Source organism: Pseudomonas sp. TE21435 (genome assembly GCF_056279265.1).
The window spans coordinates 3,408,907-3,636,352 of the sequence record NZ_JBWBQZ010000001.1 but is presented as its reverse complement, the minus strand read 5'-3'; the positions used below and the strand labels follow the sequence as shown (position 1 = coordinate 3,636,352).

Annotated in this window: 197 protein-coding genes, 2 tRNA genes, 5 pseudogenes and 2 riboswitches (2 of these 206 running past the window's edge); of the genes and pseudogenes, 109 read left to right on the top strand and 95 right to left on the bottom strand. The window is 64.6% G+C overall.

Going from position 1 to position 227,446, the window contains the following annotated elements:
• The 11 genes from phaC to gshB form a co-directional block, all read right to left on the bottom strand.
• A protein-coding gene (gene phaC, locus ACZ9C1_RS16405; protein WP_046853916.1) for a class II poly(R)-hydroxyalkanoic acid synthase crosses the window boundary here: on the bottom strand, window positions 1-1,612 show its 5' portion. Its footprint begins 68 nt before the window's first position; the window shows 1,612 of its 1,680 coding nt (coding positions 1-1,612); it begins with the start codon at window positions 1,610-1,612; its stop codon lies beyond the left edge, outside the window.
• A gap of 335 nt (window positions 1,613-1,947) precedes the next feature.
• A complete protein-coding gene (locus tag ACZ9C1_RS16400; protein ID WP_102682239.1) occupies window positions 1,948-2,325 on the bottom strand; it encodes a gamma-butyrobetaine hydroxylase family protein in 378 nt (125 codons plus the stop codon).
• A gap of 87 nt (window positions 2,326-2,412) precedes the next feature.
• Window positions 2,413-3,756, bottom strand: coding sequence for an ATP-dependent protease ATPase subunit HslU (gene hslU, locus ACZ9C1_RS16395; RefSeq protein ID WP_102682238.1), 1,344 nt, complete (start codon window positions 3,754-3,756; stop codon window positions 2,413-2,415).
• 74 nt (window positions 3,757-3,830) lie between these two features.
• Entirely contained in the window at window positions 3,831-4,361 is a 531-nt protein-coding gene (hslV, locus tag ACZ9C1_RS16390) for an ATP-dependent protease subunit HslV (protein WP_011536056.1), read from the bottom strand.
• 178 nt (window positions 4,362-4,539) lie between these two features.
• Window positions 4,540-5,811: a dihydroorotase gene (locus ACZ9C1_RS16385; protein ID WP_102682237.1), complete on the bottom strand. Its 1,272-nt coding sequence runs from the start codon at window positions 5,809-5,811 to the stop codon at window positions 4,540-4,542.
• Window positions 5,808-6,812 (bottom strand): aspartate carbamoyltransferase catalytic subunit, encoded by a 1,005-nt coding sequence (locus ACZ9C1_RS16380; protein WP_102682236.1) that lies wholly within the window; start codon window positions 6,810-6,812, stop codon window positions 5,808-5,810. The genes ACZ9C1_RS16385 and ACZ9C1_RS16380 overlap by 4 nt, the downstream gene beginning before the upstream one ends.
• Window positions 6,813-6,824: 12 nt before the next feature.
• On the bottom strand, window positions 6,825-7,343 hold the full coding sequence (pyrR, locus tag ACZ9C1_RS16375) for a bifunctional pyr operon transcriptional regulator/uracil phosphoribosyltransferase PyrR (protein WP_102682235.1): 519 nt from the start codon (window positions 7,341-7,343) through the stop codon (window positions 6,825-6,827).
• Window positions 7,344-7,395: 52 nt separating this feature from the next.
• The gene (gene ruvX, locus ACZ9C1_RS16370) at window positions 7,396-7,821 is read right to left on the bottom strand and encodes a Holliday junction resolvase RuvX (RefSeq protein ID WP_028688357.1); all 426 of its coding nucleotides are present in this window, start codon (window positions 7,819-7,821) and stop codon (window positions 7,396-7,398) included.
• Window positions 7,821-8,390 (bottom strand): YqgE/AlgH family protein, encoded by a 570-nt coding sequence (locus tag ACZ9C1_RS16365; RefSeq protein ID WP_102682234.1) that lies wholly within the window; start codon window positions 8,388-8,390, stop codon window positions 7,821-7,823. Before ACZ9C1_RS16365 ends, ruvX begins: the two co-directional genes overlap by 1 nt.
• A gap of 127 nt (window positions 8,391-8,517) precedes the next feature.
• Window positions 8,518-9,417 (bottom strand): energy transducer TonB, encoded by a 900-nt coding sequence (locus ACZ9C1_RS16360; protein ID WP_102682233.1) that lies wholly within the window; start codon window positions 9,415-9,417, stop codon window positions 8,518-8,520.
• 233 nt (window positions 9,418-9,650) lie between these two features.
• Window positions 9,651-10,604, bottom strand: coding sequence for a glutathione synthase (gene gshB / locus ACZ9C1_RS16355; protein WP_046853923.1), 954 nt, complete (start codon window positions 10,602-10,604; stop codon window positions 9,651-9,653).
• 255 nt (window positions 10,605-10,859) lie between these two features.
• On the opposite strand from gshB, the gene pilG reads away from it, so the two are divergent.
• From pilG to trhA, 7 genes are all read left to right on the top strand, one after another.
• Complete coding sequence (gene pilG / locus ACZ9C1_RS16350; RefSeq protein ID WP_102682258.1) at window positions 10,860-11,261, top strand: twitching motility response regulator PilG; 402 nt, start codon at window positions 10,860-10,862, stop codon at window positions 11,259-11,261.
• Between the two features lie 47 nt (window positions 11,262-11,308).
• Window positions 11,309-11,674 carry a twitching motility response regulator PilH gene (gene pilH, locus ACZ9C1_RS16345; RefSeq protein ID WP_046853925.1) on the top strand — a complete coding sequence of 122 codons (366 nt, stop codon included), beginning with the start codon at window positions 11,309-11,311 and terminating at the stop codon, window positions 11,672-11,674.
• Window positions 11,671-12,225 (top strand): chemotaxis protein CheW, encoded by a 555-nt coding sequence (locus tag ACZ9C1_RS16340; protein WP_046853926.1) that lies wholly within the window; start codon window positions 11,671-11,673, stop codon window positions 12,223-12,225. The genes pilH and ACZ9C1_RS16340 overlap by 4 nt, the downstream gene beginning before the upstream one ends.
• 63 nt (window positions 12,226-12,288) lie before the next feature.
• On the top strand, window positions 12,289-14,313 hold the full coding sequence (locus ACZ9C1_RS16335) for a methyl-accepting chemotaxis protein (protein ID WP_102682257.1): 2,025 nt from the start codon (window positions 12,289-12,291) through the stop codon (window positions 14,311-14,313).
• 11 nt (window positions 14,314-14,324) lie between these two features.
• Complete coding sequence (locus ACZ9C1_RS16330; RefSeq protein WP_457378779.1) at window positions 14,325-19,619, top strand: hybrid sensor histidine kinase/response regulator; 5,295 nt, start codon at window positions 14,325-14,327, stop codon at window positions 19,617-19,619.
• A complete protein-coding gene (locus ACZ9C1_RS16325) occupies window positions 19,612-20,085 on the top strand; it encodes a chemotaxis protein CheW (RefSeq protein WP_023632084.1) in 474 nt (157 codons plus the stop codon). The genes ACZ9C1_RS16330 and ACZ9C1_RS16325 overlap by 8 nt, the downstream gene beginning before the upstream one ends.
• Window positions 20,086-20,153: 68 nt before the next feature.
• On the top strand, window positions 20,154-20,771 hold the full coding sequence (gene trhA / locus ACZ9C1_RS16320) for a PAQR family membrane homeostasis protein TrhA (protein ID WP_102682230.1): 618 nt from the start codon (window positions 20,154-20,156) through the stop codon (window positions 20,769-20,771).
• On the opposite strand, the gene ACZ9C1_RS16315 is transcribed toward trhA, so the two are convergent.
• The 3 genes from ACZ9C1_RS16315 to ACZ9C1_RS16305 all read right to left on the bottom strand — a co-directional run bounded on the left by ACZ9C1_RS16315 (window position 20,768) and on the right by ACZ9C1_RS16305 (window position 23,480).
• On the bottom strand, window positions 20,768-21,487 hold the full coding sequence (locus ACZ9C1_RS16315) for a 16S rRNA (uracil(1498)-N(3))-methyltransferase (RefSeq protein ID WP_110702109.1): 720 nt from the start codon (window positions 21,485-21,487) through the stop codon (window positions 20,768-20,770). The two genes, trhA and ACZ9C1_RS16315, sit on opposite strands and share 4 nt — an antisense overlap.
• A gap of 81 nt (window positions 21,488-21,568) precedes the next feature.
• Window positions 21,569-22,975 carry an adenosylmethionine--8-amino-7-oxononanoate transaminase gene (locus ACZ9C1_RS16310; RefSeq protein ID WP_102682228.1) on the bottom strand — a complete coding sequence of 469 codons (1,407 nt, stop codon included), beginning with the start codon at window positions 22,973-22,975 and terminating at the stop codon, window positions 21,569-21,571.
• Between the two features lie 73 nt (window positions 22,976-23,048).
• A complete protein-coding gene (locus tag ACZ9C1_RS16305; protein ID WP_110702107.1) occupies window positions 23,049-23,480 on the bottom strand; it encodes a hypothetical protein in 432 nt (143 codons plus the stop codon).
• A gap of 204 nt (window positions 23,481-23,684) precedes the next feature.
• Here ACZ9C1_RS16305 and ACZ9C1_RS16300 point away from each other — a divergent pair, with 204 nt between their 5' ends.
• The 3 genes from ACZ9C1_RS16300 to ACZ9C1_RS16290 all read left to right on the top strand — a co-directional run bounded on the left by ACZ9C1_RS16300 (window position 23,685) and on the right by ACZ9C1_RS16290 (window position 26,889).
• The gene (locus ACZ9C1_RS16300) at window positions 23,685-25,511 is read left to right on the top strand and encodes a flavin monoamine oxidase family protein (protein WP_258599738.1); all 1,827 of its coding nucleotides are present in this window, start codon (window positions 23,685-23,687) and stop codon (window positions 25,509-25,511) included.
• A gap of 213 nt (window positions 25,512-25,724) precedes the next feature.
• Window positions 25,725-26,276 (top strand): cytochrome b, encoded by a 552-nt coding sequence (locus tag ACZ9C1_RS16295; RefSeq protein ID WP_111532545.1) that lies wholly within the window; start codon window positions 25,725-25,727, stop codon window positions 26,274-26,276.
• Window positions 26,277-26,310: 34 nt separating this feature from the next.
• Window positions 26,311-26,889 (top strand): YceI family protein, encoded by a 579-nt coding sequence (locus ACZ9C1_RS16290; protein WP_023629958.1) that lies wholly within the window; start codon window positions 26,311-26,313, stop codon window positions 26,887-26,889.
• 94 nt (window positions 26,890-26,983) lie between these two features.
• Here ACZ9C1_RS16290 and ACZ9C1_RS16285 read toward each other — a convergent pair whose 3' ends face one another.
• From ACZ9C1_RS16285 to ahcY, 4 genes are all read right to left on the bottom strand, one after another.
• Entirely contained in the window at window positions 26,984-28,879 is a 1,896-nt protein-coding gene (locus tag ACZ9C1_RS16285) for an RNA helicase RhlE2 (protein WP_214500901.1), read from the bottom strand.
• A 223-nt stretch (window positions 28,880-29,102) separates the two neighbouring features.
• Window positions 29,103-29,885: a substrate-binding periplasmic protein gene (locus ACZ9C1_RS16280; protein WP_277502205.1), complete on the bottom strand. Its 783-nt coding sequence runs from the start codon at window positions 29,883-29,885 to the stop codon at window positions 29,103-29,105.
• 116 nt (window positions 29,886-30,001) lie between these two features.
• The gene (gene metF, locus ACZ9C1_RS16275; RefSeq protein ID WP_046853938.1) at window positions 30,002-30,847 is read right to left on the bottom strand and encodes a methylenetetrahydrofolate reductase [NAD(P)H]; all 846 of its coding nucleotides are present in this window, start codon (window positions 30,845-30,847) and stop codon (window positions 30,002-30,004) included.
• Window positions 30,848-30,988: 141 nt separating this feature from the next.
• Window positions 30,989-32,398, bottom strand: coding sequence for an adenosylhomocysteinase (gene ahcY / locus ACZ9C1_RS16270; protein ID WP_046853939.1), 1,410 nt, complete (start codon window positions 32,396-32,398; stop codon window positions 30,989-30,991).
• Window positions 32,399-32,419: 21 nt separating this feature from the next.
• Window positions 32,420-32,516: riboswitch (S-adenosyl-L-homocysteine riboswitch) on the bottom strand.
• Between the two features lie 177 nt (window positions 32,517-32,693).
• On the opposite strand from ahcY, the gene ACZ9C1_RS16265 reads away from it, so the two are divergent.
• The gene (locus ACZ9C1_RS16265) at window positions 32,694-33,095 is read left to right on the top strand and encodes an acyl-CoA thioesterase (RefSeq protein ID WP_003257757.1); all 402 of its coding nucleotides are present in this window, start codon (window positions 32,694-32,696) and stop codon (window positions 33,093-33,095) included.
• A 107-nt stretch (window positions 33,096-33,202) separates the two neighbouring features.
• Here ACZ9C1_RS16265 and ACZ9C1_RS16260 read toward each other — a convergent pair whose 3' ends face one another.
• The gene (locus tag ACZ9C1_RS16260) at window positions 33,203-34,441 is read right to left on the bottom strand and encodes a cation:proton antiporter (protein ID WP_102682224.1); all 1,239 of its coding nucleotides are present in this window, start codon (window positions 34,439-34,441) and stop codon (window positions 33,203-33,205) included.
• Between the two features lie 218 nt (window positions 34,442-34,659).
• On the opposite strand from ACZ9C1_RS16260, the gene ACZ9C1_RS16255 reads away from it, so the two are divergent.
• Together ACZ9C1_RS16255 and ACZ9C1_RS16250 are read left to right on the top strand one after the other, a co-directional pair.
• On the top strand, window positions 34,660-35,493 hold the full coding sequence (locus tag ACZ9C1_RS16255) for an EamA family transporter (protein WP_102682223.1): 834 nt from the start codon (window positions 34,660-34,662) through the stop codon (window positions 35,491-35,493).
• A gap of 31 nt (window positions 35,494-35,524) precedes the next feature.
• On the top strand, window positions 35,525-35,911 hold the full coding sequence (locus tag ACZ9C1_RS16250; RefSeq protein ID WP_046853941.1) for an MAPEG family protein: 387 nt from the start codon (window positions 35,525-35,527) through the stop codon (window positions 35,909-35,911).
• 61 nt (window positions 35,912-35,972) lie between these two features.
• Here the strand turns inward: ACZ9C1_RS16250 and mltA are convergent, their stop codons facing one another.
• Window positions 35,973-37,124: a murein transglycosylase A gene (gene mltA / locus ACZ9C1_RS16245; RefSeq protein ID WP_476254175.1), complete on the bottom strand. Its 1,152-nt coding sequence runs from the start codon at window positions 37,122-37,124 to the stop codon at window positions 35,973-35,975.
• A gap of 119 nt (window positions 37,125-37,243) precedes the next feature.
• Here mltA and ACZ9C1_RS16240 point away from each other — a divergent pair, with 119 nt between their 5' ends.
• Window positions 37,244-37,690, top strand: a complete 447-nt coding sequence (locus ACZ9C1_RS16240) for a c-type cytochrome (protein WP_277502203.1) — start codon at window positions 37,244-37,246, stop codon at window positions 37,688-37,690.
• 57 nt (window positions 37,691-37,747) lie between these two features.
• Here ACZ9C1_RS16240 and ACZ9C1_RS16235 read toward each other — a convergent pair whose 3' ends face one another.
• The 4 genes from ACZ9C1_RS16235 to ACZ9C1_RS16220 form a co-directional block, all read right to left on the bottom strand.
• Window positions 37,748-38,140 (bottom strand): DUF1090 domain-containing protein, encoded by a 393-nt coding sequence (locus tag ACZ9C1_RS16235; protein ID WP_102682220.1) that lies wholly within the window; start codon window positions 38,138-38,140, stop codon window positions 37,748-37,750.
• A gap of 118 nt (window positions 38,141-38,258) precedes the next feature.
• A complete protein-coding gene (gene ligB / locus ACZ9C1_RS16230; RefSeq protein WP_476254174.1) occupies window positions 38,259-39,959 on the bottom strand; it encodes an NAD-dependent DNA ligase LigB in 1,701 nt (566 codons plus the stop codon).
• A 144-nt stretch (window positions 39,960-40,103) separates the two neighbouring features.
• Window positions 40,104-41,294: a methionine adenosyltransferase gene (metK, locus tag ACZ9C1_RS16225; protein WP_038706913.1), complete on the bottom strand. Its 1,191-nt coding sequence runs from the start codon at window positions 41,292-41,294 to the stop codon at window positions 40,104-40,106.
• 19 nt (window positions 41,295-41,313) lie between these two features.
• The gene (locus tag ACZ9C1_RS16220) at window positions 41,314-42,306 is read right to left on the bottom strand and encodes an ArsR/SmtB family transcription factor (RefSeq protein WP_139673972.1); all 993 of its coding nucleotides are present in this window, start codon (window positions 42,304-42,306) and stop codon (window positions 41,314-41,316) included.
• A gap of 229 nt (window positions 42,307-42,535) precedes the next feature.
• Here ACZ9C1_RS16220 and tkt point away from each other — a divergent pair, with 229 nt between their 5' ends.
• From tkt to ACZ9C1_RS16155, 13 genes and pseudogenes are all read left to right on the top strand, one after another.
• Window positions 42,536-44,533: a transketolase gene (gene tkt / locus ACZ9C1_RS16215; protein ID WP_102682217.1), complete on the top strand. Its 1,998-nt coding sequence runs from the start codon at window positions 42,536-42,538 to the stop codon at window positions 44,531-44,533.
• 129 nt (window positions 44,534-44,662) lie between these two features.
• Entirely contained in the window at window positions 44,663-45,724 is a 1,062-nt protein-coding gene (gene epd / locus ACZ9C1_RS16210) for an erythrose-4-phosphate dehydrogenase (protein ID WP_139673969.1), read from the top strand.
• Window positions 45,725-45,736: 12 nt separating this feature from the next.
• Complete coding sequence (locus ACZ9C1_RS16205) at window positions 45,737-46,900, top strand: phosphoglycerate kinase (protein ID WP_198755083.1); 1,164 nt, start codon at window positions 45,737-45,739, stop codon at window positions 46,898-46,900.
• On the top strand, window positions 46,900-47,151 hold the full coding sequence (locus ACZ9C1_RS16200) for a hypothetical protein (RefSeq protein ID WP_371918102.1): 252 nt from the start codon (window positions 46,900-46,902) through the stop codon (window positions 47,149-47,151). Before ACZ9C1_RS16205 ends, ACZ9C1_RS16200 begins: the two co-directional genes overlap by 1 nt.
• A 79-nt stretch (window positions 47,152-47,230) precedes the next feature.
• Window positions 47,231-47,560 (top strand): MliC family protein, encoded by a 330-nt coding sequence (locus ACZ9C1_RS16195; RefSeq protein WP_102682214.1) that lies wholly within the window; start codon window positions 47,231-47,233, stop codon window positions 47,558-47,560.
• A gap of 100 nt (window positions 47,561-47,660) precedes the next feature.
• The gene (gene fba / locus ACZ9C1_RS16190; RefSeq protein ID WP_476254173.1) at window positions 47,661-48,728 is read left to right on the top strand and encodes a class II fructose-bisphosphate aldolase; all 1,068 of its coding nucleotides are present in this window, start codon (window positions 47,661-47,663) and stop codon (window positions 48,726-48,728) included.
• 238 nt (window positions 48,729-48,966) lie between these two features.
• Window positions 48,967-51,084 (top strand): putative bifunctional diguanylate cyclase/phosphodiesterase, encoded by a 2,118-nt coding sequence (locus tag ACZ9C1_RS16185; protein ID WP_111532548.1) that lies wholly within the window; start codon window positions 48,967-48,969, stop codon window positions 51,082-51,084.
• A 38-nt stretch (window positions 51,085-51,122) separates the two neighbouring features.
• Window positions 51,123-51,623: a M48 metallopeptidase family protein gene (locus ACZ9C1_RS16180; protein ID WP_023631708.1), complete on the top strand. Its 501-nt coding sequence runs from the start codon at window positions 51,123-51,125 to the stop codon at window positions 51,621-51,623.
• A 14-nt stretch (window positions 51,624-51,637) separates the two neighbouring features.
• Window positions 51,638-51,940, top strand: a complete 303-nt coding sequence (locus ACZ9C1_RS16175; RefSeq protein ID WP_476254172.1) for a winged helix-turn-helix domain-containing protein — start codon at window positions 51,638-51,640, stop codon at window positions 51,938-51,940.
• Between the two features lie 47 nt (window positions 51,941-51,987).
• Complete coding sequence (locus tag ACZ9C1_RS16170) at window positions 51,988-52,617, top strand: helix-turn-helix transcriptional regulator (protein WP_139673960.1); 630 nt, start codon at window positions 51,988-51,990, stop codon at window positions 52,615-52,617.
• A 98-nt stretch (window positions 52,618-52,715) separates the two neighbouring features.
• Window positions 52,716-53,694 (top strand): annotated as a pseudogene (locus ACZ9C1_RS16165) (threonine/serine dehydratase).
• Window positions 53,691-54,638, top strand: a complete 948-nt coding sequence (locus ACZ9C1_RS16160; RefSeq protein ID WP_110702073.1) for an ornithine cyclodeaminase family protein — start codon at window positions 53,691-53,693, stop codon at window positions 54,636-54,638. The pseudogene ACZ9C1_RS16165 and the gene ACZ9C1_RS16160 overlap by 4 nt, the downstream one beginning before the upstream one ends.
• Before the next feature lie 150 nt (window positions 54,639-54,788).
• Window positions 54,789-55,526 carry a substrate-binding periplasmic protein gene (locus ACZ9C1_RS16155; protein WP_139673951.1) on the top strand — a complete coding sequence of 246 codons (738 nt, stop codon included), beginning with the start codon at window positions 54,789-54,791 and terminating at the stop codon, window positions 55,524-55,526.
• Between the two features lie 27 nt (window positions 55,527-55,553).
• Here ACZ9C1_RS16155 and yccS read toward each other — a convergent pair whose 3' ends face one another.
• From yccS to ACZ9C1_RS16120, 7 genes are all read right to left on the bottom strand, one after another.
• Window positions 55,554-57,737 (bottom strand): YccS family putative transporter, encoded by a 2,184-nt coding sequence (gene yccS, locus ACZ9C1_RS16150; RefSeq protein WP_102682210.1) that lies wholly within the window; start codon window positions 57,735-57,737, stop codon window positions 55,554-55,556.
• A gap of 165 nt (window positions 57,738-57,902) precedes the next feature.
• A complete protein-coding gene (locus ACZ9C1_RS16145; protein ID WP_457378770.1) occupies window positions 57,903-59,084 on the bottom strand; it encodes a BaiN/RdsA family NAD(P)/FAD-dependent oxidoreductase in 1,182 nt (393 codons plus the stop codon).
• 131 nt (window positions 59,085-59,215) lie between these two features.
• The gene (gene dbpA, locus ACZ9C1_RS16140; RefSeq protein WP_250888476.1) at window positions 59,216-60,553 is read right to left on the bottom strand and encodes an ATP-dependent RNA helicase DbpA; all 1,338 of its coding nucleotides are present in this window, start codon (window positions 60,551-60,553) and stop codon (window positions 59,216-59,218) included.
• A gap of 112 nt (window positions 60,554-60,665) precedes the next feature.
• A complete protein-coding gene (mdtD, locus tag ACZ9C1_RS16135) occupies window positions 60,666-62,093 on the bottom strand; it encodes a multidrug transporter subunit MdtD (RefSeq protein WP_277502196.1) in 1,428 nt (475 codons plus the stop codon).
• A 124-nt stretch (window positions 62,094-62,217) separates the two neighbouring features.
• Window positions 62,218-63,549 (bottom strand): TldD/PmbA family protein, encoded by a 1,332-nt coding sequence (locus ACZ9C1_RS16130; protein ID WP_476254171.1) that lies wholly within the window; start codon window positions 63,547-63,549, stop codon window positions 62,218-62,220.
• Window positions 63,549-64,991: a TldD/PmbA family protein gene (locus ACZ9C1_RS16125; protein WP_457378406.1), complete on the bottom strand. Its 1,443-nt coding sequence runs from the start codon at window positions 64,989-64,991 to the stop codon at window positions 63,549-63,551. The genes ACZ9C1_RS16130 and ACZ9C1_RS16125 overlap by 1 nt, the downstream gene beginning before the upstream one ends.
• 30 nt (window positions 64,992-65,021) lie before the next feature.
• Entirely contained in the window at window positions 65,022-66,818 is a 1,797-nt protein-coding gene (locus ACZ9C1_RS16120) for an acyl-CoA dehydrogenase (RefSeq protein WP_457378405.1), read from the bottom strand.
• Between the two features lie 117 nt (window positions 66,819-66,935).
• Here ACZ9C1_RS16120 and ACZ9C1_RS16115 point away from each other — a divergent pair.
• The 3 genes and pseudogenes from ACZ9C1_RS16115 to ACZ9C1_RS16105 all read left to right on the top strand — a co-directional run.
• A pseudogene (locus tag ACZ9C1_RS16115) lies at window positions 66,936-67,052 on the top strand (DUF3077 domain-containing protein); the annotation flags it as partial.
• 366 nt (window positions 67,053-67,418) lie between these two features.
• A complete protein-coding gene (locus ACZ9C1_RS16110; RefSeq protein ID WP_023630627.1) occupies window positions 67,419-67,703 on the top strand; it encodes a type II toxin-antitoxin system Phd/YefM family antitoxin in 285 nt (94 codons plus the stop codon).
• Complete coding sequence (locus ACZ9C1_RS16105) at window positions 67,669-67,977, top strand: Txe/YoeB family addiction module toxin (protein ID WP_031315114.1); 309 nt, start codon at window positions 67,669-67,671, stop codon at window positions 67,975-67,977. The genes ACZ9C1_RS16110 and ACZ9C1_RS16105 overlap by 35 nt, the downstream gene beginning before the upstream one ends.
• Before the next feature lie 55 nt (window positions 67,978-68,032).
• Here ACZ9C1_RS16105 and putA read toward each other — a convergent pair.
• Window positions 68,033-71,984: pseudogene (gene putA, locus ACZ9C1_RS16100) on the bottom strand (trifunctional transcriptional regulator/proline dehydrogenase/L-glutamate gamma-semialdehyde dehydrogenase).
• 12 nt (window positions 71,985-71,996) lie between these two features.
• Window positions 71,997-72,347, bottom strand: a complete 351-nt coding sequence (locus ACZ9C1_RS16095; protein ID WP_156177501.1) for a hypothetical protein — start codon at window positions 72,345-72,347, stop codon at window positions 71,997-71,999.
• Here ACZ9C1_RS16095 and putP point away from each other — a divergent pair.
• The 9 genes from putP (at window position 72,346) to ACZ9C1_RS16050 (ending at window position 83,123) form a co-directional block, all read left to right on the top strand.
• Window positions 72,346-73,824 (top strand): sodium/proline symporter PutP, encoded by a 1,479-nt coding sequence (gene putP, locus ACZ9C1_RS16090; protein WP_046853960.1) that lies wholly within the window; start codon window positions 72,346-72,348, stop codon window positions 73,822-73,824. The genes ACZ9C1_RS16095 and putP overlap by 2 nt on opposite strands.
• A gap of 155 nt (window positions 73,825-73,979) precedes the next feature.
• The gene (locus ACZ9C1_RS16085) at window positions 73,980-74,816 is read left to right on the top strand and encodes a 23S rRNA (adenine(2030)-N(6))-methyltransferase RlmJ (protein ID WP_102682200.1); all 837 of its coding nucleotides are present in this window, start codon (window positions 73,980-73,982) and stop codon (window positions 74,814-74,816) included.
• A 209-nt stretch (window positions 74,817-75,025) separates the two neighbouring features.
• Complete coding sequence (locus tag ACZ9C1_RS16080; RefSeq protein WP_476254170.1) at window positions 75,026-76,783, top strand: carbamoyltransferase family protein; 1,758 nt, start codon at window positions 75,026-75,028, stop codon at window positions 76,781-76,783.
• Window positions 76,767-77,897: a glycosyltransferase gene (locus tag ACZ9C1_RS16075; protein ID WP_457378403.1), complete on the top strand. Its 1,131-nt coding sequence runs from the start codon at window positions 76,767-76,769 to the stop codon at window positions 77,895-77,897. Before ACZ9C1_RS16080 ends, ACZ9C1_RS16075 begins: the two co-directional genes overlap by 17 nt.
• Window positions 77,897-78,793 (top strand): antimicrobial resistance protein Mig-14, encoded by an 897-nt coding sequence (locus tag ACZ9C1_RS16070; protein WP_277502189.1) that lies wholly within the window; start codon window positions 77,897-77,899, stop codon window positions 78,791-78,793. Before ACZ9C1_RS16075 ends, ACZ9C1_RS16070 begins: the two co-directional genes overlap by 1 nt.
• Before the next feature lie 2 nt (window positions 78,794-78,795).
• Window positions 78,796-80,223, top strand: coding sequence for a PIG-L deacetylase family protein (locus tag ACZ9C1_RS16065; RefSeq protein WP_457378402.1), 1,428 nt, complete (start codon window positions 78,796-78,798; stop codon window positions 80,221-80,223).
• Window positions 80,220-81,182, top strand: coding sequence for a glycosyltransferase family protein (locus ACZ9C1_RS16060; protein WP_102682195.1), 963 nt, complete (start codon window positions 80,220-80,222; stop codon window positions 81,180-81,182). The genes ACZ9C1_RS16065 and ACZ9C1_RS16060 overlap by 4 nt, the downstream gene beginning before the upstream one ends.
• Before the next feature lie 23 nt (window positions 81,183-81,205).
• Complete coding sequence (locus tag ACZ9C1_RS16055) at window positions 81,206-81,973, top strand: glycosyltransferase family 2 protein (protein ID WP_102682194.1); 768 nt, start codon at window positions 81,206-81,208, stop codon at window positions 81,971-81,973.
• Window positions 81,966-83,123: an O-antigen ligase domain-containing protein gene (locus ACZ9C1_RS16050; RefSeq protein WP_277502187.1), complete on the top strand. Its 1,158-nt coding sequence runs from the start codon at window positions 81,966-81,968 to the stop codon at window positions 83,121-83,123. The genes ACZ9C1_RS16055 and ACZ9C1_RS16050 overlap by 8 nt, the downstream gene beginning before the upstream one ends.
• Window positions 83,124-83,156: 33 nt before the next feature.
• On the opposite strand, the gene ACZ9C1_RS16045 is transcribed toward ACZ9C1_RS16050, so the two are convergent.
• Window positions 83,157-83,795: a phosphotransferase gene (locus ACZ9C1_RS16045; RefSeq protein ID WP_102682192.1), complete on the bottom strand. Its 639-nt coding sequence runs from the start codon at window positions 83,793-83,795 to the stop codon at window positions 83,157-83,159.
• A gap of 110 nt (window positions 83,796-83,905) precedes the next feature.
• Between ACZ9C1_RS16045 and msbA the strand changes: the two genes are divergently transcribed.
• Together msbA and hldE are read left to right on the top strand one after the other, a co-directional pair.
• Entirely contained in the window at window positions 83,906-85,708 is a 1,803-nt protein-coding gene (gene msbA / locus ACZ9C1_RS16040; RefSeq protein ID WP_139673900.1) for a lipid A export permease/ATP-binding protein MsbA, read from the top strand.
• Window positions 85,709-85,839: 131 nt separating this feature from the next.
• Complete coding sequence (hldE, locus tag ACZ9C1_RS16035; protein WP_102682190.1) at window positions 85,840-87,261, top strand: bifunctional D-glycero-beta-D-manno-heptose-7-phosphate kinase/D-glycero-beta-D-manno-heptose 1-phosphate adenylyltransferase HldE; 1,422 nt, start codon at window positions 85,840-85,842, stop codon at window positions 87,259-87,261.
• Window positions 87,262-87,355: 94 nt separating this feature from the next.
• Here hldE and ACZ9C1_RS16030 read toward each other — a convergent pair whose 3' ends face one another.
• The 4 genes from ACZ9C1_RS16030 to ACZ9C1_RS16015 form a co-directional block, all read right to left on the bottom strand.
• Window positions 87,356-88,324, bottom strand: a complete 969-nt coding sequence (locus tag ACZ9C1_RS16030) for a metal ABC transporter ATPase (RefSeq protein WP_110702037.1) — start codon at window positions 88,322-88,324, stop codon at window positions 87,356-87,358.
• 37 nt (window positions 88,325-88,361) lie between these two features.
• The gene (locus ACZ9C1_RS16025) at window positions 88,362-89,174 is read right to left on the bottom strand and encodes an aldo/keto reductase (protein ID WP_476254169.1); all 813 of its coding nucleotides are present in this window, start codon (window positions 89,172-89,174) and stop codon (window positions 88,362-88,364) included.
• Window positions 89,171-90,346: an NAD(P)/FAD-dependent oxidoreductase gene (locus tag ACZ9C1_RS16020; protein WP_102682187.1), complete on the bottom strand. Its 1,176-nt coding sequence runs from the start codon at window positions 90,344-90,346 to the stop codon at window positions 89,171-89,173. Before ACZ9C1_RS16020 ends, ACZ9C1_RS16025 begins: the two co-directional genes overlap by 4 nt.
• A 117-nt stretch (window positions 90,347-90,463) precedes the next feature.
• Window positions 90,464-90,796 (bottom strand): DMT family transporter, encoded by a 333-nt coding sequence (locus tag ACZ9C1_RS16015; protein ID WP_050707183.1) that lies wholly within the window; start codon window positions 90,794-90,796, stop codon window positions 90,464-90,466.
• A 90-nt stretch (window positions 90,797-90,886) separates the two neighbouring features.
• Here ACZ9C1_RS16015 and ACZ9C1_RS16010 point away from each other — a divergent pair, with 90 nt between their 5' ends.
• Together ACZ9C1_RS16010 and waaA are read left to right on the top strand one after the other, a co-directional pair.
• On the top strand, window positions 90,887-91,777 hold the full coding sequence (locus tag ACZ9C1_RS16010; RefSeq protein WP_102682186.1) for a LysR family transcriptional regulator: 891 nt from the start codon (window positions 90,887-90,889) through the stop codon (window positions 91,775-91,777).
• Between the two features lie 38 nt (window positions 91,778-91,815).
• Window positions 91,816-93,087 (top strand): lipid IV(A) 3-deoxy-D-manno-octulosonic acid transferase, encoded by a 1,272-nt coding sequence (gene waaA / locus ACZ9C1_RS16005; RefSeq protein ID WP_277502184.1) that lies wholly within the window; start codon window positions 91,816-91,818, stop codon window positions 93,085-93,087.
• A gap of 82 nt (window positions 93,088-93,169) precedes the next feature.
• Here waaA and ACZ9C1_RS16000 read toward each other — a convergent pair whose 3' ends face one another.
• Entirely contained in the window at window positions 93,170-94,603 is a 1,434-nt protein-coding gene (locus ACZ9C1_RS16000) for a TolC family outer membrane protein (protein ID WP_023632667.1), read from the bottom strand.
• 158 nt (window positions 94,604-94,761) lie between these two features.
• A riboswitch (TPP riboswitch) is annotated at window positions 94,762-94,868 on the top strand.
• Window positions 94,869-95,025: 157 nt separating this feature from the next.
• Here ACZ9C1_RS16000 and thiC point away from each other — a divergent pair.
• Complete coding sequence (gene thiC, locus ACZ9C1_RS15995) at window positions 95,026-96,906, top strand: phosphomethylpyrimidine synthase ThiC (protein WP_102682184.1); 1,881 nt, start codon at window positions 95,026-95,028, stop codon at window positions 96,904-96,906.
• 134 nt (window positions 96,907-97,040) lie between these two features.
• A complete protein-coding gene (gene cytX, locus ACZ9C1_RS15990; RefSeq protein ID WP_198754812.1) occupies window positions 97,041-98,324 on the top strand; it encodes a putative hydroxymethylpyrimidine transporter CytX in 1,284 nt (427 codons plus the stop codon).
• Here cytX and ACZ9C1_RS15985 read toward each other — a convergent pair.
• Window positions 98,293-99,039 (bottom strand): RsiV family protein, encoded by a 747-nt coding sequence (locus ACZ9C1_RS15985; protein WP_102682182.1) that lies wholly within the window; start codon window positions 99,037-99,039, stop codon window positions 98,293-98,295. The genes cytX and ACZ9C1_RS15985 overlap by 32 nt on opposite strands.
• Before the next feature lie 184 nt (window positions 99,040-99,223).
• Between ACZ9C1_RS15985 and ACZ9C1_RS15980 the strand changes: the two genes are divergently transcribed.
• The 9 genes from ACZ9C1_RS15980 (at window position 99,224) to ACZ9C1_RS15940 (ending at window position 108,510) form a co-directional block, all read left to right on the top strand.
• Window positions 99,224-99,841: an NUDIX domain-containing protein gene (locus tag ACZ9C1_RS15980; RefSeq protein ID WP_139673876.1), complete on the top strand. Its 618-nt coding sequence runs from the start codon at window positions 99,224-99,226 to the stop codon at window positions 99,839-99,841.
• Window positions 99,832-100,284, top strand: a complete 453-nt coding sequence (locus tag ACZ9C1_RS15975) for a DUF1249 domain-containing protein (RefSeq protein ID WP_023630808.1) — start codon at window positions 99,832-99,834, stop codon at window positions 100,282-100,284. The genes ACZ9C1_RS15980 and ACZ9C1_RS15975 overlap by 10 nt, the downstream gene beginning before the upstream one ends.
• Before the next feature lie 85 nt (window positions 100,285-100,369).
• Window positions 100,370-101,173, top strand: a complete 804-nt coding sequence (gene cpdA / locus ACZ9C1_RS15970; RefSeq protein ID WP_258599756.1) for a 3',5'-cyclic-AMP phosphodiesterase — start codon at window positions 100,370-100,372, stop codon at window positions 101,171-101,173.
• 136 nt (window positions 101,174-101,309) lie between these two features.
• The gene (locus tag ACZ9C1_RS15965) at window positions 101,310-101,918 is read left to right on the top strand and encodes a YqiA/YcfP family alpha/beta fold hydrolase (protein ID WP_102682254.1); all 609 of its coding nucleotides are present in this window, start codon (window positions 101,310-101,312) and stop codon (window positions 101,916-101,918) included.
• Between the two features lie 33 nt (window positions 101,919-101,951).
• Entirely contained in the window at window positions 101,952-103,856 is a 1,905-nt protein-coding gene (gene parE / locus ACZ9C1_RS15960; RefSeq protein ID WP_023630810.1) for a DNA topoisomerase IV subunit B, read from the top strand.
• Window positions 103,853-104,839 carry an esterase-like activity of phytase family protein gene (locus tag ACZ9C1_RS15955; protein ID WP_277502181.1) on the top strand — a complete coding sequence of 329 codons (987 nt, stop codon included), beginning with the start codon at window positions 103,853-103,855 and terminating at the stop codon, window positions 104,837-104,839. The genes parE and ACZ9C1_RS15955 overlap by 4 nt, the downstream gene beginning before the upstream one ends.
• Window positions 104,836-105,354, top strand: coding sequence for a retropepsin-like aspartic protease family protein (locus tag ACZ9C1_RS15950; RefSeq protein WP_277502180.1), 519 nt, complete (start codon window positions 104,836-104,838; stop codon window positions 105,352-105,354). Before ACZ9C1_RS15955 ends, ACZ9C1_RS15950 begins: the two co-directional genes overlap by 4 nt.
• A gap of 10 nt (window positions 105,355-105,364) precedes the next feature.
• A complete protein-coding gene (gene parC, locus ACZ9C1_RS15945) occupies window positions 105,365-107,623 on the top strand; it encodes a DNA topoisomerase IV subunit A (protein ID WP_139673861.1) in 2,259 nt (752 codons plus the stop codon).
• Between the two features lie 176 nt (window positions 107,624-107,799).
• A complete protein-coding gene (locus ACZ9C1_RS15940; RefSeq protein WP_038706898.1) occupies window positions 107,800-108,510 on the top strand; it encodes a PqiC family protein in 711 nt (236 codons plus the stop codon).
• Window positions 108,511-108,705: 195 nt separating this feature from the next.
• Here ACZ9C1_RS15940 and ACZ9C1_RS15935 read toward each other — a convergent pair whose 3' ends face one another.
• Window positions 108,706-110,157 carry a histidine kinase gene (locus ACZ9C1_RS15935; RefSeq protein ID WP_457378398.1) on the bottom strand — a complete coding sequence of 484 codons (1,452 nt, stop codon included), beginning with the start codon at window positions 110,155-110,157 and terminating at the stop codon, window positions 108,706-108,708.
• 135 nt (window positions 110,158-110,292) lie between these two features.
• Here ACZ9C1_RS15935 and serB point away from each other — a divergent pair, with 135 nt between their 5' ends.
• Window positions 110,293-111,507, top strand: coding sequence for a phosphoserine phosphatase SerB (serB, locus tag ACZ9C1_RS15930; RefSeq protein WP_110702005.1), 1,215 nt, complete (start codon window positions 110,293-110,295; stop codon window positions 111,505-111,507).
• Window positions 111,508-111,668: 161 nt separating this feature from the next.
• Here serB and asd read toward each other — a convergent pair whose 3' ends face one another.
• The 3 genes from asd to ACZ9C1_RS15915 are packed head-to-tail and all read right to left on the bottom strand — an operon-like array spanning window position 111,669 to window position 114,932.
• Window positions 111,669-112,532 carry an archaetidylserine decarboxylase gene (gene asd, locus ACZ9C1_RS15925; RefSeq protein WP_476254168.1) on the bottom strand — a complete coding sequence of 288 codons (864 nt, stop codon included), beginning with the start codon at window positions 112,530-112,532 and terminating at the stop codon, window positions 111,669-111,671.
• A gap of 9 nt (window positions 112,533-112,541) precedes the next feature.
• Entirely contained in the window at window positions 112,542-113,351 is an 810-nt protein-coding gene (gene rhdA, locus ACZ9C1_RS15920) for a thiosulfate sulfurtransferase (RefSeq protein WP_139673852.1), read from the bottom strand.
• 45 nt (window positions 113,352-113,396) lie between these two features.
• A complete protein-coding gene (locus ACZ9C1_RS15915) occupies window positions 113,397-114,932 on the bottom strand; it encodes an HDOD domain-containing protein (protein ID WP_277502177.1) in 1,536 nt (511 codons plus the stop codon).
• Window positions 114,933-115,062: 130 nt separating this feature from the next.
• On the opposite strand from ACZ9C1_RS15915, the gene motA reads away from it, so the two are divergent.
• Both motA and motB read left to right on the top strand, forming a co-directional pair.
• Complete coding sequence (motA, locus tag ACZ9C1_RS15910; RefSeq protein WP_023630652.1) at window positions 115,063-115,914, top strand: flagellar motor stator protein MotA; 852 nt, start codon at window positions 115,063-115,065, stop codon at window positions 115,912-115,914.
• A 3-nt stretch (window positions 115,915-115,917) separates the two neighbouring features.
• On the top strand, window positions 115,918-116,934 hold the full coding sequence (motB, locus tag ACZ9C1_RS15905) for a flagellar motor protein MotB (RefSeq protein WP_102682172.1): 1,017 nt from the start codon (window positions 115,918-115,920) through the stop codon (window positions 116,932-116,934).
• A 32-nt stretch (window positions 116,935-116,966) separates the two neighbouring features.
• Here motB and ACZ9C1_RS15900 read toward each other — a convergent pair whose 3' ends face one another.
• Window positions 116,967-117,446 carry a molecular chaperone Tir gene (locus tag ACZ9C1_RS15900; protein WP_102682171.1) on the bottom strand — a complete coding sequence of 160 codons (480 nt, stop codon included), beginning with the start codon at window positions 117,444-117,446 and terminating at the stop codon, window positions 116,967-116,969.
• A 146-nt stretch (window positions 117,447-117,592) separates the two neighbouring features.
• Window positions 117,593-118,624: a small ribosomal subunit biogenesis GTPase RsgA gene (gene rsgA, locus ACZ9C1_RS15895; RefSeq protein WP_102682170.1), complete on the bottom strand. Its 1,032-nt coding sequence runs from the start codon at window positions 118,622-118,624 to the stop codon at window positions 117,593-117,595.
• A 109-nt stretch (window positions 118,625-118,733) separates the two neighbouring features.
• Between rsgA and orn the strand changes: the two genes are divergently transcribed.
• A complete protein-coding gene (gene orn, locus ACZ9C1_RS15890) occupies window positions 118,734-119,276 on the top strand; it encodes an oligoribonuclease (protein ID WP_139673846.1) in 543 nt (180 codons plus the stop codon).
• Between the two features lie 91 nt (window positions 119,277-119,367).
• Window positions 119,368-119,979: a trimeric intracellular cation channel family protein gene (locus tag ACZ9C1_RS15885; RefSeq protein ID WP_023630647.1), complete on the top strand. Its 612-nt coding sequence runs from the start codon at window positions 119,368-119,370 to the stop codon at window positions 119,977-119,979.
• 27 nt (window positions 119,980-120,006) lie between these two features.
• Here the strand turns inward: ACZ9C1_RS15885 and ACZ9C1_RS15880 are convergent, their stop codons facing one another.
• Together ACZ9C1_RS15880 and queG are read right to left on the bottom strand one after the other, a co-directional pair.
• The gene (locus tag ACZ9C1_RS15880) at window positions 120,007-120,207 is read right to left on the bottom strand and encodes a hypothetical protein (RefSeq protein ID WP_476254167.1); all 201 of its coding nucleotides are present in this window, start codon (window positions 120,205-120,207) and stop codon (window positions 120,007-120,009) included.
• 700 nt (window positions 120,208-120,907) lie between these two features.
• Window positions 120,908-121,972 (bottom strand): tRNA epoxyqueuosine(34) reductase QueG, encoded by a 1,065-nt coding sequence (queG, locus tag ACZ9C1_RS15875; RefSeq protein WP_214500920.1) that lies wholly within the window; start codon window positions 121,970-121,972, stop codon window positions 120,908-120,910.
• Window positions 121,973-122,036: 64 nt separating this feature from the next.
• Here queG and ACZ9C1_RS15870 point away from each other — a divergent pair, with 64 nt between their 5' ends.
• The 13 genes and pseudogenes from ACZ9C1_RS15870 to ACZ9C1_RS15810 all read left to right on the top strand — a co-directional run bounded on the left by ACZ9C1_RS15870 (window position 122,037) and on the right by ACZ9C1_RS15810 (window position 136,491).
• Entirely contained in the window at window positions 122,037-122,888 is an 852-nt protein-coding gene (locus ACZ9C1_RS15870; protein ID WP_214500921.1) for an NAD(P)H-hydrate dehydratase, read from the top strand.
• Window positions 122,876-123,349: a tRNA (adenosine(37)-N6)-threonylcarbamoyltransferase complex ATPase subunit type 1 TsaE gene (gene tsaE / locus ACZ9C1_RS15865; protein WP_139673831.1), complete on the top strand. Its 474-nt coding sequence runs from the start codon at window positions 122,876-122,878 to the stop codon at window positions 123,347-123,349. Before ACZ9C1_RS15870 ends, tsaE begins: the two co-directional genes overlap by 13 nt.
• 12 nt (window positions 123,350-123,361) lie before the next feature.
• Window positions 123,362-124,792 carry an N-acetylmuramoyl-L-alanine amidase gene (locus tag ACZ9C1_RS15860; protein WP_102683933.1) on the top strand — a complete coding sequence of 477 codons (1,431 nt, stop codon included), beginning with the start codon at window positions 123,362-123,364 and terminating at the stop codon, window positions 124,790-124,792.
• Window positions 124,789-126,687 (top strand): DNA mismatch repair endonuclease MutL, encoded by a 1,899-nt coding sequence (mutL, locus tag ACZ9C1_RS15855; RefSeq protein ID WP_277502175.1) that lies wholly within the window; start codon window positions 124,789-124,791, stop codon window positions 126,685-126,687. The genes ACZ9C1_RS15860 and mutL overlap by 4 nt, the downstream gene beginning before the upstream one ends.
• Window position 126,688: 1 nt before the next feature.
• Window positions 126,689-127,660, top strand: a complete 972-nt coding sequence (miaA, locus tag ACZ9C1_RS15850) for a tRNA (adenosine(37)-N6)-dimethylallyltransferase MiaA (protein WP_102683935.1) — start codon at window positions 126,689-126,691, stop codon at window positions 127,658-127,660.
• 94 nt (window positions 127,661-127,754) lie between these two features.
• On the top strand, window positions 127,755-128,015 hold the full coding sequence (gene hfq / locus ACZ9C1_RS15845; RefSeq protein WP_023629894.1) for an RNA chaperone Hfq: 261 nt from the start codon (window positions 127,755-127,757) through the stop codon (window positions 128,013-128,015).
• An 18-nt stretch (window positions 128,016-128,033) separates the two neighbouring features.
• Complete coding sequence (gene hflX / locus ACZ9C1_RS15840; RefSeq protein ID WP_102683936.1) at window positions 128,034-129,335, top strand: ribosome rescue GTPase HflX; 1,302 nt, start codon at window positions 128,034-128,036, stop codon at window positions 129,333-129,335.
• Window positions 129,336-129,431: 96 nt separating this feature from the next.
• On the top strand, window positions 129,432-130,616 hold the full coding sequence (gene hflK, locus ACZ9C1_RS15835) for an FtsH protease activity modulator HflK (protein ID WP_102683937.1): 1,185 nt from the start codon (window positions 129,432-129,434) through the stop codon (window positions 130,614-130,616).
• Window positions 130,616-131,485 (top strand): protease modulator HflC, encoded by an 870-nt coding sequence (gene hflC / locus ACZ9C1_RS15830; protein WP_023629896.1) that lies wholly within the window; start codon window positions 130,616-130,618, stop codon window positions 131,483-131,485. Before hflK ends, hflC begins: the two co-directional genes overlap by 1 nt.
• A gap of 293 nt (window positions 131,486-131,778) precedes the next feature.
• Window positions 131,779-132,966 carry an ATP phosphoribosyltransferase regulatory subunit gene (locus ACZ9C1_RS15825; protein ID WP_102683938.1) on the top strand — a complete coding sequence of 396 codons (1,188 nt, stop codon included), beginning with the start codon at window positions 131,779-131,781 and terminating at the stop codon, window positions 132,964-132,966.
• 55 nt (window positions 132,967-133,021) lie between these two features.
• The gene (locus tag ACZ9C1_RS15820) at window positions 133,022-134,314 is read left to right on the top strand and encodes an adenylosuccinate synthase (RefSeq protein WP_028688256.1); all 1,293 of its coding nucleotides are present in this window, start codon (window positions 133,022-133,024) and stop codon (window positions 134,312-134,314) included.
• Window positions 134,315-134,892: 578 nt separating this feature from the next.
• Window positions 134,893-135,585 (top strand): annotated as a pseudogene (locus ACZ9C1_RS15815) (methyl-accepting chemotaxis protein); the annotation flags it as partial.
• 21 nt (window positions 135,586-135,606) lie between these two features.
• A complete protein-coding gene (locus ACZ9C1_RS15810) occupies window positions 135,607-136,491 on the top strand; it encodes a methyl-accepting chemotaxis protein (RefSeq protein ID WP_371919835.1) in 885 nt (294 codons plus the stop codon).
• Between the two features lie 144 nt (window positions 136,492-136,635).
• On the opposite strand, the gene ACZ9C1_RS15805 is transcribed toward ACZ9C1_RS15810, so the two are convergent.
• The 4 genes from ACZ9C1_RS15805 to ACZ9C1_RS15790 form a co-directional block, all read right to left on the bottom strand.
• Window positions 136,636-138,201: an ABC transporter permease gene (locus ACZ9C1_RS15805; RefSeq protein WP_457378394.1), complete on the bottom strand. Its 1,566-nt coding sequence runs from the start codon at window positions 138,199-138,201 to the stop codon at window positions 136,636-136,638.
• The gene (locus ACZ9C1_RS15800; protein WP_023629373.1) at window positions 138,201-139,214 is read right to left on the bottom strand and encodes an extracellular solute-binding protein; all 1,014 of its coding nucleotides are present in this window, start codon (window positions 139,212-139,214) and stop codon (window positions 138,201-138,203) included. The genes ACZ9C1_RS15805 and ACZ9C1_RS15800 overlap by 1 nt, the downstream gene beginning before the upstream one ends.
• A gap of 172 nt (window positions 139,215-139,386) precedes the next feature.
• Window positions 139,387-139,473: transfer RNA gene (locus tag ACZ9C1_RS15795), tRNA-Leu, on the bottom strand.
• Between the two features lie 88 nt (window positions 139,474-139,561).
• Window positions 139,562-139,648 (bottom strand) — tRNA-Leu (locus ACZ9C1_RS15790).
• A gap of 98 nt (window positions 139,649-139,746) precedes the next feature.
• Here ACZ9C1_RS15790 and ACZ9C1_RS15785 point away from each other — a divergent pair.
• The 9 genes from ACZ9C1_RS15785 to ACZ9C1_RS15745 all read left to right on the top strand — a co-directional run bounded on the left by ACZ9C1_RS15785 (window position 139,747) and on the right by ACZ9C1_RS15745 (window position 149,523).
• Complete coding sequence (locus ACZ9C1_RS15785; RefSeq protein ID WP_158247513.1) at window positions 139,747-139,920, top strand: hypothetical protein; 174 nt, start codon at window positions 139,747-139,749, stop codon at window positions 139,918-139,920.
• Window positions 139,920-142,493, top strand: a complete 2,574-nt coding sequence (rnr, locus tag ACZ9C1_RS15780; protein ID WP_139673819.1) for a ribonuclease R — start codon at window positions 139,920-139,922, stop codon at window positions 142,491-142,493. The genes ACZ9C1_RS15785 and rnr overlap by 1 nt, the downstream gene beginning before the upstream one ends.
• On the top strand, window positions 142,490-143,236 hold the full coding sequence (gene rlmB / locus ACZ9C1_RS15775; protein WP_102683943.1) for a 23S rRNA (guanosine(2251)-2'-O)-methyltransferase RlmB: 747 nt from the start codon (window positions 142,490-142,492) through the stop codon (window positions 143,234-143,236). The genes rnr and rlmB overlap by 4 nt, the downstream gene beginning before the upstream one ends.
• A gap of 255 nt (window positions 143,237-143,491) precedes the next feature.
• Window positions 143,492-143,917 (top strand): 30S ribosomal protein S6, encoded by a 426-nt coding sequence (rpsF, locus tag ACZ9C1_RS15770; RefSeq protein ID WP_023629370.1) that lies wholly within the window; start codon window positions 143,492-143,494, stop codon window positions 143,915-143,917.
• A 28-nt stretch (window positions 143,918-143,945) separates the two neighbouring features.
• Window positions 143,946-144,176, top strand: a complete 231-nt coding sequence (gene rpsR / locus ACZ9C1_RS15765) for a 30S ribosomal protein S18 (protein ID WP_003249563.1) — start codon at window positions 143,946-143,948, stop codon at window positions 144,174-144,176.
• 34 nt (window positions 144,177-144,210) lie between these two features.
• Entirely contained in the window at window positions 144,211-145,077 is an 867-nt protein-coding gene (locus ACZ9C1_RS15760; protein ID WP_046854005.1) for a hypothetical protein, read from the top strand.
• A gap of 20 nt (window positions 145,078-145,097) precedes the next feature.
• A complete protein-coding gene (gene rplI, locus ACZ9C1_RS15755) occupies window positions 145,098-145,544 on the top strand; it encodes a 50S ribosomal protein L9 (RefSeq protein ID WP_046854006.1) in 447 nt (148 codons plus the stop codon).
• A 112-nt stretch (window positions 145,545-145,656) separates the two neighbouring features.
• Window positions 145,657-147,054 (top strand): replicative DNA helicase, encoded by a 1,398-nt coding sequence (dnaB, locus tag ACZ9C1_RS15750; RefSeq protein WP_102683944.1) that lies wholly within the window; start codon window positions 145,657-145,659, stop codon window positions 147,052-147,054.
• A gap of 165 nt (window positions 147,055-147,219) precedes the next feature.
• On the top strand, window positions 147,220-149,523 hold the full coding sequence (locus ACZ9C1_RS15745) for a YgiQ family radical SAM protein (RefSeq protein ID WP_110701825.1): 2,304 nt from the start codon (window positions 147,220-147,222) through the stop codon (window positions 149,521-149,523).
• A 136-nt stretch (window positions 149,524-149,659) separates the two neighbouring features.
• Here the strand turns inward: ACZ9C1_RS15745 and ACZ9C1_RS15740 are convergent, their stop codons facing one another.
• Window positions 149,660-150,247 carry an LOG family protein gene (locus tag ACZ9C1_RS15740; protein WP_476254166.1) on the bottom strand — a complete coding sequence of 196 codons (588 nt, stop codon included), beginning with the start codon at window positions 150,245-150,247 and terminating at the stop codon, window positions 149,660-149,662.
• Between the two features lie 346 nt (window positions 150,248-150,593).
• Here ACZ9C1_RS15740 and azu point away from each other — a divergent pair, with 346 nt between their 5' ends.
• Complete coding sequence (gene azu / locus ACZ9C1_RS15735; RefSeq protein ID WP_102683950.1) at window positions 150,594-151,040, top strand: azurin; 447 nt, start codon at window positions 150,594-150,596, stop codon at window positions 151,038-151,040.
• 114 nt (window positions 151,041-151,154) lie between these two features.
• Here the strand turns inward: azu and nadE are convergent, their stop codons facing one another.
• Together nadE and pncB are read right to left on the bottom strand one after the other, a co-directional pair.
• Window positions 151,155-151,982 carry an ammonia-dependent NAD(+) synthetase gene (gene nadE, locus ACZ9C1_RS15730; RefSeq protein ID WP_476254165.1) on the bottom strand — a complete coding sequence of 276 codons (828 nt, stop codon included), beginning with the start codon at window positions 151,980-151,982 and terminating at the stop codon, window positions 151,155-151,157.
• A gap of 3 nt (window positions 151,983-151,985) precedes the next feature.
• Window positions 151,986-153,191 carry a nicotinate phosphoribosyltransferase gene (gene pncB, locus ACZ9C1_RS15725; protein ID WP_046854012.1) on the bottom strand — a complete coding sequence of 402 codons (1,206 nt, stop codon included), beginning with the start codon at window positions 153,189-153,191 and terminating at the stop codon, window positions 151,986-151,988.
• Between the two features lie 465 nt (window positions 153,192-153,656).
• On the opposite strand from pncB, the gene ACZ9C1_RS15720 reads away from it, so the two are divergent.
• The 6 genes from ACZ9C1_RS15720 (at window position 153,657) to ACZ9C1_RS15695 (ending at window position 160,132) form a co-directional block, all read left to right on the top strand.
• Window positions 153,657-154,793 (top strand): branched-chain amino acid ABC transporter substrate-binding protein, encoded by a 1,137-nt coding sequence (locus ACZ9C1_RS15720; RefSeq protein ID WP_046854013.1) that lies wholly within the window; start codon window positions 153,657-153,659, stop codon window positions 154,791-154,793.
• A gap of 156 nt (window positions 154,794-154,949) precedes the next feature.
• Window positions 154,950-155,864: an ABC transporter permease subunit gene (locus ACZ9C1_RS15715; protein ID WP_019098910.1), complete on the top strand. Its 915-nt coding sequence runs from the start codon at window positions 154,950-154,952 to the stop codon at window positions 155,862-155,864.
• 3 nt (window positions 155,865-155,867) lie between these two features.
• Complete coding sequence (gene livM, locus ACZ9C1_RS15710) at window positions 155,868-157,169, top strand: high-affinity branched-chain amino acid ABC transporter permease LivM (protein ID WP_214500924.1); 1,302 nt, start codon at window positions 155,868-155,870, stop codon at window positions 157,167-157,169.
• Window positions 157,166-158,041 carry an ABC transporter ATP-binding protein gene (locus tag ACZ9C1_RS15705; RefSeq protein WP_031314650.1) on the top strand — a complete coding sequence of 292 codons (876 nt, stop codon included), beginning with the start codon at window positions 157,166-157,168 and terminating at the stop codon, window positions 158,039-158,041. The genes livM and ACZ9C1_RS15705 overlap by 4 nt, the downstream gene beginning before the upstream one ends.
• A complete protein-coding gene (locus tag ACZ9C1_RS15700) occupies window positions 158,038-158,754 on the top strand; it encodes an ABC transporter ATP-binding protein (protein ID WP_102683956.1) in 717 nt (238 codons plus the stop codon). Before ACZ9C1_RS15705 ends, ACZ9C1_RS15700 begins: the two co-directional genes overlap by 4 nt.
• 610 nt (window positions 158,755-159,364) lie before the next feature.
• The gene (locus tag ACZ9C1_RS15695) at window positions 159,365-160,132 is read left to right on the top strand and encodes an SDR family oxidoreductase (RefSeq protein WP_023629361.1); all 768 of its coding nucleotides are present in this window, start codon (window positions 159,365-159,367) and stop codon (window positions 160,130-160,132) included.
• A gap of 52 nt (window positions 160,133-160,184) precedes the next feature.
• Here ACZ9C1_RS15695 and ACZ9C1_RS15690 read toward each other — a convergent pair whose 3' ends face one another.
• From ACZ9C1_RS15690 to ACZ9C1_RS15680, 3 genes are all read right to left on the bottom strand, one after another.
• Window positions 160,185-161,273: an AGE family epimerase/isomerase gene (locus ACZ9C1_RS15690; protein WP_277502169.1), complete on the bottom strand. Its 1,089-nt coding sequence runs from the start codon at window positions 161,271-161,273 to the stop codon at window positions 160,185-160,187.
• A gap of 100 nt (window positions 161,274-161,373) precedes the next feature.
• Window positions 161,374-162,006, bottom strand: a complete 633-nt coding sequence (locus ACZ9C1_RS15685; RefSeq protein ID WP_277502168.1) for a TetR family transcriptional regulator — start codon at window positions 162,004-162,006, stop codon at window positions 161,374-161,376.
• Window positions 162,007-162,128: 122 nt separating this feature from the next.
• Window positions 162,129-162,629 carry a phage infection protein gene (locus tag ACZ9C1_RS15680; protein ID WP_277502167.1) on the bottom strand — a complete coding sequence of 167 codons (501 nt, stop codon included), beginning with the start codon at window positions 162,627-162,629 and terminating at the stop codon, window positions 162,129-162,131.
• A gap of 335 nt (window positions 162,630-162,964) precedes the next feature.
• On the opposite strand from ACZ9C1_RS15680, the gene ACZ9C1_RS15675 reads away from it, so the two are divergent.
• Window positions 162,965-165,031, top strand: coding sequence for an AsmA family protein (locus tag ACZ9C1_RS15675; RefSeq protein WP_476254164.1), 2,067 nt, complete (start codon window positions 162,965-162,967; stop codon window positions 165,029-165,031).
• Between the two features lie 92 nt (window positions 165,032-165,123).
• Here the strand turns inward: ACZ9C1_RS15675 and ACZ9C1_RS15670 are convergent, their stop codons facing one another.
• Both ACZ9C1_RS15670 and osmE read right to left on the bottom strand, forming a co-directional pair.
• Window positions 165,124-165,681, bottom strand: a complete 558-nt coding sequence (locus tag ACZ9C1_RS15670) for a ferritin-like domain-containing protein (protein ID WP_232968180.1) — start codon at window positions 165,679-165,681, stop codon at window positions 165,124-165,126.
• A 6-nt stretch (window positions 165,682-165,687) separates the two neighbouring features.
• Entirely contained in the window at window positions 165,688-166,029 is a 342-nt protein-coding gene (osmE, locus tag ACZ9C1_RS15665) for an osmotically-inducible lipoprotein OsmE (RefSeq protein ID WP_102683961.1), read from the bottom strand.
• Window positions 166,030-166,151: 122 nt separating this feature from the next.
• Here osmE and ACZ9C1_RS15660 point away from each other — a divergent pair, with 122 nt between their 5' ends.
• Window positions 166,152-167,042, top strand: coding sequence for a lipase family alpha/beta hydrolase (locus tag ACZ9C1_RS15660; RefSeq protein ID WP_102683962.1), 891 nt, complete (start codon window positions 166,152-166,154; stop codon window positions 167,040-167,042).
• On the opposite strand, the gene ACZ9C1_RS15655 is transcribed toward ACZ9C1_RS15660, so the two are convergent.
• Complete coding sequence (locus ACZ9C1_RS15655; protein WP_102683963.1) at window positions 167,023-167,916, bottom strand: DMT family transporter; 894 nt, start codon at window positions 167,914-167,916, stop codon at window positions 167,023-167,025. The genes ACZ9C1_RS15660 and ACZ9C1_RS15655 overlap by 20 nt on opposite strands.
• A 141-nt stretch (window positions 167,917-168,057) precedes the next feature.
• Between ACZ9C1_RS15655 and ACZ9C1_RS15650 the strand changes: the two genes are divergently transcribed.
• The 3 genes from ACZ9C1_RS15650 to ACZ9C1_RS15640 all read left to right on the top strand — a co-directional run bounded on the left by ACZ9C1_RS15650 (window position 168,058) and on the right by ACZ9C1_RS15640 (window position 170,273).
• The gene (locus tag ACZ9C1_RS15650) at window positions 168,058-168,846 is read left to right on the top strand and encodes an AraC family transcriptional regulator (RefSeq protein ID WP_102683964.1); all 789 of its coding nucleotides are present in this window, start codon (window positions 168,058-168,060) and stop codon (window positions 168,844-168,846) included.
• A 64-nt stretch (window positions 168,847-168,910) separates the two neighbouring features.
• Window positions 168,911-169,195, top strand: a complete 285-nt coding sequence (locus ACZ9C1_RS15645) for a PsiF family protein (protein WP_277502165.1) — start codon at window positions 168,911-168,913, stop codon at window positions 169,193-169,195.
• Between the two features lie 70 nt (window positions 169,196-169,265).
• Window positions 169,266-170,273 carry an AI-2E family transporter gene (locus ACZ9C1_RS15640; RefSeq protein ID WP_046854025.1) on the top strand — a complete coding sequence of 336 codons (1,008 nt, stop codon included), beginning with the start codon at window positions 169,266-169,268 and terminating at the stop codon, window positions 170,271-170,273.
• A gap of 34 nt (window positions 170,274-170,307) precedes the next feature.
• Here the strand turns inward: ACZ9C1_RS15640 and ACZ9C1_RS15635 are convergent, their stop codons facing one another.
• The gene (locus tag ACZ9C1_RS15635; protein WP_046854026.1) at window positions 170,308-171,579 is read right to left on the bottom strand and encodes an Hsp70 family protein; all 1,272 of its coding nucleotides are present in this window, start codon (window positions 171,577-171,579) and stop codon (window positions 170,308-170,310) included.
• Between the two features lie 162 nt (window positions 171,580-171,741).
• On the opposite strand from ACZ9C1_RS15635, the gene cbpA reads away from it, so the two are divergent.
• Window positions 171,742-172,701, top strand: coding sequence for a curved DNA-binding protein (gene cbpA, locus ACZ9C1_RS15630; protein WP_102683965.1), 960 nt, complete (start codon window positions 171,742-171,744; stop codon window positions 172,699-172,701).
• A 2-nt stretch (window positions 172,702-172,703) separates the two neighbouring features.
• Window positions 172,704-173,009 carry a chaperone modulator CbpM gene (locus ACZ9C1_RS15625; RefSeq protein ID WP_023630087.1) on the top strand — a complete coding sequence of 102 codons (306 nt, stop codon included), beginning with the start codon at window positions 172,704-172,706 and terminating at the stop codon, window positions 173,007-173,009.
• 33 nt (window positions 173,010-173,042) lie between these two features.
• Here ACZ9C1_RS15625 and ACZ9C1_RS15620 read toward each other — a convergent pair whose 3' ends face one another.
• The 6 genes from ACZ9C1_RS15620 to urtA form a co-directional block, all read right to left on the bottom strand.
• Window positions 173,043-173,555: an N-acetyltransferase family protein gene (locus tag ACZ9C1_RS15620; protein ID WP_476254163.1), complete on the bottom strand. Its 513-nt coding sequence runs from the start codon at window positions 173,553-173,555 to the stop codon at window positions 173,043-173,045.
• Between the two features lie 31 nt (window positions 173,556-173,586).
• Window positions 173,587-174,285 (bottom strand): urea ABC transporter ATP-binding subunit UrtE, encoded by a 699-nt coding sequence (urtE, locus tag ACZ9C1_RS15615; protein WP_102683967.1) that lies wholly within the window; start codon window positions 174,283-174,285, stop codon window positions 173,587-173,589.
• 145 nt (window positions 174,286-174,430) lie between these two features.
• Complete coding sequence (gene urtD, locus ACZ9C1_RS15610; protein ID WP_277502162.1) at window positions 174,431-175,288, bottom strand: urea ABC transporter ATP-binding protein UrtD; 858 nt, start codon at window positions 175,286-175,288, stop codon at window positions 174,431-174,433.
• Window positions 175,285-176,364, bottom strand: coding sequence for an urea ABC transporter permease subunit UrtC (urtC, locus tag ACZ9C1_RS15605; RefSeq protein ID WP_277502161.1), 1,080 nt, complete (start codon window positions 176,362-176,364; stop codon window positions 175,285-175,287). Before urtC ends, urtD begins: the two co-directional genes overlap by 4 nt.
• Entirely contained in the window at window positions 176,364-177,851 is a 1,488-nt protein-coding gene (gene urtB, locus ACZ9C1_RS15600) for an urea ABC transporter permease subunit UrtB (protein WP_476254162.1), read from the bottom strand. The genes urtC and urtB overlap by 1 nt, the downstream gene beginning before the upstream one ends.
• Window positions 177,852-177,962: 111 nt before the next feature.
• Window positions 177,963-179,228: an urea ABC transporter substrate-binding protein gene (gene urtA, locus ACZ9C1_RS15595; RefSeq protein ID WP_277502159.1), complete on the bottom strand. Its 1,266-nt coding sequence runs from the start codon at window positions 179,226-179,228 to the stop codon at window positions 177,963-177,965.
• 519 nt (window positions 179,229-179,747) lie between these two features.
• On the opposite strand from urtA, the gene ACZ9C1_RS15590 reads away from it, so the two are divergent.
• Entirely contained in the window at window positions 179,748-180,047 is a 300-nt protein-coding gene (locus ACZ9C1_RS15590; protein ID WP_046854034.1) for a hypothetical protein, read from the top strand.
• 120 nt (window positions 180,048-180,167) lie between these two features.
• Here ACZ9C1_RS15590 and cycA read toward each other — a convergent pair whose 3' ends face one another.
• The 13 genes from cycA to cbiE all read right to left on the bottom strand — a co-directional run bounded on the left by cycA (window position 180,168) and on the right by cbiE (window position 192,006).
• A complete protein-coding gene (gene cycA / locus ACZ9C1_RS15585) occupies window positions 180,168-181,583 on the bottom strand; it encodes a D-serine/D-alanine/glycine transporter (RefSeq protein ID WP_198755609.1) in 1,416 nt (471 codons plus the stop codon).
• A gap of 245 nt (window positions 181,584-181,828) precedes the next feature.
• On the bottom strand, window positions 181,829-183,193 hold the full coding sequence (locus tag ACZ9C1_RS15580; RefSeq protein ID WP_277502158.1) for a PepSY-associated TM helix domain-containing protein: 1,365 nt from the start codon (window positions 183,191-183,193) through the stop codon (window positions 181,829-181,831).
• Window positions 183,194-183,251: 58 nt separating this feature from the next.
• Window positions 183,252-185,318, bottom strand: a complete 2,067-nt coding sequence (locus ACZ9C1_RS15575) for a TonB-dependent copper receptor (protein ID WP_277502157.1) — start codon at window positions 185,316-185,318, stop codon at window positions 183,252-183,254.
• A 69-nt stretch (window positions 185,319-185,387) separates the two neighbouring features.
• On the bottom strand, window positions 185,388-185,813 hold the full coding sequence (locus ACZ9C1_RS15570; protein ID WP_102683975.1) for a DUF2946 domain-containing protein: 426 nt from the start codon (window positions 185,811-185,813) through the stop codon (window positions 185,388-185,390).
• Between the two features lie 20 nt (window positions 185,814-185,833).
• Window positions 185,834-186,319, bottom strand: a complete 486-nt coding sequence (locus tag ACZ9C1_RS15565) for a copper chaperone PCu(A)C (protein ID WP_102683976.1) — start codon at window positions 186,317-186,319, stop codon at window positions 185,834-185,836.
• A 47-nt stretch (window positions 186,320-186,366) separates the two neighbouring features.
• Window positions 186,367-186,756, bottom strand: coding sequence for a DUF2946 domain-containing protein (locus ACZ9C1_RS15560; protein WP_031315367.1), 390 nt, complete (start codon window positions 186,754-186,756; stop codon window positions 186,367-186,369).
• 111 nt (window positions 186,757-186,867) lie between these two features.
• A complete protein-coding gene (locus tag ACZ9C1_RS15555) occupies window positions 186,868-187,722 on the bottom strand; it encodes an SPFH domain-containing protein (protein WP_023631114.1) in 855 nt (284 codons plus the stop codon).
• Window positions 187,723-187,749: 27 nt separating this feature from the next.
• Window positions 187,750-188,187, bottom strand: coding sequence for an NfeD family protein (locus ACZ9C1_RS15550; protein ID WP_110701776.1), 438 nt, complete (start codon window positions 188,185-188,187; stop codon window positions 187,750-187,752).
• Window positions 188,188-188,259: 72 nt separating this feature from the next.
• Window positions 188,260-188,670: a type II toxin-antitoxin system tRNA(fMet)-specific endonuclease VapC gene (gene vapC / locus ACZ9C1_RS15545; protein WP_277502156.1), complete on the bottom strand. Its 411-nt coding sequence runs from the start codon at window positions 188,668-188,670 to the stop codon at window positions 188,260-188,262.
• Complete coding sequence (vapB, locus tag ACZ9C1_RS15540) at window positions 188,670-188,900, bottom strand: type II toxin-antitoxin system VapB family antitoxin (RefSeq protein WP_011535889.1); 231 nt, start codon at window positions 188,898-188,900, stop codon at window positions 188,670-188,672. The genes vapC and vapB overlap by 1 nt, the downstream gene beginning before the upstream one ends.
• 82 nt (window positions 188,901-188,982) lie before the next feature.
• Complete coding sequence (locus ACZ9C1_RS15535; protein ID WP_476254161.1) at window positions 188,983-189,711, bottom strand: cobalt-precorrin-6A reductase; 729 nt, start codon at window positions 189,709-189,711, stop codon at window positions 188,983-188,985.
• Window positions 189,708-190,802 (bottom strand): cobalt-precorrin-5B (C(1))-methyltransferase, encoded by a 1,095-nt coding sequence (locus ACZ9C1_RS15530; RefSeq protein WP_102683980.1) that lies wholly within the window; start codon window positions 190,800-190,802, stop codon window positions 189,708-189,710. The genes ACZ9C1_RS15535 and ACZ9C1_RS15530 overlap by 4 nt, the downstream gene beginning before the upstream one ends.
• Window positions 190,795-192,006, bottom strand: a complete 1,212-nt coding sequence (gene cbiE, locus ACZ9C1_RS15525) for a precorrin-6y C5,15-methyltransferase (decarboxylating) subunit CbiE (RefSeq protein ID WP_476254160.1) — start codon at window positions 192,004-192,006, stop codon at window positions 190,795-190,797. Before cbiE ends, ACZ9C1_RS15530 begins: the two co-directional genes overlap by 8 nt.
• A gap of 111 nt (window positions 192,007-192,117) precedes the next feature.
• On the opposite strand from cbiE, the gene cobG reads away from it, so the two are divergent.
• The 4 genes from cobG to cobJ are packed head-to-tail and all read left to right on the top strand — an operon-like array spanning window position 192,118 to window position 196,481.
• Window positions 192,118-193,443: a precorrin-3B synthase gene (gene cobG / locus ACZ9C1_RS15520; protein ID WP_476254159.1), complete on the top strand. Its 1,326-nt coding sequence runs from the start codon at window positions 192,118-192,120 to the stop codon at window positions 193,441-193,443.
• Complete coding sequence (locus ACZ9C1_RS15515) at window positions 193,436-194,062, top strand: precorrin-8X methylmutase (protein WP_046854044.1); 627 nt, start codon at window positions 193,436-193,438, stop codon at window positions 194,060-194,062. Before cobG ends, ACZ9C1_RS15515 begins: the two co-directional genes overlap by 8 nt.
• Entirely contained in the window at window positions 194,059-194,793 is a 735-nt protein-coding gene (locus ACZ9C1_RS15510) for a precorrin-2 C(20)-methyltransferase (RefSeq protein ID WP_102683173.1), read from the top strand. The genes ACZ9C1_RS15515 and ACZ9C1_RS15510 overlap by 4 nt, the downstream gene beginning before the upstream one ends.
• Window positions 194,781-196,481 carry a precorrin-3B C(17)-methyltransferase gene (cobJ, locus tag ACZ9C1_RS15505; protein ID WP_476254158.1) on the top strand — a complete coding sequence of 567 codons (1,701 nt, stop codon included), beginning with the start codon at window positions 194,781-194,783 and terminating at the stop codon, window positions 196,479-196,481. The genes ACZ9C1_RS15510 and cobJ overlap by 13 nt, the downstream gene beginning before the upstream one ends.
• 12 nt (window positions 196,482-196,493) lie before the next feature.
• Here cobJ and ACZ9C1_RS15500 read toward each other — a convergent pair whose 3' ends face one another.
• The 11 genes from ACZ9C1_RS15500 to ACZ9C1_RS15450 all read right to left on the bottom strand — a co-directional run bounded on the left by ACZ9C1_RS15500 (window position 196,494) and on the right by ACZ9C1_RS15450 (window position 213,098).
• A complete protein-coding gene (locus ACZ9C1_RS15500) occupies window positions 196,494-197,090 on the bottom strand; it encodes a MarC family protein (protein ID WP_023633040.1) in 597 nt (198 codons plus the stop codon).
• A 129-nt stretch (window positions 197,091-197,219) separates the two neighbouring features.
• Entirely contained in the window at window positions 197,220-199,994 is a 2,775-nt protein-coding gene (locus tag ACZ9C1_RS15495; protein WP_476254157.1) for a hybrid sensor histidine kinase/response regulator, read from the bottom strand.
• Between the two features lie 136 nt (window positions 199,995-200,130).
• Window positions 200,131-201,423, bottom strand: a complete 1,293-nt coding sequence (gene purD / locus ACZ9C1_RS15490; RefSeq protein WP_046854049.1) for a phosphoribosylamine--glycine ligase — start codon at window positions 201,421-201,423, stop codon at window positions 200,131-200,133.
• A 181-nt stretch (window positions 201,424-201,604) separates the two neighbouring features.
• Complete coding sequence (gene purH / locus ACZ9C1_RS15485; RefSeq protein ID WP_023630842.1) at window positions 201,605-203,212, bottom strand: bifunctional phosphoribosylaminoimidazolecarboxamide formyltransferase/IMP cyclohydrolase; 1,608 nt, start codon at window positions 203,210-203,212, stop codon at window positions 201,605-201,607.
• A 78-nt stretch (window positions 203,213-203,290) separates the two neighbouring features.
• Complete coding sequence (gene fis, locus ACZ9C1_RS15480; RefSeq protein WP_011535876.1) at window positions 203,291-203,611, bottom strand: DNA-binding transcriptional regulator Fis; 321 nt, start codon at window positions 203,609-203,611, stop codon at window positions 203,291-203,293.
• Window positions 203,608-204,621, bottom strand: a complete 1,014-nt coding sequence (gene dusB, locus ACZ9C1_RS15475; RefSeq protein WP_102683176.1) for a tRNA dihydrouridine synthase DusB — start codon at window positions 204,619-204,621, stop codon at window positions 203,608-203,610. Before dusB ends, fis begins: the two co-directional genes overlap by 4 nt.
• Before the next feature lie 205 nt (window positions 204,622-204,826).
• The gene (locus ACZ9C1_RS15470; protein WP_457378385.1) at window positions 204,827-206,158 is read right to left on the bottom strand and encodes a DUF3426 domain-containing protein; all 1,332 of its coding nucleotides are present in this window, start codon (window positions 206,156-206,158) and stop codon (window positions 204,827-204,829) included.
• A gap of 43 nt (window positions 206,159-206,201) precedes the next feature.
• Window positions 206,202-207,080 (bottom strand): 50S ribosomal protein L11 methyltransferase, encoded by an 879-nt coding sequence (gene prmA / locus ACZ9C1_RS15465; protein WP_110701763.1) that lies wholly within the window; start codon window positions 207,078-207,080, stop codon window positions 206,202-206,204.
• Between the two features lie 256 nt (window positions 207,081-207,336).
• Window positions 207,337-210,147: an FAD-binding and (Fe-S)-binding domain-containing protein gene (locus ACZ9C1_RS15460; protein WP_258599785.1), complete on the bottom strand. Its 2,811-nt coding sequence runs from the start codon at window positions 210,145-210,147 to the stop codon at window positions 207,337-207,339.
• A 71-nt stretch (window positions 210,148-210,218) separates the two neighbouring features.
• On the bottom strand, window positions 210,219-211,364 hold the full coding sequence (gene lldD, locus ACZ9C1_RS15455) for an FMN-dependent L-lactate dehydrogenase LldD (protein WP_102683180.1): 1,146 nt from the start codon (window positions 211,362-211,364) through the stop codon (window positions 210,219-210,221).
• Window positions 211,365-211,427: 63 nt separating this feature from the next.
• A complete protein-coding gene (locus ACZ9C1_RS15450) occupies window positions 211,428-213,098 on the bottom strand; it encodes a lactate permease LctP family transporter (RefSeq protein ID WP_198754602.1) in 1,671 nt (556 codons plus the stop codon).
• A gap of 260 nt (window positions 213,099-213,358) precedes the next feature.
• On the opposite strand from ACZ9C1_RS15450, the gene ACZ9C1_RS15445 reads away from it, so the two are divergent.
• Complete coding sequence (locus ACZ9C1_RS15445; RefSeq protein WP_277502147.1) at window positions 213,359-214,126, top strand: FCD domain-containing protein; 768 nt, start codon at window positions 213,359-213,361, stop codon at window positions 214,124-214,126.
• Between the two features lie 118 nt (window positions 214,127-214,244).
• Here ACZ9C1_RS15445 and smpB read toward each other — a convergent pair whose 3' ends face one another.
• Window positions 214,245-214,727 (bottom strand): SsrA-binding protein SmpB, encoded by a 483-nt coding sequence (gene smpB / locus ACZ9C1_RS15440; protein ID WP_023629355.1) that lies wholly within the window; start codon window positions 214,725-214,727, stop codon window positions 214,245-214,247.
• Between the two features lie 161 nt (window positions 214,728-214,888).
• Here smpB and ACZ9C1_RS15435 point away from each other — a divergent pair, with 161 nt between their 5' ends.
• Window positions 214,889-215,323, top strand: a complete 435-nt coding sequence (locus ACZ9C1_RS15435) for a type II toxin-antitoxin system RatA family toxin (protein WP_046854056.1) — start codon at window positions 214,889-214,891, stop codon at window positions 215,321-215,323.
• Window positions 215,324-215,411: 88 nt separating this feature from the next.
• On the opposite strand, the gene ACZ9C1_RS15430 is transcribed toward ACZ9C1_RS15435, so the two are convergent.
• Complete coding sequence (locus ACZ9C1_RS15430; RefSeq protein WP_046854057.1) at window positions 215,412-215,930, bottom strand: outer membrane protein assembly factor BamE; 519 nt, start codon at window positions 215,928-215,930, stop codon at window positions 215,412-215,414.
• A gap of 97 nt (window positions 215,931-216,027) precedes the next feature.
• Here ACZ9C1_RS15430 and fur point away from each other — a divergent pair, with 97 nt between their 5' ends.
• The gene (gene fur, locus ACZ9C1_RS15425) at window positions 216,028-216,432 is read left to right on the top strand and encodes a ferric iron uptake transcriptional regulator (RefSeq protein WP_110701757.1); all 405 of its coding nucleotides are present in this window, start codon (window positions 216,028-216,030) and stop codon (window positions 216,430-216,432) included.
• Between the two features lie 82 nt (window positions 216,433-216,514).
• Here fur and recN read toward each other — a convergent pair.
• Window positions 216,515-218,189, bottom strand: a pseudogene (gene recN, locus ACZ9C1_RS15420) (DNA repair protein RecN).
• A gap of 182 nt (window positions 218,190-218,371) precedes the next feature.
• Between recN and grpE the strand changes: the two are divergent.
• The 6 genes from grpE to carB form a co-directional block, all read left to right on the top strand.
• Window positions 218,372-218,926, top strand: a complete 555-nt coding sequence (gene grpE, locus ACZ9C1_RS15415; protein ID WP_050706997.1) for a nucleotide exchange factor GrpE — start codon at window positions 218,372-218,374, stop codon at window positions 218,924-218,926.
• 101 nt (window positions 218,927-219,027) lie between these two features.
• Window positions 219,028-220,953, top strand: a complete 1,926-nt coding sequence (dnaK, locus tag ACZ9C1_RS15410) for a molecular chaperone DnaK (protein WP_102683185.1) — start codon at window positions 219,028-219,030, stop codon at window positions 220,951-220,953.
• Window positions 220,954-221,165: 212 nt separating this feature from the next.
• Complete coding sequence (gene dnaJ / locus ACZ9C1_RS15405; RefSeq protein ID WP_102683186.1) at window positions 221,166-222,290, top strand: molecular chaperone DnaJ; 1,125 nt, start codon at window positions 221,166-221,168, stop codon at window positions 222,288-222,290.
• A 13-nt stretch (window positions 222,291-222,303) separates the two neighbouring features.
• Window positions 222,304-223,110 carry a 4-hydroxy-tetrahydrodipicolinate reductase gene (gene dapB, locus ACZ9C1_RS15400; protein WP_102683187.1) on the top strand — a complete coding sequence of 269 codons (807 nt, stop codon included), beginning with the start codon at window positions 222,304-222,306 and terminating at the stop codon, window positions 223,108-223,110.
• Between the two features lie 226 nt (window positions 223,111-223,336).
• Window positions 223,337-224,473, top strand: a complete 1,137-nt coding sequence (gene carA / locus ACZ9C1_RS15395) for a glutamine-hydrolyzing carbamoyl-phosphate synthase small subunit (protein ID WP_102683188.1) — start codon at window positions 223,337-223,339, stop codon at window positions 224,471-224,473.
• A 105-nt stretch (window positions 224,474-224,578) separates the two neighbouring features.
• Window positions 224,579-227,446, top strand: partial view of a carbamoyl-phosphate synthase large subunit gene (gene carB, locus ACZ9C1_RS15390; RefSeq protein ID WP_031314636.1) — the 5' portion only. The gene runs 354 nt beyond the window's last position; the window shows 2,868 of its 3,222 coding nt (coding positions 1-2,868); its start codon is at window positions 224,579-224,581; its stop codon lies beyond the right edge, outside the window.

Sequence of the window (227,446 nt, the reverse complement as noted above, 5' to 3'; positions counted from 1 at the left end):
TAGGTGCCTTCTTGAGTTCGCCGGCGCGCTCACCCAGCCAGGCCTGCCAGTGCAGCCACCAGGAGTCGGCATGCTTGACCGCGTTCTCCTGCCAGGCCACCGGGTCGTCCGGGCGGTCTTCGCCCGTCATGAAGCGCGCCTTGGGGTTGCCCGGGGGGTTGAGGATGCTCTGGATATGGCCGCTGTTGGACAGCACGAACTCGATCTTGCCGCCGAACAGGTGTGCCGAGCGGTAGCACGACTGCCACGGGGTAATGTGGTCGGCGGTGCCGGCAACGCTGTAGATGTCGCAGTCGACCTGCTTCAGGTCGATGGCCGTGCCGCACACTTCGAGGGCGTTGGAACGGATCAGCGGGTTGTTCTTGAACATCTCGATCAGGTCGCCGTGGAAGGCGGCCGGCAGTCGGGTGGTGTCGTTGTTCCAGAACAGAATGTCGAACACCGGTGGCTCGTTGCCGAGCAGGTAGTTGTTGACCCAGTAGTTCCAGATCAGGTCGTTGGGGCGCATCCAGGCGAACACCTTGGCCATGTCGCTGCCTTCCAGCACGCCGGACTGGTAGGAGTGGCGCTTGGCCGCTTCCAGGGTCTGCTCGTCGACGAACAATGCCACCTGGGTGTCGACAGTGGTGTCGAGCACGCTCACCAGCAGGGTCAGGGCATTGACCTTCTTTTCGCCGAGGGCGGCGTAGTGGCCCACCAGCGCCGTGCAGGTGATACCGCCGGAGCAGGCACCGAGCATGTTCAGGTCCTTGCTGCCAGTGATCGCCAGCACCGCGTCGACGGCTTCCTTGAGTGCGTCGATGTAGGTGGACAGGCCCCACTCGCGCTGGGCCTTGGTCGGGTTGCGCCAGCTGACGATGAAGGTCTGTTGCTGTGAGCGCAGGCAGAAGCGCGCCAGGCTCTTTTCCGGGCTCAGGTCGAATACGTAGAACTTGTTGATCTGCGGTGGCACCACCAGCAACGGGCGGCTGTGCACCTGCTCGGTGATGGGGCTGTACTGGATCAGCTCCAGCACATCGTTGCGGTACACCACCGCGCCTTCGCTGGTGCCCAGATTCTTGCCGACCTCGAAAGCCTCCATGTTCACCTGGCTGGGCATGCCGCCGTTGTTGACGATGTCCTTGGCAAGGTTGGACAGCCCGTCGAGCAGGCTCTTGCCGCCGGTCTCGAAGAAGCGTTTGACCGCGGCCGGGTTGGAGAGGGTGTTGGTGGGCGCCATGGCCTCGGTCACCAGGTTGATGACGAACTGCCCGCGGCTGATGTCCTGCGGCGACAGGTCACTCTCGCTGATCCAGTCGTTGAGTTCCTTGCGCCAGGCCAGGTAGGTCTGCAGGTAGCGGCGATAAAGGGGGTTCTTGCTCCACGCCGGGTCGCTGAAGCGACGGTCGTCGCCTTCCGGTTGCAGGGCCGACTTGCCCAGCAGGACGTTTTTCAGCTCCAGGCCGAAGTGCGCCACGTGCTTGGCGCTGTGCAAGGGCTGGCGCATGGCCTGGCGTAATACCGTGCGTGCCGATGTAAGTAGATCCTTGCGGCGAATGCCGATGACCGGGTTCAGCCCCAGGGTGTTTTCCGAGGCCTGCCGCTGCAACTCATCGTTGTTCTTGTTACTCATCTACGACGCTCCGTTGTCCTGAGACGAGTACCGGTGTGCTGTGACAGCCCGGTACTGCTACTCGGGTGACCAGTGATAAGGAACAGCGGTGCTGCGACCGGATGCGTGCCGATGATGAGCTGCGGGGGTTTCTGCGTGTGAAGACAACCTGCTTTCGCTCGCGACCTCTACATACCGGCCTGGCCCTGCCTGCCCGGAGGCGATGCAGGGAACTTGCCAGCTCCATTGGTTACCCGACTTTCGTGTAATGCGCAAGACAGCCAATCTTTGGCCGTCATCCAGGCATTCAAGCAGATGAGATTAGAAAATGCGCTCTAAAGCTTGCGGGGCTTGAGCTAGAGCATCAATTTCACTACCGATTCGGACGGGTCGCGGGATTTGCCGGCCTTGTGCAATTCGTCGAGGTAGTCGGCCCATAGCTGCTCCTGGCGCAGGCACAGCTGCTCGAGGTATTCCCAGGTGAACAATCCTGAGTCATGGCCGTCGTCGAAGGTCAGTTTCAGTGCGTATTGACCAGCCGGTTCCAGGCCGCTGAGGCCGACGTTGATCTTGCCGAATTGCAGGATGGGATTGCCGTGGCCCTGGACTTCGGCGGAAGGCGAGTGCACGCGCAGGAACTCGGCGGGCAGGTGGTAGACCTCGCCGGGAGCGTAGGTGAGGGTAAGGGTCCTGGAGGCTTTGTGCAGGTTGATGGCGGTGGGGAGGCGGGCCATGGGTGACTCTCTCTTTGGCTTCAAGCTGCAAGCTTCGAGTGATTCCAGGCATTGTGCAAGGGGGCCGCAACGCGGCCCCCTGCGGTCTTACAGGATGTAGCGCGACAGGTCTTCGTTCTGCGCCAGCTCACCCAGGTGGCTGTTGACGTAGGCGGCGTCGATGTGGATCGGTGACTCGTCGTGGGCGCTGGCCAGGTCGCCGGCGCTGAACGACACCTCTTCGAGCAGGCGCTCGAGCAGGGTGTGCAGGCGGCGGGCACCGATGTTCTCGGTTTTCTCGTTTACCTGGTAGGCGATCTCGGCCAGGCGCTTGAGGCCCTCGTCGGCGAACTCGATGTTCAGGCCCTCGGTCTTGAGCAGGGCGCTGTATTGCTCGGTCAGCGAGGCGTGCGGCTCCTTGAGGATGCGCTCGAAGTCTTCCGGGGTCAGCGCCTTGAGCTCGACCCGGATCGGCAGACGGCCCTGCAATTCGGGCACCAGGTCGCTCGGCTTGCTCAGATGGAACGCGCCGGAAGCGATGAACAGGATGTGGTCGGTCTTGACCATGCCCAGCTTGGTATTGACGGTGCAGCCTTCGATCAGCGGCAGCAGGTCGCGCTGCACGCCTTCACGGGAAACATCGGCGCCACCGACGTTGCCACGCTTGGCAACCTTGTCGATCTCGTCGATGAACACGATACCGTGCTGCTCGACCGCTTCCAGGGCCTTGGCCTTGAGCTCTTCCTCATTGACCAGGCGGCCGGCTTCTTCGTCACGGACCATCTTCAGCGCGTCCTTGACCTTGAGCTTGCGTGCCTTGCGCTTGCCCTTGCCCATGTTGGCGAACAGGCTTTGCAGCTGGTTGGTCATCTCTTCCATGCCGGGTGGCGCGGCGATCTCGACACCCATGCTTTCGGCGACTTCGATCTCGATTTCCTTGTCGTCAAGCTGGCCTTCGCGCAGGCGCTTGCGGAACAGCTGGCGAGTGTTGGAGTCGCTGCTGCTCTGCTGGGCTTCCTCGCTGAAGCTGCTGACCCGCGCCTGTGGCAGCAGGGCGTCGAGGATGCGGTCCTCGGCGGCGTCCTCGGCGCGGTGGCGCACGCGGACGATCTCCTGCTCGCGCAGCATCTTCAGCGCGGCGTCGGCCAGGTCGCGGATGATCGATTCGACGTCACGGCCGACATAGCCGACCTCGGTGAACTTGGTCGCTTCGACCTTGATGAACGGTGCGTTGGCCAGCTTGGCCAGGCGGCGGGCGATTTCAGTCTTGCCCACGCCGGTGGGGCCGATCATCAGGATGTTCTTGGGGGTGACTTCGGCACGCAGCTCGGCGGGGAGCTGCATGCGCCGCCAGCGGTTGCGCAGGGCAATGGCGACAGCGCGCTTGGCGTCGTCCTGGCCGATGATGTGGCGGTTGAGTTCGTGGACGATTTCGCGTGGGGTCATGGACATGATGTATGGGATCCTCAAGCACAGTGATCAGTGTGGAAAAGTCCCGCTGCGAGCGGGACGCCAAAACAACTGATTCACTCGGCCAGGTCCTGCTCCTCGATGGTCAGGTTGTGGTTGGTGAACACGCAGATGTCGCCGGCGATGTTCAGGGCGGCCTCGGTGATCTCGCGGGCCGACAGGTCGGTCTTGTTCAGCAGGGCGCGGGCCGCGGCCTGGGCATAGCCACCGCCGGAACCCATGGCGATCAGCCCGTCCTCGGGTTCGACCACGTCGCCGTTGCCGGTGATGATCAGGGATGCATCCTTGTTGGCCACGGCCAGCATCGCTTCCAGGCGGCTCAGCGAGCGGTCGGTACGCCATTCCTTGGCCAGCTCGACGGCGGCACGCACCAGGTGGCCGGAGTGTTTCTGCAGCTGGGCTTCGAAGCGCTCGAACAGGGTGAAGGCATCGGCGGTGGCACCGGCAAAACCGGCGATGACCTGGCCGTTGTACAGGCGCCGCACTTTCTTGGCGTTGCCTTTCATCACGGTGTTGCCGAGGGAAACCTGGCCGTCGCCGCCCATGACGACTTTGCCGTTACGGCGGACAGAAACGATGGTAGTCAAGGGGAGAGTCTCCACGCAGCGGGGCGAAAATGCCTGATGCAGACTCATATGGGGGGAGGGGGGAAGGATTTCAACCGAGAGGGATGAATGGTTGTTTCAAGGCATTGCCTGGCAGGCCTGCTCCACACAATGACCCCGGGGGCTTCGTGGGAGCGGGCTTGCCCCGCGATGGCGTTACTCAGGCCTCGTGGCAGACGTGCCCATCGACCAAGGTATAACGCACCGCGCCCGGCAGGCAGTGGCCGATGAACGGGCAGTTCTCGCCGCGGGAGAACCAGTGTTCGCCGGCCACGGTCGAGGCTTTCGGGTCGAACAGCACCAGGTCGGCGGCGGCGCCGACTTTCAGCTCGCCGGCTGGCAGGCGCATGGCCGTGGCCGGGCCGCTGCTCAGGCGTGCCAACAAGGTCGGCAGGTCGAGCAGGCCGTCCTCCACCAGGGTCATGGCCAGCGGCAACAGTAGCTCGACACTGCTGATGCCTGGCTCGGTGGCGCCGAACGGCGCCAGCTTGGCATCGCGCTCGTGGGGCTGGTGATGGCTGGAGATTGCCTGGATCACCCCAGACTTTACCGCCTCGCGCAGGCCGTCGCGGTCGGCGGCGGTGCGCAGTGGCGGCTGCACGTGGTACAGGCTTGAGAAGTCGCGCAGGGCCTCATCGGTGAGGATCAGCTGGTACAGCGCCACATCGGCGGTGACCGGCAGCCCCAACTGCTGGGCCTGGGCGATCAGCCGGGCGCCACGGGCGCTGGTGATCTGTGTGAAGTGAGCGCGTACGCCGCTCTGCTCGACCAGCAGCAGGTTGCGGGCCAGGGCCACGGTCTCGGCGGTTTCCGGGATGCCAGGCAGGCCGAGGAAGCTGGCCATCGGCCCCTCGTGGGCGAGGCCGCCCTGGGCCAGGTCACGGTCCTGGGAATGGAACACCACGGTCAGGTCGAAGGTGGCGGCGTATTCCAGGGCGCGAGCCAGGGTGCGGTTGTTGGGGATCTCTTTCAGGCCGTTGCCGAAGGCCACGCAGCCAGTGTCGCGCAGGGCCACCAGTTCGGCCAGTTGCTCGCCTTCCAGGCCTTTGGTCAGGGCACCGATCGGATAGACCTTGCTGTTGGCCGCTTCGCGGGCGCGGTCAAGGATCAGTTCGGCGACGGCCGAGGTGTCCAATACTGGCTTGGTCTGCGGTGGGCAGCACAGGCTGGTGACGCCACCGGCGACCGCGGCGCGGGTTTCGCTGGCGATGTTGCCTTTGCGGCTGTAGCCAGGTTCGCGCAGGGAGACACCGAGGTCGACCAGGCCTGGGGCGGCGACCAGGCCATCGGCCTGGATCATGCGGCTGGCGCTGAAGCCGGCTGGAGCCGCGCCGATGGCGGCAATGCGCCCGCCGTCGAGGTGCAGGTCGGTGACCTTGTCCAGGCCGCTGGCAGGATCGATGACCCGGGCGCCGATAATGCTGATGGTCACTGGGCGTTCTCCTGCTCGAATTGACGTTGCGCGTTCTGCCCGCTCATGGCCATGGACAGTACTGCCATGCGTACGGCGATGCCGTAGGTGACCTGATTGAGGATCACCGAATGCTGGCCGTCGGCCACTGCCGACTCGATCTCCACGCCGCGGTTGATCGGGCCCGGGTGCATGACGATGGCGTCGGGTTTGGCACCGGCCAGGCGCGCGGTGGTCAGGCCGAACAGGCGGTAGAACTCGCCCTCGCTGGGCAGCAGGCCGCCGGCCATTCGCTCACGCTGCAGGCGCAGCATGATCACCACGTCGACATCCTTGAGGCCTTCGGCGAGGTCCGTGTACACCTTCACGCCGTACTGCTCGATGCCGATCGGGATCAGCGTCTTCGGGCCGATCACGCGTATGTCCGGGCAGCCCAGCGCCTTGAGCGCGAGCATGTCGGAGCGGGCCACGCGCGAGTGCAGGATATCGCCGACGATGGCCACCGACAGGTTCTCGAAGCTGCCCTTGTGCCGACGGATGGTCAGCATGTCGAGCATGCCCTGGGTCGGGTGGGCGTGGCGGCCGTCACCGCCGTTGATCACCGCCACGTCCGGGCACACGTGCTCGGCGATGAAATGGGCGGCGCCGGAGTCGGAGTGGCGCACGACGAACATGTCGGCGGCCATGGCCTCCAGGTTGCGCAGGGTGTCGAACAGGGTCTCGCCCTTGCTGGTCGAGGAGGTCGACACGTTCAGGCTGATCACGTCCGCCGACAGGCGCTGGGCGGCCAGCTCGAAGGTGGTGCGGGTACGGGTGGAGTTCTCGAAGAACACGTTGCACACGGTCTTGCCGCGCAGCAGCGGGACTTTCTTCACGGCCCGGGCGCCGACTTCGAGGAACGAGTCGGCGGTGTCGAGGATCTCGGTCAGCAGTTCGCGGGGCAAACCGTCGAGCGAGAGGAAGTGGCGCAGCTGGCCCTGATCATTGAGCTGCAGCGGGCGCTTGGCGTCGAATGGCGTCATCGCGGGGGACTCTTAAAGGGCGGATGCGGGAGCGAGGTCCTGGCGCTCGAGGGCGAGCGGCGTGGGTCCGGTCAATTTTACCCGTTCATGGGCGGCCAGGGACAGGGTGGCGCCAAGCACATTCGGGCGGATCGGCAGTTCGCCGGCATCCAGGTCGAGCAGGCAAACCAGCGTCACGCTGGCCGGGCGGCCGTAGTCGAACAGCTCGTTGAGCGCGGCGCGGATGGTACGCCCGCTCATCAGCACGTCGTCCACCAGCACCAGGTGCTGGCCTTCGATCTCGAACGGCAGTTCCGAGGGGCGCACCTGCGGGTGCAGGCCGTTCTGGCTGAAATCGTCCCGGTAGAAGGAGACGTCCAGGGTACCCAGCGGGCTCTGGTCGCCGAGCTCGGCCTGCAGAGCCTGGGCCACCCACACGCCGCCGGTGCGGATGCCGATGAAGCGTGGCTCGGCGATCGTGCGGCGGGCCAGGTGGGCGCGAAGGTCGACGGCCATCTGCCGGATCAGGTCGGCGGGATTGGGTAGGCTCATTGCGTGCTCCTCGGAAGGCGGGCGCCGGCAAGCCGCCGGCGGCAAAGCGGATTTAAGTGTTGGCCTCCAGCCAGCCTTGCAGCAGCAGGGCCGCGGCGATGGCGTCGACCGGATTGTCGCGGTAGCTGCCATGCCGGCCGCCACGGGCCATCTGCTCGCCCTTGGCTTCGAAGGTGGTGAGCCGTTCGTCGTGGGTGTGTACCGGCAGGTTGTAGCGGCCGTGCAGGCGACGGGCGAATTTTTCGGCGCGTTCGCTCATCTCGCTGGGCGTGCCGTCCATGTTCAGCGGCAGGCCGACGACGATGGCGTCGGGTTTCCATTCCTTGATCAGCTTCTCGACCTGGTTCCAGTCCGGCACGCCGTTCTGCGCCTTGAGCGTGCACAGTTCTCGGGCCTGGCCGGTGATCACCTGGCCGACGGCCACGCCGATCTGCCGGGTGCCGTAGTCGAAGCCAAGCAGCAAGCGCAGTTCGGCCATCAGGCGTGGCCCGCCTGGCTGGTCAGCAGGCTGAGGTTGATCCCCAGGCTGGCGGCGGCGGCGCCCAGGCGCATGTCGCTGGCCATGCCGAAGATGATCTCGGGGTCGAAGGGGCAGTTGAGCCAGGCGTTGTCGGCAAGCTCGGCCTCCAGCTGGCCGGCTTCCCAGCCCGCGTAGCCCAGGGTGATCAGGCTCTTGCGCGGACCGTCGCCGGCGGCGATGGCGAACAGCACGTCCTGGGAGGTGGACAGCGACAGGCCCTCCAGCTCGACCGTGGCCTGGTAGCTGCGGTCGTTGCTGTGGAGTACGAAGCCGCGGTCGGTCTGCACCGGGCCGCCCTGGTAGATCGGGATGTGCAGGGTGCTGGCGGGCGGCTCATCGTCCGGGCGCAACTGCTCGAGGATGTCGGCCAGGTTCAGCTCCTGCGGGCGGTTGACCACCAGGCCCATGGCGCCGTGGGCATTGTGCTCGACGATGTAGGTGAGGGTCTGGGCAAAGTTCGGATCGGCCATGTGCGGCATGGCGATCAGGAACTGGTGCTTGAGGTAGCTGGGGGCGAGGGTCTTCATGTCCGCTAGTGTGGCGCCAGGTGGCGAGGCTGACAAGCCGGCTCCTCCACCGATCGTGCAGAACTCAAGCCATGCGCTGTCCCTGTGGGAGCTGGCTTGCCAGCGATGGGCCGCAACGCGGCCCCGATCAGTTGCTCGACAGCCGGTCACCCCGGGCAAAGCGCCAGGTACGGATGATCTCCAGGCGGTCGAACTCCGCCAGGTCCCCGGTGAATGGCGCGAAGGGCGCCGCCAGGCGCACGATGCGCTGGGCAGCCTGGTCCAGCACGGGCTGGCCGGAGGACTCCAGCACCAGCACCTCGTACAGCGAACCGTCGCGGTTGATCGACACCATCATCCGCAGGCTGCCGTACATCTGCTGGCGCCGGGCTTCTTCGGGGTAGTTGAGGTTGCCGATGCGCTCGACCTTCTTGCGCCACTCTTCCTTGTACCAGGCACCCTTGTCGCGCAGGGTCGAGGCGGCATTCAGACGGTGGATGCGCGGGCGTTTGGCGTAAAGCTGCTGTTCCTGGGACAGTTCGGCCTCGAGGCTGGCGATCTGGCTGGACAGCTGCGAACTGTCGAAGTCCGGTACCTTGGCCTCGGGCTTAGGTTGCGGCTTGCTCTCCTTGGGCCTGGGCTCGGCTTTCTGCGGCTTCGGCGCCTGGGTGGCGACCACGGACTTCGCCGGTGCCGGGGGTGTTTGCGGTTTCGCCGCCGGGGGCGGGGTGATCTTGTTGATCTTGCTGTCCTGGAACGGCGCGACCTCGGTGGTCTTGGGCACCGCTTTCTTGTCCAGCGTACCGCTACCCTGCTGGTTGTCCTGGGCTTGGAAATCGGCCTTCTCGGGCGCTTTCTCGCTCTTGAAGGTGGCCAAGGTGATATCCATGGCGTGTCGGATTTCGGCCGGTTTGACCACGGTGAAACCCACGCCCAGGATCAGCGCCAGGTGCACCAGGGTGGCCAGGAACAGGGTGAAACCGAGCCGGTCCACCGGGCGGACGCGCGGTGGCAGCAGGTCGGGTGGGATGTCGGCGGGAAGCGTCATCGGGTATCCAGCAACCGCTAGGCTCTGTACCAAAAGCCTTGATACTTGTTCATGCTGCGTTGAAAACAGCCTCGGAATGCTCATGTACTCCAGTACACTCCGCTTCCTCGGCTGTTTTCGCCTTGCCTGACCTGCGTCTCAAGACTTTTCGTACAGAGCCTAGGCGGGGCAGCAGCTCAGTCGAAAAGGACCGGCATCATACCCCACTGCGCGGTGTTGCCACCTGTCTTCGGTCAGCGCGCCTGAAGCTTGCGATCAATGGCGTCCATCAATTGCCCGCCGATATTGGTGTTGAAGGCGGCGTCGATCTCGCGGATGCAGGTCGGGCTGGTGACGTTGATTTCGGTGAGGTAGTCGCCGATCACGTCCAGGCCGACGAACAGCAGGCCCTTTTCACGCAAGGTCGGGCCGACCTGGGCGGCGATCCAGCGATCGCGCTCGCTCAACGGGCGGGCTTCGCCGCGACCACCGGCGGCCAGGTTGCCGCGGGTCTCGCCGCTGGCCGGGATGCGCGCCAGGCAGTAGTCCACCGGCTCGCCGTCGATCATCAGGATGCGCTTGTCGCCGTCCTTGATCGCCGGCAGGTAGGCCTGCGCCATGATCTGCTGGGCGCCGAGCGCGGTCAGGGTCTCGAGGATCACCGACAGGTTGGGGTCGCCGACCCGGTGACGGAAGATCGAAGTGCCACCCATGCCATCCAGCGGTTTGAGAATCACATCACCATGCTCGGCGGCGAATTCGCGGATGATGTCGGGGCGGCGGCTGACCAGCGTGGGGGGCGTGCACTGCGGGAACAGCGTGGCGAACAGCTTCTCGTTGCAGTCGCGCAGGCTCTGCGGCTTGTTGACCACCAGCACGCCTTCGGCCTCGGCCTGTTCCAGCAGGTAGGTGCTGTAGACGAACTCCATGTCGAAGGGCGGGTCCTTGCGCATCAGGATCACGTCCAGCTCGGCCAGGGTGCTGTCCTGCTCCTCGCCCAGTTCGAACCAGCGGGCCGGGTCGGCGAACACCTTGAGCGGGCGCATGCGTGCGCGGGCCTTGCCCTGGCCCTGGTACAGATCGCGCTGCTCCATGTAGAACAGGCTCCAGCCGCGGGCCTGGGCGGCCAGCAGCATGGCCAGCGAGCTGTCCTTTTTGTAGGAGATGGACGCGATGGGGTCCATGACAATCCCGAGGCGAACGCTCATGGGTAGTTCCTCTTGGCGGCCCTAGGCCGCGATGGCACGAAAGAAAAGTGGCTCAGGGTGGCGCCGGGCGCGCCCACGGTCAAGGGGCGGGCGGATGGAATGGCCTTCGGGAGTGTGCTAAAAAGGCTCGATCCAGCTTCAAGCTCCAAGCCACAAGCTGCAAGAGAGCCGGGCTGCACACCCATTTGCTTTTACTTGACGCTTGTAACTTGCAGCTTGCCGCTCAGACCAGAGCAGCAAATGATGGCGAACTATATGGAACAACCCCTGAAGGTGATGGTGATCGACGATTCCCGCACGATCCGCCGCACCGCGCAGATGTTGCTCGGCGAGGCAGGCTGCGAGGTGATCACCGCCAGTGACGGCTTCGACGCCCTGGCCAAGATCGTCGACCACAAACCGCGGGTCATCTTCGTCGACGTGCTGATGCCGCGCCTCGATGGCTACCAGACCTGCGCCATCATCAAGCACAACAGCGCGTTCAAGGACACCCCGGTGATCCTGCTCTCTTCCCGCGACGGCCTGTTCGACAAGGCCCGCGGCCGGGTGGTCGGCTCCGACCAGTTCCTGACCAAACCGTTCAGCAAGGAAGAACTGCTCGACGCGATCCGTGCCTGCGTGCCCGGTTTCGCCGCGCAGGATCCACACGCACCCTGACGCCGCCCACGCAAGGCGGCGTCTCTATTTCCTGATGGGGAAACAGCATGGCCCGAGTTCTGATTGTCGACGACTCGCCGACAGAGATGTACAGATTGACCGAATGGCTGGAGAAGCACGGCTATGGGGTGCTCAAGGCCGACAACGGTGCCGACGGCGTGGCCCTGGCCCGCCAGGAAAAGCCCGACGCGGTGCTGATGGACATTGTCATGCCCGGCATGAACGGATTCCAGGCCACCCGCCAGTTGAGCAAGGACCCGGAAACCAGCGCCATCCCGGTGATCGTGGTCACCACCAAGGACCAGGAAACCGATCGGATCTGGGCCCAGCGCCAGGGCGCCCGCGACTTCCTGACCAAACCTGTGGAAGAAGACGCGCTGATCGCCAAGCTCAAAGAAGTGCTGCAGGCTTGACCACCCGGCCCCAGGGCGCATCGCTGACCGCCTTCGAGCTGCTGCTGGACATCGACCGGCGCTGCCGCCTGCTGGTGGCCGACCAGCCACCGCAGGACATCCGCCTGCAACAATGGAGCGGCATCGGCTTTCGTGTCGCCGGGCAGTGGTTCGTCGCGCCCATGGGTGAAGTCGCCGAAGTGTTGCGCGAACCCCGCGGTAGCCGGGTGCCGGGTGTGCAGCCCTGGGTGCGCGGAGTGGCCAACCTGCGTGGGCGGCTGCTGCCGGTGATGGACCTGTGTGCATTCTTCGGCCTGGGGCCGGCGGCGGCGGGCAAGCAACGGCGGGTGCTGGTGCTGGATCACGAAGAGCTGTTCGCCGGGCTGCTGGTGGACGAAGTGGTCGGCCTGCAGCACTTCGCCCTGAGCAGCCTCGAGCTGTCGCCGCCGCAACCGTTGATCCGCGCGGCCGCGCCCTTCGTGCAGGGCCATTTTCCCCGTGAGCGCAATTGGGCGATCTTCAGCCCGTTCGCCCTGGCCCAGGCGCCGGGCTTTCTCGATGTGGCGTTGTAGAGGACTTTCGACGTGAACAAGCCAGGACCCACCGTTGCCGCAGCCGGCGTCTCGCCCGCCGCCGTGGCCCAACGCCCGCGCAGCACCGCGCAGATCACCGTGCTGTTCGTGGTGCTGATCCTGTCGATCGTCCTGTTGTTCGCCAACTTCGCCTACCTCAACACCCAGGCCAACCACGACAAGCAGTACATCGGCCATGCCGGCGAGCTGCGCGTGCTGTCCCAGCGCATTGCCAAGAACGCCACCGAGGCGGCGGCGGGCAAGGCGCTGGCGTTCAGGCTGCTCAGCGACGCGCGCAACGACTTCGAGCGGCGCTGGAGCTACCTGCGCGAGGGGGACAAGACCACCGGCCTGCCCGCCGCGCCCGCCACGGTACGCGACGAAATGGACGCGGTGCGCCAGGACTGGGAGAACCTGCGCAAGAACACCGACACCATCCTGGCCAGCGAACAGACCGTGCTGTCGTTGCACCAGGTCGCGGCCACCCTGGCCGAGACCGTTCCGCAGTTGCAGGTCGAATACGAGAAAGTGGTGGAAATCCTGCTGCAGAGCGGTGCGCCGGCCAACCAGGTGGCCGTGGCCCAGCGCCAGTTGCTGTTGGCCGAGCGCATTCTCGGCTCGGTCAACACCGTGCTCGCCGGTGACGAGACTTCGGTGCAGGCCGCCGATGCCTTCGGCCGCGACGCCAGCCGCTTCGGCCAGGTGCTCGAGGGCATGCTCGCCGGCAACCCGGCGATCCAGGTCACCCGCGTCGAGGACGCCGATGCCCGGGCGCGGCTGGCCGAGATCGCCGAACTGTTCCAGTTCGTCTCGGGCTCGGTGGACGAAATCCTCGAGACTTCGCCCGAACTGTTCCGCGTGCGCGAGGCTGCCGGTAACATCTTCAGCCTGTCGCAGACCCTGCTCGACGAGGCCTCGCACCTGGCCAACGGCTTCGAAAACCTGGCCGGCGGGCGTACCCTCGATACTGTCGGCGGCTACGTACTCGGCCTGCTGGCACTGGCCTCGATCATCCTCATCGGCCTGGTGATGGTGCGCGCCACCCACCGCCAGCTCCGCGAGACCGCGGAAAAGAACGAGCGCAACCAGCAGGCGATCATGCGCCTGCTCGACGAGATCGAGGAACTGGCCGACGGCGACCTGACCGTGACCGTTTCGGTGACAGAGGACTTCACCGGAGCCATCGCCGACTCGATCAACTTCTCGGTCGACCAGCTGCGCGACCTGGTAGCCACCATCAACCACAGTGCCGAGCAGGTCGCCGCTGCGGTGCAGGACACCCAGAACACCGCCCGTCAACTGGCCAAGGCCTCCGAGCACCAGGCCGAGCAGATCAGCGAGGCGTCCGAGGCGGTGGGCGACATGGTCGAGTCGATCGACCGGGTCTCCGCGCATGCCTATGAATCGGCCAAGGTGGCCGAGCGTTCGGTGGCCATCGCCAACAAGGGCAACGAGGTGGTGCACAACACCATCCACGGCATGGACAATATCCGCGAGCAGATCCAGGACACCGCCAAGCGGATCAAGCGCCTGGGTGAGTCCTCCCAGGAGATCGGCGATATCGTCAGCCTGATCGACGACATTGCCGAGCAGACCAACATCCTCGCCCTCAACGCGGCCATCCAGGCATCGCTCGCCGGCGAGGCCGGCCGCGGCTTTGCCGTGGTCGCCGACGAGGTGCAGCGCCTGGCCGAGCGCTCGTCCTCGGCAACCCGGCAGATCGAGGCGTTGGTACGCACCATCCAGGCCGATACCAACGAGGCGGTGATCTCCATGGAGCAGACCACCGCCGAAGTGGTGCGCGGCGCGCGGCTGGCCCAGGACGCCGGCGTGGCCCTGGCAGAGATCGAAGGCGTGTCGCAGACGATGGCCGACCTTATTCACAGCATCTCCGATGCCGCTCAGTTGCAGACGTCGTCTGCCGGGCAGATTTCCCACACCATGGCGGTGATCCAGCAGATCACCGCGCAGACCTCCGCCGGTTCCGGCGCCACGGCCGACAGCATCCGCCACCTGGCACGCATGGCCAGCGAGATGCGCCGCTCGGTATCCGGTTTCACCCTGCCCAAGCCGGTGGAGCGGTCGTGAGCGGGGCGAGCATGGCCGGCCCGGGCAATACGGCCGGCGAGCGCCACGACACGGTGGCCCTGGCCTGGATCAAGGCCCCCCTCCTCGATTGCCTGGCGCAGGCGCGCCAGGCCCTGGAGCGTTTCTCGGCGGAGCCAGGCGACCTGTCGATGCTGGCGTTCTTCGTCGACAACCTGCACCAGGTGCACGGTTGCCTGCACCTGCTCGAATTGCCGGGCGCGACGCGCCTGGCCGAGGAACTGGAGCTGCTAGGACGGGCCATGGCCGAGGGCCAGGTGAGCCCTCGCGGTGACTGCCTGGGCGCGCTGTTCCGGGGGCTTGAGCAATTGCCGCCTTACCTGGATCGCCTGCGGGGAGCGCGTCACGACTTGCCGCTGGTGGTCATGCCGTTGCTCAACCAGCTGCGGGTCTGCCGGGGTGCCGAGCCCCTGGCCCAGGGCAGCCTGCTGGGCGAACTCGGGCAGCGCCTGGCGGGCGCCGCGGACCTCGCCAACCTCGACCTTTCCCTGGGGAGCTGGCGTGAGCACATGCAGGCCGGCCCTGGGCGGGACGCGCTGCGTTCGGTGGTGATGGCCCTGTGCGATGACCTGATGCGCATCAAGGACCGTCTCGACCCCTTTGTCAGTGGCGAGCATCCGCCCCGCGAGTCGTTGGAAACCTTGCTGCCACCCTTGCGCCATGTCGCAGATACCCTGGCAGTGCTGGGTTTCCAGCAGCCACGACGAGTAATCATCGACCAGGTGCTGGCGCTGCAGGCGCAGGTCGAGAAGGACGGCGCGGTGGACGAGGCGCTGTTGATGGATGTCGCCGGGGCGCTGTTGTACGTCGAGGCGACCCTCAACGGCATGGTCGGCCCGCTGGAGGAGACCTCGCCAGGCAACCTGCCTGGTTCTGACCTTGCCGAGATTCGCCAACTGGTACTTAACGAGTCGCTCAATGTGCTGCAGCAGGCCAAGGACCTGATCGGCGACTGCCTGGAGTCGGACTGGTCGCGTCAGCGCCTGCAGGCCTTGCCCGGTTTGCTGCAGCAGGTGCGCGGGGCGTTGGCGATGCTGATGCTGCCGGCCGCCGCCGAGGTGTTCGGTGGGTGCGCGGGGTATGTGCAGGGCTGGTTGGTCCATGTGGAGGACGAGCCGCTGCCCGATGAGCTGGCCCACCTGGCCGATGCCCTGTGCGCCGGGGAGGCCTGGTTGCAGTGGCGGGTGGCCGATCCGCTGGCCGATGCCCAGCGTTTCATCGACATGGCCCACGCGAGCCTGACCGCCCTGGGCGTGCAATGCCCGCGTCTCGAGCGGCCCTTGGCTGGCTCTGGCATGGCGGACGGTGTCGATGACGAGTTGCGCGAGGTTTTTCTCGAAGAGGCCGGCGAACTGTTGCCTGAACTCGAGCGCCAGTGGCTGCGTTGGCGTGCCGACAACGGCCTGCGCGAGGCACTGATCGAGGTACGCCGCGCGCTGCATACGCTCAAGGGCAGCGGGCGGATGGTTCATGCAGAGGCCGTGGCAGAACTCGCCTGGGGCGCCGAGCACCTGCTCAACCGGGTGCTGGAGGGGCGCATCACACTGAGCGCCGAAGGCCTGGTGGCCTTGCAGCAAGTGTTCGTGCGCCTGCCCGACCTGCTCGCCGACTTCGCCGCCAGCCAATTGCCGCCCACTGCGGAGATAGAGCAACTGGCCGGGCATCTGCACGCACTGGCGCTCAATGACACGCCGGCCAGCGCCAGCATCGACGGGCTCGATCCGCAGCTGCTGGAGATTTTCCGTAACGAGGCCCAGGGGCACCTGGCCGGGCTCGATGTTTTCCTGCAGGTGGCTGGTGCCCAAGGCACAGTGGTCAGCGACAGCCTGCAACGCGCCTTGCACACCCTCAAGGGCAGCGCCGCCATGGCCGGCGTGATGCCGGTGGCGGAACTGGCCACCGCGCTCGACCGCCTGGTGCGCGAGTACAAAGGTCACCACCTGCCTTTACAGCAGGCCGAGATCGAGCTGCTGGAGGCTGCGCGTGCGCTGTTCCACCTGGGGCTGGCCCAGTTGGATAGCTCACCATTGGCTGCCATCCCGGGGGCTGCGGCGTTGATCGAGCAGGTCGGGCAAACGGTCGATGCCAGGCTCGCCCGGCACCAGGCCGAGCCGCACCCGTCGCGCCGGGCCAGACGTGACCCGCAACTGACGGCCACCTTCCTGACCCTGGGCATGGATATCCTGCTTGACGCCGAGGCGCGGCTGGCCAACTGGCAGGCCGACCCCACGCAGCATCATGAGCTGCACCTGCTGCTCGAGGAAATGACCACCCTCAGCCATGGTGCGCACCAGGCTGAGCTGTGGCAGGTGGATGAAGTCTGCGAAGGGCTGCTCGACCTCTATGGCGCGGTCGAAGAGGGCAGCCTTGCGGTGACACCGCGTTTCTTTGCCATCGCCCGTCAGGCCCACGAAGCGCTGCTCGACCTGTTCGACGAAATAGCCGCCGGGCAGGATCCGACCGCCCGCCCCGATTGCCTGGCCGCCTTGCATGGCTTGCTTGACGATGCCCTCGACCCGGCGGCCCTGGGGTTGGTCGGCGCAGCTGGCGCGACAGTGCTGCCCCAACCTGGCCAGCTGCCGGACCCCGCTGTCGTCGAGCTGTTTCTCGAGGAGGCCGCGGATATTCTCGAGGGCGCCGACCAGGCACTGCGGCAATGGAAGGACGATCCCGAAAGCCTGTCACCGCTGTCTGCGTTGCAACATGATGTTCTGACCCTCAAGGGCGGTGCGCAGATGGCCGCGATTGGCGCCATCGAAGTGCTTGCCCAGGAGCTCGCGCTGCTCTACGAAGGGCTGGTGGACCGGCGGATCGGGGCAAGCCCAGGGCTGTTCGAGATGCTCGCACGCAGCCATGACGCCCTGGCTGAGATGCTGCGCAGCTTGCGCGAGGGCCAGTCACCGCTGTCGGCGGTGGCGTTGCTGGGCGAGCTGCGCGATTTCCGCCATAACGCTCCGCCACCTGGCCCGACCGAGGCGCAGGACGACACGCAGGAAAGCGAAGGCGACAAGGAACTACTGGAGGTTTTCCTCGAAGAGAGCTCCGATATCCTCGAAAGCGCGGCCCAGTCCCTGGCGCGTTGGCAGGCCGACCCGCGCAACACGGTCGAGGTGGAGAACCTGTTGCGCGACCTGCACACCCTAAAGGGTGGGGCGCGCATGGTCGAGATCGCCGCCATCGGCGACCTGGCCCATGAGCTGGAATTCCTGTACGAGCTGCTGGCGGCCGCGCGGCTGCCGTCGACGCCGGCCTTGTTCAGCCTGCTGCAGAACTGCCATGACCGCCTGGCGCACATGCTCGACGCGGCGCGCCTGGGTGAGCCGCTGCACGCGGCGACGGCGCTGATCGACTATATCCGCAACTTCTCCAGCGCCGCGCTGACCGACAGCGCCGCCGGGCAGCCCCAGGCCGAGCCCGCCCCGGCCGAAGCCCCGGCTGTCGCGCCCGAGCGGGCCGGGGACATGGTCAAGGTCGATGCCGAACTGCTTGACGACCTGGGCAACCTGGCCGGCGAGCATTCGGTGATCCGTGGGCGCATCGAGCAGCAGGTCAACGATGCGCAGTTCGCTCTCAACGAGATGGAGACCACGCTGGAGCGCATGCGCGACCAGCTGCTGCGCCTGGATATCGAGACCCAGGGGCGGATCTCGAGCCGGCACCAGTTCGAGGGTGACGCCTATGACGACTTCGACCCCCTGGAGATGGACCGTCATTCGCAGTTGCAGCAATTGTCGCGGGCGCTGTTCGAGTCCACCTCGGACCTGCTCGACCTCAAGGAGACCCTGCTGCAGCGGGCCCAGGAAGCGCACAGCCTGTTGCAGCAGCAGGCGCGGGTCAACAGCCAGTTGCAAGAGGGGCTGACCGCCACCTTGATGGTACCGTTCGAACGCCTGGTGCCGCGTTTGCAACGGGTGGTGCGGCAGGTGGCGAGCGAACTGGGCAAACAGGTCGAACTGGTGGTCGGCAATGCCGAGGGCGAGCTGGACCGCAGTGTGCTCGAGCGCATGGTCGCGCCGCTGGAACACATGCTGCGCAATGCCGTCGACCATGGCCTGGAAGCCCGCGAGGCGCGCCTGGCGGCCGATAAGCCGGAGCAGGGCACCATCCACCTGAACCTGCTGCACGAAGGCGCCGACATCGTCATCGAGATGAGCGACGACGGTGCCGGGGTGCCGCTGGAGGCGGTGCGCAACAAGGCGATCAAACGCGGCCTGCTCGATCCGCAGGCACGCTTGAGCGACCACGAGATCCTGCAGTTCATCCTGCGCCCGGGGTTTTCCACTGCCGAGAAGATCACCCAGATCTCCGGGCGCGGCCTGGGCATGGACGTGGTCCATGAAGAGGTCAAGCAGCTGGGCGGTTCGATGAGCATCGAGTCCAGCCCCGGCAAGGGCGCGCGCTTCCTGATCCGCTTGCCGTTCACCGTGTCGGTGAACCGGGCGCTGATGGTGCACGTGGAGGATGAGCAGTACGCTATTGGGCTGAACACCATCGAGGGCATCGTGCGCGTGCCGCCATCGGAGCTCGAGGCCTGCTACCGACTCGACCCGCCACGCTACAGCTATGCCGGCCATGACTACGCGCTGCGTTACCTCGGCGAGCTGCTGCAGGAGGGTACGCAACCCAACCTGCTGGGCCAGAGCGTGCCGCTGCCGGTGCTGCTCACCCATTCCCACGAGCAATCGTTCGCGATCCAGGTCGACAGCCTGTCGCCCAGCCGCGAGATCGTGGTCAAGAGCCTGGGCCCGCAGTTCGCGGCGGTGCCGGGGCTGTCCGGTGCCACCCTGCTTGGTGACGGGCGGGTGGTGCTGATTCTCGACCTGCTCGGCCAGTTGCGTGGCCAGCAGCGACGCCTGGCGCGCCTGCCGGGCGCGGCGCAGGGGCAGCATCTGCTGACCGGCCCGGTGCCCAGGCGGCCATTGCTGGTGATGGTGGTGGACGACTCGGTGACCGTGCGCAAGGTCACCAGCCGCCTGCTCGAACGCCACGGCATGAGCGTGCTGACCGCCAAGGACGGGGTGGATGCCATGGCGCTGCTCGAGGAGCACCGCCCGGACGTGTTGCTGCTGGACATCGAGATGCCGCGCATGGACGGCTTCGAGGTGGCCACGCGCATCCGCCGCGACGAACGCCTGGCACAGTTGCCGATCATCATGATCACCTCGCGTACCGGGCAGAAGCACCGCGACCGGGCCATGGCCATCGGCGTCAACGATTACCTCGGCAAGCCCTACCAGGAGTCGGTCCTGTTGCAGAGCATCGCCCACTGGAGCCAGCCCCATGCTTGAACATATCGCCGGCCAGCGCAGCAGCCTCACCGGCCTGCTGTTGCCCCTGGGCGACCGCACCCTGGTACTGCCCAACGTGGCGGTGGCCGAATTGATTGGTCATCGTGCCATCGCCTGCGAGCCAGGAGAGCCGGCCTGGCACCTGGGCTGGGTGGACTGGCGCCAGCAGCGCTTGCCGTTGATCGGTTTCGAGGCGGCCTGTGGCGGGCAGACCACTTGCGGCGAGCGGGCACGGGTGGTGGTGCTCAACGCATTGGGAGATACCGGCCTGCGCTTCCTGGCGTTGCTGCTGCAGGGTATTCCGCGCTCGTGCAAGCTCGACAGCCAGTTGAACTATGTTGACGTGCCGCTGGCCGCGCTGGAGCTGGCGGCAGTGCAGGTGGGCGAGCAGGTGGCGCGGGTGCCGGACCTGGCCGGGCTGGAAAGATTGGTACGTGACGCTGATCTGCAATCTGCAGCTGGCTAGGATGATGGTTGAGCGGGCCCTGTCGCGGGGCTCAGGAACCCTGACTGCTGCGGGAGGTCTGTGCTTGCATGTATTACGGTGAACGCTTCAACGCCTGGACCCACCTGGTCGGCGCGGTACTGGCCTGCATCGGCGCGAGCTGGCTGATCGTCGTGGCGGGCCTGCAGGGCGATCCCTGGAAGATCGTCAGTTTCTCCATCTACGGCTTCACCCTGCTGTTGCTCTACAGCATCTCCACCCTCTACCACAGCACCCGCGGGCGGGCGAAGCGGGTCATGCGCAAGCTCGACCACCTGTCGATCTACCTGTTGATTGCCGGCAGCTACACGCCGTTCTGCCTGGTCAGCCTGCGCGGCCCCTGGGGCTGGAGCCTGTTCGGGGTGGTCTGGGGGCTGGCGCTGGTCGGCATGTTGCAGGAGATCAAGCCGCGCTCCGAGGCACGGATCCTGTCGATCGTCATCTATGCGTTGATGGGCTGGATCGTGCTGGTGGCGGTGAAACCGCTGCTGCACAGCCTGGGTGCCGCGGGTTTCGCCTGGCTGGCGGCCGGCGGTGTGTTCTACACCGTCGGCATCATCTTCTTCGCTTTTGACAGCCGATTCCGCCACTGGCACGGCATCTGGCACCTGTTCGTGATTGCCGGCAGCCTGATGCACTTCGTCGCGGTGTTTTTCTACGTGCGTTAGAAATCGCCCCACAGTTGCTGTGCCACCGACAGGGCCACCACAGGCGCGGTTTCGGTGCGCAGCACGCGAGGGCCGAGGCGGGCGGCGTGGCAGCCGGCAGCCTTGGCCTGCTCGACTTCCGCTTCGCTCAGGCCGCCCTCGGGGCCGATCAGGAAGGCCAGCCTGGCCGGTTTGGCATGGCTGGTCAGTGGCTCGGCCACCGGGTGCAGCACCAGCTTGAGGTCGGCTTCGGTGCTTTTCAGCCACTCGGCCAGGGTCACGGGCGGGTGGATCACCGGCAAGGTCGAGCGCCCGCACTGCTCGCAGGCACTGACAGCCACCTGGCGCCAGTGGGCCAGGCGCTTGTCGGCGCGTTCGTCCTTCAGGCGTACTTCGCAGCGTTCGCTGACGATCGGGGTGATTTCGTTGGCCCCCAGCTCGGTGGCTTTCTGGATCGCCCAGTCCATGCGCTCGCCACGGGACAGGCCCTGGCCGAGGTGGATATGCAAAGGCGAATCGGCCTGGCCGGGAAGTGCCTGGTCGAGGCTGACGCGCACGGTTTTCTTGCCGACTTCGAGCAGTTGGCCGAGGTATTCCTGGCCGCTGCCGTCGAACAGCTGCACGGCGTCGCCAGGGGCCATGCGCAGCACGCGGCCAATGTAGTGGGCCTGGGCTTCGGGGAGCTCGTGCTCGCCAAGGCCCAGTGGGGCGTCGATGAAGAAGCGGGAGAGTCTCATGGGCTTGCTCTGGAAAAAGGCTGACGCAGATCCTGTAGGAGCGGACGAGCCGGCTCCTACAGGTTTCGGGTTGGTCTGGGGCTAGCCCGGATCGCGGAAATCCGGATGGAAGTCGGCCGGCACGGCAACGCTCACCTTGTCGCGGGTGGCGATATCGATCCCTTCGCTGGCCACCTCGGCCAGGAAGTCGATCTGTTCGGGTGTAATCACGTAAGGCGGCAGGAAATACACCACGCTGCCCAGCGGGCGCAACAGTGCGCCACGGCTCAGGGCGTGCTCGAAGACTTTCAGGCCGCGGCGCTCCTGCCAGGGGTAGGCAGCCTTGGTGGCCTTGTCCTGGACCATCTCGATGGCCAGAACCATGCCGGTCTGGCGGATCTCGGCGACGTGAGCATGGTCGGCCAGGTGCGCGGTGGCGCTGGCCATGCGCGCCGACAAGGCCTTGTTGGCCTCGATCACGTTGTCCTGCTCGAAGATGTCCAAAGTGGCCAGGGCCGCGGCGCAGGCCAGCGGATTGCCGGTGTAGCTGTGCGAGTGCAGGAAGGCGCGCAGGGTCGGGTAGTCGTCGTAGAACGCCTGGTAGACCTTGTCGGTGGTCAGGCAGGCGGCCAGCGGCAGGTAGCCGCCGGTCAGGGCCTTGGACAGGCATAGGAAGTCCGGGGTGATGCCGGCCTGCTCGCAGGCGAACATCGTGCCGGTGCGGCCGAAGCCGACGGCGATCTCATCGTGGATCAGGTGCACGTCGTAACGGTCGCAGGCCTCGCGCAGCAGCTTGAGGTACACCGGGTGATACATGCGCATGCCGCCGGCGCCCTGGATCAGCGGTTCGACGATCACCGCAGCGATGCTGGCGTGGTGTTCGGCCAGGGTCTGCTCCATGGCCGCGAACATGTTCCGCGAGTGCTCTTCCCAGCCCATGCCTTCCGGACGCAGGTAGCAGTCCGGGCTCGGCACCTTGATGGTGTCCAGCAGCAGCGCCTTGTAGGTTTCGGTGAACAGCGGCACGTCGCCCACCGACATCGCGGCGATGGTCTCGCCATGATAGCTGTTGGTCAGGGTGACGAAGCGCTTCTTCTGCGCTTTGCCGGTGTTCTGCCAGTAGTGGAAGCTCATCTTCAGCGCCACTTCGATGCACGATGAGCCATTGTCGCCATAGAACACCCGGTCCAGGCCGGCGGGGGTGATCGCTACCAGGCGTTCGGACAGCTCGATCACCGGCTGGTGGCTGAAACCGGCGAGGATCACATGTTCGAGCTGGTCGACCTGGTCCTTGATGCGCTGGTTGATGCGCGGGTTGGCATGGCCAAAAGCGTTGACCCACCATGAGCTGACGGCGTCCAGGTAGCGTTTGCCCTCGAAGTCCTCCAGCCACACGCCCTCGCCGCGCTTGATCGGGATCAGCGGCAGCTGTTCGTGGTCTTTCATCTGGGTGCAGGGGTGCCAAAGGACCTTCAGGTCGCGCTGCATCCACTGATCGTTGAGGCCCATGGGCACTTCTCCTGGCGTTACGGCTCGGTTTGACCGCGTAAGCCTAAGCAATGCCGGGGGGCAGGACAACCGCTCAATGTCGCCAGGCCGGGCGCCATTCCAGCTGGCGGATATGCACGGTGCACTGCGGCAGGGTGGACAGGGTCAGGCGGTCGAGCGGGCCGGGCACGTCGTGCCAGGAGGTGCCGTGGGTGCCGGGCCCGGGCGTGAACTCGGTGTAGTCCAGGTCGCGCAGGGTCAACCAGTAGGCGGTCGAGACGGCCGTGCCGAGCGTGGTGACATCCACTTCAAGCAGCAGGCAATCGACCGTCTGGCCGAAGATGAACTCGATATCGCACTGGCCATGGATGATCAATTCCGTGCCGATCCGCCCCTCGTCGGTCTGGTAACGCGCGCTGTAGACAATGCCATTGGACACGATGTTCAGGCCGGTGGGCGTGCGCCAGGAGCACTCGGGTAGGGGCGCGGAAGGCGTCCACCTGGCAAAATCTTCGGTGTAGATCACTGTTCTTCCCCGGCTCGATGCTTGAGTGCCAGCCAAGGCTGCACGCCCCGGCGACCCAACGCCACTGACAAAATTACCAGTTGCCAAAGGCACTTGATGTCACTGCGGTGGCAGGGTGGGCAGAGGTGACGTATTCTTAACGCATCTCTCCCGGGGCATTGCTCCCCGTCCCTTCTATCGCTTCTCTAACCGGAGTTCGCCATCATGGCTGCTGCTTGGGTGCGCCTGTGCGCGTTGGTATTGATCGGGGTGACCAGCGGCGTCGCGCTGGCCAAGGACAAGACGGCGATCGTCGTCGGTGGTGGCCTGGCGGGCCTGACCGCGGCCTACGAGCTGCAGAGCAAGGGCTGGCAGGTGACCCTGCTGGAAGCCAAGTCGGGCATGGGCGGGCGTTCGGGCCTGGCCACCAGCGAATGGGTCGGCAACAGCAAGACCCAGCCGGTGCTCAACCAGTATCTGGAGCAGTTCAAGGTCGCCACCCTGCCGGCCCCGGAGTTCGTGCGCAACCCCGGCTACCTGATCGACGGTGAATATTTCAGCGCCACCGATCTGGCGACCAAGCAGCCAGCCACTGCCGAGGCGCTCAAACGCTTCGAGAAAACCCTCGACGACCTGGCCCGTTCCATCGAAGACCCGCTCAATCCCGCGGCAAACAGCACCCTGTTCGCCCTCGACCAGATGAACGTGTCCACCTGGCTCGACAAGCTGCAGCTGCCAGCCACCGCCCGTCAGCTGGTCAACCAGCAGATCCGCACCCGCTATGACGAGCCGTCGCGCCTGTCGCTGCTGTACTTCGCCCAGCAAGGCCGGGTCTACCGCAATGTCAGCGACCGTGACCTGCGCGCCGCGCGCCTGCCCGGTGGCAGCCCGGTGTTGGCCCAGGCCTTCGTCAAGCAGCTGAAGACCATCAAGACCAGTTCGCCGGTTACCGCCATCGTTCAGGACAAAGACGGTGTGACCGTCAAGGTCGGCGGCGTCGGCTACCAGGCTGACTATCTGGTCATGGCCGTACCGCTGCGTGCACTGGCCAAGATCCAGATGACACCGGGCCTGGACGGGCAGCACCTGGCCGCCTTGAAGGGCACCAACTATGGCTGGCGCGACCAACTGATGCTCAAGTTCAAGAATCCGGTGTGGGAAAGCCGTGCACGCATGTCCGGGGAAATCTTCAGCAACACTGGCCTTGGCATGCTGTGGATCGAGCCGGCGCTCAAGGGCGGCGCCAACGTGGTGATCAACCTGTCCGGGGATAACGCCCGCTTGCTCCAGGCTTTTGGTGACAAGCAGATGGTCGACCAGGTACTGATCCGCCTGCACGCCTTCTACCCGCAGGCACGCGGCGCCTTCACCGGTTATGAAATCCGTCGCTACAGCACCGACGCCGGCATGGGCGGTGCGTACCTGGCCTACGGCCCGGGGCAGATCAGCAAATACTGGCGCCTGTGGGAGCGCCCGGTACAACGGATCGCCTTTGCCGGCGAACACACCGATGCGCTTTACCCAGGTACCCTCGAAGGGGCCCTGCGTAGCGGCCAGCGTGCCGCGGGGCAGGTCCAGGACCTGGCGGCGGGCAAGTCCTTCGACCCGGCCAAGGCTGCGTCGGTAGCCGCCGCAGCGGCTACTGGAGCGGCCGGCGTCGCGGCCGCGAAGGACAAGGGCGGCTTCTTCTCCAACCTGTTCGGCGGCGCTTCCGACAAGGCTCCGGCCAAGGCGGAGCCCGTGAAGGCCGAGCAGGCCAAGCCGGGCTTCTTCTCGCGTCTGTTTGGCGGTTCTGACAAGCCAGAGGCCAAGGCCGCGCCGATCGCCAAGGCCGAGGAGGTTGCGCCTGCACCGGCAGCCGCGCCGGTTGCGCCGACACCCGTTGCTAAGGAAGAGCCAGTGAAGCCGGCGGCCACCAAGCAGGCCCCCGCCAAGCCTGCGGCCAAGCAGGCCCACAAGCCTGCAGCCAAACCGGCGCCGGTGAAGAAGGCCACCGCCAAGTCGGAACCGGCCAAGAAGCCGGTGGTCAACAGCCAGGCCAAGGCCGGCTGATCTCGGTATAGCCGCCATCGCGGAGCCCTGTGTGAGCGGGCTTGCCCCGCGATGGCGTCGGATCTTCCAAACGTCTATCGTTAATGTTTCCTTAATAGGAAGCTTTCAGAATTAATATCTGGTTTTTCGATAATCAGAAGCTGCTTTTTACGCTTTTATTCGATGCATTACGCGTTAGTCTTGTGCACAGCTTTCACGGGGAAATACGCCAACATGCAACTGCGCAATTCATCTTATCGCTATGGCCTGATCAGCATCGTCCTGCACTGGGGGGTGGCGCTGGCGGTCTTCGGGCTGTTTGGCCTGGGCTTGTGGATGGTCGGCCTTGATTACTACGACCCATGGCGCAAGTCCGGTCCGGACCTGCACAAGAGCATCGGCCTGGTGTTGCTGGCACTGATGCTGTTGCGGGTAGTCTGGCGTTTCGTCAGCCCGCCGCCACCGGCACCGGCCAACCATGGCAAGGTCACCCGGCTGGCCGCCAAGCTGGGCCATCTGGCGCTGTACCTGGGCCTGTTCGCAGTGATGATAGCGGGCTATCTGATTTCCACCGCCGACGGCGTGGGTATTCCGGTGTTCGGCTTGTTCGACGTTCCCGCGCTGGTCAGCGACCTGCCTGACCAGGCTGACTTGGCGGGGGTGATCCACCTCTGGCTGGCCTGGGGCCTGGTGATTTTTGCCGTACTGCACGCATTGGCGGCATTGAAACATCATTTCATCGACCGTGACGCGACCCTGACCCGCATGCTGGGCCGCAAAGCTTGACTCTCAACCTCAATTGCAAAGGAAGGAAGTAAGGATGTTGAAAAAGACTTTTGCCGCTCTGGCGCTCGGTACCGCCCTGATCTCCGCCGGCCAGGCCATGGCCGCCGAGTACAAGATCGACAAGGAAGGCCAGCACGCGTTCGTCGACTGGAAGATCAGCCACCTGGGCTACAGCTTCATCCACGGCACCTTCAAGGACTTCGACGGCAACTTCACCTGGGACAGTGCGAAGCCCGAGGCCAGCAAGATCAGCGTAGACCTGAAGACTGCCAGCCTGTGGTCGAACCACGCCGAGCGTGACAAGCACATCGCCAGCAAGGACTTCCTGGATGTCAAAAAATATCCGGAAGCCAAGTTCGTCTCCACCAGCGTCAAGTCGACCGGTGACAAGACTGCCGATGTGACCGGCGACCTGACCCTGCACGGCGTGACCAAGCCCGTCACCTTCAAGGCCGTGTTCAATGGCGAGGGCAAGGACCCGTGGGGCGGCGAGCGCGCTGGCTTCAACGCCACCACCACGCTGAACCTGAACGACTTCGGCATCAAGGGCCCAGGTCCGACTTCGCAGACCCTGGACCTGGATATCAGCGTCGAAGGCGTGAAGCAGAAGTAATTCGCTTCGCCAGCAACGAAAACGCCGCCCAATGGGCGGCGTTTTCGTTGGCTTTGCATGGCCTCATCGCGGGGCAGGCCCCGCGATTGCGGGCTCAGCCCTTGCGGGTCAGCAGCGCCGGGCGCTCACCGCGTGGGCGGCTTGGCAGGTCGTCCAGTTGCTCGGGCGTCGGGTAACGGTCGAGTTTGGATTCCTTGCGGATGATCACTGGCGCGCTCTGCGACTCGCGCGGGTTGCGCACGGCCGGTTCCTGGCGGGACGAATCTTCACGGCGAGCACGGCCACCGTTGTTGTCGCGTCGGGCGCCACCATTGCTACCGCCGCCGTTGCGCGGGCGCTTTTCACCGGAGCCCTGGCCCTGGCGCTGCTGGCCATTGCCACGGCCCTGGCCTTGCCCCTGGCCGCCACCACTGCGCTGGCCTTGCCCTTGGGCTTGGCCCCCGTTGCCGCCCGGGCGACGATTGCGCCCCTGGTTCTTGGCGTTCTGGTAAGGGCTTACGTAGTCGGCGCGGTTGCCAAAGTTGTCGACGTCGTCGTCGAGGAACTCTTCAGGGTCGCGATTGGGGGCGGCGACAGGCACGGCTTTCTGGCCGTTGTTCTGCTGCTGGCGTGGCTTCTGGTCACGCGGCTTGCGCTGCTGGCCCTGCTGCTGTTTCTCGCCGGACTTGTCCTTTTCCGCGGACTTCTCGGACGAAGGCTTGTTGCGGCCTTTGTCCTTGCCTTTGTCCTTGCGCCCGCCACTGCCTTCCTTGCCGCCTTCGCCGCGAGGTTGCTGGTTGCGGCCACCGCGGCCATTGTTCGGCTGGCGCTCGCGCACTTCCGGCTTCTCGGCCTCGACCTGCGATGCGTCAAAGCCCATCAGGTCGCCATCCGGAATTTTCTGGCGGGTGACGCGCTCGATGCTCTTGAGCAGCTTTTCTTCATCCGGCGCGACCATCGAAATGGCTTCACCGGAGCGACCGGCACGGCCCGTACGGCCGATGCGGTGAACGTAGTCTTCCTCGACATTGGGCAGCTCGAAGTTGACCACGTGGGGCAACTGGTCGATGTCCAGGCCGCGGGCGGCGATGTCGGTGGCGACCAGCACGCGCACGGTGTTGGCCTTGAAGTCGGCCAGCGCCTTGGTGCGGGCGTTCTGGCTCTTGTTGCCGTGGATCGCCGCGGCGGTCAGGCCGTGCTTCTCGAGGTACTCGGCCAGGCGGTTGGCGCCGTGCTTGGTGCGGGTGAACACCAGCACCTGTTCCCAGGCGCCCAGGGTGATCAGGTGCGCCAGCAGGGCGCGCTTGTGGCTGGCCGGCAGGCGGTAGACCCGCTGCTCGATACGCTCGACGGTGGTGTTCGGCGGCGTGACCTCGATGCGCTCGGGGTTGTGCAGCAGCTTGTCGGCGAGGTCGGTGATGTCCTTGGAGAAGGTCGCCGAGAACAGCAGGTTCTGGCGCTTGGCCGGCAGGCGCGCCAGCACTTTCTTGACGTCGTGGATGAAGCCCATGTCGAGCATGCGGTCGGCTTCGTCCAGCACCAGGATCTCGACACGCGAGAGGTCGACGCTGCCTTGGCCGGCCAGGTCGAGCAGGCGGCCCGGGCAGGCGACCAGGACGTCGACGCCCTTGGCCATGGCCTGGACCTGCGGGTTCATGCCGACGCCACCGAAGATGCAGGCGCTGATGAAGTTGAGGTCGCGGGCGTAGACCTTGAAGCTGTCATGCACCTGCGCTGCCAGCTCGCGGGTGGGGGTCAGCACCAGCACGCGCGGTTGGCGCGGGCCATGGCGTTGCGATTTGTCGGGGTGGCCACCCGGGAACAGGCGCTCAAGAATAGGGAGCGCGAAGCCGCCGGTTTTACCAGTACCTGTCTGGGCGGCGACCATCAGGTCGCGACCTTGCAACACGGCGGGAATGGCCCGCTGTTGCACCGGAGTGGGCTGGGTATAGCCCGCTGCCTCGATAGCGCGGACAAGAGCCTCGGAGAGACCGAGGGAAGCAAAGGACATGGGCAATCCTGTTCTCGTGGGGGCTAGGCCCGATGGGGTGTTCTGCCTGGCGCGACGGGCATCGGAGGGATGCGATCGCGTCCGGTCCAGCTGGGCGTTCACTGCGCATCCTGAATGCCGGCGGGCGGGCACCAAAGGTGCGCGGCTGCGGGTCGAGATGCCTGTTGCGAGGCCGAGCGTCCGGGCGTGAGCCGGGCGGGAAGGCCCGAGTATAGCAGAGCAATCAGCGTGTGCCGCGTTCCTGCTGCTCAACGGCGAAAGGAAAATCCTTATTGCCGAGGTAGCGGGCACTGATCGCCGCATAGGCGGGCTCCTGTTTGAAGCGCCGCAACTCGTCGCTGAAGGCCTGCGCCAACGCCTCGCGGCCGGGCTTGCGGGCCAGCCCCAGGTACTGCGGGCGGCTGCTGACCACCAGGGGCAGCTCTTCAACGGTCTGCTCCAGGCCCAGCCGATGGCTCACATAGCGGCCGACTTGGCGGTCGGTCACCAGCAGGTCGATGCGCCCTAGCGCCAGCTTGCCGAAATTGGCCTCGTGGCTGGGCGCGGGCTCGCGGCGGAACAGCGGTGACTCGGCGAAGGTGCCATCGTAGACATAGCCCGGCGAGGTGCCGATGGTCAGCCCGGCCAGGTCCTCGACGCGCTCGACCGGGTGTGGGCGTGAACGCGCTTGGTAGAGGACGAACTCGACCTCGGACATCGGTTCGTCCGGGTAGACCAGGTAGCCCTGGCGCGAGTCGACCTGGAAAATATCCATCACGGCGTCCGCCAGGCCCTGCTCGACCATGGCCAGGCAGCGCTTCCAGGGCAGGAACTGCCACTGCACCTGGACACCGAGGCGTTTGAACACCTCGTTGGTGATCTCGTAGTCGATGCCTTTGGCCTGGCCGTTCTCCTGATAGAGGTAGGGGGCCCAGTCGTCGCTGACGATGCGCAGGCTTTCGGCATGGGCCATCGGGCTCAGGCCGGCGAGCAGCAACAGCAGGAGAGGGAGGATGAGCGTGCGCATGGCGTGAGAGTACGCTGCAAGCCCGGGCAAGACCAGTGAACGCTGGCCGCAGGCGCGTGCGGCGCGAGCGCGAACGAACAAAGCTTTGACCTGCGCCAAAGCCTTGTTCGCGACCATCAGCGTGGCAGCTTCAGGTTGTTCCAGATCGCCAGGCTCGGCTCGGCCTGGTTGAGGGTATAGAAGTGCAGGCCCGGTGCGCCGCCTTGCAGCAGTTGTTCGCACATGCGGGTGATCACTTCCTCGCCGAATGCCTGGATGCTGGCGGTGTCGTCGGCATAGGCTTCCAGCTGCTTGCGGATCCAGCGTGGGATCTCGGCGCCGCAGGCGTCGGAGAAACGCGCCAGCTTGCTGTAGTTGGTGATCGGCATGATGCCGGGCACCACCGGGATCTCGACGCCCAGCTTCTGCGCGCGCTCGACGAAATAAAAGTAGCTGTCGGCGTTGAAGAAATACTGGGTGATGGCGCTGTCGGCACCGGCCTTGACCTTGTGCACGAAGTTGGCCAGGTCGCTCTCGAAATTGCGCGCCTGCGGGTGCATCTCCGGGTAGGCGGCCACTTCCAGGTGGAAGTGGTTGCCGGTTTCCTGGCGGATGAATTCGACCAGGTCGCTGGCGTAGCGCAGTTCGCCGCTGGCCATGCCCATGCCCGACGGCAGGTCGCCACGCAGGGCGACGATGCGCTTGATGCCGGCGGCCTGGTACTCGGCCAGCAGGGCGCGCAGGTCGTCCTTGCTGTCGCCCACGCAGGACAGGTGCGGGGCGGCGGGGACTTTCACCTCATTTTCCAGCTGCAGCACGGTGTTGAGCGTGCGGTCGCGGGTCGAGCCACCGGCACCATAGGTGCAGGAGAAGAAGTCCGGGTTGTAGCTGGCCAGCTGGCGGGCAACGCCCATCAGCTTTTCGTGACCGGCATCGGTCTTGGTGGGGAAGAACTCGAAACTGTAGCGGCGTTCTTGTGACATCTCTGGTTCCTTCGGCAGTGAGCCTGGGCTGCTGCCTGCAAATAAAAGCCAGGACGGTGGGGGCCGGCCTGGCTCGGACATCGGTTCGAAACGTTGCCTGCCAGTGCCGGGCAAGGATACCTGGCACTGGCAACCAGCCGCTTAGTAGCGGTAAGCGTCCGGCTTGAACGGGCCTTCGACGGTCACACCGATGTATTCGGCCTGCTGCGGGGTCAGCTGGGTGACCACGCCGCCGAAGCCGCGGACCATTTCCAGGGCCACTTCTTCGTCGAGTTTCTTCGGCAGCACTTCCACGGTCAGGCGCTCGGCCTTCTTCGCGGCAGGCAGCGCGGCGAACTTCTGCTCGAACAGGAAGATCTGCGCCAGGACCTGGTTGGCGAACGAACCGTCCATGATGCGGCTCGGGTGGCCGGTGGCGTTGCCCAGGTTTACCAGGCGGCCTTCGGCCAGCAGGATCAGGTAGTCGTCGTTCTGCGGGTCGAACACGCCGGCGCCGGTGCGGTGGATCTTGTGCACCTGTGGCTTGACCTCTTCCCATGCCCAGTTCTTGCGCATGAAGGCGGTGTCGATCTCGTTGTCGAAGTGGCCGATGTTGCAGACCACGGCGCGCTTTTTCAGGGCCTTGAGCATGTTGGCGTCGCAGACGTTGACGTTACCGGTGGTGGTGACGATCAGGTCGATGCGGCCGAGCAGGTCCTTGTTGATGCCGGCTTCGGTACCGGTGTTGATGCCGTCCTTGAACGGCGAGACGACTTCGAAGCCGTCCATGCAGGCTTGCATGGCGCAGATCGGGTCGACTTCGGTGACCTTGACGATCATGCCTTCCTGGCGCAGGGACTGGGCCGAGCCCTTGCCCACGTCGCCGTAGCCGATCACCAGGGCCTGCTTGCCCGACAGCAGGTGGTCGGTGCCGCGCTTGATGGCGTCGTTGAGGCTGTGGCGGCAGCCGTATTTGTTGTCGTTCTTGCTCTTGGTGACCGAGTCGTTGACGTTGATCGCCGGGACTTTCAGCTCGCCTTTGGCCAGCATGTCCAGCAGGCGGTGCACGCCGGTGGTGGTCTCTTCGGTCACGCCGTGGATCTTGTCCAGCATGGCCGGGTATTTCTTGTGCAGGATCTCGGTCAGGTCACCGCCGTCGTCCAGCACCATGTTGGCGTCCCATGGCTGGCCATCCTTGAGGATGGTCTGCTCGATGCACCACTCGTACTCTTGCTCGGTCTCGCCTTTCCAGGCGAACACCGGGATGCCGGCGGCAGCGATGGCGGCGGCGGCCTGGTCCTGGGTGGAGAAGATGTTGCACGACGACCAGCGCACTTCGGCACCCAGGGCGACCAGGGTCTCGATCAGCACGGCAGTCTGGATGGTCATGTGGATGCAGCCGATGATCTTCGCGCCCTTGAGCGGTTGCTCGGCTTGATACTTGCGGCGCAGGCCCATCAGCGCGGGCATTTCCGATTCGGCGATGATGACTTCCTTGCGGCCCCAGTCGGCCAGGGAGATGTCGGCGACCTTGAAGTCGGAAAAACCTGCAGGCGTGTTTACAGCGCTCATTGAGAGCCTCCATTCGTAGTGTGCGAATGGGCGCCGTTGTGCGTTGAGCGTCCGCTTGCGCGGACAACGCCCCAACCGAGCCTGACAGGCCAAGCCTGCTGCAGCGCCCCTCGGATGGGTGGCGGGATGGCCACCACTGTGGGGGGCCATGTGAAACGGCAAGATTATAGCCGCGGGCGTGTTACACACCCAAGACTTTCTGTCGATTAATCGAGACGATAGTCGATGTTCAATGGAGCGTGACCGAGCGGTCTGCCATCATTAGCGCATGTCAGCAAGCAGGTCAGGAGTACAGATGAACTTTCACACCCGCAAATGGGTAAAACCCGAAGACCTCAATCCCAACGGCACCCTGTTCGGCGGCAGCCTGCTGCGCTGGATCGACGAGGAGGCGGCGATCTACGCCATCGTCCAGCTGGGTAACCAGCGCGTGGTGACCAAGTACATTTCCGAGATCAACTTCGTCAGTGCCTCGCGTCAGGGCGACATCATCGAGCTGGGCATCACCGCCACCGAATTCGGCCGCACCTCGATCACCCTCAAGTGCGAAGTACGCAACAAGATCACCCGCAAGGCGATCCTGACCGTCGACAAGATGGTGTTCGTCAACCTGGGTGAGGATGGCCTGCCGGCCGCCCACGGGCGCACCGAGATCAAGTACATCCAGGACCAGTTCCCGGACAGCGCGGTGGAATAGACCCGTTTGCTCAAGCGTGGGAGCGGGCTTGCCCCGCAATGGCGCCGGCAGGATCAACATCTATGCCTGTGCAGACGATATCGCGGGGCTAGTCCGCCTCTACGTTGTTACTCGGGTTGTGTGCTGACCTTGCGCACCACCTTGCCGACCGTCAGGCCCTGAATCAGGATCGACGACAGCACCACGATGTAAGTGATCGACAGCAGCAGGTCACGCTCGGCGCCCTGCGGCAGCGACAGCGCCAGGGCGACCGACACGCCACCGCGCAGGCCGCCCCAGGTCAGCACGCGGATGGTGCCCTGCGGCACGCTGCGCCAGCGGCGCAACAGCACGATCGCCGGCGCCACGGTCAGCAGCCGCGAAGCCAGCACCGCCACCGCCAGCACGCCACCGGCCGCCAGGTGCAGCCAGTTGAACGGCAGCAGCAACAGCTCCAGGCCAATCAGCGCGAACAGCAAGGCATTGAGCATGTCGTCGATCAGTTCCCAGAAGCCGTCCATGTAGCGGCGGGTCATGTCGTTCATCGCCAGGTTGCGTCCCAGGTTGCCGATGATCAGTCCGGCTACCACCATGGCGATCGGCGCCGACACGTGCAGCTCGTAGCACATGGCCGAGCCGCCGATCACCAGCGCCAGGGTCAGCATCACTTCCACCTGGTATTGTTCGACGCTCTTGATCATGCGGTAGGTGGCATAGCCGATCAGGCCGCCGAAGGCTATGCCACCCAGGGCCTCGCGGGCGAACAGGATGGCGGTGTCGGCGACGCTCGGCGTCTCGCCCAGCTGGATGATGCCCAGCAGCACGGTGAACACCACGACCGCCGTGCCGTCATTGAACAGCGACTCACCGACGATGGTGGTCTTCAGCGGTTTGGAGGCGTTGGCGGTACGCAGTGCGCCGAGCACGGCGATTGGGTCGGTCGGCGAGATCAGCGCGCCGAACAGCAGGCAGTAGATCAACGGCACGTTCCAGCCAAACAGGGCGAACACCCAGTGCGCCAGGTAACCGATCACCACGGTGGCGATGAGTACGCCAAGGGTGGCCAGCAGGCCGATCGGCCAGCGGTAGCTGCGCAGGTCGGCGAGGTTGACGTGCAAGGCGCCAGCGAACAGCAGGAACGACAGCATCCAGTGCATCAGCAGGTCGTTGAAGTCGATCTGGTTCATCAGGCCTTCGACGCGTTCTTCCAGGCCAGGGAAGCCGATCAGGCTCAGGCCCTGCAGCATCAGGGAGAACAGCAATGCGGTGACCATCACGCCGATGGCCGGCGGCAGGCCGATGAAGCGGTAGTTCACATAAGTGAGGAGGGTGGTGAGGCAGATAAACGCGGCAACTAATTCAAGCATCCCGAATCCTGTGTAAGTGGCTTCCAAGTCATTACCCGAATGGCTCGGGCAGTTCTTTGATGACCTGGCGCGGCGTTCGGGACACACCTTATGACCGGATTTCTCCAGTTGGTTCCTGTCAGGCGAAGGCGCGGGAGCGGGCTTGCCCTGCGATGAGGCCATAACTAGCCAGGCGCTATATAGTGGTCCCCACCAAACGACGACAAGGATTCCAAGGCGTGCTGGCAACTTCCCTCGTACTGGTCGCAGCCCTGCTCCATGCCACCTGGAACACCCTGATCAAGTTCAGCGCCGAGCGGCTGCTGGTGATCGCCAGCATGGACGTGGTGGCACTGAGTTTCGCCATACTGGCGGTAGCCTTCGTAGATTTCCCGCCCGCCGAGATCTGGCCCTGGCTGCTGGCCTCGGCGCTGGCCGAGCAGCTGTACCGCTTTCTGCTGATCCAGGCCTATCGGGTCGGTGACCTGGGGCTGGTCTATCCGTTGATGCGTGGCCTGTCGCCATTGGTGGTGCTGGGCCTGACCCTGGCCTTTGCCGGCGAATCGTTGAGCCAGCAGCAGATCATCGGCATCTTGCTGATCCCCTGTGGCATGGCGTGCTTGCTTTGGCAGGGTGGCGGCGGCGACCGCCTGCCCTGGTCGATGCTGCCGGTGGTGGCACTGATAGGCCTGTGCATCGGCTGCTACACCTGGTTCGACGGTCAGGCCGTACGCCTGTGGGGCAAGCCCTGGGACTACCTGGTATGGCTGACCTTGCTCAGTGCCTGGCCGTTCCCGTTGCTGGCCATGGTGGCCCGACGAGGGCCGTTCATGCTGTTCTGGCGCACCCAATGGAAGCTGGGCCTGGCGGTCGGGTTCTGCGTATTGTTCAGCTACGCTCTGGTGCTCTGGGCCATGCACCTGGGCTCGGTGGCCGAAGCGGCAGCGTTGCGCGAGTTGAGCGTGATCCTCGTGGTGCTGTTGGGCATGCGCTACCTCAAAGAACCTTTTGGCGGGCCAAGACTCCTAGCTTGCGGGCTGGTACTGGCCGGCATGCTGGTGATGAAGCTCTGAAGCGAACCTCTATGAACAAGGAGTCCTGTAGATGACCGTAGCCCTGTGGTGCATTCTCGTCGCGCTGGTCCTGCCGCCGCTGTGTGCACTGATCGCCAAACTCAGCAGCGGGTATTTCGGCCTGCGTGCCAATCACGATCCTCGTGCGTTCCTGGACAAGCTCGAAGGGCTGCCACGGCGAGCCCATGCCGCCCAGTTGAACGGCTACGAGGCGTTTCCCGCGTTTGCCGCGGCGGTGCTGGTGGCCGATATCGTCGGCAATGCCGAACAAGTGACCCAAGATGTGCTGGGGGTGATGTACATCACCAGCCGGTTGCTCTACATCATTTGCTACCTGGCGGACTGGGCAGTGTTGCGTTCGCTGGTATGGTTCGTCGGGATGGCGCTGATCGTGTCGTTCTTTGTCGTTTCGATCTGACTGCATCGCGGGGCAAGCTCGCCCCCGCAGTGGGAGCGGGTATGCCCCGCGATAGCGCCCTTCAGGGGACCTTCGGTACTTCGGGCAAAGGCTGACCCTTAGGCCACAACATCCATATCTGCCCCTGTTGTTTCATGTTGCCTGCCAGTTCACCGGCCTCAGGACCGGTGCCCCAGAACAGGTCCGCACGCACTTCACCGGTAATCGCCCCACCCGTGTCTTGAGCTCCCACGGGGCGCACCACCGGGCTGCCGTCGGGGCGGGTGGTGGACAGCCACAGCAGGCTGCCCAGCGGGATCACCTTGCGGTCGATGGCCACGCTGTAGCCAGCGGTCAGCGGCACGTTGAGCGAGCCGCGCGGACCTTCGTTGCTATCCGGCCGGGTGCTGAAGAACACGTAGCTCGGGTTGCTGGCCAGCAACTCGCGGACCCGCTGCGGGTTGGCCTGGGCCCAGGCGTGGATGCTGCCCATGGTCACCTGTTCCTTGGGCAGTTGGCCCTGGTCCACCAGCCAGCGGCCAATCGGCCGATAGGGGTGGCCGTTCTGGTCGGCATACCCCAGGCGCAGCTGGCGGCCACCTTCCAGCTGGATGCGACCGGAACCCTGGATCTGCAGGAACTGCAAGTCCATCGGGTCGGTCAGCCAGGCCAGTACCGGCGCCTTGGCACCGTCGCGGTTGATCACTTCGGCAGTGTCATAGGGCTTGAGCACGCGGCCATCGAGGCGCCCGCGCAGGCGCTTGCCCTTGAGTTCGGGATACACACTGGCCAGATCGACCACGATCATGTCCTCGGGTACGCCGTACACCGGTACATGCGCGGCTTCGGTGCGTTCCAGGCTGCCGGGGTAGACCGGCTCGTAGTACCCGGTTATCAGGCCATTGGCGCTGTTCTGCGCCGAGCGCAGCCCATACACCTGGAGATTCTGCTCGAGGAAGGTGCGTACCTGGTCAGCGCTCGCCGTGGCTGAACCGGCTGCCTCGCAGGTAGCGGCCCACACCGGATCGCGCTTGAGTTTCTCGCAACCGTTGCGCCAGGCATAGAAGCCGGCCAGCAGGTCGTCGTCGCTGACCTGGGGCAGGTCCTTCCAGGTGGCTGGTACATAAGTGGCGATGGCATGAGGCGCGGGCTTGGCGCTTTCGCCGCCGTTGCAGCCGGCCAGGAGCGCCAGGGCGGGCAGGGCCCAGGCGAGATGGCGCAATGCAGATTTCATCGGGTGGGTCCTGTGCTGGGCGAAACATGAACATTCGCCCTTGTTTTCTGTGTGGCTATTGGTCTTTGCCCGGCAGGCGGCGATACTGGCGACCCGTTTGCCTGGCCAAAGAGACCGTGATGTTCAAGCGATTGACCGTAGTACTGCTCGCCGCCCTCGCCCTGACCGCCTGTGACGGCGTCGACCCCAACTCGCCGCTGGGCCAGCGCAAGGCAATCTTCAAGCAGATGCTCAAGACCAGTGAAGACATGGGTGGCATGCTGCGCGGGCGGTTGCCCTTCGATGACGTGAAGTTCGCCGAGGGCGCGGTGAAGCTGGATACCTTGGCCCATGAGCCGTGGCAGCACTTCCCGCAGGTGCGCGACGAGGGTGACAGCAGCGCACGGGCGGATGTCTGGGAGCGCCAGGCGCGGTTCCAGGACCTGGCCCGGCAGTTGGAGGGCGTTACCGGCGACCTGGTGACGGTGACCCGCAACCCGCCGCTGGACGCAGCGCAGATGAAGGCCCCGATGGACAGGGTCGAGGCGGCGTGCAAGGCCTGTCATAGCGAGTTTCGTAATCACTGAGCCGTGGGAGGCTGTTGTGGGAGCGGGTTCGTTCCCACATCAAGGGCTGTTAAAAAGTCAGCGCTCAAGCTCGTCCACGGCTTCCTGCAGCTCTTTCTTCGCCTCGGCCAGCTTGTCCTTGCGCTTGTTGATCTTTTCCGCGTCACCTTTCTTCATGGCTTTGTCCAGGTCCTTGGTGCGCTGGTTCACTTCGTGGCGGGCATCGAGCACTTTCTGCTCGCGCTCTTTGCGCAGCCCGGCTTCGGTGCAGTTGTCCACGCCACGCAGCGCCTCTTCGAGCCCGGCAGCCTGGTTGCTGTTGCCATGGTCACGGGCAATCTTCAGCTGGTTCTCGATGGCGCTGCGCTTGGCGGCGCAGCCGGTCAGGCCTGCATCCGGCTGGGCGGCTTGCGCGGCGCCGGTTGCCAGGCCAAGGGTTGCCAGCAGGAAAAGAGCGGTGAAACGTGTCATGAAAAGCCTCCTGAGCGGGGCGGAGCAGCAAAAGTTGGTGGAATCCTGCCTTGGTTTGCCGGATTTAGGAACCCTTGGTGGGTCTTTAAACGGCAAACTCGGAGTTGACCTACACTCGTCATTGTTCGGCGGAGTCGTTCGCGAGCTGGAAACCGGCGATACGATACCCGCCCAGTTGCTCGGCAAGGGCTTGAACATCTTCTGTTGCAAAAAATACCTCGAGTTGTTTCGATCTTGCGCCACCGACGCCCGGCAAGGCTTGCCATGCGTCAGCCGATCGCGTTGCGAGCGTCGACCAGTCGGCCTCCAGGGGCATCCCCTGAGGCAAGGGCGCGCCTAGCGCGTTCAACCATTGGAGGAAGGGGCGCAAGCGCGCCGCGCTAAAACTGTCATGAAGCTGTCGGGCCCTGGCATCGCCGAGACCCGGCACGGCCGCCAGGACTTGGGTATCGAGCTCCAGCCAATCCACGAGGGTGGTCACAAGGCCGACATCCACCAGTCGGCGCCAGGTGCCCGGCCCGATCCCTGGCAGGGCCAGCCCCTGCTTGCCGCTCAACCAGGTCAATCGGGCGATGAATTGCTCTTCGCAGCCAGCACCAGCCTGCCAGCAGGTGTGGGCGTCATACTGCCCGGCAGTCGGTGAGGTGACGGGCTGTCGCACGACCGTGCGATGTACCACGTCGTCAAACCGCGGAATGGTGAGGCCGGCAAGGCTGATAGCCACCTGGTCGCCCGGGCGTATATCGAGTTTCTGCCAGCGTGCCAGGGACCCAAGGCTGACCTGCGAAACCCGACGGTCGTCCAGTTCGACAGGCGCCAGGTGCAGGATGGGGGTTACCTTGCCGGTGCGGCCAATGCGAAAGCGCACTTCGCGCACTTCGGCCAGGGCTTGGGAGAAGGGGTATTTCCAGGCTGCAATCCAGTAAGGGGCCTTGGCCTGCCAGCGCTCGGCGGGCGGGCGGCTGCCCTGGCGCAGGATCACGCCATCGGTGGCGAAGGGCAGGGCGGCGCGATACCAGTGCAGGCGCATCTCGGCGGCCTGCTCCGGGCTGGCGATGGGGATGCTGTAGCGCTGGCTGTCGGCAAAGCCCATGGCGGCCAGTAGCTCGAGGCGCTCCGCCTGGGTTTGCGGCCCGTGTGGCCAGTCCCAGACGAACAGGCCGATGCTCGCGCCGAGGGCGGTGTCCAGCTGCTTGCGTGCCATTAGCCCGGCCACGCTGCCGCGAGCGTTAAGGCTACCTGCCTGAGCCTGCACATGGCCCTCCAGGCGTTTGTAAAGTTCCCCTTGCAGCACCAGGTCCACAGGTTGCGGCAGCTGTCGGGTGATGGCGCCGAGCGAAGGAATATGCCGGCTCCAGTCATGGCCCTGGACGCCATCGCCGCGGCTGAGCAGCCGGACCAGCCGGCCCTGCTGGTAGATCAGGGAAACCGCGACACCATCGACCTTGGGCTGTATCCAGACATCGCGCTTGCCCGCCAGCCAGCGGCGCATGGCCTGTTCGTCGGGCAGCTTGTCGACGCCGGTGTGCGCGACCGGGTGGGGCATAGGGCCACGTGCGCCGGCCAGCGGGTCGGGCGCCGCGTCTGGCAGGTTGAAGCACCGCTGCAGTCGCAGCAGGCGCTGGCGGCTCTGGTCATAGAGTTCGTCCGCCACCAATGACTTGCCTTGACGATGGTAGTGATCGTCCCAGCGGGCCAGGGTCTCGCCCAGTCGGACCATTTCGGCATTCGCCTGTGATGGGCCCCAATCCGGACACTGGCCGGCCTGTGCGCTGGTGAAGAGAGTCGACAGCAGCATGAGTATCGGCAGTAGCGGCATGGCCGGCATCCTTGCGAGGCGGTAAGGAGTCCTCAGCCTAGGTGCCAGTTGCTTGGTGCGACGTGCCGCATTGTCAGGCGATATGTCACGAAAAAGCCCCTGCCGATCGCTCGGCAGGGGCTTTCTTTTACTGCTGTAGGAGGCTTACAGGCCAGCGGCGTCGCGCAGGGCGGCGGCGCGGTCGGTGCGCTCCCAGGTGAAGGTGGTGAAGGTGTCATCACCCACGGTCTTCTGCTGCGGGGTACGGCCGAAGTGACCGTAGGCAGCGGTTTCCTGGTACATCGGGTGCAGCAGGTCGAGCATGGTGGTGATGGCGTACGGACGCAGGTCGAAGCACTCGCGCACCAGCTGCACGATCTTCTCGTCCGAGACCTTGCCGGTGCCGAAGGTGTTGATCGAGATGGAGGTCGGCTGGGCCACGCCGATGGCGTAGGACACCTGGATCTCGCAACGCTCGGCCAGGCCCGCGGCGACGATGTTCTTGGCCACGTAGCGGCCGGCGTAGGCAGCGGAACGGTCGACCTTGGACGGGTCCTTGCCGGAGAACGCGCCACCACCGTGGCGAGCCATGCCACCGTAGGAGTCGACGATGATCTTGCGGCCGGTCAGGCCGCAGTCGCCCACCGGGCCACCGATGATGAAGTTGCCGGTCGGGTTGATGTGGTACTGGGTACCCTTGTGCAGCAACTCGGCAGGCAGGGTGTGCTTGACGATCAACTCCATCACCGCTTCCTGCAGGTCTTTCTGCGAGACCTCGGGGTTGTGCTGGGTCGACAGCACGACCGCGTCGATGCCGACGACCTTGCCGTTTTCATAGCGGCAGGTGACCTGGGACTTGGCGTCCGGGCGCAGCCAAGGCAGCAGCTTGGACTTGCGCGCCTCGGCCTGGCGCTCGACCAGGCGGTGCGAGAAGCAGATCGGGGCCGGCATCAGCACGTCGGTCTCGTTGCTGGCGTAGCCGAACATCAGGCCCTGGTCGCCGGCGCCCTGGTCTTCCGGGCGGGAGCGGTCGACGCCCTGGGCGATGTCCACCGACTGCTTGCCGATGATGTTCATCACGGCGCAGGTGGCGCCGTCGAAGCCGACGTCGGAGCTGTTGTAGCCGATGTCGATGATCACGTTACGCACCAGGTCTTCCAGATCGACCCAGGCCGAAGTGGTGACTTCGCCGGCGATGATGGCGACACCGGTCTTGACCAGGGTCTCGCAGGCTACGCGGGCGTACTTGTCCTGGGCGATGATGGCGTCCAGCACCGCGTCGGAGATCTGGTCGGCGATCTTGTCCGGATGCCCTTCGGACACGGACTCGGAGGTGAAAAGGGAGTATTCGCTCATCTCGATGGGTTCCTGAAATTTACCGATGTTGTATGTCGCCAGTGGCCCGCTGGAAATGCCGGACCTGGATCTGAAAACCGTTACGCAAGCCCACGTAGAGGCTGTCCCCGGGGGCCAGCCCTGCCGCGTCGGCCCAACGGGCCAGGTCGTCCTGCTCGAAGCCAAGCCACAGGTCGCCGCAAGCTTCGCGCGCCCACCCCTGGTCATGGCTGCACAGCTCGGTGACCAGCAGGCTGCCGCCCGCCTTCACCCGTTTGGCCAGCAGGCGCAAGGCCTGGGCCGGGTCGCTGAAATGGTGCAGGACCATGTTCAGCACAACGCAGTCGGCTTCCACATCCGTTGCACCCAGTGCATCGGCCAACTGCAGGTTTACGTTATTCAGTGCATTGCGCTCGCAGACCTGGCGCGCCAGTTCGAGCATGGTCGGGCTGTTGTCCATGGCCGTGACCTGGTCGAAGCGGCGAGCCAGGTCGGGCAGGAATCCGCCGTCGCCAGGCCCCACTTCCAGGGCGCTGGCGCCGACGCCGAAGCTGAGCTTGTCGAGCAGCGCCAGCAGGCTTTCGCGGTACTGCGGCAAGCCGGCGATCAGGTCCTGCTGGGCGCGGAACTTCTCTTCGACGCGCTGGAAAAAGTCCTGGCTGGTGGCGGCGCGGCGCTGTTGCACCAGGGCGATACGCGCCTGTACGTCCACGGGCAGCGCGAGGTCGTCGGCTTCCTCGAGCAGTGCCGTATGCAGGCGGCCACCCAGGCGCTGACTGTCGGGCAGGGCACGGCGGTAGAAGATCGCATTGCCTTCGCGACGGGTCGCCACCAGGTCGGCCTGGGCCAGTACCTTGAGGTGGTGGCTCATGCCCGACTGGCCGATGTCGAAGATCTGCGCCAGCTCCAGCACGCCGAACGAGTCGTTGGCCAATGCGCGCAGCACGTTCAGGCGCAGCGGGTCGCCGCCGGCCTTGCACAGGGCGGCCAGCTCGTCGCTGTGTTGCGGGGTGATGGGCGCATTGAGGTTCATGGGGCGGGAGTCTAGTCAGGGGAGGCTGTGGTCGCAATAGCAATATCAAAAAGTTTTGATATTGCTGGATGGGTGGTGGTTGCGCAGGCGCATTTTTCTTGAAAAGCAGGCCAAACACAGGAAAAAAGCCCGACTGCGACCATACGTCATTGCCCCCGGCCCCCCCTGTGGGCGAAAATGGTCGTCTTTTTTCGCTTCACCACCCTTTCAAGCCCCAGGAGACTCAGCGATGCCCAGCCGTCGTGAACGTGCCAACGCCATTCGTGCCCTCAGCATGGATGCCGTGCAAAAGGCCAACAGCGGCCACCCAGGTGCCCCCATGGGTATGGCGGATATCGCCGAAGTGCTTTGGCGCGACTACCTGAAGCACAACCCGAGCAACCCCAGCTTCGCCGACCGTGACCGCTTCGTGCTGTCCAACGGTCATGGTTCGATGCTCATCTATTCGCTGCTGCACCTGACCGGCTACGACGTCACCATCGACGACCTCAAGGCCTTCCGTCAGCTGCACAGCCGCACCCCGGGCCACCCGGAGTACGGCTACACCCCTGGCGTGGAGACCACCACCGGCCCTCTGGGCCAGGGTCTGGCCAACGCCGTGGGCTTCGCCCTGGCGGAAAAGGTGCTGGGCGCCCAGTTCAACCGTGAAGGCCACAACATCGTCGACCACAACACCTACGTGTTCCTCGGCGACGGCTGCATGATGGAAGGCATTTCCCATGAAGTCGCCTCGCTGGCCGGCACCCTGGGCCTGAACAAACTGATCGCCTTCTACGACGACAACGGCATTTCCATCGACGGCGAAGTGCACGGCTGGTTCACCGACAACACCCCGGCGCGCTTCGAAGCCTACAACTGGCAGGTCATCCGCAACGTCAACGGTCACGACGCCGACGAGATCAAGATGGCCATCGACACCGCTCGCAAGAGCGACCGTCCGACTCTGATCTGCTGCAAGACCATCATCGGCTTCGGCTCGCCGAACAAGCAGGGCAAGGAAGACTGCCACGGCGCACCGCTGGGCAACGACGAAATCGCCCTGGCCCGCAAGGAACTGAACTGGAACCACGGTCCGTTCGAGATCCCGGCCGACATTTATGCCGAGTGGGACGCCAAAGCCGCTGGCGCCAAGGCCGAAGCTGCCTGGAACGAGCGTTTCGACGCCTACGCCAAGGCTTACCCGGAACTGGCTGCCGAGTTCAAGCGCCGTGACGCAGGTGAGCTGCCGGCCGACTTCTCCGAGAAGGCCCAGGCCTACATCAACGAAGTCGCCGCCAAGGGCGAAACCATCGCCAGCCGCAAGGCCAGCCAGAACACCCTCAACGCCTTCGGCCCTCTGCTGCCGGAGTTCCTCGGTGGTTCGGCGGACCTGGCCGGCTCCAACCTGACCCTGTGGAAAGGTTGCAAGGGTGTCGAGGCCAATGACGCCAGCGGCAACTATGTGTTCTACGGCGTGCGCGAATTCGGCATGACCGCCATCATGAACGGCGTCGCCCTGCACGGCGGCCTGGTGCCTTATGGCGCGACCTTCCTGATGTTCATGGAATATGCCCGCAACGCCGTGCGCATGTCGGCGCTGATGAAGCAGCGCGTGATCCACGTCTATACCCATGATTCCATCGGCCTGGGCGAAGACGGCCCGACCCACCAGCCGATCGAGCAACTGACCAGCCTGCGTAGCACGCCGAACCTGGACACCTGGCGCCCGGCCGATGCGGTCGAGTCCGCCGTGTCCTGGAAAGCCGCCCTGGAGCGCAAGGACGGCCCTTCGGCGCTGATCTTCTCGCGCCAGAACCTGCAACATCAGGATCGCAATGCTCAGCAGATCGCCGATATCGCCCGTGGCGGTTACGTGCTCAAGGACTGCGCCGGCGAGCCCGAACTGATCCTGATCGCCACCGGTTCCGAAGTGGGCCTGGCCGTCCAGGCGTTCGACAAGCTGAGCGCCGAGGGCCGCAAGGTCCGCGTCGTGTCGATGCCGAGCACCAGCGTGTTCGATGCCCAGGACGCAGCCTACAAGCAGTCGGTCCTGCCACTGGAAGTCAGCGCGCGCATCGCCATCGAAGCTGCCCATGCCGACTTCTGGTACAAGTACGTCGGCCTCGAAGGTCGCGTCATCGGCATGACCACCTACGGCGAGTCGGCGCCGGCCTCCGCGTTGTTCGAGGAGTTCGGCTTCACCCTGGACAACATCCTGGGCACCGCTGAAGAGCTGCTGGAAGACTGATGCACCCGGGAGGCTCCATGCCTCCCGTCTGATCGCGGGGCAAGCCCGCTCCCACAAGGCATCCCGGTGCCTTGTGGGAGCGGGCTTGCCCCGCGATGGTCGTTCAACGCACCTGCACGTGAGTATCGAATGCCCCACCCGCGTCCCTACAAAGTTGCACTCAACGGTTACGGCCGCATCGGCCGCTGTGTCCTGCGCGCACTGTTCGAGCGAGGGGCAAAGGCCGGTTTCGAGATCGTCGCGCTGAACGACCTGGCCGACCAGGCCAGCCTGGAATACCTGACGCGCTTCGACTCCACCCACGGGCGTTTCCCCGGTGAGGTGAAAGTCGACGGCGACTGTCTGCATATCAACGGCGACTGCGTGAAAGTGCTGCGCAGTGCCACCCCCGAAGGCATCGACTGGGCGGCCCTGGATGTCGACCTGGTGCTGGAGTGCTCTGGCGCCTACAACACCCGCGCCGACGGCCAGCGCTTTCTCGATGCCGGTGCGCCGCGGGTACTGTTTTCGCAGCCGATGGCCAGTGAAGTCGACGTCGATGCCACGGTGGTCTACGGCATCAACCAGGATTGTCTGACGGGCAACGAACTGCTGGTATCGAACGCGTCCTGCACCACCAACTGCGGCGTGCCCCTGTTGCGGGTGCTGGACCAGGCCTTTGGCATCGAGTACGTACAGATCACCACCATTCACTCGGCAATGAACGACCAGCCGGTGATCGACGCCTATCACCACGAAGACCTGCGCCGCACGCGCTCGGCGTTCCAGTCGGTGATCCCGGTGTCCACTGGCCTGGCGCGCGGTATCGAGCGCCTGCTACCGGAACTTGCCGGGCGAATCCAGGCCAAAGCGGTACGTGTGCCGACCGTCAACGTGTCGTGCCTGGACATCACCCTGCAGACCGCCCGCGACACCAGCGCGGCCGAGGTCAACCGGGTGTTGCGCGAGGCCGCCCTGGATGGCCCGCTCAAAGGCTTGCTGGCCTACACCGAGCTGCCCCACGCCAGCTGTGATTTCAACCATGACCCGCATTCGGCCATCGTCGATGCCAGCCAGACCCGTGTCTCAGGCCCTCGCCTGGTGAACCTGCTGGCCTGGTTCGACAACGAATGGGGGTTCGCCAACCGTATGCTCGACGTTGCCGAACACTATCTGCACGTCGTCCACCCAACCCGCAGCAAACAGCCCTGAAGGACTGCATTCATGACCGTGTTGAAGATGACCGACCTCGACCTGCAAGGTAAGCGCGTGCTGATCCGCGAAGACCTCAACGTTCCCGTGAAGGACGGCGTGGTCGCCAGCGATGCGCGTATCCTGGCAGCGCTGCCGACCATCAAGCTGGCCCTGGAGAAGGGCGCGGCGGTAATGGTCTGCTCGCACCTGGGGCGCCCGACCGAAGGCGAGTTCTCCGCCGAGAACAGCCTCAAGCCGGTTGCCGACTACCTGGGCAAGGCCCTGGGCCGCGACGTACCGCTGGTCGCCGATTACCTCGACGGCGTTCAGGTGCAGGCCGGTGACCTGGTGCTATTCGAAAACGTGCGCTTCAACAAGGGCGAGAAGAAGAACGCGGACGAGCTGGCGCAAAAGTACGCCGCCCTGTGCGACGTGTTCGTCATGGACGCGTTCGGCACCGCGCACCGCGCCGAAGGCTCCACCCATGGGGTTGCCAAGTTCGCCAAGGTCGCCGCTGCCGGCCCGCTGCTGGCGGCCGAGCTGGACGCCCTGGGCAAGGCCCTGAAGGCCCCGGCCAAGCCGATGGCGGCCATTGTTGCCGGCTCCAAGGTTTCCACCAAACTGGATGTGCTGAACAGCTTGAGCAGCGTCTGCGACCTGCTGATCGTCGGCGGCGGCATCGCCAACACCTTCCTCGCCGCAGCCGGTCACCCGGTCGGCAAGTCGCTGTACGAGGCTGACCTGGTCGACACTGCCAAGGCCATCGCCGCCAAGGTCAATGTACCGCTGCCGGTCGACGTCGTGGTTGCCAAGGAATTCGCTGAAAGCGCCGAAGCTACCGTTAAAGCGATCGCCGACGTGGCGGCTGACGACATGATCCTCGACATCGGTCCGCAGACCGCTGCCAACTTCGCCGAGTTGCTGAAGTCGTCGCAGACCATTCTGTGGAACGGCCCGGTCGGTGTATTCGAGTTCGACCAGTTCGGCAACGGCACCAAGGTGCTGGCCAAGGCCATCGCCGACAGCGCCGCATTCTCCATCGCCGGTGGCGGTGACACCCTGGCAGCCATCGACAAATATGGCGTTGGCGCCGATATCTCCTACATTTCTACCGGTGGCGGCGCGTTCCTCGAGTTCGTAGAGGGCAAGGTCCTGCCTGCCGTGGCAATCCTGGAAGAACGGGCCAAGGCCTGATTTTGAAGGCGCCTGGCAAAGGGAGCGACCTGATGGTCAAGCAATTGCCTGTGATGATCGTGGCCGTGTTGCTGGGCGCCTGCTCCAGCAACTCGGGTAGCGAGGCCGACCCGGCGCAGCCGCCCAAGGGCGGTTGCTACCAGTCCCAGTGGCAGGCCGAGACGGCACCGGTGATCAACAAGCGCCTGGGCCCGGACGGCCTGGAAAAATACGACGACGAACACCAGCGCAAGGCGCCGGGCTGCCCTTGATCGGATGGCAGGCAACCTGGGGCGGTTTTCGTGGTCTTGGACATTGGGGCCGCATTGCGGCCCCTGGCGGAGTAATTGAATGAAAGCGCTTCTGGCCATGTTGGCCCTGGCGACCCTGGCAGGCTGTTCGTTGCTGCAACCCGCTCAACCCGCCCCGGCGGACAACTGGACCCGCTGGGTCTGCGACAGCCAGGCCGAGGTGCTGTGGCGCTTCGCCGATGCACAACAGGACGCGGTCGATGTGCGCCTGGGTGGCGGCGACCAGGTCTACCGGCTCAAGGCCGAGCCGGGCGCCTCCGGTGCGCTGTACAGCGATGGCATGCTGGCCTTCCACACCAAAGGTGAAGAAGGCCTGGTGTACTGGGTGGCGACCAACGATCTGATTGGGCGGGGCTGCAAGGCACCGTGACTGGCCGGGCCGCGCAGGTGGCCCACACTACTTGAACAGCAACCGCCCCTGCGGCAGGCTTGCACGAAACAAACGACGCTTGTCGGGAGAGAGATACACAATGGCACTCATTAGCATGCGCCAGATGCTGGACCACGCCGCCGAGTTCGGCTACGGCGTTCCGGCTTTCAACGTCAACAACCTCGAGCAGATGCGCGCGATCATGGAAGCCGCCGACAAGACCGACTCTCCGGTCATCGTCCAGGCTTCCGCTGGCGCTCGCAAATATGCCGGTGCGCCGTTCCTGCGCCACCTGATCCTGGCGGCCATCGAAGAGTTCCCGCACATTCCGGTGTGCATGCACCAGGACCACGGCACCAGCCCCGACGTGTGCCAGCGCTCCATCCAGCTGGGCTTCAGCTCGGAGGTGATGATGGACGGCTCGCTGGGTGAAGACGGCAAGACCCCGACTGACTACGAGTACAACGTCCGTGTCACCCAGCAGACCGTCGCCATGGCGCACGCCTGTGGTGTTTCGGTGGAAGGCGAGCTAGGCTGCCTGGGTTCGCTGGAAACCGGGATGGCCGGTGAAGAGGATGGTATCGGCGCCGAAGGCGTGCTGGATCACAGCCAGATGCTGACCGACCCGGAAGAAGCGGCCGACTTCGTCAAGAAGACCCAGGTGGACGCCCTGGCCATCGCCATCGGTACCAGCCACGGCGCCTACAAGTTCACCAAGCCACCTACCGGCGACGTGCTGGCGATCGACCGTATCAAGGAAATCCACAAGCGCATCCCCAACACCCACCTGGTGATGCACGGCTCGTCCTCGGTGCCGCAAGAGTGGCTGGCGATCATCAACCAGTACGGTGGCGACATCAAGGAAACCTACGGCGTGCCGGTCGAAGAGATCGTCGAAGGCATCAAGTACGGTGTCCGCAAGGTCAACATCGACACCGACCTGCGCCTGGCCTCCACTGGCGCCATGCGCCGCCTGATGGCGCAGAACCCGAGCGAGTTCGACCCGCGCAAGTTCTTCGGTGAAACCGTCAAGGCCATGCGTGACGTGTGCATCGCCCGTTACGAAGCCTTCGGCACCGCCGGCAACGCCTCGAAGATCAAGCCGATCTCCCTGGAAGGCATGTTCCAGCGCTATGCCAAAGGTGAACTGGCGGCCAAGATCAACTGATCCGGCACCGTTCAACGAAAGAGCCCGCAGCGATGCGGGCTTTTTTGTGCCTGCGGCTTGGTGCGGAGCGCTCAGGCCTGGGCCGCGCGTCGCCTGTCCGGCACTGATACCGTTAGTCGGCTAACATCAACTCCAGTGGCTTATAGCCATCCACCTGCATTGCGTCTTCGGAGGCCGAGACTAGAGTAACAATCGGATCCAATAACAAGTCGCAGTTGGACTTACCAAGAGAAGCAACATGGATGGCGCTTATTCTCAAACACCGGAAAGCAGTTCGGTTCTGTTGGTCGTAGACGACTATCCGGAGAACCTCATCAGCATGCGGGCCTTGCTGTCCCGCCAGGATTGGCAGGTATTGACCGCCAGTTCAGGGATGGAAGCCCTGAGCACCTTGCTCGAGCACGAGGTCGATCTGGTCCTGCTCGACGTGCAGATGCCTGAAATGGACGGTTTCGAGGTTGCCCGCCTGATGCGCGGCAGCCAACGCACGCGTTTGACCCCGATCATTTTCCTGACCGCCAACGAGCAGTCCGACGCCGCCGTACTCAAGGGTTATGCCAGTGGCGCTGTGGACTACCTGTTCAAACCGTTCGACCCGCAGATCCTCAAGCCCAAGGTCCAGGCCCTGCTGGAGCAGCAGCGCAACAGGCGCATGCTGCAGCGGCTGACCCGTGAACTGGAGTCAGCGCGGGCATTCAACGCCTCGATCCTGGAAAATGCCGCAGAGGGCATCCTGGTGGTGGACGAAACGGGTTGCATCGGCTTCGCCAACCCGGCCATCTCACGCCTGCTCGATGCGCCGGTGGACAAACTGCAAGGCGCGCACATGCTGGACCTGATCCAGCTCCCCTGCGCCAACCTGTGGCACGAGTCGGACTTCTACCAGGCCTATCTGCGGCGGCAGATCTTCCGTGTGCATGATGCCCAGCTGCGCACCCTCGGTGGCCAGCTGGTGCCGGTGGCATTGTCATGCGCGCCGCTGCCCGCCGAACAGAAGGCCATGGTGGTGACGGTGCTGGACATGTCGGTGGTGCGCAGCCTGCACCAGCAATTGGAGTACCAGGCGGTGACCGACCCGCTGACCGGGCTGCTCAACCGTCGTGGCTTCTACCAGACCGCCGAAAGCGCGTTGCTGCGCAACGAGCGTTCGGACAAGGCCAAGGCCCTGATGTACATGGACCTGGACGGCTTCAAGCGGATCAACGACCTGCTCGGCCATGAGGCCGGCGACAAGGTCCTGCGCTGGGTGGCCGACCAGCTCAAAGAGTGCCTGGGCAGCGAGGCGCTGCTGGCGCGTATGGGCGGCGACGAGTTCACCGCGCTGTTCGACGGCCTGCCGTATCCCGAACAGGCCGGCCGCTATGCTGAAAAGCTGTTGGAGCGCATGTCGAGCTTCCAGCAGGTGGATGGGCTCGAGGTCAACCTGGGGGTGAGCATCGGCATCGCCACCTACCCCGACTGCGGCGCCAACGTGGAGGGCCTGTTGCGCGCGGCCGATGCGGCGATGTACGCGGCCAAGCAGGCTGGTCGCCAGCAATACCGCTTCTACGACCAGGAACTCAATGGCCGCGCTCGCTCACGGCTGATGCTTGAGGACAGCGTGCGCACGGCCATCGAGCAAAATGATTTCAGCTTGGTCTACCAACCCCAGGTGGCATTCGCCGATGGCCGGCTGCGCGGCTTCGAGGCGTTGTTGCGCTGGCAGCACCCGAGCGTCGGCGACGTGCCGCCGGGGCTGTTCATTCCGTTGCTGGAAGAAGCTCGCCTGATCAACCGCCTGGCCAGCTGGATCTATCGCAAGGGCGCCGCGCAACGCAATGCCTGGAGCGATCGCTTTGGTTCGCAGTTGGTGCTGGGCATCAGCCTGAGCCGCGCCCAGTTCACCATGCCCGGGTTGGTCGATGAACTGGCCCAGGTGATCGACAAGCATCAACTGCAACCCGCCCAATTGGAGGTGGAGGTTGCCGAAACCTCGCTGATGTACAACATCGACGCGGCGGTGAAGCAGGTGCACCGCCTGCGGGAGCTGGGCATTCGCGTGGCGCTCGACGATTTCGGCGCTGGCGACTGCTCGCTGCGCATGCTGCGCGACCTGCCTATCGACACGCTCAAGCTCGACCGCCACCTGGTCGCGCGGTTGCCGGACTCGGCGGTGGATATCGCCTTGGTGCGCAGCGTCATCGACCTGTGCGCGGCCTATGACATCACGGTAATCGCCGAGGGCGTCGAGACCCGGGCCCAGGCCGAATGGCTCAAGGGCGCCGGTTGCGCCTACGTGCAGGGGTTCCTGGTGGCCCGGCCGCTCACCGCCGACGCCGCTGGCGATTTCCCAGCGTTTTTCCCATGGGCGTCGTGATTGGCTAAACTCGCGTCTTCTCGTTCCGAACGTCTGCCATGACCGCCCTACGTTACCTGCAAGCCTACCCGCCGCACCTGCAGGAACAGGTGCGCCAGATGATCGCCAGCGATCGTCTGGGCGACTACCTGCGCCAGCGCTACCCCGAACGCCATGACGTGCAGAGCGACAAGGCCCTGTACGGCTATGCCCAGGAGATCAAGCAGCAGTACCTGCGCAGCGCGCCGCCGCTGGACAAGGTCCTGTTCGACAACCGCCTGGACCTCACCCACCGTGCATTGGGCCTGAACACGGCGGTATCGCGGGTGCAGGGCGGCAAGCTCAAGGCGAAGAAGGAGATCCGCGTCGCCTCGTTGTTCCGCGAGGCAGCGCCGCAGTTCCTGCGCATGATCGTGGTGCATGAGCTGGCGCACCTGAGGGAGCGCGATCACAACAAGGCGTTCTACCAGCTCTGTCAGCACATGGAGCCGGATTACCATCAACTTGAATTCGACCTGCGCGTCTACCTGACCTATCGGGAACTGCCGGGCAACACCTGAGGGACAAGCACCCCATGACCACGGACGTGAGCAAGACCCGCAGCAGCTTCTACCGCCGCCTTTACGTGGCCTGGCTGATCGACAGCCAGACCGCCACCAGTGTGCCGGCGTTGATTGAGGCCACCGGCATGCCCCGGCGTACCGCCCAGGACACCATCGCCGCCCTGGCCGACCTGGACATCGTCTGCGAGTTCGAGCAGCAACTCGGTGCGCGCAACCATGCCGGGCACTACCGTATCCGTGACTGGGGGGCGATCGACAAGCAGTGGATAATCCAGCACCTGCGCCAGATTCGCGATGTGCTGGGGTATCCCTGAGCTTCACCCCTCTCTCTACGCCACACCTTTCTTTCAGGATGTTCCGTATGTCTTCCAAGGCCATCGACGCTCGTTTCAGCAATTACGCCGCCATGGCCGATGGTGTCGCGACCCTGTTGTTCCCCCATGCCGAAGTGGTGGTCCACGATCTACGCAACCAGACAGTCGTGCATATCGCCAACAATATTTCCAGGCGGCAGTTGGGCGACGACTCGGCGCTGGAGGACCTGCCGGGCGAGCTCGGCGTCACGACGCCGCTGGGGCCCTACGAGAAACTCAACTGGAACGGTCAGAAAGTGCGTTCGATCAGCAGTGTCATGGTCGATGAGGCCGGGGCACCCGAGGCGCTGCTGTGCATCAACTTCAACATCTCGGTGCTGGAGCAGGCCAAGCAGGCACTTGACCTGTTCTTCCAGGCCAGCCGCTTGCTGCCCCAGCCAGATGTGCTGTTCCGTGATGACTGGCAGGAGCGCATCAATACCTTCCTGCATGCCTGGCTCAGGCAGCATGGCTTGAGCCTCGACGGGCTCAGTCGGGAGCAGAAACGCGAGTTGGTCGAGGCCCTGCACGGGGAAGGCGCCTTCCGCGGCGGCAGTACGTACGACTACGTGGCCAATATCCTCGGCATGGGCAGGGCTACGGTCTACAAGTATGTGAAACTCGCGCGGGAGGCATAGTTTCCAGGCTTGTACTTGGTGGAAAAATATTCTACGGTGGATTTTTATTCCATTGCGCGCCGGCGCCTGCCTGTCGCTTCCCGAGGAGATTCCGCCCCATGCCTATCGACGATCTGGCGCTCGAGCAGCTGTACCAATCCATTCTCCAGGCTCATCAGGCCCTGCGCCCGTTGGTACCGGTGACCCCACTGGCGCGCAGCCTGGCGCTCTCGGCCATGACTGGCTGCGACGTCCATCTCAAGTGCGAACACCTCCAGCTGACCGGATCGTTCAAGTTCCGCGGTGCCAGCAACAAGCTGCGCCTGCTGGGCGAGGCGCAACGGAGCAGGGGGGTTATCGCTGCTTCCTCCGGGCAATCATGGGCAAGGGCTTGCCCTGGCCGGTCAGCTGCTGGACGTGCCGGTGACAGTGTATATCAGCGCTGAGGCCTCGCCTGCCAAGATCGAGGCGATGCGTCTGCTGAGGGCGCAGGTGCAGGTTCTGGAGGTCGATTCGCTGGGGGCGGAGCAACTGGCCCGCGAGGCGGCGTTGCGCCAACACAAGCCGTTCGTCTCGCCCTACAACGACCTGGAGGTCATCGCCGGGCAGGGGACCATCGGCATGGAACTGCTCGAGCAGGCGCCGGACCTGGATGCGGTGTTCGTCGCCGTGGGCGGCGGCGGGATGGTGTCCGGGATCGCCACCGCACTGTACAAGCTGGCGCCATCGGTGGAAATCATCGGCTGCTGGCCGGTCAATGCGCCGACCTTGCAACGCTCCATCGAACAAGGCCAGGTCATAGAGATGGACGAGTTACCCACCCTGTCCGACGGCACTGCCGGCGGCGTGGAGGCGGACACGGTCACCTTGCCCCTCTGCCAGCGCCTGCTGACGCGAACCGTGCTGGTCAGCGAGGACGAGATCAGGCAAGCCATGCGCGACGCTGCCGCCTGCGAGCACTGGATCATCGAAGGCGCCGCCGCCGTCGCGCTGGCCGGCATGAAGCAGCTGGCCGGGCAATACCAGGGCAAGAAAGTGGCGGTGGTGTTGTGTGGGCGCAACATCCAGCTGGAGAAATACCTGGAGGCCCTCGCATGAAGATCCACGACCTGCAGGCGATCAAGGCCTGCCTCGACCTCGACGCGATCGAGCGGCGGCTGGTGGACGGTTTCAGGGCCTACAGTGCGGGTCAGGTGCAGGCTCCACCGGTGCAGAACTTCCAGTTCCGCCAGGCCAATGGCGATTGCTGTATCAAGTCGGCTTATCTCGAAGGCGGCGAAACCTTCGTGGTTAAGGTCTCCAGTGGTTTCTACGACAATCCGGGCAAGGGCCTGCCCAGCAATGACGGCTTGATGCTGGTGTTGTCGGCCCGTACCGGTGAACCGCTGGCCTGGCTGGCCGACCAGGGATGGCTGACTGCCGTGCGCACCGCCCTGGCCGGGCGCATTGTCGCCCGCCTGCTGGCGCCTCGCGAGGTGGAGGCCATCGGCGTGCTTGGCACCGGACTGCAGGCCCGTCTGCAACTTGAATGCCTGATGGCGTTGACGGGCTGTCGCCAGGTGGTTGTCTGGGGTCGCAGTGAGCAAGGCTTGTCGGACTACCGTGAGCATGCCCGGGCGTTGGGCTTCAGCGTGCAGACGGTCCAGCAGCCGCAGGCTGTCGCGCAGGCGGCCAACCTGATCGTCACCACCACGCCGTCGCGTGAGCCGTTGCTCAGGCGCGAGTGGGTTCGTCCCGGAACCCATATCACGGCGGTCGGCGCGGACTGCGTCGGCAAGCAGGAGCTGGATGCGGCGCTGGTCGCCTCGATGTCGCGAATCATCGTCGATTCGCAGGCTCAGTGCGGAGCCTATGGCGAGGTTTCCCACGCGCTCAAGGCGGGGTCGCTCGAACCTTCCCGCTTGCTGGAGCTGGGCGCGGTGCTGGCTGGTCAGGAAGCGGGGCGTCAGGATCAGCACGAGGTCACCCTCGCCGACCTGACCGGTGTCGCGGTTCAGGATGCGCAGATTGCCCAGTGGGTCTTCGAACGCCTGCGCGGCTGAACGATGAAATTGTCCACAGACCGGCCAAAATAGAGGCAATTTGACAGTATTGTCGCGTGCCACAACGATCAGCCTTGTGTAGGCTGCCAGGGCAGTAGTAGTTAAGATCGCCGTTTCCGCGTGGGTTACCAATTGCGAAAGGACTTGAGCATGCGGCCACTGCTTTGCGTTCTTGGTTTACTCGGGCTGTTGTGTGCGGGGCCTGCCCTGGCCCATGGCAAGCTGCGGCTGGTGGCCGACAGCTGGCCGCCCTTTACCGACACCAGCATGCCCGGTGGCGGCCTGGCCACCAGTATCGTCACCACGGCGCTGACCCGTGCCGGCTACGCCACCGAGTTCGAGGAGGTGCCCTGGGCCAGGGCGCTGATGGGCGTGGGCGAGGGACGCTACGATGTACTGATCAATGCCTGGTACAACCAGGAGCGCACCCTGATCGGCCAGTTCTCCGCGACCTACCTGGTCAACCGTATCCGCCTGCTCAAGCGTGAAGGCGAGGCTTTTGCCTATGCCCGCCAGGCTGACCTGTACCCTTACACCATTGCCGTGGTGCGCGACTACGCCTATTCCCCCGAATTCGACAGCGACGAACGCCTGAACAAGGTGCTGGTGCGCAACTTTTCATCGGCGGTGCGCATGCTGGCGGCCGGGCGGGTGAACCTGGCGGTGGAGGATGAATACGTGGCGCGCTACAACCTGCAGCGCGAGCCGCAGCCGGTGCGCGAGGGCGTGGCCTTCGTCGACCCGCCGCTGGGTGAGAACAGCCTGCACATCCTGGTAAGCCTCAAGCACCCGGAGCACAAGAAGATCGTGGCGCGTTTCGAAAAGGCCATCGCCACCATGAAGGCCGACGGCAGTTACGCCCGCCTGATGCGCCAGCATGGTTTCTGAGCCCGCTCTTGGTGTGGGAGCGGGCAATCAGGCGGGTTGACCTTCCTTGATCAGATGCCCGGCCAAGGTCCGCAACGGCCCCAACTGCCGGCAGATCAGCGCCAATTGCGTCTGCACCAGGCGCTGATGCTCGTCCAGCTCCTCGGGCATCTGCTCCAGCGCGTTGGCCAGCGCCTCCTCGGCGTCGCTGTGGATCGCCACCGGCAAGCGTGCCGCCAGGCCATTGGCGATCTCGTCCAGGCTGCTGGCCAGGCTCCGCCCGGCACCATCGATCAACTGCTCGTGGACTTCGGCCGGCAGCGCAGTGTCGCGGTGCGCGCCCAGCCCCGAGAGGTAGCTCAGCAAGGTATGTGACAACACCAGGAAGCGGAAGCCGACGTCGGCCTCCTTACGGAAATGTCCTGGCTCCATGAGCATGTTGGCCAGGGTGGTCGACAGCGCCGCGTCGGCATTGTGCGCATTGCGCCGGGCCAGGCGGTAGGCCAGGTCGTCACGTTTGCCATGGGCGTATTGCTGCATGATCTGGCGCAGGTATTCGCTGGCGCAGGCGAGGGTGTTGGCCAGCACCTTGTTCAAGCGCCGTCCCTGCCAGTCGGGCAGGAACAGGAACACCGCGAGGATGGCGATCAGGCTGCCGACCAGGGTATCGAACAGGCGTGGCAGGAACAGCCCGTAGCCATCGCCGATCTGGTTGAAGCAGAACAGCACCATCAGGGTGATCGCCGCCGTGGCCAGGGTGTAGCGGGTGGTGCGGTTGACGAAGAACACCACCCCTGCGACCACCGCGAACAGCGATTGGACGATCGGGTTGGGGAACAGGTCGAACAGCGCCCAGCCCACGGTCAGGCCGATGGCGGTGCCGATGATCCGTTGCACCAGTTTGCGCCGGGTCGCGCCATAGTTGGGCTGGCAGACGAACAACGTGGTTAGGATGATCCAATAGCCCTGGGTCGGGTGGATCAGGTGAACCATGCCATAGCCCACCGACAACGCCAGCGACAGGCGCAGGGCGTGGCGGAACAGCAACGAGGTGGGTGTCAGCTGGGTGCGCAGGCGTTTCCACACATCCTTGAAGTTGCGTGGCGAGCGGTCGAGCAGGCTGCTGTCGCTGGCATCGGCCAGGCTGTCCGGGTTGCTGGCGGCGCTGAGCAGCCGGTCCAGCGTGGCCAGGTTGGCGGCCAGCGCCCGCAGCGAGCGCAGCAGGCTGCGCCAGGCCGGGTTGTTCTGGGTGCGCAGGTGCTCCAGCGAGGCATTGAGGTCTTCCAGTGCCTCGGGGTAGCCGCTGGCCAGCACGAACGGCTGGCGCAGGCGGATCGAGCGCGCCAGCTCCTGGCAGGACGAGCCCTGCTTGCGCAGCAGGCGCTGGCAGCGGAACATCACGTCGCTGTGGAAGAACGCCTCGGTCAGGCCGTTGTACGGATAGTGCGAGGCGCTGACCCGCTCATGGATGTCCTGGGCCAGGAAGTACAGCTTGAGGTAGCGGCTGACCTTGGAGTTGGGCTGGCTGTTGCCGACCCGGTGCAGGATGATCTCCTTGGCGGCGTTGAGTGCGGCCACTACCTTGCCATTCTGCTTGGCCAGCTCCAGGCGCGTGGCCTCGACATCGAGGGTGCGGACCGGCTCGAACAGGCTGGCCTTGAGCTTGAGGTAGCTGCCCAGCTCGTAGAACAGCCTGGCCAGGCTCTGTTGCACCGGCTGGTTGGAAAACAGCGCCTGCCACAACACCGACAGCAGTCCGTACCAGGCCGCCCCCGTCACCAGCAGCAACGGCTCGTGCCAGAAATCGCTGACCTCTCCGCCGCGCTGGTCGACACCGATCATGGTGTAGACCGACAGGATCAGCGTGGCCGAGGCGATCGCCCCATAGCGTTCGCCCAGGGCCCCGAGCATGGTCAGGGAGAACGCCGCCAGGGCCAGGGCGATTGCAAAGACCCAGGGGTAGGGGAACAACAGCTCGACCGACAGCGCGGCAATGGCGAAACAGCCCAGGGTGACCAGCAGGGCACTGAGGCGGCCCTGCCAGCCATCGTCGGTCTCGGCCAGGGCGCTGGCGATGATGCCGAGGAACAGCGGGATGAGCAGGCTCATCTCGTTCTGGTACCAGCACCAGGCCATGCTGCCGGTGAGGGCGATGGTCACGCGGATGGCATAGCTGAACTTGTCTTGGCCCCACAGGCGACGCAATGAATGGCGGAACGAGCTCGATGACATGATGGCCTGCTGGGCAGTATTCGAAAAAGAATCTCTGGGGCCTCATCGCAGGGCAAGCCCGCCCCCACCGTTCTGACGTGAGAGCGGGCTTGCCCCGCGATGGTTTCGCACCCTTCACAGCACAAACCAGCAAGAAGCGTTCCGTGCTGCTGAATGGATTCTACTCTACACGAACTGCGCCGCCGCGTTGGCCGAAGCCCAGGCCCACTGGAAGTTGAAACCACCGAGGTGCCCGCTGACATCCAGCACTTCGCCGATGAAGTACAGCCCAGGGCTCTTCAGCGATTCCATGGTTTTCGAAGACACTTCGCGGGTATCCACCCCGCCCAGGGTCACTTCCGCGGTGCGATAGCCTTCGGTCCCCGCCGGAGCCACCTGCCAGGCCGCCAATTTTTCGGCGACTTGCGCCAGCTGCGCAGGGGTGTATTGCTTCAGTGGCTTGGACTCGAACCACTGCTCGGCCAGCAAGTTGGCCAGCTTGCGAGTGAACACCTCGCCCAGCACGGTCTTCAGCTCGCTATTGGGACGCTCGGCTTGTTGGCCTTGCAGCCATTCCAGGGCGTCGCGATCAGGTAGCAGGTTGATTTCGACGGTGTCGCCGGCTTCCCAGAACGATGAGATCTGCAGGATCGCCGGCCCGCTCAGGCCACGGTGGGTAAACAGCAGGTTCTCGCGAAAGCTGGTGCCATTGCAGCTGGCGATGCAGTCCAGCGAGGTGCCGGACAGCTCGGTGCACAGTGCCTTGAGCTGGGGCTCGGTGATGGTGAACGGTACCAGGCCGGCTCGGGTCGGCAGCAGTTCGTGGCCGAACTGGCGGGCGACCTGATAGCCGAAACCGCTGGCGCCGAGCGTCGGGATCGACAGGCCACCGGTGGCGATCACCAGCGACTGGCAGGCGAATGGGCCGGCGCTGGTCTGCAGGGTGTAGCCGGCCTCGGTCTTTTCGATCTTGTCGATGCTGGTGTTCATGCGCAGCTCGGCGCCGGCCTGGTCGCACTCGGCCAGGAGCATGTCGAGGATGTCGCTGGACTTGTTGTCGCAGAACAGCTGGCCGAGTTTCTTCTCGTGGTACGGCACGCCGTGCTTGCACACCAGCTCGATGAAGTCCCACTGGGTGTAGCGGGCCAATGCCGACTTGCAGAAGTGCGGGTTGTGCGAGAGGAAGTTGGCCGGCTCGGTGTACATGTTGGTGAAGTTGCAGCGCCCGCCGCCGGACATGAGGATCTTCTTGCCCGGTTTGTTGGCGTGGTCGAGCACCAGCACCCGGCGCCCGCGCTGGGCGCTGAGCAGGGCGCACATCAGGCCGGCGGCGCCGGCGCCGAGGATGATCACGTCGGTGGAGTGCACGGTGTTACCTCTTCAATAGCCGGGGCCGCTGCGCGGCCCATTGCCGGCAAGCCGGCTCCCACAGGGATAACACCAAACCCTGTGGGAGCCGGCTTGCCGGCGATGGGCTGCGCAGCAGCCCCAAAAAGACTTCAGACGATACGGACTTTCAGGGCGCGACCTTTGATCTTGCCGCTGTTCAGGCGCTGCATGGCCTGCTTGGCCACTGCCCGCTCCACGGCCACGAACGCCACGAAGTCGAAGATGGCAATCTTGCCCACCTGCTTGCCTGGCAACCCGGCATCGCCGGTCAGCGCGCCGAGGATATCGCCCGGGCGCAGCTTGTCCTTGCGCCCGGCGGCGATGCACAGGGTGGTCATCGGTGGCAGCAGCGGCTCGCCGCCTTTGCTTTTGAGGCTGTCCAGCTGTTCCCAGCGCAGCGGCTGCTTCTGCAGGTCTTCGATGGCCTGGGCGCGATGGCCCTCGGCCGGCGCCACCAGGCTGACCGCCACGCCTTTCTCGCCGGCGCGACCGGTACGGCCAACGCGGTGCACGTGGATCTCGGCATCACGCGCCAGTTCGACGTTGATGACCATGTCCAGGCCATCGATGTCCAGGCCGCGGGCGGCCACGTCGGTGGCCACCAGCACTGAGCTGCTGCGGTTGGCGAACATCGTCAGCACCTGGTCGCGGTCACGTTGCTCCAGGTCGCCGTGCAGGGCCTGGGCGACGATGCCCTTGGCGGTGAGGTGGGCAACCACGTCCTCGCACTGCTGCTTGGTGAAGCAGAACGCCACGCAGGACTGTGGGCGGTAGTGGCCGAGGACGCGGGTCACGGCGTCCAGGCGCTGCTGCGCGTCGATCTCGATGAAGCGCTGTTCAATCTGGTTGTCGCTGTGCAGCGCTTCGACCTTGACCTGTTGCGGCTGGCGCATGAAGGCTTTGGCCAACTGCTCGATACCGGCCGGGTAGGTGGCCGAGAACAGCAGGGTTTGTCGGCGTGACGGGGTCTTGCCGATGATGCTGGCGATGGCGTCGAAGAAGCCCATGTCGAGCATGCGGTCAGCTTCGTCGAGCACCAGGGTGTTGAGCCCGTCGAGGACCAGTGTGCCCTTGTCCAGGTGCTGCTGGATGCGCCCCGGGGTGCCGACGATGATGTGCGCGCCGTGTTCCAGCGAGGCGATCTGCGGGCCCAACGAGACGCCGCCGCACAGGGTGAGGATCTTGATGTTGTCCTCGGCGCGGGCCAGGCGGCGCAGCTCCTTGGCCACCTGGTCGGCCAGCTCGCGGGTCGGGCACAGCACCAGGGCCTGGCAGCCGAAGTAGCGCGGGTTGATCGGGTTGAGCAGGCCGATGCCGAAGGCGGCGGTCTTGCCGCTGCCGGTCTTGGCCTGGGCGATCAGGTCCTGGCCCTTGAGGATCACCGGCAGGCTCTGGGCCTGGATCGGGGTCATCGAGGCATAGCCCAGGGCGTCCAGGTTGGCCAGCATGGCAGCGGACAGCGGGAGGGTGGCAAAGGCGGTGGTTTCAACGGTCACGAGGCGGGCCTGCGGTGCGAAGCGAAAAATGTCGCACAGTCTACCAGCCTCGAAGCCATTCGCCCTACGACTCCACGTGCTCTTCCGGACGACGGGCGCGCCTTCCGTCTGTCGGCGCCAGTTGCAGGAAGATCGCCGCCGCCAGCATGGCCATCACGCCGATGGTGACGAAGGTCAGCTGGAACGCCCCCAGGGTGCTTTCCACGCCTTCGGCGCTACCGGCCGCGGTGAAACCACCGAGCAGCGCGCCGGCGCAGGCCACGCCCAGGCTCAGCGACAGTTGCGCGACCACCGACAGCAGGCTGTTGCCGCTGCTGGCGCTGGCGTCGTCGAGGTCGATCAGGGTCACGGTGTTCATCGCCGTGAACTGCATGGAGTTCACCGCCCCCAGCATCGCCAGCTGCGCCAGCAGCACCGCATACGGCGTCTGTTCGTCGACCAGCCCCAGGCTGGCCAGCAGCAGGCCCAGCAGCAGGGTGTTGCCGGTGAGCACGATGCGGTAGCCGAGGCGCTCGATCAGCGGCCGGGCGACCGACTTGGCGAGCATCGCCGCCGCCGCCAGTGGAATCATGCTCATGCCGGCCTGGGCCGGTGAATAACCCAGCGCCACTTGCAGCAGCAACGGCACCAGGAAGGGCAGGGCGCCGCTGCCCAGGCGGGCGAACAGGTTGCCGAGGATGCCGATGGCGAAAGTGCGTACGCGGAATAGTGACGGCGAGAACAGCGGCTCCGGGTCGCGCCCGGCGCGCAGCCAGTAGGCGGCCAGGCAGGCCATGCCGGCGAACAGCAACAACATTACCCGCAGGTGCGGCAGGTGCAGTTCGCCCAGGCCTTCCATGGCGATGGTGATCAGTACCATCGCCGCGCCAAACAACAGGAAACCCGGCCCGTCGAAGGTGGTGCGCTCGGCGCCGCGCAGGTCGGGGATGAACCTCCACACCGCATAGCAACCCACGGCGCCCACCGGCAGGTTGAGCAGGAAGATCCAGTGCCAGCTGAGGATTTCCACCAGCCAGCCGCCCACGGTCGGGCCGAGCAGTGGCCCGAGCAGGCCGGGGATGGTGATGAAGCTCATGATCCGCACCAGTTCGCTGCGCGGGTAGGCCCGCAACACCACCAGCCTTCCCACGGGCAGCATCAGTGCGCCGCCCAGGCCTTGCACCACCCGGGCGAAGATCAGGAAGCCGAGGCTGTTGGCCATGGCGCACAACAGCGAGCCGAAGCTGAACAGCAGGATGGCGCTGAAGAAGATGCGCTTGGTGCCGAAGCGGTCGGCGATCCAGCCCGAGGCCGGGATCAGCAAGGCCACGGTGAGCATATAGGCGATGATCACCCCCTGCATGCGCAGCGGGTCCTCGGCAAGCGACCGGGCCATGGCCGGCAACGCGGTGTTGAGGATGGTGCCGTCGAGCGATTGCATGAAGAAGGCGATGGCCACCACCCAGGGGATCCAGCGGGCGGTGACGGGGTCCAGCGGGGCACGGTCGGGCATGGGTTACCTCAATGTCCTGTGTTGCCGGTGCTGGCCTCATCGCCGGCAAGCCGGCTCCCACAGGGGCAGTGCATGCCGGCCACTGTGGGAACTGGCTTGCCAGCGATGAGGCCAGTCCTGTCGATCACAATGTCAGGGTCAGGCCTTTGACCAACGCCCCGGGCAGATGACTCGACCCGGTGCTGCGCTGCCCGTAGGTGCTGGTCGACAGGATCATCTCGCGCTCCTGGGTCAGGTCCTCCAGCTGGTTGCCCAGCAGGTTGTACAGGCTGTCGTCGAAGCGCATGGTGCTCACCGGGCCCTGGATCTGCCCGTTCTCCACCCAGAAGGTGGCGAAGCGGGTCAGCCCGGTCATGCGCGCCGCCGGCAGGTCCGAGTAGTTCAGATACCAGAGGTTGCTGATGTAAAGGCCGGTGCCCAGACGTTCGAGAATCTGCTCGCCGGGCAGGTTGCCCGGCGCCAGGCTCAGCGCGCAGGGCGACTCGTAGCTGTCGGCGCCATTGGCCTGCTGGCCGAATTCGACGGCGCTGCGCGCACTCACCAGTCGCTCCAGCGCCCGCCCTTCACCGATCAGCAGCAGGTCTCGGCGCGGCGAGCCCTCGTCGGAGAAGGCCGGACTCAGCGAGCCGCTGACCTGTTCGCTGAAGCTCACCAGTGGGCTCAACTGCGCGTCGCCGTTGTACAGGCGCTGCAACGGGCTGTTGCCAGTGGCCAGGGCTTGTGCCGCGAAGCCTCCCCAGCACAGCATGCCGGCGATCTCGTCCATCGCCGCCGGCGCCAGGTAGGCGCGGTAGCTGCCCGGCTTGAGGGTGACGGCCGGGCGCCCCAGGTGCGCCAACTGTTCGCGAGCCTGACACAGGCGTGCGGCAAAGGTTTCGCCGCTCCAGGCCTGCCCTGCGTAGTTGGCTTTGACGGCTTGGCCGTTGGCGTGGAACAGGCTCCAGTCAAAGTTGAAACTGTTGGCCTGGTGCCAGCCAAAGGCGCCGAACGAGCTGGCGAAGCCGCGGCAGATGGGGCCGGCGGCATAGATGCCGACCAGGTCCAGGTCGCCGGCTCCACGCTCGACCAAGGCCAGCACCTTGTCCAGCTCTGGCAGTGGCTGCTCCTGCAGGCTATGGCTGTGCCAGGCGCTGTCGTCGAGGTTCAGGTAGGGATCCACAGCCAGCAGCGGCAGGGTCTGGCGCAGTTGCGCCAGGGCATCGTGCAGGCGCTGGCGGTCCAGCTCTGAATCGTCGCCCAGGGTGATCTGTTGCTCGGCCTGGCGCCCGTCGCGGACCAGCCGCAACTGCACGCTGGCCTGGCTGACCAGCCCGGCCTGGCGCACCTTGGCGTGGTTGAAACGCACGAACTGCGAGTGCTCGGCGCTGTAGCCCAGGGTGAACTGCTCGCCGGGCTGAACGGCGGCGTTCAGGCTATCGAGCAAGCTTTCGAAACGTTGCTGGTAGACGGTGCTCATCAGGCGTCCCCTCCGAATACGTCGATCTGGCGGAACACGCAGGCCGGCGAGGCATGGCCGACCCGCACCACCTGGTTGGGCTCGCCTTTGCCGCAGTTGGGCGTGCCGAGTACCTGGAAGGTGCTGCGATCACCCACCGCCGAGAGGTTGCGCCAGAAATCGGCGGAGATGCCGCGATAGTTCGGGTTCTTCACCACGCCCTTGAGTTCGCCATTCTCGATCAGTTGGCCCCACTCACAACCGAACTGGAACTTGTTGCGCGCATCATCGATGGACCAGGAGCGGTTGGTGCGCATCAGGATGCCGTGCTCGATGCCGGCGATCAGTTGCGCCAGCGTCTGCTCGCCCGGCTCGATGTTGAGGTTGGCCATGCGGTCGATCGGCGCGCGGTTCCAGCCGCAGGCGCGGCTGTTGGCCACGCCGTCCAGGCCCGAGCGCAGTTGCGACAGGGCGCCACCCAGGGGGCGCACCAGCAGGCCATCACGGATCAGGAACTGCTTGCTGGCCGGAGTTCCGTCGTCATCGAAGCTGTAGCTGGCCAGCTCCTCGTGGATTGTCGGGTCGAAGGTCACGTTGAGCAGTTTCGAGCCGTATTGCAGGTGGCCGAAGTCGCCGGCTTTGACGAAGCTGGTGCCGGCGTAGTTGCGCTCATCGCCGAGAATGCGGTCCAGCTCCAGCGGGTGGCCGATGGATTCGTGGATCTGCAGCATCATCTGGTCGGGCATCAGCAACAGATCACGCTGACCGGCCGGGGTGTTCGGCGCCAGCAGCAATTGCAGCGCCTCGTCGGCCACCCGGCGGGCCGCGCCGAGCAGGCCGCAGCGCTCGACCACTTCAAAGCCGCCTTGCTGGCCGAAGTTCTCCCGGCCCAGGCTGCGGCTCTGGCTGTCCTGGCCGTCGCTGGCGGTGACGCCCAGGCCTGGGTAGATGAAGCGCTGGGCATGGCGCAGCTCGGCGCCGGCGGAGTTCAGGTAGGTCTGCTCGACCACGCTGAAGCCCAGGCTTGCCTGCCAGTCCACCAGGCGCTCGTCCCTGGGTACGCTGGCCGATTCGGCGGCGAGCAGCTCCAGGCAGTCGGCGAGGTTGGGCAGGGACTGTTCGAAATTGGGCGAGACATGATCGTGACGCCCGCTCGGGGCGGCTTGGCCGCTCAGGTCGAGCAGGCTGCTGGCCTTGATCCGCCGGGCGAGTGCCTCGGCCTGTTCCAGCGCGCGTTGCAGGCCTGCCTGGGACAGGTCGGCGGTGGCCGCGTAGGCCTCGACGCCATTGACCCGCACAGTGAGCATGGCGCCTTCGTCCTGGCTGAAGAAGGGCGGCTCGGCGACGTTACGCCGTACTGACAGTGACTGGTGCGATTGCTTCACATGGCGAAGCGAGAACAGTTCGGCCGTGCTGCGCAGCGCGGCGAAGCGCTGGCGCAGCAGGGTGCTGGAGTCGAACATGGGAAACCTCCGTGTGCGCGGTGGCTCCCCCTAGAACCACCCCTCTTGCATGCCCAGGCACGTATCGTCGCGGGCCTCGAGCAAAGCGAGGTCATTATGGCAGCCCGGCACTTCCCAGGTGAGGAAATAACGCGCGGCCTGGAGCTTGCCCAGGTAGAAGTCGCGGTCGCTGCCCTTGAGCAGGCCGACCTCGGCATGGATCGCCTGCTCCAGCCAGCGCCAGCCGATCGCGCAGTGGCCGAAGGCCTTGAGGTACAGAGACGAGTTGGCCAGTGCGCCGGCGACCTTGCCCTGGGCTAGATCGCCGAGCAGGGTGAGGGTCACGCTTTGCAGGCGATTGACCAGTTGCTCCAGCGGCTGGCGCAGTGTGTCGAGGTTCGGGTGATGGCTGGCGCGCTCGCAGGTGCCGGCGATCAGGCGGATCAGTTGCTTGAGCCCGGCGCCGTTGTTCTGCGCCAGCTTGCGCCCGAGCAGGTCGAGGGACTGGATGCCTTCGGTACCTTCGTGGATCGGGTTGAGGCGATTGTCGCGGTAGTACTGCTCGACCGGGTACTCGCGGGTGTAGCCGTGGCCGCCGAGGATCTGGATCGCCAGTTCATTGGCCTTGAGGCAGAACGTCGAGGGCCAGGACTTGACGATCGGGGTGAGCAGGTCGAGCAATTCCTGGGCTTGCTGGCGGGCGTTTTCATCCGGCGCAGTGTGGGTGTCATCGAACAGCCGGGCTGCGTACAAACCAAGGTCGAAGGCACCTTCCACGTAGGCCTTCTGTGCCAGCAGCATGCGCTTGACGTCGCTGTGCTCGATGATCGGCACGGCGGGGCTGTGCGGGTCCTTGTTGTCCGGCAGGCGGCCCTGTGGGCGTTGGCGGGCGTACTCCAGTGAATACAGGTAACCGGCGTAGCCGAGCATCACCGCGCCCATGCCGACGCCGATGCGCGCCTCGTTCATCATCTGGAACATGCAGGCCAGGCCCTGGTGCGGCTGGCCGACCAGGTAGCCGACGCACTGGCCGTTGTCGCCGAAATTGAGCGCGGTAGAAGTGGTGCCGCGCCAGCCCATCTTGTGGAACAGCCCGGCCAGCAGCACATCGTTGCGCGGACCCAGGCTGCCGTCGGGGTTGACCAGGTACTTGGGCACGATGAACAGCGAGATGCCCTTCACCCCGCCCGGCGCGTCCGGCAGCTTGGCCAGGACCATGTGCACGATGTTCTCGGACAACTCGTGATCGCCGCCGGAGATGAAGATCTTGTTGCCCTTGAGCCGGTAGCTGCCGTCGCCTGCGGGTTCGGCGCGGGTGCGGATATCGGCCAGCGACGAGCCGGCATGGGGCTCGGTCAGGGCCATGGTACCGAAGTAGCGGCCCCCGATCATCGGCTGCAGGAACAGGCGCTTTTGCTCTTCAGTGCCGAAACTCTCGATCAGGTTGGCCGCGCCCATGGTCAGGAACGGGTAGGCCGTGGTGCCAGCGTTGGCGGCCTGGAAGTGGGCAAAGCAGGCCTGTGATACCAGGCTTGGCAACTGCATGCCGCCGACTCCGAAGTCGCGGTTGGCGTTGAGGAAGCCCGCTTCGAGGAAGGCGTCCACGGCCGGTTTCACTTCCGGGATCAGCTCAGCGCGGCCGTCCACGTAGCGGGGCTCGTTTTCATCGCCTTTGCGGTTGTGCGGGGCGAAGTATTTCTCGGCAATGGTGCGGGCGGTGGTCAGGGCTGCGTCGAAGGTCTCGCGGCTGTGCTCGGCGAAGCGCGGGCGCTGGGTCAGGGCCTCGGCGTCGAGGACTTCGTAGAGTTCGAAGGCGAGGTTGCGGCTGCTGAGGAGTTGCTCGGACATGGCGGCATTCCTGATTCGGGGTGCAGCGAGTCTAGGCGGGGTGGTGGGGCAGGGGACAGGTTAATTGGTGTGGGTGATATGGGGGCAGAAGTGGCCATCGCCCAGGTCACCTTGGGCAACCTGACCATCACCGGGATCATGGAGGAAAAGCTCCAACTGCTCTGGGCCTCGTATTACCTGAGCGCCCTGGCCAAGACGCTGATGGACGATGCCGAACTGGGCATGGGGTGTTGACGACCCAAAAGGGCATCGCGGGGCAAGTCGCATCGGCGCACCGCCGCTCCCACGAATTTGAGTACTGCCGCAGGAGTGGGGCTGTCTTGATATCGCGTCAAGCGCCGGTTTGGGACAGCTCCTACATGGCAGCAGGACTTAACGCTGCAGCAGGACTTAACGCTGTTTTGCCGCTGCGGGAATTCCGGTTCCATATCCACCTTTCCCAGCGGCAATCAGTTCTCCAAATAGTTTCAGGGCTCGACCTTGCGAGTTGTACGCAAGTTTGTACAATGTTTGGCAGGCAGGTCGCACAGCGCCGACCTGTCATCAAGGCCTGTTGACTCTCGAGAACTGATCCAGGCTGTACCTGGAAAGGAAGGAAAAATGCATGTACTGACGTTCAGCCAGGCACGCGCCGACCTGAAGCAGACAATGGACGACGTATGCCGGGACCATGAGCCGGCAGTCATCACTCGTCAGCGTGGCGAGCCGGTCGTGATGATTTCGCTCGAGGACTACAACGGCATGCGCGAGACCATGTACCTGCTGGAGTCGTCCGCGAACGCCAAGCGTCTTCGCGCTTCCATTGCTCAGCTCCGGGCTGGTAAGGCCGTTACCCAGGAACTGGCACTCGATGAATGTGAAAGCCAAGCAACGAAACAAGACTGAGGCGCGAAGCACCACAAGCGTGGCCTTCACTGCTGAGGGGTGGGAAGACTACGGTTATTGGCGAAACAGTGATGTCGCTATCTTCCAGCGCATCAACACGATGATCTGTGAGTGCCTGCGCAGCCCTTTCAAAGGCACCGGCAAGCCAGAACCGCTCAAAGGCGACTTGTCAGGTTTCTGGTCTCGCCGTATCACTCGCGAACACCGATTGGTCTACTTCTACGAGGCGGGAACCCTGACCATCCTGCAGTGCCGTTACCACTATGACGATTAGGCCAAGCGCCCACAAAAAAGGAGAGCCGAAGCTCTCCTTTTTTGTTAGATCGGTGTCAGCCGATGGTCATCAGGCTGGCGTTACCACCTGCTGCCGCGGTGTTCACGCTCACCGCCCGCTCGATCACCAGGCGCTCCAGGGCGATCTGGTGATCGCCGCTCGACAGCCCATGCACGCCGACGATCGCGCCGGCACGCTTGGCCACATGCTCGCAGACGCCGCGCAACTGGTCGGAGTGACCGTGGTGGATGACCGCGTCGAAGGCGACCTCGTCCTTGCTCCAGTCAGCCACCAGCTTGATCTTCGCTTGCAGCTCCTTCGGCAAACGGCCACGCACGGTCTTGGCCGGTTCGCCGTCCTGGAACACCGCCGAGCTACCCACGGCCAGTACCGCTGCCAGCTGGGCCAGCAGGTCGGCCTCGTTGTCGGCCAGGCACAGCACGTGTTCGCGTGGCAGCACGCTGTAGGTGTTGCGCTCGCCGGTCGGGCCTGGCAGCACGCGGGTGATGCCGCTCTGCGACTGCTCGGCGAACTGCTCGCACAGCGCGACCAAATCGCTCATCTGGCTGCTGGCCGCCCAGGTCTTGAGGGTGGTCAACGGCTTGAGCTGCTGGTCGCGCAGGGTGGTGTCGGCCTTGCTGCGTGCGTCGTCGGCCTGGAAGTGGCGGGCGATGGCGTCGGCCGGGCGGGTCGACAGCAGACGGTACAGGTACAGCGGGCCACCGGCTTTCGGGCCGGTGCCCGACAAGCCTTCACCGCCGAACGGCTGCACACCGACCACGGCGCCGACGATGTTGCGGTTGACGTACATGTTGCCGGCGTTGACGTTGTCCACCACCTTGGCGATGGTCTCGTCGATGCGGGTGTGCACGCCCAGGGTCAGACCGTAGCCGGAAGCGTTGATCTGCTCGATCAGCTGGTCCAGGTCCTTGCGGTTGTATCGCACCACGTGCAGCACCGGGCCGAAGATTTCGCGCTTGAGCTCGTCGAAGCTTTCCAATTCGATCAGGGTCGGCATCACGAAGGTGCCGCGCTTGATCTCCTCGCCTTCGGCGATAGCCACCTGGTAGACGGTGCGGCCTTTGTCGCGCATGGCCTGGATGTGCTTCTCGATGCCCGCCTTGGCTTCGGCGTCGATCACCGGGCCGATGTCTACCGACAGGCGCTCGGGGTTACCCAGGCGGCTTTCGGCCATGGCGCCCTTGAGCATCTCGATCACGCGGTCGGCGGAGTCTTCCTGCAGGCACAGCACGCGCAGGGCCGAGCAACGCTGGCCGGCGCTGTCGAAGGCCGAGGACACCACGTCGATCACCACCTGCTCGGTCAGCGCCGAGGAGTCGACGATCATGGCGTTCTGGCCGCCGGTCTCGGCGATCAGCGGGATCGGCCGGCCCTGGTTGTCCAGGCGCCCGGCGATGTTGCGTTGCAGCAGGCGGGCGACTTCGGTGGAACCGGTGAACATCACACCTTTGACACGCTCGTCACCGACCAGGCCGGCACCGACGGTTTCGCCCTGGCCAGGCAGCAGTTGCAGCACGCCTTCCGGGATGCCGGCTTCCAGCAACAGGCGCACGGCCTGGGCGGCGACCAGCGGGGTCTGTTCGGCTGGCTTGGCCAGTACCGGGTTGCCGGCGGCCAGGGCCGCGGCCACCTGGCCGGAGAAGATCGCCAGCGGGAAGTTCCACGGGCTGATGCACACCACCGGGCCCAATGGGCGGCAGCTGTCGTTGCGCAGATCGTTGCGTGCCTGCACCGCGTAGTAGCGCAGGAAGTCCACCGCCTCGCGCACTTCGGCGATGGCGTTGGCGAAGGTCTTGCCGGCTTCGCGCACCAGCAGGCCCATCAGCGGCTGGATATCGGCTTCCATCAAGTCGGCGGCGCGTTCGAGGATCGCGGCGCGCTCGGCCGGTGGGGTGGCCTGCCAGATTGGCGCGGCGTTCAGCGCGCACTGAATGGCATTGTCGACGTCGGCGACGGTGGCTTCCTGCACATGGCCGACCACATCGCGATGATCGGACGGGTTTAGCACTGCGCTGGCCGGTTGCTCGCTAGTGGCGCAGGCCAGTAGTGGCGTGGCCTTCCAGTCGTTGTGGGCGGTGGACAGCAGGGCGCAGGACAGCGACGCCAGGCGGTGTTCGTTGGCCATGTCGATGCCGGCCGAGTTGGCCCGCTCGCTGCCGTACAGCTCACGCGGCATCGGGATGCGCGGGTGCGGCAGGCCGATGCTGCCTTCCTGGGTGCCCATGCGCTCGATGCTGGCGACCGGGTCGGCGACCAGTTCCTGGATCGAGATCGAATGGTCGGCAATGCGGTTGACGAACGAGGTGTTGGCGCCGTTTTCCAGCAGGCGGCGGACCAGGTAGGCCAGCAGGGTCTCGTGGGTGCCGACCGGTGCGTACACACGGCACGGACGGTTCAGCTTGCCCTCGGAGATCTTGCCCACGACTTGCTCGTACAGAGGTTCGCCCATGCCGTGCAGGCACTGGAACTCGTACTGGCCCGGGTAGTAGTTCTGCCCGGCGATGGTGTAGATGGCCGACAGGGTGTGGGCGTTGTGGGTGGCGAACTGCGGGTAGATGGCTTCCGGCACCGACAGCAGCTTGCGCGCGCAGGCAATATAGGAAACGTCGGTGTACACCTTGCGGGTGTAGACCGGATAGCCTTCCAGGCCCTCGACCTGGGCGCGCTTGATCTCGCTGTCCCAGTACGCGCCCTTCACCAGGCGGATCATCAGGCGGTGGCGGCTGCGCTTGGCCAGGTCGATGACGTAGTCGATCACGTACGGGCAGCGCTTCTGGTAGGCCTGGATAACGAAGCCGATGCCGTTCCAACCGGCCAGCGACGGCTCGAAGCACAGGCGCTCGAGCAGGTCCAGCGACAGCTCCAGGCGGTCGGCTTCCTCAGCGTCGATGTTCAGGCCGATGTCGTACTGCTTGGCCAGCAGGGTCAGCGACAGCAGGCGCGGGTACAGCTCGCTCATCACGCGTTCGTACTGGGCGCGGCTGTAGCGCGGGTGCAGGGCCGAGAGCTTGATCGAGATGCCCGGGCCTTCATAGATGCCACGGCCGTGCGAGGCCTTGCCGATCGAGTGGATCGCCTGCTCGTAGGAGGCCAGGTATTTCTGCGCGTCGTGCTCGGTCAGCGCGGCTTCGCCGAGCATGTCGTAGCTGTAGCGGAAGCCCTTGGATTCGAACTTGCTGGCGTTGGCCAGGGCCTCGGCGATGGTCTCGCCGGTGACGAACTGTTCGCCCATAAGGCGCATGGCCATGTCGACGCCCTTGCGGATCATCGGCTCGCCGCTCTTGCCGATGATGCGGGTGAGCGAGGAGGTCAGGCCGGATTCGTTGTGGGTGCTGACCAGCTTGCCGGTCAGCAGCAGGCCCCAGGTGGCGGCGTTGACGAACAGCGACGGGCTGTTGCCCAGGTGCGGCTGCCAGTTGCCGGTGCTGATCTTGTCGCGGATCAGTGCGTCACGGGTGCCTTTGTCGGGGATGCGCAGCAAGGCTTCGGCCAGGCACATCAGCGCCACGCCTTCCTGGGACGACAGCGAGAACTCCTGCAGCAGGCCCTGGACGATACCGGCGCGGCCACCGGCGCTCTTCTGGTTACGCAGCTTGTCGGCCAGGCTTGCGGCCAGCTTGTTGGTGGCTTCGGCCTGGGCGGCCGGCAGGCGTGCCTGCTCCAGCAGCATCGGCACCACTTCCTGCTCGGGGCGGCGGTAGGCGGCGGTGATCGCCGAGCGCAGTACCGACTGCGGCAGGATGCTTTCGGCAAACTCCAGGAAGCACTGGTGGGCGTGGTCGGCGGCGACTTCGCCGGCGTCGTCGCCAGCGGCGGCATGGCCGTTGAGGTCGTTCAGGGTGGCGCCACCCTCGAGCTTCTCGAGATAGTTGAAGATCGCTTGCTTGATCAACCAGTGCGGCGTGCGGTCGATGGACTGCGCAGCTGCTTTGAGTCGCTCACGGGTCGGGTCGTCGAGTTTGACCCCAAAGGGTGGTCGTCGCCATTTCTTATCCTCGTTATTGGCCACGGATGTGACCTAAGCTGGCAGCAAGATTAGCCTGTAGGACAATTGGGGTGCAACCGGGTGCAACCCGATTTTTTCGTGCCCCAGGTGCAACTCGTCTGAAGGGTATTTCTGAACCACCGAAATGGCTGTTTTTGCTGCATTTAAGTATGAGAAACGTCGTTTTTGCTCCGAAAAGAAGCAAGAAAGCGGTTTTATCTGAAAATGCAGGCTTGGGTGCAACTTGCAAATGAAAAATGGTTGCACCTGATTCATGTTGTTGCATAGGATGCGCCGCCTGGGTGCAACCGTCGTCGTGCACGGCGAGTCGCAGAGATAAAAACAACGCCAGGGCACAACTCATGGGCAATCCAATCACGATCACCTTCGTGATCTACATCGCGGCAATGGTGCTGATCGGCTTCGCGGCCTATCGCTCCACCAAGAACCTTTCCGACTATATTCTCGGCGGCCGTAGCCTCGGCAGCGTGGTCACCGCGCTTTCCGCCGGCGCATCGGACATGAGCGGCTGGCTGCTGATGGGCCTGCCGGGCGCCATCTACTTCGCCGGCCTTTCCGAGGCCTGGATCGCCATCGGCCTGACCGTCGGCGCGTACCTGAACTGGCTGTTCGTCGCCGGCCGTCTGCGCGTGCAGACCGAGCACAACGGTGACGCCCTGACCCTGCCGGACTACTTCGCCAGCCGCTTCGAGGACAAGACCGGCCTGCTGCGGATCATCTCGGCCATCGTCATCCTGGTGTTCTTCACCATCTACTGCGCCTCCGGCATCGTCGCCGGCGCCCGCCTGTTCGAAAGCACCTTCGGCATGTCCTACGAAACCGCCCTGTGGGCCGGTGCCGCGGCCACAATCGCCTACACCTTCGTCGGTGGCTTCCTGGCGGTGAGCTGGACCGACACCGTGCAGGCATCGCTGATGATCTTCGCGCTGATCCTGACCCCAGTGATCGTGCTGATCTCCACCGGCGGCTTCGACCAGACCTTCGCCGCCATCGACGCGGTGAACCCAGCGCACTTCGACATGTTCAAGGGCGCAACCTTCATCGGCATCATCTCGCTGATGGGCTGGGGCCTGGGCTACTTCGGCCAGCCGCACATCCTGGCGCGGTTCATGGCTGCCGACTCGGTGAAGTCGATTGCCAATGCCCGTCGCATCTCCATGACCTGGATGATCCTCTGCCTGGCCGGTACCTGCGCCGTGGGCTTCTTCGGTATCGCCTACTTCTCGGCGCATCCTGACCTGGCCGGTCCGGTCACCGAGAACCACGAGCGCGTGTTCATCGAGCTGGCCAAGATCCTGTTCAACCCATGGGTCGCCGGTGTGCTGCTGTCGGCCATCCTGGCGGCGGTGATGAGCACCCTGAGCTGCCAGCTGCTGGTGTGCTCCAGCGCCCTGACCGAAGACTTCTACAAGGCCTTCCTGCGCAAGAACGCCTCGCAGACCGAGCTGGTCTGGGTCGGCCGCCTGATGGTGCTGGCTGTCGCGCTGATCGCCATCGCCATGGCCGCCAACCCCGAGAACCGCGTGCTTGGCCTGGTGGCCTACGCCTGGGCTGGCTTCGGTGCCGCCTTCGGTCCGGTGGTACTGATCTCGGTACTGTGGAAAGGCATGACCCGCAACGGCGCGCTGGCCGGTATCGTGGTCGGTGCACTGACCGTGATCCTGTGGAAGAGCTACGTCGGCCTGGGGCTGTACGAGATCATCCCGGGCTTCCTGTTCGCCAGCATCGCCATCTTCGTGGTGAGCAAGCTGGGCAGTCCGACGAACAGCATGGTTTCGCGTTTTGAAACCGCTGATGCGGCGTATCACGCCGACAAGTAATACCTGCTGAATCGGCATCGCCGGCAAGCCGGCTCCCACAGGGATCTCATCCAACCTGTGGGAGCCGGCTTGCCGGCGATGCGATTCAAGCCCGACCGCCGTACCTGACGTCTCCTTCGCGACAAGGTAAACTTGCCGCCCCCGCAGGAGTCCTCATGAACTATCGTCACGCCTTCCACGCCGGCAACCACGCCGACGTCCTCAAGCACATCGTGCTCACCCGCCTCATCGCCCTGATGTCGCGCAAGGAGCAGCCGTTCGCCTATATCGATACCCACGCAGGGCTTGGCCTGTACGACCTGCAGGGCGATCAGGCGAGCCGTACCGGTGAGTACCTCGAAGGCGTCGCCCGCCTGTGGAATCGCGATGACCTGCCCGCCGTTACCGCTGACTATCTGGGTGTCATCAAGCGCCTGAACAAGAACGGCGAGCTGCGCTACTACCCGGGCTCCCCCGAGCTGGCCCGGCGTTTGATGCGTGAACAGGACCGTGCACAACTCAACGAAAAGCACCCTGAAGACGGCGTGCTGCTCAAAGAGAACATGAAGAAGGACCCGCGAGTCACCGTGCACCTGGGCGAAGGCTGGCACATCCCGCGGGCGCTGCTGCCGGTGCAGGAAAAACGCGCGATCATGCTGATCGACCCGCCGTTCGAGCAGGCTGACGAGCTCAAACGCTGCACCGTGGCGATGAAGGAGGCGATCGGTCGCATGCGCCAGACCGTCGCGGCCATCTGGTACCCGATCAAGGACCAGCGTTCGCTGACCCGCTTCTACCAGGACCTCACCAGCACCGGCGCGCCCAAGCTGCTGCGCGTGGAGCTGTATGTGCATCACCAGGACAGCCCGCAGGGCCTGAACGGCTCGGGCCTGGCCATCGCCAACCCACCGTGGGGCCTGGAAGATGAGCTCAAGACGCTGCTGCCGTGGCTGGCCAAGGAGCTGGCGCAGACCGCCGGCAGCTTCCGCATGGACTGGCTGATCGCCGAATAAGCAGGCGTCGCAGGCAGCGTGGGAGCCGCGATGCGGCGGCCCGACTTGCCCGGCGATGGCGTCAGCAAATCCAGCGCCATCGCGGGGCAAGCCCGCTGCCACGTCCATGCATCGCGTCAGGCGATCTTTGCGTTATAATCCCGCCCTTTAGCCGCCATCCGCCTGAATGGCCGGTGGCGCACTTCATACCGATTTGAGAGGCTAACCCCTTGGCACTGACGATTCTTGGCCTGTCCGGCGCCCTTAGCCATGACCCTTCCGCGGCCCTGTACATCGACGGCAAGCTGATTGCCGCCGCCGAAGAAGAGCGCTTCGTGCGTGACAAGCATGCGAAGAACCGCATGCCCTACGAGTCGGCGAAGTTCTGCCTGGAGCAGGCCGGCATCAAGCCGTCGGACGTCGACGTGGTGGCCATTCCTTTCGCCCCGATCAGCCTGTTCGGCAAGGCCCGCTGGCACTACGCCAAGCGCTACTGGTACGCCCCGGATCGCGCCCTCGACGCGCTGCTGATGGGCAACCGGCGCTACAAGCGCTACCGCAAGAAGATCGTCTGGTGCCTGGAGCAGCTGGGCTTCGATCCGAAGAAGATCAAGATCGAACCGGTCGAGCACCACCTGGCCCACGCGTCCAGCGCCTATCACTGCTCGGGCTTCAAAGAGAAGACCGCGATCCTCGGCATCGACGGCAAGGGCGAGTACGCCACTACCTTCTTCGGCTATGGCGAAAACGGCAAGATCCACAAGATCAAGGAATTCTTCGACCCGGATTCCCTGGGTGGCCTGTATGGCGCGATCACCGAGTTCCTCGGCTTTGAGATGCTCGATGGCGAGTTCAAGGTCATGGGCATGGCGCCGTACGGCGACGCCAGCAAGTATGACTTCTCGCGCCTGGCCAGCTTCGAAAACGGCGAACTGGTGATCAACACCGAGTACGCCAACGTCATCGGTCTGCGCCGCTATAAAGAGAAGGGCAAGGGCTTCTACTTCTCGCCCAAGCTGATCGAGTGGCTGGGTCCGAAGCGCGAAGGCGACATCGCCGACGAGCCGTATATCCACTATGCGGCGAGCATGCAGGCATTGTTCGAGAAGCTCGCCCTGCAGATGATCGACCACTACCTGGGCGATACCCTGAAAGAGACCGGCAAGCTGGCCTTCGCCGGCGGCTGTGCGCTGAACGTCAAGCTGAACCAGAAGATCATCGCCCGCGATGATGTGAAAGAGCTGTTCGTCCAGCCAGCGTCCGGCGACGCCGGTACTGCGGTCGGTGCAGCTGCCTATGTGTCCCACGCCCGTGGCGTGCCGGTCGAGAAGATGGAGCACGTCTACCTCGGCCCTGCGTACTCCAACGAAGACGTGACCGCCGCCTGCGCCCGTCACCCGAGCAAACCGGTATGGCGCAAGCTCGAGAACATGCCTGAGCAGATCGCCAAGATCATGGTCGACGGCAACCCGGTTGCCTGGTTCCAGGGGCGCATGGAGTTCGGCCCTCGCGCACTGGGTGGTCGCTCGATCATCGGTTGCCCGAGCGTGCCGGGCGTGGCCGACCGCATCAACCACCAGATCAAGTTCCGCGAGCGCTGGAGGCCTTTCTGCCCGTCGATGCTCGACACTGTCGCGCCGCAGATGATCAAGATCGATCATCCGGCGCCGTTCATGACCTTCACCTTCGAAGTGGCTGAAGAGTGGAAGACCCGTGTGCCGGAAGTGGTCCACGAGGACGGTACCTCGCGCGCCCAGGTGCTCAAGCGCGAGTACAACCCGCGCTACTACGACATGATGAAGGCGCTGGAAAACCTGACCGGCAACGGCGTGTCGCTGAACACCTCGCTCAACCGCCGTGGCGAACCGATGATCTGCTCGCCGACCGATGCCCTGAATATGTTCTTCGGTTCGGACCTGCAGTACCTGATCATGGAAGACATCCTGGTGGTCAAGGAAGGCGCCGCGCCGTATGACCAGCCGCTCTGAACCGCGGATCCTGCAGTTCTGCCATGGCTATGACGGGCCGTTCCTCGACTGCGCCCGTCAATATGCCAGCCTGTTCCAGGGCAGCGGCTACAAGGTCACCACCGTGTTCCTCACCGGGGCGGCTGACGCGCAGGTCGCGGCTGGCTGCGCCTCGGACGAGGTGTTGTTCCTGGAGTTCAGCTCCAAGGCCGTGCGCGGCCTGAAGCTGGGCGCCATCGCCGCGCTGCGCAAGATCGCCGCGCAGCGCAATTTCGCGTTCTGCATCGCCCACCGCTTCAAACCGATCTATGTCGCGCTGCTGGCCACCGGTCTGCCGGTGATCGGCGTACACCACGCGTTTGGCGACTACCAGCGCAAGGGGCGCCGACTGTTTGCCAACCTGTTCCGCAAGCGCCTGAGCCTGCTCGGTGTCTCGGATGCGGTGCGCGACGACATGCGCCGCTGCCTGGGGCGGTGGCCGGCCGAGCATATCCAGACCCTGTACAACCGCATCGATATCGAGGCATTGCAGGCCAGCCTGGTGCCGCGTGACGAGGCGCGTCGTGCCTTGGGACTGGATGAACAGGCCTGGGTGGTCGGCAATGTCGGCCGCCTGCACCCGGACAAGGACCAGGCCACGCTGTTGCGTGGCTTTGCCGAAGCCTTGCCTGGCCTGCCGGCTGGCGCGCGGCTGGTGATCCTGGGCAAGGGTCGCCTCGAGGCCAAGCTCAAGGCGCTGGCCAGTGAGCTGGGCATCGCTGGGCAGGTGAACTTCCTCGGCCAGGTGCCGGATGCTCGCCGTTATTTCCGCGCCTTCGATGTATTTGCGCTGAGCTCCGACCATGAGCCGTTCGGCATGGTCCTGCTCGAGGCCATGGTGGCGGGTGTGCCGCTGCTGGCCACCGCCTGTGGCGGCGCCCGGGAAGTGGTCGAGGGTGTGGGCGTGCTGTTCCCGCTGGGCGATGCCGCGCAGCTGGCCCAGGGCCTGAAGCATCTGGCCGGGCTGGACGCCGGGCAGCGCGAGGCCTGTGCTTTGCACATGCTGCAGCGCCTGCGGCAGCGTTTCAGCGATCAGGCGGTGCGCGATGCCTTCTGGCAGTTGCCGCAGGTGCGTGCGCTGGTGGCGGAGGCCTGATGCTCAATCACCTCAAGGCCTGGCGCGAACGCGGCTGGCAAGTGATCGACGCGGCCGAATACAACGCTGCCTGGCAGCGTTTCGGCGGCAGTGTCGCCACGCACCCGCTGGTGGTCGAGCAACTGGCGGACCTGGCACAGATCCCGGTGCGTTACCTCGGTTGGTTCCAGGGCGGCGAGCTCAGGGCCGCACTACCAACCTGGGGGCGCCACCTGGCGCTGGCCAAGGATGTACTCAAGCGCGAAGGCAAGAAGGGCCTGTTCGACCTGGGCAATGCCGAGATCATCCTGCCGGCGGCCATGGATGTCGGGGCGCCGTTGCGCCACGCCGGGCGCTACCTGTCGGAGCTGAACCAGGGGCGTTTCACCGGCTTGAAGGCGCAGCCCGAGCAGTTGGCCATGGCACGTGCGCATGAGGACCTGTCGAAGAAGTTCCGCTATAACCAGCGCCGTGAGCTGCGCCTGCTGGAAGAGGCTGGCGGCCAGGTGCGACCGATTGGCGATTTCACTGCAGCCGAGATCGCGGCGATGTACTGTGAATTGTTCCAGCGTCGCTGGGGTTTCCCGGCCACCGGTGCCGCCCGCATGGCCGAAGTGATCGAGCGCCTGCGCGAACTGTTGATTGGCTCCGTGTTGTTCCTGGAGGGGGCGCCGATCGCGATCCAGTTGGTGTATCGCGTCGAGGCGCCACAGTGGATCAGCGTTGAATATGTAAACGGCGGTGTCGACCCAGACACCAAGGCTTTCAGCCCAGGTAGCGTACTGAGTTTCCTCAATACCCAGGCTGCCTGGGAGGATGCCAATGCCCGCGGCAAGGCGCTGCGGTTCTCCTTCGGCCGGGCCGATCGAGAGTACAAGGATCGTTGGTGCAAACCCGTCAACGTCTTCCAGGTCTGAACATGAGCGTCAACAAGCAGCAACTGCTCAAACGCCATCGCAAGCGCAAGCGGGTGATCCTGCTGGTGTTGCTTGTCGCGCTGTTGCTGACGGCGCTGTGGACATGGTGGTTGCCGCCTGTCCTCGCGGTGTTGTTGTGGGTGGCCCATGAGGCCTGGTTCTCCGACCACTTGTTCTACGTGCCCGGCAGCGACTACCAGTACGACTTGCAGGCCAGCGAGCGTCATGCGCTGCACAGCCATGGCGGGGTGCTTGCGTTGCCGGAAGACTGCCAGCTGGACGGCAGCGAGACCCTGTTGCTGCAAGTGAATCTGCGCGCCGGTTGGTTGGGGCGCCTGCTCGACCCGGCGGTACGCATCGAAGGTGGCGTCACCGATTGCCAGGCCTTCGAGCGTGGTGTCCGCGGTGTGCGCTACCTGAACCTGGGAGGCCAGGCTGAGGCGCTGGGCGCCGGGCGGCTGCGCCTGAGCGGCCGGCACTGCCGCGTGGCGCCGGAGATGGAATTGCTGGTTTTACGTCACGCCGACTACCTGGCCGGCTCGCTGATGGTCATCGCACCCCATGCCGACGATGCCGAGCTGGCGGCGTTCACTGCCTATTCCCGGGCGAAGAGCAGCTGGATCGTGACCCTCACCGCCGGCGAGATCGAGAACGAGTACTACCGCGACACCTTCGGCCTCGACCTGGCCGAGGCGGCCCGGCTCAAGGGCGAGTTGCGCAGTTGGGACAGCATTGCCGTTCCGCGCTGGGCTGGTGTGCCTTCCTGCCAATCTGTGCAGTTGGGTTACTTCTGCATGCAGTTGCCCGCCATGCAGGCCGAGCCCGAGACACCTGTCGCATCTCGCGAGGCCGACCTGATCGACACCCGGCCATTCCGCCGTTTCAATGAAGTCGCGCTGCGCAGCGATGCCGATGGCCGGCCGACCTGGAACAACCTGGTCCAGGACCTGCGCGAGCTCATCGAGCATGCGCGCCCGGCAACCATCGTGATGCCTCACCCGACGCTCGATCCACACCCGGATCACGTGTGCGCCCATGACGCCCTGCAGCAAGCGTTGCAAGGGGCGAGTTGGCAGCCGCAAACCTTGCTGTTGTACGCCAATCACCTGCACGACAATGACCGCTGGCCGATGGGCGATGCCGGTACCGGGGTGCCTTTGCCACCGTTCTTCGATGCGGGCCTGCCCATGCGTCCCTGGGTGCTGGGGGTTGGCGAGCAGCAGCAGAGGCAAAAGGCCATCGCTTTGGGTATGATGCACGACCTGCAGCCTGCGGCTCCATTCAAACGCAGGGTTCGTCGCTTCCTGCAGCGCTGCCTGGCCGCCCGGCGCTGGCCTGCATTCGGTGACAATGAATTCTTCCGCAAGGCCGTACGGCGCCACGAACTGCTGTGGGTCGGTACAGTGATCGACAAGAGAGAGCCACGGTGAAAGTCCTGTTCCTGGTCCAGAAAGAGCAACGCGCCATCCTGGACCGTCTTTACGAAGGCATCGCGGCCGACTGCGAGTGCGACATCCGTTGGCTCACTGGCGACGAGCAGGCCGATCTGCGCAGCTACTTCCATCAGCATGTGCAAGTCGATCAGTACGACCGCATCCTGTTCTTCCTGCGGTTCAAGAAAGAAATCCGCCAGGCGCGTTTCATCCGCACGCTCCCGAACCTGGTGATCCTCGAGCACGACGCCTATCAGAACTATATTCCGTGCAAGTACACCGGCAAGTTCAGCGAGTACTACCGCCAGTTGCCGTGGGCGCGGGTCATCACTTCAGGTGCGGTGGTTACCCGTCGGCTGCGTGATGAAGGTTTCGATGCGGTATTCGTGCCCAAGGGCTACGACCAGGCGCTGCTGCGCAACGAGAACCGCGAGCGCGACATCGAGCTGGCGTTCGTCGGCAGCCTGCGCAGTGTGGCCTACTCGGGCCGCAAGCAGATGCTCGAGTCGATTGCGGCGGTAGAGAACCTGCTGATCACCCGCACCAAGTCGGGCGAGGAATACAGCCAGACCCTCAGCCGTATCCGCTTTTTCGTCAGTGCCGACGTTGGCATGGGCGAGTACATGATCAAGAACTTCGAAGCCATGGCCTGTGGTTGCGTGCTGTTCGCCTACGATCAGGGCGAGGAGGAGAACCAGGCGCTGGGCTTCGTCGACATGCACAATATCGTGCTCTACCGCGACCTTGAACAACTGCGCGAGAAGCTCGCCCAACTGCGGGGCGACCTGGACCTGGCCGAGCGTATCTCGCGCAACGGCCAGCAACTGGCCGAGCAGCGTTATACCTTTCACGCGCTTGGGCAGGCGATCACCGAGGCCATGCGCGCGCCGTTACGCCCGGCCAGCAAACCCGGCCTGGTGGAGCGCCTGTTGCGTGCCATCGGTTTGGCGCGTTAAGCCCTAAACACATCGAGGAAGCCATGATCTTCAGTGAAAACAGCGAGATCACACTGGTGGTGACCAGCTGTGGTCGTTTTGAACTGCTCAAGCGCACGCTGGAGAGTTTCGATCTCTACAACACGGCGCCCATCCGCGAAGTGTTCATCACCGAGGATTCCGGTGACGAGGCGGTGCGCAGTTGCATTCCTGAGCACTGGCGCGAGCACACCACCTTCATCGTCAACAATCCCAAGCTCGGACAGTTGCGTTCGGTGGATGCCGCCTACTCGCAGGTCAAGACGTTCTGGGTGTTCCACTGTGAGGATGACTGGGCGTTCTATCGCCCGGGTTTCGTCGAGGAGTCCCAGGCCTTGCTCGAAGCCGACCCGCAAGCCTTGCAGGTCTGGCTGCGCAGCTTCAACCATGACTTGCAGGTGCACAGCCCCTACGTGTTCCTGGAGGCGCGTCAGGTGCTGCAGGGTATTGCCTTCCACAAGCTGGGTTCGCACAAGGCGGAATGGCAGGGCTTCTCGTTCAACCCGGGCCTGCGCAGGCTTGCCGACTACCAGGCGCATGCGCCGTACGCCGCGCATTCGGGCGAGAAGAGCCTGTCGCGGCTCTACGCCGAGCGTGACCGCTACGCGCTGATCCTCGAGAACGACGCGGTGCTGCACACCGGGTTCGGCGAGCATGTGGAAATGCCGGAAGAGAAGATCAAGAAGGCTCGACGTAAGCGCATGGATCGTATCCGCCTGCTGGGCGTGTTGTTTATTGGACTATTGCTTGGATGGGTGTTGAAGGATGTTTGAAGGGATTGGCAGCGATAACCGCACGAGCCGGCGCTATTTCAGCGCAGCGTTGATCGTGTTCCTGGCCAGCTTCGTGCTGATGGCCTCATCGAAATGGACCAACAACATTTTCTACGCTTTCATCGCGTTGCCTGGCTTGGTGTTTCTGGTCAAGGAGCGCGGTGCGGGGTTGTTCAACGACAAGCTTGGATTGGCGTGGCTGCTGTTCCTGCTTTGGTTCCTGGTGCCCGCAGCGATTGCTGGCGATGGACAGTTCTACAAGCACATCGCTTATGTTGCGCTCTTTGTCTTCGCTGTGGCAGGGCTGACGAATCAGGGCTTCTTCCGCTCCGAGGTGTTTGCTCGTACGCTGTTCTGGATCATCTGCCTGTACATCTTCGGCTATTCGGCTTTCGCTTACCTGACCGGCATATATGCCTTGGGTGAGCGGGTGAGTCTGATGCCCGCACGCATGCAGAACGTGATCTACACCAGTATATGGCTGCTCTGTGCGCTGGCACTGGCAATGCCGGGATGGTTGCACCGTCGCCGCTGGATCGAAGCGTTTGCCGCCGTGGCGCTGTCGGTGGTGGCGATCACCTTTGTCCTGCAGACGCGTACCGCGATGGTCGGCGCAGCCTTCCTGTTCGCCGCCTGGGCGTGCTGGGCGTTGTGGCGCTTCCCGCGCGTGGCCGGGAGCTGGCTGTTGGTGTTCGCGGTACTTGGAGGCATCGCCCTCTGGTTGGTGAAGGACATGGCCTGGTTCCATTCGCTTTTCGAGCGCGGTGACTCCTATCGCGGCGAGTTGTTCCACGTGATGGTCGGCGAGTGGCAGAACTGTGGCTGGATGATTGGCTGCGGTGTCGAGTTCCATACCGACAAGCTGCTGAGCGGCTTCATGCCGATCCAGCATCCTCACAATATCTTTGTTGCGCTGGGCCTCTATACCGGTGGTGTCTCGCTGGTACTGTTCCTGGTCATTGTGGCGATGACCCTGGTACAGGCCTTGCGCCTGCGCGACCCGTGGGGCATGTACCTGGCCTGTGCCCTGGTCATGCTCAACTTCGATGGCAGCAAGCTGATCGGCAACCCCGACGAGCTATGGCCACTGGTCCTGTTGCCGGCAGCCATGGTGCTTGGCCGTGGGTTGCAGCAGCGACGTTTACGCTGATGACGATGGCCGCCTCCGGGCGGCCATCTTCGTTCAGGCCAGTGCGCTGGCCAGGTCCTGGCGACGGCAGACCTGCTGGCTGGCCAGGTAGGCCTCGATGAACACGTTGTCGCGGTCACCCAACAACCATTCCCGATCTTGCCGATACCGCAGCATATGGCGGAAATTGCGTTGGCGTTGTGATCGGCGAAGTGGCTTGCGATATATGCGCAGGTCGGCGACATCGATCAACCCCAGTTTCCCTTCGGGCGTCAGTACCACGTTGCCCAGATGCGCGGAGCGGAAGTACACGCCTGCCTCGTGCAAGGTCGCGATGAACTGCCCGAGCTGGTCGCGCAGTTCAGGATGCTCGCCGGGTTGGTCCAGTAGTTGGCGCAGCGTATACCCTGGGAGCGGGTCGTAATGCACGGCATCGCGGGCGATCTCGGCAATCCGGTACACCGCCTTGACCTGTGGGCAGGGGATGCCGCGCGCGGCCAGGGCCTTGCAGTTGTCGGCGAAGCGTCGGGCATAGGGATACCAGGCCGCCGAGCTGATCAGGCGCTTGCGCCGGAACAGCTTGAGCATCGTGCCGTCACGCAGGCGCAGGACCTTGTCGCCAGTGCCGTCGGCTTCGAGGACATGAGCGCCCTCGCGCAGGGCAAGGTAGCGGGCGTGGTCAAGTGCGTGCATCTAGCCTCCAGGGCCATGGGTTCGGGACAGCCGCCTATCTTACCTGCAGCGGGCGGTGCGAGACACCGCGTGTGTTATAATCCCGGCTCTTTTTGACCCGACGGATTCTCATGACAGTTCCCGAATCGTCTTCGCCTGCGAGCCTGAAGATCTACCTGCGCCTGCTGGGCTACGTCAAACCCTATATCGGCATCTTCCTGCTGAGCATCGTCGGTTTCGTGATCTTCGCCTCGACCCAACCGATGCTGGCCGGGATCCTCAAGTATTTTGTCGACGGCCTGAGCAACCCCCAGGCGGTGTTGTTCCCCAGCGTGCCTTACCTGCGCGACCTGCAGTTGCTGCAGGCGGTGCCGCTGCTGATCATCCTGATCGCCGCCTGGCAGGGCCTGGGCTCGTTCCTGGGCAACTACTACCTGTCCAAGGTGTCGTTGTGCCTGGTTCACGACCTGCGCGTCGAGTTGTTCAACAAGCTGCTGGTGCTGCCCAACCGCTATTTTGACAACCACAACTCCGGGCACCTGATTTCGCGCATCACCTTCAACGTGACCATGGTTACCGGCGCGGCCACGGATGCCATCAAGGTGGTCATCCGTGAAGGCCTGACAGTGGTGTTCCTGTTCGCCTACCTGCTGTGGATGAACTGGAAACTGACCTTGGTGATGGTGGCGATCCTGCCGCTGATCGCAGTGATGGTGAGTACCGCCAGCAAGAAATTCCGCAAGCAGAGCAAGAAGATCCAGGTGGCCATGGGTGATGTCACCCATGTGGCCTCCGAGACCATCCAGGGCTATCGCGTGGTGCGCAGCTTCGGTGGCGAAAGCTACGAAGAGCGTCGCTTCAACGCTGCCAGCCAGAGCAACACCGACAAGCAGCTGCGCATGACCAAGACCGGTGCGCTTTACACGCCGTTGCTGCAACTGGTGATCTACACCGCCATGGCCACACTGATGTTCCTGGTGCTGTTCCTTCGCGGCGAGGCGTCGGCCGGTGATCTGGTGGCCTATATCACGGCGGCTGGGTTACTGCCCAAGCCGATTCGCCAGCTCTCGGAAGTCAGCTCTACCATCCAGAAGGGCCTTGCCGGTGCCGAAAGCATCTTCGAGCAGTTGGACGAGAAGCCGGAGGTCGATGCCGGCACTGTCGAGAAGGAACGGGTCGACGGGCGCCTCGAAGTGCGCAACCTCAGCTTCACCTACCCCGGCACCGAGCGTCAGGTGCTCAGCGACATCAGCTTCACCGCCGAGCCTGGGCAGATGATCGCCCTGGTCGGGCGGTCCGGCAGCGGCAAGTCGACGCTGGCGGCGCTGATCCCGCGGTTCTACCACCACACAGAAGGGCAGATCCTGCTCGACGGCGTGGAAATCGAACAGTACCGCCTGCGCAACCTGCGTCGCCATGTGTCCCAGGTGACACAGCACGTCACCCTGTTCAACGACACGGTGGCCAACAACATCGCCTACGGTGACCTGGCCGGCGCCCCTCGGGCGGATATCGAGGCCGCCGCCGCCGATGCCTACGCCAAGGAGTTCGTCGACCAGTTGCCCAAGGGCTTCGATACCGAAGTCGGCGAGAACGGTGTGCTGCTCTCCGGTGGCCAGCGCCAGCGCCTGGCGATCGCGAGGGCGCTGCTGAAGAACGCGCCACTGCTGATCCTCGACGAGGCGACCTCGGCCCTGGATACCGAGTCCGAGCGCCACATCCAGGCGGCGCTGGATCACGTGATGGAAGGTCGCACCACCCTGGTGATCGCCCACCGCCTGTCGACCATCGAGAAGGCCGACCTGATCCTGGTGATGGACCAGGGCCGTCTGGTGGAGCGTGGCACCCACGCCGATCTGCTCCAGGCTAATGGCCATTATGCCCGCCTGCACGCCATGGGCCTGGATGAAGCGGAAAAGGCCGACATCACCTGATCGGCCGTATGGTGGGGCCTTCGCGGCCCCGCCAGTCAATCGATACAGCATTGCCGCGGTTGGCCGTAAAGCCCTGCGCAACCCTGTGCTAATATCCTGCCCCTGTTCACTTTTCCAATGATGGGTTGCCCATGAAGTTGTCCATGCCGCGTTTCGATCAAGCCCCGGTATTGGTGGTCGGCGATGTCATGCTCGACCGCTACTGGCATGGCGGTACTTCGCGTATCTCGCCTGAGGCGCCGGTGCCGGTGGTCAAGGTCGATCAGATCGAGGACCGTCCCGGCGGCGCCGCCAACGTGGCCTTGAACATCGCTGCCCTCGGTGCTCCAGCCGCGCTGGTTGGTGTCACCGGCCAGGACGAAGCCGCCGACAGCCTGGCCAACAGCCTGCAGGCGGCGGGCGTGCGCTCGATCTTCCAGCGCATCGCCCATCAGCCGACCATCGTCAAGCTGCGGGTCATGAGCCGCCACCAGCAGTTGCTGCGCATCGATTTCGAAGAACCCTTCGCCACCGATCCGCTGTCGCTGGGGGCGGAAGTGGATGCCTTGCTCGAAGGGGTCAAGGTGCTGGTGCTGTCCGACTACGGCAAGGGCGCGCTGAAGAATCACCAATCGTTGATCCAGGCTGCCCGCAGCAAGGGCATCCCGGTGCTGGCCGACCCCAAGGGCAAGGATTTCTCGATCTACCGCGGCGCCAGCCTGATCACCCCGAACCTCAGCGAGTTCGAGACCATCGTCGGCCGTTGCGCCGACGAAGCCGAGCTGGTGGCCAAGGGCCTGAAGCTGCTCGAGGAGCTGGACCTGGGCGCGCTGCTGGTGACCCGTGGCGAGCACGGCATGACCTTGCTGCGCATCGGCCACCCGGCGCTGCACCTGCCGGCCCGAGCTCGTGAGGTGTTCGATGTCACCGGTGCCGGCGATACGGTGATTTCGACGCTTGCCGCCGCCATTGCCGCCGGCGAAGACCTGCCTCATGCGGTCGCCTTGGCTAACCTGGCTGCCGGCATCGTCGTCGGCAAGCTGGGTACCGCCGCTATCAGCGCACCCGAACTGCGCCGGGCGATCCAGCGTGAGGAAGGCTCCGAGCGCGGTGTGCTGGGGTTGGAGCAGTTGCTGCTGGCGATCGATGATGCCCGTGCGCACAACGAGAGCATCGTCTTCACCAATGGCTGCTTCGATATCCTGCACGCAGGCCATGTGACTTACCTGGAGCAAGCCCGTGCCCAGGGGGACCGTCTGATCGTCGCCATCAACGACGATGCTTCGGTCAGCCGCCTGAAAGGGCCGGGCCGTCCGATCAACAGCGTCGATCGGCGCATGGCCGTGCTGGCCGGGCTCGGTGCGGTGGACTGGGTCATCAGCTTCCCTGAGGACACCCCCGAGAACCTGCTGCGCCAAGTCAAGCCGGATGTGCTGGTCAAGGGCGGCGACTACGGTATCGACCAGGTGGTCGGCGCCGATATCGTCAAGGCCTACGGCGGCACGGTGAAGGTCTTGGGGCTGGTGGAAAACAGCTCGACCACGGCGATCGTCGAGAAGATCCGCAAGCACTGAGTCAGTTGCAATCGCGGGGCAAGTCGCATCGGCGCACCGCCGCTCCCACGATGTTTGTGGGGGCGGCGGTGCGCCGATGCGACTTGCCCCGCGTTCATTTGTGCAGCGTGTCCCGCGCTCGCTCCAGCAACGCCCGGGCCTTGTCACTGAAGCGCTCCAGGTGCGAAGCCGGTTCGCGCTTGTGTTCGGCCAGGCCTTGTTGCTTCAACCAGTCCTTCCAGCGTACCCGCTCCTCCCGAACCACCCAGCCTACCTGTGGTGCAAAGCTTTCAGCCAGCCATAGGCCGCGTGTGCTCGCCGGCAGCAGTTGATCCTTCTTCAGGGTATAGAGCTCTGCCATCGGTTGGCCGTCCTTCAACGGCATCAGGTAAAGGTCTGGTCTTTTGCGGTCGAGCCGTGCCACCAGTTGGTCGCCCTCGAGCCGTTCATCGACATGGAACAGGCTCAGTGACTTGGCCTCCTTGGGCACTTGCAGACGCAGGTCGTAGATCAGCTGCAACGACGCGGTGGGCAGGTGCACGTAGGCCCGTGGCCGCTCCAGCAGGGTCAGCCGGGCGCAATGCACCGGGCGGGCGGCACCGGACTCAGGCGAGAGCACGAACGGCAGCGCCTCGCGATAGTGCAGGGCGGCGGCATAGGGCGCCGGCAGCCAGGTATCGTTGAAGCGCCCGCCAAGCCAGCCTTCAGGGGTTTCCAGCAGGCACTCCTCGGCCACTTCCTGGATCGCCGTGTGCAGCGGCAGGTTCAGCTCGTGGGCCGGGACATAGCCTGAAATCAGCTTGAGCACCACATCGCCACGGTCCTGTCGGCGTTGGCGCACCAGCACCCAGTAGTCGCGGCCTTGCCAGTTCAGGGTGAGGCGCACCGACACGCCGAGGTTGGCCAGCTCCGCCACGAAGCGTTCGGGGTCGGCGACCTGGATGGCCTTGCGCCGCTGCAGGGTCTGGGCGAAATTCAGCGGCATGCCGATGCTCTGGTAAGTCAGGCCGTCGGGCGTGGCTTCGACGTGCAGCGGCAGGGTCTTGAAGTTGCTCGGATTCTTGCGGATCAGCGTACGCGGCACGAGGCTCCTCCTTGCGTTGGGCCCCCGCCCGGGCGGCTCAGGGCCGGCCCAGGATGCGGGCGACGGTGGCCACGTTGTGGGCCAGGTGTACCGGGTTGATGGTGCCGACGATGGCACTGCACACGCCGGGGTGGGCGAACAGCAACTCGAAACTGGCCTGCACCGGGTCGCCCCCCGGCGCCAGGCAGATATGGCCGCTGGCCAGGGCCTTCTTTACCAGGATGGCCTTGCCGTGTTCGGCAGCGTAGTCGAGCACGGGCCGCTCCGCCTGCTCGTTGAGATTGTAAGTGACCATGGCGCAATCACCTTGTTCCAAGGCCTTCAGGCCACCCGCGGCGGTCTTGCCGGAGAAGCCGTAGCCGAGGATCTTGCCTTCGCGCTTGAGCGCGGCGAGTGTTTCATACACCCCCTCCTGCTCGAGGATCGCCAGGTCGTTGCCATCGGAGTGCACCAGCACCAGTTCGATACGGTCGGTTTCCAGGCGCTCGAGGCTGCGTTCGACCGAGCGACGGGTATGGGCGGCGCTGAAATCGAAATGCGACTGGCCATCCTCGAACTCTTCCCCGACCTTGCTGACGATTACCCATTGCTCGCGTTGGCCGCGCAGCAATGGGCCGAGGCGCTCCTCGCTGCGGCCATAGGCCGGGGCGGTGTCGATCAGGTTGATGCCCAGCTCGCGGGCCTGGGCGAGCAGCAGGCGGGCGGCCTGGTCATCGGGGATGGTGAAACCATTGGGGTATTTGACGCCTTGGTCGCGGCCCAGCTTGACCGTGCCCAGGCCCAGTGGCGATACCCGCAGGCCGGTGCTGCCCAAGGGGCGGTGGTGATCGTGCAGGGTCGGCAGGCTCATGGCAGCAGTTGCTCCCAGGCTGGCAGCGCCAGCGGTGGACGCGGCAGGTCGGCAAGGTCCGGCTGGCTCGCCGGGCGCACGCCGTCACGCTCGAAGCTGGCCAGCACACGATCGGCGAAATCTGGCGCCAGGGCCAGCTTGGTCGGCCAGCCGACCAGCAGGCGTTGCTGGTCGGCAAGGAAGGCGTTGTCCGGGCGTACCAGGCCCGATTGCGCGGGCTCGGCGCGATCGACGCGCAGGGTGGCCCAGCGCACCAGGCTTTGATCGACCCAAGGCAACAGGCTGGCAACTTCCTTCTGCGCCGCGGCGATCTGCGCGGCGGGCTCACGGGCAACGCCGTCAGCCTCGGCGATATCGCCACCCAGGTACCACACCCATTGGCCATCGGCGGCCGGGTGGGTGGTCACGGTGATGCGCGGCTTGGGGCCGCCGCCCAGGCAGTGGGCATACAGGGGCTTGAGGTTGGGCCCCTTGGCCAGGACCATGTGCAGCGGGCGGCGTTGCATGGCCGGTTGGTTCAGCCCCAGGGCGTGCAGCAGGCCTTCGGTGCCACCGCCGGCGCTCAGGACTATGCGCTGGGCGCGGATCTCGCGGTCATCGACCACCAGGCCGGCGAGCTCTTCGCCGTCGCGCAGCGGTTCGATTCGCTCGCCGGCCAGCAGGCTGTCACCCGCCAGTTGCGCGAGGTTGGCCAGCAGGCTGGGCACGTCGATGACCAGTTCGGCCAGGCGGTAGACCTTACCCTTGAAGGCGCGGTCCTGCAGGGCCGGCGGCAGTTGCTCGCCCTTGACCTGGTCGACCCGGCCGCGCACGGCCTTGCTGGCGAAGAAACTGGTGAGGTTGCCCGCCAGGGTGCCGGGGGACCACAAGTAGTGGGCATCGGACAGCAAGCGGGTGCCGCTCAGGTCCAACTCGCCGTTGCCGGCCAGCGCTTCGCGCCAGCGTCGCGGCATGTCGGCGATGGCCTCGGAGGCGCCGGTGAGGGCGCCGTGCAAGGCATACTTGGTGCCGCCGTGGATGATGCCTTGCGACTTGATGGTCTGCTCGCCACCCAGGCTGGCGCGCTCCACCAGCACCGTCGAGTAGCCCAGGCGGCGCAGCCGGGCATTGAGCCAGAGGCCTGCGACCCCGGCGCCGACGATCAGCACGTCAGTGGTAATGGCGGATGGCATGCGGGCACCTCGAAAACTGGGACAGGTGCGCAGTATACAGGCTGTGGCGTCGTGCTGACCCCTGTGGGAGCCGGCTTGCCGGCGATAGGGCCGCGCAGCGGCCCCATGGGCTCAGGCTCAGTGCCCTGCGGTATTGGAAAACACCTGGATCACCACCACCCCGCCGACGATCATGGCCATGCCCAGCATCGCCGGCACATCCAGTTTCTGCCCGTAGATCACCAGCGCCGCGATGCTGATCAGCACGATGCCCAGTCCCGACCAGATCGCATAGGCGATGCCCACCGGAATGCTGCGCACCACCAGGGTCAGCATCCAGAACGCCACGCCATAGCCGCAGACCATCAGCAGCAGCGGCAGCGGCGTGTTCAGCCCCTTGACCGCTTTCATGGAGGCGGTGGCGATGACTTCGGCGCAGATGGCGATGGCGAGATAGGTGTAGGCGTTCATGGTGCGGGTTCTCCGTTGCTGGATGGGCATTCTAGGGAATTCCTGGATGCGGTAAAGTCATTACCTATCTGCTTTGGAGATAGGATAGGGATGACTGAACACTGGAGCCTTGAACAACTTCGCTTGTTCGTGCGGACCGCCGAACTACGTTCGTTTTCCGCCGTGGCCCGAGAGCAGCACAAGGCCCAGTCGGCGATCAGCAGCGCCATCGCCTTGCTCGAGGCGGACCTGGGCGTGACCCTTTTCGAGCGCAGCAGCGGCCGGCAGCCGCGCCTGACCGAAAGCGGCGCCGCGCTGCTGGAGGACGCCCGCGAGCTGTTGCGCCAATGCGAGCGTCTGGATGGCCGGGCGTTGGCCTTGATGCGCGGACAGGAGGCGTTGCTGCGGGTGGCCCAGGACGAGGCCATGCCCTACCAGCCGGTGATCGACAGCCTCGACGAGCTGGCGGTGCGCTACCCCTTCCTGGAGGTGCAACTGGCCAGCGGCGCCCAGGGCGATGTGGCGCGCAAGCTGGTGGAGCGGCGCGCCGACCTGGGGTTGTTCTTTCACCATGAAAGCATTCCCGCCTCGTTGGAGCGACGCGCCCTGGGCAGCGTCGAGATGGTCACGGTGTGTGCCATCGACCACCCGCTGGCACACTTGGCCAAGGTCAGCCGCCAACAACTGGCCCGCCATCGCCAGTTGCTGATCACCCCGCAGCAGAGCGGCTACCCCGGCGGCGAGGCGATCAGCCCGCAGATCTGGCGTGCCGACAGCTTCTATGCCATGGCCGAATTGCTGATGCGCGGCCTGGGCTGGGCCTGGCTGCCGCGTCATGTGGTGCAGTACCCCACCTACCAGGCGCAGATGGTCGAGCTGGACAGCGAATGGCGCCCGCCGGCGCTGGTGGCGGAACTGGCCTGGCGCCGTGACGAGCCCTTGGGCCCTGCGGCGCAGTGGCTGGCCGAGCGCTTCGCCGTGCACCTGCGGGCCATTGGCTGACAGGCCTTTTCATCCAGTTCCTAGTAAACTCCGCCGTCATGAACAGAACCCTCTATACCCTGCTTTTCCATCTGGGCCTGCCGCTGGTCGCGCTGCGCCTGTTCCTGCGCGGGCGCAAGGCGCCGGCCTACCGTGCGCGTATTGCCGAGCGCTTCGCTTGTGGCTTGCCACCCATGCGTCAGGGTGGCATCTGGGTGCATGCGGTCTCGGTGGGTGAGAGCATCGCTGCCGCGCCGATGGTGCGGGCCCTGCTCAAGCAGTACCCGGACCTGCCGGTCACGCTCACCTGCATGACCCCGACCGGCTCAGAGCGCATCCGCGCGATGTTCGAGGGCGAGCCACGGGTGCAGCACTGCTACCTGCCTTACGACCTGCCGTGGGCGGCCGGGCGGTTCCTCGACCATGTGCGCCCGCGCCTGGGCATCATCATGGAAACCGAGCTGTGGCCGAACCACATCCACCAGTGCGCCAGGCGCGGCATTCCGGTGGCGCTGGCCAATGCGAGGCTGTCCGAGCGCTCGGCGCGTGGTTATGCCCGTTTTGCCGGCCTGACCCGGCCGATGCTCGAGGAGATGAACCTGATCGCCGTGCAGACCGAAACCGAGGCGGAGCGTTTCCGCGCGCTCGGTGCGCGCCACGAATGCGTGCAGGTGACCGGTTCGATCAAGTTTGACCTCACGATCGACAATCAACTGCTGCCACGGGCCTGCGCATTGCGCGAGCAGTGGGCTGCCCGGCAGCGTCCGGTGTGGATCGCCGCCAGTACCCACGATGGCGAAGACGCGTTGATTCTCGAGGCTCATCGTGAGCTGCTGAAGGTACACAGCGATGCGCTGCTGATCCTGGTACCGCGCCATCCCGAGCGCTTCGCGGCGGTGCATGAGCTGTGCGCCGGACAGTTCTCCACGGTGCGCCGCTCGGCCGGTGACGCGGTCACGGCGCAGACCCAGGTGCTGCTGGGCGACACCATGGGCGAACTGCTGTTTCTGTATGCACTGGCCGATATCGCCTTCGTAGGCGGCAGCCTGGTCCCCACGGGCGGTCACAACCCGTTGGAACCGGCGGCGCTGGCACTGCCGGTGCTCATGGGACCGCATGTGTTCAACTTCCTCGAGATCAGCGCGATGCTGCGCGAGGCGGGGGCGTTGCAGCAGGTGGACGATGCCGAGGGGCTGGCCGCGGCGGTGCGCCGCTTGGTCGAGCTGCCGCAGGACGCGCGGCGCATGGGCGAGGCGGGCAGGGCGGTGATGCGGGCCAATCAGGGGGCGCTGCAGCGTTTGCTCGATGGGCTGGCGCGCCTGCTGAGCTGATGATGAGCCTGTAGGCGCGGTTGTGGTGGGAGCGGGGCAAGCCCGCTCCCACGAAGCCCGCCCTACAGGTAGTGTGTTGCCTTCACGGCCGGCGTTCGAAGTTCTTCGCCGCCGCCGCTGCCAGATCCGGTGGCAGGAAATCCTTGTCCGGGTTGTAGTCTGCCTTCAGGTACCGCCCCAGGTCCTGCAGGTCCTGCGGGCTCAAGGTGCCGGCCGCCTGCTTGAGGCGCAGGTTGTCGAGGATGTAGTCGTAGCGGCTGTTGTTGTAGTCGCGTACCGAGGTGTACAGCTGGCGTTGCGCATCGAGCACGTCGACGATGTTGCGGGTGCCGACCTGGTAGCCGATCTCGGTGGCCTCCAGTGCGCTCTGGTTGGAGATGATCGACTGCTTGCGCGCCTGTACCTGTTCCACGTCGGTGTTCACCGCACGGTGCAGATTACGCGTGTTCTCCACTACCTGGCGGCGCAGGCTTTCGCGCTGCTGCTCGCTCTGGGTCAGGCGCGCATAGGCCTCGCGTACCTGGGAGCTGGTCAACCCGCCGCTGTAGATCGGAATGTTCAGTTGCAGGCCGACGCTGGTCTGCTCCACGTCACCGCCGTAGCGCACGCCGTTCTGCGAAGGGTTGGTGAACCCCAGGTTGTCGTTGTCGCCCTTCTGGTACTTGGCCACGGCATCCAGGGTTGGTGCATGGCCCGCTTTGCGTTGGCGCACGGTCTCTTCGGCGGCCGCCACGGCATGGTTGGTGGCCTGCAGGTTGAGGTTCTGCCGCCCGGCGGTCTCGACCCAGGCCTTGGCGTCGTTGGGCGTCGGCACTTGCACCGGCAGGGTGTGGACCACGCCCTGGATCGCGCTGTATTGGCGGTTGGTCAAGGTGATCAGGGCCTCGAAGGCATCCTGCACCTGGCGCTCGGCGATGATCCGGTTGGCCCGCGCCGTGTCATAGCTGGCCTGTGACTGCAGCACATCGGTCTTGTCCGAAAGGCCGACATCGAAGCGTTCGTTGGACTGGTCGAGCTGGCGCTTGAAGGCCGCCTCTTCAGCCTTGGTCGAGGCCAGGTTGTCCTGAGCGCGGAGCACCGCGAAGTAGTTCTCGGCGCTTTGCAGGATCAGGTTCTGCTCGGTGGCCGACAGTTCCAGCGCGGCCTGCTCGTTGACCGCTTCGGCAGCCTGCAGCTGGAACCAGCGGTCGGCGCGGAAGATCGGCTGCGCCAGGGTGGCGCTCCAGGCATTGCCGCTGCGGTTGGAGGTGATCGACGGCTCGTCGAGCTTGGTGCGGGTATTCATCATCTCGGCGCCGGCCGAAAGGTTGGGCAGCAAACCGGCGCGGGCCTGGGGCACCACTTCGCGGCGGGCGCCGTAGTCGGCGCGGGCGGCTGCCAGGTCGGCGTTATTGTCCACCGCTTCCTGGTAGACGCTGACCAGGTCGGTCTTCACCGTCGTGGGCGTATCCACTGCCCAGGCCACTCCGTTGGACGCACAAGACACGGCAATCGCCAGTGAGAGTTTGCGCAGCATAGGGCAATCCTTGATCAAGATGTATTTACTGTACTGTCTGGTATCGAGCACGCCAGTGTAGTGCCGTGCGTCGCCATCAACAATCCGCCAGGTGTGCCATTTATCACGCCAGGGATTTACCCGCTTGGCTTTGCCGACCACTCCAGTCTAGACTGCGCAGGTTCTTGTCGGGGTGCCTTGATGCAAAGGCTGAGATCGCAAAGTTGCGGATCCCGTTGAACCTGATCAGGTTAGCGCCTGCGTAGGGAACAAGATTGCTCTCATGTCCCGGGAGCCTCTTGTGCCAGGTCCGGGATCGCCACAGCTGCTTGCAGCCCACGGCACCCCTTGTCCGGCACTGCACTCGTCGACACGGGTGCGTCCGCGCCTTTCAGGTTCACCCCGACATTCCGCCCGCTAGGAAGCTGTCTGGAGAGCCTGTGATGAGCAAACAAGAAAAAACGATCAGTCTGAGCGAGTCGGCCCAAGTCGACCAACAGTCCGTGCAACCGCTGCCCAACTCGCGCAAGGTCTATGTCGAAGGTTCGCGCCCCGACATCCGCGTGCCCATGCGCGAGATCAGCCTGCACGACACCCCCACCGACTTCGGCGGCGAAAAGAACGCCCCGGTGCTGGTGTATGACACCTCCGGCCCGTACACCGACCCCAATGTCATCATCGACGTGCGCAAGGGCCTGGGCGATGTGCGCTCGGCGTGGATCGACGCCCGTGGCGACACCGAGCGCCTGGGTGGCCTGAGCTCGAACTTCGGCCAGCAGCGCCTGAACGACGCCGAGCTGGCCAAGCTGCGCTTCGCCCACGTGCGTAACCCGCGCCGGGCCAAGGCCGGCGCCAACGTCACGCAGATGCACTACGCGCGCCAGGGCATCATCACCGCCGAGATGGAATACGTTGCCATCCGCGAGAACATGAAGCTGCAGGAAGCCCGCGCCGCCGGCCTGTTGAGCCAGCAGCACGCCGGCCACAGCTTCGGTGCCAGTATCCCGAAAGAGATCACCCCCGAGTTCGTGCGCGAAGAGATCGCCCGCGGTCGTGCGATCATCCCGGCCAACATCAACCACACCGAGCTGGAGCCGATGATCATCGGCCGCAACTTCCTGGTGAAGATCAACGGCAATATCGGCAACAGCGCCCTGGGTTCCTCCATCGAGGAAGAAGTGGCCAAGCTGACCTGGGGCATCCGCTGGGGTTCGGACACGGTCATGGACCTGTCAACCGGCAAGCACATCCATGAAACCCGCGAGTGGATCATCCGCAACTCGCCGGTGCCGATCGGTACCGTGCCGATCTACCAGGCCCTGGAAAAGGTCAATGGCGTTGCCGAGGACCTGACCTGGGAGTTGTTCCGCGACACCCTGATCGAACAGGCCGAGCAGGGCGTGGACTACTTCACCATCCACGCTGGCGTCTTGCTGCGTTATGTGCCGCTGACCGCCAAGCGCGTCACCGGCATCGTCAGCCGTGGCGGCTCGATCATGGCCAAGTGGTGCCTGGCGCACCACAAGGAAAACTTCCTGTACACGCACTTCGACGAGATCTGCGAAATCATGAAGGCCTACGACGTCAGCTTCTCGCTGGGCGATGGCCTGCGCCCGGGCTCGATCGCCGACGCCAACGACGCCGCGCAGTTCGGTGAGCTGGAAACCCTTGGCGAGCTGACCAAGATCGCCTGGAAGCACGACGTGCAGTGCATGATCGAGGGCCCCGGCCACGTGCCGATGCAGCTGATCAAGGAGAACATGGACAAGCAGCTCGAGTGCTGCGACGAGGCGCCGTTCTACACCCTCGGCCCGCTGACCACCGATATCGCTCCGGGCTACGACCACATCACCTCCGGTATCGGTGCGGCGATGATCGGCTGGTTCGGCTGCGCCATGCTCTGCTACGTCACGCCCAAGGAGCACCTGGGCCTGCCGAACAAGGACGACGTCAAGACCGGCATCATCACCTACAAGATCGCCGCGCATGCCGCCGACCTTGCCAAGGGCCACCCGGGCGCGCAGATCCGTGACAACGCGCTGTCCAAGGCGCGTTTCGAGTTCCGTTGGGAAGACCAGTTCAACCTGGGCCTGGACCCGGACACCGCCCGTGCATTCCACGACGAGACGCTGCCCAAGGAGTCGGCCAAGGTCGCCCACTTCTGCTCGATGTGCGGGCCGAAGTTCTGCTCGATGAAGATCACCCAGGAAGTGCGTGAGTACGCGGCCAAGATCGAGACCGTCGACGTGACAGTCGAACAGGGCATGCGCGAGCAGGCCGAGCGGTTCCGCCAGGAAGGCAGCCAGTTGTACCAGAAAGTCTGAGTAGCAGACCCAGGCGGTGCGCGATGCGCACCGCATCGCTGGCAAGCCAGCTCCCACAGACTGCGATGCGGCCCCTGTGGGCGCTGGCTTGCCAGCGATGGGTTCACCCCAACTCTTCCGTCGAGCGCCCGAGCATGACCACTCCCAGCCACTTCTCCCCCGACCACCCGGTCCCCTCCCACCATCGCCAGTTCGGCGCCCGCGACCTGTTTTCGCTGTGGTTTTCCCTCGGCATCGGCCTGATGGTCCTGCAGGTCGGCAGCCTGTTGGCGCCGGGCCTGGGGCTGGCGGGCTCGATCCTGGCGATCACGCTGGGCACGGCGGTGGGGGTATTGCTGCTGGCCGCGGTGGGGGTGATCGGCAGTGATACCGGCCTGTCGGCCATGGCGACCCTGCGCCTCACGCTTGGTAGCCATGGCGCGCGCCTGCCGGCCTTGCTCAACCTGCTGCAACTGGTGGGCTGGGGTTCGTTCGAGATCATCGTCATGCGTGATGCCGCCAGCCTACTTGGCGCACGTGCGTTCGGCGAGGGCAGCGGCTGGAGCAGCCCGCTGCTGTGGACCTTGTGCTTTGGCGCACTGGCTACTCTGCTGGCGGTCAGCGGGCCGCTGGCGTTCGTGCGCAAGGTCTTGCGCAAATGGGGGATCTGGCTGCTGCTGGGCGCCTGCGCCTGGTTGACCTGGAACCTGTTCGCCAAGGCCGACCTGGCCGATTTGTGGCGCCGGCCTGGGGACGGTTCGCTGTCCCTGGCACTGGGTTTCGACATTGTGATCGCCATGCCGCTGTCGTGGCTGCCGCTGATCGCCGACTATTCACGCTTTGGCCAGCGCGCCAGCCGGGTGTTCGGCGGTACCGCGCTGGGCTTCTTCATTGGCAATGCCTGGCTGATGAGCCTGGGCGTGGCTTACACCTTGGCGTTCGCGCCCAGCGGTGAGGTGAATGCCCTGCTGTTGGCACTCGCCGGCGCTGGGCTGGGAATTCCGTTGCTGCTGATCCTGCTGGACGAGACGGAAAACGCCTTTGCCGATATCCACTCGGCGGCGGTGTCCACCGGCCTGCTGCTGAAAATGAAGGTCGAGCACCTGGCCTTGGCGATCGGCGTGCTGTGCACGCTGATCGCCTTGCTGGCGCCGCTGGCCCAGTACCAGAACTTCCTGTTGCTGATCGGCTCGGTGTTCGCGCCGCTGTTCGGCGTGGTGCTGGTGGATCACTTCGTGATTCGCCGCCGCCGCTTGCCGGCGTTGGTCGAGGGCTTGCACTGGCAGGCGCTACTGGCCTGGGGCGTGGGGGTGGCGGCCTATCACCTGATGGCCAGCCAGGCGCCTGAGCTGGGGGCGACCCTGCCGGCACTGTTGCTGGCAGGGGTACTGCACCTGTTGCTATCGCTCAGCCGCGGCCGGGAAACAGCTCGGGCTTGATCACGCCATTGAGGCGCGGGTAGGGGATCTTCAGCTCGACGTGGCCCATGGAGTAGGGGGCGATGGAGTAGACCTCGTACTTGATCACCACCGCGCCGTAGGTCAGGGCGATGTGCGGGGATTGCTTGAACGGCCAGGTCTTGACGAACTCGGGGTCCTTGTCCATGCCGGTGCTGATCAGCCAGGCGCGGTGGGACTCCTCGGCGGTTTTCCAGAAAGTCGCCTCCTGACCCGGCACAAGCATGTCGTCCAAGGTCAGCACCTTGTCCAGCTTGCGCGAATAGTTGATGAAGCCGCGTCCCGGCATGCCGTGGGCGCCGCCGCTGTCCAGGTAGCTGGACAGCTCGACGATCACCAGCCCGTCATGCTGCTCGCGTACCTTGGCTTGCAGGTAGCTGCTGTTGCGCTTGTCGGCGCGGGCCAGGTACTGCTGCTCGTAGGCTTGCAGCGAGGCCGGCGGGGTGCCGCGCTGGTTGTCCTCGGTCAACATCAGCAGGCGCTTCTCGACAATGCCGTCGAGCTTGGGCAGGGCCGGGAAGTGCACGACGTCGATGTTGACCAGCGGGCAGTCGCTTTCGCTGCAGCCGGGTTTTACGTGCTCCCAGGCCTCGCGCTTGACCTCGAGCGGGGCCCGGTAATTGGGCGTGAACAGGCTCTGGCAGGCGCCGAGCGCCAGTGCCAGGACGGCCACGGAAGTCAGTTTGACAAGCGTCATGTTGCCTCTTTCACAACGGTGATGATCGGCCTTGGACCGCCTGCGCGGCCTTCAGTTCGCCACTAAGCTAACAGAGAGTGACACGCCTGTCCCGGCTGCCCGAACGGTCAGCGGAAAGGGATGAAACCGGGCCGTGCGCAGAGTAGGATTGCGCGATGCGGTAAACGAGGCATGAGGAGTTTGCATGACGGACACGCACAATACAGTGCCTACCCAGGTCGAGATCGCTCGGCGGGAGCCGCTGTTCAAGGGCTTTTACAAGCTCGACAAGCTTTACCTGCGCCACGAACTGTTCGCCGGGGGCATGAGCCGCGAGTTCACCCGTGAACTGTTCGTACGCCATGACGCGGTCTGCGTGCTGCCCTACGATCCGCAGCGCGACGAAGTGGTGCTGATCGAGCAGTTTCGCGTTGGCGCCATGGGCAAGGTCGCCAATCCCTGGCTGATCGAAATGGTGGCCGGGCTGATCGACAAGGACGAGCAACCCGAGCAGGTCGCCCATCGCGAAGCGGAGGAAGAAGCAGGCCTGACTTTCTCGGCGCTGTGGCCGATGACCAAGTACTTCCCCTCGCCGGGCGGCAGCGACGAGTACGTCCACCTGTTCCTGGGCCGTTGCGTCAGCGAGGGTGCCGGAGGCCTGCATGGCCTGGAAGAGGAAAGCGAGGACATCCGCGTGCGCGTCTGGGCGTTCGAGGACGCCCTGCAGGCGGTGCGCGACGGGCGCATCTGCAACGCCGCCACGATCATCGGGTTGCAATGGCTGGCGCTGAACCGTGACGAAGTACGAGGTATGTGGAAGTGAACCTGCTGCGCGAGCGCTATCGAGTCGACCTGGTCGGGCTGCAGTCGGCCTGCGAGGCCAACTATGCCCGCCTGATGCGCCTGTTGCCCGACATGCGCACCACGCAGAGCTCGCGGCGCATCGGCATGACCCAGGGCGACCAGATGCTCGGCGTGCTGGTGCTTGAAGTGCTGCTGGCCTGCCCTTACACCACCACGCTCAAGGTGCGCCAGGAGCACAGCCTGCCCTGGCTGCCGGTGCCAGAGCTGGAAGTGCAGGTCTACCATGACGCGCGCATGGCCGAGGTGGTCAGTGCCGAGCATGCGCGTCGCCTGCGCAGCATCTACCCCTATCCCAACACGGCTATGCACCAGCCGGACGAGAAGGCCCAGCTCAATCTGTTCCTCGGTGAATGGCTGAGCCACTGCCTGGCCTGCGGCCACGAACTGGAAGCGGTGCGCTGAAATGTGATGCGCGTCGGTTTCGAGTATTTGCTCGAAAGCGATCCGCCGCCATAATCCGTGCTGAATCCGTTCGAGGAGACGGCCGTTGCCGCAACCACTATCATCCCCGTCACCTGTCCATGTGGTGCAACTGACCGATGCCCATCTGTTCGCCGACCCGGCGGGCACCTTGCTGGGCCTCAATACCCGCGCAAGCCTTGGGCACGTGGTCGGCCAGGTTCGCCGCGAACAACCGCGCATAGACCTGCTGCTGTGCACGGGCGATCTCTCCCAGGACGCCAGCAAAGCTTCCTACGCTGCTTTCCGTGAAATGACGGCGGTGTTCGGCGCCCCCTCGCGCTGGTTGCCAGGCAACCATGACGAAGCCCAGGTGATGCTAGCCGTGGCGCCGGAGCTGGTGCAGGCCGTGACCGACATTGGTCAATGGCGCATCGTCATGCTCGATTCGGCGGTGGTCGGCGCCACGTTCGGGTTGTTGGCGGACGATCAGCTGGCCATGCTGGACAAGGCACTGGACGATGCCGGCGAACGCCATTGCCTGGTGTGCTGCCACCACCAGCCGGTGGATATCGGTTGCGCCTGGATCAAGCCGATCGGTTTGCGCAATGCCGATGCACTGTTGCTGTGTATCAAGCGTTATCCACAGGTGAAAGCCTTGCTCTGGGGGCATATCCATCAGGAATGGGATGAACTGCATGATGGCGTCCGTTACCTCGCCACACCGTCGACCTGTATCCAGTTCGCGCCGCGCAGCGAGGACTTCAAGGTGAGCGAGGAGCAGCCGGGCTATCGCTGGCTGCGGCTGCATGACGACGGGCGGCTGGAGACCGGGGTGGAGCGGGCGTTCGATTTCGAGGTGAAGCTGGACTTCGACAGCCCCGGTTACTGATCGGGTCAGTGGTGAGAGGCGTGGGAGCGGGCACTGCCTGCATCGCCTTGGTTGAAGTATTTGTTGCGAAAATCCAGGCGCTGCGCCAATGCCCTTCGAACGCGCTACACTGCGCATCTTTGCGTCCGGGGGCAGCATGTCGGGTTCCATCCTCTATATCCATGGCTTCAACAGCTCGCCGCTGTCGAAGAAAGCCCGTCAGCTCGAGGCGGTGATGCAGCAGCTCGGACTGTCCGACCAACTGCGCGTCCCGGCCTTGCACCACCACCCGCGCCAGGCTATCGCCCAGCTGGAGGCAGCCATCGATGAGCTGGGTGCGCCGCTGCTGGTCGGCAGCTCCCTCGGCGGCTACTATGCCACCCATCTGGCCGAGCGCCACGGGCTCAAGGCCTTGCTGGTCAACCCGGCGGTCGCGCCGCATCGCCTGTTCGACGGCTACCTCGGCACCCAGCGCAACCTCTATACCGACGAAGCCTGGGAGCTGACCCACGATCATGTGGAAGCGCTGGCGGAACTGGAAGTGCCGCCCCCACAGGACGCCAGCCGCTATCAAGTGTGGTTGCAGACCGCCGATGAAACCCTGGACTATCGCCAGGCCGAGCGCTACTACCGCGCCTGTGCCCTGCGTGTCCAGGCCGGTGGCGACCACAGTTACCAGGGCTTCGCCGAACAGCTGCCGGCCCTGCTGGCGTTCGCCGGCATTGCCCGCGGGCAGTACGCGGCGCTGGACTTTTCTGTATTTTGACTTTTGCATTCACCAGACTGACGACGAGAACCCATGGCCAATCCCAGCGCTAGCGCCTATAACGCAGACGCCATCGAAGTCCTCTCGGGCCTTGACCCGGTCCGCAAGCGGCCGGGCATGTACACCGACACCAGCCGGCCCAACCACCTGGCCCAGGAAGTCATCGACAACAGCGTCGACGAAGCCCTGGCTGGCCACGCCCGGTCGGTGCAGGTCGTTCTGCACGCCGATCACTCGCTGGAAGTCAGCGACGATGGCCGCGGCATGCCGGTGGACATCCACCCCGAAGAGGGCGTTTCCGGTGTCGAGCTGATCCTTACCAAGCTGCACGCCGGCGGCAAGTTCTCCAACAAGAACTACCAGTTCTCCGGCGGCCTGCACGGCGTCGGCATCTCGGTGGTCAACGCCCTGTCGAGCCAGGTACGCGTACGCGTCAAGCGCGACGGCAACGAGTACCAGATGACCTTCGCCGACGGCTTCAAGGCCAGCGAGCTGGAGGTGGTCGGCACCGTCGGCAAGCGCAACACCGGCACCAGCGTGTACTTCAGCCCCGACCCGAAGTATTTCGATTCGCCGAAGTTCTCCATCAGCCGCCTCAAGCACGTGCTCAAGGCCAAGGCCGTATTGTGCCCGGGGCTGTCCATCAGCTTCGAGGACAAGGGCACCGGCGAGAAGGTCGAGTGGCACTACGAGGACGGTCTGCGCTCCTACCTGGTCGATTCGGTCAGCGAGTTCCAGCGCCTGCCCGACGAGCCGTTCTGCGGCAGCCTGGCGGGTAACAAGGAGGCCGTGGACTGGGCCCTGTTGTGGCTGCCGGAAGGTGGCGACAGCATCCAGGAAAGCTACGTCAACCTGATCCCCACCGCCCAGGGCGGCACCCACGTCAACGGCCTGCGCCAGGGCCTGCTGGACGCCATGCGCGAGTTCTGCGAGTTCCGCAACCTGCTGCCGCGCGGAGTCAAGCTTGCCCCCGAGGACGTCTGGGAGCGCATCAGCTTCGTGTTGTCGATGAAGATGCAGGAACCGCAGTTCTCCGGCCAGACCAAGGAGCGCCTGTCGTCCCGCGAGGCGGCCGCTTTCGTCTCTGGCGTGGTCAAGGACGCCTTCAGCCTGTGGCTCAATGCCCATCCCGAACTGGGCATGCAACTGGCGGAACTGGCCATCAGCAATGCTGGCCGGCGCCTGAAGGCGAGCAAGAAGGTCGAGCGCAAGCGCATTACCCAGGGGCCGGCGTTGCCCGGCAAGCTGGCTGATTGTGCCGGCCAGGACCCGATGCGCGCCGAGTTGTTCCTGGTCGAGGGTGACTCGGCAGGGGGCTCGGCCAAGCAGGCGCGGGACAAGGAGTTCCAGGCCATCCTGCCGCTGCGCGGCAAGATCCTCAACACCTGGGAGGTCGATGGCGGTGAAGTCCTGGCCAGCCAGGAAGTGCACAACATCGCCGTGGCCATCGGCGTAGACCCGGGCGCAGCCGACCTTTCGCAGCTGCGCTACGGCAAGGTCTGCATCCTCGCCGACGCCGACTCCGACGGCCTGCACATCGCCACACTGCTGTGCGCGCTGTTCGTCCAGCATTTCCGCCCGCTGGTCGAGGCCGGGCACGTCTACGTGGCCATGCCGCCGCTGTACCGCATCGACCTGGGCAAGGAGATCTACTACGCCCTGGACGAAGCCGAGCGCGACGGCATTCTCGACCGCCTGGTCGCCGAGAAAAAGCGCGGCAAGCCGCAGGTCACCCGATTCAAGGGCCTGGGCGAGATGAACCCGCCGCAACTGCGCGAAACTACCATGGACCCGAACACCCGGCGCCTGGTCCAGTTGACCCTGGACGATGTGCAGGGCACCACCGAGATCATGGACATGCTGCTGGCCAAGAAGCGTGCGGGCGATCGCAAGAGCTGGCTGGAGACCAAAGGCAACCTGGCCGAGGTCCTGGTTTGATTCGTCCGTTGCTCCTGGCCTGCCTGGCGTTATTCGCCCTGCAGGCCCAGGCCGGCGACTGGCCGCAGCTCAAGCTCAGCGTCGAGCATGTGGTCGATGGCATGCGCGGCGGCAACCTGTCGGGCCTGGCTTGGTGCCGTGGGGCGCTGTGGGCGGTGTCCGACCGCGATGACGACCGTATCTACCGCCTGGACCAGGATGAGGCGACCTGGCAGGCCCTGCCGCAGACTTTCACCCCGCCCCCCGCGCCCGATACCGGCCTGCCCTGGGGGCTCAAGTCGCGCAACTGGGCGGCGTCCTACATCCGCGGCGGCGAGCTGGATTTCGAGGGCATCACCTGCGATCAGGCCGGCAACCTCTACATCGTCAGCGAGGCCCACGCCGCCGTGCTGCAGTTGCCCGTGGACGGTGAGCCGGACTGGCTGAAAATCGACCAGGCCATGGTGCGCCAAGCGCGGGCCAGCGGCATGTTGCTGCATTTCAACGCACTGTTCGAGGGGCTGGCGATCAACCCGGCGGGCGATCGCCTGTGGCTGGCCGCCGAGCGCGAGCGCCGTGGCCTGCTCGCGGTGCAGCGCCAGCAATCGGTGTGGACCTGCGGGCGCGGCTGCGTACTGCTCAGCGAGGCGGGTGTCGAGATGCAGCCGCCGCAATTCCCCGAGGCACGCCCGGTATCACGTGACTTTGCCGACCTGGCCTGGTTCGAAGGCAAGCTGTTCACCCTCGAGCGCAATGCCTACCGCATTTGCCGACGGGATGCCGACACGGGCGCCGTGGAGCGCTGCTGGTCGTTCGCCGCCGAGGCCCTGATGGAGTCGCGGCGCTACTCGCAGCCTTACGGCCTGGCTGAGGCGCTGGTGATCGACAAGGGCGGTGCCTGGATCGGCGTGGACAACAATGACCGCCCGCGGGTGGATGGTGAAACACGGCCGATCGTCTGGCGCTTTGACGCGCCGCAGGGCGGCTGGAGCGCCAAGCCATGAGCCAGCCACCGGGCAAGCGCGCGGGCAGGGTGTTGATGATTGTCGCCTGGGCGGCGGCGATGTTCCTCGCCACGCGTTTTTTCGGCCAGTGGGAAGAACGTCAGCAGAATCCCAACAGCGTGGTGCAGAGCGAGCAGGGCGATGGCTTCGTCGAGGTGCGCCTGCTGAGCAACGGCCAGGGCCATTTCGTCGCCGATGGCGCGATCAATGGGCGACCGGTGCATTTCATGCTCGACACCGGCGCCACTGACGTGGCGATCCCCGAGGCACTGGCCCGCGATCTGGACCTGGCGCGTGGCGCCGCGGTGCAGTTGAGCACCGCCAATGGCCGTACCCAAGGCTACCGCACGCGGCTCGACAGCCTGCAACTGGGCGATATCCACCTGCGCGACGTACGCGCGCTGGTGGTGCCCGGCCTGGATGGCCAGGGTGTGCTGCTGGGCATGAGTGCCCTGAAACAACTTGAATTTACCCAGCGCGGCGGCACCATGCTGCTGCGCCAGAACCTGAAATGACGAGGCCCGCATGAGCGACTCACTCGAACTCAGTCTCGACGGCGTCGAACGCCGTTCCCTGGCTGACTTCACCGAACAGGCCTACCTCAACTACTCCATGTACGTGATCATGGACCGCGCCCTGCCGCACATCGGCGACGGCCTCAAGCCGGTCCAGCGACGCATCGTCTATGCCATGAGCGAGTTGGGGCTCGATGCCGACTCCAAGCACAAGAAATCGGCGCGTACCGTCGGTGACGTGCTCGGCAAGTTCCACCCCCACGGCGACTCGGCGTGCTACGAGGCCATGGTGCTGATGGCCCAGCCGTTCAGCTACCGCTACACCCTGGTCGACGGCCAGGGCAACTGGGGTGCGCCGGACGATCCGAAGTCGTTCGCCGCCATGCGTTACACCGAGGCGCGCCTGTCGCGCTACTCCGAGGTGCTGCTCACCGAATTGGGCCAGGGCACCGTCGACTGGGTACCGAACTTCGACGGCACCTTGCAGGAGCCGGCCGTGCTGCCCGCGCGTCTGCCGAACATCCTGCTCAACGGCACCACCGGCATCGCCGTGGGCATGGCCACCGACGTGCCGCCGCACAACCTGCGCGAAGTGGCCAGCGCCTGCGTGCGACTGCTCGACGAGCCCAAGGCCACTATCGAGCAGCTTTGCGAGCATATCCAGGGCCCGGACTACCCGACTGAAGCCGAGATCGTCACCCCGCGCGCCGACATCCAGAAGATCTACGAGAGCGGCAAAGGCTCGATCCGCATGCGCGCGGTGTACCGCATCGAGGATGGCGACATCGTCGTCACCGCGCTGCCGCACCAGGTTTCCGGGGCCAAGGTGCTCGAGCAGATCGCCGCGCAGATGCAGGCCAAGAAGCTGCCGATGGTCGCCGACCTGCGCGACGAGTCGGATCACGAGAACCCGTGCCGCATCGTGATCATCCCGCGCTCGAACCGCGTGGATGCCGCCGAACTCATGCAGCACCTGTTCGCCACCACCGATCTGGAAAGCACCTACCGGGTCAACGTCAACATCATTGGCCTCGACGGCCGCCCGCAGCTGAAGAACCTGCGGGCGTTGCTGCTGGAGTGGCTGGAGTACCGCATCGGTACCGTGCGGCGTCGCCTACAGCATCGCCTGGACAAGGTCGAGAAGCGCTTGCACCTGTTGGAAGGCTTGCTCACCGCGTTCCTCAACCTGGATGAAGTGATCCACATCATCCGCACCGAGGAGCATCCCAAGCAGGCCCTGATCGCCCGCTTCGACCTGACCGAGATCCAGGCCGACTACATCCTCGAGACCCGCCTGCGTCAACTGGCGCGTCTGGAAGAGATGAAGATCCGCGGCGAGCAGGACGAGCTGCTCAAGGAACAGAAGCAACTGCAAGCGCTGCTGGGCAGCGACACCAAGCTGCGCAAGCTGGTGCGCAGCGAGCTGATCAAGGACGCCGAGACCTACGGCGACGACCGCCGCTCGCCGATCGTCGAGCGCGCCGAGGCCAAGGCCCTGTCGGAAAACGAACTGATGCCGACCGAGCCGGTTACCGTGGTGCTGTCGGAGAAGGGCTGGGTGCGCTGCGCCAAGGGCCACGATATCGATGCCACGGGGCTTTCGTACAAGGCTGGCGACGGCTTCAAGGCCGCCGCCGCCGGACGTTCCAATCAGTTTGCCGTGCTCATCGACTCCACCGGTCGCAGCTACTCGTTGGCCGCCCATAGTCTGCCGTCGGCCCGTGGCCAGGGCGAGCCGTTGACCGGCCGCCTGACCCCGCCACCGGGCGCCACCTTCGAATGCGTGCTGCTGCCGGAAGACGATGCCTTGTACGTCGTGGCTTCCGACGCCGGCTACGGCTTCGTGGTCAAGGGCGAGGACCTGCAGGCCAAGAACAAGGCCGGCAAGGGCCTGCTCAGCCTGCCCAACGGCGCCAAGGTGATGACCCCGCGCCCGGTGACCGATCGTGAGCAGGACTGGCTCGCCGCGGTGACCACCGAGGGCCGTCTGCTGGTGTTCAAGGTGGCCGACCTGCCGCAGCTGGGTAAAGGCAAGGGCAACAAGATCATCGGCGTGCCGGGTGACCGGGTGGCCAGCCGCGAGGAATACGTGACCGATCTTGCGGTGATCAGCGAGGGCTCCACCCTTGTATTGCAAGCTGGCAAGCGTACCCTTTCGCTCAAGCCCGATGATCTCGAGCACTACAAAGGCGAGCGGGGGCGCCGTGGTAGCAAATTGCCACGTGGTTTCCAGCGCGTCGACGGGCTGCTGGTAGAAACCCCCGCGTGAATGGATGGGCTGTCTGTTGCGGCGTTTTCAACGCCGCTTCGGGCGGAAATGCTGGAGTCGGGCGGCTATTTCGCGGATGATAGTGCCCTCGTTGGCGCCGGCGTGGCCGAGTGCCCGGATGAATCTACATGAGTATCACTGCGGTCAGTCTGGTGACGACCGCCTGGATGGGATGAATGAAATTTCTGCGCCTTCCATTTGCGCTGCTGATGACTGGCCTGTTGGGCCTGAGCGGGTGCAGCATGCACCAGCCGGTTGCCCTGTATCAGCTCGACAGCGGTGATCCCGGCCAGCCGACCCAGGCTGCGGGCATGGCGGTGGTGCTTGGCCCGGTATCGGTGGCCGACTACCTGCAACGCGAAACCTTTTTGCAGCGTCAGACCGATGGCAGCCTGACCGCCGCGACCGACGGTCGCTGGGCTGGCAGCCTTTCGTCGGATATCGACCAGTTGCTGGTACGCCAGCTGGCCTGGCGCCTGGACAGCCAACGCGTGGTGCTGGCGCCGGCAAGTGCCGGCTTCACGCCGGACGTGCAGGTGTTGCTATCAATCACCCGCCTGGACTCGGGCAAGAACCAGCCGGCGATCCTCGATGCGCAGTGGCGCGTGCTGGATCGCCGTGGCCAGGTGCGTGACAACCGTATCGTCCACCTCGAACAGCCCCATGCGGGCAGCGAGTCGGCGCAGGTTCAAGCCCAGGGGCAATTGCTGCAGAAGCTGGTCGAACAGCTGAGCACCACGGTCAAGCCGCTGGCCAACCAGCCGGCCATCGCCGAGGAAGCGCCTCGCAAGCCGGCCGCGCCGGTGCAGGTGAAGAAAGAGCCGGAGAAGCCGAAGATTCCGATGGCATCGCCGATTCGTACCGATATGGAAGTGTTCCGCTTCTGATATTGGCAGACATGAAAAAGCCCGCAGCGATGCGGGCTTTTTTGTGGCCTTTCGAGAATGCTGGTGGCGCTTTGCGCCCCTTTCGCCGCGGTTCGTCGCTATGACAAGCCACCTCCCAAAAAGAGCAGACCATGTACCTGTGGGAGCCGGCTTGCCGGCGAAAGGGCTGCGCCGCAGCCCCAGGCGTGTCTCAGGTCAGGCGCGGCGCTCGTGCATCCGCGCCAGTTGGCGCTCCAGCATGGACGGGTAAGGCTCCATCAGGCGCTCGACGCAGCACGCGCCCTCAGGACTGGCAATCGGCCGAATACGCGCCCGCTGGCGCACCAAGGAGTCATCGCTGATGCGGCGTTCCACCAGCAGCAGGTTGCGGCTGTGCTGCGACAGGGCCAGCGCGTCCTGGGCTTGTTCGGTCATCAGCAAGTCGACTTGATCCATGCCTTGCAGGTCGTCGGCCAGCACTAGGCCCAGCTGCAGTTGCAGGGTGATGCCGCTGTCGGCTACCTCGATCTGCAGGGCGTGGCCCAGGGCGCGCAGCAGCTCGCCACAGCAGATTGCGTTGGTGAGGTAGTCCTCGCCGCTGTCGCGGCTGTGGAACAGCAGCAGGGTACTGCCGTCGTTCAGGGTATGGACCTCACCTTCGTACAGCGAGGCGGCCTGGTCCAGGCAGTCGCGGTAGCGCTCCAGCAGTTCGGTCAGGCGAGTGCGTGGCAGGCGGCGCAGTTGCTCCTGGGAGCCCAGTTGCACGGCCAGCACGGCGCTGGACTGCGGTTCGTCGGACTCGACGATGGCAGGCTTGGCCGGAGTGCTTTGTTCATCCATCAGGTCGGCGAAGGCGTCGTCGTCATCCTCGTGATCGACTGACTGCGCCGCCACGTTCGCCCATGGGGCGACCTTGGCAGCGGGCGTGTCATCGAAATCGTCTTCCTCGTCCTCTGCTTCCGGCTCCGCTGGCGGCGGCGGGGCAAGGCGGGCGTGCAGCTGGCGGGCCAGGTCGCCGATCTCGTCCTGGCGGTCGATGCCCGGCGTGTAGGGGTGCGGATCACGCAACCAGACGCGCAGTTGCAGCAGCGGGGTGGAGATGAAACGGCCCAGACGCAGGCTGAGGGTCAGTGCCAGGGCCAACAGGATCGCGGCAAGGATGCCCATGCTCTGCAGGCTGATCAGCATCGGTTGCTGGAACTGGCTCATGTCCAGGCTGATGCGCAACTGGCCGGCGGTCACGTCCTGGAAGGTGATCTTGGTCTGGTAGACCCCTTCGGTTTCGCCCAGCAAACTATTGCGTGGGCGCTGGCCGGCCTCGGCGAGGATGCGGTTGTCCACGCTGTAGATGGCGGCATGGGCCACCAGCGGGTTCTTCACCAGGTTGCCGAGCAGCACGTTGAGGCTGAGGATGTCGTTGGACACCAGCAGCTCGGTGGCCGATGTGGCCGTTTGCGTGGTCAGGCTCTGGCCAACGGCATCGGCCTGCTCGTGCATGGCCTGCTTGAACTGCAAACCCATCACGCAGGCATAGATCACCAGGGCCAGGGCCACCAGGAAGATGTTATGGCTGGCAATGCGCAGGGCCAGGGGGATTCGGCGCTGGCTGAGGGCTCGGTAGATCATCAGGAAGAAGTTATCGGGTTTTACGGGCGTGGGCCGGTTCACAGAGCGCGGCTCTTCATGGCGAGAAAGTTGCTGGGCAGTATAGCGATACGTGTTTTGTCGGCAAAGTAGCGTTGGCGCCCGATGGTCATGGAAAATCGGTAGAATGCGCATTTTTCATCGAGTTGGAGCCCGGTCTTGCGCGAAATCGTCCTGATCAACATCACTGGTGAAGACCGTCCAGGTCTTACCGCGGCCATCACCGGCGTCCTGCTCCAGGGCGGTGTGAACATTCTCGACATCGGTCTTGCGGTCATGCACGGCACGCTGTCGTTCGGCATCCTGGTCGACATTCCCGACAATGAGGTGGCCACCGCGCTGCTGCAGAGCGTACAGGCCAAGGCCCATGAGCTGAACCTGCAGGCGCGCTACACGCCGATCTCCGAGGCCGACTACCAGCACTGGGCCGACAGCCAGGGCGAGGCCCGCCACATCGTCACCCTGCTCAGCCGCCGGGTCACTCCCCAGCAGTTGCAGCGGGTCAGCGCCATCATCAGCCAGTACGGCCTGACCATCGAGCGCATCGAGCGCCTGTCGGCCCGCGTGGCGCTGGATGTCCAGACCGAGAAGGGCAAATCCGCGCTGGAAATCTCCGTGCGTGGCGAAGCCAGCGATGCCCAGGCCTTGCGCGCCGACTTCTTCGCCCTGTCCGAAGAGCTGAACATCGACATCGCCTTCCAGCGCGACGACCTGTTCCGCCGCAACCGCCGCCTGGCGGTGTTCGACATGGATTCGACGCTGATCGAGGCCGAAGTCATCGACGAGCTGGCCAAGGCTGCCGGTGTCGGTGAGCAGGTGGCGGCGATCACCGAGCGCGCGATGCGTGGCGAGCTGGATTTCCGGGCCAGCTTCAAAGAGCGCATGGCGCTGCTCAAGGGCCTGGACGTGGGCGTACTGGACCAGATTGGCGCCTCGCTGCGCCTGACCGAGGGCGCCGAGCACCTGTTCGCCGAGCTCAAGCGCCTGGGCTACAAGACTGCGATCCTTTCCGGCGGCTTCTCCTACTTCGCCAAGCAGGTGCAGGCGCGCCTTGGTATCGACTACGTGTTCGCCAACGAGCTTGAAGTGGTGGATGGCAAGGTCACCGGCGTGGCCGTCGAGCCGATCGTCGATGCCCAGCGCAAGGCCGATCTGCTGCAACAACTGGCCGGTGAAGAAGGTCTGCAGCTCGAGCAGACCATTGCCGTCGGCGATGGCGCCAACGACCTGCCGATGCTGTCCCTGGCCGGCCTGGGTGTGGCGTTCCGCGCCAAGCCGCTGGTGCGTCAGTCGGCCAAGCAGGCGATCTCGACCCTGGGTCTGGATGGTGTGCTGTACCTGCTCGGCGTACGCGATCGCGAAGCACGCGGTTGATCTTGAGCCCTGGGGCTGCGCTGCAGCCCTTTCGCCGGAAAGCCGGCTCCCACAGAGGTTTGCGTTGTTACTGTGGGAGCCGGCTTGCCGGCGATGGACCGCGTAGCGGTCCCAATGAAAAAGGCCCTGCTGAGCAGGGCCTTTCTTGTTGCAGCAGTCAATCAGGCCTGGGCCGGCTGCGCCAGTAGCTCACCCATGCGCACGGCGGAGCCGGCACCGAGGCTCTCGGCCCACTTCACCTGCTCTGGCCCGAACAGCACGATGGCGGTGGAGCCCAGCTTGAAACGGCCCAGTTCGGCGCCTTTCTCCAGATGGATCGGCGCACGGCTGGCGTCGTCATAGCGGAAGGTCTTCAGCTCGCGCTTCGGCGGCGTGACCAGGCCGGCCCAGACAGTCTCGATCGAGGCGACGATCATCGCGCCGACCAGTACCACGGCCATCGGGCCGCGCTCGGTGTCGAACAGGCAGACCGCGCGCTCGTTACGTGCGAACAGCTCCGGTACGTTCTCTGCGGTGGTCTGGTTGACCGAGAACAGCCGGCCCGGCACATAGACCATTTCGCGCAGGGTGCCGGCCAGCGGCATGTGCACGCGGTGGTAGTCCTTGGGCGACAGGTAGATGGTGGCAAATTCGCCGCCCATGAACGGCGCGGCCAGGGCCGGGTCGCCGCCGAGCAGCTCCAGGGCGCTGTAGCCGTGGCCCTTGGCCTGGAAGATGCGGCCGTGCTCGATCGGGCCGAGCTGGCTGACCGCGCCGTCGGCCGGGCAGAGGATCGCGCCGGGGGTCTCGTCCAGCGGGCGGGCGCCGGGCTTGAGGGCGCGGGTGAAGAAGGCGTTGAAGTGCTCGTAGGCGCTGAGGTCTTCGACCAGTGCCTCGGACATGTTCACCTGGTAGCGCTTGGCGAACCAGGCGGTGAAGGCGTTCTTGAACCAGCGTGCGCGGCACTCGGCGACGCAGCCGGCCAGCCGCGACAGCAGGTGGTGCGGCAGCAGGTACTGGCTGATGATGAACAAGCGGGATTTCATTGAGCGTCCTTAAACTTCGACGGGCGTGTCGGGGTGGTTGCCCCATTCGCCCCAGGAACCGGCATAGCCCTTCACCCGTGGATAGCCGAGGGCCTTGGCCACGAGGTAGGTGAAGCCGGAGCGGTGGTGGGTCTGGCAATGGGTGATCACTTCCTTGTCGGGGGTGATGCCCAGGTTTTGCAGGACTTCGGCGATATCCTCGCGGATGCGCAGGTGGTCGTTGAGGTCCATGCCGGCGGTCCACTCGAAGTTGATCGCGCCGGGAATATGCCCGCCTTTGGCAGCCAGCACTTTCTCGCCGCTGTATTCCAGTGGTCCGCGCGCGTCCCAGATGACCAGGTCGGCGGCGCCCAGGCGGCTTTGCAGGTACTCGCGGGTGGCGGTGGGCTCCGGGTGCAGGCGCAGGTTCACCGCGCCGCCCATGCTGGCGGGCACCTCGGTGGACAGTTTGTCCGCCGGCCAGGCCTGTATGCCGCCGTTCAGGTAGTGATAGCGCTGGTGGCCAATCACGTCGAGCAGCCAGATGAAACGGCCGGCCCAGCCGCCGCCTTCGTCGTCGTAGACCACATAGACCGCATCGTCGCGATGACCGAGTTCGGCGAACAGCTTTTCCAGGTCGGCGCGTGCCGGCAGCAGGCCAGGTGCAGGCGGCTGTCCCAGCTGGGTGCGCTTGGGATCGACGAAGCGCGCCCCGGGGATGTGGCCGCTGCCATAGCGGTTGGCGCTGGTCAGGTCGACCAGGATCAGTTGCGGCGATTCCAGGCGCGGCAGCAGGTCCTCGGCTTCGATCACCAGGGGCAAGCCGGAAAAGTCAGTCATCCACGGTCTCCAGGGTGCAAAGGGGGCGATTGTAGCGCAAGGCAATCATGAATGGCGGTTGCCGAAGAGGGCCAGGGCGCGCTCGATGCATTGCACGGTTTTACCGAATGCCTGCACGCTGACATCGGCCAGCGGTTTGCCGTCCTGGTCCGCCACCGCCAGCATCAGCACCTGGTCGCCGACCGCCAGCGAGCGCAGCAGCAGGTGTTCGCTGCGGAAGAATGCGCGCAGTGGCGCCGGCAGCAGTGCGGTGAACTGGGCGTGATTTTCGGGCGTCAGGCGCAATTGCCCGGCCTTGCTCATCAGTTTCTGCAGGAGTTTGTTCTGCGCGATCGGCAACGCAATGACGCCGGCTTCCTTGGGCAGGCCCGCAGTCTGCTGCACCCGCAGGTAGTCGGTAGCCTTGTCCAGGCTCAGCAGCATCAGACGCTGCATGCCGCACGCCAGCAGCGCTTCGCGGGCCTGGGTGGCCAGGTGCACGGTATTGCTGAACGGGCTCGGCTGGGCGAGCAACTCCTGGCACAACCTGCGCCAGCGACCAAGGTCCTCGGTGCTGGGCGGTGGCGGCGTGAGCATGTCCGGGTGTGGACGGCGCTGGTGCCAAGGCCAGATCAGCGCCTCGGCCGGGTGGAACAGGGCATGCCGGGCGTGATGGCGGGCACTGGCCGCGGCCTGCTGGTGAACCTGCTGCTGGACATCGTCCAGCGTGGTCTGCAGATAGAGGGCTGTAAGCAGCTGCCAGCGCAGCAAATGCGGATTGTCCCAGCCGACCTGGGCGGCCAGGGCAAGGCCGTTGGCCAGCAGCACGGTATTCGGGGGCTGGTTGAACCAGCGGCGCAGGGCCGGCTCTTCGTCCAGGCGCTGCTGCTGGACAAGCGGGTCCTGCTCGCGGGCGATGCTTAGCACCTGCGCCAGCTGTTCGCGCTCGTCCATCAGCAGGCGGTAACCCTGGGTCACCCACTCGGGCAGGCGCCAGTGCTCGGCCATGGCCTGGCACAGTAGCATGATGCGCACGCCGAACAGTTGCTGTTCGACTTCAGCGGCTTCCTCGCCCTTGTGGATAACTCGCAGCTCCCAGGTATCCAGCAGCTTGGGATAGACCAGGGCCAGCGGCCACAGGGGCGAGAGGAACAGCAGGCTGCCCCAGTGGATCTCCTGCCACAGGCGCGCCAGGCGGCTGGCGAACAGGCCGTTGGCTTGCTGGGTGGCATGCTGGCTGATCAGCAGGAACTGGCGCAGGACCGGCGGGATCTCGTCGGCCGGCAGCGATGGCAGGCGTGCCAGCAGTTGGCTGACGCGGGCCAGGCCAAGGCGGTTCAGGGCTATTTCCAGGCTCTCGGCCGGTTCGGCCTGGCTGGCGTTGGCCGGGTGGTTGGCCTCGCGCAACACGCAGAGCACCAGCGCGGGGCTATCCTGCATCAGTTCGGCGATATCGCGCAGGGAGCGACGGCTGTCGTTGATAGCCTGCAGCACCCGATCATGGCTCTCTTTCGGCACCGGTACGCGGACCCCGTCGAGCAGCTTGATCCAGGCCTCTAGACTCGACGGAGCCTGACTTGGCACCTTGGTTTCAATTGGCATATTGACATCAGTCCGAACTGGCTTTTCGCAATGAGTGGCTATAGTCTGGCGCAGTTCTGCCGATAAGTAGAAGAAGAGTTTTCAAGCTTCCGTTCCCTATCCTGACCACGACAGCAAGTGCTTCCAACTTATGGCTAAAATTATCGGCATCATCGTCGTATTCGCGAGCGTGCTCGGCGGCTACGTGCTTTCCCACGGCAAGATCGCGGCACTGATCCAGCCGTTTGAAGTGCTGATCATCGGCGGCGCGGCCTTTGGTGCGTTCCTCCAGGCCAACCCTGGTTACATGACCATGCATGTGATCAAGAAGTCGCTGAAGATGTTCGGCACCCGTTTCACCCACACCTTCTACCTGGAAGTGCTGGGCCTGGTGTACGAGATCCTCAACAAGAGCCGTCGTGAAGGCATGATGGCGATCGAAGGCGACATCGAGGACGCCGCGGCCAGCCCGATCTTCGCCAAGTACCCGGCGGTGCTGGGTGATGAGCGCATGACCGCGTTCATCTGCGATTACCTGCGGATCATGTCCACCGGCAACATGGCGCCCCACGAGCTCGAAGGCCTGTTCGACATGGAGCTGCTGAGCATGAAGGAAGAGCTCGAGCACCCGTCCCACGCAGTGACCGGGATCGCCGACGGCATGCCCGGCTTCGGTATCGTCGCGGCGGTACTGGGTATCGTGGTGACCATGGCCTCGCTGGGTGACGGTGACCAGAAGTCCATCGGCCTGCACGTCGGTGCGGCGTTGGTCGGTACCTTCTTCGGTATTCTTGCTGCCTACGGCTTCTTCGGCCCGTTGGCCAATGCCCTGCGCCATGATGCCAAGGAAGAGTTGAACGTCTACGAGGCGATCAAGGCCTCGCTGGTGGCCTCGGCTTCCGGCATGCCGCCGTCGCTGGCGGTCGAGTTCGGTCGCAAGGTGCTGTACCCGGCGCACCGCCCGAGCTTCGCCGAGCTGGAACAAGCAGTACGCGGTCGCTAAGCCATGGAGAACAATCAGCCCATCATCGTCAAGCGCGTCAAGCGCTTTGGCGACGGCCATCACGGCGGCGCCTGGAAAATCGCCTTCGCCGACTTCGCCACGGCGATGATGGCGTTCTTCCTGGTGCTGTGGTTGCTGTCGACCGCCACGCCTGAGCAGAAGATCGCAATCGCCGGTTACTTCAAGGACCCGATCGGTTTCTCCGAAAGCGGTACGCCCTACATCATCGATCTGGGTGGCTCGCCAGAACTGGCACCGGAAAAGACCATCAACCCGGAAGTGAAGTCCGAGCCGACGCCGGATACCAGCCTGCAACTGGACAAGGATCAGGTCGAGACCATGGCCGAGCAGGTCGAGCGCGAGCGCCTCGAGCTGCTGCTGCAGGAGCTGCAGAACAAGGTCGAGGAAAACCCGCAGCTGCAGAAGTTCAAGGACCAGATCCTGTTCGAGATCACCCAGGACGGCCTGCGCATCCAGATCATGGATGCCGAGAACCGGCCGATGTTCGACCTGGGCAGCGCACGCCTGCAGCCGTACTTCGAAGACATCCTGCTGGCCATGGCCGACACCATCAAGGCGGTGCCGAACAAGATCAGCATCAGTGGCCATACCGATGCCAAGCCGTACTCCGGTACCGGCGATTTCGGTAACTGGGAGCTGTCGGCCAACCGCGCGAATGCGGCGCGTCGTGCATTGGTCGCTGGGGGCTATCCGGATGAGCAGGTGGCCCGCGTGGTCGGTTATGCTTCGTCGTCGCTGTTCGACCGTGCCAACCCGTTCAACCCGGTCAACCGCCGTATCGACATCATCGTCCTCACCAAAAAGGCGCAGCGCGATATCGAGGGTGAACAGGGCAAACCGGAGGCTGCGCCGCCTGCCGCTGACACACCGCCTGCGAGCGCAGCGCCAGGTGCGGCCGCGACACCGGGCGATACGCCGATGCAGCCGCGTGAGCTGCGCCAGAAGCTGAACATCTTCGAAGATGGCGTATTGAAGATGGACGAGGCCAAAGACCAGTAAGTAACAGGGGCCGCTTTGCGGCCCCGATGCATTCAGAACCCCCGCCTGATCTTGGCCTTGAGATCGGCATGGAAGAAATCCGCATTGTCCCTGTCCGACACTGCGCCGCCCCCGGCCGGCGAAGCCATGGCCCGGCCAAAGGTCTGTTCGTCATGATAGGCGCGCACGAACAGGTCGATATGCTCTCGCTCCCGCATTACTGGCCACTTGCCCAAGCGCTGCGGCAGGTCAGTCGAGCCAGCATGGTAGAAAGTCACCCGCCGATGCGCCATGGCCGCAGCGCCCAGTAGCCAGGCCGTCCACCAGCCTTCGGCATGGGCCTCGCAGAGCACTCCGATCCAGTGAGTGGCATCGGCCATGTGTTGGCAAAAGCTGCCATGCAGGTCGTCGTGGGTCTGCCCTTCACTGTCGAAGGGGACGAGTTGGGTGGGAATGCCTTCTAGTAGCAGCCACTCGTTCAGGATGAAGGCATCGAGCCGTTCGTTCTGGTGGTAACTGATGAATACCGGCATCTGTGCTGCCCTCCCTGATCAATACCGATGACAAGGCCATGACCATCAGGGAAAGCAGCTGGAGGGACAATAGGCGACCGCAATACCGGAGCGGTCCTACCTACTCCGGTAAAATTTCCTACGATGCTGGCGTGTTTGCCGCCACCTCAATAGGTGTCTTCCGGCAAGCTGGCGATGATCGAACGGTAGCTGTTCATTCGTTGTTGAGTAACGCTGCCGTCCTCCAGGGCCTTGAGCAGCGCACAGCCAGGTTCGCGGTCATGCTTGCAGTCGCGGAAGCGGCAGTTGCCGATCAGTTCGCGGAATTCGATGAAGCCATCTTCGACATCATCACGGCTGACATGGCCCAGACCGAATTCGCGGATGCCCGGCGAGTCGATCAGGTCGCCGCCATTGGGGAAGTGATAGAGGCGCGCGGTGGTGGTGGTGTGAGTGCCCTGGCCGGACCATTCCGACAGGTCGCCGACACGGGTGCCTGCATCAGGCAGCAGGCTGTTGACCAGCGAGGACTTGCCCACGCCCGACTGGCCGACGAACACGCTGATATGGCCGTCTAGTGTCTGCTGCAGGCGCTGCATGCCATCGCCCTGGTGCGCGGAAACCTCCAGCAGCGGGTAACCCAGGCCGCGGTAGACCTCGAGCATGGCGTTGAGAGTCGGGGCGTTCTCGTCGTTGATCAGATCGGCCTTGTTCAGCAGCAGCAGCGGGCGGATGCCGGCATGCTCGGCGGCGACCAGGTAACGGTCGATCAGGTTGGGATGCGGTTCGGGCGCAGGGGCGAAGACAATGACGATCAGGTCGACGTTGGCCGCCACCGGCTTGAGCTGGCCATGGTTGTTCGGCCGGCACAGCTCGGTGCTGCGCGGCATCTGCGCGACAATCACGCCGATGCCCTGATTGCCGGCGCGCCAGACCACACGGTCGCCGGTCACCAGCGCCGGCAGGTTGGCCCGCAGGTGGCAGCGGAACACCTGGCCCGCAACCTCGCCGTCCTGGGCCTCGACCTCGACCTGCACGCCGAAGTGGGCAATCACCAGGCCAAGTTGCTCTGGCCCCAGGTCGCCGCCTTCCAGTTCCTGCAGCACGTGCTGCTCGCGTTTGGCGGCGCGGGCGGCGCGCTCACCCTGGATCTTTTCGATGCGCCAGTTCTGGCGGCGGTTGAGCTGGCGTTTGGCCATGAAGGTTCCGAGTAGGCGGGGCAGAAAGAAAACGGCGGGCAGTTTAGCACGGCACGCCCACGAGCTGCCCCGCTAGGCTAATATGACGGGCTATTCGAGGAGCCTTTTCATGCAGAACCCACAGAATCTGATCTGGATCGATCTGGAGATGACCGGCCTGGACCCGGACAACGACGTCATCATCGAGATGGCTACCATCGTCACCGACAGCGAGCTCAATACCCTGGCCGAGGGGCCGGTGATCGCCATTCACCACAGTGATGAGGTGTTGGCGCGGATGGACGAGTGGAACACCCGCACCCATGGCAACTCAGGACTCACTCAGCGCGTACGCGAGAGCAAGGTGAGCATGGCCGAGGCCGAGGCGCAGACCATCGCCTTCCTCGAGCAGTGGGTGCCGAAGGGCAAGTCGCCGATCTGTGGCAACAGTATCTGCCAGGACCGCCGCTTCCTCTATCGGCACATGCGCGAGCTGGAAAACTACTTCCACTATCGCAACCTTGATGTGTCCACGCTCAAGGAACTGGCCGCGCGCTGGGCGCCGGAGGTGCGTGACAGCTTCAAGAAGGGCAGCACCCACCTGGCGCTGGATGACATCCGCGAGTCGATCGGTGAGCTGCGCCACTATCGCGAGCACTTCATCAAGGTCTGACCTTGCCGTGCGCCGACGATCATCGGCGCGCCCCTTTTGGTGCTCCGCGTGACTGGGTAGACTGCGCGCCTTTCCCGCACGGACCTGCACCATGTTGCTGATGCTCTATCTCATCGCCATCACCGCCGAAGCCATGACCGGCGCCCTGTCCGCTGGCCGCCGTGGCATGGACTGGTTCGGCGTGGTGCTGATCGCCTGCGTGACTGCGCTGGGTGGCGGCTCAGTGCGTGATGTGCTGCTCGGGCACTACCCGCTGACCTGGGTGAAGCATCCCGAGTACCTGGTGCTGACCAGCTTCGCGGCGCTGCTGACCATCTTCATCGCGCCCTTGATGCGCCACCTGCGGTCGCTGTTCCTGGTGCTCGACGCCCTGGGTCTCGTGGCGTTCACCCTGATCGGCTGCATGACCGCGCTGGAGATGGGGCAGGGGTTCCTTGTCGCCTCCATCAGCGGGGTGATTACCGGGGTGTTTGGCGGCATCCTGCGGGACATCTTCTGCAATGATATTCCGTTGGTGTTTCGGCGTGAGCTGTATGCCAGTGTTTCGTTCGCGGCGGCTTGGTTCTATCTGGGGTGCGTTTACTTCAAGGTGCCGGCGGAGCAGGCCATGCTGCTGACACTGTTTGGCGGTTTTCTGGTGCGGTTGTTGGCGATTCGGTTTCATTGGGAGATGCCGAAGTTTCATTACAATGATCAGCAATAGCGGCTTTTTGCGGCGCAGCCACTATATTCAGGATTGTTCTGGCAGTGCTGTAACTGTAGTCATATAACCATTGTTCAGAAGAGTTGCTTGCGCTTGCGCTTGCTCTTGCTCTTGCTCTTGCTCTTGCTCTGCTTTTGCTTTTGCTTCTAAGTGCGCGATAGTCCAGGCGACACAAATTGCGACTTCAGGAGGCCGAACGGAGGGCTTGCGCAGGGAGGTGACGGGCATGGATGCCCGTCAAGCGCCGATCAGGCCATGGATGGCCCGTCGGCGCGTCCTCCCGGAGCGAGCCCGGAGTGAGGGGACCCCGGAGCGAAGCGTAGGGGCCGGATGAATGGAGCGGGCGGTTTTTGCCTTCTTTTGCCCGCGTGCAAAAGAAGGTCGCCGTAAAGGCGAAAAGGTGAGTGTGCGTCGACATGGCGAATGAATGCGCATATAACTTTTAAAACACACGCTGTGTAAATCAAAGTCAAAGTCAAAGTCAAAGTCAAAGTCAAAGTCAAAGTCAAAGTCAAAGTCAAAGTCAAATGCGATTGGTGTGGGTTTTTACAGTTGTAAGCGCATTCATTTGCTATAATGACGCATAGTCACCCTTTCGCCACCCGGCGAGTCACTTTTTGTCAAACGCGACAAAAAGTAACCAAAAAACGCTGCGCTCCATTCATCCGGCCCTCCGCTTCGCTCCGGGTCCCCTCACTCCGGCCTTGCTCCCGGGAGGACCGCGCTGAACGCCCCATCCTGGGGCGCAGCGCTTGACGGGCATCCATGCCCGTCACCTCCCTCCGCAAGACCTGCGTTCGGCCTCCTGAAGTCGCGAAGTTACGGGCGGCGCCTGGACTGGCGTAGCTGTCGCTTGCAGGCTATGGGGTTAACCTTTTGATCGCCAAAGGTAAAGGCAAAGGCAAAGGCAAAGTCGCAGCAGCGAGCGTCAAAGGGCGTTGTGGCGAGCCAGGGCCCACTCCACATGTTCGCGTACCAGTTCCGAAGGATCATCCCTACGCGCATTGAGCGCCTCCAGCACGGGGATGGTCGACGGTGCGTTGCCAAGCCCTACCGCGAGGTTGCGCAGGAAGCGTTCATACCCCGCCCGGCGCAGTGGCGAGCCTTCGGTGCAGCCGAGAAAACGCTTTTCATCCCACAGGAACAATTCGGCCAACTCGATATTGTCCAGCCCCCGGCGGGGCATGAAGTCGTCTTCGGTCGTGGTCTTGGCGAAACGGTTCCACGGGCAGACGATCTGGCAATCGTCGCAACCAAACACCCGATTGCCGATCAGTGGGCGCAGTTCCAGTGGAATGGCCCCGCGCAACTCGATGGTCAGGTACGAGATGCAGCGCCGGGCATCGAGCTGATAGGGCCCGACGAACGCCTGGGTCGGACAGATGTCCAGGCAGGCCTGGCAACGCCCGCAATGATCGCTGCCCTGCACGCCGTCGATCGGCAGCGGCAAGTCGACGAACAACTCGGCGAGGAAGAAATAGCTGCCCGCCTTGCGGTTGAGCAGCAGGGTGTTCTTGCCAATCCAGCCAAGGCCAGCCTCCTGGGCCAGGGCTTTCTCCAGCACCGGAGCGCTGTCGACGAAGGCGCGGTAGCCGAACGGGCCGATGGCTTCCTGGATGCGGTCGGCGAAGTGCTGCACACGCTTGCGCACCAGCTTGTGGTAGTCGCGGCCCAGGGCGTAGCGCGAGATGTAGGCTTTTTCCGGCTCTGCCAGGCGCTTGGCCATTTGCGTGTCGCCGGGCAGGTAGTCCATGCGCAGCGAGATCACCCGCAACGTGCCGGGGATCAGCTCGGCCGGGCGCGAGCGCTTGTTGCCATGCTCGCCCATGTACTCCATTTCGCCGTTGTAGCCTGCCGCCAGCCAGCGCTGCAGATGCTGTTCGTGCTCGCCAAGGTCGACACCGGCGATGCCGACATGGGCAAAACCGAGTTCGCGGCCCCAATCCTTGATCGATTGGGCCAATGTGGCGATGTCTGGAAGGTCGGCGGACATGGATGAACAAGCATTACAAGCGGAGGTGCGTATAATTCTGCCAGACATCGGAGCCTTTGACCCCATGCCTCAGACCAAACACCCCCCATTACCGCTCAGCAGCCTGACCTTGGCCAGGCTGCCGCCACGTGCCGCTGATGCCCACAAGGGCGATTTCGGCCATGTGCTGGTGGTCGGCGGCGACCTGGGCACAGGCGGCGCGGTGATGCTCAGTGGCGAGGCGGCGTTGCGTTGCGGCGCCGGCCTGGTCAGCGTGGCCACCCGCCCCGAACACGTAGCTGCGGGGCTGACGCGCCTGCCCGAGACCATGTGGATGGGCGTGAGCTCGGCCAACCAACTGATGGCGTTGCTCGAGCGTGCCACGGTGCTGGTGGTCGGCCCTGGCCTCGGCCAGGCCGGTTGGGGGCGCAGCCTGTTGTCGGCGGTGGCCAATGCCCACCGGCCACAGGTGTGGGACGCCGATGCGCTCAACTTGCTGGCGCGCACGCCACTGGCACTGCCCAGCGGTAGCATTCTCACCCCGCACCCCGGCGAGGCCGCGCGCCTGCTGGGGATTTCCACCGAGGCGGTGCAGGCCGACCGGCCGGGGGCGGCGCGCAAGCTGGCGCGTCGCTACGCCAGCGTCTGCGTGCTCAAGGGCGCCGGCACGTTGGTGGCCGACCCTGGCGGGCAACTGGCGGTTTGCGGCCGTGGGCACCCAGCCATGGCTGGTGCCGGATTGGGCGATGTGTTGACAGGCGTGCTCGCAGCCTTGCTGGCCCAGGGGCTGGACGCCTGGCAGGCCGCGTGCCTGGGGGTGTGGCTGCATGCCTGCGCCGGCGAGCGGCTGGGTGTCAAAGGTAGAGGGCTGGCGGCCAGTGATCTGGTGCCGGTCATTAGAGCGTTATTGGAGGAGCATTCAGCGTGTCAGGCATAACCCTGTTTCTGGGCGACGAGGACGCCACCGTCGCCTTTGGCGCGAAACTGGCCGAAGTGACCAAAGGTCATGGTGTGATTTTTCTCGAGGGCGACCTGGGGGCAGGCAAAACCACCCTGTCCCGCGGGCTGATTCGTGGCCTGGGTCATACCGGCCCGGTAAAAAGTCCGACATTTACCGTGGTTGAACCCTACGAGATTGGTGAGGTTCGCGCCTTCCATTTCGACCTCTATCGCCTGGTCGACCCGGAGGAGCTTGAATTCATGGGCATTCGCGATTATTTCGAGGGCGATGCATTGTGCCTGTTCGAATGGCCCGATAAAGGTGCGGGCGTTTTGCCAAAGCCCGACCTGACCATTACCATAAGCCCGCAAGCGGGCGGACGTTCGCTTAACCTGTCGCCGCAAGGGGCTCGCGGCGAAGCCTGGTGTGCCGTTCTGGCCAAAGAATTCATACAGTAAGTGGGGAAAGGTATGCGCATACGCGCACTGGTCGCTGTTGTTGGGCTGCTGCTGACCGCGGTGACCGTTGACGCTCTGGCCGTCACTCAAGTCAAGAGCATGCGCCTGTGGCGCGCTCCGGACAATACGCGGCTGGTCTTCGACCTGTCCGGGCCTGTGCAGCACAGCGTCTTCACCCTCACCGCTCCTGATCGCCTGGTGATCGACATCAACGGTGCCACCCTGGGGGCGCCGCTGAACGTCTCCACGTCGAACACGCCAATCACCAGTGTGCGTTCGGCCCAGCGCACGCCCACCGACCTGCGCGTGGTGGTCGACCTGAAGAAAGCCGTGTCGCCGAAGAGCTTCACCCTGGCGCCGAACGCCCAGTACGGCAATCGCCTGGTGGTCGACCTGTACGATCAGGAAGCTGACGCCATCGCCGCCAGCAACCCGACACCGCCCCCGACACCGCAGCCACCGGCCACCACGCCGGCGGTGCCTGTCACCCCGGCGCAACCGGCGATCAAGCTGCCGCCAGCACCGAGTGGCAAGCGTGACATCGTGGTCGCCATCGACGCCGGTCATGGCGGCGAAGACCCGGGCGCGTCCGGCTCGCGTGGCCAGCACGAGAAAGACATCGTGCTGGATATCGCCAAGGAACTGCAGCGCCAGATCAACTCCGAGAAGGGTTACCGCGCCGAGCTGACCCGCACCGGTGACTACTTCATCCCGCTGCGCAAGCGCACCGAGATCGCCCGCAAGAAGGGCGCCGATCTGTTTGTCTCGATTCACGCCGACGCCGCGCCGTCGAAGGCTGCCTTTGGCGCTTCGGTGTTCGCCCTGTCCGACCGTGGCGCAACCTCCGAGACCGCCCGCTGGCTGGCCGACACGGAAAACCGCTCCGACCTGATCGGCGGCGCCGGCAACGTCAGCCTCGACGACAAGGACCGCATGCTGGCCGGGGTGCTGCTCGACCTGTCGATGACCGCCACCCTCAGTTCCAGCCTCAATGTCGGGCAGAAGGTGCTGGGCAATATGGGCCGGGTCACGCCGTTGCACAAACAACGGGTGGAACAGGCCGGGTTCATGGTGCTGAAGTCGCCGGATATCCCATCGATCCTTGTTGAAACCGGGTTCATCTCCAACGCCAACGAGGCGGCCAAGCTGGCTACCCGTAGCCATCAGCAGGCCTTGGCACGTTCGATTCATACCGGTGTGCGTCAATTCTTCCAGCAGAACCCGCCGCCTGGCACTTACATCGCCTGGCTGCGCGACAGTGGCAAGATCGTCCAGGGCCCGCGTGAACACACCGTGCGCCCCGGCGAGACGCTGGCGATGATTGCGGTGCGTTACCAGGTCAGCGTGGCTGGCCTGCGCAGTAGCAACAACCTGAAGACCGACGAGCTCAAGGTTGGCCAGCACCTTGACATCCCCACCACCGCCCTGGCGTCCCAGCAATGAGTGGCGGCTCGCGTATCCAGCTGCTCAGCCCGCGGCTGGCGAACCAGATCGCCGCCGGCGAGGTAGTCGAGCGCCCCGCCTCGGTGGCCAAGGAATTGCTGGAGAACAGCCTCGACTCCGGTGCTCGGCGCATCGAGGTCGAGGTCGAACAGGGCGGCGTGAAGTTGCTGCGGGTGCGCGACAACGGCGGTGGCATTGCCCCCGATGACCTGCCGCTGGCGCTGGCCCGCCACGCCACCAGCAAGATCCGCGAATTGGAAGACCTTGAAGGCGTGCTCAGCCTGGGCTTTCGCGGCGAGGCCCTGGCATCGATCAGCTCGGTGGCGCGCCTGACCCTTACATCGCGTACCGCCGATGCCAGCGAAGCCTGGCAAGTGGAAACCGAGGGGCGCGACATGACCCCGCGGGTGCAGCCTGCCGCGCATCCGGTCGGCACCTCCGTCGAAGTGCGTGATCTGTTCTTCAATACCCCGGCGCGACGCAAGTTTCTCAAGGCCGAAAAGACCGAATTCGATCATCTGCAGGAAGTGATCCGGCGCCTGGCGCTGGCGCGTTTCGACGTCGGTTTTCACCTGCGGCACAACGGCAAGACCATCTTCAGCCTGCACGAGGCCGCCGACGAAACGGCCCGGGCGCGGCGGGTCGGCACCATCTGCGGCCCGGGCTTTCTCGAGCAGGCGCTGCCCATTGATGTCGAGCGCAACGGCCTGCGACTGTGGGGCTGGGTCGGTCTGCCGACCTTCTCGCGCAGCCAGGCCGATCTGCAGTATTTCTTCGTCAATGGCCGGGCCGTGCGCGACAAGCTGGTAGCCCATGCGGTGCGCCAGGCCTATCGCGACGTACTGTTCAATGGCCGGCACCCGACCTTCGTGCTGTTTCTCGAGTGCGACCCGGCCGGCGTTGATGTCAACGTCCACCCGACCAAGCACGAGGTGCGCTTCCGCGAAGGGCGCATGGTTCATGACTTCCTCTATGGCACCTTGCACCGCGCCCTGGCCGATGTGCGCCCGGAAGACCAGCTTGCGGCACCGGCGGCCACCGACGAACTGGTCCGCCCCAGCGGCTTGCAGGCCGGCGAGTTCGGCCCCCAAGGCGAAATGCGCCTGGCCTCGCCAGTGCTCGAGCAGCCTCAGGGCGAGCAGCGGGGGTTCGCTTCGAGCGGCTCGGGCGCGGGCTATCAGTACCAGTACACGCCTAGGCCCTCCCAGCCGCTGAATGCCGGCGAGGCCCAGGCGGCCTACCGTGAATTCTACGCCCCCCTGGACAATGCCGCCGCCGCGCCGAGCGCGTTGCCGGAAAGCCAAGGCGATATCCCACCGCTGGGCTACGCCCTGGCGCAGCTCAAGGGGATCTATATCCTCGCCGAGAACGCCCTCGGCCTGGTGCTGGTGGATATGCACGCTGCCCATGAACGGATCATGTACGAGCGGCTGAAGGTGGCGATGGCCAGTGAAGGCTTGAGCGGCCAGCCGTTGCTGGTGCCCGAGTCGCTGGCGTTGAGCCAGCGCGAAGCCGACTGCGCCGAGGAACATGCCCAATGGTTCCAGCGCCTGGGCTTCGAGCTGCAGCGCCTGGGCCCGGAAACCCTGGCGATCCGCCAGATCCCGGCCCTGCTCAAGCAGGCCGAGGCCAATCGCCTGGTGCAGGATGTGCTGGCCGACCTCATGGAGTACGGCACCAGTGATCGTATCCAGGCGCACTTGAACGAACTGCTGGGGACCATGGCTTGCCATGGCGCGGTGCGGGCCAACCGGCGCCTGGCCATCCCCGAGATGAACGCCTTGCTGCGCGACATGGAGAACACCGAGCGCAGCGGCCAGTGCAACCACGGCCGACCGACCTGGACCCAGATGGGCCTGGACGATCTGGACAAGCTGTTCCTGCGGGGCCGATGAAATGAGTGCCAGACCTCCGGCGATTTTCCTCATGGGCCCGACCGCGGCCGGCAAGACCGACCTGGCGATCGAGCTGACCAGCAAGCTGCCCTGCGAGCTGATCAGTGTCGACTCGGCGCTGGTCTATCGCGGCATGGACATCGGTACCGCAAAGCCCTCCAAGGAAGTGTTGGCCGCGCATCCGCACCGCCTGATCGACATTCTTGACCCCGCCGAAAGCTACTCGGCCAAGCGTTTCTGCACCGATGCTCTCCAAGCCATGGCCGAGATCACCGCGCGCGGCAAGATCCCACTGCTGGTTGGCGGCACCATGCTCTATTACAAGGCACTGGTCGATGGCCTGGCGGACATGCCGCCAGCCGATGCCATGGTGCGTGCCGAGCTGGAGGCACAGGCGCAGGCGCTCGGTTTGGCCGAATTGCACCGCCAACTGGCCGAAGTCGATCCGGAGTCGGCGGCGCGCATTCATCCGAATGACCCGCAGCGGCTGATCCGTGCGCTTGAAGTGTACAAAGTGAGTGGCGAGAGCATGACCGCCCACCGTCAGCGTCAATACGCGGAAAGTAGCGGCGCAGACGCAGGCGCGGGCGAGCATTTGCCCTATACTGTCGCCAGCCTGGCGATAGCGCCTACAGATCGTCACATTTTGCATCAGCGAATTGCGTTACGATTTTCACAGATGCTGGAACAGGGCTTTGTCGACGAGGTCCGAACGCTGCGGGCCAGAAGTGACTTGCATGCGGAGCTGCCGTCTATAAGGGCAGTGGGATATCGGCAGGTCTGGGACTACCTCGACGGCAAGCTGACTGAGAATGAGATGCGTGAACGCGGTATCATTGCCACGCGTCAGCTGGCCAAGCGGCAATTCACCTGGTTGCGCGGCTGGTCCGACGTCCACTGGCTGGATAGCCTGGCCTGCGACAATCTGTCCCGCACCTTGAAATACCTGGGGACCGTCTCCATATTGAGCTGAGTCCCTGCCAGTTGCCGTCTATTCTTGCGAAGGGGCGGCATAATTTATCGATTTTCTTGATTTTCTATTATTGATCCTTACAGGAGTGCGGCATATGTCAAAAGGGCATTCGCTACAAGACCCTTACTTGAACACCTTGAGAAAAGAAAAAGTCCCGGTTTCGATCTATCTGGTCAACGGGATCAAGCTGCAGGGCCAGATCGAATCCTTCGACCAGTTCGTCGTGCTGCTGAAAAACACCGTCAGCCAGATGGTCTACAAGCACGCCATTTCGACCGTCGTCCCCGCACGCCCGGTTCGTCTGCCAAGCCCGACCGATGGTGAGCACGGCGACAGCGAGCCAGGTAACGCTTGAAAAAAGTAGGAGCCTGCATTGTTCTTTGAGCGCCACGGTGGTGGTGAGCGAGCGCTGCTCGTTCACTTGGAAGGTCAGAACCCTGAGGCGCGCGAAGATCCGCAGGAGTTTCAGGAGCTGGCGCTGTCGGCCGGAGCCGATATCGTTTCGCTGGTAACAGTGGCGCGGCATCAGCCCACCGCCAAGTTTCTGATCGGCAGCGGCAAGGTCGAGGAGTTGCGCGACCTGGTCCATTCGGCCGAAGCCGACCTTGTGATTTTCAATCACACCCTCACGCCCAGCCAGGAACGTAACCTCGAGCGCGTCTTCGAGTGTCGCGTGCTGGACCGTACCGGGCTGATTCTCGACATTTTCGCCCAGCGGGCGCGTACTCACGAAGGCAAGCTGCAGGTCGAACTGGCCCAGCTCGAGCACATGAGCACGCGGCTGGTACGCGGTTGGACCCACCTTGAGCGGCAGAAGGGCGGTATCGGCCTGCGTGGCCCGGGTGAAACCCAGCTCGAAACCGACCGCCGCCTGCTGCGGGTGCGCCTGCGCCAGATCAAGGCACGCCTGGAGAAGGTGCGCAGCCAGCGCGAACAGGCCCGCCGTGGGCGCAAGCGCGCGGACATCCCGTCGGTGTCGCTGGTGGGCTATACCAACGCCGGCAAGTCGACCCTCTTCAATGCGCTGACCGAATCCGATGTGTATGCCGCGGACCAGTTGTTCGCCACCCTCGACCCGACCTTGCGCCGGCTCGAGCTGGCCGACCTGGGGCCGATCGTGCTGGCCGACACCGTAGGTTTCATCCGCCACCTGCCGCACAAGCTGGTCGAGGCATTTCGGGCTACGCTCGAAGAGTCGAGCAACTCTGACCTGCTGCTGCACGTGATCGATGCCCATGAGCCCGAGCGCATGGAGCAGATTGAACAGGTACTGGCGGTGCTGGGCGAGATCGGTGCCGAGAGCTTGCCGATCCTCGAGGTCTATAACAAACTCGACCTGCTCGAAGATGTCGAGCCGCAGATCCAGCGCGATGCCGATGGCAAGCCGCAGCGAGTCTGGGTATCGGCACGTGATGGACGAGGCCTGGAGCTGGTTGGCCAGGCGATTGCCGAGTTGCTGGGGGACGACCTGTATGTCGGGACCCTGTGCCTGGAGCAACGGTTTGCCCGCCTGCGCGCGCAATTCTTTGCCCTGGGTGCCGTGCAGAGTGAAGAGCATGATGAAGAAGGGCGCAGCCTGCTGAGCGTGCGACTGCCCAGGGTCGAGTTGAATCGCCTGGTCAGCCGCGAAGGCATGGAGCCGCAAGTGTTTGTCGAGCAACACACTTTGCAATAAATGCCCGTCGAGGTCGCCGGGCAGCCGTGACAGGCATTCTGTAGCATTGGACGGCGCGCCGTGGGCGCGTCTTTGCTTTATCAGATGGAGAGCGCTATGGCTTGGAACGAGCCGGGTGGCAACTCGAACAATCAGGATCCCTGGGGCGGCCGCCGTAATGGTGGCGGCGGTGGTGGCGACAAGAAAGGTCCACCGGATCTGGACGAGGCCTTCCGCAAGCTGCAGGACAGCCTGAACGGCATGTTCGGCAGTGGCAAGAAACGTGGCGGCGGCGGTGACCGCAATATCGGCAAGGGTGGCGGCTATGGCCTGCTGGGCATCGGCCTGGCGGCTCTGGCGGCAATCTGGCTGTATAACGCCGTCTATGTCGTGGACGAGCAGGAGCAGGCCGTGGTGCTGCGCTTCGGCAAGTACTACGAGACCGTTGGTCCCGGCCTGAATATCTATTTCCCGCCGATCGACCGCAAGTACATGGAAAACGTGACCCGCGAGCGGGCGTACACCAAGCAGGGGCAGATGCTCACCGAAGACGAAAACATCGTCGAAGTGCCACTGACCGTGCAGTACCGCATCAGCAACCTGCAGGACTTCGTGCTCAACGTCGACCAGCCGGAAGTCAGCCTGCAGCATGCGACCGAAAGCGCCCTGCGCCACGTGGTGGGTTCCACCTCGATGGACCAGGTGCTGACCGAAGGCCGCGAGCAGATGGCGGTGGATATCCGCGAGCGCCTGCAGCGTTTCCTCGACACCTACCGCACCGGTATCACTGTCACCCAGGTCAACGTACAGAGCGCGGCAGCCCCGCGTGAAGTGCAGGAAGCCTTCGACGACGTGATCCGTGCCCGTGAGGACGAGCAGCGTGCGCGCAACCAGGCCGAGTCCTACGCCAATGGTGTGGTACCGGAGGCCCGTGGCCAGGCGCAGCGCATCATCGAGGACGCCAACGGCTACCGTGATGAAGTCATTGCCCGCGCCAAGGGTGAGGCCGATCGCTTCACCAAGTTGGTCGCCGAGTACCGCAAGGCACCGGAGGTCACGCGCCAGCGTCTGTACCTGGATACCATGCAGGAGGTCTACAGCAACTCCAGCAAGGTTCTGGTCACGGCCAAGGACGGGCAGAACAACCTGCTCTACCTGCCGTTGGACAAGATGGTCGAAGGCAGCCGTGGCAACAGTGCAGCGCCGGCCAGCAGCGTATCGCCGTCGGTCAATGACGCCGCCGCGCGTGCCGCGCAGGACCTGCAACCACAACCGCCGCTGCGTTCCAGGGAGAGCCGCTGATGAGCAATAAGTCACTGTTCGCCCTGATCGGCGCCGTGGTGCTGGCGATCGCCGCCTGGAACTGCTTCTACATCGTTTCGCAGACTGAACGCGCGGTATTGCTGCAGTTCGGCCGCGTGGTCAAGGCCGATGTCCAGCCTGGCCTGCACGTGAAGGTGCCGTACGTGAACCAGGTGCGCAAGTTCGACGCCCGCCTGATGACCCTCGACGCACCGACCCAGCGTTTCCTGACGCTGGAGAAGAAAGCGGTGATGGTCGATGCCTACGCCAAATGGCGAGTCAAGGACGCCGAGCGCTTCTATACCGCAACCTCGGGTATGAAGCAGATCGCCGACGAGCGCCTGTCGCGTCGTCTGGAGAGCGGCCTGCGTGACCAGTTTGGTAAGCGCACCCTGCACGAAGTGGTTTCCGGTGAACGTGATGCGCTGATGGCAGACATCACCGCGTCGCTGAACCGCATGGCTAGCAAGGAGCTGGGTATCGAAGTGGTCGACGTTCGCGTCAAGGCCATCGACCTGCCCAAGGAAGTCAACCGCAGCGTGTTCGACCGCATGAGCACCGAGCGCGAGCGTGAAGCCCGCGAGCATCGCGCCAAGGGTAACGAGCTGGCCGAAGGTATTCGTGCCGACGCCGATCGTCAGCGCCGAGTGCTGCTGGCCGAAGCGTACCGCGAAGCGGAAGAGACCCGTGGTGATGGCGATGCCCAGGCGGCTGCCATCTATGCCAAGGCCTACACGCAGGACGCCGATTTCTACGCGTTCTACCGTAGCCTCAAGGCCTACCGCGAAAGCTTCTCCAGCAAGAGCGATGTACTGGTCCTGGATTCGAAGAACGAGTTCTTCAGGTTCCTGGACAAGAGCAAGCCCTGATCGTGCTCTCATGAGGGATTCGCCCCGCCGGGCAGCTAAAATGCCTGGCGGGGTGCATCCTGAATGAAAAGGGGTGTATGATGAGTCAGCCGGGAAATTCCCGGCTTTTTTGCGTCTGCAAGGTTGATTGGCAAACGGCCAGTTGACGGTTTGGTCAGGTCGCAAGGCAATTCGAGGGTATTGGCTACGGTGGTTGCGCTGGGATCGGTGCTGCCCGCTGTTGTGCGTCAATGCCTGCTTTACTCACGGCTCGCCAGCTGGCTGGCCGCCCGGACCAGAGGGGAAATGGCGTAATGGCAACGGTAGACCGCTGGCTACTGCCAGATGGCATCGAGGAAGTACTGCCACCTGAGGCGGCGCGCATCGAGATCGCGCGTCGTCAGGTGTTGGACCTGTTCCAGAGTTGGGGTTACGAACTGGTCGTCACCCCGCATATCGAGTACCTGGAGTCGCTGCTCACCGGCGCCGGCCAGGACCTGGACCAGCGTACCTTCAAGGTCGTCGACCCGCAGTCCGGCCGCCTGATGGGTTTCCGTGCCGACTTCACGCCGCAGGTGGCGCGCATCGACGCCCACACCCTGCGCCGTGAAGGCCCGAGCCGCCTGTGCTATGCCGGCAGCGTGCTGCATGCGCAGCCGCGTGCCTTGTCGACCTCGCGTAGCCCGATCCAGCTGGGCGCCGAGCTGTACGGCGACGCCAGCCCTACCAGCGATGTCGAAGTCATCAGCCTGATGCTCGCCACACTGCAGCTGACCGATGTCGCCGATGTGCACATGGACCTTGGACATGTCGGTATCTATCGCGGCCTGGCCCGTGCCGCCAACCTGTCCGGCGCGGTCGAGCAGCAACTGTTCGATGCCCTGCAGCGCAAGGCCGTCGATGAAGTGCAGGCGCTGACCGCAGACCTGCCGAAGGACCTGGGCAACATGCTGCGCGCCCTGTGCGAACTGTGCGGTGGCCGTGAAGTGCTGGCCGAGGCCCGTGTGCGCCTGGGCCGTGCCCCGGCCAGCGTGCTGGCGGCGCTGGACGACCTGTTGGCGATCGCTGACCGCCTGGCTTCGCGCTACCCGGACCTGCCACTGTACTTCGACCTCGGCGAACTGCGCGGCTACCACTATCACACTGGCGTGGTGTTCGCCGTGTTCGTGCCTGGCGAAGGTCAATCGATCGCCCAGGGCGGCCGCTATGACGACATCGGCGCCGATTTTGGCCGGGCACGCCCGGCCACCGGATTCTCCACGGATTTGAAGACCCTGGTCACACTGGGGCGAGCGGAGGTCGTATTGCCTGTTGGCGGCATCTGGATGCCCGACAGCAGCGATGCGGCCCTCTGGCAGATGGTCTGCCAGTTGCGCAACGAGGGCCAGCGAGTGGTCCAGGCTTTGCCTGGCCAGCCGCTGAGTGCTGCCCTCGAGGCGGATTGTGATCGGCAATTGATTCAGCAAGACGGGCGCTGGCAGGTTCTGCCGCTGACCCATTGAGATTCTTCGCCGGCAATGGGCCGGCACCAAGTTTGCGTGAATGAGGACAAATGTAATGGGTAAGAATGTCGTCGTCCTGGGCACCCAGTGGGGTGATGAGGGCAAAGGCAAGATCGTCGATCTGCTGACCGAACATGCTGCCGCCGTCGTGCGCTACCAAGGTGGCCACAACGCGGGCCACACCCTGGTGATCAACGGTGAGAAGACTGTTCTGCACCTGATTCCGTCCGGCATCCTGCGTGAAGGCGTGCAATGCCTGATCGGCAACGGCGTGGTCGTTGCCCCGGATGCCCTGATGCGTGAAATCACCAAGCTGGAAGAGAAGGGCGTACCGGTGCGCGAGCGCCTGCGCATTTCCCCGGCTGCTCCGCTGATCCTGTCGTACCACGTGGCCCTCGACCAGGCCCGTGAAAAAGCCCGCGGCGAAGCCAAGATCGGCACCACCGGTCGTGGTATCGGCCCGGCCTACGAAGACAAGGTGGCCCGTCGCGGGCTGCGCGTCGGCGACCTGTTCCACCGCGAGCGCTTCGCCGCCAAGCTCGGTGAGCTGCTGGACTACCACAACTTCCAGCTGGTGAACTACTACAAAGAGCCGGCCATCGACTTCCAGCAGACACTGGACGAGTGCATGGCCTATGCCGAGCAGCTCAAGCCGATGATGCTCGACGTCACCGCCGAACTGCATAACCTGCGCCGCGCCGGCAAGGACATCATGTTCGAAGGCGCCCAGGGCTCGCTGCTGGACATCGACCACGGTACCTACCCGTACGTCACCAGCTCCAACACCACCGCCGGCGGCATCTCCACCGGTTCCGGCGTTGGCCCGATGTACCTGGACTACATCCTGGGCATCACCAAGGCCTACACCACCCGCGTCGGTTCCGGTCCGTTCCCGACCGAGCTGTTCGACGAGACCGGCGCCACCCTGGCCAAGCGTGGCCACGAGTTCGGCTCCACCACCGGCCGTGCCCGTCGTTGCGGCTGGTTCGATGCCGTGATCCTGCGTCGCGCCATCGACGTCAACAGCATCTCGGGCATCTGCCTGACCAAGCTGGATGTGCTGGACGGCCTGGAAACCATCAACATCTGCGTTGGCTACAAGAACGAGAACGGTGCCGTCATCGACGCGCCTTCCGATGCCGACAGCTACATCGGCCTGGAGCCGGTGTACGAAGAGATGCCAGGCTGGAGCGAGTCGACCCTGGGCGTTAAAACCCTGGAAGAGCTGCCGCAGGCCGCGCGCAACTACATCAAGCGCATCGAGGAACTGGTCGGCGCGCCGATCGATATCATCTCGACTGGCCCGGACCGCAACGAAACGATCGTGCTGCGTCATCCGTTCGCCTGATCAGCTACTCGCTAGCTGACTGAACGCCGCGCCCCCGCAAGGAGGCGCGGCGTTTTCATATGGGGTACGAAGTAGCGGCGGACTTGCCCCGCGCATGGCATCGGCGTGGGCAATTTCGCTGCCATGGATAATTACCTCATACCTTTGGCATTTATACCTGCTGTCTCAGGCACAACCCTTGCTGTAAGAAGTTTCTGTAGATGCCATCAAAGTAATGGCGCCAGAAACACGAGGGTTACAACGTGTCTGCCATCCTTTCACTGTTACGAAGCCGCCTCTTGCGGCCTGTGTTTGTTGCGCTTGGTATCGCTCTTCTGGTGCAGGTGCTGGTTGCCGTTGCACTGACGCGGAGCACGGTCACCGCCCTGGAGGCCGATTTGGGGGCGCGCCTGGGCAATGACAGCCAGAAACTGGCTGCCGAACTGGAGCAGGCCGGGGAGGATGTCCGGGCTGGGCTCGACAGGCTTTCCGTCAGTACGCGCCAGCGTTTGAGTGCGGGCCTGTCCAGCCGCCTGCAGGATGAGCAGCAGCAGCTGCGCGCAACGCTGGAGGAAAATCTCAGGGACTCGGCTCATGAAATGGCCGATCTGTTGGCCTCGGTCGCGCCCCGGGCGATCTGGGACAACGACGTGCCGATGCTCTCGGACTTCGCTCGCCGTGCTCAGCGCAATCCCAATGTGCTGTTCGTGATCTACGATGATGCCCAGGGCCAGCACCTGACTCGCTACCTTAACCGGCAGAACCCGATCAACCAGGCATTGATGGAAAAGGGCCAGGGTGAACGGGCGCTGGACAAGGTGCTGGATGCCGCGCGCAAGGATCCGTCGGTGTACTTCGTAGAAGCGTCGATCAACCCCAATGGCGCAGAGATCGGCAAGGTGCTGATGGGCGTGTCCACCGCGGGCATCGACCAGGAGCTCAAGGCCCTGGATCAGCGCTTCGCGGCCTTGATCGCCAGTGGCGAGCAACTGGTCGGGGAAAGCCTGGTGGCCGCCGCCGCCGACAGTGGCAAGGCCTTGCGTGCGCGCCTGGAGACAGCCCAGCACAGCGCCACGGCGATGCAGGCCAATACCGCGCAGACCGTGCGTGATGCCGCCGCCGAGCTGCGCTGGCGCATCGGCCTGGGTCTGGTGCTGGTCGGTCTGGGTGTGCTGCTGGTGGTGGCCGTGGTGCTCGGGCGTCGCGTCCTCAGCAAGCTCGGCCTGCTGATCGCCGCGTTGAACGACCTGGCCGCCGGCGAAGGCGACCTGACCAAGCGCGTCAAGCTCGACAGCCGTGACGAGATCGGCGACATGGCCTCGGCGGTCAACCGCTTCGTCGACAAGCTGCAGCCGATCGTCCGCGAGGCCGGCGAAGTGGCGCAGCGTACCGGCGTGGAGATCGACAGCATGGCCCAGCGCAACGCCGGGGCCGATGCCGCCGCCGCGTTGCAGCGCGACGAAGTGGCTGCCAGCCTGCGCGACCTGTCGAGCATGGCTGACGAGGCCCAGGCCGAGAGCCATGCCATGCAGGCGGCATTGCAGCAGGTGGTGGATATTCGCCAGGCGACCGACGAGAACAGTCGTGCCTCGACGCAATTGGCGAGGTTGATCGAGAACCTGGCCGGCGAAGTGCAGACCGGCTCCCAGGTGATCGAGCGGCTGGCCAAGCAGAGCGAGCAGATCGAGGTGGTGCTGACGGTGATCCATGGCATTGCCGAGCAGACCAACCTGTTGGCGCTTAACGCTGCTATCGAAGCTGCGCGGGCCGGAGAGACCGGGCGCGGTTTCGCCGTGGTGGCCGATGAGGTGCGTGCCTTGGCGAGCAAGACGCAGAGCTCGACCGGGGATATCCAGTCGCATATCGCTGCGCTGCAGCAAGGCGCCAAGGAGGCGGTGGCGACCATCAGCCAGGCCGGGCGCCAGGCCAGTGAAGGCTTGCTGGTGTTGCGCGACAATGAGCGGCGCCAGCAATCGGTGCAGACTGCGGTCGAGCAGGTGCATGCGGCGATCGGCCTGGCCACGCGAGCGGCCGAGCAGCAGGCCAGCGGCGCGCAGGCCGTGCGTGGGCGAGTCGAAACCATCCATGCCCAGGCCGAGCGTTCGGCCGAGGTGGTGATGCAGACCACGGCCAGCAGCAAGGTACTGGATGACTTGGCGGCGCAGTTGCGGGCCAGCCTGGGGCAGTTCAGGGCCTGAGGAAAGGTGGGGGCTTCATCGCCGGCAAGCCGGCTCCCACAATTACAGTGCGGGCTTGAGAGCGACGCGGTAGGGGTGGGAGTCGGCTTGTCGTGGCGACGAACCGCGGCAAAAGGGACGCAACGCGCCCCCAAGGGGAGGCTGTCACGCCTTGTTCAGGTACATCCTGGTAGTCAGCAGATACACCGGCAACCCCGACACCACGATCAGCAACGCCGCATAAGGCGCCGCCGCCGCGAACTCGACGTTGGCGGTATGCGCCCATACCTCGGTGGCCAATGTGGTCATCCCGGTCGGGCTGAGCAGCAGGGTGGCGGTCAACTCCTTCATCGCATCCAGGAACACCAGGGCGAAAGCCGCTGCCATTGCCGGGAAGATGATCGGCAAGGTAACCCGGCAGAAGGCTGCGAAGCTGGTGGCGCCCAAGGTACGCGCCGCCTCTTCCAGAGTTGGCGAGGCCTTGTTCAGTGCGGTGCGTACCGGCGACTGTGCCAGCGGCAGGAACAGCAAGGCGTAGGCCAGGATCAGCAGCGCGGTGGTCTGGTACAGCGCCGGCACGTAATGCAGGGCGAAGAACACCAGGGTCAGCGCGATCACCAGCCCGGGCAGGGCGTGCAGCAGGTACGGCAAACGCTCGGCCCAGATCGCCAGACGCCCCTTGTAGCGCACCACCAGAAAGCTGATTGGCAGGGCCAGCAGCACGCAGAAGCCGGCGCCACCCAATGACACCGACAGCGAGGTGCCCAGGGCCTTGCCGATGGCCGCGACCGGGAAGGCCGCCGATGAGCCCACGCTCAGCCAGTAGCCGAGCATGGCTAGCGGAATGCCGCTGCCCAGCACCGCCAGTGCCAGGCAGAACAGCTGGCTCAGAGGCATCCAGCCGCGCAGCCGCAAGGGTTGAGCGCGGCGTGCCACGCCCTGGCCAATGCGCACATGGCGCGCCTTGCCGCGTACCCGCAGTTCCAGCCATAGCATTGCCAGGCACAGCACCAGCAGCACCGCTGAGAGCATCGCCGCGTTGGCGTTGCTGAACTCCAGCTCGAACTGCTGGTAGATCGCTGTGGTGAAGGTCTGCAGGCCAAGGATCGACAGGGCGCCGAACTCCACCAGCATGTGCAGGGCAATCAGCAGCCCGCCGCCGAGCATCGACGGCCACAGCAACGGCAGGGTGATTTTGCGGAACACGCCCCAGCGGCTGCAGCCCAGAGTGCGCGCCGACTCCTCCAGCGCGGTATCCAGGTTGCGCAGGGTGGCGGCCACCGGCAGGAACACCAGTGGGTACTTCGACAGCGCCATCACCAGGATCGCCCCGCCCAGTCCTTCGAAGTCCGAGCTCAGCGACACCCAGGTGAAGCTGCTGACGAACGATGGCACGGCGAATGGCAGGCACAGCACCACGCCCCACAGGCGTCGGCCCGGCAGGTCGCTGCGCTCCAGCAGCCAGGCCAGGGCCACGCCCACCACCAGGCACAGCGCGGTGACGCCGACCATCAGCAGCAGGGTGTTGCGCAGCAAGCCCCACACGAACGGACGCCATAGCAGGCGCAGGGCTTCATGCCAGCCGGCATCCCAGGCCTTGAGCCCGACGTACAGCAATGGCAGCAGGCTCATGGCCACCAGGAACAGCACGGGCAGCACCACCCAGGTGGACGGGCGCTTGCGCTTGGGGACAAAGCGCGCCAAGGCGGGTGAGGGCAGGGCGGCAGTCATCAGAGCAGGCCAACCTCACGTTCCAGTTCGATGGCTTCCTCGGCATTGCCAAGGTCGGCCGGCGAGATCTTCGGCGGGCGCAGCTCATCGAACGGCTTCAGGCCACGGTCGGAAACCATGCCTTTATGCAGCGGGTATTCGGCGGTGGTCTGGGTGATCACGCGCTGGCCTTCTTCGCTGGCCATCCAGTTGAGCAGGGCCTGTGCTTCTTTCGGGTGCTTGCTGGCCTTGACCGCGGCGGCACCGGAGATGGTCACCAGGTTGCCCGCGTCGCCGTCGGCCAGGTAGTACAGCTTGGAATCGAGCTTGCCGCGCTCGCGCTCCAGGGCGTACCAGTAGTAGTTGTTCACCAGTACCGCGGCGACTTCGCCTTTTTCCACGGCCTTCAGTGCGACCATGTTGTTGGTGTAGGTCTTGCCGAAGGCTTTCAGGCCGGTCAGCCATTCTTCGGTGGCTTCGCGTCCGTGCATCTTGAGGATGGCCACCGCCTGTTCCTGGAAGGCGCCGCTGGTGGGCACGTAGCCGACACGGCCGTCCCATTCGGGGCCGGCGAAATCCATCACCGTGGTCGGCAGGTCCTTCTCATCGATCTTCTTCGGGTTGTAGACCACCACGCGGGTGCGCGCGGTGACGCCCATCCAGGTGCCGTTGGCGCCCACGTACTCCTTGGGCAGCATGTTCAGGGTGGCGTCGTCGATCTTCGCCAGCAGGCCCAGTTCGCCCAGGTTGTTCAGCGGTGGCGACTCTTCGGTATAGATGATGTCGGCCGGCGAGCGTTCGCCTTCCTCGATGATCTGGCTGGCCAGCTGGTTGCTGCTGCCCTTGCGGATATTGATATGGATGCCAGTCTTGGCCTCGTAGGCCTTGGCGATGGCTTCACCGATTTCCTTGTGCTGGCCGTTGTACATTGTCAACGTGACTGGTTCGTCTGCCAGGGCGGCCGGAGCGCCGATCACCAGGCTCAGGACTGCGGCGGCCAGGGTGCGCATCAGCGGTTGCGGGCGGATCGTCATGCGGGTGCTTCCTCGCTTACGGCTACATATTTGGAAACAATGGTAAACGAAATTGTTTCTCAAATGGGCGCATGACGGGAAATTCATGGGTAGACGAAGGAGGGGGGGGCTGCCCGGCGACATGAAATCGCAGGCAAGAAAAAACCCACTAGCAAGCTAGTGGGTTTTTGTATGGTGCCCAGGAGAAGACTCGAACTTCCACGACCGTTAAGTCACTGATACCTGAAACCAGCGCGTCTACCAATTCCGCCACCTGGGCAAAGCTTTGCATCGTCTGCTGAAGGCGACTTTCGTCTGCTTTCACACAGTAGTAACAGATCCTTGGTCATCTGTTACTTGAAAATTTTTGGTGCCCAGGAGAAGACTCGAACTTCCACGACCGTTAAGTCACTGATACCTGAAACCAGCGCGTCTACCAATTCCGCCACCTGGGCACACATTCGAGATTAAAAGATGCTTTACAGCGTCGTTCATCTCTACTACAACTTCGGGGTTGTCCGTCGTTGTGGTGCGCACTATACGGACGCTCCTGATGGCTGTAAAGCCCCTGATCGAAAAAAAATTCAAAAAATTCAACCCGTTGATTCCACGCGCCTATTTCCGTTCGGCGGATACCACGCCGGGGCTGTCCAAGGCTGACATTTCCGGTTTCAATACGCCTATGCCAGAATTCATATCTATATACCCCAAGGTGAACCCCTTCTGATGGCCGATTGGCAATCCCTCGATCCCGAGGCCGCTCGCGAAGCGGAAAAATACGACAACCCTATCCCCAGCCGTGAGCTGATCCTGCAGCGCCTCGCCGACCGTGGCGAGCCGGCTGCCCGCGAACAGCTGGCCGAAGAGTTCGGTCTTTACGAAGAAGACCAGATCGAAGCCCTGCGCCGCCGCCTGCGTGCCATGGAGCGCGACGGTCAGCTTATCTATACCCGGCGCGGCACCTATGCCCCGGTGGACAAGCTTGACCTTATCTGTGGCCGCGTGTCCGGCCACCGCGACGGTTTCGGCTTCCTGATTCCCGACGATGGCAGCGAAGACCTGTTCCTCAGCCCGTCGCAGATGCGCCTGGTGTTCGACGGCGACCGCGGCCTGGCCCGTGTTTCCGGCGTGGACCGCCGTGGCCGCCGCGAAGGTGTGCTGGTGGAAGTCATCTCCCGCGCCCACGAAAGCGTGGTCGGCCGTTACTTCGAAGAGGGCGGCATCGGCTATGTGACCCCCGACAACCCGAAGATCCAGCAGGAAGTGCTGGTCACCGCCGGGCGCAACGGCGGCGCCAAGATCGGCCAGTTCGTGTCGATCAAGATCACCCACTGGCCAACCCCGCGCTTCCAGCCGCAGGGTGATGTGGTCGAGGTGATCGGCAACTACATGGCGCCGGGCATGGAGATCGACATCGCCCTGCGCAGCTATGACATCCCGCATGTCTGGCCGCAGGAGGTGATCAAGGAAGCGCGCAAGTTCCGCTCCGAAGTCGAGGAGAAAGATAAAGAGAAGCGCATCGACCTGCGCCATCTGCCTTTCGTCACCATCGACGGCGAAGACGCCCGCGACTTCGACGATGCGGTGTATTGCGAGCCGCTCGGCAAGCTGCGCATGTTCTCCGGCGGCTGGCGCCTGTACGTGGCGATCGCTGACGTTTCCAGCTACGTGCGCCTGGGTTCGGCCCTGGATACCGAAGCGCAGCAACGGGGTAACTCGGTGTACTTCCCCGAGCGCGTCGTGCCGATGCTGCCCGAAGAGCTGTCCAACGGCCTGTGCTCGCTGAACCCGCACGTCGATCGCCTGGCCATGGTCTGCGAAATGACCATCAACAAGGCCGGCCAGATGGTCGACTACCAGTTCTACGAGGGTGTGATCCACTCCCATGCGCGCCTGACCTACAACAAGGTCAGCAGCATGCTCGAGCATTCCCGCACCCGCGAAGGCAAGGCCCTGCGCGAGGAGTACAGCGCGGTGCTGCCGGACCTGAAGAGCCTGTACGCCCTGTACAAGGTGCTGCTGGCGGCCCGTCACACCCGCGGCGCGATTGACTTCGAAACCCAGGAAACCCGGATCATCTTTGGCGATGACCGCAAGATCGACGAAATTCGTCCGACCGTGCGCAACGACGCCCACAAGCTGATCGAAGAGTGCATGCTGGCGGCCAACGTCGCGACGGCCGAGTTTCTGCAGAAGCACAATGTGCCTGCGCTGTACCGCGTGCACGACGGCCCGCCGCCCGAGCGCCTGGAGAAGTTGCGCGCATTCCTCGGTGAGCTGGGCCTGAGCCTGCACAAAGGCAAGGATCCTTCGCCGAAGGACTACCAGGCGCTGCTGGCGAGCATCGCCGGGCGCCCGGACTTCCACCTGATCCAGACTGTCATGCTGCGCTCGCTGAGCCAGGCGGTGTACAGCGTCGAGAACAACGGTCACTTCGGTCTGAACTACGAGGCCTACACCCACTTCACCTCGCCGATCCGGCGTTACCCGGACCTGCTGGTGCACCGCGCCATCCGCAGCGTGATCCGCTCCAAGGTCGACACCCCGCACGTCAAGCGTGCCGGTGCCATGAGCATTCCCAAGGCGCGCATCTACCCGTACGACGAGAACAGCCTCGAGCAGATGGGCGAGCAGTGCTCGATGACCGAGCGCCGCGCCGACGAGGCTACCCGCGACGTGGTCAACTGGCTCAAGTGCGAGTACATGCGTGATCGCGTCGGCGAGACCTTCCCAGGTGTGATCACTGCGGTGACCGGCTTTGGCCTGTTCATCGAGCTGACCGACATCTATGTCGAAGGCTTGGTGCATGTCAGCGCCTTGCCGGGTGACTACTACCACTTCGATCCGGTGCATCACCGCCTGTCCGGTGAGCGCAGCGGCCGCAGCTTCCGCCTGGGCGACACGGTCGAGGTGAAGGTCATGCGTGTCGACCTCGAGCAGCGCAAGATCGACTTCGAAATGTCGGAGAAGACCGTCACCGCGCCGGTCGGCCGCAAGCCACGCGCTGCCGCGCAGCCGGTGGCCGAGCAGGCGCCTGCCGCCGAAGCGAAGATTTCGCCCAAGCCGCGCAGCCGCAAGAGCGAGGCTTCCGAGGCGTACTTCCCGAAAGACGCCGTGCAGCGCAATGCCGAGGTGCGCAAGAGCCGTGAAATGAAGAAGGCGCTGATGGGCGAGGCGCGTGCCAGCGGCCATGCCGGCGGCAAGTCGGAAAAAGGTGGCAAGTCGTCCGGCAAGCCGACCAAGCATCGCAAGGGGCCGCCCAAGTCCGGCGCGCCACGCAAGGGCAAGAACAAGTCATGAGTCAGCTGGAAAAGATCTACGGCGTGCATGCCGTGCAGGCGCTGCTGCAACACCACCCCAAGCGGGTAAAGCAGATCTGGCTGTCCGAAGGGCGCAGTGAGCCACGCATCCAGGCCCTGCTGGAGCTGGCTGCGCAGAACCGCGTCCAGGTCGGCCAGGCCGAGCGCCGTGAGCTCGACGCCTGGGTCGAAGGTGTGCATCAGGGGGTGGTCGCCGACGTGAGCCCGAGCCAGGTATGGGGCGAGGCGATGCTCGACGAGCTGCTCGAGCGCACCGAGACGCCGCCACTGATTCTGGTGCTCGATGGCGTTACCGATCCGCACAACCTCGGCGCCTGCCTGCGCACCGCCGATGCGGCCGGGGCGACTGCCGTGGTGATCCCCAAGGACAAGTCCGCGACCCTGACCGGCGTGGTGCGCAAGGTGGCCTGCGGCGCCGCCGAGGTGATGCCGCTGGTGGCCGTGACCAACCTGGCGCGTACCCTGGAGAAACTCCAGCAGCGCGGACTGTGGGTGGTCGGTACCGCTGGCGAGGCCGAGCAGGAAATCTACCAGCAGGACCTGACCGGTCCGCTGGTGATGATCATGGGGGCCGAAGGCAAGGGCATGCGCCGCCTGACCCGTGAACACTGTGATTTCCTGGTGAAGTTGCCGATGGGCGGCAGCGTCAGCAGCCTGAACGTTTCGGTGGCCACCGGGGTGTGCCTGTTCGAGGCCGTGAGGCAGCGTCAGGTCAAGCGCTGATCTGATCGTGTGCGGGAGCGGCGCACCGCCGCTCCCGCGTTGTTTCTCAGGCTTGCGGCCTATTGGGCGAATATGTTTCCGGCTGTTCAAATATTCGCCAACCTCCTTGCTTGTCCTTCCCGGCTTCTCTACAATTGCGCCCCTTGCCGAGCTGGCAGGCGCGCATGTGCCTTCTCTCTAGGGCAAGACATACAGTGTCATTCACTCCTTGTCTGACCAGGTTGCTGGCAGACTACTAACCCGTAAGGAGCATTCATGCGTCATTACGAAATCATCTTCCTGGTTCACCCGGACCAGAGCGAGCAAGTCGGCGGCATGGTTGAGCGTTACACCAAGCTGATCGAAGAAGATGGTGGCAAGATCCACCGCCTGGAAGACTGGGGCCGTCGTCAACTGGCCTACGCAATCAACAATGTTCACAAGGCTCACTACGTGATGCTGAACGTTGAGTGCTCCGGCAAGGCCCTGGCCGAGCTGGAAGACAACTTCCGCTACAACGATGCCGTGATCCGTAACCTGGTCATCCGTCGCGACGAAGCCGTCACCGGCCCGTCCGAGATGCTCAAGGCAGAAGAGAACCGCAGCGAGCGCCGTGAGCGTCGTGAACGTCCTGAGCATGCTGATGGCGCCGAAGGCGACGACAGCAATGACAGCGACAACAGCGATAACGCTGACGAGTAATCCACGGACCTTTTGAGGAGCCTATTACATGGCACGTTTCTTCCGTCGTCGTAAATTCTGCCGCTTCACTGCTGAAGACGTGAAAGAGATCGACTTCAAAGATCTCAACACCCTGAAAGCTTACGTATCCGAAACCGGCAAGATCGTTCCAAGCCGCATCACCGGTACCAAAGCTCGTTATCAGCGTCAGCTGGCCACCGCTATCAAGCGCGCCCGCTTCCTGGCCCTGCTGCCCTACACCGACAGCCACGGCCGCTGAGACCGGGTCGTCGACTAAGTAGCAAGGGATAAGCATGCGAGCGTTGGCAAGTTTCATCATGCGCGGTCGTGTGCAGGCCACCCTCGTGGTGGTCATCAGCGCGGTACTGCCGCTGCTGTTCTGGTTGAGTGCCGCTGCCGGGAGCCTTGTGCTCCTGCGGCGCGGGTTCAAGGACGCTTCATCGGTCATCGCCTGGGGCCTTTTGCCAGCGTTGATCATGGGGTTCTTCGGCGAACCGAGCACCTTGCTGGTGCTTTTGGGAACGCTGGGTCTGGCCGCCTCGTTGCGCGCCGGGCATTCCTGGACCCGGGTACTGCTGTCCAGTGTCGCATTAGGCTTGCTGTACAGCCTGATCCTGGATGCGGTGATGCGCGAAACCTTCGAGGTGCTGGCCAAGGCGCTTGAAAAAGCCCTGCCGCAGTTCGAGGGCCAACCAGTACTACCTGGTGAGCTGATCGGCCCTTTGCTGGTCGCTTCCAGTGCGGTAATGCTGCAGCTGTTCAGCCTGCTGGCCTTGATGCTGGCGCGCTATTGGCAGGCTGCGTTGTACAACCCCGGTGGTTTCGGGCGCGAGTTTCGCGAACTGAGGCTGCCGCTGGTACCCATGCTGGTGCTGGTGTCATTGATGGTGTTGGGCCCGTTCATCGGGTCTCAGTTCATCGTCCTGGCCAGTGCGTCCAGCCTGGTGCTGCTGCTCGCTGGCATCGCCCTGATTCACGGGCTGGTGGCACAAGGGCGACTGGCCGGTTTCTGGCTGGTGGGGATGTACGTGACGTTGCCGCTGCTCATGCAGCTGATGTATCCGTTGCTCGTGGTTCTGGCCATTGTCGACAGCCTGATTGATTTTCGCGGTCGCAAGTCCCCTTCACAGGGTGACGACTCCGCGAACGGTGAAGGTTAAAAGTTAAGAGGTTTTACCAAATGGAACTGATCCTGCTGGAAAAAGTCGCCAACCTGGGCAACCTGGGCGACAAAGTAAACGTTAAGGCTGGTTACGGCCGTAACTTCCTGCTGCCATTCGGCAAGGCCACCGTTGCCAACGCCGCCAACCTGGCCGCGTTCGAAGAACGCCGCGCCGAGCTGGAAAAAGCCGCCGCAGAGAAAAAAGCTTCGGCTGAAAGCCGCGCTGCCCAACTGGCCGAGCTGGAAGTGACCATCACTGCCACCGCTGGCGACGAAGGCAAGCTGTTCGGTTCGATCGGCACCCACGACATCGCTGACGCCCTGACCGCCTCCGGCGTTGAAGTGGCCAAGGCTGAAGTTCGTCTGCCGAACGGCACCATCCGTCAGGTTGGCGAATACGACGTAGCCGTGCACCTGCACAGCGACGTTGAAGCCACCGTACGTGTGGTCGTCGTAGCTGCCTAAGCTGCGTAATCGGCTGGTCCCTCGCGGGCCAGGCGGTTAACATCGGGCACGGTCCTGTTTTGCGCAGGCCGTGCCCTTTGTCTTTTTCATCTTCCAGAATTCTTTCGTGGCCATGAACGAGATCACCACCCCCGAACAACTCGACCTGCAAACCGCTGCCCTGAAGGTGCCGCCGCATTCCATCGAGGCCGAACAGGCCGTGCTCGGTGGCCTCATGCTGGACAACAACGCTTGGGAACGGGTGCTGGATCAGGTGTCGGACGGCGATTTCTATCGGCATGACCATCGCCTGATCTTCCGCGCCATCCACAAGTTGGTGGATGCGAACCAGCCGTTCGACGTGGTCACCCTGCACGAGCAACTGGACAAGGAAGGCGTGTCCACCCAGGTCGGCGGCCTGGCGTATCTGGCCGAGCTGGCCAAGAACACCCCGTCGGTAGCCAACATCAAGGCCTATGCCGCGATCATCCGCGAGCGGGCCACGCTGCGACAGCTGATCAGCATCAGTACCGATATCGCCGACAACGCCTTCAACCCCCAGGGGCGTAACGCCGAAGAGATCCTCGACGACGCTGAACGGCAGATCTTCCAGATTGCCGAGGCGCGGCCGAAGACCGGTGGGCCGGTGGGGGTCAACGAGCTGTTGACCAAGGCGATCGACCGTATCGATACGCTGTTCAACTCCGACAGCGACATTACCGGGGTTTCCACCGGTTATACCGACCTCGACGAGAAGACCAGCGGCCTGCAGGCGGCCGACCTGATCATCGTCGCGGGCCGTCCGTCGATGGGCAAGACCACCTTCGCCATGAACCTGGTGGAAAACGCCGTGTTGCGCAGCGACAAGGTGGTGCTGGTGTTCTCCCTCGAGATGCCCGGTGAATCGCTGATCATGCGTATGCTGTCGTCCCTGGGGCGCATCGACCAGACCAAGGTGCGTTCCGGTCAGCTGGACGACGACGACTGGCCGCGGCTGACCTCGGCGGTCAACCTGCTGAACGACCGCAAGCTGTTCATCGACGATACCGCCGGCATCAGCCCATCGGAAATGCGTGCGCGCACCCGCCGCCTGGCCCGCGAGCACGGCGAGATCGCCATGATCATGGTCGACTACCTGCAGCTGATGCAGATCCCGGGTTCGGCAGGTGACAACCGGACCAACGAGATTTCCGAGATCTCCCGCTCGCTCAAGGCGCTGGCCAAGGAATTCAACTGCCCGGTAATCGCCCTGTCACAGCTCAACCGCTCCCTCGAGCAGCGCCCCAACAAGCGCCCGGTCAACTCCGACCTTCGTGAATCGGGTGCGATCGAGCAGGACGCCGACGTGATCATGTTCGTCTACCGTGACGAGGTGTATCACCCCGAGACCGAGCACAAGGGCGTGGCCGAGATCATCATCGGCAAGCAGCGTAACGGCCCCATCGGCTTCATTCGCCTGGCGTTCATCGGCAAGTACACCCGCTTCGAGAACCTCGCACCGGGCATGTACAACTTCGACGACGACGAGTAATCACCGAGCCTATCCCCGGCAGCAGCGCTCCTGTGGGAGCCGGCTTGCCGGCGATAGGGCCAGTGGAAGCTACAGATGAATCCGACCACCACCGTCGGATTTGGTCAAAATTTGTGCTATATTCCGCGCCCGCGATTTTCCTGCACATTAGAACCGGTCACTGACATGCAAGCAGCCAAACCACTCTACGACTATCCCAAGTACTGGGCCGAATGCTTCGGGCCAGCGCCGTTCCTGCCGATGAGCAGGGAGGAGATGGATCAGCTCGGCTGGGATTCCTGCGACATCATCATCGTGACCGGTGACGCCTACGTCGACCACGCATCGTTCGGCATGGCCATCATCGGCCGCCTGCTCGAGGCCCAGGGCTTCCGGGTGGGCATCATCGCCCAGCCGAACTGGCAGTCGAAGGACGACTTCATGAAGCTCGGCGAGCCGAACCTGTTCTTCGGGGTCGCGGCGGGCAACATGGACTCGATGATCAACCGCTACACCGCGGACAAGAAGATCCGTTCCGACGACGCCTATACCCCCGGCGGCCTGGCCGGCAAGCGTCCGGACCGAGCCAGCCTGGTGTACAGCCAGCGCTGCAAGGAAGCCTACAAGCATGTGCCGATCGTGCTAGGCGGCATCGAGGCCTCGCTGCGCCGTATCGCCCATTACGACTACTGGCAGGACAAGGTCCGCCACTCGATCCTGGTCGACGCCAGCGCCGACATCCTGCTGTACGGCAACGCCGAACGCGCGATCGTCGAGGTTGCCCAGCGCCTGTCCCAGGGTGAAAGCATCGAGCACATCACCGATGTGCGCGGCACCGCGTTCATTCGTCGCGACACCCCGCAGGGCTGGTTCGAGATCGACTCCACCCGTATCGACCGCCCGGGCCGCGTCGACAAGATCATCAACCCGTACGTGAACACCCAGGACACCCAGGCCTGTGCCATCGAGCAGGCCAAGGGCGACCAGGAAGACCCGAACGAAGCCAAGGTCGTGCAGATCCTCGACAGCCCGAGCGTCACCCGCGAGAAGTCGGTGATCCGCCTGCCGTCGTTCGAGAAGGTGCGCAACGACCCGGTGCTCTATGCCCACGCCAACCGCGTGCTGCACCTGGAGACCAACCCGGGCAACGCCCGCGCCCTGGTGCAGAAGCATGGCGAGGTGGATGTGTGGTTCAACCCGCCACCCATTCCCATGACCACCGAAGAGATGGACTATGTGTTCGGCATGCCCTATGCGCGCATCCCGCACCCGGCGTATGGCAAGGAGCGCATCCCGGCCTACGAGATGATCCGCTTCTCGGTGAACATCATGCGTGGCTGCTTCGGTGGCTGCACCTTCTGCTCGATCACCGAGCACGAAGGCCGGATCATCCAGAACCGCTCCCACGAGTCGATCCTGCACGAGATCGAGGAGATGCGCGACAAGGTGCCGGGCTTCACCGGCGTGGTCTCCGACCTCGGCGGACCGACCGCCAACATGTACCGCATCGCCTGCAAGAGCCACGACATCGAGAAGCACTGCCGCAAGCCTTCTTGCGTGTTCCCGGGCATCTGCGAGAACCTCAACACCGACCACAGCTCGCTGATCGAGCTGTATCGCAAGGCTCGTGCCCTGCCGGGGGTCAAGAAGATCCTGATCGCCTCGGGCCTGCGCTACGACCTGGCGGTTGAGTCGCCGGAGTACGTGCGCGAGCTGGTCACCCACCACGTCGGCGGTTACCTGAAGATCGCCCCGGAGCACACCGAGCGTGGTCCGCTGGACAAGATGATGAAGCCGGGCATCGGCACCTACGACCGCTTCAAGCGCATGTTCGAGAAGTTCTCGAAAGAGGCGGGCAAGGAGCAGTACCTGATCCCGTACTTCATTGCTGCCCACCCGGGCACCACCGACGAAGACATGATGAACCTGGCCCTGTGGCTCAAGGGCAACGGCTTCCGTGCCGACCAGGTGCAGGCGTTCTATCCGTCGCCGATGGCTTCGGCCACGGCCATGTACCACTCGGGCAAGAATCCGCTGCGCAAGGTCACCTACAAGAGCGAAGGGGTGGAGATCGTCAAGAGCGAGGAGCAGCGCCGCTTGCACAAGGCGTTCCTGCGTTATCACGATCCGAAGGGCTGGCCGATGCTGCGCGAAGCGCTGCAGCGCATGGGCCGCGCCGACCTGATCGGGCCAGGCAAGCACCAGCTGATCCCGCTGCACCAGCCGGCGACCGACACTTACCAGAGTGCGCGGCGCAAGAACTCGACCCCGGCCGGCAGCCACAAGGTGGGCAAGGACCAGAAGATCCTCACCCAGCACACCGGCCTGCCGCCGCGTGCCAGCGATGGCAGCAAGCCGTGGGACAAGCGCGAGAAAGCCAAGGCCGAGGCGTTCGCCCGCAACCAGCAGGCGGCCAAGGAGCGCAAGGAAGCGGCCAAGGGTGGTGGCGGCAAGGGCAAGAAGCCGCGCCAGCCTGTCATCCCGCGCTGATCATAAAAGGGGCCGCGTTGCGGCCCATCGCCGCGGTTCGTCGCCACGACAAGCCGGCTCCCACTAGGGCAAGGCATGTGCTGCACCTGTGGGAGCCGGCTTGCCGGCGATGGGCTGCAGCGCAGCCCCTTTTCGATTAATCAGGCTTCTTGTCCACCCACTTCGGCAACACCGGCGACTCGAATCGATCCATCCCCTCCAGCAGCGCCTCCGGCTGCTCCCCGAGCAACAGCATTGCCCGGTGCTGTGGCCGCACGAAGCCTTCCTCGACAATATGGTCGAGGAACCCGCCGAGCTTCGCATAGAACCCATTCACATCCAGCAGCCCCAGCGGCTTGGCGTGATAGCCTAGTTGCCCCCAGGTCCACACCTCGAACAGCTCCTCCAGCGTACCCAGGCCACCCGGCAGGGCGATGAAGGCGTCGCTGAGTTCGGCCATGCGCGCCTTGCGCGCATGCATGCCATCTACCACCTCCAGGCGGGTCAGGCCCTTGTGGCCGATTTCGGCGTTCATCAGGCTTTCAGGAATGATGCCGACAACCTCGCCACCCGCCGCCATGGCGGCATCGGCGACGGTGCCCATCAGGCCGACCGCGCCGCCGCCGTACACCAGCGTCAGGCCACGGCGTGCGATGGTCTGGCCGAGGGCGACGGCGGCTTCACGGTAGGCAGGGTTGGCACCGATGCTGGCGCCACAGAAGACACAAACGGAACGTACAGGCATTGCTTATCTCCCTTTACATGCGCGCACAGGGTAAGGCGCATGCCTGTCGGTTCCAAGGGGATCATTCGGGACGGGCGAATTCGCAGACTGCCGAACCGGCCGCGCCACAGGCGTAGGCTGCCAGCAGGCTGCGCATCATGCTGCTCAATGTCATGACATTGCTCCTAATTGAGAGGTTGTCTCATCGTCCATTAAGAGGGCATGATGTGCACTTTGATTGGTTGTATACAATCCATTGAACAAATCTACTGGCTGGCGACTTGACACCTCTTGACCCATATCAGGTACGAGCGTCCGGTTTTCAGGCAGTCTCGCAATTGATAAAACCCTGCCAAGGAGATTCATGATGTTTGCGAAAGCTGTAGCGGTATCCCTGCTGACCCTCGCCAGCGCCTCCGTCTTTGCCGCCGACTGCAAGGTGACTGTCGACTCGACCGACCAGATGTCGTTCAACACCAAGGAATTCACCGTCGACAAGAGCTGCAAGACCGTCGAGATCGAACTGACCCACGGTGGCAGCCTGCCGAAGAACGTCATGGGCCACAACCTGGTCATCAGCAAGACCGCCGACATGCAGGCCATCGCCACCGAAGGCATGTCGCAAGGCCTGGACAAGGATTACATCAAGGCCGACAACGCCGCGATCATCGGCCACACCAAGATGATCGGTGCCGGCGAAAAAGACACCTTCAAGCTCGATACTTCCAAGCTGGAAGCCGGTGGCGACTACAGCTTCTTCTGCACCTTCCCTGGCCACATCTCGATGATGAAGGGCAAGGTCGTCGTCAAGTAAGCGACGCCTGACGCAGTACCCTTGTGGGAGCGGGCTTGCCCCGCGATGGCGAAGGTGAAACCACCAACGTCATCGCAGGGCAGGCACGCTCCCACAGTTGTTTCCATAGCCGGATCAAGGGGCGAACGGCAGCTCGCGCTTGTGCTGGGTCTTGCGGTAGGTGGCGACGATGATGTCGAACGCCTCCTGGCTCACCGGCTCACCGTGCAGGAAGGCGTCGATCTGCTGGTAGGTCACGCCGTGGGACGCTTCGTCCGGCTTGCCCGGTTCGAGGTCTTCTAGGTCCGCGGTCGGTACTTTTTCCACCAGCGATTCCGGCGCGCCAAAGCTGCGCGCAATGGAGCGCACCTGGTTTTTCACCAGCCCGCTCAGCGGCGCCAGGTCGCAGGCCCCGTCACCGAACTTGGTGAAGAAGCCCATCACCGCTTCGGCCGCGTGATCCGTGCCGATCACCAGGCCCGCACGGGCACCGGCGACGGTGTATTGGGCGACCATGCGCGTGCGCGCCTTGACGTTGCCAACGACGAAGTCGACCAGGGTCGGCGAGCCGTTTTCCAGTTCCTCGACCTCCGCCGCCAAGGCCTTTACGGCTGGCGCGATGTCGATGGTGTGCACCTCGTCGGCCTTGATCACCTCCAGGCAGGCCTGGGCGTCGTGCTCGTCGTGCTGCACGTGGTACGGCAGGCGCACGGCGATGAAGGTATATGCCTTGTCGCCGGTTTCGTCGCGCAGCTCGCAGATGGCGCGCTGCGCGAGCAGGGCGGCGGTCAGCGAGTCGACACCGCCACTGATGCCCAGCACCAGGGTCTTGAGCCGGGCATTGGCCAGGCAGTCCTTGATGAACGCCACGCGCCGGGCCACTTCCTGCTCAAGGGCGGCAGCATCGGCGAATGGCGGCTGCACCTTGAGCGCCCGGGCAATCTCTTGCTGAACGGCTTGCATGGGTTACTCCTTGCTGGGGACTTTGAATACGTGGCGCATGTAAGCGACGAAGTTTTCGTCACGGCACTGCGTCTTGGCGGCTTCGTCGGAGATCTTCGCCACCGGCGAGCCGTTGCAGTCGGTCATTTTAAGCACGATGTTCATCGGTGCCACGCCGGGGATGTCGCACGTCAGGTTGGTACCGATGCCAAAGCTGACGTTGATGCGCCCGCGCAAGGCACGGAAGATTTCCAGCGAGCGGGTCAGGTTCAGGCCATCGGAGAACACCAGGGTCTTGGTCATCGGGTCGATACCGAGCTTCTGATAATGGGCGATGGCCTTTTCCGCCCAGGCCACCGGCTCGCCCGAATCGTGGCGCAGGCCATCGAACAGCTTGGCGAAGTACAGGTCGAAATCCTTCAGGAAGGCATCCATGGTGATGCAGTCGGTCAGGGCGATGCCGAGCAGCCCACGGTACTCGCGCACCCAGCAGTCCAGGGCGGCGATCTGGCTGTCGATCAGCCGTGGGCCTAGCTGCTGGTGGGCCATGATCCATTCGTGGGCCATGGTGCCCAGGGGCTTGATATCCAGCTTCCATGCCAGGTCGACGTTGCTGGTGCCGACGAAGCGGCCCGGGAACTCATCGCGCAGCACCCGCACCACGTCTTCCTGCACACGGCTGGAGAAGCGCCGGCGTGTGCCGAAGTCGGCTACCTGCAGTTCGGCCAGTTCGTCGTCGCTGGCGTGGGCGCGCAGCCAGTCGAACTTGCGATATAGCTGGTCGCGGGCTTCGGCCAGGCGCATGCGCGGGTGCAGGTGGCGGTTGCGCACTTCGCTGATGATGGCCAGCAGCGGCACTTCGAACAGGATCACATGCAGCCAGGGGCCTTTCAGGCGCAGGAACAGTTGGTCGTTCTCGATGCCGATGCGCACATAGCGCAGGTTGAAGCGGAACAGGCGCAGAAAGCGCAGGAAGTCCGGCTTGAGGAAGCTGATGCGCTCGAGGAAGGCCAGTTGGCCGTCATCCAGGGTGAGCTCGCTGAGCAGCTCGAGTTGGTTGCGGATCTCGCCCAGGTAGGGGCGCAGGTCCTCGCCGTTGCGGCAGCGAAACTCCCATTCGACATCGGCGTCCGGGTAGTTGTGCAGGACGCCCTGCATCATTGTGAGCTTGTAGAAGTCGGTGTCGAGCAGGTTGTGCACGATGCGCTCGGCGAATGCGCTCTCGCTCATCAGGGGGAAGCTCCAAAGCGGGCAATGGCGGCTATTGTGCCAGCCTTTTGCTTTTGCATGTGCTCACATCGCGGGGCAAGCCTGCTCCCGCATCGCCCGCGATCATGGCCGCGACAGGTAATTTACCGTGCGCCAGCTAGCCTTCAAACAGTGCTCCCTGTAGCAGTCGCGCACCAGTGGTGTGCAGTTCGGTGACGTCCGCTGTTACAGCGCGGTTGCACGTTAACACTTGCGAGGGTTGCAATGATGGCGGGCGCTGGTTGCTCCTTGTCTAGGCGTGTGGGTGCCACTTGCCGTGCGGCAGACGGTTGCACGCTCAATAAAGAAAAGGCCGCCGGTCGCCTCTGTTCACCCCTTGTCGTGTGTTTTCCCGGAAGACAAAACCACTGGCACGGCCCTTGCTCGGAGCACAGGGCTGAGAAGTTGTAGTGCCAACCAAAAAAAATATTCTAGGAGCACCACCTCATGTCGCAGACGTTTTACAAGAAAGGTTTCCTGGCACTGGCTGTAGCCACCGCACTGGGTGTTTCTTCGTATGTTCAGGCCGACATCAAGATCGGCGTCGCGGGCCCGATGACCGGAGCCAACGCAGCGTTTGGCGAGCAGTACATGAAAGGTGCGCAGGCCGCGGCCGACGTGATCAACAAGGCCGGCGGCGTCAACGGCGAGAAGATCGTGCTGGTCAAGGGCGATGACGCTTGCGAGCCGAAGCAGGCAGTATCCGTGGCCAACCGCCTGGTCGACCAGGACAAGGTGGCGGGCGTGGTCGGTCACTTCTGCTCCTCCAACACCATCCCCGCTTCCGAGGTTTACGATGAGGCCGGCGTGATCGCCATCACTCCCGGCTCCACCAACCCGCAGGTGACCGAGCGCGGCCTGTCCGCGATGTTCCGCATGTGCGGCCGTGACGACCAGCAGGGCATCGTTGCCGGCAACTACATTGTCGACGTGCTCAAGGGCAAGAAGGTGGTGGTGCTGCACGACAAGGACACCTATGGCCAGGGTCTGGCCGACGCCACCAAGGCCCAGCTGATCAAGCGCGGCGTCACCCCGGTGCTGTACGAGGGCCTGACCCGCGGCGAGAAAGACTTTAGCGCCGTGGTCACCAAGATCCGCGCCGCAGGTGCCGATGTCGTTTACTTCGGCGGCCTGCACCCGGAGGCAGGCCCTCTGGTGCGCCAGCTGCGCGAGCAGGGCCTGAAGGACGTGGCATTCATGTCCGACGACGGCATCGTCACCGACGAACTGGTGGCCACCGCCGGCGGCGCCCAGTACACCAATGGCGTGTACATGACCTTCGGCGCCGACCCGCGCCTGCTGCCCGACAGCAAGGCGGTGGTCGAGGAGTTCCGCAAGAACGGCACCGAGCCTGAAGGCTACACCCTGTATGCCTACGCCTCGGTCCAGGCCCTGGCCGCCGCGTTCAACGGCGCCAAGTCGAACAAGGGCGAGGACGCCGCCAAGTGGCTCAAGGCCAACCCGGTCAAGACCGTCATGGGCGAGAAGAAGTGGGACCAGAAGGGCGACCTGACGGTTTCCGACTACGTGGTCTACCAGTGGGATGCCAACGGCAAGTACCACCAGCTGGAAAAACAAAAATAACAATGGCATCCGGCCCGGGCGCGCGATGCCCCGGGCCGTTGCCCCGCGGTACCTGTCTTTGTCAGTAGATGTGCACAGTTCTGCGCTGCGAGGGCCGCTGCATCCGGGCCCTGCGTGGTCGGCGCTCGTGCAATCTCAATCAGGTGAGATTGCGTTATGGATGGTATTTTCCTGCAGCAACTGGTCAACGGCCTGACCCTCGGGTCGGTCTACGGCCTGATCGCCATCGGCTACACAATGGTCTATGGCATCATCGGCATGATCAACTTCGCGCACGGCGAGGTGTACATGATCTCCGCGTACCTCGCGGCGATCAGCCTGGCATTGCTGGCCTACTTCGGTATCGAGTCGTTTCCGCTGCTGATGCTGGGCACCCTGTTGTTCACCATCGTCGTCACTGGCGTCTATGGCTTCACCATCGAACGCATCGCCTACAAACCCCTGCGCAACTCCACCCGCCTGGCGCCCTTGATCAGCGCCATCGGCATTTCGCTGATCCTGCAGAACTACGCGCAGATCAGCCAGGGCGCTCGCCAGCAAGGCGTGCCGACCCTGCTCGAAGGCGCCATGCGCGTCGAAGTGGGCACCGGCTTCGTGCAGCTCACCTACACCAAGATCTTCATCCTGGTGGCCGCTTTCGTCGGCATGGGCCTGCTCACCTACGTGATCAAGTACACCAAGCTCGGGCGCATGTGCCGGGCCACGCAACAAGACCGCAAGATGGCCTCGATCCTGGGCATCAATACCGACCGGGTGATTTCCTACGTGTTCGTCATCGGTGCGGTGATGGCCGCGCTGGCGGGCGTGCTGATCACCATGAACTACGGCACCTTCGACTTCTACGCCGGCTTCATCATCGGCATCAAGGCCTTCACCGCCGCGGTGCTCGGCGGCATCGGCTCGCTGCCGGGAGCCATGCTCGGCGGGATCATCCTGGGGATTTCCGAGTCGTTGTTCTCCGGCCTGATCAACTCCGACTACAAGGACGTGTTCAGCTTCTCGCTGCTGGTGATGATCCTCATCTTCCGTCCCCAAGGCCTGCTGGGTCGCCCGCTCGTGGCTAAGGTGTGAAACATGTCCGTTGCCAATACTGCCTCTGCTTCGCAAACCAAGGGTTTCGACCTTAAACGCAGCCTGCTGGAGACCCTCGTCGCCGGCCTGCTGGCCCTTATCGTCTTCGGCCCCGTCGTCGGCGTGGTGCTCGATGGCTACACGTTCAACGCCGAACCCGCCCGCGTCGCCTGGCTGGTCGGCGGCGTGATGATCGGGCGTTTCATTCTCAGCCTGTTCCTGCAGACGCCGACCGGCCAACGCATGCTCCAGGGCTTCGACAGCGGTGGCTCGGGCGTGCATGTGCTGGCGCCGAACTACAAGTCGCGCCTGCGCTACATCATCCCGGCGCTGATCGTCATCGCCATCGTGTTCCCGATCTTTGCCAACAAGTACCTGCTGACCGTGGTCATCCTCGGCCTGATCTATGTGTTGCTGGGGCTGGGCCTGAACATCGTGGTCGGCCTGGCCGGCCTGCTTGATCTGGGCTATGTGGCGTTCTACGCCATCGGTGCCTACGGCCTGGCGCTGGGCTATCAATACCTGGGCCTGGGCTTCTGGAGCGTGCTGCCACTGGCGGCCATCGCCGCGGCGCTGGCGGGGTGCATCCTCGGCTTTCCGGTGTTGCGCATGCATGGCGACTACCTGGCCATCGTCACCCTCGGCTTCGGTGAGATCATCCGCCTGGTGTTGAACAACTGGCTGTCGTTCACCGGCGGCCCCAACGGCATGCCGGCGCCGTCGCCGACCTTCCTGGGTCTGGAGTTCGGCCGCCGGGCCAAGGATGGCGGGGTGCCGATCCACGAGTTCTTCGGCTTCGAATACAACGCCAACCTCAAGTTCGTGTTCATCTACGCGGTGCTGTTCCTGGTGGTGCTGGCGGTGCTCTACGTCAAGCACCGGCTGACCCGCATGCCGGTGGGCCGCGCCTGGGAAGCCTTGCGCGAGGACGAGATCGCCTGCCGCTCGATGGGCCTGAACCACGTACTGGTCAAGCTTTCCGCGTTCACCCTCGGCGCGTCCACCGCAGGCCTTGCCGGGGTGTTCTTTGCCACCTACCAGGGCTTCGTCAACCCATCGTCGTTCACCTTCTTCGAGTCCGCGCTGATCCTGGCCATCGTCGTGCTCGGCGGCATGGGCTCGACCGTGGGCGTGGTGATCGCGGCGTTCGTGCTGACCGTGGCGCCCGAGCTGCTGCGCAGCTTCTCCGAATACCGGGTGCTGCTGTTCGGCGTGCTGATGGTGCTGATGATGATCTGGCGACCGCGGGGGCTGATCCGCATCAGCCGTACCGGCGTGGTCCCGCGTAAAGGAGTGGCGCCATGAGCGACGAAGTCATTCTGTCTGTAGACAACCTGATGATGCAGTTCGGTGGGATCAAGGCGCTCAGCGATGTCAGCCTGCAGGTCAAACGCAATCAGATCTTCGCCCTGATCGGCCCCAATGGCGCCGGCAAGACCACGGTGTTCAACTGCCTGACGGGCTTCTACAAGGCCACCGGCGGGCGGATCGAACTGAACGTGCGCGGCAGCCACACCAACGTCATCCAGCTGCTCGGCGAGCGCTTCCGGGCGGCGGACTTCGTTTCGCCGGCACGCTTCGCCAACCGCCTGTACTACAAGATGTTCGGCGGTACCCACCTGGTCAACCGCGCCGGGCTGGCGCGCACTTTCCAGAACATCCGCCTGTTCAAGGAAATGTCGGTGGTGGAGAACCTGCTGGTGGCCCAGCACATGTGGGTCAACCGCAACCTGCTGGCCGGGGTGCTCAATACCCCGGGTTATCGCAAGGCCGAGAGCGATGCCCTCGACCATGCGTTCTACTGGCTGGAGGTGGTCGACCTGGTGGACTGCGCCAACCGCCTGGCCGGTGAGCTGTCCTACGGGCAGCAGCGCCGCCTGGAGATTGCCCGGGCCATGTGCACCCGGCCGAAGATCATCTGCCTGGACGAACCGGCTGCCGGCCTCAACCCCCAGGAAACCGAAGCGCTGAGCCGCATGATCCGCGTGCTGCGCGACGAGCATGACATCACCGTGGTGCTGATCGAGCACGACATGGGCATGGTCATGAGCATCTCCGACCACATCGTCGTGCTCGACCACGGCAACGTGATCGCCGAGGGATCACCGCAGGATATCCGCCACAACCCGACGGTGATTGCCGCCTACCTGGGTGCCGACGAAGAGGAACTGACATGAGCGCGCCCATTCTCGAGCTGAAGGACCTGGATGTGTTCTATGGGCCGATCCAGGCCCTGAAGAAGGTCTCGATGCACATCAACGAAGGCGAGACGGTGAGCCTGATCGGCGCCAACGGCGCGGGCAAGTCCACGCTGCTGATGTCGATCTTCGGCCAGCCGCGCGCGGCATCCGGGCAGATCGTCTATCGCGGCACCGACATCACCCGCAAGTCGTCGCACTACATCGCGTCCAATGGCATCGCCCAGTCCCCGGAAGGGCGCCGGGTGTTCCCCGACATGAGCGTCGAGGAAAACCTGATGATGGGCACCATCCCGATCGGCGACAAACATGCCGACCAGGACATGCAGCGCATGTACGAGCTGTTCCCGCGGCTCAAGGAACGGCGCAACCAGCGGGCCATGACCATGTCCGGGGGCGAGCAGCAGATGCTGGCGATTGCCCGGGCGCTGATGAGCCGGCCCAAGCTTTTGCTGCTCGATGAGCCGTCGCTGGGGCTGGCGCCGATCGTGGTCAAGCAGATCTTCTCGACCCTGCGCGAGCTGGCGCAGACCGGGATGACCATTTTCCTGGTCGAGCAGAATGCCAACCATGCATTGAAGCTGTCGGACAGGGCCTATGTGATGGTCAACGGGCAGATTCGCATGACCGGGACTGGGCAGGAGCTGTTGGTCAACGAGGAGGTGCGTAACGCCTACCTGGGCGGGCACTGAAGTAAATCGTGGGGCAAGTCGGTGCGGCAACCCGACTTGCCCCGCGATGCGTTTTATGCCTTTCAGCACATGTGGACAACTTGTCGCATATCTTTCCTGCAGCACACCACAATCCCCACGCAAGCCATTGTTTCCACAGCTGGAAAACTTTCCACGGATTATGTGGAACCGCCTGTGGAAAACATGGTGGCACCTTGCTCAAGCCCTTGTGTAACAACGCCTCCAAGGATCTGTTCGTTTTTTGATCAGGTCTTGCTTGTGCATGATTTATTGAGGGTTTTTAGCAGCAGCGCGGTTCATCCACAGCTATCTGAGTTCTGTGGATAAGTCTGTGAAAAAACTTTGGACAGACCGCCGCAGACGGCAGGTTGAAAGCGTTGCGCCATCACGGGCAGATGTCCACAGCAAGCAAAGGTTCCCTGGAACCGACAAGTTGCCCCCAATCTGTGGGGAAAGCCTTGTGGATAAGATGCGCATAGCCTGACGAAAGCCCGCAATCACGGGGCTTTTCAGCGTCTGTACGTTTTTTGACCAGTGGCTGAAACGGTTGTCGACAACGCTTGCGCCGGGCATGCTGCAAGGCCTGCCGAGCACACCCAAGGAGAAGAGCATGACGTCCACCGTATTCATCACTGGCGCGACTTCCGGTTTCGGTGAGGCCACCGCCCGCCGTTTCGCCGATGCTGGCTGGAAGCTGGTGCTCACCGGTCGCCGCAAGGAGCGCCTGGATGCGCTGTGCCAAGAACTCTCGGCCAAGACCGAGGTGCATGGGCTGGTGGTCGATGTCCGTGATCGCCAGGCCATGGAGGCCGCCATCGCCAGCCTGCCGCCGAGCTTCGACAAGCTCCAGGGCCTGGTCAACAATGCCGGCCTGGCACTGGGTGTGGATGCGGCGCAAAACTGCAGCCTGGACGACTGGGAAACCATGGTCGACACCAACATCAAAGGCCTGATGTACACCACCCGCCTGTTGCTGCCGCGCCTGATCGCCCACGGGCGCGGCGCGTCGATCCTCAATGTCGGTTCGGTGGCGGGCAACTACCCGTACCCGGGCGCGAATGTGTATGGCGGCACCAAGGCCTTCGTCGGCCAGTTCTCGCTGAGCCTGCGCTGCGACCTGCGCGGCACTGGCGTGCGGGTCAGCAACATCGAGCCGGGGCTGTGCGAAAGCGAGTTCTCGCTGGTGCGTTTCGGCGGCGACCAGGCCAAGTACGACGCCACCTACGCTGGCGCCGAGCCGATCCAGCCGCAGGACATCGCCGAGACCATCTTCTGGATCCTCAACCAGCCGGCGCATATCAATATCAACAGCCTTGAGCTGATGCCAGTGAGCCAGGACTGGGCAGGGTTCTCGATCGACCGGTCGGCGAAAGGCTGATTCGCCGATGATCGCGGGGCAAGTCGCATCGGCGCACCGCCCCGCGATAGCGTCAGATTAGGCGCTGCAGACCGTCGAGGCAGGTCGCCAAATGATAGGGCGTGGTCGACGGCATGTCATGGCGGCTCACCGCCCCCTCGCCATCGCGGCACTCATGCCAGCCGCCTGCATGCAGGAAGCGTGACTCCAGCGCCGTGAGTTGCTCCAGCAGCCGCGCCTCGCTTCCCGGCCGCAGGGCCAGTGCCCGCAGGTACTCCGCCTGGGCCCAGATACGCTGTGTCGCGTCGATCACCTTGCCGTCCACATCCAGCATCGCCAGTACCGCAGCATCCTTCACGCCGCACTGTTCGGCGAAGTCGAAGGCCCGCTCGATGGAGGCATGCAGCGCAGTACCGCGCAGCAACTCGGAAGTGTCGAGCAGGTAGAACCATTCGAACTGGTGGCCCGGCTCGAACCAGTTATCCACAGCCCCGCGCGGCTTCTCCAGCATCAGGCCATGGGCCGGTTCGACGAACTGCGCCTGCAGCGCTTCGCACAGCTGCAGCAGCGAATCGCGAACGTCGTCGTCCTCACGTACGGCCAGCACCTGCAGGAAGGCCTCGGCCAGGTGCATCTGCGGGTTCTGCAGTGGGCCGCTGCCCAGGTCTGACCAATCCTCACCCAGGCTGGCCTCGTACAGGCCATCGTCGCGGGCGAACTGCTCGTGGATCACCTCGAGGGCGCCATTGAGCGTGGCTTCCACCAGCCCTTCGCCGACCTTGCCCAGGTAATGGGCGCAGGCGAAGACGATGAAGGCGTGGGTGTAGAGGTCCTTGCGCCGGTCCAGCGGCTTGCCCTGGGCGTCGATGCTGTAGAACCAGCCGCCGTGCTCGGCGTCGTGGAAGTGCTTCTGCAACGAACGGAACAATGCCGCGGCGCGTTCGGCCGCGCCAGGTTGTTCGATGCGGCTGCTGAACAGGTACAGCTGGCGGGCGCAGGCCATAGCGCGGTAGCGTTGCACCGGCAGTGGCCGGTGCTGGGTGTCCAGGGCTTCGTACGGCAGGGCCATGTCGGCGTTCCAGCCCGGGCCTTGCCACAGCGGCACGATGCGCTCGGCGAAGTGCTGTTGGAAATGGGTCAGTGCGGGACGGGGGTCGGACATGGTGGCGCTCGTGGACGATCGGGCAGGGCGCCATGGTAGCAGAAGTGACAAGGGGTTCGTGGGGCACCGCCGCTGCCACGATCCGGCCTGGGCGAAAATCTCAGCCGGGATTGCCCAGGCCCTGCCAGTGCCGCGCACCGACGAAGATGAAGCGCAGCTGCTGAGTGATCTTTTCCTGTGCCGTCAGCGCCTGTGCATGGCCTGGTTCGGGGCTGTCGATCAGCTCGGGCAGGGTGGCGAACACGGTCTTGACCACCAGGTCGGCCATCACCGCCAGGGCGGCGTCGTCCAGGTGCCGCCAGCGCGGCATGCGCGCAAGGTCGGTGGCCAGGTCGCTGCTGATGTCCTGGCGCAGGCGGGCGATGGCCTGGCGCACCGGTTGCGAGCCGCCGTACTGCTCGCGGGCGAGGAACAGAAATTGCGCGCGGTGGGCGGCGACCACGTCGAGGAAGATACGCACCGAGGCATCGGTGATGCCACCCAGTTCGAATTCGTTGTGGCGCACGAGGCGGATGGTCTGGCGGAAGGTGGTGTCCACCTCGGCGACCAGGGCCAGGCCCAGGGCATCCATGTCAGGGAAGTGGCGGTAGAAACCGGTGGGCACGATGCCGGCGGCCTTGGCCACCTCGCGCAGGCTGATGCTGCCGAAACCCCGGCCGCTCTCCATGAGCAGGCAGGCGGCATCCAGCAGGGCCTGGCGGGTTTGTAGCTTCTGTTCGGCGCGCGGCAGCATGGGGCAGGCTTCTATGACGGTACGGCTGGGCATTCTGGATAGAAAAACGAAGCCCGGTCAATGGACCGGGCTTGGAGGGGAGCAGCTACCGCACGGAGGGTTGTTGTTTTCGGCCATGGCGATCAGCTCACACGGCTGAGTTCGACCAGGCGATCCGAGCCACCCTCGGCTACACGGTTGTTGCGTTCGTTGAGGCGATCGGAACCACCTTCAGCGACGCGGTCGTTGCGTTCGATCAGGCGATCGGAACCACCTTCGGCGACGCGGTCGTTGCGTTCGATCAGGCGATCGGAACCACCTTCGGCGACACGGTCGTTGCGTTCGATCAGGCGATCCGAACCACCCTCGGCGATACGGTCATTGCGTTCGATCAGGCGATCAGAGCCACCTTCGGCAACACGGTTGTTACGTTCGAGCAGGCGTTCGGCACCGCCTTCGGCCACGCGGCCTGCACGTTCCTGCAGGCGCTCGGCGCCACCTTCTGCCAGGGTGTTCAGTGGTTGGCTGACGGTGATGGCGCTGGAGCGCGACTCGGCGCTCAGGTGCTGGTCTTCGGCTGGCAGGGCGAAGGCGTTGGCAGCAAGTACGGACAGGGTCAGGCTCAGCAGCAGATGGCGTTTCATGATTCGGTGCTCCTCTGGGGGGCTGGAAAGTGGGTACGGAGCCAATGCTACGCCCGGTAACTCCAGAGAAAAGTTCATCAGGATAATGGTAACAATCGACGGCATTGATACTGTGCGTGGATCGCTCTGGCTCAATGTTTTCGGCGATGCGCCGAGTATTGAGGCACGCCGATTCCCCGGTAACACTGCCACGCTCCGTAGACCAAAAGCTGAGAAAATCGTCAGGAAAATCTTGGTTATCATGCTGCGCGGATTAAACCCGGCGGTTTTTCATCAGTCCGACATAATGAGTGCCATCGTCGCGCCGCCTTCCATGCAGTCAGGAGAATCACGCAATGACGCGCCCTGCCAGAATCATCGTCTGGACCTTCGCCACCCTGGCCACCCTGTTGGCAATCCTGGTGGTGGTGATCGCCACCTTCGACTGGAACCGCGTCAAGCCGCTGCTCAACGAGAAAGTCTCCGAAGCCCTGCACCGGCCTTTCGCGATCAACGGCAACCTCGCGGTGCACTGGCGCACCGAACCCGAGGAGGGCGGCTGGCGTGCCTTCGTGCCCTGGCCGCACTTCACCGCCGAAAACCTCACCCTGGGCAACCCCGAATGGCTCAAGGAACCGCGCATGGTGGGCCTGGAGCGGGTGGATTTTCGCCTGGCGCCGTTGCCGCTGATCGTCCAGCGCATCAGCATTCCGCGTATCGACCTGGTCAAGCCCAGTGCCAGCCTCACCCGCCTGGCCGATGGCCGGGCCAACTGGGTGTTCGACTTCGGGCCCAAGGATGAGCACGAGGAGCCGTCGAAGTGGGTGCTGGACATCGGCGCGATCGGCTTCGACCAGGGCAATGTCAGCTTCGACGACCAGACCCTGAAAACCAGCATGAAAGTGCAGGTCGACCCGCTGGGCAAGCCGATTCCGTTCAGCGACATCGTCGGCAAGGCCCGCGCCGAGAAGGCCGGCAACGCCCAGGACTATGCCTTCGGCTTCAAGGCCCAGGGGCGCTACAAGGGCCAGGCGGTGGCCGGCACCGGCAAGATCGGCGGCCTGCTGGCGCTGCAGGATGCCAGCCAGCCGTTCCCGCTGCAGGCCGACGTGCGCGTCGGCGATACCCACGTGGCCCTTGCCGGTACCCTGACCGACCCCCGCAACCTGGGCGCCCTCGACCTGCGCCTGAAGCTCTCCGGCAGCAGCTTGGGCAACCTCTACCCGCTGACCGGCGTGACCCTGCCCGACACGCCACCCTACGCCACCGACGGCCACCTGAGCGCCAACCTGCATGCCGCCGAGGGCGCGCATTTCCGCTATGAAGGCTTCAACGGCAAGATCGGCGACAGTGATATCCATGGTGACCTGGCCTTCGTCGCCAGCCAGCCCCGGCCGAAACTGTCCGGCAACCTGGTTTCCAATCAACTGCTGTTCAAGGACCTGGCACCGTTGATCGGCGCCGATTCGAACGCCGAGCAGAAGGCCCGTGGCGGCGCCAGCAAGCAGCCGGCCAACAAGGTGTTGCCGGTAGAGGAGTTCCGCACCGAGCGCTGGCGGGCGATGGATGCCGACGTGACCTTCGCCGGCAAGCGCATCGTGCACAGCGAGAAACTACCGTTCAATGACCTGTCTGCCCATGTGATTCTCGAGGATGGCCTGCTGCGCCTGGAACCGCTGCGCTTCGGCGTGGCCGGGGGCAGCCTCGATTCCAACATCCGCCTGGACGGGCGCAGCACGCCGATGCAGGGGCGCGCCCAGCTCACCGCTCGGGGCTTCAAGCTCAAGCAGTTGTTCCCCAGCTTCGCGCCCATGCAGACCAGCTTCGGCGAGCTCAACGGCGACGCCGATATCAGTGGCCGGGGCAACTCGGTGGCGGCGCTACTCGGCACTTCCAACGGCGACCTGCGCCTGCTGATCAACGATGGCGCCATCAGCCGCAGCCTGATGGAGATCGCCGGGCTCAACGTGGGCAACTACGTGATCGGCAAGCTGTTTGGCGATGAGGAAGTGAAGATCAACTGTGCCGCGGCCGATGTCGGCATCAAGGAGGGCCTGGCGACCACCCGCCTGTTCGTTTTCGATACCGAGAACGCGATCATCTACATTAACGGCACGGCCAATTTCGCCAGCGAGCAACTGGACCTGAAGATCACCCCGGAATCGAAAGGGTTGCGGCTGTTCTCGCTGCGCTCGCCGTTGTATGTGCGCGGGCCGTTTGCCAAGCCCAGTGCCGGCGTGCAGGCAGTACCGCTGGCTTTGCGCGGTGCGGGGATGGTGGCCTTGGGTGTGGTGGCGGGGCCGGCGGCGGGGTTGCTGGCGCTGATCGCGCCGAGCAGCGGCGATGTGCCCAACCAGTGCACGCCGTTGTTGCAGCAGATGCGCGCCGGCAAGGCGCCGGCGGCGGTGAAGGCCAAGAAGTAGGGCCGCTTTGCGGCCCGATCGCTCCCACAGTTATCACCGATCGCCTGTGGGAGCCGGCTTGCCGGCGATTGGGGCGCACAGCGCCCCCAACACTACAAGCCCTGCAACAGATCCGACATATCGTCGGCGTGCTCTTCTTCCTGGGCCAGGATGTCTTCGAAGATGCGCCGCGTGGTCGGGTCTTTATCGCCGATGTACTGGATGATCTCGCGGTAGCTGTCGATGGCGATCCGTTCGGCCACCAGATCCTCCAGCACCATCTCCTTCAATGAACTGCCCGCCACGTACTGGGCATGGGAATTCTTGGTCAGGTTGTCGGGGTTGAAGTCCGGCTCGCCGCCCAGCTGTACAATGCGTTCGGCCAGCTTGTCGGCATGCTCGGCTTCCTGGGTGGCGTGCTCGAGGAACTCCTCGGCGGCGACGCTGGCCTTGATACCGCTGGCCATGAAGTAGTGACGCTTGTAGCGCAGCACGCAGACCAGCTCGGTGGCCAGCGACTCGTTGAGCAGGCGCAGGATCTTCTCGCGATCGGCGTGGTAACCCTCGGTCACCGCGCCTTGCTCGACATGCTGGCGGGCACGTTCGCGCAGGGTTTTCACATCGGTCAGTTCAACGCTCATGTTCATCTCCGAAAGGATCAGGGTGGTCATGGGGTGTCATGCGCCGTGGACGGCGTCGCTGTCTTCCTGGCGTTGCTTGCAGGTCTTGAAGCCCTTGGCGTCGACATGGCCGGTGGCGTCGAAGCGCACGTAATAGGGCTGTTGCTGGCCATCGCGGTTGAGGATGTAGTCGTTGCAGGTGCCGCCGTGGGGCAGGTCGCTGACATTCGACGGGCTGCCGCCGATGGCGATGACCTTCTGCATGGTCATGCCGTGCTCCACCTGCTTGACCAGCGGCTCGTCGCGGTAGGTGACGTAGTCCACCGGGTTTTCCGGGCGGCTGCCGCAGGCGGCGAGGGTCGCGCTTGCCAGAAGGATGGCCAGGGTGTGCTTGTACATGGTCCCGCTCCTTGCTCAGGGTCTGTTCTGCTTGGAACCGCGCAGCGCGCCGGGAGTTCGATTGCGAATGACGCAGGGCACGCTGTAGTGTGGGCCGGTCGTCCATGGAAAAGGGCAGGGTGATGAGTCAGGAACTGGCCACGCGTTATCCACTGGTGCTGGTGCCGGGCATGCTCGGTTTCGTGCGGGCACTGCTGTATCCCTACTGGTTCGGCATTGTCCCGGCATTGCGCCGGGGCGGCGCGCAGGTATATCCGGTGCAGATATCGCCGCTGCATTCCAGCGAGGTGCGCGGCGAGCAGTTGTTGATCATCATCGAGGACATCTGCCAGCGGACGGGGGTCGAGAAGGTCAATCTGATCGGCCACAGCCAGGGCGCGCTCAGTGCCCGCTATGCGGCGGCGAAGCGGCCAGACCGGGTGGCCTCGGTGACCTCGGTGGCCGGCCCCAACCATGGCTCGGAGCTGGCCGACCACCTTGAACGCACGGCGCCGGGCGACTCTGCCAAGGGGCGCATCCTCAAGGCCGTGCTGCATGGTTTCGCCGTGCTGCTGGGCTGGCTGGAGACCGGCTGGCGCCGGGATCCGCTGCCGATCGACGTGCATGCCTCGCACCAGTCGCTGACCAGCGCCGGGGTGGCGCTGTTCAACCAGGCTTATCCACAGGGGCTGCCCGAGGTCTGGGGCGGCGAGGGGCCGGCCGAGGTGAACGGTGTGCGTTACTACTCCTGGTCAGGCACCTTGCAGCCGGGTCGTACCGACCAGGGGTTGAACCGCTTCGACGGCAGCAATCGCTTCTGCCGTCTGTTCGCCCGCAGCTTCGTGCGCGAGAAGGGCCACTGCGACGGCATGGTCGGGCGCTTCAGCTCGCACTTGGGCCAGGTGATCGGCGACGACTATCCGCTCGACCACCTGGACATCGTCAACCAGTCCCTCGGCGCGGTGGGCAAGGGCGCCGAACCGGTGCGGCTGTTCACCGAACATGCCGCGCGGCTCAAGGCCGCGGGGGTGTGACCGTGCGCCGTACTGGCGTTGTCCAGCGCTCGGCCAGCAGCACGCCGACCAGTGTCAGCAAACCGCCGACCAGGTGATAACTGGCCAGTTGCTCGTCCAGCACCACGGCGGCGATCACCGCCGTGACCACCGGCAGCAGGTTGAAGAACAGCGTGGTGCGGCTCGGGCCCAGGCGATGCACGGCCTGCATCCATACTCGCGGCGCGACCATCGAGGCCAGCAGGCCGGCATACAGCACCAGGCCGAGGTTGTGGCCGTTCAGCCCGGTCTTCGGTGACAGCACAAACAGCGGCAGCAGCACCAGGATCGCCACCAGCACCTGCAGGTAGAGCAATTGCAGCGGCGGCAGGCGCAGCTGCCATTTCTTCAGCAGGAAGCTGTACAGCGCATAGGCGAGGGTGGCCACCAGCATCATCAGGTCGCCACTGTTCAGGCCCTGGTGCAGCAGCGTGCCGGGCTGCCCGGCCGAGACGACTTCAAGCACGCCGAAGAACGACACGATCGCGCCCAGCAGCGCGCCGTAGCTCAGGCGCTGGCCCAGCCAGGCGATGGACAGGGCCAGTGACATCAGCGGCATCAGCGAGAGGATGATGCCCATGTTGGTGGCGCTGGTGATGCTGGCGGCGAAGTACGCCAGGCTCTGGTAGATGGCCATGCCCAGCACGCCCAGCACGAACACCTTGCCCAGGTGCGGGCGGATCGCCGCGCGGTTTCGCCAGACCTGGGGCAGCAGGAACGGCGTGAACAACAGGCCGGCCAGCAACCAGCGGTAGAAGCCGATCTCGGCCGGGAAGATGGCCCCTGCGGACATCTTGGTGACAACGGTGTTGCCGGCCCAGATGAGGATGGCGATGAGGGGGAAGAGGTAGTTCATTGGGACTCTCAAGTAACGGGTGTCCCCTGCAGGAGCGGGCTTGCCTGGTCCTGCAGGGAGGGTGTGACGGCGGGTATTATCGCTTGTCTGCTTGCATGCCTATACTTCCATCCAGACAACCGACCCCGCGAAGCAGACAGCATGGCCCGCAAGTACCTCGACATTCCGCGCTTCGACCAGCTCCCGGCCCCGGTGTACTTTCGCTACGACGAATTCGGCGCCGACACCCACAGCGCCCCGCACCGTCACCCCTGGGGCCAGCTCAACTACGCGTCCCATGGCCTGATGCACCTGGACGTCGAAGGCCAGCGCTTCATCTCGCCGCCGCACTACGCCGTGTGGGTGCCGCCGGATACCGAGCATGGCTGCTACAACCCCCAGGCCATCGTCTACCGCTCGGTCTACCTTGACCGCAGCTTGTGTGCCGGGCTGCCTGCACAACCCTGCAGCCTGGTGATCAGCGACATCCTCAAGGCGATCCTCGGCGACTTCGCCCGCCGCGACCTGCGCATCGCCCGGGACGAGCGTGACCAGCGCCTGGCACAGGTGCTGCTGGACCAGTTGCACCTGGCGCAGACCCAGACCTGCTACCTGCCGTTCGCCCGCAGCGACAGCCTGCGCCAGGTGCTTGAAGGATTGCATGGCGAGCCCGGCGACAACCGCCCGCTGGCCCACTGGGCCGCGCAGGTGCATGTCAGCGAACGCACCCTGGCCCGGCAGTTCCTGCGTGAACTGGGGATGAGCTTCGGCGAATGGCGTTTGCGCCTGCGCTTTCTGCGCGCCATCGAGGCGCTCGAGGCGGGCACCGCGATCCAGGCCATCGCCTTCGACCTCGGCTACAGCAGCGCGTCGGCCTTCATCGCCATGTTCCAGCGCCAGGCCCAGTGCACGCCGGAACAGTACCGACGGCGGGCGCGGACAGAGATGTAAAAATTCTTGTCTACACTCAGCTGCGACGAGCGCGCATCCGGCGCGCAGGCAAGGAGACCACTCCATGAAGCTGCTGCACGTACCCCTGCTGGTGTTGGGCATGTTGATCGCGGGGCAAGGATTCGCCGCCACCGCGCAACAGGAAAAGATGAAGACCTGCAACGCCGACGCGACCGCCAAGGCGCTCAAGGGCGACGAGCGCAAGGCGTTCATGAGCACTTGCCTCAAGGCCAAGCCTGCCGCCACCCAGCAGGAGAAGATGAAGACCTGCAACGCCGATGCCACCACCAAGGCGCTCAAGGGCGACGAGCGCAAGTCCTTCATGAGCGACTGCCTGAAGAAGAAATGACCTGCGCCTATGCCTCTGCCGTGAAGGCTGGCAGACTGCGGGACTTTCCGCTGTCTGCCGTCGAGGCTGTATGACCTTCACCCCCCGCCAGGTCACCCTGGCCAGCTGGATCATCGTCATGGCCGGCCTGTTGCTGGCGCTGCCCCTGAAGCTGCTGCCGAGCCTGCTCGCCGGCCTGCTGGTGTTCGAGCTGGTCAACATGCTCACCCCCAGGCTGCAGCCGCTGATCGCCGGGCAGCGTGCGCGCTGGCTGGCGGTGGCGCTGCTCGGCACATTGGTGGTGAGCACGCTCACCCTGCTGATTGCCGGCGCCTTCAGTTTCCTCCTGCACGAGGCCGAGAACCCCGGCGCCTCGCTGGACAAGTTCATGGGCCTGGTCGAGCGTGCCCGTGGCCAGTTGCCGCCGTTCATCGAAGCCTACCTGCCGGCCAGCGCCGCCGAGTTCAAGGTGGCCATCGGCGAGTGGATCAAGAGCCACCTGAGCGACCTGCAGCTGGTCGGCAAGGGCATGGCGCACATGTTCGTGACCCTGTTGATCGGCATGATCCTCGGCGCCATCGTCGCCCTGCAGCGCATCCCCGACATTTCCCGGCGCAAGCCCCTGGCCGCGGCCTTGTTCGAGCGCCTGAGCCTGCTGGTGCAGGCGTTTCGCAACATCGTCTTCGCGCAGATCAAGATCTCGTTGCTCAACACCTTCTTCACCGGCATCTTCCTTGCCGTGGTGCTGCCGCTGTTCGGCGTGCACCTGCCGCTGACCAAGACCCTGATCGTGCTGACCTTCCTGCTCGGGCTGCTGCCGGTGATCGGCAACCTGATGTCCAACACCCTGATCACCATCGTCGGCCTGTCGCTGTCGATCTGGGTGGCGATGGCGGCGCTGGGGTACTTGATCGTTATCCACAAGGTCGAGTATTTCCTCAACGCGCGGATCGTCGGCGGCCAGATCAGTGCCAAGGCCTGGGAGCTGTTGCTGGCGATGCTGGTGTTCGAGGCGGCGTTCGGCTTGCCGGGGGTGGTGGCCGGGCCGATCTACTACGCCTACTTGAAGAGCGAGTTGAAGCGGGCTGAGCTGGTCTGAGGATCACCGGGGCCGCAAAGCGGCCCCAAATCGATCAGAGCACGCCGTAGCGCTTGCGCGCCTCGATCGCCAGACCGCTGCCGATGCTGCCGAAGATATTGCCTTCCACATGCCGCGCATTGGGCAGCATCGCCGCCACGCTGTTGCGCAGCGCCGGAATGCCGCTGGAGCCGCCGGTGAAGAACACCGTGTCCACTTGGCTTTCGCTCACGCCCGCCTTGGCCAGCAGTTCACTCACGCTGCCGCGCACGCGCTCGAGCAAACCGTCAATTGCATCTTCGAACAGTGCCCGGGTCAGCTCGGCCGACAGCTGCGGCTCGATCCGGCCAAAGTCGATGCTCCGGCTGTCGCGCTCGGTCAGCTCGATCTTGCTGGCCTCCACCTCCATCGCCAGCCAGTGCCCGGCGCGCTGCTCGATCAGCTTGAACAGGCGGTCGATACCCAGGGTGTCCTCGATGTCGTAGCGCATGCTGCCCAGGGCCAGCTGCGACTTCTGCGCATACAGGGCGTTGATGGTGTGCCAGGTGGCCAGGTTGAGGTGGTAGCTGGTGGGCATCAGCGCGCCGCTTTTCATCCGGCTGCCATAGCCGAACAGCGGCATCACACCCTGCAGGCTCAGCTGCTTGTCGAAGTCGGTACCGCCGATGTGCACGCCGCCGGTGGCGAGGATGTCGTCCTGGCGCTCGGCCACCAGGTGGCGCTCGGGCGACAGGCGGATCAGGGTAAAGTCCGAGGTACCACCGCCGATATCCACAATCAGCACCAGCTCTTCACGGCTGATGCCCGACTCGTAGTCGAACGCCGCAGCGATCGGCTCGTACTGGAACGACACGTCCTTGAAGCCGATCTTGCGCGCAACTTCCGCCAGGGTATCCTCGGCCTCCTGGTCGGCGGCCGGGTCTTCGTCGACGAAAAATACCGGGCGGCCGAGCACCACCTGGTCGAATTCGCGGCCGGCATCGGCTTCGGCGCGCTTTTTCAGCTCGCCGATGAACATGCCCAGCAGGTCCTTGAACGGCAGGGCGCTGCCCAGCACGCTGGTGTCGTGCTTGATCAGCTTGGAGCCCAGCAGGCTCTTGAGCGAGCGCATCAGGCGGCCTTCGTAGCCTTCCAGGTACTCGTGCAGGGCCAGGCGGCCGTACACCGGGCGACGTTCCTCGATATTGAAGAAGACCACCGACGGCAGGGTGATCTTGCCGTCTTCCAGGGCGATCAGCGATTCAGCGCCAGGGCGGTGCCAGCCGACCGTGGAGTTGGAGGTACCGAAGTCGATGCCGAGGGCACGGGCCGGGGATACGTCAGACATGGAGAAAGCTTCCGGAGGCAAAACGGCCGCGCAGTTTATGCCGTTCTGCGGCTAAATCAAGACCGGTCGTCTGCGATAGCGCAACCCCGGATGAGCCTTGAAAGGCTATGCTTGACCCCAATCTTCAGTAGCAATACGTACATTCACATCGGTGATCCATAGATGGACTTCAAAGACTATTACAAGATACTCGGCGTCGAGGCGAGCGCGGACGACAAGGCGATCAAGGCCGCGTACCGCAAGCTCGCGCGCAAGTATCACCCCGACGTCAGCAAGGAGCGTGACGCCGAGGACAAGTTCAAGGAGGCCAACGAGGCCTACGAAGTGCTTGGCGACAAGGACAAGCGCGCCGAGTACGACGAAATCCGCAAATACGGCGGCCAGCATGGCCGGCCGTTCCAGGCGCCGCCTGGCTGGGAGTCTCGCAGCGGTGGTGGCGGTGGTTTCGAAGGTGGCGATTTTTCCGATTTCTTCAGCTCGATCTTCGGCGCCCGGGGTGGCAACCCCTTCGGTGGCGGCGGTGGCCGGCAACAACGCAGTGCCGGCAGGCGAGGGCAGGACGTGGAACTGGAACTGGCGGTGTTCCTCGAGGAAACCCTGAACAAGGAATCCAAGCAGATCAGCTTCCAGGTGCCGCAGACCAACGCTGCCGGCCAGCGCACCGGGTTCACCACCAAGACCCTGAACGTGAAGATCCCCGCCGGGGTGACCGACGGCGAGCGCATCCGCCTCAAGGGCCAGGGCGCGCCGGGCGTGGGCGGCGGGGCCAACGGCGATTTGTTCCTGACCATCCGCATGGCACCGCACCCGCTGTTCGATGTCGAAGGTCATGACCTGATCATTACCGTGCCGCTGGCACCGTGGGAGGCGGCGCTCGGCGCCAAGGTGGCCGTGCCGACTTTGACCGGCAAGATCAACCTGACCATCCGTCCCGACAGCCAGAGCGGCCAGCGCCTGCGGGTCAAGGGCATGGGCCTGTTGAACAAGCAGGGCGAGCGCGGCGACCTGTACGCCCAGCTGAAGGTAGTGATGCCTGCCCAATCCGATGACGCAGCGCGCGCATTGTGGACCCAGCTCTCCGAGAAAGCCGCGTTCAACCCGAGGACTCAATGGAGTAAGTGATCATGAGCAGCACCCTGATCGTTCAACTGGACATGCGTACCCTTTGCCAGGAAGCCGACCTCACGGCCGATTGCGTGATCGAGATCGTCGAGCACGGCATTGTTGAACCTTCGGGGCGAACGCCGGAGGAATGGGTGTTCGACGACCGCGCGCCGGTCACCCTCAAGCGTGCGGTGAAGCTGCATGATCAGCTGGAGCTGGAGTGGGAAGGGGTGGCCCTGGCGCTTGAGCTGCTGGAAGAGGTCCAGCAGTTGCGCAGCGAGAACCACATGCTGCGCCAACGGTTGGGCCGGTTTACCCAGATGTAAACGTTGTGGGGCCGCACGGCGGCCCCTCGGGCTTCACGGCTGTGCCCCAGGATCGAGCATCAATTGCATGAAGGTCAGGTCCAGCCACCGGCCGAACTTCACCCCTACCTGCGGCATCTGCCCGGTCACCACGAACCCCAACCGCTCGTGCAGGCGCACCGACGCGGCATTGCCGCTCTCGATGGCGGCGACCATCACATGCTTGCCACAGCCCCTGGCCCGTTCGACCAGCGCTTCCATCAGCACCGGGCCCAGACCTTTGCCGCGCTGGTCTGCACGGATGTACACCGAATGTTCGACCGTATGGCGGAAGCCCTCGAAGGGGCGCCAGTCGCCGAATGAGGCGTAACCCAGCACGCCGCTGTCATCCACCGCGACCAGGATTGGATAACCCTCCTGCGCGCGGGCCTCGAACCAGGCCAGGCGATTGGCCAGGTCCACCGGGGTTTCGTTCCAGATCGCCGTGGTGTTGGCCACGGCGTCGTTGTAGATGTCGAGGATGCCCGGCACGTCGTCGATCAGGGCGTCGCGGATCTGGTAACTCATGACAGCGTCTCGCAAGGGAAGTGGTTGCAGATTAAATGGTAACCAGGCCGCGCACACCTTCAGCCTGCATGTTTTCGCCGCGGCCGCGCTGGACGATCTCGCCGCGGGCCATGACCAGGTACTGGTCGGCCAGTTCCTCGGCGAAATCGTAGAACTGCTCCACCAGCAGGATGGCCATGTCGCCACGGTCGGCGAGCTTGCGGATCACCGCGCCGATCTCCTTGATCACCGACGGCTGGATGCCTTCGGTAGGTTCGTCGAGGATCAACAGGCGCGGGCGGCTGGCCAGGGCGCGGCCGATGGCCAACTGTTGCTGCTGGCCGCCAGAGAGGTCGCCGCCACGGCGTTGTTTCATCTGCTCCAGCACCGGGAACAGTTCGTAGATGAAGGCCGGCACATCCCGTGCCTCGCGGGCGGGGAAGCGCGACAGGCCCATCAGCAGGTTTTCCTCGACAGTCAGGCGCGGGAAGATCTCGCGGCCCTGGGGCACGTAGGCGATACCGGCCTGGACCCGTTGCTGGGGCTTGAGCGTGGTGATCGGCTTGCCTTCCCATTCCACGTGGCCCTCGCGGGCTGGCAGCAGGCCCATCAGGCAGCGCAGCAGGGTGGTCTTGCCCACGCCGTTGCGGCCCAGCAGGCAGGTGACCTCGCCGACCTTGGCCTCGAAGGACAGGCCGCGCAGGATGTGGCTGCCGCCGTAGTACTGGTGCAGGGTGTCGATTTTCAGCATGTCATGTCCCTGTTGGTTTTTACCTCGCCTGCACCGGCCTCATCGCCGGCAAGCCGGCTCTCACAGGACAGCACAGCTTTCGAATCCTGTGGTTGTCCTGTGGGAGCCGGCTTGCCGGCGATGAGGCCGGTGCAGATAACGAAGATCAGCGGCCCAGATAAACCTCGACCACCCGCTCATCCTCCTGCACCTGCGCCAGCGACCCTTCGGCCAGCACACTCCCCTGATGCAGCACCGTCACATGGTCGGCAATGCTGCCGACGAAGCCCATGTCATGCTCCACCACCATCAGCGAATGCCTGCCCGCCAATGATCGGAACAGCTCGGCGGTGAACTCGGTCTCGGCATCGGTCATCCCCGCCACCGGCTCGTCGAGCAGCAGCAGCTTCGGCTCCTGCACCAGCAGCATGCCGATCTCCAGGAACTGCTTCTGCCCGTGGGACAACAACCCCGCCTGGCGCTGGGCCAGGGGCAGCAGTCGCAGGGTGGCCAGCACCTCGTCGATGCGCTGGCGCTGCTCGCCGCTCAAGCGTGCCAGCAGGCTGGCCCACACCGACTTGTCGGCCTTGAGCGCCAGCTCCAGGTTCTCGAACACCGTCAGCGCCTCGAATACCGTGGGCTTCTGGAACTTGCGGCCGATGCCGGCCTGGGCGATCTGGCATTCGCTCATGCGGGTCAGGTCGAGGGTGTCGCCGAAAAACGCGGTACCTGTGTCGGGGCGGGTCTTGCCGGTGATCACGTCCATCATCGTGGTCTTGCCGGCGCCGTTGGGGCCGATGATGCAGCGCAGCTCGCCGACGCCGATGTACAGGTTGAGGTCGTTGAGCGCCTTGAAGCCATCGAAGCTGACGCTGATGCCTTCCAGGCTCAGCACCGTGCCATGGCGGGTGTCGAGCCCGGCCTCGCGGCGCCGGCCCAGGCCGATGGCTTCGCGACCGCTGCCGACCTGGTCGAAGATCGGTTCCAGCATGAATTCCGGATGCACCGGGGGCACGCTTCTCATCGCTGGCTCCTTTTCTTCACAAGGCCGACCACGCCCTTGGGCAGGTACAGGGTGACGAGGATGAACAGCGCGCCGAGGAAGAACAGCCAGAACTCGGGGAACGCCACGGTGAACCAGCTCTTCATGCCATTGACCAGGCCGGCACCGAGCAGCGGCCCGATCAACGTGCCGCGCCCGCCGAGTGCCACCCACACGGCGGCCTCGATGGAGTTGGTCGGTGACATCTCGCTGGGGTTGATGATGCCCACCTGCGGCACGTACAGCGCCCCGGCCAGGCCGCACAGCACGGCACTGAGCACCCACACCAGCAGCTTGAAGCCGCGCGGGTCGTAGCCGCAGAACATCAGGCGGTTCTCGGCGTCGCGCACGGCGGTGAGCAGGCGCCCGAACTTGCTCTGGGTCAGGCGCCAGCACAGGTACAGGCTGGCCAGCAGCAGACCGACTGTCAGCAGGAACAGCACCGCCCGGGTGCCCTGGGCGGCGATGTCGAAACCGAGGATGGTGCGGAAGCTGGTGAAGCCGTTGTTGCCGCCAAAGCCGGTCTCGTTGCGAAAGAACAGCAGCATCCCGGCAAAGGTCAGGGCCTGGGTCATGATCGAGAAGTACACGCCCTTGATCCGCGAGCGGAAGGCGAAGAAGCCGAACACCAGCGCCAGCAGCCCCGGTGCCAGCACGATCAGGCACAGCGCCCAGGCGAAGTGCTGGGTGCCGGCCCAGTACCAGGGCAGCTCGCTCCAAGACAGGAAGGCCATGAAGCCCGGCAGACCATCACCGGCCGCCTGGCGCATCAGGTACATGCCCATGGCATAGCCGCCAAGGGCAAAGAACAGGCCGTGGCCCAGCGACAGCAACCCGGCGTAGCCCCACACCAGGTCCAGGGCCAGGGCGACGATGGCGTAGCAAAGAATCTTGCCGACCAGGGTCAGGGTATAGGCCGAGACCTGCAAGGCGTGCCCGTCGGGCAGCAGCGACAGCAGCGGCAGGGCCAGCAGCACCAGGACGACAACGGCGCCGACGGCCAGCGACACCCGGGTGCCGGCCTTGCGCGTGGCAGTGACAATCAATGGCTGGTTCATCAGTCGATTACCCGTCCCTTGAGGGCGAACAGGCCTTGCGGGCGCTTCTGGATGAACAGAATGATCAGCGCAAGGATGAGGATCTTGCCCAGCACCGCACCGATCTGCGGCTCCAGCAGTTTGTTGGCGATGCCCAGCCCGAAGGCCGCCCACAGGCTGCCGGCCAGCTGGCCGACACCACCGAGCACCACCACCAGGAACGAGTCGATGATGTAGCTCTGGCCCAAGTCCGGGCCGACGTTGCCGACCTGGCTCAGGGCCACGCCGCCGAGCCCGGCGATGCCCGAGCCGAGGCCGAAGGCGAGCATGTCCACGCGCCCGGTGGACACCCCGCAACAGGCCGCCATGTTGCGGTTCTGGGTGACCGCGCGCACGTTCAGGCCCAGCCGTGTGCGGTTGAGCAGCAGCCAGGTGAGCAGCACCACGGCGAGGGCGAAGCCGATGATCACCAGGCGGTTGTACGGCAGCACCAGGTTGGGCAGCACCTGGACGCCGCCCGACAGCCAGGCCGGGTTGCTTACCTCGACGTTCTGCGCGCCGAAGAGCAGGCGCACGGCCTGGATCAGGATCAGGCTGATGCCCCAGGTGGCCAACAGGGTTTCCAACGGGCGGCCATACAGGTGGCGGATCACCGTGCGCTCCAGGGTCATGCCGACCCCTGCGCTGACGGCGAATGCCACCGGCAGGGCGATCAACGGGTAGAACTCGATGGCACTCGGAGCGTAGCGCTGCAGCAGCACCTGAACCATGTAAGTGCTGTAGGCGCCGAGCATCAGCATCTCGCCGTGAGCCATGTTGATCACCCCGAGCAGGCCGAAGGTGATCGCCAGGCCCAGCGCGGCCAGCAGCAGGATCGAACCCAGCGACAGGCCACTGAAGGCCTGGCCGAGCAGCTCGCCGACCAGCAGCTTGCGCTGCACCTGGGCCAGGCTGGTTTCGGCTGCGGTGCGCACGGCGGCGTCGGGTTCGGCGCCGGGTTGTAGTAGCGCTTCGAGGCGGGTGCGGGCCAGCGGGTCGCCGGTTTCGCCGAGCAGGCGCACGGCGGCCAGGCGTACCGCGGGCTCGTTGGCGCCCAGTTGCAGGTTGGCCAGGGCCAGGCCGAGGGCAGCGTGCACGGCGGCGTCGGGTTCGCTGGCGAAGCGCCGGTCGAGGAAGGCCATTTGCGCGGGTTGCGCGCTTTTTTGCAGTTGCTGGGCGGCGGCCAGGCGCACGTTGGTCTGGTCGCTGAGTAACTGATGGCTGGCCAGGGCGTTGTCGATCAGGCCGCGCAGGCGGTTGTTCAGGCGCAGTTTGCGCGTGTCGTTTTCGGCGATGCGGCCCTGGCGCAGGTTGTCCAGTAGCGGCAGGCGTGCGGCGTCGGGTTGCGCGGCCCAGGTTTCGAGTAGGCGCGCCTGTTCGGCGGGCTTGGCGCTGAGGAAGAATTCGCCTTCGCTGGCTTGGGTGGCCAGGGGCAGTAGCAGTAGAAAGGTGAGCAGGAGTCTGAGCATGCGGGCCATCCTGGAAATCGGCGGTGGATTCATCGCGGATGAATCCGCTCCTACACGGACCTGTAGGAGCGGATTTATCCGCGATAGGGCTGCGCAGCAGCCCCAGTGCACTCAGTTACCCTTCACCGCATAATCCGGCCGCTTGTCATTACCCGGAATGAACGGGCTCCAAGGCTGCGCCCGCAGCGGCTGCTCGGTTTCCCACACCACACTGAACTGCCCGTCATCCTGAATCTCGCCGATCATCACCGGCTTGTGCAGGTGGTGGTTGGTCTTGTCCATGGTCAGGGTGAAGCCCGACGGTGCCTTGAAACTCTGCCCGGCCAGTGCTTCACGCACCTTGTCGACGTCGGTGGACTTGGCTTTCTCGGCGGCCTGCGCCCACATGTGGATGCCCACGTAGGTGGCTTCCATCGGGTCGTTGGTCACCGCCTTTTCAGCGCCTGGCAGGCCCTTGGCCTTGGCGTAGGCCTTCCAGTCGGCGACGAACTTCTGGTTCACCGGGTTATCCACCGACTCGAAGTAGTTCCACGCGGCCAGGTGCCCCACCAACGGTTTGGTGTCGATGCCGCGCAGCTCTTCTTCGCCCACCGAGAACGCCACCACCGGTACGTCGGTGGCCTTCAGGCCCTGGTTGGCCAGTTCTTTGTAGAACGGTACGTTGGAGTCGCCGTTGACCGTGGAAATCACTGCCGTCTTGCCGCCGGCGGAGAACTTCTTGATGTTGGCAACGATGGTCTGGTAATCGGCGTGGCCGAACGGCGTGTACACCTCTTCGATGTCCTTGTCGGCCACGCCTTTGCTGTGCAGGAAAGCGCGCAGGATCTTGTTGGTGGTGCGCGGGTAGACGTAGTCGGTGCCCAGCAGGAAGAAGCGCTTGGCGCTGCCGCCGTCTTCGCTCATCAGGTATTCCACCGCCGGGATCGCCTGCTGGTTGGGCGCCGCACCGGTGTAGAACACGTTCGGCGACATCTCTTCACCCTCGTACTGCACCGGGTAGAACAGCAGGCCGTTGAGCTCTTCGAACACTGGCAGCACCGACTTGCGCGACACCGAGGTCCAGCAGCCGAACACCACCGCGACCTTGTCCTGGGTCAGCAGCTGGCGGCTCTTTTCAGCGAACAGCGGCCAGTTGGACGCCGGGTCGACCACCACCGGTTCGAGCATCTTGCCGTTCACGCCACCCTTGGCGTTGATCTCGTCGATGGTCATCAGCGCCATGTCCTTGAGCGAAGTCTCGGAAATGGCCATGGTCCCGGACAGCGAATGCAGGATGCCGACCTTGATGGTCTCGGCGGCCTGGATGCTCCAGCTCAGGCCCATCGCGGCGACCGATGCGCTGAGGGTGAAGGCCTTGATCAGACTGCGTCGCTTCATGTGCTCACTCCGATGTGATGGTGGGTGTTGGCCAGATCGGAGATTGCAAGGGCTGTGCCGAGCGATGGAAGGTGCGTGATAGAGCGGTTGTGCGACGAATCGGGGCGCGGGGTGTGGCCAGGATGGTGCTTGCTGCACAGGCTTGCACAGGATTGGGGCCGGGGGCGATGAACACTTTTGACACATAAGCGGTACTTGAGTACCGTGCCGCACCGCAGTAGTTTCTGCGGTTCGGGATTGGCGTCCCGTATTCAGAGAGATCGAGCACTGACGCAGCTTGCGGCGGTGTTCTGCATGGCTGCACCCGTTATGGGCGGAGCCGTGTGTGGGAGCCTTCGGGCTCACCGGTTCTCTCTGCCGGCACGCCAACCCGCACGGCTTCGCCCACCCATATTGGCGTGTGGGAGCGGAGCTTCAATAAGAGAGAGCTGCAAGGAGATGCACCATGCTCAAGAAGATCGTTCCAGATCCACCGTTCGCATTTACCGAGATCGCCACCTTTCATCGAGAGGTGCAACCATGAACCAGGAATCGCTGGTCAACCTCACCCCGCGCAAATCACGTCCAGTCACCGCCAGTTCCCACTTCGGCACCTGCAATCACGCCCATGCGCCGATGCTCTCGGTGCAGGCCGGGGTCGATAGCGAGGATGCGCTGGTGTGCGCCGTGGCGGCGTTGAAGGCGGCGTATGAAACCAATGCTGCCGCGTTGGAGAAGGCGGGGGAGCCGTTGCGCAGTCTGCTGACGGCGACGGAGAACTCGCTGGAGAAGGGGTTGGCGTTGGCTGAGGCTGTGCTTGAAGGGTTGGAGCACGGCTGACATCGCCGGGGCCGCAGTGCGGCCCTTTCGCCGGCAAGCCGGCTCCCACAGGTACTGCGCAATCCTGACCGTGTGGGAGCTGGCTTGCCAGCGAAAGGGCTGCGCAGCAGCCCCCTGCGATCAGCGGCTCGACGCGCCTCTCACCGCATTGCGCGGCTGGCGCCTGCTGCGCACAAACTGATAGGTCACCGCCAGGATCACAAACCAGATCGGCGTCACCACCAGCGCCGAGCGCGTATCGGCCTCCAGGCTCAGCAGCACCAGGATGCCGGCGAAGAACACCAGGCACACGTAGCACATGAAGCGCCCGCCGGGCATCTTGTAGGTGGATTGTTCATGCAACGCCGCACGTTGCTTGCGGTAGCTCAGGTACGACAGCAGGATCAGCGTCCAGACGAACATGAACAACACCGCCGACACCGTCGTCACCAGGGTGAAGGCTTCGATCACATTGGGTACCAGGTAGATCAGCACCGCGCCCAGCAGCAGGCAGGTGCAGGAGAAGTACAGGCCGTTGGCCGGCACGGCGCGGCGTGAGAGTTTCTCGAACGCCTTGGGCGCATCGCCCTCCTGGGCCAGGCCGAACAGCATGCGGCTGGTGGAGAACACGCCGCTGTTGGCCGACGAGGCCGCCGAGGTCAGTACCACGAAGTTGATGATGCTCGCCGCCGCTGGCAGGCCGGCCAGCACGAACAGCTCGACGAACGGGCTCTTGCCCGGCACCACGTCGCGCCATGGGGTCACGGCCATGATGGCGATCAGCGCCAGCACGTAGAACACGATGATACGGATCGGGATCGAGTTGATCGCCCGCGGCAGGGTGCGCTCGGGGTTCTTCGCTTCGGCGGCGGTGGTGCCCACCAGTTCGATGCCGACGAAGGCGAACACGGCGATCTGGAAGCCGGCGAAGAAGCCCAGCAAGCCGTTGGGGAACATGCCGCCGTCATTCCACAGGTTGGTCAGGGTGGCGGTGTGCCCGCTCGGCGACTGGAAGCCGGTGATGACCATGTACAGGCCGGTGGCGACCAGGCCCATGATGGCGATGATCTTGATCAGGGCGAACCAGAATTCCATTTCGCCGAACATCTTCACCGTCACCAGGTTCAGCGACAGCAGCAGGGCCACGCAGCTCAGCGCCGGTATCCACTGCGGCAGGTCGGGGAACCAGAATTGCGTATAGGCGGCAATGGCGACCACGTCGGCGATGCCGGTGACCACCCAGCAGAACCAATAGGTCCAGCCGGTGAAGTAGCCGGCCCAGGGGCCGAGCAGGTCGGCGGAGAAATCGATGAACGACTTGTAGTTGAGGTTCGACAGCAGCAGCTCGCCCATGGCGCGCATGACGAAGAACAGCATGAAACCGATGATCATGTAGACGAAGATGATCGACGGGCCGGCCAGGCTGATGGTCTTGCCCGAGCCCATGAACAGGCCGGTGCCGATGGCGCCGCCAATGGCGATGAGCTGGATGTGACGGTTGGTCAGGTTGCGTTGCAGGTGCTGCTCTTCGGAGGGTGTCTGGGAGGTCCGGGTCATAGGCTGCATTCCATTGAGGGTCAGTCTTTTTGTGAGCGAAAGCCGAGTAGGCTATCACGTCGCGTTCCAATCGCGGGTGTGGCAGATCGGCACGATCTTGGCGGTACGGCGCGATGCCCGACATGACTGGAGTCAATGGTTGCATGGGCTGGCCTAATCGCCGGCAAGCCGGCTCCCACAGGGATCGCATCCACCCTTGTGGGAGCCGGCTTGCCGGCGATTAGGCCGGAACAGCCAAGCAAGGCTCAGGCCCGGGCCAAGGCCCGTTGCCGCACCACCAGGCTATCCACCACCCACATCACCACCATGGACAACCCCACCAGCGGGAAGGCGACGCCCAGCAACAGCATCACCCCCACCGCCGTCTTCCAGCGCGGTAGGTCATGGCGCAGCGGCGGCACGCCGAGCCCACCGGCCGGTTTGCGCTTCCACCACATCACCAGCCCGCTTACCGAACCCAGCAGGATCATCAGGCATACCAGCAGGATGACGAGCTGGTTCAACGGCCCGAACATCTTCCCTTCGTGCAGCATCACCCCCAGCTCCGTGGCGCGGGCCACCGGGCTGTAGTCCTGCCAGCGCACGTCGGCCAGTACTTGGCCGGTGTACTGGTCGACATGCAAGGTTGCGTCGTTGCGCGGATCGTCGGCGAACACTGCGATGGTGAACACACCGTCGGCCGTGGTCGGCAGGGTGATGCTGTAGCCCGGTTCGACCTTGCGCAGGGTGGCGACATCCTCGACCTGCTGCAGGCTGACCTGCGGCGCCGCCGGGGCGTGATCCATCATGTGATGCCCGGCATGCTCGGCATGGGCGCCGGACACCGGCATCGGCGTGTTCTCCATCGCCCACGGCACGGTCTGGCGGTGGGCGCTGTTGAGGTCGCGCGCTTCTTTATCGGACTTCGGCACGTCGTTCCACATGGCCGCCGGGAAGCGGTTCCACAGGTCGGCGTACTGCTTGCCCCACAGCCCGGTCCAGGTCATGCCGCTGAGCAGCATCAACAGCAGCAGGGCCGAACCCCAGAAGCCGGTAACGGCATGCAGGTCGCGCCACAGCAAGCGGCCGCGCGCGCTGAAACGTGGCCACAGCACGCCCGCGCTGCTGCGCCCGCGTGGCCACCAGAGATAGAGGCCGGACACAACCAGGACAATGCCCCAGCCGGCCGCCAGTTCCACCAGCCGGTCACCGACCGTGCCGACCATCAGTTCGCCATGCAGAGCGCGGGCGATGGCCTGCAGGTTCTGCTTGCCATCCTGCTCGCCCAACACCTTGCCGCTGTACGGGTCGACGAAGACATTCAGTTCGCGCCCGCCGTCATGCACCACGAACTGCGCGCTGCGCTCGGCGTTGATCGCGGGCAGGTACTGGCCCACCTGCCCCTGTGGATAAGCCTGGCGCACATTGGCCAGCAGGGTGTCGGCGCTTTGCCGGTGATGGCCGGCCTCGACCACCATCAGTTCGCGGTACATCAACGGGTCAAGCTGCGGCTTGAACAGGTAGATGATCCCGGTAAGCGCCAGCAGGATCATGAACGGTGCCACGAACAGGCCGGCATAGAAATGCCAGCGCCACGCAAGGTTGTAGAAGGAAACGTTTGGTTTGCTCATGGGAGCCTCCCGTAGACCTTGATTGGGCGCGGTCAGGCCCCGCGCCCGTTTGTTGTTGTCAGAAGCTGAAGTCGACCTTGGTCCAGAAGGTCCTGCCTGGCTCGTTCACCGGCTGGGTACTGTTGGCCGGGTAGCCGAACCCGGCGTTCCCGGCCAGGTTCAGGTGCTCGGCGTAGGCCTTGTCGAACAGGTTGTCGACGCCCGCGCTGAGCTTGAGGTTGTTGTTCACCTTGTAGGCACCATTGAGGGAAAACACGCCGAAGCCGGCGCTCTTGTCGTAGTCCTTGCCCACCACGTTGCCCTGGTTCTGGGCGATGCGGTTCTGCTCGGCCACCAGGCGCCACAGGGCGCCGACGCTCCAGGTGTCGCGGCTGTAGGTCAGGCCCAGGCGGCTTTCCAAGGGCGGCATTTGCGGTAGCGCCTTGCCATCACTGCTGTTCTTGCCCCAAGCGTAGGCGAGCGTGGCGTCGGCCTTCCAGTTCTCGGTCAGCTTGTAGGCCGCGCCCAGTTCGCCGCCCATGATGCGGGCGTCGATGTTCTGCGCCTGGGAGGTGAGGTTGCCCATCATGTTGCGTTGGTAGTCGAACAGGATGTAGTCGCGGATCTGGCCAACATAGCCCGATGCCCAGGCTTCCAGACGCTCGTCGCGATACTGGATGCCGAAGTCGAGCTGGGTGGTTTTCTCCGGCTTGATGCCGTCGAAGGCGTTCACCGAGCCGGCCGGGGCGCGCTTGGGCGAGAACAGCTCCCAGTAATCGGGGAAGCGCTGGGTGTGGCCGAGGCCGATGTAAGTGGTGGCGGGGATCGCCGCCAGGTCATGCTCGTAGCGCACGAAACCGCTGGGCAGCGTGTCGGCGCGAGTGTCGCCCTCGGTGGCGCTGCCCTTGCGGAAGTCGCGGGCCGAGGCGCGGTCCAGGCGGGCGCCGGTGATCAGACGGTCCTCGCCGGTCGCATACCAGGTGAGCTCGCCGAAGGCGCCGTAGTTGTGGAAGTCGGCATCCTTGGTCCAGGGCTGGCCCTTATGCGCGTTGACCCCCATGCCGCCACGCTGGCGGTGCTCGTTGGTCTGCGCGTCGATGCCGCTGATCAGTTGCACGTCAGCCCAGCGCCAGGTGGCTTTGATCCGCGCACCCAGGGTGCGGCGGTCGACGTTGCTGACCATGGGCATGCCCATCATGCCGCTGCCCGACGGGGTGCGCAGGGTGTAGTTGTCCATCACGTGGTCGGCGTAGTTGTAGTAGACCTGCGCCTCGACCTTGTCGAGCACCTCGCCGAGGTTGGACTTCTCGAAGCGCAGCCCCAGGCTTTCACGCTTGAACTGCGAGCCGTCCATGCCACGCCCGGCGGAACGCGCCTCGCCATCGCCCTTGCCGGCGGTCAGTTCGAGCAGGGTGTCGGCGTCCGGGGTCCAGCCGAGGCTGACATCGCCGTTCCACTTGTCCCAGCGCGAAGGCACGGTGTCGCCGTTGCCGTCTTCGAAGTCGTCCGAGTGCGACTGGTTGCCGACGAAGCGCACATAGCCGAGCTGGTTGCCGGCCGCAGCGTCTAGCACTTTGTCGAAGCGGCCGTTGGAGCCGGCCAGCACGCTGCCGTTGACCCGGCTGCCGAGCTCGCCGAATTTCTCCGGCTCACGCTCGAAGAGGATGGTACCGGCCGAACCGCCCGGCCCCCAGATCACGCTTTGCGGGCCCTTGATCACGGTGAGGCGATCGTAGGTTTCCGGGGAGATGTACGAGGTCGGGGCGTCCATGCGGCCAGGGCAGGCGCCGAGCATCATGCCGCCGTTGGTGAGGATGTTCAGGCGCGAGCCGAACATGCCGCGCAGCACCGGGTCGCCATTGGTGCCGCCAGCGCGGATCACCGAGAAACCGGGGATAGTCTTGAGGTAGTCGCCGCCATCGCTGGCCGGCACGGGCTGGCGCGGGTCCTTGGGGTTGGTGACCACGGTCAGCGGCGAGCTCGGGGCGATGGCGGTGATCACCGTCGGGCTCAGCTCGGCAGTGTCGTGGATGTGGCCTTCATGGCCGGTTTCGACGGCAAAGGCCAGTGGCGCGAGCAGCGAGCCGCACAGTACGGCGATGGTCCCACGCAGGGAAAGGGCAAAAACAGGGGTGCAGCCGGACATAATGATTCCAGTCGATCAGTCATGAGTCAGCGCGAAGCCTCCTGGCTTCGGGCGTTTATCGCGTTGTGTTCAGGCGACGATCGAACGGGGCGGCGCGCGGCTGCGGGCGCCGGGGAATACAGCCTGCCGGGCATGGCCCTGGCGCGTGGCATTGGTGAGGTGGACAGGGGGGATCTGGCTGCCCGCTGTCAGCGGGCTGAGGGTCTGGGGCAGGGCGGGGCAGTTGAACAGCAGGCTGCAGTAGCCGCACTTCTCCCACATGACATGCAGCTGGCCATCGTTGCCGTGGCCATGGTGCTCGTCGTGGGCCATGGGCATGCTCATCGACATGTCCATGGGCATGGCCATGCCGGCGTGGTGCTCCATCGGCATCGACTGGGAAACCAGCGGGCCGATGAAGATCATCCACATGGCGAACAGGCTCAGCCAGCCGCCACCGACGCGCCTGCGATCAGGGCGGGTGCTGCGGGCGGAGCTGTAGCGCGGCAGGCTCATGGCGAGCGCCTGTCAGTCGGTCAGTGCGTGTGTTCGTGCACTGCGGCCTGCTCGGCTGGCGGCTGCTTCTGCACCGCGACATCGACCGTGACGTCACCGGCTTTCTCGAAGTGCAGGGTCAGCGGGAAGCGCTTGCCGTCGGTGAGCAGGCTGCGGTCCTTGGGCTGCATGATCATCACGTGGTAGGCGCTGGGGGCGAACACCACATCCTTGCCGGCCGGGACCAACACGCTGGGCACATGTTGCATCTTCATGGCGCCGGCGGCGCTCATCACATGCTCGTGCAACTGGGCGTCGTCGGTGACGGGGCTTTTCACCGAAAGCAGGCGGTCATCGGCCTTGCCGTTGTTGTGCACGACAAAGTAGGCGGCGACGTTGGGCGCGTTCGGCGGCAGCTCCAGCGACCAGGGGTGGGCGATGTGCAGGTCGCCGACGCTGTACTCGTGGGCGTTGGCGTAGGCGCCGGGCAGCAGCAGGGCGGCCAGGACGAGGGCTTGCTTGAGCATGGGTGAGTCTCCGGTCTGTTCAGGTTCTGAAGGACAGCGTAGTGAACTCAGACCAACGGAGAGGCACGGGGATTGAGCGCGGGCCAGAGCTGGCGCGGCGTGGGCTGGTAGTCGGCGAGGTGCGGCAGGTGCCCGGCGATCAGAAGCGGCGGGTTGTGCAACTGTGGCGGGTAGCTGGGCAAGGCCAGCAGTGGCGCTGCACCCAGGCAGCACCAGCAGTTCATCATGCTGGCGCTGTCGTCGCTTTGCTGCCCCAGGTCGATCTTGGCCAGGGCCTGGACATCGACCTTGGCCTTGTTGGCCATGCTGGAGCAGAAAGCCCCCCACAGCAGCTGTTCGGCCGGGCCCTTGGGCGCGGCAGAGGACAGCGGCATGGCCAGCAGGTTGAACAGCACTGCAAGGCAGGCTATCCAGGCAATGTGCCGACGTGGGGGCATGGAGAGATCCGGTCAGGAATCGTGATGGCTATTGTACGGCGGAGTATAGGTAAAAAAGCCGGGGTGCGGTGAAGTGCCGCACCTGGGGCTGCACAGCAGCCCCAGGTGATATCAGGCCTTGCCGCGCCCCATCAGGCCGCGCACGGTTTCCTGCAGGTCAGCCGGCAGCACCACGACTTTCGAATTGTCGCTGGCCGCCAGGTTCTCCATCGCGCCAATGTAACGCTCACCCAGCAGGTACATGGCCGGTACGGTCTCGCTACCCACGGCTTCCTTGACCAGGGTAATCGCCCGCGCCGACGCTTCGGCCAGGTTCACCTGGGCCTCGGCATCCAGCTTGGCCGCCTGCAGGCGCGCTTCGGCCTCGAGAATCGCCGCCTGCTTGTTGCCCTCGGCGCGGGTCACGTCGGCTTTACGTTCACGCTCGGCGGCGGCCTGACGCTCCATGGCAGTCTGCATGCTCGGCGACGGCTTGATGTCCTGGATCTCCACCGAGCGCACGGTCACGCCCCAGTCTTCGGTCTGCTCGGACATCGCCTCGCGCAGGCGCGCCTTGATCTGCTCGCGGCTGGACAGCGCCTCGTCCAGGTCCATGGCGCCGACGATGGCGCGCAGCGAGGTCATGGTCAGGCTGGTGACGGCGAACGAGAAGTTTTGCACGCCGTAAGAGGCTTTCTGTGGGTCGACCACCTTGGCGAAGCACAGGGCGTTGGCGACGATCACCGCGTTGTCCTTGGTGATGATCTCCTGCTGCTGCACGTCGAGGATGATGTCCTTGGTCGGCAGGCGGTAGGCGACCACGTCCATGTACGGGATGACGATGTTCAGGCCCGGCTTGAGGGTGCTGTGGTAGCGGCCCAGGCGCTCGACGATCCATTCCTCGCCCTGGGGCACGATGCGCACGCCCTTGAACACGGTGATCAGGACGAATACAGCGAGGGTGGCGACGACGATGAGGCTGGTCATGCTTGCGAACTTCCTTTTAGTGCGGATTCAGGCCCGGGTGACCCGGGCGGTGTTGCCTTCGATTGCGGCCAGGCGCACGCGCGCGCCGGCGGGGATGTCGCTGTCGGCGACGCAGGTCCATTCCTCGTTGCCGAGGATCGGCTTCTGGAAGCGCACGCGGCCTTTCTGGAACTGCGACACGGCGCTGGTCAGCAGGCCGACTTCGCCGATCACGCTGTCGGCGGTCCAGCGCACGTCCGGCTTCTTGCGCCGGAACACCTTGAACCAGAGGGCGGTGGTGATCGATGAGAGCACCACCCACAGCAGGCCCTGCATATCGAGTTGCAGGCCGGGAGCAAGCAGCGAAATGAACGACACCAGCACGGCACCGATGCCGAACCAGAGAATGAAGAAGGTGGGGAGCACCAGTTCCAGCAGGATCAGGGCCACGCCGAAGACGAGCCAGATCCACCATTGCATTTCCATATGGGTGGAGCCTTCCAGAAGAGGGAAGGTGATTGTAAGGCAGGATCAAGGCACTGGGCCATCTCGCGACGGTCAGCGTGGTGGTGTCACCCAGTCCTCCACACGCAGCCCGGGTACACGCTGGAACTCGCGTAGGTTATTGGTCACCAGGGTGAGGCCACGGGCGCGGGCGTGGCCGGCGATCATTCGGTCATAGGGGCCGATGGGAGTACCGGCCTTGGCCAGTTCCGCTCGCAGTTGCGCGGTATGAGCAGCGCCCTGGATGTCGTAATCGAGTACCTCGAGGCGTGCGGCGAATCCCTCGACAATGGCCAGATTACGCGCTGGCGTGGCTGACTTTTCCGCGCCATAGATCAACTCCATCAGGGTTACCGTGCTGATGGCCAGTTGGCCATGATGGCGGTTGAACGCCTCGCGCACCGTCTGTGGTTTGTTCTTGATGGTGAAAATGCAGATGTTGGTGTCGAGCATGTACCTGAGCATCAGAATCCTTCGCGCTCCTGGTCGGCCGGTTGCTCCCTGCTAGCCATGAAGTCCGCACTCACATCGTCACCCTCGAACCAACTGTCCCAGCTTTCGCCGGCGGGCGAGATGATGCGCGAACGCCCGACCGCGACGATGTCCACGCGAGTGACGTCTTCTGGGAGGGCGAGGGCTTTTGGCATGCGGATAGCCTGGCTGCGGTTGCTTTTGAAGACTGCACCTTGCTCCATGATGTGCCTCCTTGAAAGCGCAATTGTATGTCCGGAGTTTAATTCCCATGGTGTATATGTCAATGGGATATACGTTCTCGGCTCAGGTGTCGATCAGGCCGAGCGCATCCAGGATCAGCCCAGGATTCTCGAGCTCCCGATCCACATTCGGCAGCATCGGTCGCTTGAGCACCAGCACCGGTACCCCGCGTTCCCGCGCCACCTCCAGCTTCGGCTCGGTGGCCGTGCTGCCACTATTCTTGCTCACCAGCACGTCGATCCGCCGACGTTCGAACAGGGCACGCTCATCGTCGATGAGGAATGGTCCGCGCGCACCGATCACCTCACAGCGTTCATTGTCGGGACACGCTTCGAGGGCGCGCAGGGTCCAGAACTGGTGTGGGGGGATTTCGTCCAGATGTTGCAGGGGTTCGCGGCCAAGGGTGAACAAGGGGCGCTCGAACGGGGCCAGTGCCTCGATCAACCCGGCCCAGTCCTCGACTTCGCGCCAGTCATCGCCGGGCTGCGCCTGCCACGCCGGGCGGCGCAGGGCCCAGCAGGGAATGCCAGCGCTGCGTGCGGCGAGGGCGGCGTTGCGGCTGATCTGCGCGGCATAGGGATGGGTGGCGTCGATCAGCAGGTCGATGCCTTCGGCGCGCAGGTACTCGGCCAGGCCTTCGGCGCCGCCATAGCCGCCGACTCGCACCTGGCAGGTCAGGTCCTGGGGAATACGGCCGATGCCAGCGAGGCTGTAGACATGCTGCGGCCCCAACTGGCGAGCGATGGCCAGGGCCTCGGTGACACCGCCAAGCAGCAGGATCCGCCCGTTCATGCCACGCCCGCCTTGCCGACGATGCCGCCCTGGCGATCGATGGCGAACACTTCGACCTGCACCTGGGCAGGCACCACGCTGCGGGTGAAGAGCAGGGCGTGACGGCAGACCTCGTCGCCCAGGGCGATACCGGCGGCATGGGCCAGGGCCAGCGCTTGCTGGCTGGTGTTGGCGCTGACGATGGCCTGTTGCAGGGTGGTATCGGCGCCAATGGCCGCCGCCCAGCCCGCCAGCTGCGGCAGGTCGATGCTCGAATGGCGGCTGTGCAGGTCCATGTGCCCGGCCGCCAGCTTGCTGATCTTGCCGAAGCCACCGCATAGCGTGAGGCGCGGCACCGGCACCTTGCGCAGGTGCTTGAGCACGGCGCCGACGAAGTCGCCCATCTCGATCAGGGCGATCTCCGGCAGGTTGTAGACCCGGCGCATGGTGTCTTCGCTGGCGTTGCCGGTGCAGGCGGCGATGTGCGTATAGCCGTTGGTGTGAGCGACGTCGATGCCCTGGTGGATCGAGGCGATGTAGGCCGAGCAGGAAAACGGCCGGACGATGCCGCTGGTACCGAGGATCGACAGCCCGCCGAGGATGCCCAGGCGCGGGTTCATGGTCTTCAGCGCCAGCGACTCGCCGTCCTGGACATTGACCGTGACTTCGAAACCGCCGCCATAGCCGCATTCGCTGGCCAACTGTTGCAGGTGGTGGCCGATCATCCTGCGCGGTACCGGGTTGATCGCCGGCTCGCCGACGCCCAGTACCAGCCCCGGGCGGGTCACGGTCCCCACGCCTTGCCCGGCGACAAAGCGAATGCCGGGCTCGGCCAGCAGGCGCACCTGGCTGTAGAGCAGGGCGCCATGGGTGACATCGGGGTCGTCGCCGGCATCTTTCAGGGTGCCGGCTTCGGCGGTCTCGCCGTTGAGATGGCAGAACTCCAGGCGCATCTCCACCACCTTGCCCTTGGGCAGGGTGATGTGCACCGCGTCGTTGTGTTGCCCGGTCAGCAGCAGGCGCGCCGCCGCCAGGCTGGTGGCGGTGGCGCAGCTGCCGGTGGTCAGGCCGCTGCGCAGGGGCGCGGGCTGTTCGCGGGTTTCTTCACGCATCGACGGGTTTCACCACGTCGAGCAAAGTGATCGGCAGGGCCTGGCGCCAGGTGTCGAAACTGCCCAGCGGCTGGGTGTGGGCGATATGGATACGGGTCAGCTCGCCGCCATGCTGGTCGCGAAATTGCCCCAGGGCGACCTCGCTTTGCAGCGTGACAGCGTTGGCAACCAGGCGTCCGCCCGGCAGCAGGCGCTCCCAGCACAGGTCGAGCACGCCTTCGCGGGTGACGCCGCCGCCGATGAAGATCGCGTCCGGGCGTTCCAGCCCGGCCAATGCTTCGGGTGCTTTGCCGCGGATCAATTGCAGGCCGGGCACGCCGAGGGTGTCGCGGTTGTGTTCGATGTAGCCCTGGCGGCCTTCGTCCGCCTCGATCGCAAGGGTGCGGCAGCTGGGGTGGGCGCGCATCCATTCGATGCCGATGGAGCCGCAACCGGCGCCTACGTCCCACAGCAGTTCGCCTGGTTGCGGTGCCAGGCGGGCCAGGGTAATCGCTCGCACGTCGCGCTTGGTCAGCTGGCCGTCGTGACGGAAGGCGCTGTCAGGCAGGCCGGCCACGCGAGGCAGGCGTGGGGTATCAGGCGAGGCCTGGCATTCGATGGCGACCAGGTTGAGCGGGGCGATGCCGTTATGTGGCCAATCGTCGGCGGTGCCGCTCAGCGTTCGTTCCTGTGGGCCGCCGAGGTGTTCGAGCACCTGGAGACGGCTGGGGCCGAAGCCACGTTCGCGCAGCTGCGCGGCAATGGCCGCCGGGCTGCCTTCGTCGTTGCTCAGCACCAGCAGGCGCATGCCGCTGTACAGGTGGGCATTGAGCGCCGCCAGCGCGCGGGCGACCACCGAGACCACCTGCACGTCCTGCAGCGGCCAGCCCAGGCGGGCGGCGGCCAGGGCGCAGGAGGAGGGCATCGGCAGCACCTGCAGTTCCTCGGCGGGCAGCTGGCGCGCCAGGCTGGCGCCGACGCCGTAAAACATCGGGTCGCCGCTGGCCAATACGCATACCGGCTCACCGCGCAGGGCCAGGACCGGGGCCAGGGAGAAGGGGCTGGGCCAGTGCAGTTGCTCGGCGGTCACACAGCGCGGCAACAGGGCCAGCTGGCGCGGGGCACCGATGATGCGCGTGGCCGCTAGCAGGGCGCGCCGGGCCTGTTTGCCCAGGCCGCTGAAGCCGTCTTCGCCGATGCCTATTACTGTCAGCCAGGGGGCCATCTGTTCCTCATACCGTTTATTGATCGCGGGGCGTTCGACCACCGGTTTTTCATGCCGCCGGACAAAGCAGGCATAATACCGCGCCTTCTACACTGAAGCGCACTTTCACGATTGCCGGATGCCCCCTTGACGCCGCCCCTGCCCCCCGAAGTTTCGCCCCGTCCCTCGGCCTGCCCGGGGTTGTGGCGCATCGTCGCCGCGCGCGATGGCGGCATCTGCCGGATCAAGCTGCCCGGTGGCCTGCTGCTGGCCGACCAGGCCGATGCCGTGGCCGACGCCGCCGAGCGTTTTGCCGGAGGCGTGATCGAGGCGACCAACCGAGCCAATCTGCAGATTCGCGGCATCGGTGATGATCACCGGGGCCTGGTCGAGCATCTGCTGGCTGCCGGGCTCGGCCCGCGTGACGCGGCCGGTGATGATGTGCGCAACCTCATGGTCAGCCCATTGGCCGGGCTCGATCCGGCCATGGTGTTCGACACCCGACCGTTGGCCGGGCAGATTCTTGACCTGCTGGAAAGTACACCCAGGCTCCACAAGCTGTCGGCCAAGTTCGCCATGCAACTCGATGGCGGCGAAGCGCTGGCGATGCTCGAGCACGCCCATGATCTGTGGCTGTCCGCGATGCAACGCGAAGGACGGATCTGGTTGCGGTTCGGGCTCGCCAGCAGCCTGTCGAATAGCCAGGCGCTGGGCGCGGTGCCGGTGGAGCAGGGGCTGGCGTTGGTGCGCGCGGTGCTGGAGCGCTTCCTCGACCTGGCGACGCCCGAGCAGTCGCGCATGCGTCAATTGCTGCAGGTGTGCCCGGTGGAGCACTTCCTTGAAGGGCTGCCCCTGAAAATCGACACCTCATTGCTGGTTTTGCAGCGCCCGGCAACGACAAGTGCCTGGCTTGGCGTGCTGCCCCAGCGCCAGGGCGTGGCCCTTGGCGTCGCGCCACCCCTTGGTCGCCTGACCCCGGCCATGCTGCGCGGCGCCGCCCATGTCGTCCGCCAATGGGGCGATGGCAGCTTGCGCCTGACGCCTTGGCAAAGCCTGGTACTGACCAACCTGAACCCGGCCCATGTGGAGCCTGCCCGCGAACACCTTGCAGCCCTGGGCCTGCTGTGTCACAGCGAGCACCCGCTGGCGCGGGTCGTCGCCTGCACCGGCTCCAGCGGCTGCGCCAAGGGCCAGGCCGACACCAAGGCCGATGCCGTGACCCTGGCCGGCTTGCTGCACCACGGCGCCCCAGGCAGCGTGCACCTGTGCGCCTGCCCACGTTCCTGCGCCATGGCCCACACGGCCCCGGCCACCCTGCTGGCCCGCGCCCCGGGCCGCTATGACCTTTACTTGCGCGATGCGCGCCAGCCGGGCTTCGGCAGGCTGCGCGGCGCCGACCTCACCCCAGAAGAAGCAGGCGCCATGCTCGACCTGCCGACGGAGCACCTTGATGATTGACTACATCCGCGATGGTCAGGAGATCTATCGCAATTCCTTCCGCATCATCCGCGAGGAAGCCCGGCTCGAGCGGATCCCCGCCGATCTTGAAAAGCTCGCCGTGCGCGTGATCCATGCCTGCGGCATGGTCGAAGCCATCGATGGCCTGCAGTTCTCCGAAGGCGCCGGCAGTGCCGGCCGCGAGGCCCTGGCCAAGGGCGCGCCGATCCTCTGCGACGCGCACATGGTCGCCGAAGGCATCACCCGCGCCCGTCTGCCGGCCAACAACCCGGTGATCTGCACCCTGCGTGACCCGAGCGTGCCGGACCTGGCCAAGGCCGAAGGCAACACCCGTTCCGCCGTGGCCCTGGAGCTGTGGCGCCCGCATCTGGAAGGCAGCGTGGTGGTGATCGGCAACGCGCCGACCGCGCTGTTCTACCTGCTGGAAATGCTCGATGCCGGCGCACCGAAACCGGCGTTGATCCTCGGCTTCCCGGTCGGCTTCGTCGGCGCCGCCGAATCCAAGGCCATGCTTGCTGCCGACAGCCGCGGCGTGCCGTTCGTGATCATGCAGGGCCGCCTGGGCGGCAGCGCGATGGCCGCCGCGGCAGTCAACGCCCTGGCCACGGAGGTGGAATGATGCAGGCACGCGGACGACTGCTGGGCCTGGGCGTGGGCCCGGGCGACCCCGAGCTGATCACGGTCAAGGCCTTGCGCCTGCTGCGCGAGGCGCCGGTGGTGGCGTACTTCGTCGCCAAGGGCAAGCGCGGCAACGCCTTCGGCATCATCGAGGCGCACCTGCAAGCCGAACAGACCCTGTTGCCCCTGGTGTACCCGGTGACCACCGAGGCGCTGCCGGCACCACTGTCCTATGAACAGGTGATCAGCGACTTCTACGACGAAGCCAGCGTGCAGGTGGCCGAACACCTGGATGCCGGCCGTGACGTGGCGGTGATCTGTGAGGGCGACCCGTTCTTCTACGGCTCCTACATGTATCTGCATGATCGCCTGGCCTCGCGCTATGAGGCCCAGGTGATCCCGGGCGTGTGCTCGATGCTCGGCGGCGCCTCGGTGCTCGGAGCGCCGCTGGTGTATCGCAACCAGACCCTCACCGTGCTTTCCGGTGTGTTGCCCCATGAGGAACTCAAGCGCCGTCTGGCCGATGCCGACGCCGCAGTGATCATGAAACTGGGACGCAACTTCCCCAAGGTGCGCCAGGTGCTCGCCGAACTGGGCATGGATAGCCGTGCGCTGTACGTGGAACGGGCGACGATGGCCAACCAGAAGATCGTCGCGCTGGACGAGGTCGACCCACAGTCCTCGCCATACTTCTCGCTGATCATCGTGCCGGGTGAGAAATGGCAGGGATGAACAAGGCTCCGGCAATCGTCATTCTCGGCCCGGGCAGCCTGGCCACCGCGCGGCGTATCCAGGCCTGTTATCCACAGGCGCTGATCCATGGCCTGGAAGGGCGCGTGGAAGGGGCCGACGTATACTACGCACTATTTGGCGACACCCTGCGTGCGCTGTACCAGCAGGACACGCCGATCATCGCCCTGTGCGCGGCGGGTATCGTCATTCGCACCCTGGCGCCGCTGTTGAGCGAAAAAGGCGTCGAGCCACCGGTACTGGTGGTGGCCGAGGACGGCAGCGCCGTGGTGCCGCTGCTCGGTGGCCTGGGTGGGGTCAATATCATGGCCCGAGAGATCGGTGAGGCGCTGGGTGTGAGCGCGGCGATCACCACCAGTGGCGAACTGCGCTTCGGCACCTGCCTGCTCAACCCGCCCGAGGGTTACGCGCTGGCGGACCTGGAGCAGGGCAAGCGCTTCGTCTCCGACCTGCTGGCGGGCGAGGCGGTGCGTGTCGAAGGCGACGCGCCGTGGCTCGAACACGTTCAGCTGCCCGCCAGTGACGAGGCGCAGCGCACTATCCACGTGAGCAGCGCACTGCGTCCGGCCAGCCGTGACGAACTGCTGATCCATGCGCGTTGCGTGGTGGTGGCAGTCACGGCCGGTAGCGCCGACCTGGCGCACCAGGTACGCGAGGAACTGCTGCGGGCGAACATCGCCGAGCCCGCGCTGGCCTGCCTGCTGGCGAGCGAAGCCGAGATGGCGGAGCCGGCCCTGCACGAAGCTGCACGGGCACTGAATGTTGCCCTGCGCTTCGCCCCGGCTGCCGAAAGCCTGGAGCGAATGCTGGCTGATGCAGTGCCGCAAGCGCGTGTAGGTTCGTCGGCGGGGCTCGCCCACGGTGTTTGCGCAGCACCTGTCGACATCGACCGCGTTGGCCGTCGCCGTGGTCGCCTGGCCGTGATCGGCCTGGGCCCTGGTGCCGCCGAGCTGATGGTGCCGGCGGTCAAGGCGGAGCTGGCGCGTGCGCAGGATGTGCTGGGTTACGAAACCTACGTGCGCATGGCCGGCCCCTTCCGCGACGATCAGGTGCTGCACTGCACCGACAATCGCGAAGAGATGCAGCGTGCTCGGCATGCCTTCGAGCTGGCGGCGCAAGGGCGTGCGGTGGTGGTAGTGTCGTCGGGCGATCCGGGCGTGTTCGCCATGGCCGCCGCGGTGCTCGAAGCGCTCCACGAGTCCAGTGACCCGGCCTGGCAACGCGTCGAGCTGGAGATCCTGCCCGGCGTCTCGGCCTCGCTGGCTACCGCCGCCCAGGCGGGGGCGCCACTGGGCCACGATTTTTGCGTGATGTCGCTGTCGGACAACCTCAAACCCTGGTCGATCATCGAGAAGCGCCTCGACCTGGCGGCCCAGGCGGATCTGGTGCTGGCGTTCTACAACCCGATCTCCAAGGCCCGCCCTCATCAGCTGGGTATGGCGCTGGAGGTGGTACGCCGCCATCGCGGTGCAGGCACCCCCGTGGTGCTGGGCCGTGATATCGGCCGGCCAGGGCAGACCCTGCGCGTGGTGACCTTGGGCGAGCTGCTGCCGGAGATGGTCGACATGCGCACCATGGTGCTGGTCGGCTCCTCGACCACCTGCACCTTCCCCCGTGCCGATGGCGGCCAGTGGGTGTACACGCCGCGCTGGTACCCCGCCAAGCCCTGAGCGGAGCCGGGGTCAGGGCAGCAGGTAGCCCTTGATCCCGGTGAAGATGATCTGCGCCGCCAAGGCGCAGACGAACAGCCCCATCAGGCGGCTGACGATCTGCAGGCCCTGGTCGCCGAGAATCCGTTCGATACGGTGCGAGAGGTACAGCACCAGGCCCACGGTGAAGCTGGCCAGGGCGATGCTGACGATGGCCAGCAGCTTGTCGTCCCAGTGCGGTTGGCCCACGCCCATCACCAGCAACGCACCGATGGTGCCGGGGCCGACGGTGAGCGGAATGGTCAGCGGCACGATGGTCACGTCCTGCTGCACGTTGTCGGTCTGCACCGCCGACTTGCCCTGGGCCATGCCCAGCGCCGAGATGAACAGCACCGAGCCTGCGCCGATGCGGAAGGCGTCGGCGGTGATGCCGAATACCCCGAAGATCACCCGCCCGAACAGGTACAGCAGCACGCTGGCGACCAGCGTGGCAATGGCTACCCGCCAGGCCAGTTGCTTGCGTTCCTTGCTGGAGTGGCCGCGGGTCAGGCCGATGAAACATGAGAGCACGAAGAACGGGCTGTAGAGCACGAGCATTTTCAGGTAAACGCTGAACAACTCATGGAGCATGGCGCTGGGTCCGCGGCGGGAATGGGTGGCACCTGTATAGCACGGAACCTGTAGCAGCGGCTTCAGCCGCGATCAGCCGCGAAGCGGGTGCCAGATTCTGTGGTGGCTGCCTCGCGGCTGAGGTAGCGCCTACAGGATCTGCGTGGTGTCGTCGGACACCGCCTGCCGCTGCCCCGCCCAGAACTGCACCAGCTCGCGCAACTGCGACAGCTCCACCGGCTTGGCCATGTGCCCGTCCATGCCGGCCAGGCGCGCGCGTTCCTTGTGTTCGTTGAGGATGTGCGCGGTCAATGCCACCACCGGGGTACGCGGGCGCTGGTTGGCGCTTTCCCAGGCGCGCAGCTGCTGGGTGGCGGAGAAACCATCGAGCACCGGCATCTCGCAGTCCATCAGCACCAGGTCGTAGTGCTTGGCCTTCATCGCCTGCAAGGCCTCTTCACCATTGCTGGCGGTATCGGGTTCGAGGTTGAGCTTGCCGAGCATGCCGCGGATGACCTTGGTCGAGATGCTGTTGTCCTCGGCCACCAGGATGCGGAAGTCGCCGGGCAGGTCCAGCGGCACCGGGGTGCCGACCGGCAGCGGCGGCGCGGCCTGCTCGCGACCGCGCAGGGCGAGCTCCTCGGCCAGGGTGGTCTTGAGCGTGTAGCCGGCCACCGGCTTGGCGAGGATGCGCTTGACCCCGGCGTTGCGGGCGATGATCTTGCTCGGCGCATTGCTGATGCCGGTGAGCATGACCACCAGGATATCGTGGTTCAGGCTCGGGTCTTCCTTGATCTTGGCCGCCAACTGCATGCCGGTCATGCCGGGCATGTTCTGGTCGAGCAGCACCGCGTCGAAATAATCGCGCAGGTGCGCCTTGGTGCGCAGCAAGGCCAGCGCCTCCTTGCCCGACGGCACCGCGCTGACGTTCATGCCCCAGGCGCTGCATTGCTGCACCAGCACCTTGCGGCAGGTGTCGTTGTCGTCCACCACCAGTACCCGGGCATCGCGCAGCGGGCCGTCGAGGTCGGTGGGCGGCTGCTCCAGGCGCAGCGGGTCGAGCGGCAGGGTCAGCCACAGGGTGTTGCCCATGCTGGTGCTGGTCTTTATGCCGAACTCGCCCTGCATCAGGCCGATCAGTTGCTTGGCGATCACCAGGCCAAGGTGGCCACCGAGTTTGTTGCTGGAGAGGAAGTGGCGACTGTGCAGCTCGGCCTGCAGCAAGGCGTCACGCTCGGCCGGCGGCATGGGCTCGCCGCTGTCCTGCACGGCGATGCGCAGGCGTGGGCTGTCGCCGCGCTGGTCGAGGGCCACCACCAGCAGGATCTCGCCCTGGCTGGTGTTCTTCAGGGCGTTGTCCAGCAGACTCGACAAGGCCTGGCGCAGGCGTGTCGGATCGCCGCTGACGACCCGGGGCACCTGGGGCTGGGTGAAACTGATCAGCTCGATGTTCTGCTGTTCGGCCTTGGCCCGGAAGATGTTCAGGCAGTCCTCGATCAGGGCATTGAGGTCGAACTGCACGTCGTCCAGCTCGATCTGCCGCGACTCGAGCTTGGAGATGTCGAGGATTTCGTTGATCAGGGTGAGCAGTTCGTTGCCGGCGCTGTGGATGGTCTGCACATAGTCGCGCTGCTTGACCGACAGCGGCGTGCCCAGCAGCAACTCGGTCATGCCCAGCACGCCGTTCATGGGGGTGCGGATCTCATGGCTGATCTTGGCCAGGAACTCGGCCTTGGCGTTGATCTCGGCATCGCTGGCGGCCAGGGCGCGGCTGGCGCGAAAGCGCTCCTCGCTGATCCGGCGCAGGCGCTCGCTGACCGCGAGGTTGAGCAGCAGGCCGCTGACCACGGTCAGCGCCATGAGGATGCACAGCAACCAAGGCGTGGAGGTGCGGGTGAGGCCCAGCAGGGCCGGCAACAGCACCAGGCCGCCGAGGTTGAACACCAGCATCGCCACGGCGAACAGGCGCGCCGGGCCGTAGCCCTTGTACCAGTGATAGCCGCTGACCAGCAGCATGCTCACGCTGCCCAGGGCGAGCAAAGCGTAGGTCATCAGGTTCAGCGGCAGGGTGTCGACGAACAGCAGTACCAGGCCGCTGACGGCGGCCACCAGCATCTCCAGGTGCAGCAGGCGATTGAGCCGCGCCGAACTGCAGGGGGAGAAGAAGTGCAGGGTGAAATACAACCCGGCCAGGCCTGCCAGCACCAGCGTCAGGTAGGCCGCCGGGGTCTGCGCGCTGTGCCACAGGTGCCACCAGGGCCCGCTGAGGTTTAGCAGGATCAGCGCGCTGAGCAACATCAGGCCGTGGTACAGCGCCAGCACCAGCGTGGTACTGGAACGCGTGTAGGCAAAACGGATCAGGTTGTGCAGGATCAGCATCACCAGGCCACCGAACAACAGGCCGAACAGCAACGACTGGCGCTGGTCGGCGGCAGCGTGGGCGGTGGTCTCGACAGTGATGGCCGGGCGCAGCTGGTGTTCGGAAACCAGCCGCAGGTAGATATCCAGCGGTTGGTTGCTGTGCGGTAGTGGCAGCACGTGGTCCCTGCCGCGCAGGGTGGGGCTGAGGCCGTCGCCCTGCCGGCCATGGTGCAACTGGCGCAGCAGTTTGCCGCCTTCCAGCGCGTAGAGGTCCAGGCGTGACAGGTCGGGGGCGAAAATGCGTACCAGTTGTTCCTGGTCGCTCGGATCCAGACGGTAGTGCAACCACAGGGCCTGGTCGGGGAGGGCGGCATCCAGTTCTTCGAGGGCCAATGGGCTGAACTGGTTGCGGTAGCGTTCGGAGCGCACGTCGGACAGCTGCAGGTTGGCCTGTTCATCGAGCAGCGCCGACCAGCCCGCGGCCTGTTCGGCGTGTGCCGGGAGCAGGCAGAGCAGGGTCAGCAGGCTGACGATCAGGGCTATGGCAATCCGAAGCCGACGCACGACGAAATCCCTTCTTAGCTAATGTGCCGGATAACCACTATGCGCGGCGCGCCAAGGCGAAGGCAAGGCCCCGGCGGGGCCTTGACGACGAGCCGAAGGCCGTGCGCCGGGAGCGCCACGACCGTTGGCTGCACTTTTACTGCTGCTCACCGCGCTCGCGGGCGATGGCCCGGTAGCCGATGTCGTTGCGGTAGAAGCTGGCGTCCCACTTGACCTGCTCGGCCAGGCGGTAGGCCTGCTGCTGGGCGGCTTCGACGGTGTCGCCCATGGCGGTGGCGCACAGTACGCGGCCACCGGCGGTGACCACCTGGCCGTCCTTCAGTGCGGTGCCGGCGTGGAACACCTTGCCTTGCAGCTTGGCGGCGGCGTCCAGGCCGCTGATCACGGCGCCCTTGGCGTAGTCGCCCGGGTAACCACCGGCGGCCAGCACCACGCCCAGGCTCGGGCGCGGGTCCCATTGCGCTTCGACCTTGTCCAGGGCCTTGGCAAAGGCGGCTTCGATCAGCAGCACCAGGCTCGACTCCAGGCGCAGCATGACCGGCTGGGTTTCCGGGTCGCCGAAGCGGCAGTTGAACTCGATGACCTTGGGGTTGCCCGCCTTGTCGATCATCAGGCCGGCATACAGGAAGCCGGTGTAGACGTTGCCTTCCTCGGCCATGCCGCGCACGGTTGGCCAGATCACCTGGTCCATCACGCGCTGGTGCACGTCGGCGGTGACCACTGGCGCTGGGGAGTAGGCACCCATGCCGCCGGTGTTCGGGCCGGTGTCCTGGTTGCCGACACGCTTGTGATCCTGGCTGGTGGCCATTGGCAGCACGTTGTGGCCATCGACCATGACGATGAAGCTGGCTTCCTCGCCGTCGAGGAACTCTTCGATCACCACGCGCGAACCGGCTTCACCGAAGGCGTTGCCGGCAAGCATGTCGCGCACGGCGTCTTCGGCTTCCTGCAGGGTCATGGCGACGATTACGCCTTTACCGGCGGCCAGGCCGTCGGCCTTGATCACGATCGGCGCGCCTTTCTCACGCAGGTAGGCCAGGGCCGGCTCGATCTCAGTGAAGTTCTGGTAGTCGGCAGTCGGGATCTTGTGGCGGGCCAGGAAGTCCTTGGTGAAGGCCTTGGAGCCTTCCAGCTGGGCCGCGCCCTTGGTCGGGCCGAAGCAGTCCAGGCCACGGCTGCGGAACAGGTCCACGACACCGATGACCAGCGGCGCTTCCGGGCCGACGATGGTCAGGTCGACGTTCTTCTCGGCGAAGTCGGCCAGTTGCTCCAGGGCAGTGACGTCAATGGCGACGTTCTCGCACTTGGCTTCGCTGGCGGTGCCGGCGTTACCCGGCGCCACGAAGATTTTCTCGACCCGTGGGTCCTGGGCGACTTTCCAGGCCAGGGCGTGTTCACGACCGCCGCTGCCGATGATCAAAACTTTCATGTCAAAACCTCGAAATCTGTCGAACGAGAGGCAGCGCCCCTCGCTGTACGAGGTCGCACTGAAACAGGTAGATGCAAGGCGGGGACGGTTCCGATGAGCGCAGTTGCCTTATGGCAATGAGCATCAGCGGAACCGGCCCCAACGCAGCAGATGCCTGCTTCAGTGCGGCCGATTGCCATAATCAGTGGCGGAAGTGGCGCATGCCGGTGAATACCATGGCGATACCGGCCTCGTCGGCGGCGGCGATGACTTCGGCATCGCGCATCGAACCACCTGGCTGGATCACGGCGCTGATACCCACTTTAGCCGCGTTGTCGATGCCATCACGGAACGGGAAGAACGCATCCGAGGCCATTACCGCGCCCTGCACTTGCAGGCCGGCATGCTCGGCCTTGATCGCGGCGATGCGCGCGGAGTTGACGCGGCTCATCTGGCCAGCGCCGACGCCGATGGTCTGGCGCTGCTTGGCGTAGACGATGGCGTTGGACTTGACGAACTTGGCCACTTTCCAGGCAAACACCAGGTCGTGGATTTCCTGCTCGGTCGGCGCACGCTTGGTGACGATCTTCAGGTCGTCGGCAGTGATCATGCCGATATCGCGGCTCTGCACCAGCAGGCCACCGTTGACGCGCTTGAAGTCCCAACCGGCGGCGCGCTCGGCTGGCCACTCGCCGCACTCCAGCAGACGCACGTTCTGCTTGGCGGCCACGACTTCGCGGGCGGCCTGGGAGATTTTCGGGGCGATGATCACTTCGACGAACTGGCGCTCGACGATGGCTTTGGCGGTTTCGCCATCCAGCTCGCGGTTGAAGGCGATGATGCCGCCGAACGCCGACTCGGTGTCGGTGGCGTAGGCCAGGTCGTAGGCCTTGCGGATACCGCCTTCGTCTTCAGGCACCACGGCCACGCCGCACGGGTTGGCGTGCTTGACGATGACGCAGGCCGGCTTGACGAAGCTCTTCACGCACTCCAGCGCGGCGTCGGTGTCGGCCACGTTGTTGAACGAAAGCTCCTTGCCTTGCAGCTGGATGGCGGTGGAGATGCTGGCTTCGCCTTTCTTGGCCTCGACGTAGAACGCCGCGCTCTGGTGCGGGTTCTCGCCGTAGCGCATTTCCTGGGCCTTGACGAACTGGCTGTTGAAGGTGCGCGGGAACTCGCTGCGGTCTTCTGTGGACAGGGTGTCCTTGGCCTGGTCGATGGTGCCCATGTAGTTGGCGATCATGCCGTCGTAGGCGGCGGTGTGCTCGAAGGCCTTGAGCATCAGGTCGAAGCGCTGGGCGTAGGTCAGGCCGCCGGCTTTCAGGCCTTCGACAATGCCGGCGTAATCGCTGGCGTTGACCACGATGGCCACGTCCTTGTGGTTCTTCGCCGCGGAACGGACCATGGTCGGGCCGCCGATGTCGATGTTCTCGATGGCGGTCGGCAGGTCGCAGCCCGGCTTGCTGATGGTGGCTTCGAACGGGTACAGGTTGACCGCGACCAGGTCGATCGGCTTGATGCCATGCTCGTTCATGATGGCGTCGTCGGTGCCGCGACGGCCCAGGATGCCGCCGTGGATCTTCGGATGCAGGGTCTTGACCCGGCCGTCCATCATTTCGGCGAAGCCGGTGTAGTCGGCCACTTCCACCGCGTTCACGCCATTGTCCTTGAGCAGCTTGTAGGTGCCGCCGGTGGACAGGATCTCGACACCGAGCTGCTGCAGCTCACGGGCGAATTCGAGGATACCGGTCTTGTCGGAGACGCTGATCAGGGCGCGGCGGATCGGCAGGCGGGTAGTCTGGTCGGTCATTTCAGATTCCATAACGCGGTGGAGTCAGCAAAAAAGGCGCCTCTTTGCATGAGCGCCTTTTTGGTTGGGGTTCTGGCCTTACAACAGATCGTACTGCTTGAGCTTCTTGCGCAGCGTGCCTCGGTTGAGCCCGAGCATCTCGCTGGCCTTGGTCTGGTTGCCCTTGACGTAGTTCATCACGCATTCGAGCAGGGGCGCCTCGACTTCCGAGAGCACCAGGTTGTACACGTCCGTGACGGTAGCGCCTTCCAGGTGGGCGAAGTAGTTGTGCAGTGCCTTCTCGACGCTGTCGCGCAGGGTCTGGCCCTCTTCGCTCGGCGTGTTCAGGTGCTGCTTGAGGTTGGCGTTGTCGCTCACGGGCGTTGTTCCACTCACTAATGTCTCGGTCATCATCGTCATGCGGCCACCCCTTGTTCGTCCTCTGTCCCAAGGCTCTGTCGACGTTCGGCGAAAAACGCCTGAACGTTGGCGCACTGCGCTTGTGTGTCTTGCAAAGCGTTGAACTGGCTGCGGAACTCCTTGCCGCCAGGTCGGGTTGCCAGGTACCAGCCAACGTGCTTGCGGGCGATCCGCACGCCCATCACATCGCCATAGAAGGCATGCAGCGCGGCCAGGTGCTCCAGCAGAATGCGTTCTACTTCGTCCAGCGCCGGGGCGGGGAGGTGCTCGCCCGTGCGCAGGTAATGCTCGACCTCGCGGAAAATCCACGGCCGCCCCTGGGCGGCACGGCCGATCAGCAGGCCGTCGGCGCCGGTGGCATGCAGCACCGCCCGGGCCTTTTCCGGCGAGGTGATGTCGCCGTTGGCGAATACCGGGATCGACACCGCCTGCTTGATCGCGGCGATGGTGTCGTACTCGGCGTCACCGGTGTACAGGTCGGCGCGTGTGCGGCCATGCACCGCCAGCGCCTGGATGCCGGCCTGTTCGGCGATCTTCGCCACGTTCAGGCCGTTCTTGCTCGCCCGGTCCCAGCCGGTGCGGATCTTCAGCGTCACCGGTACGTCCACGGCGCCGACGACGGCATGGAGGATTTCGGTGACCAAGGCTTCATCTCTCAATAAAGCAGAGCCTGCGGCCTTGTTGCAGACTTTTTTCGCCGGGCAACCCATGTTGATATCGATGATCTGCGCGCCGGCCTCGACGTTGGCCCGGGCCGCCTCGGCCATCATCTGCGCGTCGCCACCGGCGATCTGCACCGAGCGTGGCTCGGGATCACCTTCGTGGATGCGGCGCAGGCTCGACTTGCGGCTGTTCCACAGGCGCATGTCGCTGGAAACCATCTCCGACACCACCATGCCCGCGCCAAGGCGTTTGCACAGCGTTCGGAAAGGTTGGTCCGTGACGCCGGCCATGGGGGCCAGGATCAGGTTGTTCTGCAGTGTGTAAGGGCCGATGCGTACCGCCGACATAGGTGTTCCCTGTTGTGGGGCCGAATCATTGGAGTTCGAAAAAGGGATGGCATGATACCCGCTCTCGATGACCGGATAAAGATGAATCTGGATAAAATCTGAACAGTTGCGGCGTTATGACACCCAGTGCCAAGTGGCGAGCTTCAAGCTGCAAGAGGCCTGCAGACAGGCTTTTACCTGCGGCTTGAAGCTTGCCGCCTGTCGCTTATTCTGGCGAACGGAAGCTCAGGCTGTAGTTCACCGCCTTCGGCCCAGGGTCGAGGATGTCCAGGGCGATGTGGATCGGCGTCTGGCTGGGCATCTCGCCGCGCCCGGCCAGCTCGCCCGACAGGTACTCGCTGGGCTTGAAGCGCCGGCTGGCGATCAGCTGGCCGTTGAGGTCGGCGAAGCGCAGCTCGAGCAGCGGGAAGGGCTGGGCGAAGGGCGCGCGGTTGTAGATGATCGCGTCGACGATCAGCGCCCCTTTGAAGTCCGGGTGGCTACGCACTACCAGGTTGCTGCTCTTGATCCGCGAGATGTCGACGCGGGTCGGCACCTGGCAGCCGAACATCGGACACAGCTGCTGGAACCAGGGGCGATACTGGTCCTGGCGGGCCATTTCGTCGAAGTGGAACCAGACGTACTGGAATGCCAGCAGGCCCGCGGCCAGCAGGGTCAGGAAACCCCACAGCAGGCGCTTGCCCCAGTTCGGGGCGGGCTTTTCCCAGCCCAACTGCAACGGGTCGTCGACCACGTCGACCAGCGGCTCCTTGCGCGAGCGTTCGGGCTTGGCGGCCAGGCTCGGTTCCAGGCGCTGCCCGGGATGTTCGTCGGGGTCATCGTCGCGGGCCGAGAACGGTGCGCTGTGCACCTCGTCGTCCAGCGCCGAAAGGCCCTTTTCCGGCACCGGTGCGTCATGGCTGGACAGCTGCCGCGAGGGTTCGTCGAGGTCGTCGTCGAGTGTCCGATCGCGCACTGGTGGTTCATCGTCCAGATCGAGGCTGGTCGCGCCGAGGGTAGGCTCGGTGCGCTCGTCGTCGGCCGGTGCCAGGTCAAGCGGCTCCTGCTCGACCAGCATCGGTGCGTCCTCGCGCTCCTGCGCCGGCTCACGGTCGCCGTCAGTGGCGGTGCCGAACGGTTCATCGCCAGGCCCATCGCCGAGTTGATCGTCGCGGCGGGCCTGGAGCATGCCCTTGGCCGGAGCTGCGCGCCGATCACCCGGGCTGCGCCGTTCAAGGCGCGCCAGTTCCTGGTCGAGGTCGAGGGCATCCAGTTCCTCGGCCGTGACCGTCCAGTTGTCTTCGCTCGGTGCCGGCGGGGCGGCCTCCGGTTGCACGGCTGCGGGCGCTGGCACGGCCGGCTCGACTGCCGGCACCGGCGCACGAATGTCGCCTTCGCCAGCCGTGGCGCGGTTCTGCTCCAGCAGTTGCTTCGCCGCGTTGAACACCTGCAGGCATTGGCCGCAGCGCACCACGCCGCGGGCCACGCTCAACTGGTGATGGGTGACGCGAAAGCTGGTCTGGCAATGCGGGCACTGGGTGACGAAACTGTCGGTCATGCGGCTGTCCGGGAAGCTGTGCAGGAGATGAGTCTAGGCGCGCTTAGCGGCGGCGACCACTGATACGTACCCAGCCGTCGCGCACGACGATCGGGTCCAGGTCGAAGTCGGCGGCATAGGCAGCGGCCACTTCCTCGCCCTGTTCGGCGAGGATGCCCGACAGCGCCAGCAGGCCGCCGGGGCGCACCAGGCCGGACAGCTGCGGCGCCAGCGCTACCAGCGGGCCGGCCAGGATGTTGGCCACCAGCACGTCGGCCTGCATCGCCGGCATCTGCTCGGGCAGGTACAGGTCGAACGTGTCGTCGGCAATGCCGTTGCGCTGGGCGTTGTCACGGGAGGCCTCGATAGCCTGCACGTCGATGTCGGTGCCGACCGCGTGGCGGGCGCCGAGCAGCAGCGCGGCAATGGCCAGGATGCCCGAGCCGCAGCCGAAGTCGAGCACTTGCGTGTCTTGCAGCTGCTGGCCGTCGAGCCATTCCAGGCACAGCGCGGTGGTCGGGTGGGTGCCCGTGCCAAAGGCCAGGCCCGGGTCGAGCAGCAGGTTTACCGCGTCCTTTTCCGGGGCTTCGTGCCAGCTCGGCACGATCCACAGGCGCTGGCCGAAACGCATCGGCTGGAAGTTGTCCATCCAGCTGCGCTCCCAGTCCTGGTCCTCGATCACCTCGGCCTGGTACTCGGGGAGCTCGGCGCCGGTCAGCAGGCGCAGGTGGGCGAACACCTGCTCGGGCTCGGCATCGGCCTCGAACAGCGCCAGCAAGTGCGTGTGCGACCACAGTGGGGTGGTGTTGAGGTCCGGTTCGAAGATCGGCTGGTCTTCGGCGTCCATGAAGGTCACCGAGACAGCACCCACTTCAAGCAGGGCGTCTTCGTAGGTTTCGGCTTGTTCCGGGCTGATGGCCAGGCGTACTTGCAGCCAGGGCATGGCGGGCACCTTTGGTAAATCGACAGGGGCAGCCCGAGGCTGCGTGAAAAGGCCGCCAGTTTACTTGAGTGCGTGGGGTTTGTGCAGAAGTCGCATGCCGGCATGCGCCATACCTGTGGGAGCAACTGGCTTGTTTGCCTGTACCGACCTCTCGCCGGCAAGCCGGCTCCCACAGGATGGCACATTGCTTTGGGCTAGCGCGGTCGGGGTGGGAGCCGGCTTGCCGGCGAGAGGCCGGTGCGAGAAAGCCCTGCCCTCAGAGACTGCGCGCCCGCGTCACCCGGTCCACCAGGTAGACCAGCCCGTGATAATCGATGCCACTGTGGCTCGACAGGCCGATCTCACAGGTGCGGCTGGTGGAGATCCCCTCGCTGCAATACTGCACCGCGTCCTTGAGCGTGCGCAGCGAATGGGCGTTGAGCTCCGGTGTGGTGAAGCCCTTGTCGCCGGCGAAGCCGCAGCAATGAATGCCTTCGGGGATCACCACCTGCTTGCTGCAGCGCCGCGCCAGGTCGATCAGCGCCTGGCTTTCGCCCAGGTGCTGGGTGCTGCAGGTCACGTGCACCGCCACGGGCTCGTCCTGGGGGGTGAACTCCAGCTTGTCGACCAGGTGGGTGCGGATGAAGCGTACCGGGTCGTACAGGTCCAGCCGCGATTCGCCCAGGTCCTGCACCAGGCGCAGGGTGCAGGGGCTGGTGTCGCAGTAGATCGGGTCGAGGCCGCCACGGCTGGCGTGCAGCAGCGCGTTGATCAGTTCCTGGCGCTTGTGCTCGGCTTGTTCGGGGTAGCCCTTGGAGGCGAACGGCTGGCCGCAGCACAGGCTGTCGGCGTTGTCCGGGAACACTACCTGATAGCCGGCCTTCTCCAGCAGGGCGCGGGTCTTGTCCAGCAGCGAGCTTTGCTCGCGGTCGGCATAGGCCGGGCCCATCACCCGCGAAACACAGGCGGCCAGATAGACTACGCGAGGGCGGTCGTCGTGGTTTGCAGTGCGGAGCTCGACGGCCCGCAACGGCTGTGGCATGGCGGGTGTCCACTGTGGCAGGCGGCCTTTGCTGGCCTTGCTCAGGCGGGCGCTGAGCCGACTCATGCGTGGGGCACCGAGCAGCTTGCGCGCGCTATTGGCGGCGGCCAGCGTGAAGCGGGCACCGCGCAGGGTGGCGTGGAAATGTTCGGCCAGCCAGTCGGCGGCCTTGCCGTGCTCGGCCGCCTGCCCGCGCAGCTTCTTCACCAGCTCGCCAGTGTTGATGCCCACCGGGCAGCGCTGGGCGCACAGGCCGGTGGCGGCGCAGGTGTCGATGCCCTGGTACTGGTAGGTGCGCAGCAGTTCGCGGGTATCAACGCCGGCGCGTTTCTTCGCCTGGATGTCGCGCCACATGACGATGCGCTGGCGCGGGCTCAAGGTAAGCCCTTTCGACGGACATACCGGCTCGCAGAAACCGCACTCGATGCACTTGTCGACGATCTCGTCGGCGGCCGGCAGCGGCTTGAGGTTCTTCAGGTGAATGTCGGGGTCCTCGCTCAGCACCACATCGGGGTTGAGTATGCCGTTGGGGTCGAGCAGGCGCTTGAGCTTCCACATCAGCTGGTAGGCGTCATGCCCCCATTCCAGTTCGACGAAGGGCGCCATGTTGCGCCCGGTGCCGTGCTCGGCCTTGAGCGAGCCGCCGAATTCCACTGCCACCAGCTGCGCCACGTCGTCCATGAAGGCCTGGTAGCGCGCCACTTCCTCGGCGCTGTTGAAGCCCTGGGTGAAGACGAAGTGCAGGTTGCCTTCCAGGGCGTGGCCGAAAATGATCGCCTCGTCGTAGCGGTGCTTGTCGAACAGCTGGATCAGGCGGTTGACGCCTTCGGCCAGTTGCTCGATGGGGAAGGTCACGTCCTCGATGATCACCGTGGTGCCGGTCTGGCGCACGGCGCCGACGGCGGGGAAGGTGTCCTTGCGGATCTTCCACAGCTGGTTGTACACCGCCGGGTCTTCGCTGAACGCGACCTTCTGCTCCAGCGGGTAGTCGTCGATGGACGCCATTACCTGCTCGAGTTGCTCGTGTAGCAGGCTCTGGCTGGCCGCGCGACATTCGATCAGCAGGGCGCAGGCGTTGGCCGACAGGTCCTTGACCCACGCCGGCATGCCCGGCATCTCCTGCACCGAGCGCAGGCTGCGACGGTCGAGCAGCTCCACGGCGGAGACGGGCTGGCGCTTGAGCACGGTCACGGCGCGGCAGCAGCTTTCGACGCTGGGGAACACCAGCAGCGCGCTGGCCTTGTGCGGGTGGTCGGGCACGGTGTCGTAGGTGACGGCGCTGATGAAACCCAGGGTCCCCTCGGAGCCGACCAGCAAGTGTTGCAGAATATCGAGCGGCTGGTCGTAGTCCACCAGTGCGTTAAGCGAAAGCCCCGTGGTGTTCTTCAGCCGGTACTTGTGCCGGATGCGCTCAGCCAGCGTGGTGTTGGCGCGGGTCTCGCGGCCAAGGCGGGCCAGTTCGTCCAGCAGGCTGGCGTGGCTTTGCTCGAATGCGGCGACGCTGGCCGGGTCTTCGCTGTCCAGGCGGGTGCCATCGGCCAGCACCAGGCGCAGACCGGCGAGGGTGTGGTAGGTGTTCTGCGCGGTGCCGCAGCACATGCCGCTGGCATTGTTGGCGACGATGCCGCCGATCTTGCAGGCGTTGATCGACGCCGGGTCCGGGCCGATCTTGCGCCCATAGGGGGCCAGCCAGGCATTGGCCTGGGCGCCGATCACGCCGGGCTGCAGGCGGATCTGCTCGCCGTGGTTGCGAATCTCCCGGCCATTCCAGTTGTCGCCGAGCACGATCAGCACCGAGTCGCTGATGGCCTGGCCGGACAGGCTGGTGCCGGCAGCGCGGAAAGTCACCGCTACCCGGTCACGCTGGGCCAGCTGGATCAGCGCGACCACTTCGTCCTCGGACTCCACGCGCAGCACCAGCTTGGGGATCAGCCGGTAGAAGCTGGCGTCGGTGCCGAAGGCCAGGGTCGAAGTCGGGTCGTCGAAGCGGCGCTCGGCGGGGATCAGGCGCTCGGCATCACGCAGGAACGCGGCGGGCAGGCTCATGCAGTCTCCTCGCGGGGCCGCGGCGTCTGGTGCGCGGCGTGCCCCGGGTAATCAGGCGTTGGCGGGCGCGCTCAGGCGCCCAGTTCGCGGACCAGCGAGTCTTTGCTGATCTCGCCGATGGACTTGGCGCCGGTCAGCACCATGGCCACGCGCATTTCTTTCTCGAACAGCTCCAGCAGGTTCTTCACCCCGGCCTCGCCGTGGGTCGCCAGGGCATAGAGGAAGGCGCGGCCGATCAGCACGGTGTCGGCGCCCAGGGCGATCATGCGCACCACATCGAGGCCGCTGCGAATGCCGGAGTCGGCGAGGATCTTGATATCGCCCTTCACCGCGTCGGCGATGGCCGGCAGCGCACGGGCGCTGGACAGCACGCCGTCGAGCTGGCGGCCGCCGTGGTTGGAGACGACGATGCCGTCGGCGCCGAACTTGACCGCGTCGCGGGCGTCATCGGCGTCGAGGATGCCCTTGATGATCATCGGGCCGTCCCAGAATTCGCGGATCCACTCCAGGTCTTTCCAGGAGATGGACGGGTCGAAGTTGTTGCCCAGCCAGCCGATGTAGTCGGCAAGGCCCGTGGGGTTGCCGCGGTAGGCGGAGATATTGCCCAGGTCGTGGGGGCGGCCCATCACGCCGACGTCCCAGGCCCATTGCGGGTGGGTCATGGCTTGCAGCACGCGGCGCAGCGGGCCGTTGGCGCCGCTCATGCCGGAGTGGGCGTCGCGATAGCGGGCGCCGGGCACGGGCATGTCGACGGTGAACACCAAGGTCTTCACGCCGGCCGCTTTCGCACGCTCCAAGGCGTTGCGCATGAAGCCGCGGTCTTTCAGGACATACAGCTGGAACCACATTGGCCGGTCGATGGCCGGGGCCACTTCTTCGATCGGGCACACCGATACCGTCGACATCGTGAACGGAATGCCATGGGCCGCCGCTGCGCGTGCCGCCTGCACCTCGCCACGACGGGCGTACATACCGGTGAGGCCGACCGGGGCCAGGGCCACGGGCATGCTCAGGGTCTCGTCGAACAGTTTTGTCTGCAAGCTCAGTTCGGACATGTTCTTCAGCACGCGCTGGCGCAAGGCGATGCCGGCAAGGTCCGAGACATTGTGGCGCAGGGTGTGCTCGGCGTAGGCGCCGCCGTCGGCGTAGTGGAACAGGAAGGGAGGCAGCTTGCGTTGGGCCGCGGCGCGATAGTCGGTGGAGGCGGAAATGATCATGGATTCTCGCAGCGTTGCTTGTGGGGAATGCCGGGCGCGTTAAGGCGCCCGGCTCCTGTCACTTTAGTGATGAACCAGCATGCCAGTGAGCCAGTAGGCCTGGACCAGAGTGATCAGGCCGACGATGGTGGCGAAGAACAGGCTGTGCTTGACGGTGAAGCGGAACAGGTCGGATTCCTTGCCGACCAGGCCGGTGGCCGCGCAGGCCACGGCGATCGACTGCGGCGAGATCATCTTGCCGGTCACGCCGCCGCTGGTGTTGGCCGCCACCAGCAGAGTGTCGCTGACGCCGATCTGGTGCGCGGTGGTGGCCTGCAGCGAGCTGAACAGGGCATTGGACGAAGTGTCCGAGCCGGTCAGGAACACGCCCAGCCAGCCGAGGAACGGCGAGAAGAACGGGAATGCCGCGCCGGTGCCGGCCAGCACCAGGGCCATGGTCGAGGACATGCCCGAGTAGTTGGTGACGAAGGCGAAGGCCAGCACCATGCCGATCGACAGGATCGGCCAGCGCAGTTCCCAGAAGGTCTCTTTGAAAGTGGTCAGACCAGTTTTGAAGTTGATCTTCAACACCCACATCGAGATCAGTGCCGATAGGAAGATCGCGGTGCCGGTGGCGGAAATCGGGTCGAGCTTGAACACCGCCGGCATGGCGATGGGCGCTGTGACGATTGGGGCGGTCTTCACCACCAGCTGGTCGAGGTGCGGGATGGCGAAGTTGAACACGAAGTTGTACATCGCGCCGCCCGGGGCGAAGGCTGCCTTGAACGGTTTCAGGGTCCAGATGGTGACCAGTACGGTGAGGATCAGGAAGGGCGACCAGGCCTTGAAGATCTCGCCAAAGCTGTACGGGCTCGGTTGGCTGCCGCTCGACTGCACGACGGCGGCGCCGACGCTGCCCTTGGCCTCGGCGAACGCGCGCTTGGGCTGCCAGACCTTGAGGAACAGGGTCAGGGCGATCAGGCTGGCCAGGGCCGAGGTGATGTCGGGCAGCTCCGGGCCGATGAAGTTGGAGGTGAAGTACTGGGTGACGGCGAAGCTCAGGCCGGCCACCAGGGCGGCAGGCCAGGTCTCTTTCACGCCGCGCACGCCGTCCATCATGAACACCAGCCAGAACGGCACGAACAGCGACAGCAGCGGCAGCTGGCGTCCGGTCATGGCGCCGATGTGGAAGGCGTCGATGCCGGTTACCTGCCCGGCCACGATGATCGGGATGCCCAGGGCGCCAAAGGCCACCGGGGCGGTGTTGGCGATCAGGCACAGGCCGGCGGCATACAGCGGGTTGAAGCCCAGGCCCACCAGCAGCGCGGCGGTGATGGCCACCGGTGCGCCGAAGCCGGCCGCGCCTTCGAGGAAGGCGCCGAAGCAGAAGCCAATCAGCAGCACCTGCAGGCGCTGGTCGTCGGTGATCGACAGCACCGAGCTGCGGATGACCTCGAACTGGCCACTCTTGACCGTGAGTTTGTAGAGGAACACCGCGGCAACGATGATCCAGGCAATTGGCCAGAGGCCATAGAGGAAGCCGTAACCCGCAGCGGCCAGGGCCATGTCGACAGGCATCTGGAAGGCGAAGATCGCCACCAGGATCGACAGCGCCAGGGTGATGCTGCCGGCGACGTGGCCCTTGAGGCGGAACACGGCGAGGGCAAGGAAGAAGAACACGATTGGGATGACCGCCGCCAGCGCGGACAGGCCAAGGCTACCAAGCGGGGTATAGAGTTGTTGCCAGGTTTGCATATGGGGTGGCCCCTAATTGTTGTTGGTCAAGGCACTGGCATTGGATAATTGGTAAGACCAATTTACAATGGCTGGTCGCTAGGTTAAAAGCGCAGCAGCGGGTGTGTCAATTTGTCCTGGGGGAAACTTTGGTCGGATGCCGATGAGCGGGCATCTGAATGGCTGGGAAAAACGCCGCCTGAAGGGTGTCGGCGCAAGTCGGATAGGCGCAGAATAGGCGCCCCCGGATTCGCATCCCCGGGGTTCGTGGAGAGCATGTGATGGTTTTTGATCAGGTCCGCCAGCGGCGCCTGTCCGACGACATCGTCGATCGGTTGGAAGGGATGATTCTCGAAGGCACCCTCACCTCGGGTCAGCGCCTGCCGGCCGAGCGCGCCATGGCCGAGCAGTTCGGCGTGTCGCGCCCGTCGCTGCGCGAGGCGATCCAGAAGTTGGTGGCCAAGGGCTTGCTGGTCAGTCGCCAGGGCGGCGGCAACTATGTGGCCGAGTCATTGGGCTCGACCTTCAGCGACCCCTTGCTGAAACTTCTCGAATCCAGTCCCGAGGCGCAGCGTGACCTGCTGGAGTTTCGTCATACGCTGGAGGCGTCCTGCGCCTACTACGCGGCGCAGCGCGCCACCGAGCCGGATCGCGAGCGGCTGAAGACTGCGTTCGACGCCTTGCAGGACTGCTACAACCGTGTCGGTGAAGTGGACCGGGCGGAGGAGGGCGCGGCGGATGCGCGCTTCCATCTGGCCATTGCCGAGGCCAGCCACAACGCCGTGCTGTTGCACACCATTCGCGGGTTGTTCGACCTGCTCAAGCGCAATGTGGTGACCAACATTGGCGGCATGTACCAGCAACGCACGGAGACCCGCGACATGCTGATCAGCCAGCATCGCGAGTTGTATCTGGCGATTGTCGAGGGGCGCGCGGAGGACGCGCGGGAGGTGTCCAGCCGGCACATCCTGTATGTGCAGGAGGTGCTGCAGGAGGCGCAGCAGCAAGCGCAGCGGGTGGCGCGTGCGGAGCGGCGCAGCGGACGCTGATTCTGGACTTCGTGGGAGCGGGCTTGCCCCGCGATCGCGCTAGCAGGGGCAGCGGTACTGCCTGGCCTGGCGCTATCGCGGGGCAAGCCCGCTCCCACGGGAAAGGTCAGGCCGAGCCCTACTCTTCCTTGCCCTTGTTGCGCATCGTGCGCTGCAGCTCGCGGTTGGAGTCGCGCTCGCGCACGGTATCGCGCTTGTCGAACTCCTTCTTGCCCTTGCCGAGTGCGATCTCGCACTTGATCAGGTGCTTGCTCCAGTACAGCGACATCGCCACGCAGGTGTAGCCCTTCTGCGCCACGGCCGCTTCCAGGCGCTCGAGCTCGCGCTTGTTCAGCAGCAGCTTGCGGGTGCGGATGGGGTCGGCGATGACGTGGGTGCTGGCGGTGTTCAGCGGGGTGATGTGGCTGCCGAACAGCCAGGCTTCGCCATCCTTGAGCAGCACGTAGCTGTCGGTCAGGTGCGCCTTGCCGGCCCGCAGGCTTTTTACTTCCCAGCCGGACAGGACCAGCCCGGCCTCGAACTTGTGTTCGATGAAGTAATCGTGTCGCGCTTTCTTGTTCTGCGCGATGGTCCCGGTCGGATGCTTCTTTTGTTTAGCCATAGGGGCGGCATTATAGGCAGTCGCCGCGTCCTCGGCTACGGGGTTTAGCTGCGCTTGAGCCTGTTGTGTGAATCCCGGACAATGCAACCCACGCTCTGCCGCGCAGAGCCGTTTTCAAGGCGCTGACAAGCGCTGCCGCCCAGTTTGGAAGTGACGCCTGGATGACTACCCATATTCAACGCTCCGCTCTGCTGCCGTACCCTGCCCAGGCGCTCTACGACCTGGTCAACGATGTGGCGAGCTACCCGGAGTTCCTGCCCTGGTGCTCGGCGTCCACGGTGCTCGAGACCAGTGACACGCACATGCGGGCAAGGCTGGAAGTGGCCAAGGGTGGCATGAGCCAGCAGTTCATCACGCGCAATGTGCTGGTGCCGGGGCAGTCGATCGAGATGAACCTGGAGGAGGGGCCGTTCACCCAGTTGCACGGGCTGTGGGTGTTCAAGCCGTTGGGAGAGAAGGCCTGCAAGATCAGCCTCGACCTGTCGTTCGACTACGCAGGTGCCCTGGTGCGGGCCACCTTGGGGCCGCTGTTCAACCAGGCGGCCAACACGATGGTCGATGCCTTCTGCCAGCGGGCCAAGCAGCTCAATGGTTGAGGGCGCGCGTGGCAGGTGAGCAAGCCCCGCCATTCATGCAGGCAATAAAAAGCCCGGACAAGATCCGGGCTTTTTAGTATCGGCGCATTTACTGCGGCGAAGTTTCCAGCGGTGCTGGTGTCGGCACCGGGGTGGTCTCGACGTTGTCGATTTCCTTTTGCAGCGAGTCTTCCAGCGAGCCTGGCTTGGCTGGCTTCTCGGGTTGGCTCGGCTGCTTGTCCGGGTTGACCGTGGTGTCACCGCTGCCACCGAGGATTTCCTGGTCGCGGCTGACGCCTGGCATGAAGTCGCCGGAGAGGTTGACCAGTTGATCGTTCTCGTTGAAGAAGATGCTCATGCGCTCTTGCTGGCGCTGGCCGCCGCCAGGCTGCAGGCTGTAGAGATAATCCCAGCGATTGGTGTGGAAGGTGTCCTGCAGCAGGGGGTTGCCCATGATAAACCTTACTTGTCGGCGGGTCATTCCCGGACGCAATTGGTCTATCATGTCCTGCGTGACGACATTGCCCTGCTGGATGTCGATTTTGTAAACCCCGGGAAACGAGCAACCGGCGAGTGCGAGCAGTCCCACTAGGGTGAGGCTGGTTAGCAAGAGCTTGGTGTTTTGCATCGGTGGGCGACTTCCACTATCTTGGCTGGACAACGTAAACCCCGATCATACCCGTATTAAGAGAAGCTGCGAAGCAGCATCGGCGAGAAAGCTGACCATGGTTGAAAATAGCGAATTGCGCAAAGCGGGCCTCAAGGTAACCCTGCCTCGAGTAAAGATTCTTCAGATGCTCGACTCCACCGAGCAGCGTCACATGAGTGCCGAGGATGTGTACAAGGCGCTGATGGAGGCTGGCGAGGATGTCGGTCTGGCGACCGTGTATCGCGTACTGACCCAGTTCGAAGCGGCGGGTCTGGTGGTTCGCCATAACTTCGATGGCGGCCACGCGGTATTCGAGCTGGCTGACGGCGGCCACCACGACCACATGGTCAACGTGGACAGCGGTGAAGTCATCGAGTTCTTCGATGTCGAGATCGAAAAGCGCCAGAAGGAAATCGTTGCCGAGCACGGTTTCGAGCTGGTGGACCACAATCTGGTTCTGTATGTGCGTAAAAAGAAGTAACGATTTATCTCGTTATTGACGACAAAGGCGACCTTCGGGTCGCCTTTGTGCGTTCTGGGGAGCGTGCGTGGGGTGGGCCCGCTCAGGTCTTGCTGGTCACCACCATCTTGCGCGCATGGGCCAGCGACTCTTTGGTGAGGTCAATGCCGCCCAGCATCCGCGCCACTTCCTCGACCCGCTCGCGCTTGCCCAGGCTGGCCACGGCGGTGTGCGTGGTGTCGCTGTTGCGCACCTTGTGCACGAACAGGTGGTGATGCCCCTGGGCTGCGACCTGTGGCAGGTGGGTCACGGTCAGCACCTGGCCGCGCTCGCCGAGACGGCGAAGCAATTGGCCGACGATCTCGGCAGTCGGGCCGCCGATGCCAACGTCGACTTCGTCGAATACCAAGGTTGGAATGCGTGAGGTCTGTGCGGTGATCACCTGGATCGCCAGGCTGATGCGTGACAGTTCGCCGCCCGAGGCCACTTTGGCCAGGCCCTTGAGTGGCTGGCCGGGGTTGGCACTGACCAGCAGTTCGATCTGCTCCAGGCCATGGGGTGAGAGGTCCGTGCTTTCGAAGGGGGTGAGTTCGATGCAGAAGCGTCCGCCGGGCATGCCCAGGCGTTGGATTTCCTGCTCCACGGCGGTGGCCAGCTGTTTGGCCGCCTGCCGGCGCAGGGTGCTGAGCTCGATGGCCTTCTCTTTATAATGCTGTGCGAAGGCCGCGAGCTCCTCGCCCAGCCGCTCGATCGATTCGTCGCTGGCGTTCAGCCCTTCCAGCTCTTCCATCAGGCGCTGTTGCAGGTGCGGCAGTTCAGTGGGATGCACGCGGTGCTTGCGGGCGAGGGTGTAGATGGTGTCCAGGCGCTCTTCAAGGCTCTGCAGGCGCATCGGGTCGGCGTCGAAGTTGTCGAGGAAGCGGTTGAGTTCGCCGACGGCCTCCTCCACCTGGATCTGCGCGCTGGAAATCAGGTTGACCGCCTCGCCCAGTGCTTTGGGTGCATTGCCTACCGCGCCGAGGCGGTTGAGGCTCATGGTCAGGGCGCTCAGCACGTTGCCTGAATCGCTTTCGCTGCACTGTTCGATGACCTGGCGGCAAATGCCGAAGAGTGCCTCGGCGTTGGTCAGGTTCTTGTGCTCTTGCTCAAGCTGCTCCAGTTCGTTTTCGCCCAGTCCGAGGTTGTCGAGTTCCTCCAATTGGTAGCTGAGCAACTGGTGGCGCGCCCGCTGCTCGTCGCCGGAGTTGCTCAGGCGCTCCAGCTCCTGGCGCGTCTGGTTCCAGCGCTTGGCGGCCAGCTGCACCTGGCGGGCCAGATCGGTGGCGCCGGCGTACTCGTCCACCAGGCGGCGGTGGGTGTCGGTTTTCAGCAGTGACTGGTGTTCGTGCTGGCTGTGGATATCGATCAGCAGCTCGCCCAGGGCCTTGAGGTCGCCCAGCGGACAAGGGGTGCCATTGATGTAGCCGCGGCTACGGCCCTCGGCGGTGATCACCCGGCGCAGGATGCAGGGGCCGTCGCTTTCCAGGTCGCGCTCGGCGAGCCAGGCGTGCGCCTCGCGGGATGTCGACCAGGTCAAACGTGGCGAGGATGTCGGCTTTGTCGGTGCCCGGGCGCACCACGCCGCTGTCGGCGCGGTCGCCCAGGGCCAGGCCGAGGGCATCGAGCATGATCGACTTGCCGGCCCCGGTCTCGCCGGTGATGACGGACATGCCGCGGGCGATCTCGAGGTCGAGGTGTTCGACGATGGCGTAGTTGTGAATGGACAGGTGCACCAGCATGGAGCGGCTCCCGAAGGGTCTTGTCTGGATATTTATACAGTGCTTTTCGCGAGTCTGCCAATAGCCGGTCGACGAATGTGGAAAAGCACCTTCCCCCTTGAACCTGGTTTTTCCGACCCCATATAGCCGGCAAGACATGGCGAGCCTGGCTCGCACGACAGAAATCGTGGAGGAGAAACCCAATGGCTGACGAACAGCTGGATGAGAAGAACCTGAATTCCGAAGAAGCAGGCGCCGCGAATGCCGATGCCCGTGTCCTGGAGCTCGAGGAGCAGCTGGCCGCCGCCAAGGACCAGTCCCTGCGCGCCGCTGCCGACCTGCAGAACATCCGCCGCCGTGCCGAGCAGGATGTCGAGAAGGCCCACAAGTTCGCCCTGGAGAAGTTCGCCGGCGACCTGCTGCCGATCATCGACAGCCTGGAGCGTGGTCTGGAGCTGTCCAGCGCCGACGACGAGACCATCAAGCCGATGCGCGAAGGCATCGAGCTGACCCTGAAGATGTTCCAGGACACTCTCAAACGCTACAACCTCGAGACCATCGAGCCGCACGGCCAGCCATTCAACGCCGAGCACCACCAGGCGATGGCCATGCAGGAAAGTGCTGATGTCGAGCCGAACAGCGTGCTGAACGTGTTCCAGAAGGGCTACCTGCTCAATGGCCGCCTGCTGCGCCCCGCCATGGTGGTGGTCAGCAAGGCGCCGAGCGCCCCGCAGCCTTCGATCAACGAAAAGGCTTGAAATCTTTTCGGACACCCCCATCTAGGTGTCAAGCCTTCAAGTATTAGCGCAGTTGGCCAAAGCAGTCGCTGCTACCAAATTCAAGTTTCGGGAGAATCAACATGGGTAAAATCATCGGTATCGACCTGGGGACCACCAACTCCTGCGTCTCCGTGCTGGAAAACGGCACTGCCAAGGTCATCGAGAACGCCGAAGGCGCGCGCACCACGCCTTCGATCATCGCCTACGCCAACGACGGCGAGATCCTGGTTGGCCAGTCGGCCAAGCGTCAGGCGGTCACCAACCCGCACAACACCCTGTTCGCGGTGAAACGTCTGATCGGCCGCCGCTTCGAAGAAGATGTCGTACAGAAAGACATCAAGCTGGTGCCTTACAAGATCGTCAAGGCCAACAATGGTGACGCCTGGGTCGAGGCTGCCGACAAGCAGATGGCTCCGCCGCAGATCAGCGCCGAAGTCCTGAAGAAAATGAAGAAGACCGCCGAAGACTACCTGGGCGAGCCGGTCACCGAAGCGGTCATCACCGTGCCGGCCTACTTCAACGACAGCCAGCGCCAGGCGACCAAAGACGCCGGCCGCATCGCTGGCCTGGACGTAAAACGCATCATCAACGAGCCGACCGCCGCCGCGCTGGCCTACGGCATGGACAAGGGCAAGGGCGACCATACCGTCATCGTCTATGACCTGGGTGGTGGTACCTTCGACGTATCGGTCATCGAAATCGCCGAAGTCGACGGTGAGCACCAGTTCGAAGTGCTGGCCACCAACGGTGACACCTTCCTGGGTGGCGAAGACTTCGACATGCGCCTGATCGACTACCTTGTCGACGAGTTCAAGAAAGAGTCCGGCATGGACCTGAAGAACGATCCCCTGGCCCTGCAGCGCCTGAAAGAAGCCGCTGAAAAGGCCAAGATCGAGCTGTCCTCGGCTCAGTCGACCGACGTCAACCTGCCGTACATCACTGCAGACGCAACCGGTCCGAAGCACCTGAACGTGAAGATCTCCCGCGCCAAGCTGGAGTCGCTGGTCGAAGACCTGGTCAACCGTACCATCGAGCCATGCCGCATCGCCCTGAAGGACGCCGGCATTGATGCCAGCAAGATCGACGACGTAATCCTGGTCGGTGGCCAGACCCGTATGCCGATGGTGCAGAAAGCCGTTGCCGACTTCTTTGGTAAAGAAGCGCGCAAGGACGTCAACCCGGACGAAGCCGTTGCCATGGGTGCCGCCATCCAGGGTGCCGTTCTGGCCGGTGACGTGAAGGACGTGCTGCTGCTGGACGTCAGCCCGCTGACCCTGGGTATCGAAACCATGGGTGGCGTGATGACCGCGCTGATCGAGAAGAACACCACCATCCCGACCAAGAAGTCGCAGGTGTTCTCGACCGCCGACGACAACCAGGGCGCCGTGACCATCCACGTGCTGCAGGGCGAGCGCAAGCAAGCTTCGCAGAACAAGTCGCTGGGCAAGTTCGACCTGGCTGACATCCCGCCGGCTCCACGCGGCGTGCCGCAGATCGAAGTGACCTTCGACATCGACGCCAACGGCATCCTGCACGTCGGTGCGAAGGACAAGGCTACCGGCAAGGCGCAGTCGATCGTGATCAAGGCCAACTCCGGTCTGTCCGACGAAGAAATCGAGAAAATGGTGCGTGACGCCGAGGCCAACGCCGAGGAAGACCGCAAGTTCGAAGAGCTGGCCGCCGCCCGTAACCAGGGTGATGCGCTGGTCCACTCGACCCGCAAGATGGTCACTGAAGCCGGTGACAAGGTCACCGCCGAAGAGAAGACTGCCATCGAGGCCGCCGTGGTTGCCCTGGAGGCCGCCGTCAAGGGCGACGACAAGGCAGCCATCGACGCCAAGGTCGAGGAGCTGTCCAAGGTTTCGGCCCCTGTTGCCCAGAAGATGTACGCCGAGCAACAGGCCGAGCAACCGCAGGGCGGCGCCCAGCAGGCCGAACCGGAAGCCAAGCACGACGACGTGGTTGACGCCGAGTTCGAAGAAGTAAAAGACAACAACAAGCAGTAAGTCCTGCATGTTGTCGCCCAGTTCACCGTCGTTTGCCGGTGAGCTGGTAGGATGTCGCCGCGCGGGGGCTTGCTCCCGCGTTGGCGTGTCTGGAACACGAGAATTATTTACAGCATCTGTCTGGGCGCATTCGCGTATGGCGGCAGGTGCTGACGGCATGGCGCACCGATGCGCAGAGGTATGCCGAACGCCCCCAAGAGTGCAAATGACCTATGGCAAAGCGTGATTTTTATGAAGTCCTGGGTGTCGAGCGTGGCGCCAGTGAAGGTGATCTGAAGAAGGCCTACCGCCGTCTGGCGATGAAGTACCACCCTGACCGCAACCCGGGTGATAAAGAGTCGGAAGACCTGTTCAAGGAAGCCAACGAGGCCTACGAAGTGCTGTCGGATGCCAGCAAGCGTGCGGCGTACGACCAGTACGGCCACGCCGGCGTCGACCCGAGCATGGGTGGCGGCGGTGCCGGTTTCGGTGGTGCCAACTTCTCCGATATCTTCGGTGATGTCTTCAGTGATTTCTTCGGCGGTGGCCGTGGTGGTGGTCGTGGCGGCGCCCAGCGTGGCAGTGACCTGCGCTACACCCTCGAGCTCAATCTCGAGGAGGCGGTGCGCGGTACCACGGTCAATATCCGCGTCCCTACGCTGGTCAACTGCAAGCCGTGCGACGGCTCCGGCGCCAAGAAGGGCTCGACCCCGTCGACCTGCCCGACCTGTGGCGGTATCGGTCAGGTGCGCATGCAGCAGGGCTTCTTCGCGGTGCAGCAGACGTGCCCGCGCTGCCATGGCCAGGGCAAGATCATCACCGACCCTTGCGGCTCGTGCCACGGCGAAGGTCGTGTCGAGGAATACAAGACCCTGTCGGTCAAGGTGCCGGCTGGCGTCGATACCGGCGATCGCATCCGCCTGTCCGGCGAAGGCGAGGCGGGTGCCCATGGCGGTCCGACCGGTGACCTGTATGTGGTCGTCAATGTGCGCGAGCACCCGATCTTCCAGCGCGACGGCAAGCACCTCTACTGCGAAGTACCGATCAGCTATACCGACGCCGCCCTGGGTGGCGAGCTGGAAGTGCCGACCCTCGATGGTCGCGTGAAGCTGAAAATTCCCGAAGGCACCCAGACCGGCAAGCAGTTCCGCTTGCGTGGCAAGGGTGTGGCGCCGGTGCGCGGTGGTGCGGCAGGCGACCTGCTGTGCCGCGTGGCGGTGGAAACGCCGGTCAACCTCAGCCGTCGCCAGCGCGAACTGCTCGAAGAGCTGCGTGACTCGCTCGAGGGCGACAGCTCCCATTCGCCCAAGGCCAGTGGCTGGTTCGAGGGTATGAAGCGCTTCTTCGGCGATCTCTGAGAAGGAACAGGCTATGCGACGTATTGCGGTAATGGGCGCGGCGGGGCGGATGGGCAAGACCCTCGTCGAGGCCGTGCAGCAGCAGGCGCCCCTGACGGGCCTGACGGCGGCGATCGATCGCCCGGACAGCTCGCTGGTCGGGGCTGATGCCGGTGAGCTGGCGGCCCTGGGGCGTATCGGCGTGCCGATCTGTGATGACCTGGCCAAGGTTGCTGACGAGTTCGATGTGCTGATCGACTTCACGCATCCTTCGGTGACCCTGAAGAACCTGGCGTTCTGTCGCAAGGCGGGCAAGGCCATGGTTATCGGCACCACCGGTTTCACGCCGGAAGAGAAAGAGCTGCTGGCAGAGGCGGGCAAGGAGATCCCGATCGTCTTCGCCGCGAACTTCAGCGTGGGTGTGAACCTCAGTCTCAAGCTGTTGGACATGGCGGCCCGGGTGCTGGGCGATGATGTGGATATCGAGATCATCGAGGCCCATCACCGGCACAAGGTCGACGCGCCGTCGGGGACCGCGCTGCGCATGGGTGAAGTGGTTGCCAATGCGTTGGGGCGCGACCTGCAGGAAGTGGCGGTTTATGGTCGTGAAGGCCAGACCGGTGCTCGTGATCGCAAGACCATTGGTTTCGCCACCGTGCGTGCCGGTGATGTGGTCGGTGATCACACCGTGCTGTTCGCCGCCGAAGGCGAGCGCCTGGAGATCACCCACAAGGCCTCCAGCCGCATGACGTTCGCCAAGGGCGCCGTGCGCGCTGCGCTGTGGCTGGAAGGGCGTGAGCCTGGCCTGTACGACATGCAGGACGTGCTCGAGCTGCGTTGATGCCGCGGGGCTGCCTGGCAGCCCCTTGTCGCATCCAAGTGTTTTAGAGACACATCTACGGTAGACCGAAAACGCACTTTTCTGTAAGCTACAGCTTTAGTGTGTCCACTAAAAGCGCGCAGCGAATTGAATTCAGCACTTAAAAGCGGGGTGACGTGTCCATACGTCACTCCGCTTTTTTGCAACCTGCGATCGCCCTTTCATGCTTGATTTACGGGAGGTCTTCTTGACAAAGCCAGCCATACTCGCCCTTGCCGACGGCAGTATTTTTCGCGGTGAAGCCATTGGTGCCGACGGTCAGACCGTTGGCGAGGTGGTATTCAACACCGCTATGACCGGCTACCAGGAAATCCTTACAGACCCTTCCTACTCGCAGCAAATCGTCACCCTGACCTACCCGCACATCGGCAATACCGGCACTACCCCGGAAGACGCCGAATCCAACCGCGTCTGGTCCGCTGGCCTGGTCATCCGCGACCTGCCGCTGCTGGCCAGCAACTGGCGCAATACCCAGTCGCTGCCTGAGTACCTCAAGGCCAACAACGTTGTCGCCATCGCCGGCATCGATACCCGCCGCCTGACCCGTATCCTGCGTGAAAAGGGCGCCCAGAACGGCTGCATCCTCGCCGGTGACAACATCACCGAAGAGCAGGCGATCGCCGCTGCCCGTGCCTTCCCGGGCCTGAAGGGCATGGACCTGGCCAAGGTCGTTTCCACCAAGGAGCGCTACGAGTGGCGTTCCAGCGTGTGGGAGCTGAAGACCGACAGCCACCCGACCATCGATGCTGCCGACCTGCCGTACCACGTGGTTGCCTTCGACTACGGCGTCAAGCTGAACATCCTGCGCATGTTGGTCGCGCGTGGTTGCCGCGTCACCGTGGTGCCTGCCCAGACCCCGGCCAGCGAAGTGCTCGCGCTCAACCCCGATGGTGTGTTCCTGTCCAACGGCCCTGGTGATCCGGAGCCATGCGACTACGCCATCCAGGCGATCAAGGAAATCCTCGAGACCGAGATTCCGGTCTTCGGTATCTGCCTCGGCCACCAACTGCTGGCCCTGGCCTCCGGTGCCAAGACCGTGAAGATGGGCCACGGCCACCACGGTGCCAACCACCCGGTCCAGGACCTGGATACCGGTGTGGTCATGATCACCAGCCAGAACCACGGCTTTGCCGTCGACGAAGCCACCCTGCCAGGCAATGTTCGCGCCATCCACAAGTCGCTGTTCGACGGCACCCTGCAGGGTATCGAGCGCACCGACAAATGCGCGTTCAGCTTCCAGGGCCACCCTGAAGCGAGCCCGGGCCCGACCGACGTCGCGCCACTGTTCGATCGTTTCACCGATGCCATGGCCAAGCGCCGCTGAGCATCCTGCTTCAAGGCCCCGGGCCGGCTTGTGCCGTGCCCGGAAGCGCCTGACCCAGATTGTTCAAAGCGGCTTGCCGACTGACCCCGGATTTGAGTGACCACCATGCCAAAACGTACAGACATCAAAAGCATCCTGATTCTCGGCGCTGGCCCGATCGTGATCGGCCAGGCCTGTGAGTTCGACTATTCCGGCGCCCAGGCCTGCAAGGCCCTGCGCGAGGAAGGTTTCCGCGTCATCCTGGTGAACTCCAACCCAGCCACCATCATGACCGACCCGGCCATGGCCGACGCCACCTACATCGAGCCGATCAAATGGCAATCGGTGGCCAAGATCATCGAGAAAGAGCGCCCGGACGCCGTCCTGCCGACCATGGGCGGCCAGACCGCGCTGAACTGCGCCCTGGACCTGGAGCGCCATGGCGTTCTGGAAAAGTTCGGCGTGGAAATGATCGGCGCCAACGCCGACACCATCGACAAGGCCGAAGACCGCTCGCGCTTCGACAAGGCCATGAAGGACATCGGCCTTGAGTGCCCGCGCTCGGGTATCGCACACAGCATGGAAGAGGCCAATGCGGTCCTCGAGAAGCTCGGCTTCCCATGCATCATCCGCCCGTCCTTCACCATGGGCGGCACCGGTGGCGGTATTGCCTACAACCGTGAAGAGTTCGAAGAAATCTGCACCCGTGGTCTGGACCTGTCGCCGACCAAGGAACTGCTGATCGACGAATCGCTGATCGGCTGGAAGGAATACGAGATGGAGGTGGTCCGCGACAAGAAGGACAACTGCATCATCGTCTGCTCCATCGAAAACTTCGACCCGATGGGCGTGCACACCGGTGACTCGATCACCGTGGCTCCGGCACAGACCCTGACCGACAAGGAATACCAGATCATGCGCAACGCCTCGCTGGCGGTGCTGCGTGAAATCGGTGTCGAGACCGGCGGTTCCAACGTGCAGTTCGGCATCTGCCCGAACACCGGCCGCATGGTTGTGATCGAGATGAACCCGCGTGTTTCGCGTTCGTCCGCCCTGGCCTCCAAGGCCACCGGCTTCCCGATCGCCAAGATCGCCGCCAAGCTGGCCATCGGCTACACCCTCGACGAACTGCAGAACGACATCACCGGTGGCCGTACCCCGGCGTCCTTCGAGCCGTCGATCGACTACGTCGTTACCAAGCTGCCGCGCTTTGCCTTCGAGAAATTCCCCAAGGCCGACGCCCGCCTGACCACCCAGATGAAATCTGTCGGTGAAGTCATGGCCATCGGCCGTACCTTCCAGGAATCCCTGCAGAAAGCCTTGCGTGGCCTGGAAGTCGGCGCCTGCGGCCTCGACCCGAAAGTCGACCTGGCCAGCCCGGAAGCCGCCAGTATCCTCAAGCGCGAACTGACCGTGCCGGGTGCCGAGCGTATCTGGTACGTGGCCGACGCCATGCGTTCGGGCATGACCATCGAGGAAATCTTCCAGCTGACCGGCATCGACCTGTGGTTCCTGGTGCAGATGGAAGACCTGATCAAGGAAGAAGAGAAGGTCAAGACCCTGGCCCTGTCGGCGATCGACAAGGACTACATGCTGCGCCTCAAGCGCAAGGGCTTCTCGGACCAGCGCCTGGCCAAGCTGCTCGGCATCACCGACAAGAACCTGCGCCGTCACCGCCACAAGCTGGAAGTGTTCCCGGTGTACAAGCGCGTCGACACCTGCGCCGCCGAGTTCGCCACCGACACCGCCTACCTGTACTCGACCTACGAGGAAGAGTGCGAGGCCAACCCGTCGACCCGCGACAAGATCATGATCCTGGGCGGTGGCCCGAACCGTATCGGCCAAGGCATCGAGTTCGACTACTGCTGCGTGCACGCCGCGCTGGCACTGCGTGAAGACGGTTACGAGACCATCATGGTCAACTGCAACCCGGAAACCGTTTCCACCGACTACGACACCTCCGACCGTCTGTACTTCGAGCCGCTGACCCTGGAAGACGTGCTGGAAGTCTGCCGCGTCGAGAAGCCGAAGGGCGTCATCGTCCACTATGGCGGCCAGACCCCGCTGAAACTGGCCCGTGCCCTGGAAGAAGCCGGCGTGCCAATCATCGGCACCAGTCCGGACGCCATCGACCGCGCCGAAGACCGCGAGCGTTTCCAGCAGATGGTTCAGCGCCTGAACCTGCTGCAGCCGCCAAACGCCACCGTGCGCAGCGAAGATGAAGCCATCAAGGCGGCCGGCACTATCGGCTACCCGCTGGTGGTGCGCCCGTCCTACGTACTGGGCGGCCGTGCGATGGAGATCGTCTACGAACTGGACGAGCTCAAGCGCTACCTGCGTGAAGCGGTGCAAGTGTCCAACGACAGCCCGGTGCTGCTTGACCACTTCCTCAACTGCGCCATCGAGATGGACGTGGATGCGGTCTGCGACGGTACCGACGTGGTGATCGGCGCGATCATGCAGCACATCGAGCAGGCCGGCGTTCACTCCGGTGACTCGGCGTGCTCGCTGCCACCTTACTCGCTGAGCAAGGAAGTGCAGGACGAAGTCCGCGTACAGGTCAAGAAAATGGCCCTGGAGCTGGGCGTGGTCGGCCTGATGAACGTGCAGTTGGCCCTGCAGGGCGACAAGATCTACGTGATCGAGGTCAACCCGCGCGCCTCGCGTACCGTGCCGTTCGTGTCCAAGTGCATCGGCACCTCGCTGGCGATGATCGCCGCGCGCGTCATGGCTGGCAAAACCCTGAAAGAACTGGGCTTCACCCAGGAAATCATCCCGAACTTCTACAGCGTCAAGGAAGCCGTCTTCCCGTTCGCCAAGTTCCCGGGGGTTGACCCGATCCTCGGCCCTGAGATGAAATCCACCGGTGAAGTCATGGGTGTCGGCGACAGCTTCGGTGAAGCCTTCGCCAAGGCCCAGATGGGCGCCAGCGAAGTGCTGCCGACCGGCGGTACCGCGTTCATCAGCGTGCGTGACGACGACAAGCCACAAGTG

Coding starts and splice junctions, on each gene's coding strand:
- ACZ9C1_RS15435 (WP_046854056.1), top strand. CDS start 214,889: ATGACTACCCATATTCAACGCTCCGCTCTGCTGCCGTACCCTGCCCAG.
- fur (WP_110701757.1), top strand. CDS start 216,028: ATGGTTGAAAATAGCGAATTGCGCAAAGCGGGCCTCAAGGTAACCCTG.
- ACZ9C1_RS16260 (WP_102682224.1), bottom strand. CDS start 34,441: ATGCTTGAATTAGTTGCCGCGTTTATCTGCCTCACCACCCTCCTCACT.
- ACZ9C1_RS15880 (WP_476254167.1), bottom strand. CDS start 120,207: ATGCCCGTCACCTCCCTGCGCAAGCCCTCCGTTCGGCCTCCTGAAGTC.
- ACZ9C1_RS15685 (WP_277502168.1), bottom strand. CDS start 162,006: ATGCTGCCGCGCGCCGAACAGAAGCTACAAACCCGCCAGGCCCTGCTG.
- prmA (WP_110701763.1), bottom strand. CDS start 207,080: ATGCCCTGGCTGCAAGTACGCCTGGCCATCAGCCCGGAACAAGCCGAA.
- ACZ9C1_RS16110 (WP_023630627.1), top strand. CDS start 67,419: ATGCATGTACTGACGTTCAGCCAGGCACGCGCCGACCTGAAGCAGACA.
- osmE (WP_102683961.1), bottom strand. CDS start 166,029: ATGTACAAGCACACCCTGGCCATCCTTCTGGCAAGCGCGACCCTCGCC.
- queG (WP_214500920.1), bottom strand. CDS start 121,972: ATGTCCGCCGACCTTCCAGACATCGCCACATTGGCCCAATCGATCAAG.
- ACZ9C1_RS16070 (WP_277502189.1), top strand. CDS start 77,897: ATGCTCAATCACCTCAAGGCCTGGCGCGAACGCGGCTGGCAAGTGATC.
- ACZ9C1_RS16130 (WP_476254171.1), bottom strand. CDS start 63,549: ATGAGCACCGTCTACCAGCAACGTTTCGAAAGCTTGCTCGATAGCCTG.
- ACZ9C1_RS15820 (WP_028688256.1), top strand. CDS start 133,022: ATGGGTAAGAATGTCGTCGTCCTGGGCACCCAGTGGGGTGATGAGGGC.
- tkt (WP_102682217.1), top strand. CDS start 42,536: ATGCCCAGCCGTCGTGAACGTGCCAACGCCATTCGTGCCCTCAGCATG.
- ACZ9C1_RS16400 (WP_102682239.1), bottom strand. CDS start 2,325: ATGGCCCGCCTCCCCACCGCCATCAACCTGCACAAAGCCTCCAGGACC.
- ACZ9C1_RS15800 (WP_023629373.1), bottom strand. CDS start 139,214: ATGACGATCCGCCCGCAACCGCTGATGCGCACCCTGGCCGCCGCAGTC.
- ACZ9C1_RS16205 (WP_198755083.1), top strand. CDS start 45,737: ATGACCGTGTTGAAGATGACCGACCTCGACCTGCAAGGTAAGCGCGTG.
- ACZ9C1_RS16050 (WP_277502187.1), top strand. CDS start 81,966: ATGTTTGAAGGGATTGGCAGCGATAACCGCACGAGCCGGCGCTATTTC.
- ACZ9C1_RS15535 (WP_476254161.1), bottom strand. CDS start 189,711: ATGAACGGGCGGATCCTGCTGCTTGGCGGTGTCACCGAGGCCCTGGCC.
- ACZ9C1_RS15690 (WP_277502169.1), bottom strand. CDS start 161,273: ATGTCCGACCCCCGTCCCGCACTGACCCATTTCCAACAGCACTTCGCC.
- ACZ9C1_RS16175 (WP_476254172.1), top strand. CDS start 51,638: ATGACCACGGACGTGAGCAAGACCCGCAGCAGCTTCTACCGCCGCCTT.
- ACZ9C1_RS15740 (WP_476254166.1), bottom strand. CDS start 150,247: ATGCCTGTACGTTCCGTTTGTGTCTTCTGTGGCGCCAGCATCGGTGCC.
- ACZ9C1_RS16075 (WP_457378403.1), top strand. CDS start 76,767: ATGACCAGCCGCTCTGAACCGCGGATCCTGCAGTTCTGCCATGGCTAT.
- fis (WP_011535876.1), bottom strand. CDS start 203,611: ATGACGATGATGACCGAGACATTAGTGAGTGGAACAACGCCCGTGAGC.
- ACZ9C1_RS15550 (WP_110701776.1), bottom strand. CDS start 188,187: ATGGAAATGCAATGGTGGATCTGGCTCGTCTTCGGCGTGGCCCTGATC.
- ACZ9C1_RS15980 (WP_139673876.1), top strand. CDS start 99,224: ATGACGGACACGCACAATACAGTGCCTACCCAGGTCGAGATCGCTCGG.
- ACZ9C1_RS15640 (WP_046854025.1), top strand. CDS start 169,266: ATGACCTTCACCCCCCGCCAGGTCACCCTGGCCAGCTGGATCATCGTC.
- purH (WP_023630842.1), bottom strand. CDS start 203,212: ATGACCGACCAGACTACCCGCCTGCCGATCCGCCGCGCCCTGATCAGC.
- hldE (WP_102682190.1), top strand. CDS start 85,840: ATGAAGTTGTCCATGCCGCGTTTCGATCAAGCCCCGGTATTGGTGGTC.
- ACZ9C1_RS16250 (WP_046853941.1), top strand. CDS start 35,525: ATGACCGTAGCCCTGTGGTGCATTCTCGTCGCGCTGGTCCTGCCGCCG.
- ruvX (WP_028688357.1), bottom strand. CDS start 7,821: ATGGCCGAACTGCGCTTGCTGCTTGGCTTCGACTACGGCACCCGGCAG.
- cytX (WP_198754812.1), top strand. CDS start 97,041: ATGACCACTCCCAGCCACTTCTCCCCCGACCACCCGGTCCCCTCCCAC.
- ACZ9C1_RS15720 (WP_046854013.1), top strand. CDS start 153,657: ATGTCGCAGACGTTTTACAAGAAAGGTTTCCTGGCACTGGCTGTAGCC.
- ACZ9C1_RS16315 (WP_110702109.1), bottom strand. CDS start 21,487: ATGAGACTCTCCCGCTTCTTCATCGACGCCCCACTGGGCCTTGGCGAG.
- ACZ9C1_RS15510 (WP_102683173.1), top strand. CDS start 194,059: ATGATGCAGGCACGCGGACGACTGCTGGGCCTGGGCGTGGGCCCGGGC.
- azu (WP_102683950.1), top strand. CDS start 150,594: ATGTTTGCGAAAGCTGTAGCGGTATCCCTGCTGACCCTCGCCAGCGCC.
- ACZ9C1_RS16120 (WP_457378405.1), bottom strand. CDS start 66,818: ATGTCCGAGCAACTCCTCAGCAGCCGCAACCTCGCCTTCGAACTCTAC.
- dbpA (WP_250888476.1), bottom strand. CDS start 60,553: ATGCTGGCCAACCTGGACGCCCTGGGCTATGCCTCGATGACCCCGATC.
- ACZ9C1_RS16185 (WP_111532548.1), top strand. CDS start 48,967: ATGGATGGCGCTTATTCTCAAACACCGGAAAGCAGTTCGGTTCTGTTG.
- ACZ9C1_RS16300 (WP_258599738.1), top strand. CDS start 23,685: ATGGCTGCTGCTTGGGTGCGCCTGTGCGCGTTGGTATTGATCGGGGTG.
- ACZ9C1_RS15655 (WP_102683963.1), bottom strand. CDS start 167,916: ATGAACTACCTCTTCCCCCTCATCGCCATCCTCATCTGGGCCGGCAAC.
- ACZ9C1_RS16195 (WP_102682214.1), top strand. CDS start 47,231: ATGAAAGCGCTTCTGGCCATGTTGGCCCTGGCGACCCTGGCAGGCTGT.
- ACZ9C1_RS15965 (WP_102682254.1), top strand. CDS start 101,310: ATGTCGGGTTCCATCCTCTATATCCATGGCTTCAACAGCTCGCCGCTG.
- vapB (WP_011535889.1), bottom strand. CDS start 188,900: ATGGAGCAAGGTGCAGTCTTCAAAAGCAACCGCAGCCAGGCTATCCGC.
- rpsR (WP_003249563.1), top strand. CDS start 143,946: ATGGCACGTTTCTTCCGTCGTCGTAAATTCTGCCGCTTCACTGCTGAA.
- ligB (WP_476254174.1), bottom strand. CDS start 39,959: ATGCCGCTACTGCCGATACTCATGCTGCTGTCGACTCTCTTCACCAGC.
- ACZ9C1_RS15860 (WP_102683933.1), top strand. CDS start 123,362: ATGCGCATACGCGCACTGGTCGCTGTTGTTGGGCTGCTGCTGACCGCG.
- yccS (WP_102682210.1), bottom strand. CDS start 57,737: ATGTCATCGAGCTCGTTCCGCCATTCATTGCGTCGCCTGTGGGGCCAA.
- cbiE (WP_476254160.1), bottom strand. CDS start 192,006: ATGGCCCCCTGGCTGACAGTAATAGGCATCGGCGAAGACGGCTTCAGC.
- hflK (WP_102683937.1), top strand. CDS start 129,432: ATGGCTTGGAACGAGCCGGGTGGCAACTCGAACAATCAGGATCCCTGG.
- ACZ9C1_RS15915 (WP_277502177.1), bottom strand. CDS start 114,932: ATGCCAATTGAAACCAAGGTGCCAAGTCAGGCTCCGTCGAGTCTAGAG.
- ACZ9C1_RS15650 (WP_102683964.1), top strand. CDS start 168,058: ATGGCCCGCAAGTACCTCGACATTCCGCGCTTCGACCAGCTCCCGGCC.
- ACZ9C1_RS16055 (WP_102682194.1), top strand. CDS start 81,206: ATGATCTTCAGTGAAAACAGCGAGATCACACTGGTGGTGACCAGCTGT.
- ACZ9C1_RS16155 (WP_139673951.1), top strand. CDS start 54,789: ATGCGGCCACTGCTTTGCGTTCTTGGTTTACTCGGGCTGTTGTGTGCG.
- cobJ (WP_476254158.1), top strand. CDS start 194,781: ATGGCAGGGATGAACAAGGCTCCGGCAATCGTCATTCTCGGCCCGGGC.
- ACZ9C1_RS15715 (WP_019098910.1), top strand. CDS start 154,950: ATGGATGGTATTTTCCTGCAGCAACTGGTCAACGGCCTGACCCTCGGG.
- ACZ9C1_RS15635 (WP_046854026.1), bottom strand. CDS start 171,579: ATGTCTGACGTATCCCCGGCCCGTGCCCTCGGCATCGACTTCGGTACC.
- ACZ9C1_RS16000 (WP_023632667.1), bottom strand. CDS start 94,603: ATGCTGCGCAAACTCTCACTGGCGATTGCCGTGTCTTGTGCGTCCAAC.
- mutL (WP_277502175.1), top strand. CDS start 124,789: ATGAGTGGCGGCTCGCGTATCCAGCTGCTCAGCCCGCGGCTGGCGAAC.
- vapC (WP_277502156.1), bottom strand. CDS start 188,670: ATGCTCAGGTACATGCTCGACACCAACATCTGCATTTTCACCATCAAG.
- ahcY (WP_046853939.1), bottom strand. CDS start 32,398: ATGAGCGCTGTAAACACGCCTGCAGGTTTTTCCGACTTCAAGGTCGCC.
- dnaB (WP_102683944.1), top strand. CDS start 145,657: ATGAACGAGATCACCACCCCCGAACAACTCGACCTGCAAACCGCTGCC.
- hfq (WP_023629894.1), top strand. CDS start 127,755: ATGTCAAAAGGGCATTCGCTACAAGACCCTTACTTGAACACCTTGAGA.
- ACZ9C1_RS15985 (WP_102682182.1), bottom strand. CDS start 99,039: ATGACGCTTGTCAAACTGACTTCCGTGGCCGTCCTGGCACTGGCGCTC.
- ACZ9C1_RS16240 (WP_277502203.1), top strand. CDS start 37,244: ATGTTCAAGCGATTGACCGTAGTACTGCTCGCCGCCCTCGCCCTGACC.
- motB (WP_102682172.1), top strand. CDS start 115,918: ATGGAGAACAATCAGCCCATCATCGTCAAGCGCGTCAAGCGCTTTGGC.
- ACZ9C1_RS15825 (WP_102683938.1), top strand. CDS start 131,779: ATGGCAACGGTAGACCGCTGGCTACTGCCAGATGGCATCGAGGAAGTA.
- urtD (WP_277502162.1), bottom strand. CDS start 175,288: ATGAGAAGCGTGCCCCCGGTGCATCCGGAATTCATGCTGGAACCGATC.
- ACZ9C1_RS15885 (WP_023630647.1), top strand. CDS start 119,368: ATGTTGCTGATGCTCTATCTCATCGCCATCACCGCCGAAGCCATGACC.
- miaA (WP_102683935.1), top strand. CDS start 126,689: ATGAGTGCCAGACCTCCGGCGATTTTCCTCATGGGCCCGACCGCGGCC.
- ACZ9C1_RS15940 (WP_038706898.1), top strand. CDS start 107,800: ATGAAATTTCTGCGCCTTCCATTTGCGCTGCTGATGACTGGCCTGTTG.
- metF (WP_046853938.1), bottom strand. CDS start 30,847: ATGTCACAAGAACGCCGCTACAGTTTCGAGTTCTTCCCCACCAAGACC.
- ACZ9C1_RS15470 (WP_457378385.1), bottom strand. CDS start 206,158: ATGACCGACAGTTTCGTCACCCAGTGCCCGCATTGCCAGACCAGCTTT.
- ACZ9C1_RS15870 (WP_214500921.1), top strand. CDS start 122,037: ATGCCTCAGACCAAACACCCCCCATTACCGCTCAGCAGCCTGACCTTG.
- dnaJ (WP_102683186.1), top strand. CDS start 221,166: ATGGCAAAGCGTGATTTTTATGAAGTCCTGGGTGTCGAGCGTGGCGCC.
- trhA (WP_102682230.1), top strand. CDS start 20,154: ATGTATTACGGTGAACGCTTCAACGCCTGGACCCACCTGGTCGGCGCG.
- pilG (WP_102682258.1), top strand. CDS start 10,860: ATGGAACAACCCCTGAAGGTGATGGTGATCGACGATTCCCGCACGATC.
- fba (WP_476254173.1), top strand. CDS start 47,661: ATGGCACTCATTAGCATGCGCCAGATGCTGGACCACGCCGCCGAGTTC.
- ACZ9C1_RS16020 (WP_102682187.1), bottom strand. CDS start 90,346: ATGCCATCCGCCATTACCACTGACGTGCTGATCGTCGGCGCCGGGGTC.
- ACZ9C1_RS16380 (WP_102682236.1), bottom strand. CDS start 6,812: ATGACGCCATTCGACGCCAAGCGCCCGCTGCAGCTCAATGATCAGGGC.
- ACZ9C1_RS15670 (WP_232968180.1), bottom strand. CDS start 165,681: ATGACCACCCTGATCCTTTCGGAGATGAACATGAGCGTTGAACTGACC.
- epd (WP_139673969.1), top strand. CDS start 44,663: ATGCCCCACCCGCGTCCCTACAAAGTTGCACTCAACGGTTACGGCCGC.
- cbpA (WP_102683965.1), top strand. CDS start 171,742: ATGGACTTCAAAGACTATTACAAGATACTCGGCGTCGAGGCGAGCGCG.
- ACZ9C1_RS15575 (WP_277502157.1), bottom strand. CDS start 185,318: ATGTCCGGCTGCACCCCTGTTTTTGCCCTTTCCCTGCGTGGGACCATC.
- metK (WP_038706913.1), bottom strand. CDS start 41,294: ATGAGCGAATACTCCCTTTTCACCTCCGAGTCCGTGTCCGAAGGGCAT.
- ACZ9C1_RS15695 (WP_023629361.1), top strand. CDS start 159,365: ATGACGTCCACCGTATTCATCACTGGCGCGACTTCCGGTTTCGGTGAG.
- ACZ9C1_RS16295 (WP_111532545.1), top strand. CDS start 25,725: ATGCAACTGCGCAATTCATCTTATCGCTATGGCCTGATCAGCATCGTC.
- ACZ9C1_RS15430 (WP_046854057.1), bottom strand. CDS start 215,930: ATGCAAAACACCAAGCTCTTGCTAACCAGCCTCACCCTAGTGGGACTG.
- ACZ9C1_RS16360 (WP_102682233.1), bottom strand. CDS start 9,417: ATGACGCTTCCCGCCGACATCCCACCCGACCTGCTGCCACCGCGCGTC.
- parE (WP_023630810.1), top strand. CDS start 101,952: ATGGCCAATCCCAGCGCTAGCGCCTATAACGCAGACGCCATCGAAGTC.
- ACZ9C1_RS15810 (WP_371919835.1), top strand. CDS start 135,607: ATGGCCTCGGCGGTCAACCGCTTCGTCGACAAGCTGCAGCCGATCGTC.
- ACZ9C1_RS16310 (WP_102682228.1), bottom strand. CDS start 22,975: ATGGGCCTCAACGATCAGTGGATGCAGCGCGACCTGAAGGTCCTTTGG.
- urtC (WP_277502161.1), bottom strand. CDS start 176,364: ATGAACCAGCCATTGATTGTCACTGCCACGCGCAAGGCCGGCACCCGG.
- ACZ9C1_RS16160 (WP_110702073.1), top strand. CDS start 53,691: ATGAAGATCCACGACCTGCAGGCGATCAAGGCCTGCCTCGACCTCGAC.
- pyrR (WP_102682235.1), bottom strand. CDS start 7,343: ATGAGCCTACCCAATCCCGCCGACCTGATCCGGCAGATGGCCGTCGAC.
- ACZ9C1_RS15760 (WP_046854005.1), top strand. CDS start 144,211: ATGCGAGCGTTGGCAAGTTTCATCATGCGCGGTCGTGTGCAGGCCACC.
- ACZ9C1_RS16365 (WP_102682234.1), bottom strand. CDS start 8,390: ATGAAGACCCTCGCCCCCAGCTACCTCAAGCACCAGTTCCTGATCGCC.
- ACZ9C1_RS15620 (WP_476254163.1), bottom strand. CDS start 173,555: ATGAGTTACCAGATCCGCGACGCCCTGATCGACGACGTGCCGGGCATC.
- smpB (WP_023629355.1), bottom strand. CDS start 214,727: ATGGCTAAACAAAAGAAGCATCCGACCGGGACCATCGCGCAGAACAAG.
- ACZ9C1_RS15590 (WP_046854034.1), top strand. CDS start 179,748: ATGAACCAGGAATCGCTGGTCAACCTCACCCCGCGCAAATCACGTCCA.
- ACZ9C1_RS16285 (WP_214500901.1), bottom strand. CDS start 28,879: ATGTCCTTTGCTTCCCTCGGTCTCTCCGAGGCTCTTGTCCGCGCTATC.
- motA (WP_023630652.1), top strand. CDS start 115,063: ATGGCTAAAATTATCGGCATCATCGTCGTATTCGCGAGCGTGCTCGGC.
- ACZ9C1_RS15660 (WP_102683962.1), top strand. CDS start 166,152: ATGAGTCAGGAACTGGCCACGCGTTATCCACTGGTGCTGGTGCCGGGC.
- ACZ9C1_RS15445 (WP_277502147.1), top strand. CDS start 213,359: ATGGTTTTTGATCAGGTCCGCCAGCGGCGCCTGTCCGACGACATCGTC.
- ACZ9C1_RS16170 (WP_139673960.1), top strand. CDS start 51,988: ATGTCTTCCAAGGCCATCGACGCTCGTTTCAGCAATTACGCCGCCATG.
- ACZ9C1_RS16010 (WP_102682186.1), top strand. CDS start 90,887: ATGACTGAACACTGGAGCCTTGAACAACTTCGCTTGTTCGTGCGGACC.
- dusB (WP_102683176.1), bottom strand. CDS start 204,621: ATGTCGGCGGTACGCATCGGCCCTTACACACTGCAGAACAACCTGATC.
- ACZ9C1_RS15785 (WP_158247513.1), top strand. CDS start 139,747: ATGGCTGTAAAGCCCCTGATCGAAAAAAAATTCAAAAAATTCAACCCG.
- ACZ9C1_RS15625 (WP_023630087.1), top strand. CDS start 172,704: ATGAGCAGCACCCTGATCGTTCAACTGGACATGCGTACCCTTTGCCAG.
- ACZ9C1_RS16025 (WP_476254169.1), bottom strand. CDS start 89,174: ATGAGCCTGCCGACCCTGCACGATCACCACCGCCCCTTGGGCAGCACC.
- ACZ9C1_RS15555 (WP_023631114.1), bottom strand. CDS start 187,722: ATGACCAGCCTCATCGTCGTCGCCACCCTCGCTGTATTCGTCCTGATC.
- parC (WP_139673861.1), top strand. CDS start 105,365: ATGAGCGACTCACTCGAACTCAGTCTCGACGGCGTCGAACGCCGTTCC.
- urtB (WP_476254162.1), bottom strand. CDS start 177,851: ATGCTCAGACTCCTGCTCACCTTTCTACTGCTACTGCCCCTGGCCACC.
- ACZ9C1_RS15560 (WP_031315367.1), bottom strand. CDS start 186,756: ATGCCCCCACGTCGGCACATTGCCTGGATAGCCTGCCTTGCAGTGCTG.
- mdtD (WP_277502196.1), bottom strand. CDS start 62,093: ATGCCCGACCGTGCCCCGCTGGACCCCGTCACCGCCCGCTGGATCCCC.
- dapB (WP_102683187.1), top strand. CDS start 222,304: ATGCGACGTATTGCGGTAATGGGCGCGGCGGGGCGGATGGGCAAGACC.
- ACZ9C1_RS16280 (WP_277502205.1), bottom strand. CDS start 29,885: ATGCGCACGCTCATCCTCCCTCTCCTGCTGTTGCTGCTCGCCGGCCTG.
- ACZ9C1_RS16125 (WP_457378406.1), bottom strand. CDS start 64,991: ATGTTCGACTCCAGCACCCTGCTGCGCCAGCGCTTCGCCGCGCTGCGC.
- ACZ9C1_RS15680 (WP_277502167.1), bottom strand. CDS start 162,629: ATGAAACGCCATCTGCTGCTGAGCCTGACCCTGTCCGTACTTGCTGCC.
- ACZ9C1_RS15500 (WP_023633040.1), bottom strand. CDS start 197,090: ATGCTCCATGAGTTGTTCAGCGTTTACCTGAAAATGCTCGTGCTCTAC.
- hflC (WP_023629896.1), top strand. CDS start 130,616: ATGAGCAATAAGTCACTGTTCGCCCTGATCGGCGCCGTGGTGCTGGCG.
- ACZ9C1_RS16180 (WP_023631708.1), top strand. CDS start 51,123: ATGACCGCCCTACGTTACCTGCAAGCCTACCCGCCGCACCTGCAGGAA.
- ACZ9C1_RS16085 (WP_102682200.1), top strand. CDS start 73,980: ATGAACTATCGTCACGCCTTCCACGCCGGCAACCACGCCGACGTCCTC.
- ACZ9C1_RS15570 (WP_102683975.1), bottom strand. CDS start 185,813: ATGAGCCTGCCGCGCTACAGCTCCGCCCGCAGCACCCGCCCTGATCGC.
- ACZ9C1_RS15900 (WP_102682171.1), bottom strand. CDS start 117,446: ATGCCGGTATTCATCAGTTACCACCAGAACGAACGGCTCGATGCCTTC.
- pncB (WP_046854012.1), bottom strand. CDS start 153,191: ATGAGCGAGAGCGCATTCGCCGAGCGCATCGTGCACAACCTGCTCGAC.
- ACZ9C1_RS15580 (WP_277502158.1), bottom strand. CDS start 183,193: ATGAGCAAACCAAACGTTTCCTTCTACAACCTTGCGTGGCGCTGGCAT.
- dnaK (WP_102683185.1), top strand. CDS start 219,028: ATGGGTAAAATCATCGGTATCGACCTGGGGACCACCAACTCCTGCGTC.
- ACZ9C1_RS15460 (WP_258599785.1), bottom strand. CDS start 210,147: ATGAGCCTGCCCGCCGCGTTCCTGCGTGATGCCGAGCGCCTGATCCCC.
- ACZ9C1_RS15745 (WP_110701825.1), top strand. CDS start 147,220: ATGCAAGCAGCCAAACCACTCTACGACTATCCCAAGTACTGGGCCGAA.
- putP (WP_046853960.1), top strand. CDS start 72,346: ATGGGCAATCCAATCACGATCACCTTCGTGATCTACATCGCGGCAATG.
- ACZ9C1_RS15515 (WP_046854044.1), top strand. CDS start 193,436: ATGATTGACTACATCCGCGATGGTCAGGAGATCTATCGCAATTCCTTC.
- ACZ9C1_RS16325 (WP_023632084.1), top strand. CDS start 19,612: ATGCTTGAACATATCGCCGGCCAGCGCAGCAGCCTCACCGGCCTGCTG.
- ACZ9C1_RS16290 (WP_023629958.1), top strand. CDS start 26,311: ATGTTGAAAAAGACTTTTGCCGCTCTGGCGCTCGGTACCGCCCTGATC.
- ACZ9C1_RS15950 (WP_277502180.1), top strand. CDS start 104,836: ATGAGCCAGCCACCGGGCAAGCGCGCGGGCAGGGTGTTGATGATTGTC.
- mltA (WP_476254175.1), bottom strand. CDS start 37,124: ATGAAATCTGCATTGCGCCATCTCGCCTGGGCCCTGCCCGCCCTGGCG.
- urtA (WP_277502159.1), bottom strand. CDS start 179,228: ATGAAGCGACGCAGTCTGATCAAGGCCTTCACCCTCAGCGCATCGGTC.
- pilH (WP_046853925.1), top strand. CDS start 11,309: ATGGCCCGAGTTCTGATTGTCGACGACTCGCCGACAGAGATGTACAGA.
- ACZ9C1_RS16065 (WP_457378402.1), top strand. CDS start 78,796: ATGAGCGTCAACAAGCAGCAACTGCTCAAACGCCATCGCAAGCGCAAG.
- ACZ9C1_RS15565 (WP_102683976.1), bottom strand. CDS start 186,319: ATGCTCAAGCAAGCCCTCGTCCTGGCCGCCCTGCTGCTGCCCGGCGCC.
- ACZ9C1_RS16265 (WP_003257757.1), top strand. CDS start 32,694: ATGAACTTTCACACCCGCAAATGGGTAAAACCCGAAGACCTCAATCCC.
- nadE (WP_476254165.1), bottom strand. CDS start 151,982: ATGCAAGCCGTTCAGCAAGAGATTGCCCGGGCGCTCAAGGTGCAGCCG.
- asd (WP_476254168.1), bottom strand. CDS start 112,532: ATGAAATCCCGCTTGTTCATCATCAGCCAGTACCTGCTGCCGCACCAC.
- msbA (WP_139673900.1), top strand. CDS start 83,906: ATGACAGTTCCCGAATCGTCTTCGCCTGCGAGCCTGAAGATCTACCTG.
- livM (WP_214500924.1), top strand. CDS start 155,868: ATGTCCGTTGCCAATACTGCCTCTGCTTCGCAAACCAAGGGTTTCGAC.
- grpE (WP_050706997.1), top strand. CDS start 218,372: ATGGCTGACGAACAGCTGGATGAGAAGAACCTGAATTCCGAAGAAGCA.
- hslU (WP_102682238.1), bottom strand. CDS start 3,756: ATGTCCATGACCCCACGCGAAATCGTCCACGAACTCAACCGCCACATC.
- lldD (WP_102683180.1), bottom strand. CDS start 211,364: ATGATCATTTCCGCCTCCACCGACTATCGCGCCGCGGCCCAACGCAAG.
- purD (WP_046854049.1), bottom strand. CDS start 201,423: ATGAAAGTTTTGATCATCGGCAGCGGCGGTCGTGAACACGCCCTGGCC.
- thiC (WP_102682184.1), top strand. CDS start 95,026: ATGAGCAAACAAGAAAAAACGATCAGTCTGAGCGAGTCGGCCCAAGTC.
- ACZ9C1_RS16105 (WP_031315114.1), top strand. CDS start 67,669: ATGAATGTGAAAGCCAAGCAACGAAACAAGACTGAGGCGCGAAGCACC.
- ACZ9C1_RS15705 (WP_031314650.1), top strand. CDS start 157,166: ATGAGCGACGAAGTCATTCTGTCTGTAGACAACCTGATGATGCAGTTC.
- ACZ9C1_RS16235 (WP_102682220.1), bottom strand. CDS start 38,140: ATGACACGTTTCACCGCTCTTTTCCTGCTGGCAACCCTTGGCCTGGCA.
- ACZ9C1_RS15645 (WP_277502165.1), top strand. CDS start 168,911: ATGAAGCTGCTGCACGTACCCCTGCTGGTGTTGGGCATGTTGATCGCG.
- rplI (WP_046854006.1), top strand. CDS start 145,098: ATGGAACTGATCCTGCTGGAAAAAGTCGCCAACCTGGGCAACCTGGGC.
- ACZ9C1_RS16220 (WP_139673972.1), bottom strand. CDS start 42,306: ATGAACCTCAATGCGCCCATCACCCCGCAACACAGCGACGAGCTGGCC.
- ACZ9C1_RS16015 (WP_050707183.1), bottom strand. CDS start 90,796: ATGAACGCCTACACCTATCTCGCCATCGCCATCTGCGCCGAAGTCATC.
- ACZ9C1_RS16330 (WP_457378779.1), top strand. CDS start 14,325: ATGGCCGGCCCGGGCAATACGGCCGGCGAGCGCCACGACACGGTGGCC.
- rpsF (WP_023629370.1), top strand. CDS start 143,492: ATGCGTCATTACGAAATCATCTTCCTGGTTCACCCGGACCAGAGCGAG.
- ACZ9C1_RS16095 (WP_156177501.1), bottom strand. CDS start 72,347: ATGAGTTGTGCCCTGGCGTTGTTTTTATCTCTGCGACTCGCCGTGCAC.
- ACZ9C1_RS15675 (WP_476254164.1), top strand. CDS start 162,965: ATGACGCGCCCTGCCAGAATCATCGTCTGGACCTTCGCCACCCTGGCC.
- gshB (WP_046853923.1), bottom strand. CDS start 10,604: ATGAGCGTTCGCCTCGGGATTGTCATGGACCCCATCGCGTCCATCTCC.
- orn (WP_139673846.1), top strand. CDS start 118,734: ATGCAGAACCCACAGAATCTGATCTGGATCGATCTGGAGATGACCGGC.
- urtE (WP_102683967.1), bottom strand. CDS start 174,285: ATGCTGAAAATCGACACCCTGCACCAGTACTACGGCGGCAGCCACATC.
- waaA (WP_277502184.1), top strand. CDS start 91,816: ATGAACAGAACCCTCTATACCCTGCTTTTCCATCTGGGCCTGCCGCTG.
- ACZ9C1_RS15805 (WP_457378394.1), bottom strand. CDS start 138,201: ATGACTGCCGCCCTGCCCTCACCCGCCTTGGCGCGCTTTGTCCCCAAG.
- ACZ9C1_RS15450 (WP_198754602.1), bottom strand. CDS start 213,098: ATGCAAACCTGGCAACAACTCTATACCCCGCTTGGTAGCCTTGGCCTG.
- cycA (WP_198755609.1), bottom strand. CDS start 181,583: ATGACCCGGACCTCCCAGACACCCTCCGAAGAGCAGCACCTGCAACGC.
- rnr (WP_139673819.1), top strand. CDS start 139,920: ATGGCCGATTGGCAATCCCTCGATCCCGAGGCCGCTCGCGAAGCGGAA.
- rhdA (WP_139673852.1), bottom strand. CDS start 113,351: ATGACTGACTTTTCCGGCTTGCCCCTGGTGATCGAAGCCGAGGACCTG.
- rsgA (WP_102682170.1), bottom strand. CDS start 118,624: ATGGCCAAACGCCAGCTCAACCGCCGCCAGAACTGGCGCATCGAAAAG.
- ACZ9C1_RS15530 (WP_102683980.1), bottom strand. CDS start 190,802: ATGCGTGAAGAAACCCGCGAACAGCCCGCGCCCCTGCGCAGCGGCCTG.
- ACZ9C1_RS16045 (WP_102682192.1), bottom strand. CDS start 83,795: ATGCACGCACTTGACCACGCCCGCTACCTTGCCCTGCGCGAGGGCGCT.
- rlmB (WP_102683943.1), top strand. CDS start 142,490: ATGAGTCAGCTGGAAAAGATCTACGGCGTGCATGCCGTGCAGGCGCTG.
- ACZ9C1_RS15700 (WP_102683956.1), top strand. CDS start 158,038: ATGAGCGCGCCCATTCTCGAGCTGAAGGACCTGGATGTGTTCTATGGG.